This is a genomic window from Candidatus Microbacterium phytovorans, from assembly GCA_029202445.1.
Lineage (GTDB): Bacteria > Actinomycetota > Actinomycetes > Actinomycetales > Microbacteriaceae > Microbacterium > Microbacterium phytovorans.
In genome coordinates this window covers 742,076-972,761 of record CP119321.1, presented here as the reverse complement: position 1 = coordinate 972,761, position 230,686 = coordinate 742,076, and the positions used below count along the sequence as shown (strand labels likewise).

General features: G+C 68.8%; 205 protein-coding genes, 10 tRNA genes and 1 other RNA gene (2 of these 216 cut by a window edge). 156 read left to right on the top strand and 60 right to left on the bottom strand.

Translation table 11 applies throughout. The annotated features are described in order from the left end of the window. On the bottom strand, positions 1 to 850 hold the 5' portion of the coding sequence (locus tag P0Y48_04620) for an acyl-CoA thioesterase II (GenBank protein ID WEK14493.1). 17 nt of this gene lie to the left of the window's left edge; the window shows 850 of its 867 coding nt (coding positions 1-850); the start codon lies at positions 848 to 850; its stop codon lies beyond the left edge, outside the window. Positions 851 to 900: 50 nt separating this feature from the next. Here P0Y48_04620 and P0Y48_04615 point away from each other — a divergent pair, with 50 nt between their 5' ends. Beyond that, on the top strand, positions 901 to 1,575 hold the full coding sequence (locus P0Y48_04615; GenBank protein WEK14492.1) for a hypothetical protein: 675 nt from the start codon (positions 901 to 903) through the stop codon (positions 1,573 to 1,575). Positions 1,576 to 1,580: 5 nt separating this feature from the next. Here P0Y48_04615 and P0Y48_04610 read toward each other — a convergent pair whose 3' ends face one another. The 10 genes from P0Y48_04610 to P0Y48_04565 form a co-directional block, all read right to left on the bottom strand. Continuing rightward, a complete protein-coding gene (locus tag P0Y48_04610) occupies positions 1,581 to 3,254 on the bottom strand; it encodes an FAD-binding dehydrogenase (protein ID WEK14491.1) in 1,674 nt (557 codons plus the stop codon). Continuing rightward, positions 3,251 to 3,721, bottom strand: a complete 471-nt coding sequence (locus tag P0Y48_04605) for a globin (protein WEK14490.1) — start codon at positions 3,719 to 3,721, stop codon at positions 3,251 to 3,253. The genes P0Y48_04610 and P0Y48_04605 overlap by 4 nt, the downstream gene beginning before the upstream one ends. Continuing rightward, a complete protein-coding gene (locus P0Y48_04600) occupies positions 3,718 to 4,800 on the bottom strand; it encodes a mechanosensitive ion channel (GenBank protein WEK14489.1) in 1,083 nt (360 codons plus the stop codon). The genes P0Y48_04605 and P0Y48_04600 overlap by 4 nt, the downstream gene beginning before the upstream one ends. Positions 4,801 to 4,842: 42 nt before the next feature. Continuing rightward, the gene (locus P0Y48_04595; protein ID WEK14488.1) at positions 4,843 to 5,514 is read right to left on the bottom strand and encodes a response regulator transcription factor; all 672 of its coding nucleotides are present in this window, start codon (positions 5,512 to 5,514) and stop codon (positions 4,843 to 4,845) included. A gap of 2 nt (positions 5,515 to 5,516) precedes the next feature. Continuing rightward, complete coding sequence (locus P0Y48_04590; protein WEK14487.1) at positions 5,517 to 6,788, bottom strand: histidine kinase; 1,272 nt, start codon at positions 6,786 to 6,788, stop codon at positions 5,517 to 5,519. Positions 6,789 to 6,798: 10 nt separating this feature from the next. Beyond that, positions 6,799 to 7,602, bottom strand: coding sequence for an ABC transporter permease (locus P0Y48_04585; protein WEK14486.1), 804 nt, complete (start codon positions 7,600 to 7,602; stop codon positions 6,799 to 6,801). Next, positions 7,599 to 8,528 (bottom strand): ATP-binding cassette domain-containing protein, encoded by a 930-nt coding sequence (locus P0Y48_04580; protein WEK14485.1) that lies wholly within the window; start codon positions 8,526 to 8,528, stop codon positions 7,599 to 7,601. Before P0Y48_04580 ends, P0Y48_04585 begins: the two co-directional genes overlap by 4 nt. A gap of 106 nt (positions 8,529 to 8,634) precedes the next feature. Next, positions 8,635 to 11,178 (bottom strand): aminopeptidase N, encoded by a 2,544-nt coding sequence (pepN, locus tag P0Y48_04575; protein WEK14484.1) that lies wholly within the window; start codon positions 11,176 to 11,178, stop codon positions 8,635 to 8,637. Between the two features lie 72 nt (positions 11,179 to 11,250). Continuing rightward, positions 11,251 to 12,903: a SulP family inorganic anion transporter gene (locus P0Y48_04570; GenBank protein WEK14483.1), complete on the bottom strand. Its 1,653-nt coding sequence runs from the start codon at positions 12,901 to 12,903 to the stop codon at positions 11,251 to 11,253. A gap of 26 nt (positions 12,904 to 12,929) precedes the next feature. Beyond that, the gene (locus P0Y48_04565) at positions 12,930 to 13,301 is read right to left on the bottom strand and encodes a metalloregulator ArsR/SmtB family transcription factor (protein ID WEK14482.1); all 372 of its coding nucleotides are present in this window, start codon (positions 13,299 to 13,301) and stop codon (positions 12,930 to 12,932) included. A gap of 56 nt (positions 13,302 to 13,357) precedes the next feature. On the opposite strand from P0Y48_04565, the gene P0Y48_04560 reads away from it, so the two are divergent. Genes P0Y48_04560 through P0Y48_04545 form a run of 4 tightly spaced genes read left to right on the top strand, consistent with a single transcriptional unit; the run spans position 13,358 to position 17,033 of the window. Then, entirely contained in the window at positions 13,358 to 13,843 is a 486-nt protein-coding gene (locus tag P0Y48_04560) for a ribose-5-phosphate isomerase (GenBank protein WEK14481.1), read from the top strand. Further along, positions 13,843 to 14,838, top strand: a complete 996-nt coding sequence (locus P0Y48_04555; protein ID WEK14480.1) for an Fpg/Nei family DNA glycosylase — start codon at positions 13,843 to 13,845, stop codon at positions 14,836 to 14,838. The genes P0Y48_04560 and P0Y48_04555 overlap by 1 nt, the downstream gene beginning before the upstream one ends. An 18-nt stretch (positions 14,839 to 14,856) precedes the next feature. After that, complete coding sequence (locus P0Y48_04550) at positions 14,857 to 15,531, top strand: FMN-binding negative transcriptional regulator (protein ID WEK14479.1); 675 nt, start codon at positions 14,857 to 14,859, stop codon at positions 15,529 to 15,531. Then, complete coding sequence (locus tag P0Y48_04545) at positions 15,528 to 17,033, top strand: amidohydrolase family protein (protein WEK14478.1); 1,506 nt, start codon at positions 15,528 to 15,530, stop codon at positions 17,031 to 17,033. The genes P0Y48_04550 and P0Y48_04545 overlap by 4 nt, the downstream gene beginning before the upstream one ends. 56 nt (positions 17,034 to 17,089) lie before the next feature. On the opposite strand, the gene P0Y48_04540 is transcribed toward P0Y48_04545, so the two are convergent. Next, complete coding sequence (locus P0Y48_04540) at positions 17,090 to 17,572, bottom strand: DNA starvation/stationary phase protection protein (protein ID WEK14477.1); 483 nt, start codon at positions 17,570 to 17,572, stop codon at positions 17,090 to 17,092. A gap of 130 nt (positions 17,573 to 17,702) precedes the next feature. Here P0Y48_04540 and P0Y48_04535 point away from each other — a divergent pair, with 130 nt between their 5' ends. The 6 genes from P0Y48_04535 (at position 17,703) to P0Y48_04510 (ending at position 21,018) form a co-directional block, all read left to right on the top strand. Continuing rightward, entirely contained in the window at positions 17,703 to 18,248 is a 546-nt protein-coding gene (locus P0Y48_04535) for a gamma carbonic anhydrase family protein (protein WEK14476.1), read from the top strand. A 437-nt stretch (positions 18,249 to 18,685) separates the two neighbouring features. Further along, positions 18,686 to 18,958, top strand: coding sequence for a tyrosine-type recombinase/integrase (locus tag P0Y48_04530; protein ID WEK14475.1), 273 nt, complete (start codon positions 18,686 to 18,688; stop codon positions 18,956 to 18,958). A gap of 112 nt (positions 18,959 to 19,070) precedes the next feature. Then, a complete protein-coding gene (locus P0Y48_04525; GenBank protein WEK14474.1) occupies positions 19,071 to 19,280 on the top strand; it encodes a tyrosine-type recombinase/integrase in 210 nt (69 codons plus the stop codon). 20 nt (positions 19,281 to 19,300) lie between these two features. Then, positions 19,301 to 19,489: a tyrosine-type recombinase/integrase gene (locus P0Y48_04520; protein WEK14473.1), complete on the top strand. Its 189-nt coding sequence runs from the start codon at positions 19,301 to 19,303 to the stop codon at positions 19,487 to 19,489. Between the two features lie 138 nt (positions 19,490 to 19,627). After that, complete coding sequence (locus P0Y48_04515; GenBank protein WEK14472.1) at positions 19,628 to 20,146, top strand: sigma-70 family RNA polymerase sigma factor; 519 nt, start codon at positions 19,628 to 19,630, stop codon at positions 20,144 to 20,146. Beyond that, a complete protein-coding gene (locus P0Y48_04510; GenBank protein WEK14471.1) occupies positions 20,143 to 21,018 on the top strand; it encodes a hypothetical protein in 876 nt (291 codons plus the stop codon). The genes P0Y48_04515 and P0Y48_04510 overlap by 4 nt, the downstream gene beginning before the upstream one ends. A 97-nt stretch (positions 21,019 to 21,115) precedes the next feature. Here the strand turns inward: P0Y48_04510 and P0Y48_04505 are convergent. Continuing rightward, positions 21,116 to 21,189: transfer RNA gene (locus P0Y48_04505), tRNA-Gly, on the bottom strand. A 93-nt stretch (positions 21,190 to 21,282) separates the two neighbouring features. On the opposite strand from P0Y48_04505, the gene P0Y48_04500 reads away from it, so the two are divergent. From P0Y48_04500 to P0Y48_04475, 6 genes are all read left to right on the top strand, one after another. After that, positions 21,283 to 21,359 (top strand) — tRNA-Pro (locus P0Y48_04500). A gap of 75 nt (positions 21,360 to 21,434) precedes the next feature. After that, positions 21,435 to 22,922 (top strand): trigger factor, encoded by a 1,488-nt coding sequence (gene tig / locus P0Y48_04495; protein WEK14470.1) that lies wholly within the window; start codon positions 21,435 to 21,437, stop codon positions 22,920 to 22,922. Positions 22,923 to 23,080: 158 nt separating this feature from the next. Beyond that, positions 23,081 to 23,665 (top strand): ATP-dependent Clp protease proteolytic subunit, encoded by a 585-nt coding sequence (locus tag P0Y48_04490; GenBank protein WEK14469.1) that lies wholly within the window; start codon positions 23,081 to 23,083, stop codon positions 23,663 to 23,665. Positions 23,666 to 23,683: 18 nt separating this feature from the next. After that, positions 23,684 to 24,361 carry an ATP-dependent Clp protease proteolytic subunit gene (locus P0Y48_04485; protein ID WEK14468.1) on the top strand — a complete coding sequence of 226 codons (678 nt, stop codon included), beginning with the start codon at positions 23,684 to 23,686 and terminating at the stop codon, positions 24,359 to 24,361. Between the two features lie 157 nt (positions 24,362 to 24,518). Further along, complete coding sequence (clpX, locus tag P0Y48_04480) at positions 24,519 to 25,787, top strand: ATP-dependent Clp protease ATP-binding subunit ClpX (protein ID WEK14467.1); 1,269 nt, start codon at positions 24,519 to 24,521, stop codon at positions 25,785 to 25,787. A gap of 54 nt (positions 25,788 to 25,841) precedes the next feature. Continuing rightward, on the top strand, positions 25,842 to 26,411 hold the full coding sequence (locus P0Y48_04475) for a dihydrofolate reductase family protein (protein WEK14466.1): 570 nt from the start codon (positions 25,842 to 25,844) through the stop codon (positions 26,409 to 26,411). On the opposite strand, the gene P0Y48_04470 is transcribed toward P0Y48_04475, so the two are convergent. Continuing rightward, positions 26,400 to 28,454, bottom strand: a complete 2,055-nt coding sequence (locus P0Y48_04470) for a M3 family metallopeptidase (GenBank protein ID WEK14465.1) — start codon at positions 28,452 to 28,454, stop codon at positions 26,400 to 26,402. The genes P0Y48_04475 and P0Y48_04470 overlap by 12 nt on opposite strands. 91 nt (positions 28,455 to 28,545) lie before the next feature. Between P0Y48_04470 and P0Y48_04465 the strand changes: the two genes are divergently transcribed. From P0Y48_04465 to P0Y48_04455, 3 genes are read left to right on the top strand one after another with little or no spacing between them, the layout of a single operon-like run. Further along, positions 28,546 to 29,163, top strand: a complete 618-nt coding sequence (locus P0Y48_04465) for a helix-turn-helix domain-containing protein (GenBank protein ID WEK14464.1) — start codon at positions 28,546 to 28,548, stop codon at positions 29,161 to 29,163. Positions 29,164 to 29,165: 2 nt separating this feature from the next. Then, positions 29,166 to 29,384 (top strand): hypothetical protein, encoded by a 219-nt coding sequence (locus P0Y48_04460; GenBank protein WEK14463.1) that lies wholly within the window; start codon positions 29,166 to 29,168, stop codon positions 29,382 to 29,384. Further along, positions 29,381 to 30,700 carry an MFS transporter gene (locus tag P0Y48_04455; GenBank protein WEK14462.1) on the top strand — a complete coding sequence of 440 codons (1,320 nt, stop codon included), beginning with the start codon at positions 29,381 to 29,383 and terminating at the stop codon, positions 30,698 to 30,700. The genes P0Y48_04460 and P0Y48_04455 overlap by 4 nt, the downstream gene beginning before the upstream one ends. A gap of 47 nt (positions 30,701 to 30,747) precedes the next feature. Here P0Y48_04455 and P0Y48_04450 read toward each other — a convergent pair whose 3' ends face one another. The 3 genes from P0Y48_04450 to P0Y48_04440 all read right to left on the bottom strand — a co-directional run bounded on the left by P0Y48_04450 (position 30,748) and on the right by P0Y48_04440 (position 34,320). Continuing rightward, entirely contained in the window at positions 30,748 to 30,996 is a 249-nt protein-coding gene (locus P0Y48_04450; protein WEK14461.1) for a hypothetical protein, read from the bottom strand. Continuing rightward, positions 30,996 to 33,569 carry a valine--tRNA ligase gene (gene valS, locus P0Y48_04445; GenBank protein WEK14460.1) on the bottom strand — a complete coding sequence of 858 codons (2,574 nt, stop codon included), beginning with the start codon at positions 33,567 to 33,569 and terminating at the stop codon, positions 30,996 to 30,998. The genes P0Y48_04450 and valS overlap by 1 nt, the downstream gene beginning before the upstream one ends. A 94-nt stretch (positions 33,570 to 33,663) precedes the next feature. Beyond that, a complete protein-coding gene (locus P0Y48_04440; GenBank protein WEK14459.1) occupies positions 33,664 to 34,320 on the bottom strand; it encodes a hypothetical protein in 657 nt (218 codons plus the stop codon). Between the two features lie 249 nt (positions 34,321 to 34,569). On the opposite strand from P0Y48_04440, the gene ileS reads away from it, so the two are divergent. From ileS to ndk, 4 genes are read left to right on the top strand one after another with little or no spacing between them, the layout of a single operon-like run. Continuing rightward, positions 34,570 to 37,968, top strand: a complete 3,399-nt coding sequence (gene ileS, locus P0Y48_04435) for an isoleucine--tRNA ligase (protein WEK14458.1) — start codon at positions 34,570 to 34,572, stop codon at positions 37,966 to 37,968. After that, positions 37,965 to 39,317, top strand: a complete 1,353-nt coding sequence (locus P0Y48_04430) for a bifunctional folylpolyglutamate synthase/dihydrofolate synthase (GenBank protein WEK14457.1) — start codon at positions 37,965 to 37,967, stop codon at positions 39,315 to 39,317. Before ileS ends, P0Y48_04430 begins: the two co-directional genes overlap by 4 nt. Continuing rightward, positions 39,314 to 39,700, top strand: coding sequence for a DUF4233 domain-containing protein (locus tag P0Y48_04425; protein WEK14456.1), 387 nt, complete (start codon positions 39,314 to 39,316; stop codon positions 39,698 to 39,700). The genes P0Y48_04430 and P0Y48_04425 overlap by 4 nt, the downstream gene beginning before the upstream one ends. A gap of 1 nt (position 39,701) precedes the next feature. After that, positions 39,702 to 40,115: a nucleoside-diphosphate kinase gene (gene ndk, locus P0Y48_04420; protein ID WEK14455.1), complete on the top strand. Its 414-nt coding sequence runs from the start codon at positions 39,702 to 39,704 to the stop codon at positions 40,113 to 40,115. Positions 40,116 to 40,154: 39 nt separating this feature from the next. On the opposite strand, the gene P0Y48_04415 is transcribed toward ndk, so the two are convergent. Beyond that, on the bottom strand, positions 40,155 to 40,754 hold the full coding sequence (locus P0Y48_04415) for a vitamin K epoxide reductase family protein (protein WEK14454.1): 600 nt from the start codon (positions 40,752 to 40,754) through the stop codon (positions 40,155 to 40,157). Between the two features lie 292 nt (positions 40,755 to 41,046). On the opposite strand from P0Y48_04415, the gene P0Y48_04410 reads away from it, so the two are divergent. Beyond that, entirely contained in the window at positions 41,047 to 43,389 is a 2,343-nt protein-coding gene (locus tag P0Y48_04410; GenBank protein ID WEK14453.1) for an Rne/Rng family ribonuclease, read from the top strand. 11 nt (positions 43,390 to 43,400) lie between these two features. Here P0Y48_04410 and P0Y48_04405 read toward each other — a convergent pair whose 3' ends face one another. Beyond that, a complete protein-coding gene (locus P0Y48_04405) occupies positions 43,401 to 43,676 on the bottom strand; it encodes a DUF4031 domain-containing protein (protein ID WEK14452.1) in 276 nt (91 codons plus the stop codon). Positions 43,677 to 43,886: 210 nt separating this feature from the next. Between P0Y48_04405 and rplU the strand changes: the two genes are divergently transcribed. The 12 genes from rplU to P0Y48_04345 all read left to right on the top strand — a co-directional run bounded on the left by rplU (position 43,887) and on the right by P0Y48_04345 (position 52,779). Then, positions 43,887 to 44,195 carry a 50S ribosomal protein L21 gene (gene rplU, locus P0Y48_04400; GenBank protein ID WEK14451.1) on the top strand — a complete coding sequence of 103 codons (309 nt, stop codon included), beginning with the start codon at positions 43,887 to 43,889 and terminating at the stop codon, positions 44,193 to 44,195. Positions 44,196 to 44,213: 18 nt separating this feature from the next. Beyond that, positions 44,214 to 44,471, top strand: a complete 258-nt coding sequence (gene rpmA, locus P0Y48_04395) for a 50S ribosomal protein L27 (protein WEK14450.1) — start codon at positions 44,214 to 44,216, stop codon at positions 44,469 to 44,471. A 103-nt stretch (positions 44,472 to 44,574) separates the two neighbouring features. Next, complete coding sequence (gene obgE, locus P0Y48_04390) at positions 44,575 to 46,080, top strand: GTPase ObgE (GenBank protein WEK14449.1); 1,506 nt, start codon at positions 44,575 to 44,577, stop codon at positions 46,078 to 46,080. After that, the gene (gene proB / locus P0Y48_04385; protein WEK14448.1) at positions 46,077 to 46,901 is read left to right on the top strand and encodes a glutamate 5-kinase; all 825 of its coding nucleotides are present in this window, start codon (positions 46,077 to 46,079) and stop codon (positions 46,899 to 46,901) included. The genes obgE and proB overlap by 4 nt, the downstream gene beginning before the upstream one ends. 28 nt (positions 46,902 to 46,929) lie before the next feature. Beyond that, the gene (locus P0Y48_04380) at positions 46,930 to 48,189 is read left to right on the top strand and encodes a glutamate-5-semialdehyde dehydrogenase (GenBank protein ID WEK14447.1); all 1,260 of its coding nucleotides are present in this window, start codon (positions 46,930 to 46,932) and stop codon (positions 48,187 to 48,189) included. 43 nt (positions 48,190 to 48,232) lie between these two features. Continuing rightward, entirely contained in the window at positions 48,233 to 48,460 is a 228-nt protein-coding gene (locus P0Y48_04375) for a hypothetical protein (GenBank protein ID WEK14446.1), read from the top strand. 9 nt (positions 48,461 to 48,469) lie between these two features. After that, positions 48,470 to 49,066 carry a nicotinate-nucleotide adenylyltransferase gene (gene nadD, locus P0Y48_04370; protein ID WEK14445.1) on the top strand — a complete coding sequence of 199 codons (597 nt, stop codon included), beginning with the start codon at positions 48,470 to 48,472 and terminating at the stop codon, positions 49,064 to 49,066. Beyond that, complete coding sequence (locus tag P0Y48_04365) at positions 49,063 to 50,163, top strand: hypothetical protein (protein WEK14444.1); 1,101 nt, start codon at positions 49,063 to 49,065, stop codon at positions 50,161 to 50,163. Before nadD ends, P0Y48_04365 begins: the two co-directional genes overlap by 4 nt. Next, a complete protein-coding gene (gene rsfS, locus P0Y48_04360; GenBank protein ID WEK14443.1) occupies positions 50,160 to 50,537 on the top strand; it encodes a ribosome silencing factor in 378 nt (125 codons plus the stop codon). Before P0Y48_04365 ends, rsfS begins: the two co-directional genes overlap by 4 nt. Positions 50,538 to 50,600: 63 nt before the next feature. Further along, positions 50,601 to 50,676, top strand: a tRNA-Ala gene (locus tag P0Y48_04355). Between the two features lie 220 nt (positions 50,677 to 50,896). Next, positions 50,897 to 51,934: a DNA adenine methylase gene (locus P0Y48_04350; protein ID WEK14442.1), complete on the top strand. Its 1,038-nt coding sequence runs from the start codon at positions 50,897 to 50,899 to the stop codon at positions 51,932 to 51,934. Continuing rightward, positions 51,934 to 52,779: a hypothetical protein gene (locus tag P0Y48_04345; GenBank protein WEK14441.1), complete on the top strand. Its 846-nt coding sequence runs from the start codon at positions 51,934 to 51,936 to the stop codon at positions 52,777 to 52,779. Before P0Y48_04350 ends, P0Y48_04345 begins: the two co-directional genes overlap by 1 nt. Before the next feature lie 24 nt (positions 52,780 to 52,803). Here the strand turns inward: P0Y48_04345 and P0Y48_04340 are convergent, their stop codons facing one another. From P0Y48_04340 to P0Y48_04330, 3 genes are read right to left on the bottom strand one after another with little or no spacing between them, the layout of a single operon-like run. Continuing rightward, positions 52,804 to 53,517: an SOS response-associated peptidase gene (locus tag P0Y48_04340; protein ID WEK14440.1), complete on the bottom strand. Its 714-nt coding sequence runs from the start codon at positions 53,515 to 53,517 to the stop codon at positions 52,804 to 52,806. 49 nt (positions 53,518 to 53,566) lie between these two features. Next, positions 53,567 to 54,601, bottom strand: coding sequence for a DUF2183 domain-containing protein (locus P0Y48_04335; GenBank protein WEK14439.1), 1,035 nt, complete (start codon positions 54,599 to 54,601; stop codon positions 53,567 to 53,569). Positions 54,602 to 54,605: 4 nt separating this feature from the next. Next, the gene (locus P0Y48_04330; protein ID WEK14438.1) at positions 54,606 to 55,289 is read right to left on the bottom strand and encodes a DedA family protein; all 684 of its coding nucleotides are present in this window, start codon (positions 55,287 to 55,289) and stop codon (positions 54,606 to 54,608) included. A 40-nt stretch (positions 55,290 to 55,329) separates the two neighbouring features. Here P0Y48_04330 and pabB point away from each other — a divergent pair, with 40 nt between their 5' ends. From pabB to P0Y48_04305, 5 genes are all read left to right on the top strand, one after another. Continuing rightward, positions 55,330 to 56,649 (top strand): aminodeoxychorismate synthase component I, encoded by a 1,320-nt coding sequence (gene pabB / locus P0Y48_04325; GenBank protein WEK14437.1) that lies wholly within the window; start codon positions 55,330 to 55,332, stop codon positions 56,647 to 56,649. A gap of 67 nt (positions 56,650 to 56,716) precedes the next feature. Further along, positions 56,717 to 59,302: a leucine--tRNA ligase gene (gene leuS / locus P0Y48_04320; protein WEK14436.1), complete on the top strand. Its 2,586-nt coding sequence runs from the start codon at positions 56,717 to 56,719 to the stop codon at positions 59,300 to 59,302. An 88-nt stretch (positions 59,303 to 59,390) separates the two neighbouring features. Further along, entirely contained in the window at positions 59,391 to 60,023 is a 633-nt protein-coding gene (locus P0Y48_04315; GenBank protein ID WEK14435.1) for a ComEA family DNA-binding protein, read from the top strand. Next, a complete protein-coding gene (locus P0Y48_04310) occupies positions 60,020 to 62,341 on the top strand; it encodes a ComEC/Rec2 family competence protein (GenBank protein WEK14434.1) in 2,322 nt (773 codons plus the stop codon). The genes P0Y48_04315 and P0Y48_04310 overlap by 4 nt, the downstream gene beginning before the upstream one ends. Positions 62,342 to 62,350: 9 nt before the next feature. Continuing rightward, a complete protein-coding gene (locus P0Y48_04305) occupies positions 62,351 to 63,379 on the top strand; it encodes a DNA polymerase III subunit delta (GenBank protein ID WEK14433.1) in 1,029 nt (342 codons plus the stop codon). Between the two features lie 105 nt (positions 63,380 to 63,484). Here P0Y48_04305 and rpsT read toward each other — a convergent pair whose 3' ends face one another. Then, on the bottom strand, positions 63,485 to 63,745 hold the full coding sequence (gene rpsT, locus P0Y48_04300) for a 30S ribosomal protein S20 (protein WEK14432.1): 261 nt from the start codon (positions 63,743 to 63,745) through the stop codon (positions 63,485 to 63,487). A 187-nt stretch (positions 63,746 to 63,932) separates the two neighbouring features. Between rpsT and P0Y48_04295 the strand changes: the two genes are divergently transcribed. Together P0Y48_04295 and P0Y48_04290 are read left to right on the top strand one after the other, a co-directional pair. Then, on the top strand, positions 63,933 to 65,366 hold the full coding sequence (locus P0Y48_04295) for a GH1 family beta-glucosidase (protein WEK14431.1): 1,434 nt from the start codon (positions 63,933 to 63,935) through the stop codon (positions 65,364 to 65,366). Beyond that, complete coding sequence (locus tag P0Y48_04290) at positions 65,363 to 66,613, top strand: MFS transporter (GenBank protein WEK14430.1); 1,251 nt, start codon at positions 65,363 to 65,365, stop codon at positions 66,611 to 66,613. The genes P0Y48_04295 and P0Y48_04290 overlap by 4 nt, the downstream gene beginning before the upstream one ends. Here P0Y48_04290 and P0Y48_04285 read toward each other — a convergent pair. After that, a complete protein-coding gene (locus P0Y48_04285; protein WEK14429.1) occupies positions 66,602 to 67,339 on the bottom strand; it encodes an alpha/beta hydrolase in 738 nt (245 codons plus the stop codon). The two genes, P0Y48_04290 and P0Y48_04285, sit on opposite strands and share 12 nt — an antisense overlap. Before the next feature lie 94 nt (positions 67,340 to 67,433). Further along, entirely contained in the window at positions 67,434 to 72,173 is a 4,740-nt protein-coding gene (locus tag P0Y48_04280; GenBank protein WEK14428.1) for an ExeM/NucH family extracellular endonuclease, read from the bottom strand. Positions 72,174 to 72,406: 233 nt separating this feature from the next. Between P0Y48_04280 and lepA the strand changes: the two genes are divergently transcribed. From lepA to era, 11 genes are all read left to right on the top strand, one after another. Beyond that, complete coding sequence (lepA, locus tag P0Y48_04275) at positions 72,407 to 74,257, top strand: translation elongation factor 4 (protein WEK14427.1); 1,851 nt, start codon at positions 72,407 to 72,409, stop codon at positions 74,255 to 74,257. A gap of 29 nt (positions 74,258 to 74,286) precedes the next feature. Beyond that, complete coding sequence (locus tag P0Y48_04270) at positions 74,287 to 74,937, top strand: DUF1990 family protein (GenBank protein WEK14426.1); 651 nt, start codon at positions 74,287 to 74,289, stop codon at positions 74,935 to 74,937. Beyond that, on the top strand, positions 74,937 to 76,154 hold the full coding sequence (gene hemW / locus P0Y48_04265; protein WEK14425.1) for a radical SAM family heme chaperone HemW: 1,218 nt from the start codon (positions 74,937 to 74,939) through the stop codon (positions 76,152 to 76,154). Before P0Y48_04270 ends, hemW begins: the two co-directional genes overlap by 1 nt. 112 nt (positions 76,155 to 76,266) lie before the next feature. After that, positions 76,267 to 77,304, top strand: a complete 1,038-nt coding sequence (gene hrcA, locus P0Y48_04260) for a heat-inducible transcriptional repressor HrcA (GenBank protein ID WEK14424.1) — start codon at positions 76,267 to 76,269, stop codon at positions 77,302 to 77,304. Positions 77,305 to 77,348: 44 nt separating this feature from the next. Next, positions 77,349 to 78,464: a molecular chaperone DnaJ gene (dnaJ, locus tag P0Y48_04255; protein ID WEK14423.1), complete on the top strand. Its 1,116-nt coding sequence runs from the start codon at positions 77,349 to 77,351 to the stop codon at positions 78,462 to 78,464. A 6-nt stretch (positions 78,465 to 78,470) separates the two neighbouring features. After that, positions 78,471 to 79,199, top strand: coding sequence for a 16S rRNA (uracil(1498)-N(3))-methyltransferase (locus tag P0Y48_04250; GenBank protein WEK14422.1), 729 nt, complete (start codon positions 78,471 to 78,473; stop codon positions 79,197 to 79,199). Positions 79,200 to 79,239: 40 nt separating this feature from the next. Continuing rightward, the gene (locus P0Y48_04245; GenBank protein WEK14421.1) at positions 79,240 to 79,587 is read left to right on the top strand and encodes an HIT domain-containing protein; all 348 of its coding nucleotides are present in this window, start codon (positions 79,240 to 79,242) and stop codon (positions 79,585 to 79,587) included. 46 nt (positions 79,588 to 79,633) lie between these two features. Next, positions 79,634 to 80,683: a PhoH family protein gene (locus tag P0Y48_04240; GenBank protein ID WEK15006.1), complete on the top strand. Its 1,050-nt coding sequence runs from the start codon at positions 79,634 to 79,636 to the stop codon at positions 80,681 to 80,683. Next, positions 80,680 to 81,147, top strand: coding sequence for an rRNA maturation RNase YbeY (gene ybeY, locus P0Y48_04235; protein ID WEK14420.1), 468 nt, complete (start codon positions 80,680 to 80,682; stop codon positions 81,145 to 81,147). The genes P0Y48_04240 and ybeY overlap by 4 nt, the downstream gene beginning before the upstream one ends. Continuing rightward, positions 81,144 to 82,478, top strand: coding sequence for a hemolysin family protein (locus P0Y48_04230; protein ID WEK14419.1), 1,335 nt, complete (start codon positions 81,144 to 81,146; stop codon positions 82,476 to 82,478). Before ybeY ends, P0Y48_04230 begins: the two co-directional genes overlap by 4 nt. Further along, on the top strand, positions 82,475 to 83,404 hold the full coding sequence (gene era / locus P0Y48_04225) for a GTPase Era (protein ID WEK14418.1): 930 nt from the start codon (positions 82,475 to 82,477) through the stop codon (positions 83,402 to 83,404). Before P0Y48_04230 ends, era begins: the two co-directional genes overlap by 4 nt. 6 nt (positions 83,405 to 83,410) lie before the next feature. Here the strand turns inward: era and P0Y48_04220 are convergent, their stop codons facing one another. Continuing rightward, the gene (locus tag P0Y48_04220; protein WEK14417.1) at positions 83,411 to 84,040 is read right to left on the bottom strand and encodes a hypothetical protein; all 630 of its coding nucleotides are present in this window, start codon (positions 84,038 to 84,040) and stop codon (positions 83,411 to 83,413) included. Positions 84,041 to 84,250: 210 nt separating this feature from the next. Here P0Y48_04220 and leuA point away from each other — a divergent pair, with 210 nt between their 5' ends. After that, positions 84,251 to 86,011 (top strand): 2-isopropylmalate synthase, encoded by a 1,761-nt coding sequence (gene leuA, locus P0Y48_04215; GenBank protein ID WEK14416.1) that lies wholly within the window; start codon positions 84,251 to 84,253, stop codon positions 86,009 to 86,011. A gap of 44 nt (positions 86,012 to 86,055) precedes the next feature. Here the strand turns inward: leuA and P0Y48_04210 are convergent, their stop codons facing one another. Beyond that, the gene (locus P0Y48_04210; protein WEK14415.1) at positions 86,056 to 86,742 is read right to left on the bottom strand and encodes a TRIC cation channel family protein; all 687 of its coding nucleotides are present in this window, start codon (positions 86,740 to 86,742) and stop codon (positions 86,056 to 86,058) included. Positions 86,743 to 86,812: 70 nt separating this feature from the next. Between P0Y48_04210 and recO the strand changes: the two genes are divergently transcribed. From recO to P0Y48_04170, 8 genes are all read left to right on the top strand, one after another. Then, positions 86,813 to 87,541 carry a DNA repair protein RecO gene (gene recO / locus P0Y48_04205; protein ID WEK14414.1) on the top strand — a complete coding sequence of 243 codons (729 nt, stop codon included), beginning with the start codon at positions 86,813 to 86,815 and terminating at the stop codon, positions 87,539 to 87,541. Next, the gene (locus P0Y48_04200; GenBank protein WEK14413.1) at positions 87,538 to 88,359 is read left to right on the top strand and encodes an isoprenyl transferase; all 822 of its coding nucleotides are present in this window, start codon (positions 87,538 to 87,540) and stop codon (positions 88,357 to 88,359) included. The genes recO and P0Y48_04200 overlap by 4 nt, the downstream gene beginning before the upstream one ends. Before the next feature lie 29 nt (positions 88,360 to 88,388). Beyond that, entirely contained in the window at positions 88,389 to 89,057 is a 669-nt protein-coding gene (locus P0Y48_04195; protein ID WEK14412.1) for a DsbA family oxidoreductase, read from the top strand. 136 nt (positions 89,058 to 89,193) lie between these two features. Continuing rightward, positions 89,194 to 90,360: a tRNA dihydrouridine synthase DusB gene (gene dusB, locus P0Y48_04190; protein WEK14411.1), complete on the top strand. Its 1,167-nt coding sequence runs from the start codon at positions 89,194 to 89,196 to the stop codon at positions 90,358 to 90,360. Beyond that, positions 90,350 to 91,741 (top strand): deoxyguanosinetriphosphate triphosphohydrolase, encoded by a 1,392-nt coding sequence (locus P0Y48_04185; protein ID WEK14410.1) that lies wholly within the window; start codon positions 90,350 to 90,352, stop codon positions 91,739 to 91,741. The genes dusB and P0Y48_04185 overlap by 11 nt, the downstream gene beginning before the upstream one ends. Then, positions 91,741 to 93,591, top strand: coding sequence for a DNA primase (gene dnaG / locus P0Y48_04180; GenBank protein ID WEK14409.1), 1,851 nt, complete (start codon positions 91,741 to 91,743; stop codon positions 93,589 to 93,591). The genes P0Y48_04185 and dnaG overlap by 1 nt, the downstream gene beginning before the upstream one ends. 39 nt (positions 93,592 to 93,630) lie before the next feature. Further along, on the top strand, positions 93,631 to 94,410 hold the full coding sequence (locus P0Y48_04175) for an ATP-binding cassette domain-containing protein (GenBank protein ID WEK14408.1): 780 nt from the start codon (positions 93,631 to 93,633) through the stop codon (positions 94,408 to 94,410). Positions 94,411 to 94,488: 78 nt separating this feature from the next. Next, positions 94,489 to 94,561, top strand: a tRNA-Asn gene (locus P0Y48_04170). 115 nt (positions 94,562 to 94,676) lie between these two features. Here P0Y48_04170 and def read toward each other — a convergent pair. Next, positions 94,677 to 95,243 carry a peptide deformylase gene (gene def / locus P0Y48_04165; protein ID WEK14407.1) on the bottom strand — a complete coding sequence of 189 codons (567 nt, stop codon included), beginning with the start codon at positions 95,241 to 95,243 and terminating at the stop codon, positions 94,677 to 94,679. Between the two features lie 48 nt (positions 95,244 to 95,291). On the opposite strand from def, the gene P0Y48_04160 reads away from it, so the two are divergent. The 3 genes from P0Y48_04160 to P0Y48_04150 all read left to right on the top strand — a co-directional run bounded on the left by P0Y48_04160 (position 95,292) and on the right by P0Y48_04150 (position 97,159). Further along, positions 95,292 to 96,386: a DMT family transporter gene (locus tag P0Y48_04160; GenBank protein ID WEK14406.1), complete on the top strand. Its 1,095-nt coding sequence runs from the start codon at positions 95,292 to 95,294 to the stop codon at positions 96,384 to 96,386. 28 nt (positions 96,387 to 96,414) lie between these two features. After that, a tRNA-Ile gene (locus P0Y48_04155) sits at positions 96,415 to 96,488 on the top strand. A gap of 167 nt (positions 96,489 to 96,655) precedes the next feature. Beyond that, complete coding sequence (locus P0Y48_04150; protein WEK14405.1) at positions 96,656 to 97,159, top strand: DUF3145 domain-containing protein; 504 nt, start codon at positions 96,656 to 96,658, stop codon at positions 97,157 to 97,159. Positions 97,160 to 97,338: 179 nt separating this feature from the next. Here P0Y48_04150 and P0Y48_04145 read toward each other — a convergent pair whose 3' ends face one another. The 6 genes from P0Y48_04145 to aceE form a co-directional block, all read right to left on the bottom strand. Then, positions 97,339 to 98,577, bottom strand: coding sequence for a beta-ketoacyl-[acyl-carrier-protein] synthase family protein (locus tag P0Y48_04145; protein WEK14404.1), 1,239 nt, complete (start codon positions 98,575 to 98,577; stop codon positions 97,339 to 97,341). Positions 98,578 to 98,650: 73 nt separating this feature from the next. Further along, on the bottom strand, positions 98,651 to 98,899 hold the full coding sequence (locus tag P0Y48_04140; protein ID WEK14403.1) for an acyl carrier protein: 249 nt from the start codon (positions 98,897 to 98,899) through the stop codon (positions 98,651 to 98,653). A gap of 74 nt (positions 98,900 to 98,973) precedes the next feature. Further along, positions 98,974 to 99,975 (bottom strand): ketoacyl-ACP synthase III, encoded by a 1,002-nt coding sequence (locus P0Y48_04135; GenBank protein WEK14402.1) that lies wholly within the window; start codon positions 99,973 to 99,975, stop codon positions 98,974 to 98,976. Further along, positions 99,972 to 100,892 (bottom strand): ACP S-malonyltransferase, encoded by a 921-nt coding sequence (locus P0Y48_04130; GenBank protein WEK14401.1) that lies wholly within the window; start codon positions 100,890 to 100,892, stop codon positions 99,972 to 99,974. The genes P0Y48_04135 and P0Y48_04130 overlap by 4 nt, the downstream gene beginning before the upstream one ends. A gap of 91 nt (positions 100,893 to 100,983) precedes the next feature. Beyond that, positions 100,984 to 102,195, bottom strand: a complete 1,212-nt coding sequence (locus tag P0Y48_04125; protein WEK14400.1) for a helix-turn-helix domain-containing protein — start codon at positions 102,193 to 102,195, stop codon at positions 100,984 to 100,986. Between the two features lie 8 nt (positions 102,196 to 102,203). Next, complete coding sequence (gene aceE, locus P0Y48_04120) at positions 102,204 to 104,933, bottom strand: pyruvate dehydrogenase (acetyl-transferring), homodimeric type (protein ID WEK14399.1); 2,730 nt, start codon at positions 104,931 to 104,933, stop codon at positions 102,204 to 102,206. Positions 104,934 to 105,071: 138 nt separating this feature from the next. Here aceE and P0Y48_04115 point away from each other — a divergent pair. Beyond that, a tRNA-Val gene (locus P0Y48_04115) sits at positions 105,072 to 105,144 on the top strand. 19 nt (positions 105,145 to 105,163) lie between these two features. Here P0Y48_04115 and P0Y48_04110 read toward each other — a convergent pair. Then, entirely contained in the window at positions 105,164 to 106,666 is a 1,503-nt protein-coding gene (locus P0Y48_04110) for an amino acid permease (GenBank protein WEK14398.1), read from the bottom strand. A 127-nt stretch (positions 106,667 to 106,793) separates the two neighbouring features. Between P0Y48_04110 and P0Y48_04105 the strand changes: the two genes are divergently transcribed. Together P0Y48_04105 and P0Y48_04100 are read left to right on the top strand one after the other, a co-directional pair. After that, the gene (locus tag P0Y48_04105) at positions 106,794 to 107,525 is read left to right on the top strand and encodes a C4-type zinc ribbon domain-containing protein (GenBank protein ID WEK14397.1); all 732 of its coding nucleotides are present in this window, start codon (positions 106,794 to 106,796) and stop codon (positions 107,523 to 107,525) included. Between the two features lie 19 nt (positions 107,526 to 107,544). Continuing rightward, complete coding sequence (locus P0Y48_04100) at positions 107,545 to 109,257, top strand: bifunctional 3'-5' exonuclease/DNA polymerase (protein ID WEK14396.1); 1,713 nt, start codon at positions 107,545 to 107,547, stop codon at positions 109,255 to 109,257. Positions 109,258 to 109,266: 9 nt separating this feature from the next. Here P0Y48_04100 and P0Y48_04095 read toward each other — a convergent pair whose 3' ends face one another. Together P0Y48_04095 and P0Y48_04090 are read right to left on the bottom strand one after the other, a co-directional pair. Further along, a complete protein-coding gene (locus P0Y48_04095; GenBank protein ID WEK14395.1) occupies positions 109,267 to 111,054 on the bottom strand; it encodes a DUF4012 domain-containing protein in 1,788 nt (595 codons plus the stop codon). Positions 111,055 to 111,057: 3 nt separating this feature from the next. Further along, the gene (locus tag P0Y48_04090) at positions 111,058 to 111,723 is read right to left on the bottom strand and encodes an LPXTG cell wall anchor domain-containing protein (GenBank protein ID WEK14394.1); all 666 of its coding nucleotides are present in this window, start codon (positions 111,721 to 111,723) and stop codon (positions 111,058 to 111,060) included. 101 nt (positions 111,724 to 111,824) lie between these two features. Between P0Y48_04090 and rnpB the strand changes: the two genes are divergently transcribed. Beyond that, positions 111,825 to 112,184, top strand: an RNA gene (rnpB, locus tag P0Y48_04085) — RNase P RNA component class A. Between the two features lie 40 nt (positions 112,185 to 112,224). On the opposite strand, the gene P0Y48_04080 is transcribed toward rnpB, so the two are convergent. Beyond that, on the bottom strand, positions 112,225 to 112,986 hold the full coding sequence (locus P0Y48_04080) for an ROK family protein (GenBank protein WEK14393.1): 762 nt from the start codon (positions 112,984 to 112,986) through the stop codon (positions 112,225 to 112,227). Between the two features lie 81 nt (positions 112,987 to 113,067). On the opposite strand from P0Y48_04080, the gene P0Y48_04075 reads away from it, so the two are divergent. The 3 genes from P0Y48_04075 to P0Y48_04065 are packed head-to-tail and all read left to right on the top strand — an operon-like array spanning position 113,068 to position 117,684. Beyond that, the gene (locus tag P0Y48_04075) at positions 113,068 to 113,310 is read left to right on the top strand and encodes an SPOR domain-containing protein (protein WEK14392.1); all 243 of its coding nucleotides are present in this window, start codon (positions 113,068 to 113,070) and stop codon (positions 113,308 to 113,310) included. A 31-nt stretch (positions 113,311 to 113,341) separates the two neighbouring features. Continuing rightward, the gene (gene glnA, locus P0Y48_04070; GenBank protein ID WEK14391.1) at positions 113,342 to 114,679 is read left to right on the top strand and encodes a type I glutamate--ammonia ligase; all 1,338 of its coding nucleotides are present in this window, start codon (positions 113,342 to 113,344) and stop codon (positions 114,677 to 114,679) included. A 5-nt stretch (positions 114,680 to 114,684) separates the two neighbouring features. Next, positions 114,685 to 117,684: a bifunctional [glutamine synthetase] adenylyltransferase/[glutamine synthetase]-adenylyl-L-tyrosine phosphorylase gene (locus P0Y48_04065; GenBank protein WEK14390.1), complete on the top strand. Its 3,000-nt coding sequence runs from the start codon at positions 114,685 to 114,687 to the stop codon at positions 117,682 to 117,684. Between the two features lie 69 nt (positions 117,685 to 117,753). Here the strand turns inward: P0Y48_04065 and glnA (P0Y48_04060) are convergent, their stop codons facing one another. Next, positions 117,754 to 119,178 (bottom strand): type I glutamate--ammonia ligase, encoded by a 1,425-nt coding sequence (gene glnA / locus P0Y48_04060; GenBank protein ID WEK14389.1) that lies wholly within the window; start codon positions 119,176 to 119,178, stop codon positions 117,754 to 117,756. Positions 119,179 to 119,346: 168 nt separating this feature from the next. On the opposite strand from glnA (P0Y48_04060), the gene P0Y48_04055 reads away from it, so the two are divergent. Further along, the gene (locus P0Y48_04055; GenBank protein ID WEK15005.1) at positions 119,347 to 119,700 is read left to right on the top strand and encodes an RDD family protein; all 354 of its coding nucleotides are present in this window, start codon (positions 119,347 to 119,349) and stop codon (positions 119,698 to 119,700) included. 4 nt (positions 119,701 to 119,704) lie between these two features. On the opposite strand, the gene P0Y48_04050 is transcribed toward P0Y48_04055, so the two are convergent. Next, entirely contained in the window at positions 119,705 to 120,415 is a 711-nt protein-coding gene (locus P0Y48_04050) for a DUF4191 domain-containing protein (protein WEK14388.1), read from the bottom strand. A gap of 116 nt (positions 120,416 to 120,531) precedes the next feature. Here P0Y48_04050 and P0Y48_04045 point away from each other — a divergent pair, with 116 nt between their 5' ends. Beyond that, a complete protein-coding gene (locus tag P0Y48_04045; protein WEK14387.1) occupies positions 120,532 to 121,830 on the top strand; it encodes a hypothetical protein in 1,299 nt (432 codons plus the stop codon). 26 nt (positions 121,831 to 121,856) lie between these two features. Here P0Y48_04045 and sucB read toward each other — a convergent pair whose 3' ends face one another. From sucB to P0Y48_04030, 3 genes are all read right to left on the bottom strand, one after another. Beyond that, positions 121,857 to 123,602 carry a 2-oxoglutarate dehydrogenase, E2 component, dihydrolipoamide succinyltransferase gene (sucB, locus tag P0Y48_04040; GenBank protein ID WEK14386.1) on the bottom strand — a complete coding sequence of 582 codons (1,746 nt, stop codon included), beginning with the start codon at positions 123,600 to 123,602 and terminating at the stop codon, positions 121,857 to 121,859. A gap of 63 nt (positions 123,603 to 123,665) precedes the next feature. Continuing rightward, positions 123,666 to 125,036 carry a dihydrolipoyl dehydrogenase gene (lpdA, locus tag P0Y48_04035; GenBank protein WEK14385.1) on the bottom strand — a complete coding sequence of 457 codons (1,371 nt, stop codon included), beginning with the start codon at positions 125,034 to 125,036 and terminating at the stop codon, positions 123,666 to 123,668. Next, on the bottom strand, positions 125,033 to 126,499 hold the full coding sequence (locus tag P0Y48_04030; GenBank protein ID WEK14384.1) for a leucyl aminopeptidase: 1,467 nt from the start codon (positions 126,497 to 126,499) through the stop codon (positions 125,033 to 125,035). Before P0Y48_04030 ends, lpdA begins: the two co-directional genes overlap by 4 nt. Positions 126,500 to 126,613: 114 nt before the next feature. Between P0Y48_04030 and P0Y48_04025 the strand changes: the two genes are divergently transcribed. The 5 genes from P0Y48_04025 to P0Y48_04005 all read left to right on the top strand — a co-directional run bounded on the left by P0Y48_04025 (position 126,614) and on the right by P0Y48_04005 (position 131,880). Continuing rightward, positions 126,614 to 127,540, top strand: a complete 927-nt coding sequence (locus tag P0Y48_04025; protein ID WEK14383.1) for a PAC2 family protein — start codon at positions 126,614 to 126,616, stop codon at positions 127,538 to 127,540. Positions 127,541 to 127,780: 240 nt separating this feature from the next. Then, on the top strand, positions 127,781 to 129,106 hold the full coding sequence (locus tag P0Y48_04020; GenBank protein ID WEK14382.1) for an RNA polymerase sigma factor: 1,326 nt from the start codon (positions 127,781 to 127,783) through the stop codon (positions 129,104 to 129,106). Next, positions 129,103 to 129,810, top strand: coding sequence for a coenzyme F420-0:L-glutamate ligase (locus P0Y48_04015; protein WEK14381.1), 708 nt, complete (start codon positions 129,103 to 129,105; stop codon positions 129,808 to 129,810). The genes P0Y48_04020 and P0Y48_04015 overlap by 4 nt, the downstream gene beginning before the upstream one ends. Position 129,811: 1 nt before the next feature. Next, complete coding sequence (locus P0Y48_04010; GenBank protein ID WEK14380.1) at positions 129,812 to 130,834, top strand: sugar-transfer associated ATP-grasp domain-containing protein; 1,023 nt, start codon at positions 129,812 to 129,814, stop codon at positions 130,832 to 130,834. A 26-nt stretch (positions 130,835 to 130,860) separates the two neighbouring features. After that, positions 130,861 to 131,880 (top strand): sugar-transfer associated ATP-grasp domain-containing protein, encoded by a 1,020-nt coding sequence (locus P0Y48_04005; GenBank protein WEK14379.1) that lies wholly within the window; start codon positions 130,861 to 130,863, stop codon positions 131,878 to 131,880. 55 nt (positions 131,881 to 131,935) lie between these two features. On the opposite strand, the gene P0Y48_04000 is transcribed toward P0Y48_04005, so the two are convergent. Then, complete coding sequence (locus P0Y48_04000; GenBank protein ID WEK14378.1) at positions 131,936 to 132,148, bottom strand: hypothetical protein; 213 nt, start codon at positions 132,146 to 132,148, stop codon at positions 131,936 to 131,938. 190 nt (positions 132,149 to 132,338) lie between these two features. Here P0Y48_04000 and P0Y48_03995 point away from each other — a divergent pair, with 190 nt between their 5' ends. Further along, entirely contained in the window at positions 132,339 to 134,432 is a 2,094-nt protein-coding gene (locus tag P0Y48_03995) for a DNA topoisomerase IV subunit B (protein ID WEK15004.1), read from the top strand. 33 nt (positions 134,433 to 134,465) lie between these two features. Here P0Y48_03995 and P0Y48_03990 read toward each other — a convergent pair whose 3' ends face one another. Next, the gene (locus tag P0Y48_03990; protein WEK14377.1) at positions 134,466 to 136,910 is read right to left on the bottom strand and encodes a DNA topoisomerase IV subunit A; all 2,445 of its coding nucleotides are present in this window, start codon (positions 136,908 to 136,910) and stop codon (positions 134,466 to 134,468) included. A 78-nt stretch (positions 136,911 to 136,988) separates the two neighbouring features. On the opposite strand from P0Y48_03990, the gene P0Y48_03985 reads away from it, so the two are divergent. After that, positions 136,989 to 138,122 (top strand): alkaline phosphatase family protein, encoded by a 1,134-nt coding sequence (locus tag P0Y48_03985; GenBank protein WEK14376.1) that lies wholly within the window; start codon positions 136,989 to 136,991, stop codon positions 138,120 to 138,122. 1 nt (position 138,123) lies between these two features. Here the strand turns inward: P0Y48_03985 and sepH are convergent, their stop codons facing one another. After that, the gene (gene sepH, locus P0Y48_03980; GenBank protein WEK14375.1) at positions 138,124 to 139,152 is read right to left on the bottom strand and encodes a septation protein SepH; all 1,029 of its coding nucleotides are present in this window, start codon (positions 139,150 to 139,152) and stop codon (positions 138,124 to 138,126) included. 219 nt (positions 139,153 to 139,371) lie between these two features. Here sepH and P0Y48_03975 point away from each other — a divergent pair, with 219 nt between their 5' ends. Further along, on the top strand, positions 139,372 to 139,665 hold the full coding sequence (locus P0Y48_03975) for a DUF4193 domain-containing protein (GenBank protein ID WEK14374.1): 294 nt from the start codon (positions 139,372 to 139,374) through the stop codon (positions 139,663 to 139,665). Between the two features lie 58 nt (positions 139,666 to 139,723). Here the strand turns inward: P0Y48_03975 and P0Y48_03970 are convergent, their stop codons facing one another. Further along, positions 139,724 to 140,209, bottom strand: a complete 486-nt coding sequence (locus tag P0Y48_03970; protein ID WEK14373.1) for a DUF3093 domain-containing protein — start codon at positions 140,207 to 140,209, stop codon at positions 139,724 to 139,726. Between the two features lie 3 nt (positions 140,210 to 140,212). Here P0Y48_03970 and dut point away from each other — a divergent pair, with 3 nt between their 5' ends. The 6 genes from dut to pepN (P0Y48_03940) all read left to right on the top strand — a co-directional run bounded on the left by dut (position 140,213) and on the right by pepN (P0Y48_03940) (position 149,613). After that, a complete protein-coding gene (gene dut / locus P0Y48_03965; GenBank protein WEK14372.1) occupies positions 140,213 to 140,662 on the top strand; it encodes a dUTP diphosphatase in 450 nt (149 codons plus the stop codon). Beyond that, complete coding sequence (locus P0Y48_03960) at positions 140,659 to 141,243, top strand: DUF3710 domain-containing protein (GenBank protein ID WEK14371.1); 585 nt, start codon at positions 140,659 to 140,661, stop codon at positions 141,241 to 141,243. The genes dut and P0Y48_03960 overlap by 4 nt, the downstream gene beginning before the upstream one ends. Beyond that, on the top strand, positions 141,240 to 142,007 hold the full coding sequence (locus tag P0Y48_03955) for a DUF3159 domain-containing protein (GenBank protein ID WEK14370.1): 768 nt from the start codon (positions 141,240 to 141,242) through the stop codon (positions 142,005 to 142,007). Before P0Y48_03960 ends, P0Y48_03955 begins: the two co-directional genes overlap by 4 nt. A gap of 155 nt (positions 142,008 to 142,162) precedes the next feature. Continuing rightward, the gene (locus P0Y48_03950) at positions 142,163 to 145,027 is read left to right on the top strand and encodes an aconitate hydratase (GenBank protein WEK14369.1); all 2,865 of its coding nucleotides are present in this window, start codon (positions 142,163 to 142,165) and stop codon (positions 145,025 to 145,027) included. 81 nt (positions 145,028 to 145,108) lie between these two features. Beyond that, positions 145,109 to 147,061 (top strand): 1-deoxy-D-xylulose-5-phosphate synthase, encoded by a 1,953-nt coding sequence (gene dxs, locus P0Y48_03945; protein WEK14368.1) that lies wholly within the window; start codon positions 145,109 to 145,111, stop codon positions 147,059 to 147,061. A 23-nt stretch (positions 147,062 to 147,084) separates the two neighbouring features. Beyond that, positions 147,085 to 149,613, top strand: coding sequence for an aminopeptidase N (pepN, locus tag P0Y48_03940; protein WEK14367.1), 2,529 nt, complete (start codon positions 147,085 to 147,087; stop codon positions 149,611 to 149,613). 13 nt (positions 149,614 to 149,626) lie between these two features. On the opposite strand, the gene P0Y48_03935 is transcribed toward pepN (P0Y48_03940), so the two are convergent. The 4 genes from P0Y48_03935 to P0Y48_03920 all read right to left on the bottom strand — a co-directional run bounded on the left by P0Y48_03935 (position 149,627) and on the right by P0Y48_03920 (position 154,828). Beyond that, a complete protein-coding gene (locus P0Y48_03935; GenBank protein WEK14366.1) occupies positions 149,627 to 151,771 on the bottom strand; it encodes a 3-hydroxyacyl-CoA dehydrogenase NAD-binding domain-containing protein in 2,145 nt (714 codons plus the stop codon). 4 nt (positions 151,772 to 151,775) lie between these two features. Continuing rightward, the gene (locus P0Y48_03930) at positions 151,776 to 152,978 is read right to left on the bottom strand and encodes a thiolase family protein (protein ID WEK14365.1); all 1,203 of its coding nucleotides are present in this window, start codon (positions 152,976 to 152,978) and stop codon (positions 151,776 to 151,778) included. 73 nt (positions 152,979 to 153,051) lie between these two features. Further along, the gene (locus P0Y48_03925; protein WEK14364.1) at positions 153,052 to 154,248 is read right to left on the bottom strand and encodes an HRDC domain-containing protein; all 1,197 of its coding nucleotides are present in this window, start codon (positions 154,246 to 154,248) and stop codon (positions 153,052 to 153,054) included. After that, a complete protein-coding gene (locus tag P0Y48_03920) occupies positions 154,241 to 154,828 on the bottom strand; it encodes a DUF3000 domain-containing protein (protein WEK14363.1) in 588 nt (195 codons plus the stop codon). The genes P0Y48_03925 and P0Y48_03920 overlap by 8 nt, the downstream gene beginning before the upstream one ends. A 25-nt stretch (positions 154,829 to 154,853) precedes the next feature. On the opposite strand from P0Y48_03920, the gene P0Y48_03915 reads away from it, so the two are divergent. The 5 genes from P0Y48_03915 to P0Y48_03895 all read left to right on the top strand — a co-directional run bounded on the left by P0Y48_03915 (position 154,854) and on the right by P0Y48_03895 (position 159,669). Beyond that, the gene (locus P0Y48_03915) at positions 154,854 to 156,053 is read left to right on the top strand and encodes an alpha/beta fold hydrolase (protein WEK14362.1); all 1,200 of its coding nucleotides are present in this window, start codon (positions 154,854 to 154,856) and stop codon (positions 156,051 to 156,053) included. Positions 156,054 to 156,096: 43 nt separating this feature from the next. Further along, complete coding sequence (gene zapE, locus P0Y48_03910) at positions 156,097 to 157,122, top strand: cell division protein ZapE (protein ID WEK14361.1); 1,026 nt, start codon at positions 156,097 to 156,099, stop codon at positions 157,120 to 157,122. 165 nt (positions 157,123 to 157,287) lie between these two features. After that, positions 157,288 to 158,556: an ammonium transporter gene (locus tag P0Y48_03905; GenBank protein ID WEK14360.1), complete on the top strand. Its 1,269-nt coding sequence runs from the start codon at positions 157,288 to 157,290 to the stop codon at positions 158,554 to 158,556. A 73-nt stretch (positions 158,557 to 158,629) separates the two neighbouring features. After that, positions 158,630 to 159,166, top strand: a complete 537-nt coding sequence (locus P0Y48_03900) for a type II toxin-antitoxin system PemK/MazF family toxin (GenBank protein WEK14359.1) — start codon at positions 158,630 to 158,632, stop codon at positions 159,164 to 159,166. After that, positions 159,166 to 159,669, top strand: a complete 504-nt coding sequence (locus P0Y48_03895; GenBank protein ID WEK14358.1) for a type II toxin-antitoxin system PemK/MazF family toxin — start codon at positions 159,166 to 159,168, stop codon at positions 159,667 to 159,669. The genes P0Y48_03900 and P0Y48_03895 overlap by 1 nt, the downstream gene beginning before the upstream one ends. A 53-nt stretch (positions 159,670 to 159,722) precedes the next feature. Here the strand turns inward: P0Y48_03895 and P0Y48_03890 are convergent. Beyond that, positions 159,723 to 159,795: transfer RNA gene (locus P0Y48_03890), tRNA-Val, on the bottom strand. Between the two features lie 148 nt (positions 159,796 to 159,943). On the opposite strand from P0Y48_03890, the gene P0Y48_03885 reads away from it, so the two are divergent. The 5 genes from P0Y48_03885 (at position 159,944) to P0Y48_03865 (ending at position 161,491) form a co-directional block, all read left to right on the top strand. Next, positions 159,944 to 160,016: transfer RNA gene (locus P0Y48_03885), tRNA-Gly, on the top strand. Between the two features lie 55 nt (positions 160,017 to 160,071). Then, positions 160,072 to 160,142 (top strand) — tRNA-Cys (locus P0Y48_03880). Positions 160,143 to 160,168: 26 nt separating this feature from the next. Further along, a tRNA-Val gene (locus P0Y48_03875) sits at positions 160,169 to 160,243 on the top strand. Between the two features lie 73 nt (positions 160,244 to 160,316). Continuing rightward, positions 160,317 to 160,823, top strand: a complete 507-nt coding sequence (locus tag P0Y48_03870) for an amino acid-binding ACT protein (GenBank protein WEK14357.1) — start codon at positions 160,317 to 160,319, stop codon at positions 160,821 to 160,823. After that, a complete protein-coding gene (locus P0Y48_03865; GenBank protein WEK14356.1) occupies positions 160,820 to 161,491 on the top strand; it encodes a DNA alkylation repair protein in 672 nt (223 codons plus the stop codon). Before P0Y48_03870 ends, P0Y48_03865 begins: the two co-directional genes overlap by 4 nt. Before the next feature lie 13 nt (positions 161,492 to 161,504). Here P0Y48_03865 and P0Y48_03860 read toward each other — a convergent pair whose 3' ends face one another. Beyond that, positions 161,505 to 162,668 (bottom strand): ArsB/NhaD family transporter, encoded by a 1,164-nt coding sequence (locus P0Y48_03860; protein ID WEK15003.1) that lies wholly within the window; start codon positions 162,666 to 162,668, stop codon positions 161,505 to 161,507. 219 nt (positions 162,669 to 162,887) lie between these two features. Between P0Y48_03860 and thrS the strand changes: the two genes are divergently transcribed. After that, entirely contained in the window at positions 162,888 to 164,897 is a 2,010-nt protein-coding gene (gene thrS, locus P0Y48_03855) for a threonine--tRNA ligase (GenBank protein WEK14355.1), read from the top strand. Next, positions 164,894 to 165,433 (top strand): HIT domain-containing protein, encoded by a 540-nt coding sequence (locus P0Y48_03850; GenBank protein WEK14354.1) that lies wholly within the window; start codon positions 164,894 to 164,896, stop codon positions 165,431 to 165,433. Before thrS ends, P0Y48_03850 begins: the two co-directional genes overlap by 4 nt. Before the next feature lie 15 nt (positions 165,434 to 165,448). Here the strand turns inward: P0Y48_03850 and pdxY are convergent, their stop codons facing one another. Next, the gene (pdxY, locus tag P0Y48_03845) at positions 165,449 to 166,300 is read right to left on the bottom strand and encodes a pyridoxal kinase PdxY (GenBank protein ID WEK14353.1); all 852 of its coding nucleotides are present in this window, start codon (positions 166,298 to 166,300) and stop codon (positions 165,449 to 165,451) included. A gap of 7 nt (positions 166,301 to 166,307) precedes the next feature. Continuing rightward, on the bottom strand, positions 166,308 to 167,648 hold the full coding sequence (locus P0Y48_03840; protein ID WEK14352.1) for an aminotransferase class I/II-fold pyridoxal phosphate-dependent enzyme: 1,341 nt from the start codon (positions 167,646 to 167,648) through the stop codon (positions 166,308 to 166,310). 129 nt (positions 167,649 to 167,777) lie between these two features. Here P0Y48_03840 and pdxS point away from each other — a divergent pair, with 129 nt between their 5' ends. Together pdxS and pdxT are read left to right on the top strand one after the other, a co-directional pair. Next, entirely contained in the window at positions 167,778 to 168,617 is an 840-nt protein-coding gene (gene pdxS, locus P0Y48_03835) for a pyridoxal 5'-phosphate synthase lyase subunit PdxS (GenBank protein ID WEK15002.1), read from the top strand. Continuing rightward, positions 168,607 to 169,200, top strand: a complete 594-nt coding sequence (gene pdxT / locus P0Y48_03830; protein WEK14351.1) for a pyridoxal 5'-phosphate synthase glutaminase subunit PdxT — start codon at positions 168,607 to 168,609, stop codon at positions 169,198 to 169,200. The genes pdxS and pdxT overlap by 11 nt, the downstream gene beginning before the upstream one ends. A gap of 35 nt (positions 169,201 to 169,235) precedes the next feature. On the opposite strand, the gene P0Y48_03825 is transcribed toward pdxT, so the two are convergent. Then, positions 169,236 to 170,615, bottom strand: a complete 1,380-nt coding sequence (locus tag P0Y48_03825) for an aminotransferase class V-fold PLP-dependent enzyme (GenBank protein ID WEK14350.1) — start codon at positions 170,613 to 170,615, stop codon at positions 169,236 to 169,238. A 98-nt stretch (positions 170,616 to 170,713) separates the two neighbouring features. On the opposite strand from P0Y48_03825, the gene P0Y48_03820 reads away from it, so the two are divergent. The 8 genes from P0Y48_03820 (at position 170,714) to P0Y48_03785 (ending at position 179,403) form a co-directional block, all read left to right on the top strand. Further along, entirely contained in the window at positions 170,714 to 171,472 is a 759-nt protein-coding gene (locus tag P0Y48_03820) for a YebC/PmpR family DNA-binding transcriptional regulator (GenBank protein WEK14349.1), read from the top strand. A 67-nt stretch (positions 171,473 to 171,539) separates the two neighbouring features. Then, complete coding sequence (gene ruvC, locus P0Y48_03815; GenBank protein WEK14348.1) at positions 171,540 to 172,106, top strand: crossover junction endodeoxyribonuclease RuvC; 567 nt, start codon at positions 171,540 to 171,542, stop codon at positions 172,104 to 172,106. 57 nt (positions 172,107 to 172,163) lie between these two features. Next, positions 172,164 to 172,781 carry a Holliday junction branch migration protein RuvA gene (gene ruvA / locus P0Y48_03810; protein ID WEK14347.1) on the top strand — a complete coding sequence of 206 codons (618 nt, stop codon included), beginning with the start codon at positions 172,164 to 172,166 and terminating at the stop codon, positions 172,779 to 172,781. Next, positions 172,774 to 173,808 (top strand): Holliday junction branch migration DNA helicase RuvB, encoded by a 1,035-nt coding sequence (gene ruvB / locus P0Y48_03805; protein ID WEK14346.1) that lies wholly within the window; start codon positions 172,774 to 172,776, stop codon positions 173,806 to 173,808. Before ruvA ends, ruvB begins: the two co-directional genes overlap by 8 nt. Positions 173,809 to 173,883: 75 nt before the next feature. Beyond that, on the top strand, positions 173,884 to 174,327 hold the full coding sequence (locus tag P0Y48_03800) for a preprotein translocase subunit YajC (GenBank protein ID WEK14345.1): 444 nt from the start codon (positions 173,884 to 173,886) through the stop codon (positions 174,325 to 174,327). A gap of 33 nt (positions 174,328 to 174,360) precedes the next feature. Beyond that, on the top strand, positions 174,361 to 176,094 hold the full coding sequence (gene secD / locus P0Y48_03795) for a protein translocase subunit SecD (protein ID WEK14344.1): 1,734 nt from the start codon (positions 174,361 to 174,363) through the stop codon (positions 176,092 to 176,094). Next, entirely contained in the window at positions 176,094 to 177,083 is a 990-nt protein-coding gene (gene secF / locus P0Y48_03790) for a protein translocase subunit SecF (protein WEK14343.1), read from the top strand. Before secD ends, secF begins: the two co-directional genes overlap by 1 nt. Before the next feature lie 55 nt (positions 177,084 to 177,138). Continuing rightward, entirely contained in the window at positions 177,139 to 179,403 is a 2,265-nt protein-coding gene (locus tag P0Y48_03785; GenBank protein ID WEK14342.1) for a bifunctional (p)ppGpp synthetase/guanosine-3',5'-bis(diphosphate) 3'-pyrophosphohydrolase, read from the top strand. Here P0Y48_03785 and P0Y48_03780 read toward each other — a convergent pair. The 3 genes from P0Y48_03780 to P0Y48_03770 all read right to left on the bottom strand — a co-directional run bounded on the left by P0Y48_03780 (position 179,390) and on the right by P0Y48_03770 (position 182,040). Next, positions 179,390 to 179,941: an SAM-dependent methyltransferase gene (locus P0Y48_03780; GenBank protein ID WEK14341.1), complete on the bottom strand. Its 552-nt coding sequence runs from the start codon at positions 179,939 to 179,941 to the stop codon at positions 179,390 to 179,392. The two genes, P0Y48_03785 and P0Y48_03780, sit on opposite strands and share 14 nt — an antisense overlap. Positions 179,942 to 180,030: 89 nt before the next feature. After that, positions 180,031 to 181,299, bottom strand: coding sequence for a DUF349 domain-containing protein (locus P0Y48_03775; protein ID WEK15001.1), 1,269 nt, complete (start codon positions 181,297 to 181,299; stop codon positions 180,031 to 180,033). 411 nt (positions 181,300 to 181,710) lie between these two features. Beyond that, the gene (locus tag P0Y48_03770; protein ID WEK14340.1) at positions 181,711 to 182,040 is read right to left on the bottom strand and encodes a dioxygenase; all 330 of its coding nucleotides are present in this window, start codon (positions 182,038 to 182,040) and stop codon (positions 181,711 to 181,713) included. 105 nt (positions 182,041 to 182,145) lie between these two features. Here P0Y48_03770 and P0Y48_03765 point away from each other — a divergent pair, with 105 nt between their 5' ends. From P0Y48_03765 to aroB, 12 genes are all read left to right on the top strand, one after another. Beyond that, positions 182,146 to 183,501 carry a replication-associated recombination protein A gene (locus P0Y48_03765; protein WEK14339.1) on the top strand — a complete coding sequence of 452 codons (1,356 nt, stop codon included), beginning with the start codon at positions 182,146 to 182,148 and terminating at the stop codon, positions 183,499 to 183,501. After that, on the top strand, positions 183,498 to 184,118 hold the full coding sequence (locus P0Y48_03760) for an NUDIX hydrolase (GenBank protein ID WEK14338.1): 621 nt from the start codon (positions 183,498 to 183,500) through the stop codon (positions 184,116 to 184,118). The genes P0Y48_03765 and P0Y48_03760 overlap by 4 nt, the downstream gene beginning before the upstream one ends. Next, on the top strand, positions 184,115 to 184,912 hold the full coding sequence (locus P0Y48_03755) for a tetratricopeptide repeat protein (GenBank protein WEK14337.1): 798 nt from the start codon (positions 184,115 to 184,117) through the stop codon (positions 184,910 to 184,912). Before P0Y48_03760 ends, P0Y48_03755 begins: the two co-directional genes overlap by 4 nt. A gap of 207 nt (positions 184,913 to 185,119) precedes the next feature. Further along, on the top strand, positions 185,120 to 185,749 hold the full coding sequence (gene rpsD / locus P0Y48_03750; GenBank protein WEK14336.1) for a 30S ribosomal protein S4: 630 nt from the start codon (positions 185,120 to 185,122) through the stop codon (positions 185,747 to 185,749). Positions 185,750 to 185,838: 89 nt separating this feature from the next. Then, a complete protein-coding gene (locus P0Y48_03745; protein WEK14335.1) occupies positions 185,839 to 186,135 on the top strand; it encodes an ATPase in 297 nt (98 codons plus the stop codon). Positions 186,136 to 186,202: 67 nt separating this feature from the next. Then, on the top strand, positions 186,203 to 188,869 hold the full coding sequence (gene alaS / locus P0Y48_03740) for an alanine--tRNA ligase (GenBank protein ID WEK14334.1): 2,667 nt from the start codon (positions 186,203 to 186,205) through the stop codon (positions 188,867 to 188,869). After that, on the top strand, positions 188,866 to 189,336 hold the full coding sequence (gene ruvX / locus P0Y48_03735) for a Holliday junction resolvase RuvX (GenBank protein WEK14333.1): 471 nt from the start codon (positions 188,866 to 188,868) through the stop codon (positions 189,334 to 189,336). Before alaS ends, ruvX begins: the two co-directional genes overlap by 4 nt. Beyond that, a complete protein-coding gene (gene mltG, locus P0Y48_03730) occupies positions 189,336 to 190,802 on the top strand; it encodes an endolytic transglycosylase MltG (GenBank protein WEK14332.1) in 1,467 nt (488 codons plus the stop codon). Before ruvX ends, mltG begins: the two co-directional genes overlap by 1 nt. A gap of 3 nt (positions 190,803 to 190,805) precedes the next feature. After that, complete coding sequence (locus tag P0Y48_03725; GenBank protein ID WEK14331.1) at positions 190,806 to 191,645, top strand: shikimate dehydrogenase; 840 nt, start codon at positions 190,806 to 190,808, stop codon at positions 191,643 to 191,645. 4 nt (positions 191,646 to 191,649) lie between these two features. Then, a complete protein-coding gene (gene aroC / locus P0Y48_03720) occupies positions 191,650 to 192,861 on the top strand; it encodes a chorismate synthase (GenBank protein WEK14330.1) in 1,212 nt (403 codons plus the stop codon). After that, positions 192,858 to 193,406 carry a shikimate kinase gene (locus P0Y48_03715; protein WEK14329.1) on the top strand — a complete coding sequence of 183 codons (549 nt, stop codon included), beginning with the start codon at positions 192,858 to 192,860 and terminating at the stop codon, positions 193,404 to 193,406. Before aroC ends, P0Y48_03715 begins: the two co-directional genes overlap by 4 nt. Beyond that, positions 193,403 to 194,479 (top strand): 3-dehydroquinate synthase, encoded by a 1,077-nt coding sequence (gene aroB / locus P0Y48_03710; protein ID WEK14328.1) that lies wholly within the window; start codon positions 193,403 to 193,405, stop codon positions 194,477 to 194,479. Before P0Y48_03715 ends, aroB begins: the two co-directional genes overlap by 4 nt. A 7-nt stretch (positions 194,480 to 194,486) precedes the next feature. Here aroB and P0Y48_03705 read toward each other — a convergent pair whose 3' ends face one another. Further along, on the bottom strand, positions 194,487 to 194,870 hold the full coding sequence (locus P0Y48_03705) for a glyoxalase (GenBank protein WEK14327.1): 384 nt from the start codon (positions 194,868 to 194,870) through the stop codon (positions 194,487 to 194,489). 68 nt (positions 194,871 to 194,938) lie between these two features. Between P0Y48_03705 and P0Y48_03700 the strand changes: the two genes are divergently transcribed. The 32 genes from P0Y48_03700 to P0Y48_03545 form a co-directional block, all read left to right on the top strand. Next, positions 194,939 to 195,400: a 3-dehydroquinate dehydratase gene (locus tag P0Y48_03700; GenBank protein WEK14326.1), complete on the top strand. Its 462-nt coding sequence runs from the start codon at positions 194,939 to 194,941 to the stop codon at positions 195,398 to 195,400. 92 nt (positions 195,401 to 195,492) lie between these two features. Next, a complete protein-coding gene (gene efp / locus P0Y48_03695) occupies positions 195,493 to 196,053 on the top strand; it encodes an elongation factor P (protein ID WEK14325.1) in 561 nt (186 codons plus the stop codon). Positions 196,054 to 196,070: 17 nt separating this feature from the next. Beyond that, the gene (nusB, locus tag P0Y48_03690; GenBank protein WEK14324.1) at positions 196,071 to 196,481 is read left to right on the top strand and encodes a transcription antitermination factor NusB; all 411 of its coding nucleotides are present in this window, start codon (positions 196,071 to 196,073) and stop codon (positions 196,479 to 196,481) included. A gap of 37 nt (positions 196,482 to 196,518) precedes the next feature. Next, positions 196,519 to 199,455, top strand: a complete 2,937-nt coding sequence (locus P0Y48_03685) for a DEAD/DEAH box helicase (GenBank protein WEK14323.1) — start codon at positions 196,519 to 196,521, stop codon at positions 199,453 to 199,455. Between the two features lie 79 nt (positions 199,456 to 199,534). Further along, positions 199,535 to 201,112, top strand: coding sequence for a Rieske 2Fe-2S domain-containing protein (locus tag P0Y48_03680; GenBank protein ID WEK14322.1), 1,578 nt, complete (start codon positions 199,535 to 199,537; stop codon positions 201,110 to 201,112). 23 nt (positions 201,113 to 201,135) lie between these two features. Further along, the gene (locus P0Y48_03675; protein ID WEK14321.1) at positions 201,136 to 201,564 is read left to right on the top strand and encodes a hypothetical protein; all 429 of its coding nucleotides are present in this window, start codon (positions 201,136 to 201,138) and stop codon (positions 201,562 to 201,564) included. 61 nt (positions 201,565 to 201,625) lie between these two features. Next, complete coding sequence (gene pyrR / locus P0Y48_03670) at positions 201,626 to 202,156, top strand: bifunctional pyr operon transcriptional regulator/uracil phosphoribosyltransferase PyrR (protein ID WEK14320.1); 531 nt, start codon at positions 201,626 to 201,628, stop codon at positions 202,154 to 202,156. Then, a complete protein-coding gene (locus P0Y48_03665) occupies positions 202,153 to 203,124 on the top strand; it encodes an aspartate carbamoyltransferase catalytic subunit (protein ID WEK14319.1) in 972 nt (323 codons plus the stop codon). Before pyrR ends, P0Y48_03665 begins: the two co-directional genes overlap by 4 nt. Next, entirely contained in the window at positions 203,121 to 204,446 is a 1,326-nt protein-coding gene (locus P0Y48_03660; GenBank protein WEK14318.1) for a dihydroorotase, read from the top strand. Before P0Y48_03665 ends, P0Y48_03660 begins: the two co-directional genes overlap by 4 nt. After that, positions 204,443 to 204,964, top strand: coding sequence for a hypothetical protein (locus P0Y48_03655; protein ID WEK14317.1), 522 nt, complete (start codon positions 204,443 to 204,445; stop codon positions 204,962 to 204,964). The genes P0Y48_03660 and P0Y48_03655 overlap by 4 nt, the downstream gene beginning before the upstream one ends. After that, on the top strand, positions 204,961 to 206,127 hold the full coding sequence (gene carA / locus P0Y48_03650; GenBank protein ID WEK14316.1) for a glutamine-hydrolyzing carbamoyl-phosphate synthase small subunit: 1,167 nt from the start codon (positions 204,961 to 204,963) through the stop codon (positions 206,125 to 206,127). The genes P0Y48_03655 and carA overlap by 4 nt, the downstream gene beginning before the upstream one ends. Continuing rightward, positions 206,127 to 209,414, top strand: a complete 3,288-nt coding sequence (carB, locus tag P0Y48_03645; protein ID WEK14315.1) for a carbamoyl-phosphate synthase large subunit — start codon at positions 206,127 to 206,129, stop codon at positions 209,412 to 209,414. Before carA ends, carB begins: the two co-directional genes overlap by 1 nt. Then, entirely contained in the window at positions 209,411 to 210,274 is an 864-nt protein-coding gene (pyrF, locus tag P0Y48_03640) for an orotidine-5'-phosphate decarboxylase (GenBank protein WEK14314.1), read from the top strand. Before carB ends, pyrF begins: the two co-directional genes overlap by 4 nt. After that, positions 210,267 to 211,163, top strand: a complete 897-nt coding sequence (gene gmk, locus P0Y48_03635) for a guanylate kinase (protein ID WEK14313.1) — start codon at positions 210,267 to 210,269, stop codon at positions 211,161 to 211,163. Before pyrF ends, gmk begins: the two co-directional genes overlap by 8 nt. A 104-nt stretch (positions 211,164 to 211,267) precedes the next feature. Next, positions 211,268 to 211,522 carry a DNA-directed RNA polymerase subunit omega gene (rpoZ, locus tag P0Y48_03630; GenBank protein WEK14312.1) on the top strand — a complete coding sequence of 85 codons (255 nt, stop codon included), beginning with the start codon at positions 211,268 to 211,270 and terminating at the stop codon, positions 211,520 to 211,522. A 104-nt stretch (positions 211,523 to 211,626) separates the two neighbouring features. Next, positions 211,627 to 212,820, top strand: a complete 1,194-nt coding sequence (metK, locus tag P0Y48_03625) for a methionine adenosyltransferase (GenBank protein WEK14311.1) — start codon at positions 211,627 to 211,629, stop codon at positions 212,818 to 212,820. 8 nt (positions 212,821 to 212,828) lie between these two features. Next, positions 212,829 to 214,805, top strand: a complete 1,977-nt coding sequence (locus P0Y48_03620) for a primosomal protein N' (protein ID WEK14310.1) — start codon at positions 212,829 to 212,831, stop codon at positions 214,803 to 214,805. A 41-nt stretch (positions 214,806 to 214,846) separates the two neighbouring features. Beyond that, positions 214,847 to 215,791: a methionyl-tRNA formyltransferase gene (gene fmt / locus P0Y48_03615; protein ID WEK14309.1), complete on the top strand. Its 945-nt coding sequence runs from the start codon at positions 214,847 to 214,849 to the stop codon at positions 215,789 to 215,791. Continuing rightward, positions 215,788 to 217,143, top strand: a complete 1,356-nt coding sequence (locus P0Y48_03610) for a transcription antitermination factor NusB (GenBank protein WEK14308.1) — start codon at positions 215,788 to 215,790, stop codon at positions 217,141 to 217,143. Before fmt ends, P0Y48_03610 begins: the two co-directional genes overlap by 4 nt. A gap of 109 nt (positions 217,144 to 217,252) precedes the next feature. Continuing rightward, positions 217,253 to 217,867, top strand: a complete 615-nt coding sequence (rpe, locus tag P0Y48_03605) for a ribulose-phosphate 3-epimerase (GenBank protein ID WEK15000.1) — start codon at positions 217,253 to 217,255, stop codon at positions 217,865 to 217,867. 89 nt (positions 217,868 to 217,956) lie between these two features. Further along, positions 217,957 to 218,220, top strand: a complete 264-nt coding sequence (locus tag P0Y48_03600; protein ID WEK14307.1) for a phosphoribosyl-ATP diphosphatase — start codon at positions 217,957 to 217,959, stop codon at positions 218,218 to 218,220. 46 nt (positions 218,221 to 218,266) lie between these two features. Further along, complete coding sequence (hisG, locus tag P0Y48_03595) at positions 218,267 to 219,109, top strand: ATP phosphoribosyltransferase (protein WEK14306.1); 843 nt, start codon at positions 218,267 to 218,269, stop codon at positions 219,107 to 219,109. A gap of 18 nt (positions 219,110 to 219,127) precedes the next feature. Beyond that, positions 219,128 to 219,892, top strand: coding sequence for an imidazole glycerol phosphate synthase subunit HisF (gene hisF / locus P0Y48_03590; GenBank protein WEK14305.1), 765 nt, complete (start codon positions 219,128 to 219,130; stop codon positions 219,890 to 219,892). Then, a complete protein-coding gene (gene hisI / locus P0Y48_03585; GenBank protein ID WEK14304.1) occupies positions 219,889 to 220,266 on the top strand; it encodes a phosphoribosyl-AMP cyclohydrolase in 378 nt (125 codons plus the stop codon). The genes hisF and hisI overlap by 4 nt, the downstream gene beginning before the upstream one ends. Continuing rightward, complete coding sequence (locus P0Y48_03580) at positions 220,263 to 220,850, top strand: Trp biosynthesis-associated membrane protein (GenBank protein ID WEK14303.1); 588 nt, start codon at positions 220,263 to 220,265, stop codon at positions 220,848 to 220,850. Before hisI ends, P0Y48_03580 begins: the two co-directional genes overlap by 4 nt. 79 nt (positions 220,851 to 220,929) lie before the next feature. Next, complete coding sequence (locus P0Y48_03575) at positions 220,930 to 221,160, top strand: hypothetical protein (protein ID WEK14302.1); 231 nt, start codon at positions 220,930 to 220,932, stop codon at positions 221,158 to 221,160. Between the two features lies 1 nt (position 221,161). After that, positions 221,162 to 221,938: an indole-3-glycerol phosphate synthase TrpC gene (gene trpC / locus P0Y48_03570; GenBank protein WEK14301.1), complete on the top strand. Its 777-nt coding sequence runs from the start codon at positions 221,162 to 221,164 to the stop codon at positions 221,936 to 221,938. Continuing rightward, a complete protein-coding gene (trpB, locus tag P0Y48_03565) occupies positions 221,935 to 223,194 on the top strand; it encodes a tryptophan synthase subunit beta (protein WEK14300.1) in 1,260 nt (419 codons plus the stop codon). Before trpC ends, trpB begins: the two co-directional genes overlap by 4 nt. Next, positions 223,191 to 223,973 carry a tryptophan synthase subunit alpha gene (gene trpA / locus P0Y48_03560; protein WEK14299.1) on the top strand — a complete coding sequence of 261 codons (783 nt, stop codon included), beginning with the start codon at positions 223,191 to 223,193 and terminating at the stop codon, positions 223,971 to 223,973. Before trpB ends, trpA begins: the two co-directional genes overlap by 4 nt. 23 nt (positions 223,974 to 223,996) lie before the next feature. Further along, on the top strand, positions 223,997 to 224,965 hold the full coding sequence (gene lgt, locus P0Y48_03555) for a prolipoprotein diacylglyceryl transferase (protein WEK14298.1): 969 nt from the start codon (positions 223,997 to 223,999) through the stop codon (positions 224,963 to 224,965). 139 nt (positions 224,966 to 225,104) lie between these two features. Beyond that, on the top strand, positions 225,105 to 229,667 hold the full coding sequence (gene gltB / locus P0Y48_03550) for a glutamate synthase large subunit (protein WEK14999.1): 4,563 nt from the start codon (positions 225,105 to 225,107) through the stop codon (positions 229,665 to 229,667). Then, on the top strand, positions 229,660 to 230,686 hold the 5' portion of the coding sequence (locus P0Y48_03545) for a glutamate synthase subunit beta (GenBank protein ID WEK14297.1). Its footprint extends 443 nt past the window's final position; the window shows 1,027 of its 1,470 coding nt (coding positions 1-1,027); it begins with the start codon at positions 229,660 to 229,662; the stop codon falls past the right edge of the window. Before gltB ends, P0Y48_03545 begins: the two co-directional genes overlap by 8 nt.

Genomic DNA, 230,686 nt, shown 5'->3' with positions numbered 1-230,686 from the left:
TGATCTCCTGCGCGACCGAGGCGACGAGCTCACCGTCCCTGGTGAAGAGCCGCCCCGTGGACAGTCCCCGCCCGCCGCGCGCACTCGGGGACTCCTGCACGTACAGGAGCCAGTCGTCGGCTCGCGCGGGTCGGTGCCACCACATCGCATGGTCGAGGCTGGCGACCTTGAGTCCTTGGCGCGCCCACGTCACCCCGTGAGCGCGCAGCACCGGCTCCTGAATCGTCAGGTCGCTCAGGTAGGCGAGTACCGCGCGGTGCAGCGCAGGGTCGTCGGGAAGAGTCCTTCGTGCCCGCATCCATACGGCCTGTCGCGGCTCGGCGTCCGGTAGATCGGCGCCATACAGGTCGCCGCTGACGTGCAACACCTCGATGGGACTCTCATCGAGCAGCCGCCGGCTCATCGGATGAAGGGCAGACGTCTCACGTGCCTGTGCGACCTCCCCGGGCGAGGGGATGCCGTCCGGCATCCGATCCTGATGCTCGAGCCCAGGATCCTCCCGCTCGAAAGAGGCGATCATCGAGAAGATCGGCACGCCCTCCTGGAACGCCTGCGTTCGGCGCGTGGAGAAGGAGCGCCCGTCGTGGATGCGGTCGACGGAGAAGGTGAGGCCCTGCGTGGCGTCGCCCGGACGTAGGAAGTAGCCGTGCATCGAGTGCGGGACACGATCGTCGGCGGTCGTCCGGTCGGCCGCGACGATTGCTTGCGCGAGCACCTGGCCGCCGAAGATCCGGCCGCTCGGCATCGGATGCGAGGCCCCCGTGAAGATGTCCTCCGTCGTGCGAGCCGCGCTCGACGCGAGATCGAGCACCGCCAGCATCGCGTCGACAGGATCGAACTCGCTCGACATCTCATCTCCGATCCGGCGCCCCGACGGCACCCGTTGGTAGTTTAGGGCGGGTGTCGTCCCGTCTCCTGTTCGCCGATCCCTTCGCGGCATCCGACGCGCTCACGTTTGCGCAGCGCGCGGCGCGGCTCGGCGACGGGCTCGTGCGGCTCCGTGCCGAGAGTGGCATCGTCGGCGTGTCGTCGGCGCCGCTGGCGCCCGAATCGTTGCTGGACGAGACGCCCACGATCCTCGGCATGAGGTTCCTATCGGTCGACCCGGAACTCGTGTGCGATCTCGTCGTGGAGGCGGCGAGCCTGACGGCCGACGACGCATCCACGACGTCTCTGGTGCTCCCCGACACTTCTCGCTCCGCTCCGTGGGCGGGAATCTCGCCACCCCGTGGCGGTTGGGAGATCTCCGGCGAGATCACCGCCGCAACGCTCGCCGCCCGGGCGCAGCACGGCATCGCGGAGGTGGCGGAGTCAATGCCGTCGGAGCCCGGCGCCGACGTGGTGCGTGCGGTGCGGGCTCGCGTGTGGGGACGCAACGACGACGACCTCACAGGCCTTCCCCTGGGTGTCGCCTTCGCGGCCTTCTCGCTGGGGTTCATCGCGGGGGAAGAGACCGCGACGATCCGCCGCAGCGGCCCCTGGACGCGCCTCAGCCTGTCCCGCGGTCACGTGCTGACCCGCAGCACCGTCCGAACCGGACTCACCGCGGTCCGCGCGACCGGCGCTGCGGGCTGACGACCTCAGCCCGCAGCCGCCGCGCGTCCTGCGATCCGTCCCGAGAACAGACATCCGCCAAGGAAGGTCCCCTCGAGCGCGCGATAGCCGTGAACGCCGCCCCCGCCGAACCCGGCCGCCTCGCCTGCTGCATAGAGGCCGGGCACCGGGGATCCCTCGGCGTCGAGCGCGCGCGCAGACAGGTCGGTCATCATTCCACCGAGCGACTTGCGCGTGACCACGTGCAGTTTCACGGCGATGAGCGGGCCGGCCGACGGGTCGAGCAGCCGGTGCGGCGACGCGGTGCGAATGAGGCGATCCCCGCGAAACGCTCTCGCCGATCGCAGCATCGCGATCTGCGCATCCTTGGTGAAGTCGTTCGCCATCTCCCGGTCGCGCGCGACCACCTCTTCGCGCACTCGGTCACCGTCGAGAACGTCGCCTCCGGGCAGAGCTCGCATCCCGTCCACCAGTTCATCGAGCGTGCGCTTCACGACGAAGTCCGCACCGTGGTCGAGGAAGGCCTGCACGGGCCCCGATGCGCCCTTGCCGAGGCGTGACTTCAGCAGCAGCCGGACGTCCTTGTCGGTCAAGTCCGGGTTCTGCTCGCTGCCCGAGAGGGTGAACTCCTTCTCGACGATGGACTGCGAAAGCACGAACCACGAGTGGTCGTGACCGGTAGCCCGCAGGTGGGCGAGGGTGCCGAGGGTGTCGAAGCCGGGGAAGAGCGGCACGGGAAGCCGACGGCCGGTGGCGTCGAGCCACAGCGACGACGGGCCAGGGAGGATCCGGATGCCGTGAGAGGGCCAGATCGAGTTCCAGTTCTGGATGCCTTCGACGTAGTGCCACATTCGGTCTCCGTTGATGAGCCGCGCTCCGGCCGCTTTCGCCACGGGCTGCATCGATCCGTCGACGTAGGCGGGCACGCCAGCAAGCATCGTCGTCGGCGGCGTACCGAGACGTTCGGGCCACTGGGCACGAACGAGTTCGTGGTTCCCGCCGATCCCACCCGACGCGACGATCGTGGCGGATGCATCGATCTCGAACGAGCCGACGACGTCACGAGCAGAGCGCACGCCGCGCGGTGCCCCGGAAGGCGCGAGCACGTCGCCGCTCGCTCCGACGACGGTGCCGTCTGCAGTCGTCAGCGCGGTCACCCGGTGGCGCGGCAGAACGACGAGCCGTCCGGCCGCTTCCGCCTCCTCGACGGCCGCCTGGAAGGGAGCGACGACACCCGGGCCCGTGCCCCAGGTGACATGGAACCTCGGCACCGAATTGCCGGGCCCCGTGGCGGTGTAACCGCCGCGCTCCGCCCAACCGACGACAGGGAAGAACCCCACGCCCCGCTGGCGCAGCCAGGATCGTTTCTCGCCGTGTGCGAACTCGAGGTAGGCCTCCGCCCAGCGACGCGGCCACGCGTCCTCGTCCCGGTCGAATCCCGCAGTGCCGAACCAGTCCTGGCGTGCGAGCTCGAGAGAGTCGCTGATGCCCATGCGCCGCTGCTCTGGCGAGTCGACGAAGAAGAGGCCCCCGAACGACCAGAACGCCTGACCACCGAGGTTGGTCCTCGGCTCCTGGTCGACGATGACGACCCGCCGACCGGCGCCGACGGCCTCGGCGGCCGCGACGAGACCGGCAAGGCCCCAACCGATGACGAGAACATCCGTCGAGTGGCGTGTTGTCGCGGCGGCAGCGGTCATGACGACTCCTTCGTCGTATCCGGATGGAGGGGGAGGGCGCCTGCGGGTCGGTCCCCCTGGGCGGGCCCGATCCCGGTCGGCTCGAAGGTGTTCACCATGGCGAACGCGGCCCGCTGGAGGTAGTCCCAGAGGGTCGCCTCGTGGAGAGGCGGAAGCTTCAGCTCGTCGACGGCGCTCCGCATGTGGGCCAGCCAGCGGTCCCTCGCGTCGGGGTTCACATGGAAGGGCATGTGGCGCATCCGAAGCCGAGGGTGACCCCGACGCTCGCTGTAGGTGGTCGGTCCGCCCCAGTACTGCTCCAGGAACAGCGTCAGCCGCTCCGCCGCCGGGCGCAAGTCCTCTTCCGGATACATGGGGGCCAGCACCTCGTCGCCGGCGACACCACGGTAGAAGGCGTCGACGAGGCGCACGAACGTGTCGTGCCCACCCACTTCCTCATAGAAGCTGAGGCGTGCGTCGTCACTCATGCGGACGGATCCTTCGTTTCGTCCGTCGGCGGTACGGCATCCGTCGTGCCCTTCCGCTTGGGCCGCCACACCGGCTTGGCATCGGGCGCGGCCACCGGCGTGGGCTTGGTCTTGGGCGGGTTCGCGCCACGCACGCGCTGCGCGCCCTCCAAGCCGGACAGCGTGATGGAGTTCAGCTGCGGAAGCGTGATCCCCATGTCGTCCATCGCGCGCTTGAGCCGCATGCGCAGCTCACGCGCCACATCGTCCTTCGCGTTGGCGCGGGTCTTCATCACGAGACGGATGACCAGAGCATCGCCCGACACGGACTCCAGCCCCCAGACCTCCGGCTGCTCGATGACGCGCGTACGCCACTTCGGGTCTTTGGCGAGCCCCTTCGCGGAGTCGAGCATCGCCTTCTCGACGTCTTCGATCACGGCATTCGCCGGCACGGCGAGATCGATGATCACGCGCGACCACCCCTGGGACATGTTCCCGATCCGCGTGATCTCGCCGTTCCTCACGTACCAGAGGGTGCCGTTCACGTCGCGGACATGGGTGATCCTCACGCTCACGTACTCGACGATCCCGGTCGCCAGGCCGAGGTCCACGACATCGCCGATTCCGATCTGATCCTCCGCGACGATGAAGATTCCGTTGAGGACGTCCTTCACGATGTTCTGCGCTCCGAAGCCGAGGCCGGCGCCGATAGCGGCGGACAGGAGGGCGAACGAACCGAGAATGTTCTCGTTGATCACCTGGACGGACAGGAACAGCGCGATGATCACGAGTGTCACGTTGACGATGTTCTGCAGGATCGTCCCGAGAGTGCGCGTGCGCTGGACCAGGCGCACCTGTGCGAGCGGGGATGCCTCGATGGCCCGCGTGTCATCGACGTTCGCCTTCGACTTCGCGCCGGCGACGATCCGCTTCACGACACGCCTGATAACGAGGCGGAGGACCCACGCCAGCAGGAGGGCCCCGACGATGATCGCGGCGATGCCCGCTGCCCGCAGGCCGATGTCGGCGGCTATGCGGCCGAGGTCTGCCCAGATCCCGGAAGCGGTCGCCGTGCTCGGGTCGGTGGAATCGAGTCTCATCGCCACGATCCTAGCCAGCGCCCGCTTCGAGGACGATGCGGATCAGCCGTTCTCGCCCGGTCGCGCGGCCGGTGCCCACTGATGGGCGAGGATCACGGCATGAATGCGGTCGCGGGCGTCGAGCTTGGCGAGCACCCGACCGACGTGGGTCTTGACGGTCGACTCGCCGAGGAACAGCTCACGCGCGATCTCCGCGTTGGTGAGCCCACGGGCGATGCCGTCGAAGACATCTCGTTCGCGTTCGGTGAGGACGACAGCGGGATCGGGACCCGTCGGGGGAGCAACGGCTGGGCCGAGGCGCTCGATGACTCTTCTCGTCACCCGCGGCGCCAAGACCGCGTCACCACGATGAACGGCGCGCACCGCGCCCACCAGCTCGGCCCGTTGCGCATCCTTCAGGAGGAAACCGCTCGCGCCGGCGTCGAGCGCGCCGAACGCGTACTCGTCGAGGTCGAAGGTCGTGAGCACCAGGACGTGGGTCTGGGGCAGTTCCGCGAGGATGCGTTCGGTGGCACGGATGCCGTCGAGCCGCGGCATCCGGACGTCCATCAGCACCACGTCGGGGCGGAGGCGGCGAGCTTCGGCGACGGCGCTCTCGCCATCGCCCGCTTCGCCCACGACGACGAGGTCCGGCTCGCTCTCCAGGACGAGCCGGAAGCCGACGCGAATCAACTCCTGGTCGTCGACGAGAAGGATGCGGACGGGATCGCTCATGGTCAGGGATGTCCTTTCGCTGGCTTCGAGTCAGTCGGTTCCTCGGCAAGGGGAAGGGAGGCGCGAAGGCGCCATACTGCGCCCTCGGGGCCGACGGTGAGCTGACCACCGGCGAGCTCGACGCGCTCGCGCAGTCCGCGAAGCCCGAATCCGCCGGGACGCGCCGCGCCGGTCACCCCGTCGTTGCGCACCTCCACGTCGACCGACTCCACGCCGACGGCGACAGTCACCGCGATCGTCGAGGCTGCCGGCGCGTGCCGCATCGCGTTGGTCACGCCCTCCTGCACCACGCGGCCGACGGCGAGGCGTATCGTGCGCGGCAGCTCGTCCAGGGGCCTGCCCAGCGTCGTGATCCTCGACGTCACCGGGAATCCCGCGGCACGGGCCGCTTCGATCGCGGCGCTCGCGGCATCCTCATCTGGGGGCAGGAGCGGCGCCTCTGGGTCTGACTCGTCCCGGAGCACTCCCAGCATCCCCCGCATCTCCTGGAGAGCGGCACGGGCGGTCTGGGAGGCCTGGAGGGTCGCCTGGCGTGCGCGTTCGGGGTCTGCGGTCGCGCCTGCTCCCTCGGTCAACGCGACGATCACCGTCAAGGAGTGCGAGACGATGTCATGCATCTCGCGGGCGATCCGCGCACGCTCCGCAGCGGCGGCGATCTGACCCTGCTGATCGCGTTCGCGAAGGAGCTGTCGGGAGCGGTCGATGATCGCTTCCACATACCGTTTGCGATTGCCGACGTTGACACCGACGAGTGTCCCGATCAACGCCAACGCGGCCTCGCCGATCACCGTGCTGACCGCAATCGGAAACTCGATCGTCGACGTCAGCACGAGCATCCCCGCCACCGCCGACAGCGACCCGATGCCCAATCCGAGACCCAGCCATGCCGCGCGCGACGATCGGTAGACGGCTAGCGAATAGCTGGTCACCAGCGGGAGCACAGAACCCACGGGCACCGGAGCGAAAAGGAAGGCGATCGCCAGCACGTAGGAGGCGACGAAAACGGAGAGCGTCCACGTCCTCCGACGAAGGAGCAGTGCCGAGCAGACGACGGTCAGCACGAGCAGGGGGACGGCGGTCGGGTGGAGCGGCCCGGTGCCGTCGGGACCGCGGAAGGTCGTCGGCGGTGTGAGCGTCAGGAGGAGGCACAACAGGGCGATGACGACGTCGGCGAGGACAGGGTGCCGTGACCAGAAGCGGCGGACGACCCCGGGCAGACGCGGCAGCCGCAGGTCGTCCTCCGGGGGAGGCGCACTGCGGCTGCGCGTCGACACGGCTCCGACTCTACGCGTCACGCGTGCGCAGGACCGCCCACGCACCGAGGAGCGCTACCGCGGCCCAGCCCAGGAGGGCGAGGAGGGCGGGCAGCGTGTCCTCCGCACCCACCGACGTGAGGGTTTGAGACGCGTTCGTCGGCAGGTACTGCCCGAGGTCTGTGACCCACGCCCATCCCTCCCCGAACATCGAGAAGAGGCTGACGACGATCGGGGCGACGAAGAGCACCCCCACGGTGGCGGCGATCGCTCCCGCCCCGCTGCGGATGATGAAACCGAACCCGACGCCGAGGAGAGCGAAGACCATCATCGAGAGAACCGCGTATCCCACCGGGATCAGGGAAGACTCCGCATCGGTCCACTCGATCGGCGTCGCCAGCAGCGGTGCCGTCGCCACGGAGGCGATCGCGAAGATGAGGGCGGACGAGACGGCCATGAAGGCCGCCATGACCAGCGCCTTGGCTGCGAGCACGATGCCTCGGCGGGGGACGGCCGTGAGGGTCGAACGGATCATCCCCGTCGAGTACTCCCCGGTGACCGCGATCGCGCCCAGGATGCCCGCCACGAGCATCGTGAACTGCAGCGGCGCGACGACGGCCATGACGGGTGGGAACCCGGGGCCGAAGTCGGCCGACGCGGCCGCCATGAGCAGAGAGATGCCGACCGACAGCACGGCGGCCACCGCAATCGACCACCAGGTCGAACGGAGGGAAACGAGTTTGATGGCCTCGCTCGACACGACGCGGAGGAAGCTCAAGCGGGCAGCGGGCGCCTCCACGGCGGTTCGATGTTCGACGGGTGCGGTGAGAGTCATGACAGCTCCTGAGGAGAAGTGGTGCGGTACTCGACGGCGTCGCCCGTCAGGGCGAGGTAGGCGTCCTCGAGAGAACCGCTGGTGGGAGTGAGCTCGTGAAGGGGGATGCCGGCCGCGGCGGCGGCATCGCCGATGGACGGCGCGGAGACACCCTCGATCTGGAGGACGCCCTCTCCGCTGCTGGTGACGGTGACGCCGGTGCCGGCCTGTCGAGACAGCACGTCCGCGAGTTCGCTCGCCCGCGGAGTGCGCACGAGCACGGTCGTCGCCGTCCACGCCGACACGAGTTCGGCCAGAGGCGCGTCGGCGAGCACCCGGCCACGGCCCAGCACGATGACGTGGTCGGCCGTCAGCGACATCTCGCTCATCAGGTGGCTCGACAGCAGCACCGTGCGGCCCTGAGACGCCTGGTACCGCACGAACTGCCGCACCCAGCGCACTCCCTCCGGGTCGAGTCCGTTCACCGGCTCGTCGAGGATCAGCGTGTGCGGATCACCCAGTAGCGCGGCGGCGATGCCGAGGCGCTGCCCCATACCGAGGGAGAACTTGCCTGCTCGCCGGCCCGCGACCGAGGCGATGCCGGTCAGTTCGATCACTTCATCGACGCGAGAGCGCGGAAGTCCGTGGGTGGCGGCGATCGCGCGCAGGTGCGCGCGCGCACTCCTACCGGTGTGAACGGCCTTGGCGTCGAGCAGCACACCGACCTCGGTCAGCGGAGCGCGCGACTCCCGGTACGGACGTCCGTTGACCGTGACCGCACCGGCCGTCGGCCGGTCCAATCCGACGATCATCCGCATGGTGGTCGACTTCCCGGCGCCGTTCGGGCCGAGGAAGCCGGTGACTTTGCCCGGCTGGACGGTGAAGGAGACATCGGACACGGCCGTGTTGTCTCCGAACCTCTTCGTGAGGCGCTCTGCAACGATCATGCTTCGACGCTACGGAACCCGGCCCACCCCGCACATCCGCCGTGGGTACCGCAACGCGCAGAGGGCATCCCCCCGAAGGAGGATGCCCTCTGCGTCGACGGTGGACCTACTGGCTGTCGCGCTCCTGCACCGACAGCGCCCGCTCCACGCCCGCCAGGTTCTCGTGAACGAGGCGACGCAGCGCCGGCGGAGCGTCGCGGTGCTCGTCGAGCCAGCGCCGGGTGGCGTCGCGCAGCTCGCGATTGGCGAGCGGCGCAGGATAGAGCCCCGTGATGAGGTAGTTGGCGATCTGGTAGGTGCGGCTCTCCCAGATCGGCAGCAGCATCGAGAAATAGTCGTCGACGAACGCGGACAGAGCCTCGACGCCCGCAGGGTGGACGAAGCCGAGCGCAGCGGAGCGGACGACGGTGTTCGGCAGATCCGGCGAGTCGACAAGCGAAGCCCATGCCTCCCGCTTCGCGTCGACGGTCGGCAGCGCAGCCCGCGCCTGAGCGGCGAACTCGCCACCCTTCGCAGTGTTGTCCGCCTCGAGCGCGCGATCGATCTCGGCCGCATCCACGGCGCCTCCTGCGGCGAGACCCACCAGGAGAGCCCACGACAGGTCGGCGTCGATCTCGAGACCCGGCAGCACCGTCTCACCGTCGCGGAGGGAGCGCACCTGCGCCGTCTGGGCAGACGTCGCCGCGGCCGACGCGAACGCCGTGACGAACTGCAGCTGACTGTCGCTTCCGGCTTCCGCATCCTGGGCCAGCTGCCACAGGGCGTCGGCGACCTTCACGCGGGTCTGCGTCCTCCGGTCCGGCGAGACGTAGGCGTTGGCTGCCAGCTGGAGCTGGGCGAGTGTCGTGCGTACGGTGGTCGACTCGGTCTCCGCGCCGATGTTGCGCAGCACGAGGTCGACATAATCGGATGCCGAGGCCTCGGCATCCCTCGTCTGATCCCAGGCGGCACCCCACACGAGGGAGCGCGCGAGGGGGTCGCTGATCTTGCCGAGGTGCGCGATCGCCGTGCTCAGCGAGGTGTCGTCGAGACGGATCTTCGCGTAGGCGAGGTCCTCGTCGTTGAGCAGCACGAGGTCGGGGCGACGCAGACCCACGAGGTCGGAGACCTCGGTGAGGTCGCCGTCGACGTCGACCTCGATGTGGTGGGTACGCACGAGGGCGTCGCCGTCGAGCGAGTAGAAGCCGACCCCCAGGCGGTGCGGGCGGATGGTGGAATAGTCCGCCGGCGCCGTCTGCACGACCGCGAAGCGGGTGATCGTGCCGCTCCCATCGGTCTTGATCTCGGGCGAGAGGGTGTTCACGCCCGCCGTCTCCAGCCACTTCTTCGACCACGTCGTCAGCTCGCGACCGCTCGTCGCCTCGAGCTCCCGCAGGAGGTCGGACAGCTCGGTGTTGCCCCAGGCGTGCTTCTGGAAGTACGCCGCGACGCCCGCGAAGAACTCCTCGATGCCGACCCACGCCGCGAGCTGCTTGAGCACCGAGCCGCCCTTGGCGTAGGTGATGCCGTCGAAGTTCACCTGCACGTCTTCGAGGTCGTTGATCTCCGCGACGACGGGGTGCGTGGAGGGGAGCTGGTCCTGACGGTAGGCCCACGACTTCTCCATCGCGTTGAACGTGGTCCATGCCTCGGTCCACTCCGTCGCCTCGGCCGTGGCGATCGTGGAGGCCCACTCGGCGAACGACTCGTTCAGCCAGAGGTCGTTCCACCACTTCATCGTGACGAGGTCGCCGAACCACATGTGCGCGAGCTCGTGGAGGATCGTCACGACGCGACGCTCCTTGACCGCGTCGGTCACCTTGCTCCGGAACACGTAGGTCTCGGTGAAGGTCACCGCGCCGGCGTTCTCCATCGCGCCGGCGTTGAACTCCGGCACGAAGAGCTGGTCGTACTTCGCGAACGGGTAGGGGAACTGGAACTTCTCCTCGAAGTACGCGAATCCCTGACGCGTCTTGTCGAAGATGTAGTCGGCATCGAGGTGATGCCAGAGGCTCTTGCGGCCGTACACGCCGAGCGGGATGACTCGGCCGGAGGCGCTCGTCAGCTCGGAGAAGGTCGCCTCGTAGGGACCCGCGACCAGAGCCGTGATGTAGGACGAGATGCGCGGCGTCGGCTCGAAGGTCCACGTCGCCGCGCCGTCACCGGCATCCACCGGCTCCGGCGTGGGGGAGTTGGAGACGACTTTCCATGCGGCAGGTGCCGTGACCGTGAACTGGAAGGTCGCCTTGAGGTCGGGCTGCTCGAAGACGGCGAACACGCGACGCGAGTCGGGCACCTCGAACTGCGAGTAGAGATAGACCTCGCCGTCGACAGGGTCGACGAACCGGTGAAGGCCTTCGCCCGTGTTCGTGTACAGGCAGTCCGCATCGACGATCAGCTCGTTGTCGGCTTCGAGACCGTCGAGCACGATGCGGGCGTCCGCGAAGGCGGACGCGTCGATCGAGCGGCCGTTGAGGGTGATCTCGTGCACCGAGCGGGCGATGAGGTCGATGAACGTCGAGGCTCCCGGGGTGGCCGAGAAGCGGACGACGGTGCGCGAGCGGAACACCTCCGGTCCGGTCGCCAGGTCGAGGGCCACCTCGTACGAGGCGGTGTCGACGAGGGCGCGGCGCTCCTGCGCCTCGCTGCGGGTGAGATTCTCTCCAGGCACGTACGTGTCTCCCAAGGGTCAGGGTGGATGCCGCGGGCAGGCGCTGCTGGCGCCGGCGGCAACCCGACCAGCCTACGCGGAGGCTGCCTCTCGACGCACATGGCTGCGGGCGTGCTCGATCGCGTCGGGCAGCGTGACGAACAGGTGACGATGGTCACGCAACGAGGCGAGGACACCCACCGTGCGGAACAGGTCTTCATGCCGAGGCTGCACCCCCTTGATCAGCACGGTCACCCCGCGACGCTCCAGGAGCTGGACGATGTCGCCGAGGATGCGGGCGCCCGTGGCGTCGACGACCTCGAGCTGGCTCATCCGGAGGATCACGACAGACACGTCCCGCACCGCCGCCATCTCTTCCCGCACGCGGTCGGCCGCGGCGAACAGCAGCGGACCGTCGAACCGCATCACCGCGATCCGCTCATCACCGGGCAGCGCGTCCCCGTCGAGCTCCTCCCGATGGACTCCGGAGGCGCGCGACATGCTTCGGATCGCAACCACGCCCGCCAGGACGACGCCGATGACCACCGCCACGATGAGGTCGAAGGCGACCGTGATGGTCGCCGTGACGACGAAGGCGATCGCGTCCGAGCGTGTGGAGGACATGATGGCGCGGACGGTGCCGACGTGCACCATGCGGACGGCGGTCACCATCAGCACTCCGGCCAGCGCCGCGAGGGGGATACGGCCCACTGGACCCGAGGCGAGCAGCACGATCATCAACAGCACCACCGAGTGGAATGCGGCGGCGACGCGGGTGCGCCCTCCCGACCGCACGTTCAGCGCCGTCCGCGCGATGGCGCCGGTTGCCGGCATCCCGCCGAAGATCGCCGAGCCGACCGATGCGAGTCCCTGTCCGAGGAGCTCACGGTCGGGGTCGTACGCGCCGGTGTCGGCCATCGAGGCGGCGACGCGGGCCGAGAGCAACGACTCGATCGCGGCCAGCGCGGCGACGGTCACCGCCGGGAGGAGCAGTGCCGGGACGAGCGAGGGATCGACGACCGGGAGGGCAGGCGCGGGAAGGGAACCGGGGAGGCTCCCGATCACCGCGAGCGGTGTCGTCACCACCGACGCCGCGGCGGTGACGGCGACGATGGCGATCAGAGACCCCGGCACGGCGGGATGGATGCGGGGTGCGATCCACATCAGGGACGCGACGATGAGCGCGACGCCGGCGGCCCAAGGCAGATAGTGGATGTCGACGGCGGCGAGCGCCTGAACCGCGGCGACGATCGCGTTCGCGCTGTGCGCATCCGCCGGCAGGGGAGTCGCGGAGACGAGGCTCGGCACCTGCTGGAAGAAGATGATGACGGCGATACCGAGAGTGAAGCCCTCGATCACGGGCCAGGGGATGACGGCGACCACGCGTCCGAGTCGGAGCAGGCCCGCGGCGGCCACGATCGCGCCGGCGAGGAGTGTGACGACGAGCACCGCACCCGAGCCGTTCGTCGCGACGATCGGGAGGAGCACCACGGCCATCGCGCCCGTGGGGCCGGAGACCTGAACGGGGGAGCCGCCGAACACGGCAGCGATGATCCCGGCGATGATCGCCGTGACCAGTCCCGCCTCGGCGCTCAGTCCCGCACTCGCCCCGAATCCGAGCGCCAGGGGCAACGCGACGATGCCGACGGTCAGGCCGGACAGGAGATCACGGCGCCACGTGGTCCGGATGCCGGCGTAGTCGTGGCGCGACGGCAGGAGGGTTCGGGCATGCGCGATCGCACGCATCCCGCGACGCACGGATGCTCTGCCGCTCACGCGGAGGACCGATCGCCGATGACCGGGAGCGTGCGGGCGTCGGCCAGGAGCGCCCGTTCGTCGGAGAGGACGCCGATCAGCAGCTCGCGTGCCGTGGCCAGCAGTCGAGCCACCGCCGGATCGGCCAGGCGGTAGTAAACATGGCGGGCGCGGCGCTCACTGAGCACCAGGCGGTGCCGGCGGAGGACGGCGAGGTGCTGAGAGAGATGGGACGGCTCCAGTCCCGTCTCTTCCTGGAGGAACGCGACGGTGACCTCGGGTTGCGCGGCCAGCAGTTCGAGCACACGGATGCGGAAGGGATGCGCGAGCCCCTTGAAGAGGTTGGCTTTCACCTCGTACAGCGGGCGCTGGCGTGAGGATAGTGACATGATGGAACCATCATATGACGGTGAGCGGGGCGAGCTTCGCTCCTAGGATGGAAGCCATGCGCATCCACATCGCCACCGATCACGCGGGGCTCGAGTTCTCGACGCAGCTGCAGCACCATCTCGCAGCTCAGGGCCACGACGTCGTCGATCACGGCCCTGTGGAGTACGACCCGCTCGACGACTACCCGGCGTTCTGCATTCGCGCCGCCGAGGCCGTCGTGCGCGATCAGGCAGCGGGAGTGGAGACGCTCGGGGTCGTCTTCGGCGGCTCGGGCAACGGCGAGCAGATCGCAGCGAACAAAGTGCGCGGGGTGCGTGCCGCGCTGGTCTGGAACCTCGCGACCGCGGAGCTGGCGCGGGAGCACAACGACGCGAACGTCATCGCGATCGGTGCTCGGCAGCACACCTTCGACGAGGCCGTGTCCTTCATCGACCGCTTCATCGCCACGCCGTTCTCGGGCGAAGAGCGGCATGCACGACGCATCGCCCAGCTCGCGGCCTACGAGACGGACGGCACGCTCGCACCGGACCCCCGCGCCTGATGCCCGAGGGTCACTCCGTCCATCGCATCGCTCGACAGTTCGACCGCAACTTCGTGGGAAAGCTCGTGGCGGCATCCAGTCCGCAGGGGCGCTTCGCCGAGGGCGCTGCCGTGATCGACGGACGGACGGCATCCCGCGTCCGGGCGGTGGGCAAGCAGATGTTCCTGGAGTTCGACGACGACCTGTGGTTGCGTGTGCACCTGGGCATGTACGGGGCGTGGGACTTCGCGGGGGAGATCCTCGTCGACCCGACGATCGCCTCGGCGAACGGGCGCATGGGACAGACGAATCAGCGCGGTACCGAGCTGGAGCCCGTGCTCGATGCGGCGGGCGAGAATTCGCTCAGCTCCATCGGCGCGCCGCGGCGCGCACGCGTGCACGTGCGGATGAGCGAGCAGACCACCGGGTTGGGCGACGAGGACGCCCCGTGGCCCCCGCCCGTCGTCGGGCAGGTGCGCTTGCGTCTGCTCACCGACGTGACGAGCGCCGACCTCCGTGGACCGACGGCGTGCGAGCTGCAGACGCCCGACGAGGTGCAGGCGACGATCGCAAAGCTCGGTCCCGACCCGCTCGTGGACGACGTCGACGGGGGCGAGCAGCGCTTCGTGGAGGTCGTTCGACGCAAGCCCACGCCGATCGGTCTGCTCCTCATGGACCAGTCGGTGGTCAGCGGCATCGGCAACGTCTACCGTGCCGAGCTGCTGTTCCGAGCACGTCTGAACCCGCACACGCCTGGACGGGATGTCGCGGAGCGCACAGTGCGGTCGCTGTGGCGGGATTGGGTGCGTCTCCTTTCGATCGGGGTCGAGACCGGCCAGATGATGACGATGGACGATCTCGACCCCGAGGCGTATCGCCGCGCGATGGCGCACCGCGACGACCGGCACTGGGTGTACCACCGCGCGGGCCTGCCGTGCCGGGTGTGCGGAACGGCGATCGTGCTCGAGGAAATGAGCGCCCGCAAGCTGTACTGGTGCCCCTCGTGCCAGCGCTGAACAACACGTGAGGATGCCATGAGACAGAACCCCAGTTTTGCGATGACCGACGTCAGCGAGCTTCGCCGCATCATCGCGGAGCACCCCTGGGTCACGATCGTGAGCGACACGCCCGACGGTCTCGTCGCCTCGCACTATGCGGTGCTGCTGGACGAGGGGGCCGACGACCTCACGATCGTCGGCCATGTCGGCAAGCCGGACGACCTCATCCACGGACTCGGAGAGCGCGAGCTCCTCGTGGTCTTCCAGGGGCCGCACGGGTACATCTCGCCGGGGTGGTACCCGCCCGGTCCGAACGTGCCGACCTGGAACTTCGTGTCCGTCCACCTCGCCGGGGTGCCCGAGATCCTCAGCACGGAGGAGAACCTCGCTGTGCTCGAACGGCTGGTGGCGCGCTTCGAGTCGGCGATGCCCGGCCCGCGCCTGATGTGGGAGCCTCCCAACGACGAGGACTTCGTTCGTCGACTGGAGCGCGGCACCGTCGGGTTCCGCCTGCGCCCCACTCGCGTCACCGCCAAACGCAAGCTGAGCCAGAATCGACCCGACGAGGTCGTGGACACGATCATCGCGCAACTCGAAGACGGCGCCGGCCCCTACGCGGACCCTCGACTGCCGGGCGAGATGCGCCGAGCGCACGACGCGCTGCGACAGGCGCGGTCCACACAGGCGGAGAAGGGTGACGCGACGCGATGACGCACGATCGACTCTCCGGAGGCGAACACGCCGACGTCGTCACCGACGTGCACCTCACGGGCGCGGATCGACTGGACCCCTTCGGTGCGGACCCCGTCGACGTGCATCTTCGCGACGGACGGATCGTCGACATCGCGCCCGCCGGCGCGCTGCCCCGCACGGGGGCCGTGCTCGACGGGCAGGGCGGATGGCTCATCCCCGGACTGTGGGATCATCACGCCCACACCGTCCAGTGGGCGCTGGTCGCTCAGCGACAGCCGCTCGGTGAAGCGGAGTCGGCGGCGCACGCGGCACGCCTGATGGCATCCGCCGACGTCCTCGGCGACGGACGACGCGTCGGAACCGGGTTCCGTGACGCCCTGTGGCCGGATGCCATGACGCTCGCCGTGCTCGACACCGCAACGGGCGAGGTGCCCACCTACCTCATCAACGCGGACGTGCACAGCGTCTGGCTAAACTCGGCTGCCCTTCGCCGCGAGGGATTCGAGGCCGCTGACGGCGTGCTGCGCGAAGAGCCCGCCTTCGAGATCTCGCGACGCCTGAACGCGGCCGACCCCGCCATCGGCGACGCGCTCGTCGCCCGCGCCCTGAGAGAGGCGGCCTCGCGGGGCATCGTCGGGGTCGTCGACCTCGACATGGCGTGGAACGCCGAAGCGTGGGCGCGTCGCCTCGACGCAGGGTTCGACACGACTCGCGTCTCGTTCGGCGTCTATCCCGCGTTGCTCGACCGCGCGATCTCCGAGGGCCTGGAGACGGGCGACGCGCTCGACCCTGCCGGACTCGTGCGCATGGGGCCGTTCAAGGTGATCACCGACGGGTCGCTCGGCACCCGCACGGCGGCATGCTCCCACCCCTATCCCGGCGATCCCCACAATCACGGTGTGCTCACGGTGCCGCCCGACGAACTCCACGAGCTCATGACGCGCGCGACCGGCGGTGGCCTCGCGTGCGCGGTGCACGCCATCGGCGACCTCGCCAACACCTACGCCCTCGACGCCTTCGCGGCGACCGGCGCACGCGGCACGATCGAACACGCCCAGCTCGTCGCGCACGCCGACGTCACGCGCTTCGCCCGTCTCGGGGTCGGCGCGAGTGTGCAGCCCGAGCATGCGATCGACGATCGCGACATGACTGACACGATTTGGGCCGACCAGACGGCCATGCCGTACCCGCTGCGCGCCCTCGCCGACGCAGGCGCCAACCTGCTGTTCGGCTCCGACGCGCCGGTGTCTCCGCTGGACCCCTGGGCGGCGATGGCCGCCGCCGTGCACCGCACGCGCGACGGACGGCCGGCGTGGCGACCGGACCAGGGCGTCGACCCTGCGACAGCGCTCGCGGCATCCACCGCGGGGGGATCGAGCACCGGCAGCGCCCTCCACCCCGGGTCGCTCGCAGATCTGGCGGTGGTGGACCGAGATCCGCTCACCGCCGACGAGACGGCGATGCGGGCCACCCGCGTAGCGGCGACGCTCCTCGCGGGGCGTCTCACACACCGCGCCTGACAGCACGACGGCCCCGGGCGCTCAGTGAGCGCGTCGCGGCCGACGTGTCTCGAGGTTTACTCGGCGATGTGCGCGAACAGGAACCAGCGGTCCTTGTCCAGGCCCGCCTTGATCGCGATGGCGACGTCCTGGCTCGTGAGGTCGGTCTCGTCGAGGCCGTCGATCGCTGCCTGAACGTCGGCGAGCACGGCATCCATGTCGGCGATGACGGCGCGGATCTCGTCCTGCCACTGTGCGAAGCCGGCCGGCACGGCGGTCGTCGTCTTCTCGGCGACGGTCGATACCCGCGCGTCGATCGGCAGGCCGAGCGCCACGATCCGCTCGGCCGCGAGGTCGGCGGAGGCCTGCGCGTTCGCGACGAGGGTGTCGAGGAGCTCGTGGATGGCGATGAAGTTGCTGCCGCGCACGTTCCAGTGCGCCTGCTTGCCGTTCACGGCGAGGGCCTGCAGGCCGAGCACGACGGGGCTCAGCAGCTGAGCGGTGCTCGTAGCGGCCTCGGTGCCGGCGATCGTTGCGGGGATGGTCTGCGTCTTGGTCATGATTCTCTTCGCCTCCGTAAGTGCAGGGTTCAGCCCTGTGCTGAGTGAAACGCTACTCACCGTGAGGCATTCCGCAAGGAAGAGAAGGCTCCGCTTACCGCGCCTCTCGGGGGTGTGTAGGGTCGCTGGCATGATCGCCGCCGACGCCACCGTCCTCACTGTTGCCGGGAAGTCACCGTCGCTTTCAGGCAGCTCATTCGTCGCGTCGGGGGCGCGCATCGTCGGGGATGTCACGCTCGGCGAGGGCGCGAGCGTCTGGTACAACGCGGTCCTGCGTGGCGACAGCGCCTCGATCACGGTGGGGGAGGGCAGCAACCTGCAGGACAACGTGTCGGTGCATGTGGATGCCGACCACCCCGTCGTCATCGGACGCGACGTGTCGGTCGGGCACAACGCGGTCGTGCACGGGTGCGTCATCGGTGACGGATCGCTGATCGGCATGGGAAGCGTCGTGCTGTCGGGAGCGCGCATCGGCAGCGGATGCCTCGTCGCGGGCGGAGCAGTGGTGCTCGAAGGCGCCGTGATCCCCGACGGTTCCCTCGTGGCGGGAGTGCCGGCGGCCGTGAGACGTCAGCTCACCGCGGAGGAACGCGACGGCATCCTGCGCAACGCGCTGATCTACCGGGACCACTCCCGCACTCACGCCGAAGCGGCGGGCGCCGAGGGCGAGAGGTGAGGTGGAGGGGACTCACTTGGCCACAGTGTCGCGCTCTATCGGCCACGACCGGCTCTATGCTGACTGCGTGACCGCTGGCGACGAGGAGGAAGCCGAGGACGTCCCCCGGGGCTTCATCTGGACCGGAGTCATTGTCGGTTTTGCTCTCTACGCTCTCGGCCTGGTCTTGGAGTCCGCCCTGCCCGACTCGTTGGGTTGGATCTCGGACTGGCCTCGTTCCTTGGGCATCGGTGTCTCCGCCCTTAGCGCGGGCTACGGAATCAATGCCTGGCGCGCGAGGCGAAAGCGCGCCCGTCGCAGTGGGCAAGCTTGACCACTGCGCGGACACCTCCTTCGATGTCGCCAGCCTCATACATTGCTGCGGTTTCGTCCTGTGGGACCCAGACCACCGCTGTGCCTGGCCTAGAGTGCGCCGCCGGGATTTAAAGTTCGCGCCGGTGTTCCTCACGCCCGCGCAGGTCACTGCAGTCTGCGCCCAGTTGAGAGACGAGAATCCGTTGCCGACGCTGATCCGGTTCGCCGCCTACACAGGGCTGCGCGCCGCAGAGATCGCGGGGCTCCGCGTGGGGGACGTCGACTTCGATGCCGTCCACATCGAGGTTCGGCAGACGATGAAGCGCATCGGGAACGTGTGGACCGTCGGCACGCCGAAGTCGAAGCGGTCTACTCGCACGGTGCCGCTGCTGGATCGGCAGCTCATCGGAGGCTGAAGGCGGTGCTGCTGACAAACCCGACACTGGCGACCCAGACGCGCTGTTCTGGCCAGGAAGAGCGAACAGTTCACGACGGCTGGACTGGTCGCGACAGGTCGACGTCGGGGGAGTGCTCCGCTACTACCTGCGCCCTGCGCTCACGCGAGCGAAGCTGCCACGGATGCGGTTCCACGGTCTTCGACACACCTACACCAGCCTCATGTTCGCGGCAGGGTTCAAGCCGTACGAGGTCAGCCGGTACATGGGGCACGCGGGCATCGCGACGTCAGACGGCATCTACGCCCATCTCTACCCGGCTGCTACCTGCGCCCTGCACTGACGCGAGCGAAGCTCCCTCGGATGCGGTTCCACGACCTCCGGCACACCTATGCCAGTCTGATGTTCGCGGCCGGGTTCAAGCCCTACGAGGTCAGCCGCTACATGGGGCACGCAAGCATCGCCACCACCGACGGCATCTACGCCCACCTTTACCCGAGTGACTACAACGAGCAGATCGCCCGCTTCGAGGCGTTCGTCGCGAAGGGGTGAGCCGCGCTGCGGTCGCACGCTTCGCGTGTGAAAGGGAGCCGATGCCCGAACCCAACACGGAGGTGTTTCCGGATGTCGGTAACGTTTCGCGTCTCGGTGACAACTATCAAAGGTGAAGGGATGTGACGGAGGGCTTGGATGGGTGAAGCTGAAGCGGAGACCGAGTTCGCGGCGCGGTTCCGACGGCACTACAACGAGGTGCTGCGGTTTCTTGAGCGCCGCGTTGCTGACCGCGAGGACGCGAGTGAGTTGGCGGGGGATGTGTTTCGAGTCGCGTGGCAGCGGTTCTCTCCTGGCAGTCGCGCCGAGCGCGCGTGGTTGTACGCGATCGCCCGAAACGTGCTCGGCGACCACTACCGCCGGACGGCCCGGCAAGCCACCGCAGACCAAGCACTGAACTCCGCCGCGCTTATCGAGGCGCAGACTGTCTCGTCGCGCGGACCGGCAGATCATCCGATCTTGACGGCGCTCGCCACGCTTCCCGCGACCGACCAGGAAGCGATCCGGCTTCGGTACTGGGAGCATCTCAGCACCGCCGAAGTGGCCGAAGTGCTTGGCATCACTCCCGTCGCCGCTCGCGTGCGCTTGCATCGAGCCCGAAAGCAGCTTCGCGCCGCGCTGCACACCACACTTGAACCGAAAGGAATGCGCTCATGACCAAGCTTGCGACCATGTTGCAGAACGCAGACACAGCGAACACACCGAAGGATGCCCCACTCGACGAGGCCGCCGAGGCACAGCTCCAGGCGATCCTGACTGCGGAGCGGCTAACCGTCAGGTCGACAACGAGTGCGTCTCGCGAACGGAAGCGATTTGGCCCTGTTCTGGCATGGATCGCCGTGCCCGCGCTCGCGGTTGGTGTCATCGCCGCGGTCAGCTTCGGACAAGAGCCCGCTCGGCAGGCCGACCCGACCACAGCCCCCGGCCATCACACGGAGTCTCCGGGACAGGGCGACAGGGGCGCCCACACTGACGAACCCACGACGGAGGCTCCCACGAGCGATACGCCTCCGGATGTCACATTCGAGGCGAGCTGGGCCTTCGACGTCGCAGACGTCAACGAGATCCGTGCGCACGCCGACGCCATAGTTGACGCGGATGTCGTATCGATCAGCCGCCGTGCCGTGTTCGTGTTCCCCGGAAACCCCATGCCCTACACGGAGGTACAGCTGCGCGTCCACGACATCCTGAAAGGATCAGCCTTCGGCACGAGGACGCTTGTCACGGTGCTCTACCCCGGCGGCACGGTCACCCTCCAGCAAGTCCTCGACGCCTACCCCAGAGAGAGCACTGAGAAGCGCGGCCTAACCAAGCTCTCCGAAGAAGAACTCGACCGGCAGACCGAGACGTACGGGTACGACGACACCACGCTCGTGTCCGGAGAACGATACGTCCTCGCCCTCGGAGTGAACGAAGACACCTACACGGTCGGACCGGCGGGCTTCGGCGTGTTCCACGTCGACGGTGATGTACTAACCAACGCGATCACGGGGTCACGGTACACCTACGCCGACTTCCAGGAGGAGTGATCGCTATCCCCGCCTCACAGGAACAGCGCCGGGACTTCGGCGGGATTTCCGTTTCCGGCCGACCCGGCGGATAGCTCGCGATCCCATGCAGGGCTTGTGGAGGGGATGACGGGAATCGAACCCGCACCATCAGTTTGGAAGACTGAGGCTCTACCATTGAGCTACATCCCCGAGGCCGTGTGACGGCGCCTCGAAAGAGTGTACAGGGCGATGTCGGCTAGACTTGCCACCGGTCGTTTTCGGCGCACGTGCATGTGCGCGACCCGGGGCGTAGCTCAGCTTGGTAGAGCGCCCGCTTTGGGAGCGGGAGGCCGCAGGTTCAAATCCTGTCGCCCCGACCACGACCCGAACAGACCCAGAACCAGACCACACACGGATGCGCACGCGCGCGTCCGGACTTGAGGAGAACAACAGGCATGGTCACGAGCACCGTCGAGAAGCTCAGCCCGACGCGGGTGAAGCTGCACATCACGGTCACCCCGGATGAGCTGAAGCCCAGCATCGCGCACGCTTACGAGCACATCGCTCAGGACGTCCAGATTCCCGGCTTCCGCAAGGGCAAGGTCCCCGCGCCGATCATCGACCAGCGAGTCGGTCGCGGTGCGGTCATCGAGCACGCCGTCAGCGAAGGCCTCGACGGCTTCTATCGCGAGGCCGTCGCCGCCAACGAGGTGCGCACGGTGGGCCGCCCGTCGGCCGAGGTCATCGACTGGCCGAGCGACAAGGACTTCTCGGGCGACCTCAAGGTCGAGGTCGAGGTCGACGTCCGCCCCGAGTTCGACCTTCCCGCCCTCGACGGCATCACGCTCGAGGTCGACGCCGTCGAGACCGATGACGCCGCCGTGGAGGCCGAGCTCGACCGCCTGCGCGGGCGTTTCGGCACCCTCGTGACCGTCGACCGTCCCGCCGCCACCGGCGACTTCGTCGAGCTCGACCTCGTCGCCACCATCGACGGCAACCAGATCGATCGCGCCGAGGGCGTGTCGTACGAGGTCGGCTCGGGCGAACTCCTCGAGGGCATCGACGAGGCCGTCGAGTCGCTCACCGCCGGTGAGGAGACGACGTTCCGCTCGAAGCTCGTGGGCGGCGACCACGCCGGCCAGGAGGCCGAGGTCGCCGTGACGGTGAAGTCGGTCAAGGAGCGCGAGCTCGCCGAGGCCGACGACGATTTCGCAAAGATCGCCAGCGAGTTCGACACGATCGCCGAGCTGCGCGAGAGCATCGCCGGCCGCCTCTCCGAGCAGTCCGTCTACGTACAGGGCGCCGCTGCGCGCGACAAGCTCGTCGACGCGCTGATCGAGAAGGTCGACATCCCCGTCCCGGCTCAGCTCGTCGAGGACGAGGTGCACCAGCACCTCGAGGGCGAAGGCCGACTCGAGGACGACGTGCACCGCGCCGAGGTCACCGAGGCCAGCCAGAAGCAGTTCCGCACGCAGATGATCCTCGACAAGCTGGCCGAGTCCAGCGACGTCCAGGTCTCGCAGGAGGAACTGACCCAGTACCTCATCCAGTCCGCTGCGCAGTACGGCATGGCTCCGCAGGAGTTCGTGGACGCACTGCAGCAGAACGGTCAGCTGCCGCTCATGGTCGGCGAGGTCGCTCGCAACAAGGCCCTCGCGATCGCGCTCGGCAAGGTCAAGGTCGTCGACACCAACGGCAAGGCGGTCGACCTGACCGGCTTCGTCGCGACCGACGACGCCGACGCCGAGGGCGACGCGCCCGCAGCGGACGGCGAGGCCGAGAAGCCGGCCAAGAAGCCCGCCGCCAAGAAGGCACCTGCGAAGAAGCCCGCCGCCAAGAAGGCGGCCGAGAAGTCGTCGGACGACGCGGATGCCGCAGCGGAGAAGCCCGCGAAGAAGGCGCCCGCGAAGAAGGCTGCGGCCGAGAAGGCCGACGCCGAGTAGAACGTCGCACACGAGGGGGTCGGATGCCGTGGCATCCGGCCCCTTCGTCGTCGTTGCGGCCAGAGGCACGCACTATGCCGACGGCGAACACGGGCGGGTCGGTGCGTGGGCCTGGGTAGATTCATTGACGAACGGACCACCCGGAATCAGGAGCATTCATGGCTGAACCACTTGTCGCGACGAGCGTCTTCGACAGGCTGTTGAGAGACCGCATCATCTGGCTCGGGTCGGAGGTGCGCGATGAGAACGCCAACGAGATCTGCGCCAAGATCCTCCTCCTCGCGGCCGAAGACAGCGAGAAGGACATCTACCTCTACATCAACTCGCCGGGCGGATCGATCACCGCGGGCATGGCGATCTACGACACCATGCAGTTCGTCCCGAACGACATCGTGACGGTCGGCATCGGCATGGCGGCCTCGATGGGTCAGCTGCTGCTCACGGCCGGCACGAAGGGCAAGCGCTACATCACCCCCAACGCGCGCGTGCTGCTCCACCAGCCTCACGGCGGCTTCGGCGGCACCTCCAGCGACATCCAGACGCAGGCGCAGCTCATCCTCGACATGAAGCGTCGCCTCGCCGAGATCACCGCAGCGCAGACGGGCAAGTCGGTCGAGCAGGTCAACGCCGACGGCGATCGCGACCGCTGGTTCACCGCCGAGGAAGCCCTGGAGTACGGCTTCGTCGACCACATCCGCGAATCCGCAGCCGATGTCATCGGCGGCGGCGGCACCGAGAACTGACCCGGAGGACACCCGAGAATGAACGCACCCACCTTCGGCATGCCCGCTCACTCGACCTCCGGCGTGCAGCTGCCCGGCAGCCGCTACATCCTGCCGCAGTTCGAGGAGCGCACCGCCTACGGCTACAAGCGCCAGGATCCCTACAACAAGCTGTTCGAGGACCGCGTGATCTTCCTGGGCGTCCAGGTCGATGACGCCTCCGCGGACGACGTCATGGCTCAGCTGCTCGTGCTGGAGTCGCAGGATCCCGACCGCGACATCATCATGTACATCAACTCGCCCGGTGGCTCGTTCACCGCGATGACCGCCATCTACGACACGATGCAGTACGTCTCGCCCGAGATCCAGACCGTCGTGCTGGGTCAGGCGGCTTCTGCGGCATCCGTGCTGCTGGCCGCCGGCGCCCCCGGCAAGCGACTCGCGCTGCCCAACGCTCGCATCCTCATGCACCAGCCCGCCGTCGGCGAGGCCGGGCACGGCCAGGCGTCGGACATCGAGATCCAGGCGGCGGAGATCCTGCGCATGCGCACCTGGCTCGAGGAGACGATGGCACGCCACACGAAGAAGACCCAGGCCGAGGTCAACAAGGACATCGATCGCGACAAGATCCTGTCGGCGGCCGAGGCCCTTGAGTACGGCATCGTCGATCAGGTGCTGACGTCGCGCAAGCGCACGCCCGCCGCGATCACGGCCTGATCACCACACGTCTGAACCGATGAGAGCCCCGGCCCGGTGCCGGGGCTCTCGTCGCGCAAGACGGACCGACACAGTGCGAGCGAAATCCGCCGGGTTGTCGGTCGCAGCGGTTAGGCTCGAAGCGCGGTTTCTGTGAGATCCCTGGAGGAGGAGCGCCATGGCACGCATCGGTGAGAGCGCCGACCTGTTCAAGTGCTCCTTCTGCGGCAAGAGCCAGAAGCAGGTGCAACAGCTGATCGCCGGCCCCGGCGTCTACATCTGCGACGAGTGCGTCGAACTCTGCAACGAGATCATCGAAGAGCGCATGGCCGAGTCCGGCGACGGTGCGGTCGCAGACTTCGATCTCCCCAAGCCACGCGAGATCTTCTCCTTCCTCGAGGAGTACGTCGTCGGTCAAGACCCCGCCAAGCGCGCTCTCGCGGTGGCCGTGTACAACCACTACAAGCGCGTGCGCGCTCACTCGACGCTCCAGCCGGCCGAGCAACGTGCCGACGAGGTCGAGATCGCCAAGAGCAACATCCTCCTCCTGGGACCGACCGGCTGCGGAAAGACCTATCTCGCGCAGACGCTCGCGAAGCGGCTCAACGTGCCGTTCGCCGTAGCCGACGCGACGGCGCTCACGGAGGCCGGCTACGTCGGCGAAGACGTCGAGAACATCTTGCTGAAGCTGCTGCAGGCGGCCGACTTCGACGTCAAGCGCGCCGAGACCGGCATCATCTACATCGACGAGGTCGACAAGATCGCGCGCAAGGCCGAGAACCCGTCGATCACTCGCGACGTATCGGGCGAGGGCGTGCAGCAGGCGCTCCTCAAGATCCTCGAGGGCACCGTGGCATCCGTGCCCCCGCAGGGCGGCCGCAAGCACCCGCACCAGGAGTTCATCCAGATCGACACGACGAATGTGCTGTTCATCGTGGCGGGGGCGTTCGCCGGACTCGAGGACATCATCTCCTCCCGAGTGGGCAAGCACGGCGTCGGCTTCGGCGCTCCGCTGCACGAGAAGGGGAAGGACCTCGACCTCTTCAGCGAAGTGCTGCCCGAGGACCTCCACAAGTTCGGCCTGATCCCCGAGTTCATCGGCCGCCTCCCCGTCGTGACGAACGTCTCGCCGCTGGACCAGACCGCGCTCATCGAGATCCTCACCGGACCGAAGAACGCGTTCGTCAAGCAGTATCAGCGGATGTTCCAGCTCGACGGCGTCGAGCTGGAGTTCGAGGACGAGGCGCTCCGAGCGATCGCCGACCTCGCGGTCGCCCGCAAGACAGGAGCGCGCGGACTTCGTGCCATCCTCGAAGACGTCCTCGGCCCGATCATGTTCGAGATTCCCTCGGCGGAAGACGTCGACAAGGTAATCGTGACACGCGCTGCGGTCACCGAGGGTGCCGCACCCACGTTCGTGCTGCGGCAGAAGCGCAAGAGCGCCTGAGCCTGACCCACCGCCCGGGAGGGCGTGTCGGAGCCTCGCCCTATCGTCGTGGGCATGACGACGCGCATCCTCTTCGACACGGCGACATCACTGAACGGCTGGATAGCCGACGAGAACAACTCCCTCTCCTGGTTGTTCGCGGTCGAGGGCGGCACCACGCCCGACGACGAGGTGCTCCCGACGAACGCGGGTGTGCTCGTGGAAGGCTCGACGACGTACGAGTGGGTGCTGGCCGAGGCGGATGCCCTGGCGCACCCGGAGAAGTGGCATGAGTTCCACGGCGACCGCCCCACCTTCGTCTTCACGACGCGTGAGCTGCCCGTCCCCGACGGCGCGGATGTCCGATTCGTTTCCGGCCCCGTCGCCGAGGCTCTCCCCGTGTTGCGCGCCGCGGCGGGAGACACCGACATCTGGGTAGTGGGCGGGGGTGACCTGGCCGGCCAGTTCCTCGACATCGGGGCACTCGATGAGATCGCCGTGTCCGTGGCGCCTGTGCTCCTCACCGGGGGAGCTCCGCTGCTGCCACGCCGATGCGAGTCCGACCGCCTTCGCCTGGTCTCAGCGAAAGCGGTCGGACAGTTCGCACGGTTGGTCTACGAGGTCGACAACGCCTCAGCCGGATAGTCCCCGTCGCTTCAGCAGGGGCTCGATCGCGGCATCGCGACCACGGAAGTCGCGGTAGGCCTCCAGTGGATCCTTCGATCCGCCCACGCCGAGCAGTCGCTCGCGGAAGCGATCTCCGTTCTCGCGTGTCAGACCGCCGTTCTCGCGGAACCACTCCACGGTGTCGGCGTCGAGGACCTCGCTCCAGATATACGAGTAGTAGCCGGCGCTGTATCCACCCGAGAAGACGTGCGCGAAATAAGTCGATGAGTACCGCGTCGGCACGACGGGATTGTCGAGCCCGAGCTCGGCGAGAGCGCGCGCCTCGAAGTCCGCGACGTCCTCGATCGACGCGGCATCCTCAACGCTCAGCGAGTGCCACGCTTGGTCGATCCACGCTGCCGCGAGGTACTCGCTCGTCGAGAACCCTTGATTGAAGGTCTCGGATGCCAGCAGCTTCTCGACGACGTCGGCAGGCAGCGGCTCGTCGGTGTCGATGTGGCGGGCGTACGAGGTGAGGATCTCCGGCCAGTAGATCCACATCTCGTTGACCTGGCTCGGGAACTCCACGAAGTCTCGGTGGACGTTGGTGCCGGCGAAGTGCGGGTAGGTGACGGTCGCGAAGAGCCCGTGCAGCGCATGACCGAACTCGTGGAACAGGGTCGTGACCTCGTCGAGTGTCAGAAGCGTGGGCTGTCCGGGCGCGGGCTTGGGGACGTTGAGGTTGTTGACCACGACCGGGTGCGTCCCGCGCAACCTCGACTGGGAGACGATCGAGTTCATCCACGCCCCGCCGCGCTTGGTGTCTCGCGTGTAGAGGTCCAGCACGAAGAGACCCAGCTCACTGCCGTCCTCGTTGCGCACCTCGAAGACGCGGGCATCGGGGTGGTACGCCGGAAGGTCGGCGCGCTCGGTGAACGTGATGCCGTACAGCGACGTCGCGGCACGGAACACCCCGTCGACGAGCACCCGCTCTGCGTCGAACCAGGGGCGCAATGCGGTGCGATCGAGGTCGTACTCGGCCTGACGGACGCGCTCGGTGTAGAACGCCCAGTCGTGCGCGGCCACGGGGAACGGCGACGGTCCGGCATCCACGATCGCCTGGAGGGCGGCCTGCTCGCGGCGCGCGTTCGCCGCGGCCGGCGTGGCGAGACGGCGGAGCAGGTCGTGCACCGCTTCGGGGGAGCCCGCGGTCTCGTCGCTGGTGATGTACGCCGCATGACTGGCGTGCCCCAGGAGCGCAGCTCGCTCGGCGCGGAGCGCGACGATCTCCCGCAGCACCTCCGAATTGTCGTTCTCGTTGCCTCGCGAGGCACGAGCCCGCGAGGCGTCCAGCAGGCGCAGACGGCTCTCCCGCTCGGTGAGGCTCGCGAGATACGGGTGTCCGGTGAACAGTGTCAAGGTGACGACGAACCGTCCGGGCAGCCCGCGGTCGGCCGCGTTCTGAGCGGCGGCGGAGAGCTCGCCCGCGGTGAGCCCGGCGAGCTCCTCCTCGCTGTCGAAGACGACGGCGAGGTCGTTGCTGTCGGCGAGGAGGTTCTTCTCGAACGTCGTGCTGAGAATCGACAGGCGTTGGTTGAGCGCCATTAGTCGAGCCTTCTGCTCGTCATCCAGCGCGGCACCCGCGTGCGTCATCTCCCGGTAGTGACGCTCGATCAGGTAGTGCTCCTCGTCGGTGAGGTCGAGTTCGCTCCGCTGTTCATAGAGCGTCTTGATGCGCCAGTACAGCTGGCCGTCCAGCTGGATGGCATCCTGGTGCGCCGACATCAGGGGCGCCAACTCCTCGTCGATCTCCTGGATCGCGGGAGTCGCGTCGGCAGAGGACACCGTATAGAACGTCCGTGCAACGCGACCGAGCAGCTCCCCGGAGCTCTCGAGGGCGAGAAGGGTGTTCTCGAACGTCGGCATCGAGCGCACGTGCGTGATCCGTGCGATCTCGTCGACGTGCTCGGCGAAGGCCTGGCGGAAGGCGGGCAGATAGTGCTCGGGACGGACGTCGCGGTAGTCGGGGAGGCCGTAAGGGAGGAGGGCCGGGGTCAGCAACGGGTTCTGCTCGCGAGTCATCGGTCCAGCGTACGACTCTCAGGGCGCCTTACAAAGATCTGCTTGCAAAGTAGTACTTGCAAACCTGTCTCTGCAAAGTTATCTTTGCATTATGACCGAGCACGAACAGCCGACCCACCCGGCAGACGCGTCGCCCCACCACGACGTTCGGATGCTCGATGCGAGCGCACTCAAGGCGCTCGCACACCCGCTGCGTGTTCGGATCTACGACATCCTGTCGCAGTACGGACCGCAGACGGCGAGCTCCCTCGCAGAGATGACGGGGGAGTCGTCGGGTGCCACGAGCTACCACCTGCGCGCGCTCGCCAAGCACGACCTCATTCGCGAGGTGGACGAACGAGGAACGGCGCGCGAGCGCTGGTGGGAGCGCCCCCGTGGCGGCATCTCGTTCACCAATCCCGAGGCGATGAAGACGCCGTCCGGAAAGGCGGCGACGGAAGCGGTCATGACCGAGTTCCTCACCCGCCGCCACCAGCAACTCATGCGCTACCTCGCCGAAGCGATCCTCGACCCCGATGGTCACTCGGATGAGGCTGCGATCTCCACCGCCACCGCCCGGATGACGATCGAGCAGACCACCGAGCTCATCTCCGGCATCCAAGAGCTGATCGATGCCGCGGTCGACAAGTACCGCGATCAGACCGGCGAGGGCGTGCGCCCCATCAGTATTCGCACCGATATCTTCCCGCTTCCCGAAGAAGGACACTGACCATGACCGCGATCTCCGCGCCCCTGTGTCTCCCGGCATCCGGCCGGCTTGCGCCCACACCCCTCGAACGCAGCATCCTGCGTCTTTCTCGCGCGCTCGAGGTCGCAACCCTGCAGCGCATTCAGCGTCGCGCGCTCACGTCGACTCCGCCGGCGACGAACGCGGTGGAGGAGCGGCAGACCGCGCTCGCGCTCGGCTCTCTCGGAATCCTGCCGCGGTGACCACGGTCGACGCGCGCACGCGCCTGGGCCGTGACTTCGGCAAGCTGTGGACCGCCGCTGCGTTCAGCAACCTGGCGGACGGCCTCGGCCGCACGGCGGTTCCCCTGGCCGCCACAACGCTCACCCGTGACCCGCTGCTGATCTCTGTCATCGGCGCACTCGCGTTCGTCCCGTGGCTCGTCTTCGGATTGCCCGCGGGCATGATCGTGGATCGCTACGACCGGCGGTACATCATGGCCACCGCCAATGCGCTGCGCGGCGCGGTCGCCGTCTGGTTGGCCCTCCTCGCCGTCACCGGCTCCCTCTCGCTCTGGGCCCTGTTCGTGGGAACACTCGTGTTCGGCCTCGGCGAGACACTGTTCGACAACGCGACCAACGCCGTGATCCCCGGTGTGGTGCGCCGTGACCAGCTCGACCGCGCCAACGGATGGATGCAGGCAGCGCAGATCACGATCGACAGCTTCATCGCGACGCCGATCGCCGGCGTGCTCTTCGCCCTGTCCGTCGGCGTGCCGTTGTGGGCGGGCAGCGCCGCTTATCTCATCCCCATCGTGCTCGCCGTCCTCCTCCCGGTATCGGCAGCGCGTCCGCTGCGACGACCCGCTCACGACGCGGCCATCGAACCCGCGCCGCAGGCGGGGGGCGCCGGCGACATCGCTGCCGGCGTGGTCGGCGAACCCGTCACCGACACCGTCCCTGCGCCGCGGGTGCGCACGCGGGAGGCGCTCGCGTACCTCTGGCGGCACCGCTACCTGCGGACGATGGTGGTCTTCACCTCGATCATCGGCTCGTCCCTGTCGTTCGCCCAGGCCGTGATCATCCTCTTCTTCCTCGACACGATGGGGGTGTCGGTGGCTGCGATCGGGTTCGTCACCGCCGGCATCGGTATCGGTGCCCTCGCGGGATCGCTCTTGGCGCCTCGTCTGGTCGCTCGCTTCGGGCGTGGACGCGTCATGTTCGGCGCGATCTTCACCGGCGGGGCCACCCTCGTGCTGACGGGGCTGGCACCCGACGCGTGGACGGCGGTCGGTGCGTTCGCGCTCTCCGCGGGCGCGGTGTCCGTCTGGAACGTGCCGTGGGGGAGTCTGCGCCAGCAGATCGTGCCCGGTGAGATCTTCGGTCGCGTCCTCGGCGTCATCCGCACGCTCACCTGGGGGCTGTTTCCCGTGGCCACCCTCCTCGGCGGGTGGGTCGGGCGCACGGATCTCCGCCTGCCCTTCTGGATCGGCGGCAGCGTGATCGTCGTCGTCGCGGTGATCGCCCTGCCCCTGCTCATCGGTGGGACTCGACGGGCAGGCGCGGAGACGCCCGCCTGACCGCCGCGCTCCGCCAGGAGGACGTGATCAGCGGCCGACCAACCCGATCAGCCGAACTCGTCCTCGGAGTCGTGGCGCACCGTCACACTGCCGTCGGCCCGAAGTTCGACCAGGATGCCGGTGTCCAGCTCCGCAAGGGGACGCCCTTCGAGGAACGTCAACGTCCAGCGTGGCCGCGGCTGGCCGAGCAGGTCACCCGGCAGGGCCCGGTCGACCTCGCCGATCTGGGCGTGCAGCACGGCAGGCACGGCCGGCGGGATCGAGTCGCCGCTGGTCCAGCGGGTCCCGAGCTGCATCACGACTCCTGCGGGGCGAGCACGATGTCGGCAACCGCCAGCTCGTCGGCCACCGCATAGGTCACCGCGCCGATCCGTCCGACCGCCTTCAGGTCGCCCTCCGCTGCCGCGACGGCGTCGAGCGCCGCCTGGGGCCCCGAGATCGTGAGGGTCTCGACGGCGGTCTTCTGCGACGCCTTCGCCTCGGTCTTGGCCCGCCGGACCGCGATGAGGGTCTCGCCGACGCGGCGGAGCACCATCGGGTCACCCTCGATGCCCAGCGGTTCGGGCCACGCGGCGGTGTGCACGGACCCCTCCTCGAACCACGACCATGCCTCTTCCGCGGCGAACGCGAGCACGGGCGCCAGGAGCCGCAGCAGCGCCGACAACGCGGTGCGCAGCGCCAGCGCGGCGGATGCCTGGCCGCTGTCGGCCTGGTTGTACGCGCGCTCCTTGACGAGTTCTAGATAGTCATCGCAGAACGTCCAGAAGAACGCCTCGGTGATCTCGAGCGCGCGGGCGTGATCGTACGCTTCGAACGCCGTCGTCGCGTCGCGGATCACCTGGTCGAGGGTCGCCAGCATCGACGCGTCGAGGTCGTGCGTGATCGTCGCGCCCGTCGGAACGGCGAAGGACAGCACGAACTTGGCGGCGTTGAGCACCTTGATCGCCAGCCGTCGCCCGATCTTCACCTGGGTCGGATTCTGGGGATCGAACGCCGCGTCTGCGCCGAGCCGGCTCGACGCAGACCAGTACCTCACGGCATCCGTGCCGTGGCCAGCCAGGATGTCGGCGGGGGTGACGACGTTGCCCTTGGACTTGGACATCTTCTTGCGGTCGGGGTCGACGATGAAGCCGGAGATCGAGGCGTCACTCCACGGGGCGCGGCCGTCTTCGAGCGCACTGCGGAGCATCGTGGAGAAGAGCCAGGTGCGGATGATGTCCTGACCCTGGGGCCGCACGTCGAATGGCGCGACGAGGTTCCAGAGCTCGGGGTCGCGCTCCCAGCCGCCGGCGAGCTGGGGCGTCAGCGACGACGTCGCCCACGTGTCGAAGATGTCGCGCTCTCCCTCGAAACCGCCCGGAACGCCTCGCTGAGACTCGTCATAGCCGGCGGGGGCGTCGATGGTCGGGTCGACCGGGAGCTGCCCGAGATCGGGTGTGATGACGCGGTCGTAGTCGCGCTCACCGTTCTCGTCGAGGCCGTACCACACGGGGATCGGCACGCCGAAGAAGCGCTGCCGGGAGACGAGCCAGTCGCCCGTCAGCCCGTTGGTCCAATTCTCGAACCGCACGCGCATGAAGTCCGGATGCCACGACATCTCCTGCCCGAGCGCGATCAGCCGTTCACGCAGCTGCTCGTCGCGCGCACCATTGCGGATGTACCACTGGCGCGTCGACACGATCTCGAGGGGGCGGTCGCCCTTCTCGTAGAACTTGACCGGGTGGGTGAAGGGCTTCGGCTCGCCGATGAGGTCACCGGACTCTTGGAGCAGCTCGACGACGCGCTTCTTCGCACTGAAGACGGTCTTGCCCGCCAGCTCGGCGTAGGCCGCTCGCGCCTCGTCGGTCACGATCACGTCGGGAGCCTCGGCGAGCACACGGCCGTCCTTGCCGAGGATCGTGCGGTTGGGAAGGTCCAGTTCCCGCCACCAGATGATGTCGGTGACGTCGCCGAAGGTGCAGATCATCGCGATACCCGATCCCTTGTCCTTCTGGGCGAGCGGATGGGCGAGGACGGGGACTTCGACGTCGAACAGCGGCGTGCGCACCGTCGATCCGAAGAACGGCTGGTACCGCTCGTCGTCGGGGTGTGCGACGAGGGCGACGCACGCGGGGAGCAGTTCCGGACGCGTCGTCTCGATGTGGATGTCACCGGATCCGTCGGTCTTGTGGAACGCGACACGGTGGTAGGCGGCGGGCTGCTCGCGATCCTCGAGCTCTGCCTGAGCGATCGCCGAGCGGAAATCGATGTCCCACAGGGTGGGCGCCAGCGACTGGTAGGCCTCGCCGCGTTCGACGTTGCGGAGGAACGCGAGCTGGCTTGTGCGAATCGTGTCGTCCGAGATCGTGCGGTAGGTCTGCGTCCAGTCGACGCTCAGTCCGAGCTGACGGAACAGCGCCTCGAAGTGCTTCTCGTCCTCCTCGGTGAGGCTTTCGCACAGCTCGATGAAGTTGCGTCGGCTGATCGGGACCTGATCCGCCGCGCGGCTCGACTTGTTGTCGCCGCCCTGGAACGGGGGAGTGAAGTCGGGGTCGTAGGGGAGCGAGGGGTCGCATCGCACGCCGTAGTAGTTCTGCACACGCCGCTCGGTCGGCAGACCGTTGTCGTCCCACCCCATCGGGTAGAACACCGTCTTGCCCCGCATGCGCTCGAAGCGCACCTTGATATCGGTGTGGGTGTAGCTGAAGACATGGCCGATGTGAAGGCTGCCGGATGCCGTCGGCGGCGGCGTGTCGACGGAATAGACACCGTCGCGGCCCACGCGTGACGCGGCGGCACGGTCGAACAGGTACGTTCCCTGGGCCGACCACGCGGCATCCCACTTCTGCTCGAGGCCTTCCAATGCGGGCTTGTCTGGAATGTGCGCCACGGGAGTCTCCTCGATCGGTATGGGCGGCACTGTGTGAGCGTGCCTGAATGTGGGTGCGGCACGAGTCTACCGGCGACACCCGACCACCTCGCGATCAGTCGCGGATCTTCACTCCGAGCGCATCGGCGAAGGCCGCGCCATGCGTCTCGCACTGGCGCGCGGTCAACGTCGCGCCGCGCAGCGCGGAGGGATCGGTGAAGGAGAGCACCTCCAGTCCGCGCAGGTCGAGGTCGACCGCCCGCAGGCCGCGGGTGTCCATCTCGTCCGCGCGGCAGTCCTCGAAGGCGACGCGATCAGCGCGTGCCTCCGGCAGGTCGATCGTGCCGAAACGGCATCCCACGAAGCGCACGTGCGCCAGGTGGGCCGAGGGCAGCCCCAGATAGTCGATGCGGATGCCGCGGAAGGTCACGCCGTCCAGTTCGGCGCGCTGGAGATCGACCGTGCCCAGCCGCCCGCCGTCGATCTCGACGTTGCGCCAGCGCGCATCGCGACCGACGACGACGGTCACCCGTGCATCGGCGATCCGGCTGTCGACGAGCCGCGCCCCGGTCAGATCGAGCCGGTCGAGCGTCGGCGCCTCCCACAGCGTCTCGACCAGCGCTGCGTGCGATGCGTCGGCTTCACCGCTCAGCCCTTCTATGCGCGAGGCGTGCAGCTCGCCCCGTCGGACGAGCTGTGTCACCTGTTCGAGCATCGGCGGCAGATCGGGCGTGCTGTCGCGGGGCGGAGCTGGGTCGTCGCGGCGGGCCATCCGGCGACTCTACCCCCGCGTATGATGGGGGGATCAGCACCGATCCGGCCATCACCGGGGAGCTCTCGGAAGAACGTCGTCACCACGCGCAGGCGGGGGGACGGCCAGTAGAACCGGGCGGGTCAGGCCCGTCACAGCCGCAGTGAGAGAGGCCGCCGTCGCACCGACGGGGGCAACGCGGGGTGGTACCGCGGCTCCTCCGTCCGGGGAGTCGTCCTCGCAGGACGCATCGCAACCTGCTGGAGTGACATGAGCTACCCCCTCGGATCCGACGGATCCCCCGCGACCGAACCCATCGTGCCGAGCCCCCGGTTCCCGCAGATCGAGGACGACGTGCTGCGGTTCTGGGAGCGCGACGACACGTTCCGCGCCTCGATCGCGCAGCGCGAGGGCTCACCCGAGTGGGTCTTCTACGACGGGCCGCCGTTCGCCAACGGTCTCCCGCACTACGGTCACTTGCTCACCGGATACGCGAAGGACCTCTTCCCGCGGTTCCAGACCATGCGCGGACACAAGGTCGACCGTGTGTTCGGCTGGGACACGCACGGACTCCCCGCGGAGCTCGAGGCGATGAAGCAGCTCGGCATCACCGAGAAGAGCGAAATCGAGGAGATGGGCATCGCGGCGTTCAACGCCAAGGCGAAGTCCTCGGTGCTCGAGTACACGCGCGAGTGGGAGGACTACGTCACGCGGCAGGCGCGCTGGGTCGACTTCGAGCGCGGCTACAAGACCCTCGACACGGGGTTCATGGAGTCCGTGCTCTGGGCGTTCAAGGAGCTGTGGGACAAGGGGCTCGCCTACGAGGGCCACCGCGTACTGCCCTACTGCTGGCGCGACGAAACCCCGCTCTCGAACCACGAACTGCGCATGGACGACGACGTCTACAAGATGCGTCAGGACCCGTCCGTGACGGTCACGTTCCCCCTCGTCGGCGCGAAGGCGGAGACGCTCGGCCTCACGGGCGTCCGCGCGCTCGCGTGGACCACCACGCCCTGGACGCTGCCGACGAACCTCGCGCTGGCGGTGGGGCCCGAGATCACGTACGTCGTGGTCCCCGGGGGTTCCGCGGGAGCGGCCGACATCCGCCCCGGTGACGAGTCGGTCGAAGCGACCGCCCACCGCTACCTCCTCGCGGCGGAGCTGCTTCCCGGGTATGCGAAGGACCTCGGCTACGCCTCGGCGGAGGAGGCACAGGCGGCCGTCGAGCAGACCGTCGTCGGCGCCGACCTCGCCGACGTCCAGTACGACCGGCTCTTCGACTACTACGCCGATGCCGACACCTGGGGCACGGAGCGCGCCTGGCGCATCCTCGTCGACGACTACGTGACGACCAGCGACGGCACCGGCATCGTCCACCAGGCTCCCGCCTACGGCGAGGACGACCAGCGGATCACGGAGGCCGCCGGCATCCCGCTCATCATGAGCCTCGACGACGGGGGCCGGTTCCTCCCGCAGGTGGCCGACGTGGCCGGCGAACTGTGGATGGATGCCAACCGGCCGCTCATCCGTCTGCTGCGCGCCGAGGGCCGCCTCCTGCGCGAGGCGTCGTACGAGCACTCGTACCCCCATTGCTGGCGCTGCCGGAACCCCCTCATCTACAAGGCCGTCTCGAGCTGGTTCGTGCGCGTCACCGCGATCAAGGAACGGCTGCTGGAACTCAACGAGCAGATCACGTGGGCGCCGGAGAACGTCAAGCACGGACAGTTCGGGAAGTGGCTCGAGGGGGCGCGCGACTGGTCCATCAGCCGCAACCGCTTCTGGGGCTCCCCGATCCCCGTGTGGAAGAGCGACGACCCGGAGTACCCCCGCGTCGACGTGTACGGCTCGCTGGCCGACCTCGAGCGCGACTTCGGCCGTCTGCCGGTGAACGAGGCGGGCGACGTGGACCTGCATCGTCCCTACATCGACGACCTCACGCGCCCGAACCCCGACGATCCGACGGGCCGCAGCACGATGCGCCGCATCGAGGACGTGTTCGACGTGTGGTTCGACTCGGGCTCGATGCCGTACGCGCAGGTGCACTACCCGTTCGAGAACCGCGAGTGGTTCGATTCGCACGCACCCGCGGATTTCATCGTCGAGTACATCGGTCAGACGCGCGGATGGTTCTACGTCATGCACGTGCTGTCCGGTGCGCTGTTCGACCGTCCCGCGTTCTCAGGCGTCGCCTGCCACGGCATCGTGCTCGGCAGCGACGGACAGAAGATGTCCAAGTCGCTGCGGAACTACCCCGACGTCAGCGAGGTGTTCGACCGCGACGGCTCCGACGCGATGCGCTGGTTCCTCATGAGCTCGTCGGTGCTGCGCGGGGGCAACCTGGTCGTGACGGAGGAGGGCATCCGCGCGGGCGTTCGTGAGTTCCTGCTGCCGGTGTGGAACGCGTGGTACTTCTTCGCCACGTACGCCAATGCCGCGCACGGGGGAGCGACTGCGTCCGGCGGTTACTCGGCACGCTGGCGCACCGACTCGACCCACGTACTGGACCGTCACATCCTCGCTCTGACGGGAGACCTCGTGCGTGAGGTCGCCACCGACCTCGACGCGCTCGACTCCACGATGGCGGCTGCCAAGCTCCGCGACTTCGCGGAAGTGCTCACGAACTGGTACATCCGACGGTCGCGCGATCGCTTCTGGGTGGGGGTCGACCTCGAGGAGCCGACGAGCACAGAGGCGTTCGACACGCTGTACACCGTGCTGGAGACGCTCACGCGGGTGGCCGCTCCGCTCATCCCGCTCGTGTCCGAGCGCATCTGGCAGGGCCTCACCGGCGGCCGCAGCGTTCACCTGCAGGACTGGCCGGATGCCACGGCGTTCGCACCGGCATCCGACATCCGCGACGCGATGGATGCCGTGCGCGAGGTGTCCTCCGTGGCCAACGCTCTGCGCAAGCGCGAGGGCAAGCGCGTGCGGCTGCCGCTGGCCTCACTCACCGTCGCCGTGGCCGGGGCGGCCGATCTCGCCCAGTTCGAGGAGATCGTTCGCGACGAGCTCAACGTCAAGGCGGTCGAGCTGGTCGAGCTGACGGAGGGTCTCGCGGAGCGTTACGGGATCAGTCAGCGGCTCGCGGTGAACGCCCGGGCCGCGGGTCCCCGCCTCGGAAAGCAGGTCCAGCACGTCATCGCCGGGGCGCGCGCGGGAGTCTGGACGCAGGAGGGCGATGTCGTGATCGTCGACGGCATCGCACTCGAGCCGGGGGAGTACGACCTCACACTGGAGGCCGGCGGCGTCGCCGAGGGCACGGCGATCGCGCTGCTCGCCGGCGGCGGCTTCGTCCTGCTGGACACTGTCACGACCCCCGAACTGGAAGCTGAGGGGCTCGCGCGCGACGTGATCCGCGCCGTCCAGGACACACGCAAAGCTGCGGGCTTCGACGTGAGCGACCGGATTCGCCTGCAACTGCTGTTCGATTCCGCGGAGGACGCCAGAGCGGTGGCGGCGGCGTTCGACGTCGCCGGCGTCGCGGCCGAGACTCTCGCCGTCGACTATGCGGTGGTCGACCCCGACGGCCGTGCGCTGGTCGGCGAGGGATCGGTCCTCGCGTCGGCGAGCACCATCGACGCGGAACACGTCGCGACCGTCGCCGCGGGGACGTACGCCAACACCGGGGCCGTGACGGTCGCCGTCACCCGGATCGGAGAGAACGCATGAGCGATCGCAACCGCGCAGACGCCGTCTACACGGCGCTGCTGAGCCGCCAGGGCGAGCAGTGGGTGCAGCCGCGCGTGGAGCGCACCCGGCGCGTTCTCGAACTGCTCGACGACCCGCAGCGCACCTACCGCGTCGTCCACGTGACCGGCACCAACGGGAAGACGTCGACGAGCCGGATCGTCGAGAGTATCGTCCGCGCCCACGGCCTGCGCACCGGCCTGTTCACGAGTCCGCATCTCGAGCGGTTCACGGAACGGATCATGATCGACGGGGAACCGATCGCGGACGCGGACGTGGCCGAGGCCTGGGACGAGATCGCCCCGATCGTCGACCTCGTCGACGCCGAACTCACCGCGGCCGGCGACGCGCCGCTGACCTTCTTCGAACTGCTCACGGTGCTCGCGTTCGTCGCGTTCGCCGACGCGCCCGTCGACGTGGCGGTCGTAGAAGTGGGGATGGGCGGAGCCTGGGATTCGACCAACACCGCCGACGGTGACGTCGCGGTCTTCGCGCCGATCGACATCGACCACGCAGATCGGCTCGGCGAGACGATCGCCGAGATCGCCGCGGTGAAAGCGGGGATCATCAAGAACGGTGCGGCCGCCGTCTCCGCACGACAGGTACCCGCGGCCGTGACGCCGCTTCAGGCGGCAGCGCGTGCCGCCGCCGCGACCCTCGCCTTCGAGGGCACCGAGTTCGCGCTGGAGGACCAGCGACTGGCGGTCGGCGGTCAGCAACTCACGGTCCGAGGACTCGCCGGCCGGTACGAGGATCTGTACCTGCCGCTCTACGGTGCCCACCAGGGCGCGAACGCGGCCCTCGCCATCGCGGCGGTCGAGTCGCTCATCGGAGGCGGAACCCAGCCGCTCGCCCTCGACGTGCTGACGGACGGGCTCGCCCAGGTGACGTCGCCCGGTCGCCTCCAGCTCATCGGGGTCGCGCCGACCGTCCTGGTAGATGCTGCTCACAACCCTCACGGCGCGCGTTCCCTCGTCGCTGCGCTGCGTGACTCGTTCGACTTCGACGAGTGGGGCCTCGTGCTCGGCGTCTTCGCGGACAAGGATGCCGCCGGCATCGCGCGCGAACTCGCCCCCGCCGCCGCCCATGTCTTCGCGACCGCACCCGACTCGGACCGCGCGGCTGACCCCGAGCGGATCGCCGATCTCGTGGAGGAGGCGGAGGTCCCGGTGACCGTCCATCCGGCTCTCGCAGACGCTGCGGAGGCGGCGCGGGAATGGGCGTCCGCCTCCGACCGTCGAGCGGTGGTGATCGCGGGAAGCGTCGTGCTCGCCGGAGAGGCGCTGCAGCTCGCGGCCGAGGAGGACTGGAAGGACGGGTGGCAGCGGTGACCCGCCCGCGCCGCGCGCGGGGAGCCCGGGAATCGCTTGCGTCGGTCGTGCTCGGATTCGAGTCGATCGTCGTGTTCCTGGGGGGACTCGTCGTGTACGGCCTGGGCGCCCTGCCCGATTCGGTCCCCGACGCGTGGGGTATCGCCGCCGGGAGCATCCTCGCGGTCGTCATGATCCTGACGGTGGGGGTGCTCCGGCATTCCTGGGGGATCGGCCTCGGCTGGGCCTTGCAACTGGTCGTGGCGGTCGGAGCGATCCTGGTGCCGGCGCTCGGCATCGTCGCCCTGGTTTTCGGTGGGATGTACGCGTATGCGACGATCAAGGGCGGCGAACTCGACCGACGCAACGCGGCTCGAGCCGCTGACGCCACGAACGGAGATTGACATGCCCACTGAAGAGACCCTCGTCCTCATCAAGCCCGACGGTGTGGCCCGCGGCCTCACGGGAGCGATCCTCGCGCGCATCGAGCAGAAGGGGTACGCGCTGGTCGACATTCGCCTCGTCGAGCCCGACCGCGACACGCTCGAGCAGCACTATGCGGAGCACGCGGGCAAGCCCTTCTACGAGCCGCTGGTGGAGTTCATGCTCTCCGGCCCATCCGTCGCCATCCGCCTCGCCGGCAACCGCGTCATCGAGGGTTTCCGCTCACTCGCGGGCACGACGGACCCCACGACCGCCGCGCCCGGCACGATCCGCGGCGACTTCGGCCGCGATTGGGGTGCGAAGGTGCAGCAGAACCTGGTTCACGGCAGCGACAGCGTCGAGTCGGCCACGCGCGAACTCGCCATCTGGTTCTGATCGGGCGCCGGCCCGGGCTGCGGCCTTCCGCGCCCTGGACTAGAGGGTGCCGATCCAGTCGAGGCGCAGCTGCGCGATGAGCGCGATCGCCGCGTAGCTCACGACCGCAAGGAGCGGAAGCCATCCCATAGCCGCGCCGGCCACCTCGCGAAGGCGCGTCGGAATCGGCACGATGCCCGATCGCAGCAGGTGCAGAGTCACCGCATAAAAGGTCGGGATCGTCACGACCCACGTGACCATGCACCACGGGCAAAGCGTGCCCAAAACGAAGATGCTCTGCGTGATGAGCCACACGACGAAGCAGAAGGCGAACGCGACACCGGCCCAGAAGCACCACCAGAACCATCGCGCCATGCGCGCTCCGGCGAGGATCGCCGCGCCCACCACGATCGGCGCGACCCACCCCGTCAGCCCCAGGAGAGGGTTGGGGAATCCGAAGACCGAGCCCTGCGCGGAGGTGAGGTTGGCCCCGCACTGGACGACGACGCTGAAGTCGCAGGATGCCGAGGAACCCGGGTTCTGCAGCAGATGGATCTTCTCCACCGTCAGCGCGAATGCCGCGATCCAGCCGATGACGCCGGCGACGATCAGCCAGATCGCGAGACCGGTGGGACGGGTGTGGGTGAGACGGCTCGGCATCCGGCGATTATCCCACCCGCGCCTTTGCAGGGGACCCACCACACCCCCGCCGACACACGCCGTCCGCGGGCGGGATCGCGGATTCGTCGGAGATGGTGCGATAATGGCTCTCGATGCACCCGCGGCCGCGCCGCGACGGCATCACAGAGACTTCGGGCGATGAACGCCCTTCGCAGCGCGAGCCTTGCGCCCGCTGCAGACCGAGTGAGTTCGCGGCCCGGCCTTCACGGAGCGGCGCCGCCAGATTTTCGCCGGACGGCGCGCGGAGCCGTCGGCTAGGAGTAAGCCAGTGATGGCCGATGAGCACAACGACACCCACACTCCCGAATCGACGGATGCCGTCGACGCGCTGACGCCCGATACCCCGGCAGTCAGCGAGTCCGCCATCCCGGCCGAGGCCGACCACGCCGCGGAGGCGGTCGAAGCCGCGGACGAGTCTGAGGGCACCCCGGCGGCCGAGGCGGAGGCGGCCGAGGCCGACGTTCCCGCCGCCTCGGAGACCGAGGCGCCCGCCGAGCCCGAGGTTCCCGCGGCAGACGCCGACGTCCCCGCCGACGCGGAACCCGCGACCGAGGCCGCTCAGCCGGACGCGCCGGCAACCTCGGAGACGGTCACGGCTGTCTCGCTAGGCCTGCTGCCTGAGGTTTTCGTGTCGGAAGTGTCCACCGCCCTCCACTTCTACGCGCCCGAGATCACGCCGCTCCCGGCTCTTCCGGGTTCCGACCGCGATGACCGCGACGGCGAGGCGGAGGGTTCGTCGAGCTCGCGTCGCCGCAATCGGCGTCGGGGGGGTTCCGGTGGGGGAGCGGAGACCGAAGAGAGCGCTCCTGCCGCCCCGCGCCGTCGGGCGGTCGAACTCATCACCGAACCGCAGCGCATCAAGGGATCCACCCGCCTCGAAGCGAAGAAGCAGCGCCGCCGCGACGGCCGCGAGGCTGGACGCCGTCGCGCTGTCGTCACCGAAGCCGAGTTCCTCGCACGCCGCGAGGCCGTCGATCGCGTGATGATCGTGCGTTCCAAGAACGGTCGCATCCAGATCGCCGTGCTCGAGGACAACGTGCTCGTCGAGCACTATGTCGCGCGCAACCAGGACGCGTCGCTCATCGGCAACGTCTACCTCGGTCGCGTGCAGAACGTGCTTCCCAGCATGGAGGCGGCCTTCGTCGACATCGGCCGTGGCCGCAACGCCGTGCTCTACTCCGGCGAGGTGGACTGGGACGCCGTCGAGACCGGCAACCAGCCCCGTCGTATCGAACTCGCACTGAAGTCCGGCGACAAGGTGCTCGTCCAGGTGACGAAGGACCCCGTCGGCCACAAGGGCGCGCGCCTCACGAGCCAGATCTCGCTGCCGGGCCGCTACCTGGTCTACGTCCCGGGCGGTGCGATGAACGGCATCTCCCGCAAGCTTCCCGACACCGAGCGCTCTCGCCTGAAGAAGATCCTCAAGGAGGTGCTCCCGGAATCCAGCGGCGTCATCGTGCGCACGGCTGCCGAGGGCGCCACGGAGGAGCAGCTCACGCGCGACGTCCAGCGCCTCACGGCGCAATGGGAGCACATCAGCACGCAGTCCGGGAGCGGATCCGCGCCCTCGCTGCTGCACTCGGAGCCCGATCTCCTCGTGAAGATCGTCCGCGACGTCTTCAACGAGGACTTCTCGAGGATGCTCATCCAGGGTGAAGACGCGCATCACACCATCTCGGCCTACCTCACCGGTGTCGCGCCCGACCTGCTCGAGCGCATCGAGAAGTACGAGGACGAGCAGGACCCGTTCGACGCGTTCCGCGTGACCGAGCAGATCGAGAAGGCGCTCGACCGCAAGGTGTGGCTGCCGTCGGGCGGCTCGCTCGTCATCGACCGGACCGAGGCCATGACGGTCGTCGACGTCAACACCGGAAAGTTCGTCGGTTCCGGCGGAAACCTCGAGGAGACCGTCACCAAGAACAACCTCGAGGCCGCGGAAGAGATCGTCCGTCAGCTGCGTCTGCGCGACATCGGCGGCATCATCGTCGTCGACTTCATCGACATGGTTCTCGAGTCCAATCGTGATCTCGTGCTGCGCCGACTCGTCGAGTGCCTCAGCCGCGACCGCACGAAGCACCAGGTCGCAGAGGTCACCTCTCTCGGTCTCGTGCAGATGACGCGCAAGAAGCTGGGCCTCGGGCTCCTCGAGACCTTCAGCGAAGCGTGCGAGGTCTGCGCCGGCCGCGGGGTCATCGTGCACCACGACCCCGTCGTCAAGCACCGCGCCCCGCAGCAGCAGAACGGCTCCTCGCGCCGTGGCCGCGGATCGTCGTCCAACGGGGGAGCCGGAGCGGCTCCTCAGGGCGGCGGCACTCACGTCATCACCGAGAGCGCCAAGTCGGCTCTCGCGCAGATCGCGGCCTCCACGATCCACCCGGTCGATGTCCTGCCGGCGGTCGAGATCGAGACGGCTGAGGCGCCGGCCTCCGCGGATCGACCCAAGAAGCCGCGCAAGAAGCGTGCGGAGTCGCCGAAGACCGAGAAAGACATGCTCCTGGACTCGGTCCTCAACGCTCTGCCGGAGCCGAAGGCACCCGGCCAGGGTCGCGCGCGCCGACGGGTGACGACGGCGGCCCTCACCGGCACGCCGGTGTCCGCGACCCCCGAGGACTGACAGCGGGCGGGTCAGTCCCGCCCGCGGCGCTCCTTCGCCGTCACTCGAAGGCCGGAGGCGATCAGCCGCCTGACCAGCTCATGGCCGCTGACCGCCTCGGCCCCACCCGCCACGAGCCGAGGAATGGCGTCCTCGGGAACGTCGTAGTGGTCCAGATCGAAGGCGCGAGCAGGGATGCCGTGGGCCGCGGCGAACCGGTGGAGCTCATCCAGATCGGAGTCGCTCACGAGGTGGGCCCACAAGCGACCGTGGGCCGGCCAGCGGGGATCGTCGACGAGAACAGTCATCGTCTGGCATCCTACGGCGACACGCCTCAGCCCGCTTTTGCCCATCTTCGCCCCATCCGGTAAAGTAGAACTTCGGTGCGCCCGCGTCGCAGGCCTATGGCGATGCTTCGGAGAGACTCAACAGCCCCCTGTCGAGACCCCGCACCAAGACTTCCCAGTCTCACAAAGACAATCGGAGCCGTGCGCTCCAACAGAAGAAACAGGTGTGAAGTGGTTTACGCAGTTGTGCGCGCCGGTGGCCGTCAGGAAAAGGTCGAGGTCGGCACGATCGTCGTTCTCGACCGCCAGCAGGCCAAGGTCGGCGACAAGCTCGAGCTGCCCGCGGTGCTGCTCGTCGACGGCGATGCCGTCACGACCGACGCCGACAAGCTCGCGAAGGTCACCGTGACCGCCGAAGTCCTCGGCGAAGAGCGCGGCCCGAAGATCATCATCCAGAAGTTCAAGAACAAGACCGGCTACAAGAAGCGCCAGGGACACCGTCAGGACCTCACGCGCGTCAAGATCACCGGCATCAAGTAAGCCAGGGAGACGCTTCAGATGGCACACAAAAAGGGCGCAAGCTCCACCCGTAACGGTCGTGACTCCAACGCTCAGCGACTGGGCGTGAAGCGCTTCGGCGGCCAGACCGTCAGCGCCGGCGAGATCCTCGTCCGTCAGCGTGGCACCCACTTCCACCCCGGCGCGCTCGTCGGCCGTGGTGGCGACGACACGCTGTTCGCTCTGGCTGCCGGCTCGGTCGAGTTCGGCAAGAAGGGCGGCCGCAAGGTCGTCAACATCGTCCCGGTCGCGGAGTAATCCCGACCGACGCGGGCGTCGACGGCTCCGGCCGTCACACAATCCCATGGCGAGGGGCGGGCTTCGGCTCGCCCCTCGCTTGTTTTATCTGAGGAGTTCCGACATGGTCACGTTCGTCGACCGGGTGACGCTGCATCTGCGCGCCGGCAAAGGCGGTAACGGCTGCGTGTCGGTCCGCCGCGAGAAGTTCAAGCCCCTCGCCGGGCCCGACGGGGGCAACGGCGGGCACGGGGGTGATGTCGTGCTGGTCGCCGACCCGCAGGTGACCACGCTCCTGTCGTATCACCACTCGCCGCACCGCTCCGCCGGCAACGGCGGCTTCGGGATGGGCGATCACCGCTCCGGCGCCGCCGGCGAGCACGTCGAGCTCACTGTTCCGGTCGGCACGGTCGTCAAGGACGTCGACGGGGAGGTGCTGGCCGATCTGGTCGTTCCGGGCACGCGCTTCGTCGTCGCTCAGGGCGGTCAGGGCGGTCTCGGCAACGCCGCGCTCGCCTCACCCAAGCGCAAAGCGCCGGGATTCGCCCTGCTGGGCACCCCCGGTTGGGAAGGCGACGTCCAGCTCGAGCTCAAGACGGTCGCGGACGTCGCCCTCGTCGGGTTCCCGTCCGCGGGCAAGTCGAGCCTCATCGCGGCGATCTCCGCCGCCCGTCCCAAGATCGCCGACTACCCGTTCACGACGCTTCACCCCAACCTGGGAGTCGTGCAGGCCGGTGAAGCGCGCTTCACCGTCGCCGATGTTCCCGGGCTCATCGAGGGTGCGAGCGAGGGGAAGGGGCTCGGTCTGGAGTTCCTCCGGCACGTCGAGCGCTGCACCGCGCTCGTGCACGTACTCGATTGCGCCACGCTGGAGCCGGGACGCGATCCCCTCAGCGATCTCGACGTCATCCTCGAGGAACTCGGCAACTACCCCGTCCCGGAGGGCCAGCTGCCGCTTCTCGAGCGTCCCCAGTTGATCGCTCTCAACAAGGTCGACGTTCCCGAGGCCCGCGATCTCGCCGACCTCGTCCGTCCCGACCTCGAAGCCCGCGGCTACCGTGTCTTCGAGATCTCCACCGTGAGCCACGACGGCTTGCGAGCCCTCACCTTCGCCCTCGGCGATATCGTGACGACGCATCGCGCGGCCCAGGCGGCCGTCGTCGTCCCCGAGCGCGTCGTCATCCGTCCGCACGGAGCGGAGAAGGAGTTCATCGTCCGCGTCGAAGGCGGGACGTACGGCAACATCTACCGCATCCTCGGCACCAAGCCCGTCCGGTGGGTGCAGCAGACCGACTTCCAGAACGAGGAGGCCGTGGGCTTCCTCGCCGACCGGCTGGAGAAGCTCGGCGTCGAGGACGAGCTCTATCGCGCCGGCGCCGTGGCGGGCTCGACCGTCGTCATCGGCGAGGGCGACGGCATCGTGTTCGACTGGCATCCGTCGCTGTCGTCTCCGGCGGAGCTCATGACGGCGCCGCGCGGTACCGACCCGCGACTCGATCTCAACCCCCGCCGTACGACCTCTCAGCGGCGCGAGCGCTACCACGAGCGGATGGACGCCAAGGCCGAGGCACGTGCCGAGCTCGAAGCCGAACGGCTGGGAGGTCGCTCGTACGACGAGGATGCCGAGTGACCCTGCGAGAGCGCGCCGACCTGCTCGGCGCGCGACGCGTCGTCGTGAAGGTCGGATCGTCGTCCATCAGCGGGGAGAACGCGCACAAGATCGAGCCGATCGTCGAGGCCCTCGCTGCCGCGCACGCGCGTGGCACAGAAGTCGTGCTGGTCTCGTCGGGAGCAATCGCGACCGGGATGCCGTACCTCGCGCTCGATGAGCGCCCGAGCGACCTGGCAACGCAGCAAGCCGCCGCCGCCGTCGGTCAGAACGTTCTGATCTACCGATACCAGGACGCGCTCCGTCCGTTCTCCATCGTCGCGGGCCAGGTGCTCCTCACCGCGGGCGACCTGGAGAATCCCACCCACCGTTCCAACGCGCGACGCGCCATGGAACGTCTGCTGAGCCTTCGGATCCTCCCGATCGTCAACGAGAACGACACGGTGGCGACCCACGAGATCCGCTTCGGCGACAACGATCGGCTGGCGGCTCTGGTGGCTCAGCTGGTCGGCGCCGACGCACTCGTCCTGCTGAGCGACATCGCTTCCCTCTACACGCGTCCGCCCAGCGAGCCCGGAGCGCGTCCCATCGAGCGGGTCGAACCCGACGACGACCTCTCCACCTACGAGTTCGGCTCCGTCGTCGTCAACAGCGTGGGCACCGGTGGCGCCGCTACGAAGGCCTCCGCCGCACGCCTGGCATCCGCTGCCGGAATCGGAGTGCTCGTGACGAGCGCCGACCTGGTCGCCGAGGCCCTCACGGGCGCGGCGGTGGGTACGTGGTTCCTGCCCCACGCCGACGCTGCGCCGACGGTCGGGACGACTCCCGTCCGCACCGTCTGACGGCCCACCGCCTCGGTAGACTGTGCCGATGACGACGATCGCCACGACCGCCGAGGAACGCCTGCTGCGAGCAAAAGACGCCGCTCGCCAGATCGGTCTCCTCGACGACGCCCGCAAGGCGGCGGTGCTGTCATCGATCGCCACGTCGATCTCAGCCCACCGCGACGCCATCCTCGCCGCGAACGCGGAGGATGTCCGGCGCGGCAAGGAGAACGGCCTCTCGGCGGGCCTGATCGATCGCCTCACCCTCGATGACGGGCGGATCGCCTCGCTGGCCGACGCAGTCCGAGCCGTCGCCCACCTGCCCGACCCCGTGGGCCGCATCCTCGATGAGCGCACGCTGGCGAACGGCGTCACGCTCCAGAAGGTCTCGGTCCCGTTCGGCGTCGTGGGCTCCATCTACGAAGCTCGCCCCAACGTCACCGTCGACATCGCCGCGCTGGCGCTGCGTTCGGGCAATGCGGTGGTACTCCGCGGCGGCACCGCCGCACAGGCATCCAACGCCGCTCTCGTCACTGCCATGCGCGACGCGCTTGCCGACGAGGGGGTGGATCCGGAGGCAATCCAGACCGTCGACGATTTCGGGCGCGACGGGGCGCGCGCCCTGATGAATGCGCGCGGTGTGGTGGATGTGCTCGTCCCGCGGGGGAGTGCGGAGCTCATCGAGACCGTCGTCACGCAGTCGACCGTTCCCGTCATCGAAACGGGTGCCGGTGTCGTGCACATCGTGCTCGACTCGAGCGCACCGCTGGAGTGGGCACGCGACATCGTCGTGAACGCGAAGGTCCAGCGCCCGAGCGTCTGCAATGCCGTGGAGACACTGCTGGTCGTCGCCGACGCCGCCGAACGGCTCCTGCCGGACGTCACATCCGCTCTACGCTCGCACGGCGTCACCATCCACGGTGACGAGCGTGCGCGCGCGATCGTGCCGGACGCCGTTCCGACGACCGATGCGGATTGGGCGACCGAGCACATGAGTCTCGATATCTCCGTCCGTGTGGTCGACGACCTGGACGAGGCTCTCGCGCACATCCGCCGATACTCGACGCAACACACCGAGTCGATCGTCACGGCCGACGAGGAGCACGCCGAGCGGTTCCTCGCGGAAGTCGACTCCGCCGTCGTCATGGCCAACGCCTCGACGCGGTTCACCGACGGAGGCGAGTTCGGGTTCGGGGCAGAGGTCGGCATCTCGACACAGAAACTCCACGCGCGCGGGCCGATGGGGCTTCCCGAACTGACGAGCACGAAGTGGCTCGCTCGCGGCGCCGGGCAGATCCGCGCATGACCGCCTAAACTGTACCTGCGCACCCGCAACCGAACGGAGCCCCATGATCCTCTCGACGATCGCCTCTCTCGCCGCCCAAGAGGCCGAACACCACGGCAACGTCCAGGCCGAGACGTTCGTGTTCGGGGTGATCGCGTTCGTGGTGTTCCTGGCGCTCGGTCTCGTGACGGTCTCCTACCGCAACGTGGCAAACCGCCACGCGCACAAGGCGGAGGCCTACGCGAAGACCCACGGCAGCGACCTTGCCCAGGCGGGACACGGCCACCACTAGGCCGCCGTGATGGCAACGGCACGCGCTCCGCGTATCGGGGTGATGGGTGGGACGTTCGATCCCATCCATCATGGGCACCTGGTAGCGGCCAGCGAGGTGGCCGAGTCGTTCGATCTCGACGAGGTCCTCTTCGTTCCCACGGGACGGCCGTGGCAGAAGGAAGACGTCACCGAGAGCGAACACCGCTACCTCATGACGGTCATCGCGACAGCCTCCAACCCTCGGTTCACGGTGAGTCGCGTCGACATCGATCGAGCGGGGCCGACCTACACGATCGACACCCTCCGCGACCTGAAGAAGCAGCGGCCAGATGCCGACCTGTTCTTCATCACGGGTGCCGACGCGATCGCACAGATCCTCGGATGGCGCGACCACGACGAGCTGTGGGATCTGGCTCATTTCGTCGCCGTATCCCGTCCGGGACACGAGCTCCGGACCGATGGGCTCCCCAGCGAGGATGTGAGTCAGCTGGAGATTCCCGCCCTGTCGATCTCCTCCACCGACTGCCGCCAGCGCGTACGTCGAGGCCACCCGGTGTGGTACCTCGTCCCGGACGGCGTGGTCCAATACATTGCGAAGCATCACCTCTACCGGAGTCAGGCATGAGCACACCCGAAGAGCCGCCTCAGCTCACACGCAGACAGCTGCGCGAGCTGCGCAACACCGCAGCCACCCCGATCGTCACCGACGTTCCGTCGTCTGACGCGCCGCCCCCCGTGCCGCTCCCGCGCGAGGCCGAGCCCGTGGACCTCCCCGCCCCGCCCGTCGCGATCCCCGAAGCAACCACCGAGGAGTCCAGGGAAAACCAGCCTTCGACGATCACGGCGGCGTCTCCGTCGCGGACGCTGACCCGACGTGAAGTACGTCAGCGCGAGCGCTTGCGCACGGCATCCGTGCCGGTGATCACGTCCGAGATCCTGGCGGCGACCGAAGCCGAGAGGCGCGCGCTCGAGGAAGAGGCCGCGTCCGCCGGCACCGGCGACGCTCCGTCGTCCGAAGAAGCACCCGAGGATGCGCCCGCTTCCGAGGAGCTCGTGAGCACCGCGGACGCCTCTGACGACGTTGTGGACGCGGTTGTCGTCGAGCCCGTCGACGAACCGCTCACCACGTCGGAGGACGCGGCTGCCGCGGCCGCCGAGGGCGTGACAGAGCCCTCGGAGCCGTCGAGCGACGCCACCGGTGCAGACGAGTCGGACCGCCGGGTGATCGCCGAGGAGCTGGGATCTGACATCCTCCGCGGCCATGCCGCCGACGTCGAGGTTCCCGCGTCCTTCGATCAGCTCCTCACGCGCGGAAGCGCGAGCACCGGAGCCCTCTCGATGCCGAACGCCCTGATCCTCTCGCAGACGCCCGAAGGCGCCGGATTCACCTCGCCGGTTGCCGCAACGGGAGAGGTGCTCATCACGGGCACCTTCGCCCTGCCCGATCATTACGGGTCGACCGGCTCGATGCCCGGCCAATCCGACGGCAAGGATGTCGACGCGGTCCTCATCGACGGTGAGCTCCCGCCGGCATCGTCACCCACACCGATCGCCGCGAGCGCAGCCATCAGCACGATCAAGAGCGCGGAGGACATCATCCGGCCGCCCGCACCCGAGAAGGGAAGCCGTCTCACCTGGGCGCTGATCGTGGTCGTGGGCGTCCTGGCGGTCGCCGTCGGCGGAGTCCTTTTCGTTGCCATCACCTCAGGAGTCTTCTCATGACGCTCGCCGACAGCTCGGTCGAACTGGTCCAGATCGCCGCGGCCGCCGCAGATGCGAAGGGCGGCGAGGACTTCGTCGCATTCGACGTCTCCGAGCCCCTTCCACTTGTGGACGCCTTTCTCCTCGTGACCGGTTCCAGCGAGCGCAACGTGGCCGCCATCGCCGACGCGATCGAAGACCGTCTGCTGGAAGCAGGTGTCAAGCGCCTCCGCCGCGAAGGGCGCGCCGAGGCGCGCTGGGTGCTCCTCGACTTCGGTGACCTCGTGGTTCATGTGTTTCACGAGGAGGAGCGCGCCTTCTACGGGCTGGAGCGGCTGTGGAAAGACTGTCCGATCGTGCCCGTCCAGCTGCCCACCACCGCCGCGTCGGAGTGACCCGCGTTCGTTGCACGCCCTCCGATGTAGTAAGCTGATCGAGTTGCCGCGAGCGGCGACGATGGGCCTGTGGCGCAGCTGGTAGCGCACCTGCATGGCATGCAGGGGGTCAGGGGTTCGAGTCCCCTCAGGTCCACCATGATCCCCGGTTCGCCGGGGATTTTGTGTTGGCGGCGGAGTCCAGCGGCGTCTCGTGCTGACCTCGTCTCAACGATGTCGCGCCTCCGCCGCGCGGCGCATACATCGATGTCGGCGCCTGCTGGCACACTGACACAGTGTCCCCGCAGCCCTCGTCCTCCGCTGACGAGGAGACCGTCTCCACACGGCCCGTTCGCTCCTCGGCGCCCGCTCGTCGCACGATGACCACGTCCGACGTGCTACAGCGCGCGCAGCGCTATCCCCGCATGCGCTACATGGGCTCGAAGTACCTGCTCATCCCTCATCTCGAGCGCGCGTTCGCCGAGGTCGGAGGCACGACGGCCGTCGACGCGTTCTCCGGCTCGGGCGTCGTGAGCTATCTGCTGAAGGCACAGGGCTTCTCCGTCACGGCGAACGACTTCATGAGCTTCGCCACGACCGTCGCGCGCGCGACGACCGAGAACTCGCACTCCCGACTCGATCTCGACACCGTGGAGCGGATCTGCGGTCCCGCCGCCGACGACCGTGACTTCATACAGCGCACCTTCCGAGGGATCTTTTTCGATGAGGACGACCTTGCGTTCCTCGACTCCGCCTGGTCCCACATCGACACGCTCGAGGGCCACCTGCGCGATCTCGCCCTTTCGGCGCTCATCCTGTCTGCTGCACGCAAGCAACCCCGCGGCGTCTTCAGCTACGCCGGCACCCGCTACGTCGACGGCAGGCGAGATCTGCAGCTCACGATGGCCGAGCACTTCCGAGAGCGGGTGGCGGAGTACAACGCGACGGTGTTCGACCGCGGCACCGCTCATCGCGTGGTCACCGGCGATGTCTTCTCGCTCGACGTCGACGCACCCGACGTCGTCTACCTCGATCCGCCGTACGCGCCGCCCACCGACGACACCGACTACATGAAGCGGTACCACTTCCTCGAGGGCCTCAGCGTGTACTGGCGGGGGGTGGAGATCATGCCCCACACCAAGACGCAGAAGATCGCCAAGCGCTACACACCTTTCGCCTACAAGCGCTCGATCGAAGATGCGCTGTCTCGCACGTTCGGCCAGTTCGCCAACGCGGGCGCCATCGTCATGAGCTACGGGTCAAACGCTCTCCCCGGACCGGAGCGCATCGTGGAGCTGCTGAAGCGGGTGAAGCCGCGTGTCGACGTCCAGGAGATCGATCATCGCTACAGCTTCGGCACTCACGCCGCGGCCACGCGTCGCTCCGCATCGGAGTTTCTCTTCATCGGGCGGGACTGATGGCAACCGCGCTCCCGTTTTCGGCCTATCTGGAGTCACTCGCACAGCTGACACCCCACGCCGACCCGACCGCCGTCACCTCCGAAACCCAGACGATCGCCGAGGCCTTCGCGTCACTGTCTGCCCTACCCGACGATGCGCTCGACGTGGCCACGCTTGCCCAGTGGGTGCAGCAGCACCCGGCGTGGGTCCCGGTCCTCGGCCTCGCGGTCGGGCTCAGCCAGGAGCGATTGAAGAACGTTCTCAGAGATCGTTTCGGCTCCAGCGGCTGGACCACACTCGCCCGCACGCGCAGCACCTCGATGGTCGACTGGTTTCAGACCGAGTTCGACCTTCTCGGTGTGCTTACGGCACAGCGCCACCGCACCTACGACTTCGGCGACATCCTCATCGCGCGGGCGGGCACTCGCGCCACCGCTGCACGCGCGGGTGTGTCCGGGCGACGAGTCGAGGACGAGATCGAAGCCGTCGCCCACGACCTTGCGCTGCCCTACCGCACCCGCACGCGATTCACGGGGCGAAACGGCCTGACCGCTCCCTGTGATCTTGTCGTGCCCGACGACGGCGACGCGCAGATCGTCGTCGCAGCGAAAGGCTTCGACAGCACGGGGTCGAAACTCACCGACGCGGTGCGAGAGATCCAGGAGATGGCCGCGATACGCAAGCCGAATCAGTTCGTGCTCGCCGTCATCGACGGGATCGGGTGGAAGTCGCGTGTCGCCGACCTCCGGCGCATCCACGGGCTGTGGGAGTCCGGCGAGATCGACGGCATGTACACGCTGGCGACGCTGAGCACCTTCCGCGACGACCTCTCGCACGCGGCGCGGCTACGCGGCTACCTCTGACCGCCCTGTGGACTCTCGGGTCGTTCACGCCTCGAGAGGCTCGATCAACGACGGGTCGTTGTTGCGCACATTGCCCACGGCGCTTCCGACCGCGTGGTGCGCCATCGTGTCCGCCAGGAGCGGGGCCGCATCGATCGCCGCATCGAGCACGTCTCCGACGTTCTCGGTGGTCGGGTCGAGCCATGCGTCGGCGTGATCGGCGTCGAGGAACAACGGCATCCTGTCGTGAATCGAACCGAGATCTCCGACGGCATCCCTCGTCAAGATCGTGAAGCTCAACATCCACCGCGCCGGATCGTCGTCGGCCTTCGAGGGGTCTCTCCACCACTCGTACAGCCCCGCGAACAGCAGCGGTGACCCGTCGCCGGGGTGGATGTAGTGAGGGGTCTTCACGCCCTGGTCGGTGTGCCACTCGTAGTACCCGGATGCCGGTACGACCGCGCGGCGTTTGATGAGGGCCTGCCGGAACATCGGCTTGTCCTCGACCTCTTCCGCTCGGGCGTTGAACGCGCGGGGCCCGATCGACGGATCCTTCGCCCACGCGGGTACGAGCCCCCACCGTGCCGCCTCGAGGCGGCGTGTGGGGGGTTCGGACTTCGCGGAGTCGAGGACGATGGCGGCACGGTCGGTCGGCGCGACGTTGAAGGACGGCTGCGGAAGATCGTCTCCGACCACGTCGACGCGGAGCACCCCCACGAGTTCCGAACCGACCTGGGCAACGACGAACCGACCGCACATGGGCTCAGCCTAAGCCCGGCCTCCGACGTCGGTCGGCTGCGCCGGCGTGTCAGGACTCGGCGACGACCCCCACTGCAGCGAGACGCTCCAGCAGCTCCGCGCCGTCAGGTCCCGTGACCCAGGGGACGCCGGCCGCTGAGTGGTCGTTGACGGCGGTGCGTCCCCCCGCGAGCACCGCCTCGGCGGTCGACAGCTGCCGGATCGCGACAGCTTCGACGTGTCCCGGGAACTCGCTCGTGAAGGCCGTGTACAACTCGTCGTCGTGCTGACCGTCATCGCCGATCAGCATCCAGCGCACGTCGGGGAACTCGCGGGCGAGGCGTCGCAGGTTCTCGCTCTTGTGGTCCTTTCCGCTACGGAACCAGCGGTCGTGGGTCGGACCCCAGTCCGTCAGGAGCAGCGCTCCCGACGGGAAGAGGTGGCGTCGCATGAACCTGACGAGCGTCGGGGCGACGTTCCACGCTCCGGTGGACAGGTAGATGATGGGCGATCCGGCATGATCGCGGACGAGCCTCTCCAGGAGCACCGCCATGCCGGGCACGGGCTGCCTCGCGTGCTCGTCGAGCACGAACGAGTTCCACGCGGCCACGAACGGGCGGGGGAGCGCGGTCACCATGACCGTGTCGTCGACGTCGCAGACGATGCCGAAGCGCACGTCCGATCCCACGACGAACACCTTCGTCTCCACGGGCTCGCTGCCCTCGACCGACATCGTCATCGTCTGCCACCCCGACGCGAGCGACGCCGGGAGCACCGTGTCGATCACGCCGCCCCGATCGGCGACGACCTCGTGGCGTACCCCGTCGACCGTCACGATCACCTGCGCATAGCCGATGGGAACCGACGCGAAGCTGCGCCAGCCGCGCACACTTGCATACTCACCGCCGCGACGGGGCTTGAGAGGCGGGACGATGAGCACTCGGCCGAGCACGCGGACCCAGTGCGACCCGCCGTAGCCCGGATAGGCGGCGACGGTGGGAACCTGTCCGCGCGCACGCGCACGACGCTCACGCCACGAGTGGAATCGGTACTCGAGTCGCGCGAGCCACAGAACCTTCGGCCGGGGGGACGGATCGGCAGACATCGATTCAGTCTTTCACGTCGCCGTCGACGTCGTCGGACGCCATCTCGTCTTCGAGGCGCAGATGCCGAGACTCGCGCGCGACGATGACGCGCTTGGCGACGTAGATGAGGAGGAGGAACACGACGATCACGGCGACGAACAGGTACCCGGCATAGTGCAACTGATCGGCCAGTTCCCGGTACGTCCCCGCGGCCGCGGCAGCCACCGAGACGTACACGATGGCCCACAGGGCGCACGCCGGGGCCGTCCAGGCCAGAAAGCGCCGGTAGGCGAACCCGCTCATTCCCACAGTGAGCGGCACGAGTGAGTGCAGCACGGGAAGGAAGCGGGAGATGAAGATCGCCGGCCCGCCGCGGCGACGGAGATAGAGCTCCGCGCGCGTCCAGTTCTCTTCCCCGAGTCGCATGCCGAGACGCGAGAAGCGGATGCGCGGCCCGAGCCATCGCCCGAGCCAGAATCCGATGCTCTCACCCACCAGCGCACCGACGATCACCACGGCGATGAGCGCACCCGCCTCCCACGGCGATGCGACGGCCGTCCCCGCGACGATCACGATGGAATCACCGGGCACGACCAGACCGATCAGGACGCTCGTCTCGAGCATGATCGCGACGCCGGCCAAGATCGTCCTCACGACGGGGTCGACGCTCTGCACGGCGTCGAGCAACCATGTGAGGAACTCGTTCACCGTCCCAGCCTACGTCCCCGCCGCCGTCTAGCCTGGGAACGTGATCGACGTCCTCTCGTCCCGCGAGCTGCCCGCCTGGACAGAGCCCGAACGCCTCTTCCTGGCGGGTCCGGCGCGCGACGAGAACTGCTTCTGGCTGGATGCCGGCACCGACGCAGTGGACGGGTGGAGCTGGGTCGGGACCGGGACGCCGACGGGCGGGCCGCCTCCCGACCTCGACGTGACCCGTACGCTCGCCCCGCCGGACGAAGGCGGGCCGTTTCGCGGTGGATGGGTCGGGTGGCTCGGCTATGACGCTGCTGCTGCATCCGTGGGCGCGCCGGCGAGCGTGGAGGACGGCGTCGCGCACACCGCCGGGCTTCTCGTCACGCGCTTCGTGGCCTTCGAGCACGCAACGCGACGCGTGTGGGCCTGGGCTCCGCACGGAGACCTGGACGAGTTCGTCGCGGAGGTCGCCCGCTGGCAGGATCACGACATCGCGGCTCCGGTCGAGGTCGGTACCGGTCGGTCGCCCGATGTCGCACACCACGCGCGCGCACGGCACGATCCCGCGGAGTATGTCGCGCTCATCGAGCGCTGCCGCGACGCCATCCACGACGGAGACGCCTACCAGCTGTGCCTGACGACGAGGTTCGACGTCTCGGCATCCGTCGATCCCGTCGCCGCCTTCCTTCGCCTCCGCACGGCCACGCCCTCACACCACGGCGGGCTCGTACGCGTCGGCCCCTATGCCCTGGTCAGCGCCAGCCCTGAGCGCTTCCTGGAGATCGGCGGCGGCATCGTGCGAACACGGCCCATCAAGGGGACCCGACCGCGCGGCACCGACCCCGCCAGCGATCACGCTCTCGCTGCAGATCTGGCAGGCAGCGTCAAGGAGCGCGCGGAGAACGTGATGATCGTGGATCTCATGCGCAATGACCTGCAGCGCGTGTGCGACCCGGGCACCGTGGCGGTCGAACGTCTGCTGGAGGTCGAGACCTATGCCGCGGTCCATCAGCTGGTGAGCACGGTGGCGGGGCGCCTGCGCAGCGGATCGACCCTCTCGGACGTCCTGACGGCCGTCTTTCCCGCCGGGAGCATGACCGGCGCACCGAAGCTCGCGGCCATGCGCATCCTGCACTCCTTGGAGAATGCTCCCCGCGGCGTGTTCGCCGGATGCTTCGGTTGGGTCGGCGCCGACGGTCGGGCCGACCTCGCCATGGTCATCCGATCGATCGTCATCCATCCGCACGGTGCTTACGTCGGAGCGGGAGGGGGGATCACCTGGCGCTCGGTTCCCGCAGACGAGGTCGCCGAGGTGGCGATCAAGGCACGAGGCCCTCTGGCGGCGGCGGGAGCACTCCTGCCAGCCGACTGGTGACCTGGTCGGTCCGCTAATCTGGAAGGACGCCTGCGCGCGTTCCCGAACTCTCCACGATTGGTGCTCCGTGTCCTCGACGTCTTCCGCTACCCCCGCCGCCCATACGGAGGGCAGCGGGTTCGACCCGTACGAGATCCAGACGAAGTGGCAGCGCCGGTGGACCGAGGCCGATCCCTTCCGCGCAGGTGGCGAGGACGACACCCGTCCGCGCAAGTATGTGCTCGGCATGTTCCCGTACCCGTCGGGCGACATGCACATGGGCCACGCGGAGAACTACGCGTATGTCGACTCGGTGGCCCGATTCTGGCGCCATCGCGGCTACAACGTGCTCAATCCCATCGGCTGGGACTCTTTCGGCCTCCCCGCGGAGAACGCCGCCATCCAGCGCGGCGCGGACCCGCGTGAGTGGACGTACTCCAACATCGCGCAGCAGCGAGCGAGTCTCCAGCGGTTCGGGACGTCGTACGACTGGAGCCGCGTACTGCACACGAGCGACCCGGACTACTACCACTGGAATCAGTGGCTCTTCCAGAAGCTGTACGAGCGTGGTCTCGCGTACCGCAAGGAGAGTCCTGTCAACTGGTGCCCCCACGATCAGACCGTGCTCGCGAACGAGCAGGTCGTCGACGGGCGCTGTGAGCGGTGCGGCCACGAGGTCATCAAGAAGAAGCTCACGCAGTGGTACTTCAAGATCACCGAGTACGCCGATCGCCTCCTGGACGATCTGAACCAGCTCGAGGGCTTCTGGCCGTCGAAGGTCATCCGGATGCAGCGCAACTGGATCGGACGTTCGGTGGGCGCCGACATCGACTTCGAGATCGAGGGCCGGGCGGAGAAGGTCACGGTCTTCTCGACGCGACCCGACACGCTGCACGGCGCGACCTTCTTCGTCGTGGCCCCGGAGAGCGACCTGGCCGCCGAACTGGCCGCGGGTTCGTCCGCGGAGGTGCGCATGCGCTTCCAGGACTACCTGGAGCAGGTCGGCAAGGCCAGCGAGATCGAGCGTCAGTCGACGGACCGGCCGAAGACCGGCGTCTTCCTCGACCGCTTCGCCATCAATCCGATCAACGGAGAGCGGCTACCGATCTGGGCGGCCGACTACGTCCTCGCCGACTACGGCCATGGCGCGGTGATGGCGGTGCCGGCGCACGATCAGCGCGATCTCGACTTCGCCCGCGCATTCGACCTGCCGGTGAAGGTCGTCGTCGACACGACTGCTCCCGTCACGGGCGCGATCTCGGTGATCGAGGTCGACGACGATGGTGTGCCTATCGATCCCGCGGGGGAGTCGCTGGATTCGCTCGACCCCGCGGTGACCGGCACGGCGCTGACGGGTGAGGGACGCCTCATCAACTCGGGATCTCTGAACGGGCTGAGCAAGCGGAATGCCATCGCTCGCGTCATCGAGCAGCTCGAAGCCTCGGGCTCGGGACGCGCCTCGAAGTCGTACCGGCTGCGTGACTGGCTGATCTCCCGGCAGCGGTTCTGGGGAACGCCCATCCCGATGATCCACACCGAGGACGGACGGATCGTTCCGGTTCCGGAACAAGAGCTGCCGCTCACGCTTCCCGACGCCCACGGCCTGGACCTCGCGCCGAAGGGCACCTCACCGCTGGGCGGTGCCACCGAGTGGATCGAGACCATCGACCCCGAGACCGGCGCACCGGCCCGCCGCGACGCCGACACGATGGACACGTTCGTCGACAGCTCCTGGTACTTCCTGCGCTTCCTTGCACCGGGCGACGCGACACAGGCGTTCTCCTCGCGCGAGGCGGACAAGTGGGCCCCGGTCGACTCCTACATCGGTGGCGTCGAGCACGCGATCCTCCATCTGCTCTACGCACGCTTCGTCACGAAGGTGCTCTTCGACATGGGCCTGATCGGGTTCACCGAGCCCTTCACGACCCTCATCAACCAGGGCATGGTCCTCCTGGACGGCTCCAAGATGTCCAAGAGCAAGGGCAATCTCGTCGAGTTCGCTTCGAGCATGGTCGACCCGGGCGCGGATGCCGTACGCGTCGCGATCGCCTTCGCGGGTCCCGTCGAGGACGACATCAATTGGGAGGACGTCTCCACCACGGGAGCGCAGAAGTTCCTCGCGCGCGCCTGGCGCGTGGCGAAGGACGTCACGAGCGACCGCGACGTCGTCTGGGCCGAGGGGGACGCCGCACTGCGACGCGTGACGCATCGCCTTCTCGCCGATGCCCCGGGACTGGTCGAGCAGACCAAGTTCAACGTCGTGGTCGCGCGCCTCATGGAGCTCGTCAACGCCACGCGAAAGACGATCGACACGGGCGCTGGCCCGGCCGATCCCGCTGTGCGCGAGGCCGCCGAGGCGACCGCCATGATCCTCGACCTCTTCGCTCCGCACACCGCGGAGGAGATGTGGGAGATCCTCGGGTATGAGCCGTTCGTGGGTCTCGTGACCTGGCGCCAGGCCGACCCGACCCTTCTCGTCGAGGAATCCGTCACCGCGGTGGTGCAGATCGATGGCAAGGTCCGCGGCACGCTCACCGTTCCGGCGCGCATCTCCGCCGACGAACTCGAGCAGCGCGCGCGAGACGACGAGAAGGTGCGCCGCTCGCTCGGTGACCGCACGATCATCCGTGCGGTGGTGCGCGCGCCGAAGGTGGTCAGCTTCACCACTGCGTAGCCTCCTCCCCGGCCGTCAATCGGCGTGAGTCCTCCACGGGAGGGCGCGAACTTCGCCCACCGACGGCGGGGTCTTGCACGCTGGACCGGTGACTGCAGACCCCTCTCCACGTTCGCGTCTCCGCTGGGGCGCTGCCATCGTGCTGGTCGTCGTGGCACTCGCGATCACCGTCATCACGGGAATCGTTCGCACGATGGCGAGCCCCGTCGAGTCGGTCGCGAGTGTCGCCGTGACTCCCGCGGCGGGAGGGAGCCCCACCGCGGCCGCCGAACTGTACGTGCACGTTCACGGTCAGGTCGCGCGACCAGGCATCTACCGCCTCGCCACAGATGCACGCGTGATCGATGTGATCGCCGCCGCGGGCGGGCTCACCCGCAAGGCCGAACCCTCGGGGATCAATCTCGCGCGCGCCCTCACCGACGGCGAACAGGTACGGGTGCCCGCGCGGGGAGAGGACCCGTCAACGCTGTCAGAGGGGAGCACCGGTGTTCCACCGGGATCGAGTGCGGACGCCGGGGCGGCGCCCGGTGATCTCGTCGATCTCAATACGGCCGACGGCCCCACCTTGGAGACGCTGCCGCGCATCGGACCCGCGCTCGCGCAGCGCATCATCGAATGGCGCGAGCAGAACGGCGGCTTCTCGAGTGTCGACGACTTGCTCGCGGTCCCCGGCATCGGCGACAAGATGCTCGACGCACTCCGCGACCTGGTCACGACATGAGCCGTCGTGCACGCGACCTGCGGCTGCTGCCGGTCGTGTTCACGGTATGGAGCGCGACGGCGATCGCCACCGTGTTCCCTGACGTCTCCGGGCGTCTTTCCGTGGGGCTCGTCGCGCTTTCGCTCGGGGGATCGGTCATGCTCGCGCTTCGGCGCCTGCCCGCCGCGGCAGTACCCGTGTGCGCGCTCGTGGTCGCCGGGACCGTCCTCGCCGGCGCCGCGGCCGCCCAGGTGGCCTACGCCGAACCTAGCCGCGCGGCCGTGAGCGCGCTCCCGGTCGATGGCGGGCGCGCCCTGTCGTGGGAGCTGCGCGTCGTCGGCAAAGTCGAGCGGTCGGCGCACGGTTGGCGATTCGACGCCGTGAGTTCGCAGGTCACAGTGGGTGAAGCTGTTCTGCGCACCTCGGCGCCCCTGCTCGTGCGGGCCGTCGAGATTCCCTCTGGGGTCGACGTCGGCGCCGCCGTCTCCGTTCGGGGCACCGCTCTTCGCGCCGACGCGGGCGCACGTGCGGTGCTCATCGTCCACGCCTCTGAGATCGCTCTGCTGTCTCCACCCGAGGGTGCCTTTGCCGCCGCAGCCTCTCTTCGGCGCGGTCTGCATGACGTCGTGTCGGGATTGCCCCAGCCCGCGGCGGGACTGATCGCGGGCTTGGCCGTCGGTGACACGAGCGGGGTGACCCCGGAACTCGATGAGGCGATGAAGAGAGCTTCGCTGTCGCATCTGACGGCCGTCTCCGGAGCCAACTGTGCACTCGTCGTGGGTCTCAGCGTCGCCGTGGGTGCCGCTTTGGGGCTGCGTCGACGGACTCGGCTCGCCCTCGGCGCGAGCGTGCTCGTGGCATTCGTCGTGCTCGTCACCCCTGAACCGAGCGTCGTCCGCGCGGCGGCAATGGCGCTCATCGCCATGATCGCGATCGTCCAAGGTCGCGCAGGTGCGGGGGTCGCGGTCTTGGGAATGGCGGTCATCGTGCTTCTCATCCTCGACCCGTGGCTCGCACTGTCCGCCGGGTTCGTGCTCTCGACCGTCGCCACGGCTGCGTTGCTGCTGCTCGCAGGTCCGCTCGCCGACGGACTGTCACGCTGGATGCCGCCGCCCCTCGCACTCGTCATCGCGGTGCCACTGTCGGCTCAGCTGGCATGCGGACCGGTCCTCGTGCTCCTCGAGCCGACCGTGCCCGTCTATGGTGTACTCGCCAATCTCATCGCCGCACCGGCTGCCCCGGCAGCCACCGTCGTGGGACTGCTCGCATGTGTCTCGACCCCCATCCCCGTCCTCGCTCACGGCTTCGCCGCTCTCGCATGGTTGCCTGCAGCCTGGATCGCCGAGACCGCCGCGCTCGTCGCTCGCCTGCCGTGGGCGACGGCACCGTGGTTCGGCGGTCTCAGCGGAGCGGTCGCGCTGACCGTCGTGGGCGCGACGATCGTGGGCGCCGTGCATCCCGCCGCTCGCAATCGGCCCCGACTGCGCGCAGGCGCTGTGCTCGCTATCGCCGCCATCGCCGGTGCAGGGATCGCCTGGGGGCCGGCGCTGACGTGGCTCGAACGCGAGCGGCTTCCGAACGATTGGACCATCGTCGCGTGCGACGTCGGGCAGGGCGACGCCGTTCTCATCAGGTCGTCGCAGAGAGTCGCCCTGGTCGACACCGGACCCGACCCCGAGCCGCTGCGGCAGTGTCTCGAGCTCTTCGGCATCCAACGTATCGATCTGCTTGTACTGACGCACTTCGATCTCGACCACCGCGGGGGAGTGCCCGCCGTGGTTGGAAGTGTCGGCCACGTGATCCATGGTCCGGTTCCGGATACGGCGGCAGCGCACTCTCTGGGCACGCTCGAACGCGGCGGTGCACGCCTCACGGAGGTGAGCGAGGGAGTGGCAGGCACGGTGGGCGCGGCCCGCTGGCGTGTGCTGTGGCCACCGGCCACCGCAGCCACGTCCAACGCTCTCACCGGCAACGATGCGAGCGTGATCCTCGAGATCGACGGCGGTGGAGTGCCGCGCACTCTCTTGCTGGGCGACCTGTCCGCGTCGCCGCAGATACCGCTCGCGACGCGAGTGTCCGGTGCCTATGAGGTCGTCAAAGTCGCCCATCACGGCAGCGCCGACCAGTACCCGCGGCTCTACGAGGTGGTCAGGGCCCGTCTGGCTCTGCTCACGGTCGGTGACAACACCTACGGTCATCCCCGGAAGGAGACGCTCGACATCCTCGCCGACACGGGCGCACGCATCGCCCGCACCGACCACTCCGGCGCGATCGCGGTGTGGATGGAAGCCGGAGGCCTCCGCTTCTGGCGTCAGCGCAGCGTCGGCGGCGCTGAGTAGGCTGGACGCATGGCAGCTCGCAGACCGGCATCCCGCACCGCGTCGGCCATCCCGCAACTGTCCTGGCGCTCGCCACAGCCCGCGCCGATCGTGCTCGTCTCCGGACCCGAGGAGGTGTGCGCGGAACGGGCGATCGCGGGCGTACGGGACTACCTGCGCGCAGAGGACGAGAGCCTCGAGGTCACCGACCTCCGCGCCGACGACTACGCGTCCGGCACTCTTCTCGCCGTCACTTCTCCCTCACTGTTCGGCGAGCCCCGACTCGTGCGGGTGTCGGGGGTCGAGAAGTGCTCCGACGTCTTCCTCTCCGAAGCGCTCGCCTACCTCGACGCCCCCCAGGACGGCGCGACGGTGATCCTTCGCCACACCGGCGCCAGCGTACGGGGGAAGAAGCTCCTCGATGCGATCCGTGCCGGTTCCGGCGGCGGGGTGGAGGTTCCCTGTGCCGCCGTCAAGCGCGACTCCGACCGATTCGATTTCGCTGCGGGCGAGTTCCAGGCGGCGCAGAAGCGCATCGCTCCACCGGCGCTTCGTGCGCTCGTGAGCGCGTTCGCCGACGACCTCACCGAGCTCGCCGCAGCCTGTCAGCAGCTGATCTCCGACGTTCCCGGCGATATTTCGGTGGAAACGGTGGAGCGCTACTACGGGGGGCGCGTCGAGACATCCGCCTTCACGGTCGCCGACACCGCGATCGCCGGGCGCTACGGCGACGCGCTGGTCGCTCTGCGGCACGCGCTGGCCAGTGGCGCCGACCCCGTGCCCCTCGTTGCCGCGATCGCGTCGAAGCTGCGGACGATGGCGCGGGTCGCCGGTTCGCGAGAACCGGCCGCTGCCCTCGCCGCTCGTCTCGGCATGAAGGACTGGCAGGTCGATCGTGCCCGTCGTGATCTCAGCGGGTGGAACGAGGGCTCTTTGAGTATCGCCATTCAGGCGGCGGCACGAGCCGACGCCGAGGTGAAGGGCGCGTCCCGCGACCCGGTGTTCGCGGTGGAGAGACTTGTCACGGTCATCGCCACCCGCGCTCCGTTCGGCGGCTGAACCGTCCGAACTCGTCCTCCGGAGCGGGGGAGTGGGCGGTCGGGGAAACTGACGAAGGCCCGTCCCTTGAGGGAACGGGCCTTCGTCAGTTCAGACGGCTCAGAGTCAGAGAGCCGCGACCTGCTTCGCGATGGCCGACTTGCGGTTCGCGGCCTGGTTCTCGTGGATGACGCCCTTGCTCACGGCCTTGTCGAGCTTCTTCGTCGCGGTTGCGAGAGCCTTCTCGGCAGCAGCCTTGTCGCCCGCGGCGATCGCTTCGCGGGTGCGACGCACCTCGGTCTTCAGCTGGCTCTTGACGGCCTTGTTGCGCTCACGCGCCTTCTCGTTGGTCTTGTTGCGCTTGATCTGCGACTTGATGTTCGCCACGTTCGAGGGCTCTTTCGTTCGGAGTGTTCGTTGGATGTGCCGAGTGACAAGAGAGGGCTGTCGCACGGCGGTCGTGTGAGGGAGAAGCCCACACGCAAGCCAAAAGCCGAGTCTACCAGGTTTCGTCGTGCGGCCCGCGCCGACACCGAGCGGCATTTCGTGCTGTGCAGGAGTCTCCGGGTGCGGCATGATCGGGTCAACCGGACCCGACCGGCTCGACGATGCGCTCGACGAAGGAGATGCCGTGGCATCCGATCCTCTCACGCTCGACCCCTCGCCCTCCCCGCGACGGCTCACCCTGCTGCGGCCGCCGTTCCGCTGGTCTGCGGCCACGGCCGCCTTCCAGATCGAGGGCGCACGCAGCGCGGACGGACGCGGACGCAGCATCTGGGACGACTTCGTCGACACGCCCGGCGCGGTGAAAGACGGGTCGACAGCCGAGCCCGGGCCTGACAGCTGGCGTCGGTCAGCCGAAGACGTCGCGCTCCTGGACAGGCTGGGCGTCGATCGATATCGCTTCTCGGTGTCGTGGACCCGCGTGCAGCCGGGTGGTCGTGGAAACGCGAACAGAGCAGCGTTGGACACCTACTCGCGGCTGGTCGACGAGCTGCTCGGGGAGGGGATCACACCGTTCCCGACCCTGTATCACTGGGACCTTCCCAGCGAGTTGGAGGCGGAGGGAGGGTGGCTGCAGCGAGAAACCGCCTTCCGCTTCGCAGACTTCGCCGCCCTCGTGATCGACGCGCTCGGCGACCGCGTGCGGCACTGGTACACCATCAACGAACCGGTCTCGACCACCCTCCAGGGCTATGCGATCGGCGAACTCGCGCCCGCCCGGCAGCTGCTCTTCGACGCTCTGCCGACCGTGCACCACCAGCTCCTGGCGCACGGCCTGGCCCAGCAGATCGTGCGTGACGCGGATGCCGGTGAGGTCGGGATCGTAAACAACCACACGCACGTGTCCGCCGCCACGGACTCTGCCGACGATCGGGACGCTGCCGCCGCGTACGACGCCCTCCACAACCATCTCTTCGCCGATCCCCTCTTCTTCGGGGAGTACCCCGATCTCGGCGCCCTGGGCATCCCGGGACAACCGGTGCACGACGGAGACCTGGCGCTCATCGCCGCGCCCAGCGACTTCTACGGCGTCAACTTCTACAACCCCACAGTGGTGGGCGCGGCATCGCCCGAAGCCCCTATTCCTTTCTCCCTCCAGCCCGTCCCGGGCGCCGACGTCACCGGCTTCGGCTGGCCGATCGTCCCCGCAGCGCTGACCGAGGTGTTGCTCGGTCTCCGCTCCCGGTACGGTGCCGCGTTGCCGCCCGTGATCGTCGGCGAGAACGGCGCATCCTTCCCCGAGCCTTCTCGCTCCGCCGGGCGCATCGAAGACACCGAACGCATCGCGTATCTCGCCGCGCATATCGAGGCGATCGCCGACGCCAACGAGAGGGGAGCGGACGTGCGGGAGTACACCGTGTGGTCGCTGCTGGACAACTTCGAATGGGCGGAGGGGTTCTCCCAGCGGTTCGGGCTCGTGCACGTGGACCACGAGACCTCGCAGCGCACGCCCAAGGCCTCCTATGAGTGGTACCGCGCCCTGATCGAAGAGGCCCGCGCATGACGCCGCCGCGCGTGGGCCGGCAGTGGTTCGCGCTGTTCACCCTCGCCTGGCTCGCGCTGTGGACCGTGCAGCTCACGCCACTGCAGCTGCTGATCCCGCTGCAGTTGAACACGCCCGACGACGCCGTCGGCTGGATCGCGGGAGTGGTGTCGTCGGGACTGGTCCTCGCGGTGGGGGGCATCGCCGCCGTCGTCGCCGGACCTGTCGCCGGTGGACTGTCCGACCGTACGCGAGGCGCACGAGGGCGACGTCGACCGTGGGCCCTGGCGGGAATCGCCCTCGCCACGGTCTCCCTCGTCTGCCTGGCCGGAGCAAACGGTCCGTGGCTGGTAGGCGCCGCGTGGATCGGAGTGTCGGTGGGCACGGCCGTCGCGGCCTCCGCCTTCACGGCGCTCATCGCCGACCAGCTCACCACGCAGCGCGGCGCGGCGTCGGCAGCCATCGCCTCCTCGCAGGCCGTCGGGATCGTGCTGGGTGTCGGGGCGATCGTTCTCCTCGGGCTCGGCACGTTCGGGGGATACCTCGTGCTCGCGGGCTTCCTCGCGGTCGCGGGTCTGAGCGCAGCCCTCATCCTCCCCGATCCGCCGTCCCCGTCGGCCTCCGAAGCCGCACGTGCGCCCCGCGGACTCGCTCAACGGACGGCGGCGCTCCGCAACCACGACTTCGCCTGGTTGCTCACGGGCCGCCTCGTCGTGAACATCGGCAACGCACTGGGTACCGGCCTGCTGCTGTTCTTCCTCTTGTATGGAGTGGGGCAGTCGCCGGAGGCGGCCGAGGAGCAGCTTCTCCTGCTCATCGTCGTCTACACGGTCTTCGTCGTGGCCGCGTCGGTGCTGTCCGGTCGGCTATCGGACAGGTCCGGCCGGAGGATCGGCTGGGTGGTGGGAGCCGCGATGGTGCAGGCCGCGGCATCCCTCCTCCTGGCCGTCGCTCCGTCGTTGGAGGTCGCCTTCGTCTCCGCTGCGCTCCTCGGCGTCGGATACGGCGCCTACATGTCGGTCGGCCTGGCCCTCGCGACCGACCTCTTGCCGTTCCCGGACGATCACGCCCGCGACCTCGGCTTCGTCAACGTCGCGGCGAGCCTCGGGCAACTTCTCGGGCCGCTCATCGGTGCGGGACTCGTCGCCCTCGTCGGAGGGTTCTGGCTGCTCTTCGCGGTCGGCGCCGTTCTGTCCGCGCTCGGGGGGCTCGCGACCCTCCGCATCCGTGGGAATGCCCGAACCGGGGGAAGAGCCTCAGCCGACTGAGTCGGCCGCGGCGACGTCGATGGTCGCCACGGCCAGGTCGAGGAGGGCGTTGAAGACCCGAGGTCGCATCGCGGTGACCAGATGGCTCGTTCGCGGGACCACGATCAGTTCCGCGTTCGGGACGAGCCTGAGGAAGAGGCGCTCGTTCGCGCGCAGCTGGTCGTACTGTCCGTTGATGAACCAGGTCGGCACATCGATTCGGCCGAGCGCGGCGAGGAGATCCAGCACCGAGAGAGTCCGGAGCGCGACGTCCTGCGCGTCATACGCGTAGCCGCCGGCGCCGAAGTCCTGGCGAGTCTCGGCGGGAAGCGTGCGATCGAGCACCCAGTCCGCGATGCCCTGACCACGGCGAGGAAGTCGGTCGAATCCTCGTGCCAACGCTCGGTAGGTGGCGAGGCCGACGCCGCGCGGGAGGGCCGTGCACGACGCTGCGATGAAGGCGTCGATGGGCGGCTTGTCCTCGCGACCCGCGTAGGCGAGGGAGAGGAGTCCACCCATGGAATGTCCGACGAGCAGCACCGGACCGCGCTCAGCGGCACCGCGGACCGCGTGATCGATGGTCGCGAACGCCTCGTCGAGGGTGAACTCCTCGGACATCCGTGTGCCGTGACCGGGCAGGTCGACAGCGGTGGCGGGGATGCCGCGTTCGTTCAGATGAGCGACTTGCGAGCGCCACATGGTGGCGGAGGTGCGAATGCCGTGCACCATCACCACGTGCGTCACCATCTGTCCAGCCTACGAGTCGTCACACGTCGAACGGGCCCGCGACGCCGTGTCGCGAGCCCGCTCGATTCGGAATGCCTCCGGCGGGAGGACGGGGTCAGAACACCACCCTCACACGCACCGCCTTGCTCGTGGAGCCGCTGGAGACGGTCGGATCGGCCGGCACGAAGACGGCCGTGTACTGGTGAGTGCCACGGCTCAGCTTGCCGAGCGTGTAGGCGGCGAAGCCCCGTCGGACAGGAACCGTCGCGACCACCTCAGTGCCCTCACGGAACTCCACCACACCCTCCGGCGAGCCTTCCTCCTGGTCGACGTACGCGACGAGCGTCGTCGGCAGGAGCCGGTTGATGTGCACGGGGAGAAGCGCGGCCAGACGTGTCGTCGTCGCCTGCGGCTCGACGGCCGCTTCGACCTCGAGGGCGACTCGCACCACCGTGCCCGAGTCCGGCGCGGTGAGGGTGATCACCGTGGGTCCGGCGGGGAGGTCGGCCGGAAGAGCGACCGACACGGATGCCGCACCCGCGGTGACCGGGACCTCACCGAGCTCGGTGTCACCGATGGTCACCGCGAGCGACGTGTTCTCCGGTGCGCCACGACTGGTCATGTTGATGCCGCTGACCTGGAAGGTGACGGTGTCACCGGCGGTCGCGGTCTCCGGGGATCCGGCGACCTGCACGGCGTGCTTGGCGAAGTCGGGTGCCAGGGGCGAGCCGTCGGCGATGTAGTCCATCCACGCCTCGTAGTCGAGGAGGCCGGTGTCCACGTAGTCCGACCCCTCGGTGAATGCGCGGAAGTTGTCGCCTCCCGTCGCCAGGAACGAGAAGGTGCCGACGCGGTACTCTGCGGCGGGATCGAGCGGCTGACCGTCGACCGTGACCGAGGTGACGCGCGACCCTTCCGGAAGCGTCGCGTCGTACGTGTACGACACGTTGTCCGACAGCCCCAGCTGGAGATACGGGCGCTGAGGGACATTGCCCTGCGCGTCGCGTTGCCACTGCTGCTCCAGCAGCGTCGTGAACTGCTCACCGGTCAGGGTGACGAGGGCGAGAGTGTTGTTGAACGGCAGCACGGCATTGGCTTGCGAGAACGAGACCGTGCCGTCGGCCAGCCCCGGGATCGCCGTGGCGCCGAACTCGGCCTGCGTGTCCCACAGGTCGGCGCGCAGGCCACCCGGGTTCGTGACACCGATCTGCGCGCCCTGGGGGAGCGTGGAGAGCGAGTCGCGCAGCATGTTGGCAACCGTGTTGCCGAGCGCCGACTCCGAGGCCCGGTCATCGCGGGAACCGCCCGTCCAGACGCCGCCCACGAACGATCCACCGGCGTAGGCGGTCGTGATGTCGCCCGACACCTCTCCGATCGCCGTGTTGCCCACCTCGGCGGCCGCCGCACGAGCGGCCTGGACGATGCGATCCACCTCCGCGACGCGCGGATAGGCGGCGATGAGGTCGGCGGCGGGCGTCGTCGTGCGGGGCACGATCCGCTCGGTGTGGGCGGTCACGTCGCCGCCGTCGATCGAGAGCACGATCTCTCCGATGTTGCCTCCGTAAGAGCCGGTCTGCACGACCGGACGGGTGCGATCGGTGCCGGGGATGGGCGCCGACCACGCGTACTCCTTGTGGGTGTGGCCGGTGAAGAGCGCGTCGACCTCGGGGGAGGTGTCGTTCACCAGGGCGGCGAAGGGACCGCCCGCGGCGAGCTCTTGCTCGAACGTGGCACCGTCCGGGGTTCCCGCGCCGGCGCCCTCGTGGTAGAGCGCGATGATCACGTCGGCCTCACCGTTGGCGTCGTCTCCGTCGCTCAGCTGCGCAGCGACGCGGTTGACGGCGGCGACGGGGTCGCCGAACTCCAGATCGGTGATCCCGGCCGGCGACACGAGCGACGGCGTCTCTTCCGTCACCGCGCCGATGATGCCGACCGTCACACCGTCCGCCTCCCGCAGGGCGTACTCGGGGAGCGCGGGGGTCTGCGTTCCGGCGAGGTAGACGTTGGCGCCCAGCTGCGGGTAGTCCGACGCGTCGGTGACACGCCCCTCCAGATCGGCGAAACCGCGGTCGAACTCGTGGTTGCCGACGGCCGTCGCCTCCAGACCGAGCGCGTTGAGCACGTCGATCGTGGGCTTGTCCTGCGCGACGGAGGAGGCGAACAGCGATGCGCCGATGTTGTCTCCGGCCGACAGGAACAGCGTCGGTCCGTCTGCGGCATCCCTCAGCTGTTCCACGGTGCCGGCGAACGCCACCGTATTGGCGTCGATGCGTCCGTGGAAGTCGTTGATGCCGAGCAGGGTCAGCTCGACGGGAGCGGCCTCGGCCGACAGCCCCACGAGCACCGGGTCGTGGTCGCTCGAGCGGTACACGTCGTTCGCGAAGAACTCGGTGCCGTGCGAGCGGAATCGGCTGTACTCGAGGGCGACGGACTCGCCGGAGTTGATGTTCCAGATGTCGGCACCCGTGGCACGCGCCAGGGCGGCGTCGTTGAGGAGGACGTGGTCGAGCGAGCCCGACAGTCCGGAGAAGCTGTACGAGGACGAGTCGACCTCGAAGTGCTGCTCCACGTCGGTGTAACCCGCTGCGTACAGCACCTGCAGAGGATCTTCCTGCCCGTACGAGTTGAAGTCACCCGCGAGGGCAACGGCCGCCACGTCGCCCTGGATCTCTTCGATCCAGTCGCGCAGCGCCGTCGCCTGGCGTACGCGCGACTCGTTCGACGAGCCCTGGCCGTCTCCGGCGTCCACGTCGCCCGGCCACGGACCGGCCGAACCCTTCGACTTGAAGTGATTGACGACGAAGAGAAGCTCGTCGCCACCGCCGGCGGGAGCGAACACCTGTCCGAGCGGCTCGCGCGCGTTTCCGAAGGCCTCGCCGTCGGCGCTCTGGTCGCCCAGCGCCCGCGCGGACCCGACCGTGCTCACGGCATCCGGCTGGTAGATGATCGCGTTGGTGATGACGTCCTGCTCGGATGCCGGAGGCAGCTCGTCCGAGGACGGGACGAACGCCCAGCGGTCCTCGCCTGCCGCGGCGTTCAGCGCTGCGACGAGCGTCGCCGTCGCCTCGTCGGTCTCTTCACCGAGGGCTGCCGAGTTCTCGATCTCCATGAGACCGACGACATCGGCGTCGAGCGCGTTGATGGCGGCGACGAGCTTGGCCTGCTGGCGCGCGAGGTCGTCGGCATCCCATGCTCCGCGCTGGTCGCAGCCCTCGCGGACGGTGACGCCGTCGCCGAAGCGATCGGTGTACGCGACGCACGAGGCCGACTCCGTACCGAGGGTCGTGAAGTAGTTCAGAACGTTGAACGACGCGACGGAGATGTCGCCGCCGACCTCGTCCGGAGCGGACGTGCGCGGGTTGTCGAACACGACGCCGTCGGTACCCATCCCGTCCGCGGCGAGCGGAGCCGACGGGTTCAGCTTCCACGTGTTGTTGCGGTAGTCGACGATCACCGGGTCGGTGAACGTCACCGATGCGCCGACGACAATCGGCTCGGCCAGCGAGACATAGGCCGGGGTGAGGCCGCTGTTGGCCGCGGAGAGGAAGTTGGTGCTCGCTCCGTCATCGAGCGCGACGGCGCGTGCGGCGTTGTCGGCGGCCACGTCGGCTGCCTCGGCGCTGCCCGGCGGCGCCACATCGGTGGGCTGGCGCAGCGGCGCGTCGCCTGCGGCCAGTCCCACTTCGCCGTACTGGTTGGTGGCGTAGGTGTTGCTGACCGTGAACGAGCCCTGCGGCGCGACGAGCATCGACTCGAGGGTCTCCCGCTGCGCGTTCGTCGTGGGCCAGGCCACCGTCGCAGGCACGGGAGCTTCGGCATCGGCGATGACCTTCGCAGCACCGGCGCGGACCGTGATCTCGGTGAGACCGTTCCACTCGGAGACGACCCCGGTGACCTCGACCGTGTCGCCGAGGGCGACCTCGCCGACGGCGCCGGGCGCATAGACGAAGACGGCGTCCGACGCGCTGTGGGTGTCGAGGTCGATGTCACCGCCGGTGCCGGCGGTCTGGATCACATAGCCGTCGAACCCGCCGGTCGGGTAGTGGGCCGTCACGACTCCGGTCGTCGTCACGGTGGCGCCGGCCAGCGGCGAGGCGTCACCCGTGCCCTGGATATCCGCGATCGCGACCATCTCCGGGTCTTCCGTCGGCGTCGGCGTCGGCGTGGGCGTCGGTGTCGGGGTGGGGGTCGGGCCGCCGTCGTCCGCGCCCGCAGGCGTCGGCACGCCGGCCGTGAAGTCGGCCGCGTTGTCGGCCGTATTGGCGTCGTCGCCGTTGCGCGAGATGCTCGTGCCGTTCGTGGTCGCCGGCGCAGCGGCGGTGCCCGCGAAGTGCGTCGCTCCGCCCCAGCCGACGAAGTCGACAACCTGTGCGAGGTCGACCAGTCCCGTCGAGCCGGAGAGGGCCGCGGTTCCTTCCACGAGGGCGACCTTGCCCTGCGTGCCTCTGAGGGCGATGGCGCCGTCGACATCCGCCTCGAACCCGGGCAGCGTGCGGTCGGACCCGTACGCCTGACCGATCAGCAGCCGGTCGCCCGCGGGCACGGAGACGCCGTCCAGCGCCGTCACCTGCCACGTGGCGCCGGTGGCCGAGGCGTACTGTATGCTCCAGCCGTCGAGGTCGATCTCGGCATCCGTGACGTTGGCCAACTCCACGAAGTCGCGGTTGTACGCGCCGCCGTTGTTGCCGCCGCCGCCGTACACCTCCGAAATCACGATGGGCGCTTCCGCCGACACGGCGGCGCCTGCCGCGGTCGGCAGCGCGACGAGGCCGGCGACCGCGAGGGCTGCGGCCGTGGAACCGGCCAGCCAGCGCGTGCGCGGACGCAGGGGCGAACGGAACTCTGCTGTGTGCATGTCGTCGTCTCCGAGGCGGTCCGCGCGCGGCAGGGAGGATCGCGCAGGCTTCGGCCGCCAGATTGAGCATCCTGTGGGCACGCGGACTTCGACAAGTGTCAAATCGGTTAACTCTTTCTCATGGGCTGATGCGCTGGCGTGTTCGGCGGTTCGTCGGGTATTGTCCGCGCGGGCTGAGGTCTGCCCGTCGATCGGACGGCAGCACCACGCGCCCCCGGTAGACTTCACGGGACATGTCACCGCGCGCCTTCACGCCTCTCGAGCCTGCCTCCACGCCGCCCGAGTTCATCCGCAACTTCTGCATCATCGCCCACATCGACCACGGCAAGTCCACGTTGGCCGACCGCATGCTGCAGATCACCGGCGTGGTGTCGGATCGCGACATGCGCGCGCAGTACCTCGACCGGATGGACATCGAGCGCGAGCGCGGCATCACGATCAAGTCGCAGGCCGTGCGGATGCCGTGGGCCACCGCCGACGGCACGTTCGCCCTCAACATGATCGACACCCCGGGACACGTCGACTTCACGTACGAGGTCTCGCGTTCGCTCGCCGCGTGCGAGGGGGCGATCCTCCTCGTCGACGCCGCCCAGGGGATCGAGGCTCAGACGCTCGCGAACCTGTACCTCGCGCTGGAGAACGACCTTCACATCATCCCCGTGCTCAACAAGATCGACCTCCCCGCCGCCGACCCGGAGAAGTACGCCGCGGAACTCGCGAACCTCATCGGCGGTCGCCCGGAGGACGTCCTCCGAGTGAGCGGGAAGACCGGTCTCGGCGTCGAAGAACTGCTCGATCGCATCGTCGAGGGAATTCCGGCGCCCACCGGAGACGCGTCGGCGCCGGCGCGCGCGATGATCTTCGACTCGGTCTACGACTCGTACCGCGGCGTCGTGACCTACGTCCGGATGATCGACGGAAAGCTCGAACCGCGCGAGCGCATCCAGATGATGTCGACGAAGGCCACCCACGATCTGCTGGAGATCGGCGTGTCCAGCCCGGAGCCGGTTCCCACCAAGGGGCTCGGCGTGGGTGAGGTGGGCTACCTCATCACCGGTGTGAAGGATGTGCGTCAGTCCAAGGTCGGCGACACGATCACCCATCACCGCAAGCCCGCCACCACGGCACTCCCGGGCTACACCGACCCGAAGCCCATGGTGTTCAGCGGCATCTATCCGATCGACGGCAGCGACTACGCCGATCTGCGTGAAGCCCTCGACAAGCTCAAGCTCTCCGACGCGTCCCTCCAGTACGAACCGGAGACCTCCGTGGCCCTCGGGTTCGGTTTCCGCTGCGGCTTCCTCGGACTCCTCCACCTCGAGATCATCACCGAGCGACTGTCCCGCGAGTTCGGGTTGGACCTCATCACGACAGCACCGTCTGTCACCTACGAGGTGATGACCGACACCGGCGAGACGGTGACGGTCACGAACCCGAGCGAGTACCCCGACGGACGGGTCGCCGAAGTCTCCGAACCGGTCGTCAAGGTCGGCATCCTGCTGCCGAAGGACTACGTGGGAACCGTCATGGAGCTGTGCCAGACGCGCCGTGGAACGCTTCTGGGCATGGACTACCTCAGCGAGGACCGCGTCGAACTGCGCTACAACATGCCGCTCGGCGAGATCGTGTTCGACTTCTTCGATCAACTCAAGTCCAAGACGCAGGGCTACGCGAGCCTGGACTACGAACCGGCCGGTTCGCAGACGGCCGACCTTGTGAAGGTCGACATCCTGTTGCAGGGCGAGAAGGTCGACGCGTTCAGTTCGATCGTCCACCGCGACAAGGCCTACGCCTACGGCACCCTGATGACGGAGCGGCTGCGCAAGCTGATTCCACGCCAGCAGTTCGAGGTGCCGATCCAGGCCGCGATCGGCGCGCGGATCATCGCCCGCGAGAACATCCGGGCTATCCGCAAGGACGTGCTCGCCAAGTGCTACGGCGGCGACATCACCCGTAAGCGCAAGCTCCTCGAGAAGCAGAAAGAGGGCAAGAAGCGCATGAAGATGGTGGGCCGCGTCGAGGTCCCCCAGGAGGCGTTCATCGCGGCGCTCTCGGGCGACGTCGAGGGCAAGGACAAGAAGTAGCCCCCGAGAGGCGAAGGTAGGCTGTTCGCATGCGCCGTGGAAGCTTCCAAGACGGGACGGTGGACTACGCCGCCGTCGGGGCCACGCAGGCCGCCGACCTCATGGGGTATCCGCCCGAGCGGAGTCTCCCCGCGGAGGCGTCGTGGCGTATCGGAAGCGGCGAGGCACGTTTCGAGACCTCGGCCGACACGCTCCTGTCCTGGGCGGCGCTACGGGGAGCGGGACTCACTGTCTCGGATATCCGACCGGCATCCGGACCGATGTACTCGGGCGTGAGCTTCGACGCCGAGGGCACACCGCTCGCACCCAGCAGGCTCGAGGCCGACCAGCGCTTCGACGCCGACGGCACCCCGTATGTGGGCGCCGGGACGACCGTCCGTGTCCACGGGCGCGTGAAGGGGCATCGCGCCGACGCCCAGCTGCGCGTGATCTACGTGATCGAAGAGCCACGACGCGTCGGCTTCGGACTCGGCACCGTCAGCGGCTCGGTCGTGAGCGGCGAGGAGTCCTTCGTGTTGGAGTGGACGGATGCCGATGAGGTGTGGTTCACCGTGCGCGCCTTCGACCGCCCGGTGAAGACGTTGTACCGCTTACTGCCGGCCCTGGTGAAGCGTCGCCGACGCGAGTTGTTCCAGGGCTACCTGCGAGCGTTGTCGCCGCTGTACACGACACCCGCCTGATGGGCGCGGCACTGCCTCTGGGCGACTCTGCCCCTGCCGACGGGTCGCTCCCGCCGGATGTGACCGTCTCTCCGGAGACGCCCTTCGGCGTCTACCTGCACGTGCCTTTCTGTCGGGTGCGCTGCGGCTACTGCGATTTCAACACCTATACGGCGACCGAACTGCGCGGTGCCCGGCAGGACGAGTACGCCGACGAGGTGCTGCGGGAGATCGCCCTCTCGGCGGACGTCCTCCGCGCACGAGGCCCCCTTCGCCCTGCGGCGACCGTGTTCTTCGGCGGCGGCACCCCCACGCTCCTCCCGGGCGACGACCTCGCTCGGATGCTCGACGGCATCCGTACCACGTTCGCCCTCACGGCGGATGCCGAGGTCACCGTCGAGGCCAATCCCGACACGGTCACTCCGCTGCTGGCGCGGCGTCTGAAGGATGCCGGCGTGACGCGCCTGTCGATCGGTATGCAGTCCGCCGTTCCGCACGTCCTGGCCGCGCTCGACCGCACTCACGATCCTGCGGGCGTCGACGCGGCCGTCGACGCCGCTCGACGGGCCGGCCTGGCGGTCAGCCTCGACCTCATCTACGGGGCACCGGGGGAGAGCCTCGACGACTGGCGGCGCTCGCTCGAGAGCGCCGTGGCGCTCGACCCCGATCACATCTCCGCGTACGCCCTCATCATCGAGGACGGCACGAAGCTCGAACGTCAGATCCGCAGGGGTGAGGTCGTCGCGCCCGACGACGACCTGCAGGCGGACATGTACGAGTTGGCCGACGAGCTGCTCGGCGGCGCGGGCTACTCCTGGTACGAAGTCTCCAACTGGGCGAAGGCGCCCGGGCAACGGTCCCGGCACAACCTCGCCTACTGGCAGGGGCACGACTGGTGGGGGTACGGTCCGGGCGCCCACAGCCACATAGACGGTCTGCGGTGGTGGAACGTCAAGCATCCAGCCGCTTATGCGCAGCGTGTGTCGTCCGGCACCTCGCCGGCGGCCGGTCGCGAGCGCCCCGATGCGGCCGCTCGGAGGCTCGAGAGCGTGTTGCTGCGATCGCGCATCTCCGACGGGCTCGCCGTCTCCGATCTCACTGGCGGAGGCCGGCGCGCCGTGGCATCCCTCATTGCCGACGGTCTCATCGACGGCGCAGCCGCAGTGCGCGGGCGCGTCGTCCTCACGCTGAGAGGGCGGCTTCTCGCCGACGCCGTGGTTCGGGCGCTGACGGCCTGAGCCGCAGATCGGACCCGCTCTCGGGTTCGTCGCGCGCCTGGCGTGCTCCCGAGATAGAATTGGCACTCAGCACTCACGAGTGCCAGTGCGGACGATCGGACGGAGGACAGGCATGGTCTCGGAACGCGGACTCCAGGTCTTGCGGGCCATCGTGCAGGACTACGTCGACACGCACGAGCCCGTGGGCAGCAAGTCGATCGTCGATCGCCATCAGTTCGGCGTCTCCGCCGCGACCATCCGCAACGACATGGCGCTCCTCGAGGACGAGGACCTGATCGTCGCCCCGCACACATCCTCGGGGCGGGTGCCCACCGACAAGGGTTATCGCGTGTTCGTCGACCACCTGGCGGAGCTGCGTCCCCTCACGGCGGCCCAGCGGACGGCGATCGCGTCGTTCCTCGACGGTCCGGGTGACCTCGACGACCTCCTCGTGCGCACCGTCCGCTCCCTGACCCAGTTGACGGGACAGGTCGCGATCGTCCAGTACCCGTCGTTCGCGCGCGCGAACGTCTCGCACGTCGAGTTCGTCCACCTCGGGGCTCGCCGCGTGGTCGTCATCGTGGTCACCGACACCGGCCGCGTATCGCAGCGTCTGGCCTTCCTTCGGGAGGAGCTCGACGAAACCGAGGTCGCCCGCGTCAAGCGCGGGGTCGGCGATCTCGTCACGGGCAAGAGCGTCCGCGACGGCGCCCAGGCACTCTCCGAGTTCCTCGCCACCGCGGCCACCGACGAACGCATCGATCAGGCGCTGCGCACCGTCGCGCACATCGTGGCCGAGGAGCTCGAGGAATTCCGGCAGGACAAGCTCGTCATGGCGGGAAGCGCGACCCTCGCCCGTCGCGAGGCGGACTTCCGCGGCAGCATCTACCCCCTGCTCGAGGCGATCGAGGAGCAGGTGACTCTTCTGCGACTCATGGGCGAGATGGTGGCCGACGAGCAGGGGCTCGCGGCGAGCATCGGCCGGGAGAACGAGCCGTTCGGCCTTCCGGAGGCGTCGGTCATCGCGGGCGACTACGACGCCACGGGCACACGCGCGCGGGTGGGTCTGCTCGGCCCCACCCGCATGGACTATCCCACGAATCTCGCGGCGGTCCGCGCCGTCGCGCACTATCTGAGCCGGCTGCTCGACGAAGACGAGAAGTCTCGCTGACGCGACCGGAATGACTGCGCCCGGCAGCGGGCGGAAAGGCGAATGTGGCTGACCACTACGAGGTTCTCGGAGTGTCGCGAGAGGCGACCCCCGACGAGATCAAGAAGGCGTACCGTCGCCTGGCGCGCGAACTCCACCCCGACGTCAACCCGGGAGAGGACGCGTCGGAGCGGTTCAAGCTCGTGACCCACGCCTATGACGTGTTGAGCGATCCCGAGCAGCGTCAGCGCTATGACATGGGTGGCGACAGCAGCCCGTTCGGGGGTGCCGGCGGAGGCTTCGGCGGGTTCGGCGACGTCTTCGAGGCCTTCTTCGGAGGCGCGGCCGGAGGGCGATCCGGACGACCCCGGTCACGCCGCGAGCGCGGCCAGGACGCTCTCGTGCGCGTCACGCTCGACCTCGGCGATGTGGTCTTCGGCGCGCACCGCGACGTGGAGGTCGACACGGCGGTGCTCTGCGACACGTGCGAAGGCTCCTGCTGCCAGCCGGGCACCCAGCCGGTGACGTGCGACATCTGCCACGGTGCCGGACACGTGCAGCGCACCGTGCGCAGCCTCCTCGGCAACGTCGTGACCTCGCAGCCGTGCACGACCTGCCAGGGCTACGGCACGACCATCCCCTACCCGTGCGGCACGTGCGCCGGTCAGGGCCGGGTGCGCGCACGTCGGACCGTGTCGGTCGACATTCCCGCCGGCGTCGAGACGGGCCTGCGCCTGCAGCTTCCGGGGTCCGGTGAGGTCGGCCCCGCCGGCGGCCCGAACGGCGACCTCTACCTGGAGGTCACCGTGACGCCGCACGAGGTGTTCAGCCGCGACGGCGACGACCTCCTCGCCACCCTCGAGGTGTCGATGCCCGACGCCGTGCTCGGCACGGAGACGACGATCGAGTCGCTCGACGGCCCGGTCGACCTCGAGATCCGCCCCGGCATCCAGGCCGGCGACGTCCTCACCATCAAGGGGCGCGGCATCACGCCGCTGCGCGGAGGACAGCGCGGCGACCTCCGCGTCGGCGTGCACGTGGTCACCCCGACGCGACTGGATGCCAAGCAGCGGGCGCTCATCGAGGACTTCGCCAAGAAGACGAAGGCCCCCGCCCCCCACCTGGCCGAGTTCCACCAGGGGTTGTTCGCGAAGCTCCGCGACCGGTTCCGGAACGGCTGATCCGACGTGGCGCTGCACTTCCTCCTCGACGACGCCGAACTGCCCGGCGAAGTCGGCGACATCGCGGCCCTCACGGGCGCGGAGGCCCATCACGCGGCGGTCGTCCGCCGGGTGAGGGTCGGGGAAGCGGTCACGCTCGGCGACGGGCGCGGCGCATGGCTCACCGGTGTGGTCGAATCCGTCGCCCCGAAGGACGTGCGGGTGCGCATCGAGTCGCGCCGCGGCATCCCTCGCCCCGCGAAGGAACTCGTACTCGTGCAAGCGCTCGCGAAGGGCGACCGCGACGAGCTCGCCGTGCAGGCGGCGACGGAACTGGGCGTCGACGAGATCGTGCCGTGGCAGTCGGCGCGGAGCGTTTCCCGGTGGGATGCCGCGAAGAGCGCCAAGGGCGTCGCGCGGTGGAGCGCCATCGTGCGGGAGGCGGCGAAGCAGGCCCACCGGGCATGGGTGCCCGACGTGCACGAACCCGTGGCGACGTCACGAATCGCGGATCTCGCCGACCTCGTGCTGGTGCTGGAGCCGACGGCATCGACGGCGCTCACCGCCATCGACGTCGCGGACGCCGCGCGTATCGCCCTCGTCGTCGGCCCCGAGGGCGGGATCACCCCGGAAGAGATCGCCGCCCTCGCTGCCGCAGGTGCGCGCGCGGTGCGACTCGGCGACACCGTGCTGCGCACCTCGACGGCCGGCCCCGCGGCGATCGCCGTCGCCAGCGCGCTCCTCGGGCGCTGGTGAGCCCCCGCCCGCGTCTCAGCACCCTCGATAGACTCGGATCATGAGCGAACCCTCGATCTTCACGCGCATCCTGCAGGGCGAGATCCCGTCCGAGATCGTCGCGGAGACCGAGAACGCCTTCGCGATCCGCGACATCGCCCCGCAAGCACCCGTGCATCTCCTCGTCATTCCGAAGACGCAGGAGTACCGCAACGTCGTGGAACTCGCGGCAGGCGACCCCGCGCTCTTGACCGAACTGGTGGGCCTCGCGAACAGCCTCGCCGCCGAGCATGCCGACGGCGACTTCCGGCTCGTCTTCAACACCGGCCCCGCTGCGGGGCAGACCGTCTTCCACGTGCACGCGCACGTCCTCGCCGGCGGTCTCGAGGAAGGAGGCCTCGGTGGCTGACACCCCCGAACCCACCGTCGCGCACCTCCACGCCGACGGCGTCGCCATGGTCCAGCTGCTCGGGCCCCAGGACCGGCTGCTGCGTGTCGTCGAACGCGAACACCCCGACGTGGAAGTGCACGTTCGCGGCAACGAGATCCGCCTGACGGGGGATGCCGCGTCCGTCGCGGGCGCCCAGGCGCTCATCGAGGAGCTTATGGCGATGGCCCGCGCCGGCCAGGGCCTCGACCCGGCCGACGTGACGGCATCCAGCCGCATCATCCGCGCCGACACGGGGATGCGACCGTCCGAGGTGCTCGGGGAGGCGATCCTCACGTCGCGTGGCCGGGTCATCCGACCGAAGACCCTCGGTCAGAAGGCGTACGTCGACGCGATCGAGGAGAACACGATCGTGTTCGGGATCGGTCCCGCCGGCACGGGGAAGACCTACTTGGCCATGGCGAAGGCGGTGCAGGCCCTGCAGCGCAAGGAGGTCAGCCGCATCATCCTCAGCAGGCCGGCGATCGAGGCGGGCGAACGCCTCGGCTTCCTGCCCGGCAGCCTCACCGACAAGATCGACCCTTACCTGCGCCCGCTCTACGACGCGCTCAACGAGATGCTCGACCCCGAGCTCGTGCCGAAGCTCATGGCCTCGGGAACGATCGAGGTCGCCCCTCTGGCGTACATGCGCGGCCGCACGCTGAACGACTCGTTCGTCGTGCTCGACGAAGCGCAGAACACGACGCCGGAGCAGATGAAGATGTTCCTCACGCGCCTCGGGTTCGGCACCAGGATGGTCGTGACGGGCGACATCACGCAGGTCGATCTGCCGCAGGGAGCGTCGGGACTCCGGCTCGTGACCCGCGTCCTGAAGGACATCGACGACATCCACTTCTCCTACCTCACCAGCGACGACGTCGTGCGCCACACCCTCGTGGGCCGCATCGTCGACGCCTACACCGAGTACGACGAACAGCGCATGGCCATGCGCCGTGAGCGGGACGAGGCGACCGAGTTCGCCAACCGCGCCGAGCGGCGACGCGCGCAGGACCCGCGGCGCGGGCAGACCCGCGCGCCCGGACCTCACGACCATCTCCCCAAGCGAGGACGATCATGACCATCGAGATCACCAACGAGTCCGGCGTCCCGATCGACGAGACCGTGCTCCTGCGCCTCACGGAGCAGAATCTCGCCGAACTGCACGTGAGTGCGGATGCGGACGTCGCGATCCTCCTCGTCGACGAGGGCGCCATGGAATCCCTCCACGTGCAGTGGATGGACGAGCCGGGGCCCACCGACGTGCTGAGCTTCCCGATGGACGAACTGCGACCGGGGACCGAGGACCAGCCGGCGCCGGCCGGCCTCCTGGGTGACATCGTGCTCTGCCCGCAGGTCGCCGAGACGCAGGCGCAGGCGGCCGGGCACGCGACGATCGACGAACTGATCCTCCTGACGACGCACGGCCTCCTCCACCTCCTCGGCTTCGATCACGCCGAGCCCGACGAGGAGCGAGAGATGTTCGGGCTGCAGCGCGAGCTCATCGCCGCTTTCCAGGCGACCGAGCGCCGACGACGCGCATGACCGAAGCCCTCCTCCTGATCGCCGCCGTCGCGCTCGTCGCGCTCGGCGGTCTCATGGCCGCGCTGGACGCCGCGCTCGGTGTGACGTCGCGTGCGGATGTGGCCGAGCTCTCCCAGACCGGACGCAACCGGACCTCGCTCGGAAGGATCGCGGCTGATCCGGAGGCACACGGCAACGCCGTCGTCTTCATCCGCATCCTCGCCGAGACGACGGCCGCCGTGCTCGTCATGGGTGCGTTCACGCTGCTGTTCGACAGCATCTGGTGGGCCATGCTCGCGGCGGCGCTCCTCATGACGGCGGTGTCGTTCGTCCTCGTCGGGGCGAGCCCCCGCAGCTACGGACGCCAGCACGCGAAAGGACTGCTCCGCGGCGGCGCCCCGATCATCCGCGGCGCACGCATCGTGCTCGGCCCCCTCGCCCATCTCCTCGTCATCCTCGGCAACCGGGTGACGCCCGGCGTCTCCCGCGGCACCTCTTTCGCGTCCGAGGAGCAGCTGCTCAGCATGGTCGACGAGGCGGCCTCACAGGATCTGATCGAGGAAGACGATCGCGAACTGATCCACTCCGTGTTCGACTTCACCGACACCTTCGTCCGAGCGGTCATGGTGCCGCGGACGGACATGGTGACGATGAGCGGCACCGTCACGACCGAAGACGCGATGCGCCTCTTCCTCGACAAGGGCGTCTCACGCATCCCCATCGCCGACGACGACGCGGACGACATCACCGGTGTCGTGTACCTGAAAGACCTCGTGCAGTTCGCCTACCGCGACGAGCGCTCCTGGCGCGACGCTCCCGTCAGTAGGATCGCGCGGCCCGCGGTGTTCGTCCCCGAATCGATGAAGGCCGAGACTCTGCTCCAGCAGATGAAGCGGGATGCCGTGCACGTCTGTCTCGTCGTCGACGAGTACGGCGGGGTCGCCGGCCTCGTGACCCTGGAAGACCTCATCGAAGAGCTCGTCGGCGAGATCGCCGATGAGTACGATCCCCGGTCCAGCGAGGTCGTGGACCTCGGTGACGGACGCTATCGCGTGAGCGCCCGGCTCGGCCTCGACGAAGTCGGGGAGCTCTTCGGTCTCGAACTGGAAGACGACGACGTCGACTCCGTCGGCGGCCTGCTCGGCAAGCTCCTGGGGCGCGTCCCGCTCCCCGGCGCGACCGCCGAGCACGGCGGACTCGTCTTCACCGGTGGAACATCGCGCGGCCGCGGCCGGGGTCTGGCCACCGTCTTCGTCGAACGCAGCGCCGCGCTCGACGCCGTCGACGGCGCATTCGTCGGCACCATCCCGCCGCTGAGCGGCCCCATCCCGACCATCAAGGGGGAGTCGTGAGCAGCGAATCGCAGCAGAGCGCACCGTCACCGGCCGATGCCGGACGATCCGGTTTCGTGACGTTCGTCGGCCGTCCGAACGTGGGCAAATCGACGCTGACGAATGCCCTCGTCGGCGAGAAGGTCGCCATCACGTCCGACAAGCCGCAGACGACGCGGCGAGCGATCCGTGGCATCGTCAATCGTCCGGCCGGTCAGCTCGTCATCGTGGACACTCCCGGCATCCACAAGCCTCGCACCCTCCTCGGACAGCGCCTGAACGATCTCGTCGAACAAGTTCTCGGCGACGTCGACGTGATCGGCTTCCTCGTGCCGGCGAACGAGAAGGTCGGCCCGGGCGACCGGCGCATCGCTGCCTCGCTCGACGGATACGGGCGTGCCAAAAAGGTGGCGATCGTCACGAAGACCGACATCGCCGCGCGCGACGAGATCACCGAGCGTCTTCTGGAGGTCGACGCGCTCCGGGAGGACTGGGCGGCGGTGATCCCGCTCTCCTCGGTGACGGCCGATCAGCTCGATGTGCTCGCCGATGAGCTTCTCGGACTCATGCCGGTCGGCCCCGCTCTCTACCCGGAGGGCGTCGTCACCGATGAATCGCTCGAGGATCGCATCGCCGAGATCATCCGCGAATCGGCCCTGTCGGGTGTTCGTGACGAGCTCCCGCACTCGATCGCCGTGACGATCGAGGAAATCGCCTTGCGCGACGGGGGCGGCATGACCGATGTCTACGCGAACGTCGTGGTCGAGCGCGACAGTCAGAAGGCGATCATCATCGGTCACCGTGGATCGCGGCTACGCGACGTCGGCTCACGCGCGCGGGAGCAGATCGAGCCGCTCGTGGGAACCCGGGTCTTCCTGAAGCTGCACGTGCGTGTCGCGAAGGAATGGCAGCGCGATCCCAAGCACCTCGGCCGGCTCGGCTTCTGACGCGGCTCAGCCGATCTCGCGGAGCGCCGACCGGATGATCACCGTGTCGGCTCCGTACTCGCCGTTCGCCGCGTCCTGCCAGGTGCCGTCATCCCACAGGACGTCCACGAAGAGCCAGCCGTCCTGGGGGTACGACGCGAAGTAGGCGTCGCCCAGACGAGCAGGGAGCTCGTCCTGAATGCGCAGGAGGTCGGCTTCCGCGCCCGCTCCGGGCTCGCCTCCGGTGGGATCGTCCAGCGGCATCGGGTCGTACAGCGCGAGCATGATCGGCGGCTGCGTAACCGTGAGCGTCTTCCCGTCGTACGTGCCTTGCACGGCGAAGCTGCCCCACCGCACCCCTCCGGTCTCCTCGACCCCCTCCACGCCGTCCCAGGTCCAGTCGACGAGGGGGATGCCGCTGCACTGCGGTGGGGCGGACTCGGCGACGGGGCCGAGGCACAGTTCCGCGCCGTCTCCCACCTCGAGCACCGTTCCCTGACCCATCACCGGCCCGTCGGGGAGGCCGGGGGAGACCTCACCCAGACGCGGGGCCTCGTCCGGCGAAGACGCGGCCGGTGACGGGGAGGCGCATCCCGTCAGGGCGAGGCCTGCGGCCAGGAGCAGGACGGCGGGAGCAGCGACGATGCGGCGATTCATACCCCTGGAGTGTCGCCACACGCGCGACCGTCTCATCCGCGTCTGCCATCGCGAGACGCGGAGCGAGGCGACCGGGTGTATCGTGTCACCATGCGCTTCGGTGGGCTCCTTCTTCTTAGCCGCCGCGACGAGACCTCGTAGCAGGGCCTCCCTCGTCGCGGAGATCGTCGTCGGCCCGTTTCCATCCCGCGAAGAGAAGCGATCTCCATCATGAAGAACCATCAGAAGCCGTCCGGCATGCCGACCGCGAAGTATCGTCCGTTCCACGAGCAGATCCGCGTGGATCTGCCCGACCGCACCTGGCCCTCGCGTCGAATCGAGAAGGCGCCGAGGTGGTGCGCCGTCGATCTGCGAGACGGCAATCAGGCCCTCATCGATCCGATGAGCCCCGAGCGCAAGCGGATCATGTTCGATCTGCTCGTGCAGATGGGCTACAAGGAGATCGAGGTCGGGTTCCCGAGTGCGAGCCAGACCGACTTCGACTTCGTGCGCCAGCTCATCGAGGACGATCTGATCCCCGATGACGTGACCATCCAGGTCCTCACGCAGGCCCGCGCCCACCTGATCGAGCGCACCTACGAGGCCATCGCGGGCGCCAAGCAGGCGATCGTCCACCTCTACAACTCGACGAGCATCCTCCAGCGGGAGGTCGTGTTCCGCACCGACCGGCAGGGCGTCATCGACATCGCGCTCGAAGGCGCGCGGCTGTGCCGGGAGTTCGAGGCTCGCATCCCCGAGACGGCGGTCTACTACGAGTACTCGCCGGAGTCGTACACGGGCACCGAGTTGGAGTTCGCCGTCGACATCTGCAATCAGGTGCTGGAGGTCTTCGAACCGACACCGGATCGCAAGGTGATCATCAATCTTCCGGCGACGGTCGAGATGGCGACCCCGAACGTCTACGCCGACTCGATCGAGTGGATGAGTCGTCACCTGAACCACCGCGAGAACGTCATCCTCTCCCTCCACCCCCACAACGATCGAGGTACGGCGATCGCCGCGGCGGAGCTCGGCTACCTCGCCGGCGCCGATCGCATCGAGGGGTGCCTGTTCGGCAACGGTGAGCGCACCGGGAATGTCGACCTCGTCGCCCTGGGCATCAACATGCTGACGCAGGGAATCGATCCCGAGATCGACTTCAGCGACATCGACCACGTCAAGCGCACCGCCGAGTACTGCAACCAGCTCCCGGTGCACGAGCGCAGCCCGTGGGCGGGCGACCTCGTCTTCACCGCGTTCAGCGGCTCCCACCAGGACGCCATCAAGAAGGGCTTCGAGGCCATGGCCGCGCGCGCCGCGGCATCCGGAGTGTCCGTCGACGAGATCGACTGGGCCGTGCCGTACCTCCCGATCGACCCGAAGGACCTCGGCCGTTCGTACGAGGCGGTCATCCGGGTGAACTCGCAGTCCGGCAAGGGCGGCGTCGCCTATCTGTTGAAGACCGACCACTCCCTGGACCTCCCGCGGAAGCTGCAGATCGAGTTCTCCGGCGTCGTGCAGGCCAAGACGGATGCCGAGGGCGGCGAAGTTTCGAGCGACCAGATCTGGGCGATCTTCACCGACGAGTACCTTCCGGCGGTCGTGAGCGACGAGAAGTGGGGACGCTTCGAGCTGCTGTCCACTCGCACGCAGAGCGACATGTCCGGCGAGGTCAGTCTCGACGTGTCGCTGCGTGACGGCGACGAGCAGATCAGCACGACCGGCGTGGGCAACGGACCGGTGTCCGCCTTCCTCGAGGTCGTGCGCGCGCAGGGCTTCGACATCACGCTGTACGACTACGTCGAGCACACGCTCAGTGCGGGCGGCGACGCGCAGGCCGCAGCCTACGTCGAGCTCCAGGTCGACGGCGAGCGTCTCTGGGGTGTCGGCATCGACGGCGACATCTCCACTGCCAGCCTCAAGGCGATCGTGTCGGGCGTGAACCGCGCCATCCGCACCCGCGAGCGCTCCGGGGAGCTTGCCGCCGTCTGACCCGACGTCGCGGGAGCGCCGGGTCGACGACTCGGCGCGCCCGCTCAGGGCTTGATGATCGGGATCGCGCTGGTCTCCAGCGCCACCTTCCGGCGGTGCAGCGCGCGCTGCTCCGGGAGGGAGATGTCGAAGATCACCGCCAGCACACGGATCACCGTGGTCACCGCCACCGAGACGATGGCCGCCGCCAACAGCGGCGCGCCGAGCGCGTGCGTGGCCGCCAGGACGGCACAACCGACACCGGCGGCCACCGCGTACAGCGACCCGACGTGCATGATCGCGACCGGCAACCCCATGATGACGTCGCGCAGGATGCCGCCTCCCGCGGCCGCGCACACTCCCACGAAGACCGCGGGAACGGGCGGAAGCCCGAGCGCGAGCGCCTTCGTCGTGCCGAACGCTCCGAACAACCCGATGACGACGGCATCCAGGGCCACGATCACGCCGTTCAGTCGTTGGAAGAGATTGGCCAGGAGCATGCCGGCGAGCGAGGCTGCGGTCGCGGTGATGAGGTACCAGTTGCTCTGAAGGGTGGCGAGCTCCACGTTCAGGAGCAGGTCGCGGATGATGCCGCCGCCCATGCCCATCACGATGCCGATGATCGCGACGCCCAGGAGATCGAGTCGGCGCTGGCCCACGAATCCGGAGGCGAAGAGGGCTCCCTGCACGCCGCCGAGTCCGACGGCGAGGAGATCGGCCCACAGCGGGATCACGAACAGCGGCTCTGTCACGCCTCCATTGTCCCCGGTGGCGGAGATAATCGAGAAGTGACGGAACCACGACGGCGACAGGGGGAGCGACGTGCCCACCTATCGCGATGAGGTCGTGGTGCTGCGCACCCACAAACTGGGCGAGGCCGATCGCATCGTGACGCTGCTGAGCCGCCGTCACGGGAAGGTACGTGCTGTCGCAAAGGGCGTGCGCCGCACCTCCTCGCGGTTCGGCGCACGGTTGGAGCCCTTCATGGTGGCCGACGTGCAGCTCTACCAGGGGCGCACGCTCGACATCGTGCAGCAGGCCTCATCGATCGGCGCGTACGGAGCACCGATCGCGGCGCATTACGACCGGTACACCGCTGCGCACGCCATGGTCGAAACGGCCGACCGACTGAACGAAGCCGAAGCGACGGCGCAGCAGTACCTGTTGCTCGTGGGCGGCCTGCGCGCGCTCGCGCGCGGCGAGCACGCGGCACGCTCGGTGCTCGACTCCTATCTCCTCCGAGCGATGGCTCTCTCCGGCTGGGCGCCCTCGCTCAGTGAGTGTGCCCGTTGCGGCACGGTCGGGCCGCAGGACTGGTTCGTCGCCCAACTCGGCGGCACGGTCTGCGGATCCTGCGCGCCCGCCGGCTCCGCGCGCCTGCGTCCCGAGACGGGGGATCTGCTGCGAGCCCTCATGTCGGGGGAGTGGGACGAGGTCGATGACGCCTCGGATGCCGCCACCGCCGCGGCATCCGGTCTCGTCGCCGCATACGCCCAGTGGCATCTCGAGCGCGGCATCCGATCGCTCTCCCATCTGGAGGCACCCCGGTGAGCCCGAAGCCGTACACTCACCGCGACGCGGTGCCCTATCGCCCCCTCGACTGGACGGGGCTTCAACCGCCCGCATTCCCGCGCGGCGGCGTTCCGAATCACGTCGCGATCGTCATGGACGGCAACGGCCGCTGGGCCAATCGACGCGGTCTCACCCGCATCGAAGGCCACCGGGCCGGCGAAGAGGTGCTGCTCGACGTCGTAGCCGGCGCCGTGCAGGCGGGCGTGAAGCATCTCAGCGTGTACGCGTTCTCCACCGAGAACTGGAGTCGTTCGCCCGACGAGGTGCGGTTCCTGATGGGCTACAACCGCGATGTCCTGCATCGACGGCGAGACCAGCTCAACGAATGGGGCGTACGTGTGCGGTGGGCCGGCCGGAAGCCGCGCCTGTGGGGTTCGGTCATCAAGGAACTGCAGTTCGCCGAACAGCTCACGCAAGCCAACGACACGCTCACCCTGACGATGTGCGTCAACTACGGCGGCCGCGTCGAACTCGTCGATGCGATGCGCGCCATCGCCGACGACGTCGCAGCCGGACGCCTCCGACCGGGAGCCATCACCGAGAAGACGATTCGCCGCCGCCTGTATGTGCCCGACATGCCCGACGTCGACCTGTTCATCCGGTCCTCCGGCGAACAGCGCACGTCGAACTTCCTCCTCTGGGAGTCCGCCTACGCCGAGATGGTCTTCCTCGACAGGTTGTGGCCGGACTTCTCGCGGACCGACTTGTGGGATGCCATCGGGCTCTACCTTTCCCGCGACCGCAGGTTCGGCGGGGCCGTCGACGCTCCAACCGGCGACGAGTCGGCTTCGGAATAGATCCCGCGTCGCTGCGCGTTGTGTCGGATGTGACGGACGCAATCAAGATCGACGTGTGGAGCGACATCGCCTGCCCGTGGTGCTACATCGGCAAGCGCAATCTGGAGACGGGACTCGCTGCAGCCAGCGCCGACCCGGACGCACCGGATGTCGAGGTCGTGTACCACTCGTTCGAGCTTTCCCCTGACACGCCCGTCGACTTCGACGGCGACATCGCCGACTTCCTGTCCGAGCACAAGGGCATCTCGCGCGAGCAGGCAGCGCAGATGCACGAGCACGTGACAGGGATCGCCGCGAACTCCGGTCTGACCTACCGCTTCGACCTGCTCCAGCACACCAACACCGTGAAGGCCCACGAGCTGCTCCACTTCGCCAAGGCAGAGGGCCGGCAGCACGAGGTGGCCGAGCGCTTGATGTCCGCCTACTTCACGGAGGGCCGCCACGTCGGCCGCATCGACGATCTCGTGACGTTGGCGGCGGAGGCCGGCCTCGACGCGGACGCCGCACGCGAGGCGCTCGAGTCGGACCGATATCTGCCCGACGTGCGCGCCGATCAGGCGCAGGCGCAGGCCTACGGCATCCAGGGTGTTCCGTTCTTCGTGATCGACGGGAAGTACGGCGTTTCGGGTGCTCAGCCGGCGGAGGCCTTCACGCAGATCCTTCGTCAGGTCTGGTCGGAGCGGACACCGACCGCGTAGAGCGTGTGCGCACGCCGTCCTGCGGGGTGCACCCGACGTCGTCCCGGCCCCCACCGTCGGGGCCGGACCACACGTTCTCCACGGGGTCCGCACGCCTGCCGCCGACGACACGCGTGCGTCTGGGAGAATGGACAGGATGTCTTCGACTCTCGCCCCCGCACCGGCCCTGCGCATCGGCCCCATCGCGCTGGACGCGCCGGTCGTTCTCGCGCCGATGGCGGGCATCACCAACACCGCCTTCCGACGGCTCTGCCGTGAATACGGTGCCGGCCTGTACGTCAGCGAGATGATCACGACGCGCGCGCTCGTCGAGCGCAACGCGACGACCATGCGGCTCATCACGCACCACGAGTCGGAGACCCCCCGCTCTATCCAGCTCTACGGCGTCGACCCGGCGACCACCGAGGCGGCGGTTCGACTCCTCGTGGAGGAGGACCGCGCCGACCACATCGACCTCAACTTCGGCTGCCCCGTCCCCAAGGTCACCCGCAAGGGCGGGGGAGCAGCCCTCCCGTGGAAGCTCGGGCTCTTCCGCGACATCGTCACGCGCGCTGCGCGAGCCGCCGGAGACGTCGCCCTCACGGTGAAGATGCGCAAGGGCATCGACGGCGACCACCTCACTTTCCTCGACGCCGGGCGGATCGCCGAAGACGCCGGCGTCGCCGCCGTCGCCCTCCACGCACGCACTGCCGCAGAGTTCTACTCGGGCGCCGCCGACTGGGAAGCGATCGCGCAGCTCAAGCAGGCGGTGACCAGCATCCCGGTGCTCGGCAACGGTGACATCTGGTCGGCGGCGGACGCCACGCGGATGATGGCCGAGACCGACTGCGACGGCGTCGTGGTCGGGCGCGGATGCCTCGGGCGGCCCTGGCTCTTCGGCGACCTGGCCCGGGAGCTCGGCGGCCCCACCGCAGCGGCCGGCGCCCCGGTCGATGCGACGCTGGGCTTCGTGGCGCGCGCATTCCGCCGCCACGCAGAGCTCCTCGTCGAATTCTTCGAGGACGAGGGACGCGGATGCCGCGACATCCGCAAGCACGTCGCCTGGTACTTCAAGGGCTATCCCGTGGGCGGAGAGACGCGTGCGATGCTCGCCACCGCATCGAGCCTGACCGAGATCGACGACATCCTCGCGACGCTGGACCTGCAGGCGCCGTACCCGGGCGCCGCCGCGGAGGGGCAGCGCGGGCGGGCGGGTACCCCGAAGCGGCCGACCCTGCCGGATCGGTGGCTGGAGTCACGAGACCTCGATGCGGCGGAGACGTCCGCCATCGCCGACGCGGAGCTCGACCACAGTGGCGGCTGACGCGTCGCCGAGCGCGGGGGTCGGAACGAGCGTCTCGGTCGCGGCCGGCCGACCGTCGGGATACACCGATCACGACGCCGAGCGATTCCACACCGAGAAGCACCGCTCGCAGCGCGACAGCTTCGCTCGCGACCGCGCGCGCGTGCTCCACTCCGCCGCGCTGCGGCGCCTGGCATCCAAGACCCAGGTGCTGAGCCCTGCGAGTCCCGCCGACTTCGCCCGCAATCGACTGACGCACTCGCTCGAGGTCGCTCAAGTCGGGCGAGAGCTCGCGATCGCCCTGGAGCTCTCCCCGGACGTGGTCGACACGGCCTGTCTCAGCCACGACATCGGGCATCCGCCGTTCGGACACAACGGGGAGCGTGCGCTCAACGAGTGGGCCTCCGACATCGGCGGCTTCGAGGGGAACGCCCAGACGCTGCGGATCCTCAGCCGCCTCGAGCCGAAGGTGACCGACGAGAGCGGAGCGAGCTTCGGGTTGAACCTCACGCGCGCAAGCCTCGACGCGGCGTGCAAGTATCCGTGGACATCCGAGCACGGGGTTCCCGACCCCGGAGGCCGCCAGAAGTTCGGCGTGTACCCGGAGGACGAAGACGTGTTCCAGTGGATGCGGCAGGGAGCGCCCGGGCGTGCCCGATGCATCGAGGCCGAGGTGATGGACCTGTCCGACGACATCGCCTACTCGGTGCACGATCTCGAAGACGCGATCCTCAACGGCTACCTCGATCCGCGTCGACTCGCCGACGCGCGGGAGCGGGAGGCTCTCCTGACGGCGATCCAGTCGTGGGTCGGTTACGGGTACTCGCGCGACGAGCTGGCCGACGCGCTCTACCGTCTCACGCAGCTCCCGGAGTGGCTGAACGGCTTCGACGGCTCGCGTTCTGCCCTCGCCGGGCTCAAGAACCTCACCTCCGACCTGATCGGGCGCTTCGCCCGCGCAGCGACCGCCGCCACGAGGGAGCACTTCGACAAACCGATCCTCACCCGCTACCAGGGCCGTGTGATCGTGCCTCGCGTCATCGAGGTCGAGATGGCGGTGCTGAAGGGCGTGCTCGGAGCTTTCGTGGTGTCGATCGACGGGCGGAAGGGCCTCTACAAGGAGCAACGTCGCGTGCTGAAGCGGCTGGCGACGGCGCTGTGGGAGCATCCCGATCACCTCGACCGGGTGCATGCGGAAGAGTTCCTCCTCGCCGATTCCGACGCCGCCCGGCGCCGCATCGTGGTCGATCAGGTCGCGACACTGACCGACAGGTTCGCGATCGAGTGGCACGCCCGGCTGATCGGCCCCGTCGACCTCCGCGAGCTCGGCCTGGTGTCCTCCGACGGGCGGGCCACCGTCGCGCACGGCTTCGCCCTCCCCGAACCCCTCGAGGGGCTCTGATGGCGCGCATCCGACAGGCCGACGTCGACGAGGTAAAGGCGCGTACCAACATCGCCGACATCGTCGGGGAGCGAGTCGCACTCAAGTCGGCCGGCGTGGGCTCTCTGAAGGGGCTGTGTCCCTTCCATGACGAGAAGAGCCCGAGCTTCAACGTGCGACCGCAGGTCGGTTACTACCACTGCTTCGGCTGTGGCGAGTCCGGCGACGTGTACTCGTTCCTGCGCGCGCTCGACCACCTCACCTTCACCGAGGCGGTCGAGAAGCTCGCCGCCCGCATCGGCTTCACGCTGCATTACGAGGACGGTGGCGCCGCCCCGGAGACGAGCGGACGCACGCGGCTCTACGCCGCCAACACTGCCGCCGCCGAGTGGTTCCGGGCGCAGCTCGCCACCCCCGAGGCCGAAGCCGCGCGCCGCTTTCTGGGGGAGCGCGGTTTCGACGCGGGAGCAGCAGCGCACTTCGGCATCGGCTATGCCCCGAAGGGCTGGAACGCGCTGCGCGACGCGCTGCGGGCGCAGAAGTTCTCCGATGAGGAACTTTCCGCGGCCGGACTCGTCTCCCAGGGCCAACGCGGCGTCTACGACCGCTTCCGCGGGCGCGTCATCTGGCCGATCCGCGACATCACCGGACAGACCATCGGATTCGGCGCCCGGCGCCTGTACGACGATGACCAGGGTCCCAAGTACCTGAACACGCCCGAAACGGCGATCTACAAGAAGTCGCAGGTGCTCTACGGGCTCGACCTCGCGAAGAAGTCGATCAGTCGCGACCACAGAGTCGTCGTCGTCGAGGGGTACACCGATGTCATGGCGTGCCACCTCGCGGGCATCACGACCGCGATCGCGACCTGTGGAACGGCCTTCGGGTCCGACCACATGGGCGTTGTCGGGCGCGTCGTCGGGAGCGATGCCGCGGGTGAGATCGTCTTCACGTTCGACCCCGATGCGGCAGGGCAGAAGGCGGCGGTACGCGCATTCGCGGAGGCTCGAGGCTCTTCGCTGCGCAGCTACGTCGCCGTCGGTCCCGAAGGACTCGACCCGTGCGACCTGCGTCTCGAGCGCGGCGATGCCGCCGTCCGCGGCATGGTCGAGCTGAAGTCGCCCCTGTTCGAGTTCGTCATTGATCGCCGCATCGCCGAACACGACCTGGGCTCGGTGGAGGGGCGCTTTGCGGCGCTGCGCTCGACCGCTCCCATCGTCGCGGACATCAAAGACGGCGGCATCCGCACACGCTACGAGCACCTCCTGTCGAAGCGTCTCGGCGAGGAGCTCTCCGAGGTCCGCCGCGCTGTGGCTCGCGCGGCGGCGCGGGAGCGTGACGCCCAGACCTCGTCACCGTCTGAGCATGCCGGCGTAGCTGCGCCCGCACCGAGCACGGCGAGGGTGACGATCGCGTCGCTGCCGCGCACCGCAGACGTCGCCATCGAGCGCGACGCGCTCATGGGCATCCTTCAGTACGGGCATGTTCTCGCGCCGGATGAAGTGGATGCCGCCCTGGTGCTGCCGATGCAGCACACCGCGCTCGACGCGGTGCGACAGACCATCGCCGCGCAGCCCGATCGCACGCGCATCGGCTGGGCGTCGACGGCGGCCGAGTCGGTTCGAGAGCCCTTCCGGTCGCTCGCCGTCGAACTGCTCACCGCGCCCTTCCCCGCCCTGACCGAGGCGGAGGCCGCGGCATCCGCGTTGGCGCTGTGCCGACGCTTGCGCGTGCGCGCGATCGATCAGCAGAAGCGGGAACTGCTCGGCGCCATCCAGCGGGTCGCTCCCGATTCGGAAGAGGGCCGGGCCGTGCGGGTGTCGATGCGGGAGCTCGACGCGCGTCGCAGGGAGCTCGCCGAGCTCGGCTGAACGAACCGCCGGTACCGCGGCGGCGCACCGTGAGGCAGGATGAGACGCATGTCCCCCCGCGCCGACGCCGCTGTCGCCCTCGATGTCAGCGACCTGTCCATCGCCCGCGGAAGTGATGTCGGCCGCGTCGTGGACGGTGTTTCCTTCACTGTCGACCGAGGCGGCGCTCTGGCCGTCATGGGCCCCACCGGGTCGGGAAAGTCGAGCCTCGCTGCCGTCTTGGCCGGTGTCGAAGACCCCTCGGTGAGCGTGGATGGGGGAGAGGCACGCGTTCACGGCCTCTCCGTGCGTAAACGTGGGCGTACGCTGCGGATGCGCCGCTATCTCACGGGATATCTTCCCCAGGGTGCCGGCGCGGCCTTACCGGCTCGCCTCACGGTGTCCGAACTCATCGCCGCGCCGATCACGTCGCGCGATCGGCGCGTGAACCAACGCGCCCTCGCCGTCCGCGTCGCCGCTCTGCTGGACGAGCTCGAGCTTCCGCTGGGCGCCGCAGCGAAGTACCCGTATGAACTGAGCGCGGGCATGCGTCAGCGCGTGGCGTTCGCCCAGGCCCTCGTGCTCGACCCGAAGGTGTTCGTCGGTGACGAGCCGTACGCGAACCTCGACCTCGAGGTACGTCGAGCGGCACGCGACGCGCTGCAGCGTCGGCGTGCGGAGCGCGGGATGGCGCTCCTGGTGGTCACGAACGATCCGGTCGCGGTGGAGGAACTGGATGCCGACGTGCTCGTGCTGCGCGGCGGGCACACCGTCGCGTACGGTCACGGGGCGGACGGACTGCTCTGGACGCCGGACGGCGGATCGCGAATCGTGACGTGATTCGACCGCCGATCGTGTGCACGACCACCCTCTCGGCTTTGCTACGATAGTCAGGTTGCCCGCCGCGAGGGGGGCTGATCCTCGGTAGCTCAATTGGCAGAGCAATCGGCTGTTAACCGATAGGTTCTTGGTTCGAGTCCAAGCCGGGGAGCGCAACGGCTCCGGGCTCCACCCCGGAGCCGTTCTTCTTTGCCACCATGCCGGAGCGCGGGCGACGACGCCCCCTGATCGCTCAGGCGTTAAGGTCGCTCAGGCGTCGAGGTCGCTCAGGCGTCGAGGTCGTCGATGCCGGGTGTCCACGCCTGACCGGGCCGGCCCCAGCCGCGCTTCCGGGCGATCTTCTGTACCGTCTTCCAGTCGGAGTCGTCCAGGCGGTCGATGTAGAGGATGCCGTCGAGGTGATCGAACTCGTGCTGCATGATCCGCGCGCGCCAGCCGTCCACCTCGAGCTGCACAGGCGCGCCGTCGAGGTCGGTCCCCGTCACCCGTACCCACTCGGACCGCCGCAGCGCGAAACGCTCACCGGGGAAGGACAGGCATCCCTCCGACTCCTCGTCGGGGTCGGGTGCGCCGGGTTCGAGGGGGCGCATCCAGAGATCGGGATTGATGATCACCCCGCGCCAGGGACGACCCTCGTCGTCCTCGTACGTGTACGTGTAGATGCGGAGCCCCACGCCGACCTGTGGCGCGGCCAGACCGACACCGGGGGCGGCATCCATCGTCTCGAACATGTCGGCCACGAGCTGGCGGATCTCCTCCGTCACCTCCTCCACAGCGGCGGCGGGAGCGTGCAGAACGGGGTCGCCCATGATGCGGATCGGAAGAACAGCCACGTCCTGAGCCTATCGATCGACCCGTGCCGTTAGGGTCGAGGGGTGATCATGGCGGAACTGGCGATCGACGAGCTGGCCGACGAACTCGTCGGAGTGTTCCGCGACCCCGCCATCCTCATCGGCATCCCTCTTGCGCTCCTCGGCGCCGTGTTCATGTCGTTCGGTGCGCAGTACCAGCATCGCGGCGTGCAGAAGGTCGAGCGGATGACGCAGACCTCGGGGGGAGCGGGGCTCACGGGCGGGCAGCTCCTCAACCTCCTCCGCCGGCCTTCGTGGGTGGTCGGCACGGTCATGCTGGGCCTGGCGATCGTATGTCAGCTGTCGGCTCTCTCGTTCGCGCCGCTCATCTTGGTGCAGCCGGTCGGGGCGATCTCCCTCGTCATTACGACTCTGCTCAACGCACGCATCTCCGGGCACCGGCCCACACGCCGCTCGGTGGCCGCCATCGCCATGTGCGTGGGCGGAGTCTTCATCTTCGTCACGATCGCTGCGCTGTATGCGACCGAGACGGCCGTCTCCGATCAGCAGCTGATCACCATCCTCCTCATCCTCGCGGGGGTGATGATCGTGCTCGCGGGACTGTGGATCTGGCTGCGCGACCGGATGCGCGCACTGTTCTACATCGTCGCGGCCGGCATCGTGTACGGCTTCGTGGCGACCCTGGCGAAGGTCGTCATCAACCGCATCCAGAACGGCGACTTCGAGTGGCTCACCGTCGTGTGCGTCGTCGCTCTGCTAGCCGGCACGGGCATCGGCGCCTACTTCGTCCAGACCGCGTACGCCTCGGGCCCTCCCGACCTCGTGATCGCCGGACTCACGGTGATCGACCCGATGGTCGCGATCGTCATCGGTCTGACGGTGCTGGCCGAGGCCGCCAACGCGCCGCTGGGCGCCTACATCGGCTTCGCCGTCGCGGGAGCCCTCGCCGTCGCCGGAGTCTTCCAGCTCGCGCGCTACCACCCCGAGGTCGTCAGCAACAGCCAGGAGCTGCCCATCCCTCGGGGGAGCACCGGCAGCGATGACCCGGATGCCGTCGACCCGCAAGCACCCAAGACCCGGTCGGTGCGCCTGACCGAAACGGTCTCCAAGGTGTGGCCCGACCCTCCCGTCGACGACGACAGGGATCTCGGGAAGCGCCGGTAGGCTCGACGTAGCCGATCGAGATCGGTGGGGGGCGGTGGCCAAGCTGGTCAAGGCAGCGGGCTCATAACCCGACGATCGTGGGTTCAAGTCCCACCCGCCCTACTGCAGTGGACGAAGTCGACCGTCGCGTCGATCACACCGGTGAATCACACGGTTGTCATTCGAGCCCGACGTCCGCAATAATGGGCATACAACCGCATACTCGCCGCACATCGGCTCACACCGTTCAGGTCGTAGGGGAAGACGTACCTGACGAAACGGAGAGAACGATGGCGACACCTCAAGCGCGTGGAGTGATCTTCATTCACTCCGCGCCACGCGCGTTGTGCCCCCACCTCGAGTGGGCGGTAGGGCGTGCCCTCGGGCATGCCGTCAACTTCGACTGGGCCGACCAGCCGGTGCTCAACGGCAGCCGCCGGGCCGAGTTCTACTGGGAGGGCTCAGCGGGCACCGGAGCGGCGCTCGCGACGGCCATCCGCGGTTGGGAGCACCTGCGCTTCGAGGTGACCGAAGATCCCACCCCTCGCAGCGACGGCGGGCGCTGGCTCCACACTCCCGGCCTCGGCATCCACTTCGCCCAGACCGACACGGCCGGAAACGTCGTCATCGGCGAGGATCGCATCCGCTACGCGATGGAGATCGCCGCCGGCGATGTCTTCGAACTCCAGCGTGAGCTCGACATCGCGCTCGGCGCAGCCTGGGACGAGGAGCTCGAGCCGTTCCGGCACGCGAGTGACGACGCACCCGTCGTCTGGCTGCACAAAGTCGGTTGAGACGATCACGCACCGCGCGACACTCCCCGAACGACACACAATTGCACAGACCTGGCGGCGCAGGCGCGTCCGTACCGGCCTCGGACGGCTTCCCGGGGAACGGGAACACGTGCCGGCCGCCATACCGAAGAAAGGACGCCCTCCGCTTGGCTTCGCGGAGGGCGTCCTTTCGTGTCGTATCAGACAGATGCGATGGCAACCACGGCGTTGTGTCCGCCGAACCCGAACGAGTTGCTGATCGCCAACTGATCGCCCGCGCCCAGCGGCGTGGGCGCACCGGACAGCCGGAAGGGAACAGCGGGGTCCTGTTCGGTCAGGTTGATCGTCGGCGGGGCCACGCGATCGCGGAGCGCCAAGACGGTGAAGATCGCCTCGAGGGCACCGGTGCCGCCCAGCAGGTGGCCTGTCGACGCCTTGGTGGCGGAGACGGGGATCTCGTCGATCCGATCGCCGAACACGCTCTTGAGGGCGACGTACTCGTTCGGATCGCCGACCGGAGTGGAGGTGGCGTGCGCGTTGATGTGCGTCACCTCGTCGACGGAACGTCCCGCCGACTCGAGGGCCATGTGCACGGCGCGCGACGCGCCGGCACCCTCGGGGTCGTTCGCGGTGATGTGGTACGAGTCCGCCGTGACGCCACCGCCCGCGATCTCCGCATAGATCTTGGCGCCCCGCGCCTTGGCGTGCTCTTCCGTCTCCAGAATGAGGACGCCGGCGCCCTCTCCCATCACGAAGCCGTCGCGGTCGATGCTGGCCGGGCGCGAAGCCGTCTCGGGGGAGTCGTTGCGCCGCGAGAGCGCCTGCATCGATGCGAACGAGGAGATCGTGATGGGGTGGATGACCGACTCGGTCCCTCCGGCGATGACGACGTCAGCCAGACCCGCACGCAAGTGCTCGACGGCGTTCACGAGCGACTCGGTGCTCGACGCGCACGCGCTCGCGACCGTTCGCGCGTAGGCCCGCGCCCCGAAGTGGAGGGACAGGTTCCCCGCTGCGGCATTGGGCATCAGCATGGGCACCGTCATGGGCAGAACCCGGCGTGGGCCCTTCTCCCGGAGCGTGTCCCAGGCGTCGAGCAGCGTCCAGAGTCCACCGATACCCGTGGCGAAGTCGACGCCGAGTCGCTCGGGCGCGACCTCGGGCGCACCGGCATCCGCCCACGCCTCCATCGCGGCGACGAGCGCGAACTGTGAGGACGGGTCGAGGCGCTTGGCGATCGGACGTTCCAGCACGGTGTCGGGACGCACCTTCGCCTGCGCGGCGAAGGTCACCGGCAGCTGGTACTTCTCGACCCAGTCGTACTCCAGAGTGCGGGTGCCGGACGCACCTGCGAGCAGGGCTTCCCAGCTCTCGGGGGCGGTGGCGCCGATAGGGCTGGATGCTCCGATGCCGGTGACGACGATGCGCGGATTACTCATGTGTTCCTCGTGATGCTGCGGTGGGGGTTCAGTGCGGCTGAGCGGCTCTGGCCCCCACCGCGTGCGGTGCAGGTCAGGCCTGGTTCGACGTGATGAACGTCACGGCGTCGCCGACGGTCTTGAGGTTCTTGACCTCTTCGTCGGGGATGGTCACGCCGAACTTCTCCTCGGCGTTGACGACGATCGTCATCATCGAGATGGAGTCGATGTCGAGGTCGTCGGTGAACGACTTCTCGAGCGCGACCTCGTCGGCCGAGATGCCGGTCTCGTCGGTGATGAGCTCGGCAAGCCCGGCGAGGACCTCGTCGTTGCTGAATGCCATGTGTTTCTCCTTGTTTTCCGTTGGGATCGGGCCCGGCGGGGCCGGTAGTCAGTCTAGGTGCGGGGCGTGCGCGGTCACGGAAGCACGACGACCTGCGCGCCGAAGACCAGACCGGCACCGAAACCGATCTGCAGAGCGAGGCCGCCGGACAGTTCCGGGTGCTCCTCGAGCAGACGGTGGGTGGCGAGCGGGATGGATGCCGCGGACGTGTTGCCCGTCGTCTCGATGTCGCGGCCGATCGCCACGGTCTCGGGCAGGCCGAGCTGCTTGGCGAACTCGTCGATGATGCGCATGTTCGCCTGGTGCGGGACGAAGGCAGCGAGATCGGCGGCCGTGATGCCCGCCTCCTCCAGCGCACGCTTCGCGACCTTGACCATCTCCCAGACGGCCCAGCGGAACACGGTGGGCCCTTCCTGGCGAAGGGTCGGCCACGGTGCGAGGCCCGCCCGGAACTCGTTGAGGGTGTGGTTCATGCCGACGGCGTCGGACTTCGAGCCGTCGGAGCCCCAGATCGTCGGGCCGATTCCGGGGAAGTCGCTCGGGCCGACGATGGCCGCACCTGCCCCGTCGCCGAGGAGGAACGAGATCGAACGATCGGTGGGATCGACGATGTCGCTGAGCTTCTCGGCGCCGACGACGGCGACATAAGTCGCCGCTCCTGCGCGGATCAGGGCGTCGGCCTGGGTGACGCCGTAGGCGAAGCCCGCGCAGGCGGCGTTGACGTCGTACGCGGCGGCGGGGTTCGCCCCGACGCGGTCGGCGACGATGGCCGACACCGACGGCGTCTGCTTGGGGTTCGAGATCGTGGAGACGATCACGGCATCCACCTGCTGCGGATCGATCCCCGCGCGACGGATGGCTTCGGCCACCGCGTCGCTGGCCAGGTCGATCGCGGTGGTCTCCGCGACGGCGCGCGCACGTGTGACGATGCCCGTGCGCTGACGGATCCACTCGTCGCTGGAGTCGATCGGTCCGACGAGATCGTCGTTCGGCACCAGGTTCTCGCCGCGCGCTGCTCCGTAGGAGTAGATGCGCGTGTGCGCGGGACCGGTGGGCTGTCTGAGCGTGGCGGTCACGCGTGGTCTCCTGTCAGCAGGGCGGCCGCAGCCGCAAGGTCGTCGGGCGTCTTCACCGCGACGGTGGGCGTCCCTCGCAGCGCGCGCTTGGCGAGCCCGGTGAGCGTTCCGGCGGGGGAGAGCTCGATGATGCCCGTGACGCCGCGCTCGGCGAACGACGCCATGCATAGATCCCAGCGCACCGGGGAGGCCACCTGGTCCACGAGATATCCCACGGCAGTACTGCCCGACGTGACCGTCGATCCGTCACGGTTCGTCCACAGCGTGAGCGTCGGGTCGGCGACCTCGACCTCACCGGCGGCATCGCGCAGCGTGTCGACGGCGGATGCCATAAAGCGGGTGTGGAAGGCGCCGGCCACCTGGAGCGGGATGACGCGCGTCGACGCCGGCGGTTCGGCCGCGAGAGTCTGCAGCGCCCCGAGGGCTCCGGCGGCGACGATCTGCCCGCCGCCGTTGTAGTTGGCCGGCGTGAGGTCGAGTTCCGCGAGGCGTGCCACGACGGCATCCTGATCTCCGCCGAGGACGGCGCTCATCCCGGTCTGCTCCGCCGCGGCCGCTTCTGCCATGGCGCGGCCACGGATGCCGACCAGGCGCATGCCGTCGTCGTCGGAGATGACACCGGAGGCGACGAGGGCCGCGATCTCGCCGACGGAGTGTCCGGCCACGCCGGCGGGCGCGATCCCGGTGACCGCGTCGAGCGCGTGCCACGAGAGCAGACTCGCGGCGACGATCAACGGCTGGGCGACCTGCGTGTCACGGATGCGATCGGCGTCCCACTCGGTGCCCGCGGCGACGAGGTCGATCTCCGCCAGCTCCGAGTAGCGTTCCAGACGCCCTCTCGCTCCCTCGAGTTCGAGCCAGGGTGTGAGGAAGCCGGGCGTCTGGGAGCCCTGGCCGGGGAAAACGGCAATGATCACCTGACTATCCTCCCAAGAAGCGGGCGCCGGTGACTGGCGATGCAGTCACAAGAAACCCGAGATGCTTTGTGCGTGCCGTACAGCGATCCTGTCACGGTCGTCGGGGGACTGCAGCCCGACGGCGCGTGACATCCGTGCCGATGGAACCGATGATCAGCGCCGTCTGGAGGATCAGCGCCTCCCGAGGGCCCGTGGCATCCCACCCGATGACATCCGAGACGCGCTTGAGCCGGTAGCGCACGGTATTGGGGTGCACGAACAGTTCGCGCGCCGTCGCCTCCAGCGATCGTCCGTTGTCGAGGTAGCTCCACAGCGTCGTCACCAGGTCGGCCGAGTGGGCCTGCAGGGGACGGAAGATGCGCTCCACCAGCGTCGCCTTCGCGAGCGGATCGCCCGCGAGGGCGCGCTCGGGAAGCAGATCGTCGGCCTCGACCGGACGGGGCGCGTGACGCCACGCCTTCGCGACCGCGAACCCCGCCAATGCGGCGCGCGCGCTCTGTCCGGCATCGACGAGTGCGGGCACAGACGGGCCGAGGACGAGGTGACCGGCGCCGAACCCGGGTTCCAGGCGCTTCGCGATCTCGAGGAACGGCAAGCGATCGTCCGGCTCGTCTTCGCCGGGAGCGTCGGCCCGGCCGATGACGAGCACGAGACGCGATCCCTGGACGCCGATCAGCACGTCCACCCCGAGCTTGCGCGCCAGACGACGAAGGTGGTCGACATCGAACTGCGGGGGAGCCGTGCCCACGAGCACGGAGACCTCGCCGTGCCCATGCCACCCGAGGGCCGCGATCCGGCTCGGGAGCTCTTCGTCGGCCTCACCCGTGAGGATCGAGTCGACGACGAGCGCTTCGAGCCGAGCGTCCCAGAGCCCTCGCGCCTCAGCTGCGCGTGCGTACACGTCTGCTGCGGCGAAGGCGACCTCTCGGGAGTACAGCAGCATGCTCTCGCGCAGATCGTCTCCGCGCCCGGCGACACGCTCCTCGGTCACCTCCACCGTCACCCGGATGAGCTGCAGCGTCTGGGTGAGACTCACACTGCGCAGCAACTCTCTCGGGGCGGCGGCGAAGATGTCCGCGGCGATCCAGGGCTGTGCGCCCGGGTCGTCGTACCACTGGATGAACGCAGAGATACCGGCCTGGGCGACCAGGCCCACCGCCGACCGTCGAGCCGGCGGCATCTCGGCGTACCACGGCAGGGAGTCCTCGAGCCGCTTGATCGTCGCCGTCGCGAGATCGCCGGAGATGCGTCGCAACCAGGCGAGCGTCTCCGCCTTCTCCTGCGCCGTGGGTCGGATCGGCATCCTTTGGATCAGCTCTCGCCGCCGGCGTTGCCGCTCGTTCCCGCCGTCACGTCGTGGAGCCGGTACTTCTCGATGGCCTGCGCGGAGAGAGAGCGGTCGACCTTGCCCTCCTGAGCGAGCGCCTGCAGCGTGCGCACGACGAGCGACGGGCCGTCGATCTTGAAGAACCGACGGGCCGCAGCGCGCGTGTCGGAGAACCCGAAGCCGTCGGCACCGAGCGTCGCGAACGTACGCGGCACCCACGGACGGATCTGATCCTGCACGGCATGCATGTAGTCGCTCACCGCGATGACGGGTCCGTCGGTGTCGCGCAGCTTCTCGGTGAGATACGCCGTGCGCGGCTCATCGAGAGGATGGAGGAAGTTGTGCTCGTCGGCGGCGAGGCCGTCGCGACGCAGCTCCGTCCAGCTCGTGACGGACCAGACATCGGCCACGACACCCCAGTCGTCCTTCAACAGCTGCTGGGCCTCGATCGCCCACGGCACGCCGACGCCGGATGCGAGCAGCTGCACGCGGTGGCCGTCGCCCTCACCGGTCGAGATGCGGTGGATGCCGCGCACGATGCCCTCGACGTCGACGCCCTCCGGCTCGGCGGGCTGCACGAGCGGCTCGTTGTAGAGCGTGATGTAGTACATGACGTTGGGGTCGGGGTGGTTCCCGCCGTACATGCGGTCGATGCCGGCCCGCACGATGTGCGCGATCTCGTACCCGTAGGCCGGGTCGTACGAGACCGTCGCCGGGTTCGTGGATGCCAGCAGGTGCGAGTGGCCGTCCGCGTGCTGGAGACCTTCACCGGTCAGGGTCGTCCGGCCCGCTGTGGCCCCCATGATGAAGCCGCGCGCCATCTGGTCGCCGGCAGCCCACTGCGCGTCGCCGGTGCGCTGGAAGCCGAACATCGAGTAGAAGATGTAGACCGGGATGAGCGGCTCACCGTGCGTCGAGTACGAAGTGCCGACGTTGGTGAAGGCGGCGAGAGCGCCGGCCTCGTTGATGCCGACGTGCAGGATCTGGCCCTGCGGGCTTTCCTTGTAGGCCAGGAGGAGCTCACGGTCGACCGAGGTGTAGTTCTGCCCGTTGGGGTTGTAGATCTTCGCCGTCGGGAAGAACGCGTCGAGACCGAAGGTGCGCGCCTCGTCGGGGATGATCGGCACGATGCGGTGACCGAAGTCCTTGACCCGGAGCAGGTCCTTCAGCAGTCGCACGAACGCCATCGTGGTCGCGACCTCTTGCGTGCCCGAGCCCTTCTTCGGCAACGCGTACGCCGCGTCGTCGGGGAGTGCGATGGGCACGTGGTGGGTGCGACGCTCGGGCAGGAAGCCGCCCAGGGCGCGACGCTTCTCCACCATGTACTGGATGGTCTCGTCCTCCATGCCCGGGTGGAAGTACGGGGGCGCGTAGGGGTTCTCCTCGAGTTGCGCGTCCGTGATCGGGATGCGCATGGAGTCACGGAAGTGCTTGAGGTCGTCCAGAGTCATCTTCTTCATCTGGTGGGTCGCATTCCGACCCTCGAAGTGGTGACCGAGACCGTAGCCCTTGATCGTCTTGGCGAGGATGACGGTCGGCTGACCCTTGTGCTCGGTCGCCGTCTTGTAGGCCGCGTAGACCTTCTGGTAGTCCAGACCGCCGCGGCGCAGCTTGCCCCAGATATCGTCGTCCGACCAGTCCTTGACCATGTCGAGGGTGCGCTCATCGCGTGCGAAGAAGTGGTCGCGGATGAACTTGCCGTCTTCGGCGCGGTAGGTCTGGAAGTCGCCGTCGGGGGTGCTGTTCATCAGGCCGACGAGCGCGCCGTCACGGTCCTGCTGGAGCAGCTCGTCCCAGCCACGTCCCCAGACGACCTTGATGACATTCCAGCCGGCGCCGCGGAAGAAGCTCTCCAACTCCTGGATGATCTTTCCGTTGCCGCGCACCGGGCCGTCGAGTCGCTGCAAGTTGCAGTTGACGACGAAGGTCAGGTTGTCGAGGCCCTCGTTCGCGGCCACCTGCAGCTGGCCGCGGCTCTCCACCTCGTCCATCTCCCCGTCACCGAGGAAGGCCCAGACCCGCGAGTTGGACAGGTCCTTGATGCCGCGGTTGGTGAGGTACTTGTTGGTCATCGCCTGGTAGATGGCGTTGATCGGGCCGAGACCCATCGAGACCGTCGGGAACTGCCAGTAGTCCGGCATCAGTCGCGGGTGCGGGTAGGACGGGATGCCGACCGGCGCCTTCGACTTCTCCTGACGGAATCCGTCGAGCTGCTCGGACGAGAGGCGGCCCTCGAGGAAGGAGCGCGCGTAGATGCCGGGGGAGGCGTGGCCCTGGACGAACACCTGATCGCCGCCGGAGGGATCGTCGAGTCCCCGGAAGAAGTGGTTGAAGCCCACTTCGTAGAGCGAGGCGGAAGACGCGTAGGTCGAGATGTGGCCTCCGACGCCGATGCCCGGTCGCTGCGCCCGATGCACGGTCAACGCGGCGTTCCAGCGAATCCATCGGCGGTAGCGACGCTCGAGCTCTTCGTCGCCGGGGAACTCGGGCTCGTTCTCGGGCGCGATCGTGTTGATGTAATCCGTCGTGGGCACCTGGGGAACGTTCAGCTGCAGCTCGTGGGAGGCGTGCAGGAGACTCAGCATGATCTCACGACCACGTCCGGCACCCTTGGCCTCGACGAGCTGGTGCAGCGATTCCTGCCACTCGTGGGTCTCTTCGGGATCGCTGTCCTGCGGGCCCTGCGAGTACGGATCCTGATCGTTGACAGTCACGGGCGACCTTTCTTCATCTGGCAGATCGTGCCAGGACGGGGCTACGGATGCGGTCGGCTTTTGTTCAGCACTGACAACACACCGCCCATCAGCCTAGTCACTTCCCGAGGGCGCGGAGCCTCGTAGACTGAACCCGAAGGGCCTTTAGCTCAGCTGGTAGAGCGCCACGTTTACACCGTGGATGTCGTCGGTTCGAACCCGGCAGGGCCCACCGTCTGTGTCTACCCGGTTCAGTCTTCGCGCCCGACGATCTTCGGCTCGGCCGGGTTGAGGTAGAGCCCCTCGTCCTTGCCCAGGCGCGAGTGCCGCCGCGAGTAGGCGAAGTAGACGACGAATCCGATCGCGAGCCACACGAGGAACCGCAGCCAGGTCTCGACCGTCAAGTTCAGCATCAGGTAGGTGCACACTGCGGCCGAGATGGCGGGGAGCACAGGGCTCCAGGGCACCCGGAATCCGCGCGGCAGATCGGGCCGGGTCCGACGCAGCACGATGACGCCGATCGAGACGAGCACGAACGCCGACAGCGTGCCGATGTTGACCATCTCCTCGAGGACGCCGACCGGTGTGACGCCGGCGACGACGGCGACGACCACGGTCACGATGATCGAGATGACCCAGGGTGTGCGGCGGGTCGGGTGGACCTTCGCGAGTCGCACCGGCAGCAGCCCGTCACGCGACATGGCGAAGATGATCCGGGTCGCGCCGATGAGGAGGGTCAGTACGACCGTCGTGAGGCCCGCCACCGCGCCTGCAGAGATCACGGTCGCCATCCAGGCCTGTCCGTGGTGGACGAAGGCGTTAGCCAGGGCAGCAGCCGGATCGAGATCCTGGTAGGGCACCATGCCCGTCACGACGAGAGCGACGACGCAGTACAGAGCCGTGCAGATGATCAGTGAAGCGATGATCCCGATGGGAAGATCCCGCTGCGGGCGCTTCGTCTCCTCGGCTGTCGTGGCGACCACGTCGAAGCCGATGTAGGCGAAGAACACGAGCGCGGCGCCGGCGAAGATCCCTCCCAGCCCGAACGCCGTGGGTTCGATGCCCGACAGGAACTGCAGCAGCGGCTGGGTGAGCCCTGTGACCGCCTCCCGCGGCGCAGGGTCAGGGACGAAGGGCGAGTAGTTCGCGGGGTTGACGAAGAGGATGCCGGCGACGATCACGAACAGCACGATGAAGAGCTTGACGGCGACGAGGACCAGATTGACCCGCATCGACTCGCGGATGCCGTAGGTCATGAGTGCGCCCAGCACGAGCACGAGCACGATGGCCATCACATCCACGATGCCGCCGTAGCCGATCTCGGCGGGTATCGGCATCCCGAGTTGGTCCAGCAGGACTCCGAGGTACGCGCTCCATCCCTGCGCGACGACCCCCGCCCCCAGGAACATCTCGAGGATGAGGTCCCAACCGATGATCCACGCCAGGAGCTCACCGAGCGACGCGTAGGAGAAGGTGTAGGCCGAACCGGACACGGGAACTGTCGACGCGAACTCCGCGTAGCACATCGCCGCGAGTCCGCACGCGATAGCGGCCACGACGAAACTGATGACGATCGCCGGCCCCGCCACCTCGTGGGCGACACGTCCCGTGAGGGTGAAGATGCCGGCGCCGATCACGACGCCGACGCCGAAGACCGTGAGGTCGAAGGCGGACAGAGACTTCTTGAGCCGGAACTCCGGCTCCTCGGTGTCGGCGATGGACCGCTCTACCGACTTCGTGCGCATCACGCTCATCGGAATGCTCCTCCGTTCGTCAGGGACCACATGCTAGTGGGCACGTCGCTCCCCGCGCGGGTCCACCACCGTGCCGGGTCGAGGTGCGTCCGCTGCGGTGTCTGCGCGGCGCGGTAGGTTGGGAGGCGTGAAAGCGCGCCCCGAAGACCAGCTCCGCCTCGTCGACCTTGCCGCCCTCGATGCGACCGTGCGAGCTGCCGATCACGCCCGGCGCAACCCGGAGCAGGCCGCTCGAGTGCAGGAGCTCCTCGCGCAGCGCCAGACCCAGTCGACCGAGCTCACGCGGCTCCTCGGTGTCCGCGACGACATCGCGGCCGAACTCTCTCGCGTCGAGTCCGACGTGGCCGTGGTCGATGCCCGCGCCGCCCGAGACGCGGAACGTCTGACAGCGGTCACCAACCCGAAGGACGCCCAGGGCCTCGAGCATGAGATCGCATCGCTCGCGAAGCGCAAGAGCGACCTCGAGGACGCCGAACTGGAACTGATGGAGCGGCTCGACCTCGCGGCGAGCGACGTCGCGGCCCAGGAGACGCTCATCGCCACGACGAACGACGAAGGCGCGCGCCTGAGTGCGGCAGCAAAGGCCGACGTCGCCGCCGCGACGGCACGAGGGGAAGCCGCCGGCCGCGACCGGTCGGCGCTGGCATCCTCGTTGCCGGAGGATCTCCTCGCCCTGTACGAGAAGCTCGCCGTGCGAGGCACGGGCGCCGCACTCCTGCGCCAACGCACGTGCGAAGGATGCCGCATGGTGCTCGCCGGCACCGATCTCCACACCCTTCGCCAGGCAGCCGACGACGACGTGGTGACGTGCCCCGAGTGCGGATGCATCCTCGTGCGCACCGACGAGTCCGGCCTGTGAGCATGACGCCGCGCATGCCATGACGACGGGCGGACCGGCGTGGACCCTCGTCGCCGGCCAGGAGGCCTCCGACCTCACCCTCATCGAGGTGACCGCGACCGGCGAGGAGATCTCGCGCCGGAAGGTGCCGCGTCGCGAGCTCCCCGGGGTCATCGCCTCCCACTCGACGGCTCACCGTTGGATATGGTCGGACACCGCGCGCTGGTATCCGTCGCTGCTGGCGGAAGGCGTGTCCGTATCGCGCTGTCATGACCTGCGCCTGAGCCACGCCATCCTGCACGGGAGTGCTCTCGTCACGGATGCCGCCGACCTCCGTGCGGCCGTGTCGTGGTCACATGCGCCCGCCGCCGACGAGACCGCGAGTGACACCCTGTTCGGGCTGGAGGAGAAGGGGGGCACCCCTGAGCACCCCGACGAGGTCCTCCTCGAATTCCGCCGCCAGCAGCGCGCCGTCGCGTCGTCCACGCATCCCGACCGACTCCGGCTCCTCCTTGCCGCCGAGTCGGCTGGCGCATTGATCGCCGCGGAACTCCACGCCGCCGGCGTTCCATGGGACGCTGCGACCCACGAGCGCATCCTCACCGAGATGCTCGGGTCACGACCGGCCGGAGGAGGCCTCCCGACCCGCGTGCAGGCGTGCGCCGACGAGGTGCGTGCCGCGCTGGGCGACCCGCACGCGAGCCTCGACTCCCAGCCGAAGCTGCTCCGCGCGCTCCACCGCGCGGGGGTGGCCGCGCGTTCCACGAGCAAGTGGGAGCTCGCGGAGTTCGACCACCCCGTGATCGAACCGCTGCTGGCGTACAAGCGGATGACACGCCTTCTCAGCGCCAATGGCTGGGCGTGGCTGGCGGAGTGGGCACCGGACGGGAGATTCCGTCCCGTATACGTTCCCGGCGGCGTCGTCACGGGCCGTTGGGCATCATCGGGCGGCGGAGCGCTGCAGCTTCCGCGCCAACTGCGAGCCGCCGTCCGCGCCGATCCCGGTTGGACGCTGGTCGTCGCCGACGTGGCGCAACTCGAGCCTCGCGTGTTGGCGGCCATGTCGCGCGACACCGCACTCGCCGACGCGGCGCGCGGCGTCGATCTGTACGAAGGGATCGTCGCCGGAGGCGTCGTGTCCACCCGGCAGGAGGCGAAGATCGCCGTGCTGGGCGCGATGTACGGTGCGACTACGGGCGACAGCGGCCGCCTCGTCCCCGCGCTGCGCCGCGCCTACCCGAGAGCGATGGCGTTGGTCGACGACGCCGCACGCCAGGGGGAGGACGGCGGGATCGTCACGACCTGGCTGGGACGCTCGAGCCCTCCTCCGTCCGAGGGATGGCGCGCGCTGCAGGCGCGGGCGACGGATGCCGAAGCGCAGGCGGGCGATGACGCGGCTGCGCGACGGTCAGGACGTGACCGCGGTCGCTTCACCCGCAACTTCGTCGTGCAGGGGACGGCCGCCGAGTGGGCCCTGGCGTGGCTGGCGGACCTGCGCACACGGCTGGTCGACCTGCCGCTGGTGGACACCGCTTCAGCGGCCACGGCATCCGGCCCGCTGTTCTCCCGGCGCGCTCATCTGGCGTTCTTCCTCCACGACGAGATCATCGTGCACGCACCGGCCGACCAGGCCGGTCTCGTCGCCGCGGCGGTACGCGCGAGCGCTGAACGGGCTACCGAGCTGCTCTTCGGGGGCTTCCCGATCGACTTTCCGCTCGACCTGCGGATTTCCGCCGACGCCGCCAAGGACTGACGCGGCGCGTCACCCGCACGTGAGCTCGCGCACGGGCAGTTCGTCAGGCGGGAACAGCAAGGGCGTGTGCAGGAGCCGAGGCGAGACCTCGCCCAACTCGGGGGCGACGAAGCGCACCTCGATGAGCGCGGACTCTCCCGGAGCGAGCTCGACTTCGGTCGCGCTCGTCGGGAAGCCGCCGTCCTCCACGTCGACCGACACGACCTGCTCTGCATCGACGGTCGTCCCGCCGGCGAACCATCCCGCCGGCGCCGCGACGGCGATCGCCGTCGCGATGTGACCCGCGGTCACTCCCCAGCGTCCGCTGCCGGTCATGCTGAAGGGCCACTTCTCGCCGGCGTCGGCGGGGGCATCATTCGTGAGTCGAACCTGCACGGCGACCTCGGTGCGTTCGTCGGCGCGGCACGATCCGGACACCGCGCCGAGTTCGACGCGCAGACTGCTGTCCATCTTGGCGCCGGTCGCATCGTTGAGATACACCATGAAGGCATCGCCACCCGCGCGGCGGTGTCGCTCGAGTGCTCCGGCGAAGGGGGAGCGGGCGATGACATCCGCCTCACGTTCATCGTCGCTCCACACGGAGATGCGGCCCTGATCGATGGGCGCGCGCAGCGCCGTGATCCATGCCGCGGGCGGGGCCGAACTCGACAGCACGCTGCGGAAGAAGCGATCCGTGAGGTCCTGGAAGAAGACCGTCTGCTCCTTCGGCTCGCGATGCAGGTACGGCGCGATGAGGACACGGGAGATGAAGCCGTCGCGCTGGAGCACCTTCCCGTCCTCGAGCGTGATCGGACCGGTGATGGCCAGAAGGGAGCGCAGCACGAGCGGATCGATCGACACGACGACGTCCGGTCGGTGGCCGGTCAGCCCTTCCCACCACGTGGATGCCAGTCGGGCAGACAGGTCGAAATCGGGTGTCGTCGTGGTGTTCTGCACGTATCGCCCGACGATGTCGCCGTAGAGGGCGGTCGTGGACGCCGGAACCGGCAGGATCTCCGTCTTGGTCCGACGGAACTCGCTGGAGTCAGCCTGCCTCGTGAGTTCGATCTTCCCCCCGTCGGCGACGAGTTCGGCGAACGACCCCGTGATCCCACCCCCGGAGCGCAGCTCGGCATTGTTCTGCAGCATCACGAGGATGCGGCGCGGTTCGTCGGCTCCCAGCATGCCCGGGAGGACGTCGCTGAGGTCGGCGAGACCGCTCACGGCGGCCCCGACAGAGCTCAGCATTCCGCTGACGTCGTCGACGCCGCTCGCCACCTCACCGATGAGACCATCCCGCGGGATGCCGTCCACCACCGACTGCACGTCTCGCAGCGTGGTCCGAGCCTCGTCGAGCGGTGCAGCGGCCGACGACACCAGCGCCACGTCGATCGCGCCATCGGAGAGAAGTTCCCCGTCGGTGAGCTGTTCGGTGAGCGCCAGGACCGGATCGGCCACGTCGAGGGCGATGCGGTGCAGCTGCGTCGTGACGACGCGCGCGGCGTGAAGGTTCTCTCCCAGACCGGGCACCATCTCCGCCGCGCGCCAGAAGGGATCGGAGGCAGCCGCCTGAGCGGAGTCCGCCCGACGGTCGAACTCGGAGACCACATCGCCCAGCGTGTCGACGTCGCCGTCCTCGAGAGCCTTCTCCGCGCGCTGCTGCAGCTGGGCGACCCCCGCGAGCTCGTCGCGAACGACGAGCACGCGCGACGTCACCCACACGCCGACGCCGACGAGGATGACGAGGAGACCGGCAACGGTCCACCCGACGATCCTGCGTCGGCGACGACGAGTCGGATCAGGCGATGCCTGACCCATGGATCAGTTGGTGCGACGACGCCGGCCGGCAACCAGCAGTCCCGCGCCGACGAGGAGCACCGCTCCGCCGCCGACCACGAAGGGCAGCGCGTCGAAGTCGGAGCCCGTCACCGCGAGCACCTCGCTGTCGACACCGGCGGGCTCACCCGTGATGTCGGGGCGGGCGCTGCAGTACGGGCTGCTCGGCGGGTAGCTGAGCGCCACCGCGATCTCCGGGTTGACGACGACCTTCGCCGAGATGTCCCCACGGGTCCACGCGAAGTTGTCGTTCGTCTCGACCCACGAGCCGTCGACGAATGCCCAGCCCGGCCATCCGGTCGGCGTGCCGTCAGCGGCGATCGAGGCTCCGGGCCACAGGATGCGGCCGTCGAGGTGACCGTCGGCATCCAGCGCGCCGAGCTGGATCGTCGTCGACTGCGAACCGTTCGAGAGCACGAGGCTCGCGGTGTGGCTCGTCGACTTGTTGTTGGTATCGGTGAGAACCACCGAGTACTCGATCCACGGCACATCGTTGTCGCAGACGCCCGCGACCTCCGAGCCGGCAAGCGTCAAGCTGCCGTCGACGCCCGGCGTGTAGCCGTCGTCCTCGGTTGCGGCGTGCGCTGCGGTCGGCAGCGACAACAGCAGAATCCCCGCGAAAAGCGCGCGTGCGAACACTGATTTCTTCATGACAAGCCCCCCAGCCTGCTCATCGGGCCCTCCCCAATCGGGCCCATACATCGCGATGCTACACCACGTTCGGGCTCCGCGCGGTAAACTCGCCGAGCGAATGGGTCGGCTGGACGGTCGCGTGGCGGGAGACCGCACCGAGGAACGTCCGGGCTCCACAGGGCAGGGCGGTGGGTAACACCCACCCGGAGTGATCCGCGAGACAGTGCCACAGAGAGCAGACCGCCCGCCGTCATGGCGGGTAAGGGTGAAAGGGTGGTGTAAGAGACCACCGGGGTCGTGGTGACACGACTCGCACGGCAAACCTCGCCCGGAGCAAGGCCAGACAGGGGATGACGACGCGGCTCGCCGAGTCCCCGGGTAGGCCGCTGGAGCGGCGCGGCAACGCGTCGCCGAGAGAGATGACCGTCCACGGGGCTCAAGCCCCCGGACAGAACCCGGCGTACAGGCCGACCCATTCGCCCCATCTGCCACCCGAGACGCTCGGGCTGCCGACGAGCGTCAGGCGACCGCGAGCGCAGCGGCTCCGATGATTCCGGCGTTGTTGCGGTGCACGGCGGGCACGATCGGCGTGCTCAGGTCGAGCAGCGGCAAGAACTGGTCGGCATGCTTGGATACGCCACCGCCGACGATGAACAAGTCGGGGCTCAGCAAGAACTCCAGGTGACGGTAGTACCACTGCAGGCGCTCCGCCCACTTCTCCCAGCTCAGTTCGTCGCGCTCCATGGCGGAGTACGCCGTCCAGGCCTCGGCATCCTTCTTGTGCCCGGCGCGCTGCAGGTGACCGAGCTCCGAGTTCGGGATGAGCACGCCGTCGTGGATCATGGCGGTGCCGATGCCGGTTCCCAGCGTCGTCAGAATCGAGAGTCCGGCCTGTTCCCGCGCCGCGCCGTAACGCAGCTCCGCGACGCCGGCCACGTCCGCATCATTGGCGAAGTGGATCTCGCGGCCGAGTCCTTCCTCGAAGAAGTGCTCGGCTTCGAACCCGATCCACGCATCCGAGACGTTCGCGGCCGACAGGGTGCGCCCCCGCTTCACGATCGCCGGAAACGCGACCCCCAGCGGGACGTTCTCATCTCGCACCTCGAGACGATCGAGCACGACCCGGACGGCGTCGAGCACGTCGTCCGGCTCCGCTCCGGCGGGCGTGGCCACCTTGATCCGATCGGTGAGCAAGGTGCCGGCCGCGAGGTCGACGATCGCTCCCTTGATCCCCGTGCCGCCGATGTCCACCCCGACAGCGCGGGTCGTTTTGGTCGCCATGCCGCCAGCCTACCCAGCCGACGCGGGCCCTCGTAGGATCGAAGGCACCGCCGGAGATTACCGGCACAGAGGGGAGCCGTCATGACCGGAGACGACCAGAAGTTCTGGTACAACCTGCGCACCGGCGAAGTGGAGCGCGGATTCGAGTCGCCCTCCGTCGACCGTGCGGGGCCGTTCGAGACCGCCGAAGAGGCCGCTCGCGCCCCCCAGGTGATGGCAGAGCGCTCACGCGCCTGGGCGGACGAGGAGGCGCGCGAGGACGACTGGAGCACTCCCCGATCCGGCTCCGTGTCGACGGACGGCGAGGGCGATCAGGGCCGATAGTCTGGCTTCAACCGTCATCGGAGAGGACGCGATGGACAAGCAGCGGGACTTCGTACTGCGCACGATCGAGGAGCGCGGAGTCAAGTTCGTGCGCCTCTGGTTCACGGATGTGATCGGAACCCTCAAGTCGGTCGCGATCGCGCCCGCCGAGGTGGAGGGCGCCTTCACCGAGGGACTCGGTTTCGACGGGTCGGCCATCGAGGGCCTTACCCGCTCGTACGAGTCCGACCTGCTCGCGCATCCGGATCCGACGACGTTCCAGACCCTGCCGTGGCGCGGTGAGATCGATCCCACCGCACGCATGTTCTGCGACATCACCACACCCGACGGGCAGCCGGCGGTCGCCGACCCTCGGCACGTCCTCAAGCGCACCTTGGCGAAGGCCGCCGATGCCGGCTTCACCTTCTACACGCATCCCGAGATCGAGTTCTATCTGCTGAAGTCGTCGACCTACGGGCCCGAAGGTCCGGAGCCCGTCGACTCCGCCGGCTACTTCGACAACGTGCCCGGTGGCACGGCACACGACTTCCGCCGACGCTCGGTGCGCATGCTCGAAGACCTCGGGATCTCGGTGGAGTACAGCCACCACGAGGGCGGCCCCGGGCAGAACGAGATCGATCTCCGCTACGCCGACGCACTGGCCACCGCGGACAACATCATGACCTTCCGCACCGTCGTGAAGGAGGTCGCGATCGAACAGGGCGTCTACGCCACGTTCATGCCGAAGCCGTTGAGCGGTCATCCCGGCAGCGGCATGCACACGCACATGTCCCTGTTCGAGGGCGACGTCAACGCGTTCTACGAGGAGGGCGCGCAGTACCAGCTCTCCCTCACAGGGCGCCGCTTCATCGCCGGACTCCTGCGGCACGCGAACGAGATCGCCGCCGTCACGAACCAGTTCGTCAACTCCTACAAGCGGCTCTGGGGCGGAGACGAAGCGCCCAGCTTCATCTGCTGGGGTCACAACAACCGCTCCGCGCTCGTGCGCGTGCCCATGTACAAGCCGAAGAAGGGGCAGTCGACGCGGGTCGAGTACCGGGCCCTCGACTCCGCCGCCAACCCTTACCTGGCGTATGCCCTCATGCTCGCCGCCGGTCTGAAGGGGATCGAAGAGGAGTACGAGCTGCCGCCCGAGGCCGAGGACAACGTCTGGTCGTTGACGGATGCCGAGCGCCGCGCGCTGGGCTACGAAGCGCTCCCTGCGAGCCTCGATCACGCGCTCGAGTACATGGAGGAGTCGGAACTGGTGGCCGAGACGCTCGGCGAGCAGGTCTTCAACTACGTGCTGCTCAACAAGCGCCGCGAGTGGCAGGAGTACCGCGCGCAGGTCACGCCCTTCGAGTTGAAGAGCAACCTGGAGATGCTCTAGTCCCCATGTCCGCGAGCCCGCGTTCCGGCGCCCTCACCGGCCTCGCTCGCGCGGGCTTCGGCGACCTCGCCGAGACGGACCGGGTCCTCGACGAACTCTCCGCGCTGGTCGGCATCGATCGCGACGCGCTCACCGCCCACGCCGATCGGGCAGCCGACCCCGACGCGGCGTTGGGTGCACTGGCACGAGTGGCACGCCGCGACCCCGCCGCCGTCACCAGCGCGCTGCGAGCCGTTCCCGGCATCCTCTGGTCGCTCCTGGGGGCCTCAGCGGGATTCGCGGATTTCTACCTGCGCCACCCTGAGGAGCTCGCCCACATCGCCGACCCCGCGGCAGGGCTGCCGACGGCTGCCGAACTCCGAGATGAGCTCGCGGAGGCCGTGGGCACGGATGCCGAGGGGTTCGCGGCACGCGGCGACGAATCCGCTTGGGTCGCGCTCCGGGTGCGCTACCGGCGTCTGCTGGCGCGCATCGCGGCCTACGACCTCGCCGCTTCCGACGCCACGACGGTGCTGGCCCCCGTTGCAGCTGCCCTCGCCGACGCGGCGGGAGCAGCGTTGGAGGCGTCACTAAGCGTCGCGCGGACGCGAGTCGTCGCGGGTGGCGCCGGCGCCGGACTGTTCCCGCGGGAGCAGGTCGCGGCGACCCGCCTCGCGATCATCGGCATGGGCAAGACGGGCGCGCGCGAGTTGAACTACGTCAGCGACGTCGACGTCATCTTCGTGGGCGGCGGAACCGCCGAGGGTGTGAGCGCCTACGGGGAGAGCCGCCTCATCGACATCGCGACGCGGCTGGCCGTGCAGACGATGCGTGGTATCTCTGGCGTCGAGATCGAGCCGCCCCTGTGGGAAGTTGACGCCAACCTCCGGCCCGAGGGCAAGCAAGGCGCGCTCGTCCGCTCGCTGGATTCGCATCTCTCGTACTACGACCGCTGGGCGAAGAGCTGGGAGTTCCAGGCGCTCCTCAAGGCGCGCCCTCTTGCCGGCGACGCAGCGCTCGGCGCGGAGTACGTCGCGGCGGTCCAGCCCAAGGTGTGGACGTCCGCCGCGCGCGAGAACTTCGTCGACAGTGTCCAGCGGATGCGGGAGCGGGTCACGGAGCACATCCCCGCCGCCGACGTGCCGTATCAGCTGAAACTCGGTCCGGGCGGCATCCGCGACATCGAGTTCACCGTCCAGCTCCTGCAGCTCGTCCACGGTCTCCAGGACGATCGCATCCGCCAATCCGGCACGCTGCCCGCCCTCGACGCGCTCGTGTCGGAGGGGTACATCGGGCGGGACGACGCGGCGAGCTTCTCGCAGCACTATCGCACCCTCCGCGTCCTCGAGCACCGCGTGCAGCTGGCCGGTCTTCGCCGCACCCACCTGATGCCTTCAAGCCCCGAGGGCCTGCGCGTGCTGGCACGCGCCTCCGGCCTGGCCGAGTCGGGGCCCGCCGTCTGGGCGCTGTGGGAGTCCGTCAAGCGCCAGGTCCGTGAGATTCATGTACGGCTGTTCTACCGCCCCCTCCTGTCCGCCGTCGCTGCCATCCCCGCCGATGAGCAGACCCTGTCGCCGCAGCAGGCGCACGATCGGCTAGCGGCCATCGGCTTCCGGGATCCGGCGGGTGCGCTGCGACACATCGGCGCGCTCACGAGCGGCCTCAGCCGTAAGGCGACGATTCAGCGTCACCTGATCCCGGTCATGCTCCGATGGTTCGCCGACGGCGTCGACCCCGACTACGGACTCCTCGCCTTCAGACGGATCAGCGAACGACTGGGGGACACCCCGTGGTTCCTTCGCATGCTGCGCGACTCGTCGGGTGCCGCCGAGCGGCTGACGCGAGCGCTGTCCGGTTCCCGCTACATCGGCGAACTCATGGAGTGGATTCCGGAATCGGTCGCGTGGCTCGACTCCGAGGAACCGCTGCGCCCGCGCCGAGGCATCGCCCTTCAGGAGGAGGCGCGTGCGATCCAGACGCGTCACCGATCGATCGACGATGCGATGAGCGCGGTACGAGCGCTCCGCCGACGTGAGCTCCTGCGGCTCGCGCTGGCGGCAGTCGTCGGCACGGTGACGATCGAGGATCTCGCACAGGGACTCACGACCGTGAGTGAAGTGACCATTCAAGCGACGCTGCGGGCCGTGCGCCGCGAAGTCGTGCCCCCCGAGGACGACGCCCTCGACTTCGCCGTCATCGCCATGGGTCGGTTCGGCGGCGCGGAACTCGGCTTCGGCTCGGACGCAGACGTCATGTACGTCTACGACGCGAACGGGATCGATCCGCAGCGCGCCCACCACCTGGCGGTCCGCCTCGCGACGGGTCTCCGCACGTACTCGGAGGATCATCGCCTTCCCTTCGAGCTCGACGCGGACCTCCGCCCCGAAGGCCGAAACGGTCCGCTCGCCCGCTCGTACGATGCATACGCCGAGTACTACCGCCGGTGGTCGCTCTCATGGGAGGCGCAGGCGCTGCTCCGGGCACGCGGCGTCGCCGGGAGCACCAAGCTCATCACGCGCTTCATGGCGCTGGCCGATGACGTCCGCTACCCGGCATCCGTCGAACTGCAGGCGGTGCGGGAGATCAAGCGCATCAAGGCGAGGGTCGAGAGCGAACGCCTGCCACAGGGAGCGGACCGCACCCGTCACCTCAAGCTGGGACCTGGCGGGCTCAGCGACGTCGAATGGCTCGTGCAGGTCCTGCAGCTCTCGCACGCGCACCGCGTGCCAGGCCTGCGGACGACGTCCACGATCGCCGCGCTCGAGGCGGCACGGGAAGCAGGGCTGGTGCCGGACGCCGCGGCCGAACGACTCAGCGAGAGTTGGCGGCTGGCGAGCCGACTGCGTTCGGCGAATACTCTCCTGTCAGGTCAGACGAGCGACGTCCTCCCGACGGATCGCGGGAAACTCGACGGCATCGGACGCGTCCTGGAGTATCCGGCCCGCTCGGCCACACTCGTCGAGGAGGATTGGCTGCGCACCGCGCGTCGATCACGCCGTGTCTTCGAGAAGCTCTTCTACGGCTGAGAGCATCTCGGTGCACAACGCCGAAGCGCCCCGGACAGCTCCTGTCCGGGGCGCTTCGAGCAGAATGCGTCAGACGCCGAAGTACAGCTCGTACTCGAAGGGGTGCGGACGCGCCGCGAGCGGCTTGATCTCGTTCTCGATCTTGTACTCGATCCAGGTCTCGATCAGCTCGGGCGTGAACACCCCGCCGGCGAGAAGGAACTCGTGGTCGGCACGGAGAGCCTCCAGCGAGTCCAGCAGCGAGTTGGGCACCTGCGGGATGTTCTTGGCCTCCTCGGGCGGGAGCTCGTAGAGGTCCTTGTCGACCGGCTCGTGCGGCTCGATGCGGTTCTTGATGCCGTCCAGACCCGCCATCATCTGCGCGGCGAAGGCCAGGTAGGGGTTACCGGAAGCGTCGGGCGCGCGGAACTCGATGCGCTTGGCCTTCGGGTTGGAGCCCGTGATCGGGATGCGGATGGCCGCGGAGCGGTTTCCGGCCGAGTACACGAGGTTGACGGGGGCTTCGTATCCCTTGACCAGGCGCTTGTACGAGTTGAGCGTCGGGTTGGTGAACGCGAGCACTGCGGGAGCGTGTGCAAGCAGGCCACCGATGTACCAGCGCGCCGTGTCGGACAGCCCGCCGTAGCCCTTCTCGTCGTAGAAGAGGGGTTCGCCGTTCAGCCACAGCGACTGGTGGGTGTGCATTCCCGAGCCGTTGTCGCCGAAGAGCGGCTTCGGCATGAAGGTTGCGACTTTGCCCCACTGCTCGGCGGTGTTCTTGACGATGTACTTGAACTTGAGGATGTCGTCCGCGGAGTGGACCATCGTGTCGAAACGATAGTTGATCTCCTGCTGGCCACCGGTGCCCACCTCGTGGTGCGCGCGCTCCAGCACGAGACCCGACTCGATGAGCTTCAGCGAGATGTCGTCGCGCAGGTCGGCGGTCTTGTCGACGGGGGAGACGGGGAAGTAGCCGCCCTTGTACGGGGTCTTGTTGGCGAGGTTTCCACCCTCCTCCTCGCGGCCGGTGTTCCAGGCACCCTCCTCGGAGTCGACGCTGTAGAAGCTGGCGTTCTGCGTCACCGAGTAGCGCACGTCGTCGAAGATGTAGAACTCGGCCTCCGGCGCGAAGAACGCGGTGTCGGCGATCCCCGTCGAGGCAAGGTACTTCTCGGCCTTCTTGGCGACCTGACGCGGGTCCTTGGCGTAGATTTCGCCGTTGCGCGGGTTGTAGATGTCGAAGACCATGATGAGCGTCTTCGCCTCGCGGAACGGGTCGAGGTAAGCGGTGGAGACATCCGGGATGAGCTGCATGTCGGACTCGTGGATGTTCGCGAAGCCACGGATCGAGGAGCCGTCGAACAGCTGACCGACGGTGAAGAACTCCTCGTCGACGGTCGATGCAGGGATGTTGAAGTGCTGCTGCACACCCGGGAGATCCGTGAAACGGATGTCGAGGAACTTGACGTCCTCGTCCTTGATGTACTTGAGCACCTCGGATGAATCTTTGAACATGGAGTCTCCAAGATCGGGTGGGAACCGCCACTACCGGCAGGTTGTCTCGAAGCTATCGAAACGGGGTTGCCCGGCAGTATCTCGCATGTTTCGGGCATGTTACAGAGCCATGGTTACGCTGGAGCGGTGACGGATCGCGACAGCACGTACCCCGGCGAGCGACTCGGGATGCCGGAGGCGGGAAGCGGAAGCATCGCTCGCCCCGGTCGTCGGATCGCCGCACTCGCCATCGACTGGGCTTGCGCGGTCATCGTGTCGATCGCGTTCTTCTCGTACGACTCGTTCGCGACGCTGATCGTCTTCGCCGTCGTCCAGCTGGTGTTCCTACCCACGCTGGGAGGGAGCCCGGGCCACCGCCTCGCAGGTCTGCGGATCCAGTTGCTCGGTGGCGGGTGGGTGGGACTGTGGCGCCCCATCATCCGCACGCTGCTACTCCTCATGGTCATCCCCGCGGTGATCTGGGATCCGGATCAGCGTGGACTGCACGACAAGGCGGCCGGGACGGTACTCGTACGCGCCTGACGCCTCAGCGAGGGCGCGGCGCCCGCGCCTTCGTCGGGTCGATCCCCTTAGGGATCGGCAGGGAGGTGACCGACTGCGAGACGGAGTCGACGCGCTTGACGACGGCCGCCATCGTGCCGCGGTCCACCTTCTTCGGGAGCGCCTTGATCGTCGCCGCCAGCTTCGAGATGGGGATATCGCCTTCACCGTGACCGACGTGGAAGACGTGGACAGGCACGCCCGACGCCACGCGCTGCACCTTGACGCGCTCGTCGTTGACGAGCCTCGTGAGACGCCCGGCAGCACCCTCGCCGACGATCACGACACCGCCGCGGCCGATGACGCGGTAAACGGCATCCTGCGTTCGGGGGTTGACGCCGACGGGAGTGTCGGACGCGACCCATCGCCGCCCGAGCGACGTCGACAGCACGTGACCCGCAGCGCCCGGCATGCCGTCGATCTTCTTGTACATCGCTTTAGTCGACAGACGGGTGAGCGTCATCATCGCAGCCAGGATCCCGAACATCACGCCCGTCACGGCCCACAGGATGATGCTCCAGACAGCGACCGGGGGCACGAAGAACCCGACGAGGACGCCGACTCCCGCACCCGCCACCACGATGGCCAACAGCACCCAGGGAGCCCACGAGTAGACGTCACGGGTGAAGCTGACGAGCGAGCGGATCTGGCGGAAGAAGCCGGGCCGCTTTTCGGGGGCGGAACTGCGCGATGACATGGCCCTAAGCCTACCTTCGCCTACACGCCTTCTTCACAGTCCTCGCTGCTCTGTCGCTGTCCACGGCATTCCGGCTGCGAGCAAGACGCCTGTGCGCCGAGACTCACACTCGGAGCATGACGACGAGCCATCTCGCCACGCCCCTCCGCCATCTCTCCGCAGATGACGCTCCGATACCCGGTGACCTCCTTCCTTCGACCGGCGGGCGAGAGCCGCTGGTGCGGACCCCCTTCGACGCCTGGCTGGAGAATCCAGCGTGGCGCGCGGACCCCGACGGTCATCTGCTCGCGCCTCGGGATGTAGAGAGCGGTCCCGACCGCCCGGGCGTTCTGGTCCTCCACTGCCCGTTGCGGCTACGCGGCTGGATTGACGGGCGCGCCGCGGTGACGGATGCCGAAGCCGTCACCCTGTGCGTGAGCATTCTGAGGGGAGCGCTCGAAGCCGACAGACTCGGGATCGTCGCGGGCACCTGGTGGATGACCTCCACCGGCCGTCCTGTGCTTGCAGCAGGGGGCGTGACGCCGTGGCGTACCGAGACCGATGCGATCCTCGGTGAACTCTGTCTCGGAGACGCGGAGCGTGCGACGGCCGTCAGCGCCGCGCGACGTGCGGTCGCCGACGCGAGGCTTCTGATCCGCGATCACGACGCCGTCGAGGACACCCTGTTCTCGCTCGCCGAGCCGAGCCCACTGACGACGGAGTCGGCTCGCCGCGCCCGATCCGTCACCGACAGCGCGCGCGGCGAGATCGAGCGGGTTGTCAGCCGCCGGGAGCCGGCCGTGCTCTCCGTCGTGCGGGGCCACATCGATGGCGACTGGGCGGATCGCGTGCGCGCGGCCTGGGACGGGGTGAGTGCATCGTTCCGCTCTCGCTCGAAGAGAACTGAGCGCGGGCCCGCCGCGGGTACGCGACGACGACGCGTCGTGTTGACCGCCCTCACCGTGTGCATGCTCGTCCTCGTGGGCGGGCTCCTCCTGCCGCAAGACGAGGGCGACCGTGTCGCAGCCGAGCGCCGCAGCATGGCCGGAGGTGTGGATCGCCGGACCGCTTCTTCAGCGGTGAGCGCGAGCCCGACCTCCACTCCGACGCCGTCGGGGGAGTCAGGATCCCCGGACGAAGGCACCGGTCGGGGTGATGCGCCCGAGGCGGTGGTCGCGCTCGTGGAACGTCTGAGCGCCTGTGCCCCTGACGGATGTTCGTCGGAGGTCGTCGAGAACACGCAGGATGTGTTTCCCGCCGGCGCCGCTACGACCGTCGTGAAAAAACGGGAGGTAGCGCTCATCGACGACTACGGCGGTGTCGCCGCCTACCGTGTCACCGCTGACGAGGATCGTGGCGCGCAGATCGTCGTCGTCGTGGCCTCCGACGAAGAATGGCTGGTCCGCGACGTCTACGACGTCACCGACCAGCCATGAACCCTTCGATGAGCCGGAAGGACCGATCAGATGCCGAGCTGCGACTCGAACTCGGCCGCTTCCAGCCGCGCCTTCACCGCGCCGAGGAATCGGGCCGCGTCGGCGCCGTCGATCGTCCGGTGGTCGTAGGACAGCGCCAGGTACACGTACGAACGGACCGAGATCGCTTCCTTCCCGTCGACCGTGACGACGCCGGGACGCTTGACGACCACGCCCGTGCCGAGGATGGCCGACTGAGGCAGGAACACGACAGGCGTGTCGAACAGCGCACCGCGGGAACCGGTGTTGGTGAGCGTGAACGTTCCGCCGGCGAGCTCGTCGGGCTTCAGCTTGTTGTCTCGCGTGCGAGCGGCGAGGTCCGCGATCTCGTGAGCGATCTGAGCCAGGTTCTTCGAACCGGCGTCGCGCAGCACGGGCGTCAGCAGTCCGCGCTCGGTGTCGACGGCGATCGACAGATTCTCCGTCGGCGGGTACACGATGTCGGTCCCGTCGACCGTGGAGTTGATGATCGGGAAAGCCTGAAGGCCCTCGGCCGCGGCCAGCGCGAAGAAGGGAAGGAACGACAGCTTGTCGCCCGTCTTCTCCTGGAAGGTGCCCTTCACCTTGTCGCGGAAGTTGGACAGCTTGGTGACGTCCACCTCGATGACCGTTGTCAGCTGCGCCGTCTGCTGCATCGAGGCGACCGCACGCTCGGCGAGAACCTTGCGCAGGCGCGACATCGGCTGCGTGGTGCCGCGCAGGGGCGAGACCTCGACGACCGGCGCCGCCGCCGGTGCACTTGCCGCGGATGCCGTCGGGGCGGCCGAGGCCGCCTCTGCCGCCTTGAGGACGTCCTCCTTGCGGATACGACCGCCGACACCGGTTCCGGTGACGGAGGCCAGATCGACACCCTGCTGCTGGGCGAGTCGGCGGACGAGCGGGGTCACGTAGGTCGGTCCGTCGTCGTCGACCTGCGATCCGCTGGAGGCAGGCACCGGGGACGGAGCTGCCGATGCGGGAGCCGCGGGGGCCGGAGCTGCCGGAGCAGCGGCGGTCGGAGCTGCGGGAGCGGGCGCTGCGGGCGCCGGAGCGGGCGCTGCGGGCGCCGGAGCGGGCGCAGCGGCAGCCGCGGGCTCGGCCGCGACCGGAGCAGAATCGGTCGGTGCTGCCGGGGCAGGAGCGCCCGAGCCGATGCGAGCGAGCACCGCGCCCACGGCGACCGTCTCGTCTTCCGCGACGACGATCTCCTGGAGCGTTCCCGCGAACGGGGCGGGGATCTCGGTGTCGACCTTGTCGGTCGAGATCTCCAGCAGAGGCTCATCGGCGGCGACCTCCTCGCCGACCTGCTTCAGCCAGCGGGTGACCGTTCCCTCCGTCACGCTCTCGCCGAGCTCGGGGAGCACGACGTCCTTCGCGTCGCCGGCAGGTGCCGCGGCGGGAGCCTCAGCAGTGGGCGCCTCAGCAGCGGGAGCCTCAGCAGTGGGCGCCTCAGCAGCGGGAGCCTCAGCGGCAGGAGCCTCAGCGGCAGGAGCCTCAGCGTCACTTCCGGCTCCGGAACCGTCGCCGATCTTCGCGAGCACCGCGCCGACCTCGACCGTCTCGTCCTCCTGAACCAGGATCTCCTCGATGACACCGCTCACGGGCGACGGGATCTCGGTGTCGACCTTGTCGGTCGAGATCTCCAGCAGGCCCTCATCGGCCTGAACGGTGTCACCTACCTGCTTGAGCCAGCGGGTCACCGTACCCTCGGTGACGCTCTCTCCGAGCGCGGGGAGGACCACGGATGTGCTCATGGGTGTGTCTCCTTCAGACGTATCGATGTCATCTTTAGCTTACTGACCCGCGGGACTGCGTCGTCAGAGTGCGTGCAGGGGCTTGCCTGCGAGCGCGAGGAACGCCTCGCCGAGGGCTTCGCTCTGCGTGGGGTGGGCGTGGATCAACGGCGCAAGGTCCTCCGGATGGGCTTCCCATCCGACCGCGAGCTGCCCCTCCGTGATGAGCTCGCCCACGCGGTCGCCCACGAGATGCACGCCGACGACGGGTCCGTCGGCCAGACGCACGACCTTGACGAGACCGGCGGTCCCGATGATCTCGCTCTTGCCGTTGCCTGCCAGGTTGTACTCGTACGCCACGACACGGTCACCGTGCTCGGCGCGCGCCTGCGCCTCCGTGACCCCCACCGAAGCGACCTCAGGGCTCGAATAGGTGACGCGCGGGATCGTGGTCTCGGGAACCGCCACGGGGGCAAGACCCGCGATCTCCTCAGCGACGAAGATTCCCTGCTGGAACCCCCGATGGGCGAGCTGGAGGCCAGGCACGATGTCCCCGACGGCCCAGACATGGGGAACGTTCGTGCGCAGCCGCTCATCGACCGGCACGAACCCTCGGTCGAGGGTGACACCGGCATCCTCGAATCCGAGACCAGCGGTCGCAGGGCCACGACCGATAGCGACGAGGAGGTAGTCGGCGACGAGTTCCTCCCCGCCCTCCAAGCGCACCGTGACGCTGTCGTCCGACTGCTCGGCCGACGCGAATCGCTGACCCAACTTCGCCACGATGCCGCGCTTGCGGAATGCTCGCTCGAGCCCCTTGCTCAGCGCGACGTCCTCATTGGGCACGAGATGGTCGAGCGCCTCGACGATGGTGACCTCGACGCCGAAGGAGCGCCAGACGCTGGCGAACTCCACCCCGATGACGCCGCCGCCGAGGATCACGACCCGGCTCGGGACCTCCTGCAGGGCGAGGGCCTCCTCGCTCGTGAGGATGCGTCCCCCCGCTTCGAGGCCGGGGATCAACTTGGTGAACGACCCGGTGGCCAGCACCACGTCGGTACCGCGATAGACGTCCTCGCCCACCGCGACGCCGCGGTCGGCGAGCAAGCGACCCTCGCCGGCGACGACGGTGATCCCGCGGGCCTTCACAAGTCCCTCGAGACCCTTGAACTTCTTCGCGACGATACCTTCGCGGTACGCCGTGACCCCGGGCATGTCGATCCCGTCGAACGTGGCCGTCACGCCGACCGACGCCGCGTCGCGGACGTGCTCGGCGACCTCCGCCGAGTGGAGGAGCGCTTTGGTCGGGATGCAGCCGCGATGCAGGCACGTACCCCCGAGCTTGTCCTTCTCGATGAGCACGACGGACTTGCCGAGCTCCGCGGCCCGGAGCGCGGCGGCGTACCCTCCGCTCCCGCCTCCGAGGATGACGATGTCGGCTGCGTGCTCGGTCATGATGCGTCTCCTGTGACGAACTCGATGAGTGAACGGACGGTCGCCGCCGTCGGGCCCTTGTCCGTGGACCCGAACGCGGCCTTTGTGGTTCCGGAACCCGCGATGTCGAGGTGGACCCAGGGGATGCGTGGCGCGTCGGCTTCTTCGGAGACCCGCCCGACGAATCGCCGGAGGAAGAGCCCCGCGAAGAGCGATCCGCCGGCCGGGTCGCCGATCTTCGCATTCTGGAGATCGGCGATAGGGGAGTCCAGCTCCTCCTCCATGTGTTCGGGCAGCGGGAGCGGCCACGCCGGTTCACCGGCGCGTTCCGCGGCGGCGAGGTATTCGCCGACGGCGACGTCATCGCCCATGACGCCCGTGTGCCGGTTCCCCAGCGCGACCGAGATCGCGCCGGTGAGAGTCGCTACATCGATGAGGACGTCGGGCTGCTCGCGGCTGGCGGCGACGAGACCGTCCGCGAGCACGAGCCGACCTTCGGCATCCGTGTTGAGAACCTCCACCGTGGTGCCGTCGGCGATGCGGACCACGTCACCGGGACGCGTCGCGCGCCCCGACGGCATGTTGTCCGCGATGCAGAGCCAGCCCGTGACGCGCACCGGCGCCTCGAGCCGGGCAGCGGCGGTGACGACGGCGAGCACGGTCGCGGCACCGCACATGTCGTACTTCATACCCACCATCCCCGCGGGAGGCTTCAACGACAGACCGCCGGTGTCGAAGGTGATCCCCTTGCCGACCAGCGCGATGTGACGTGTCGCACCCTCGGGCGCGTACTCCAATCGCACGAGGCGCGGCGGTCGATCCGAGCCCTGCCCGACCCCGAGGATGCCGCCGAAGCCCTCCTCGGCGAGCCGACGCTCATCGAACACGTCGACCGACACGGGTAGCCCCGCCGCTGCCTCGACGGCGCGGTCGGCGAGATCCTGCGGGCCGAGCCACTCCGCGGGGATATGGACGAGGTCCTTCACGAGCGCCGTTGCCCGACCGACAGCGGCGACGACGCGCTGGTCGGACTCCGCGGGCACCTCCGGCGCGGCGATCACGACGCGTGAGGCGCGGGGCTTGCCTGCATCGCGTTTGTACCCTTGGAACCGGTAGCCCCCGAGCACGACACCTTCGGCGACGGCGCGGACGAGCGCGGGAACAGTGGGCGCGGAGACGGCGAGGTCGTCGAATCCCGTCGTCGTGCGGACGGCCGCGCCGACCGCGTCGCGCACCGCCACCGCGTCAGGGTTCGTGCCGATGCCGACGACGAAGAGCGGCAGAGAGGTCACGCCCGGCGCGTACGCGCGGATGACGCTTCCCGCCGCGCCGGAGAAGCCGACCCCCTCCAGCACTTCCGCAAGGCCCGGAAGCGCCGCCAGCGCATCGCTGGCGGCTCCGATCGGGGGGAGGGCCAGCACGAGGGCATCCGCCTCGATGTCGGCCAGGGCGGACGTGGTGAACGACAGCTCCGGGAACGGCATGGGCTCCATCCTAGTTTTGGTTTGGCGGCGTCGCGCCGAACCGGCCGGTCGCGTGTTCGCTGTCAGCGCGACCGATGCGGAGCCGGCCCGCGCGACGGCTCGTACAGTGGAGTCATGCCCTTGTCCGGTCCTCTGTATGAGCGTGTCGCGACCGCCCCGCCCATCCCCAGCGGTCTGCCGCTGGTGATCGTGCTGACGGGGTTCACGGATGCCGGGAGCGCGGCGTCGCGGATGGTCGACTTCTTCCGCGATGATCTCGACCCCACCCCCGTCCTCTCGTTCTCCTCGGACGTCCTGCTGGACTACCGCGCTCGACGCCCGCTGATCACCTTCGAGGCGGACCACTTGACGGGATACCGACCGCCGCGTCTGGAACTGGCGCTCGCGCACGACTCCCTCGGTCAGCCGTTCGTGCTCCTGTCCGGTTACGAACCGGACTTCGCCTGGGAGGCCTTCACCGAGACCGTCGTCGGACTCGCCGAAGGCCTGCAGACGTCGACGGTCACCTGGGTGCACGCCATCCCGATGCCGGTTCCCCACACACGCCCGATCGGCACGACCGTCAGCGGCACACGAGCCGATCTCACCAAGGCCCACTCCGTGTGGCAGCCGCACACGCAGGTGCCTGCCACAGTGGGTCATCTCCTGGAGTACCGGTTCGCGCAGGCTGGCGCCGACGTTGCGGGGTTCGTGCTACTGATCCCGCACTACCTCGGCGACACCGACTATCCCGCGGCCGCGATTGCCGGGCTCGACAGCGTCTCCGTCGCGACCGGGCTGGTGTTCGACCTGGACGATCTTCGCGAAGAGAACCGGGAGTACCTCGAAAAGGTGACCGAGCAGGTATCGGGAAGCGACGAGCTCACCGCGATGCTGCACAATCTCGAAGAGCGCTACGACTCGTACATGGCCGGTGCCACACGCGCCCAGCCGATCATCCATACGGGCGATCTGCCGAGCGCGGATGAGCTGGCGGCTGAACTCGAGCGCTACCTCGCCACACGTCCACCGGGTGACGAGGACAAGCGAGGCCGTCTCTGACCCTCTGCAGTCCACCGATGAGGAGTGCCCCGAAGACTGCGCCCCGTCGGCAGACGCGTCGAGACCCATTCGTCCTGCGTCCCGGGACGACGCGGCCTCTTCCGCGCGAGAACTGTGAGAGAATGGATGATCTGACCCGTTGTCACCCTCTGTCGTCTGCCTGCGCAGACCGCTGAGGACTTGACAAGGGTCTTACTAGTGTCCGAAAACCCGACGGCATCCGTCGGTGAAAGGCGAGACGTGACGTCAGGCACGAAGAGCACCCGCACCCGCAAGGCTGAGGACACCGACGAGGCGACCACGGCTGAGCAGACGGCCCCCGCGAAGAAGCCTGCGGCCAAGACGCCGGCGAAGGCGAAGGCGACGCCCGCCAAGAGCCGTGCAGGAAAAGCGAAGGCCGCGGCCGACGACGAGGACGCCGATCTCGAGGACGAGGTCGACATCGAAGAGGCCGATCTTTCGGATGACGCCGACGAGTCCGAGGACAGCGACGACACCGAGAAGAAGGCGAAGAAGAGCGACTCGGACGACGAGGACGACGAGGAAGATGCAGCCAAGCCGGCATTTTCCGAGCCGCTCCCGACAGGCGCCATCGTCATCACGTCGAGCGACGAGGACGATGTCCCGGTCTACTCCACACAGATCACCGGCGCCACTGCCGACCCGGTCAAGGACTATCTGAAGCAGATCGGTAAAGTTCCGCTTCTGAACGCGGCCGAAGAGGTCGAGTTGGCCATGCGCATCGAGGCCGGCCTGTTCGCCGAAGAGAAGCTGTCGCACATGACGGCGAGTGAGAAGTCGGCGCAGCTCGGACTCGACCTGCAGTGGGTCGCTCGCGACGGTCAGCGCGCCAAGAGCCACCTGCTCGGCGCGAACCTCCGTCTGGTCGTCTCCCTCGCGAAGCGGTACACCGGCCGCGGCATGCAGTTCCTGGATTTGATCCAGGAGGGCAACCTCGGACTCATCCGCGCGGTCGAGAAGTTCGACTACACCAAGGGCTTCAAGTTCTCCACGTATGCCACCTGGTGGATCCGCCAGGCGATCACCCGCGCGATGGCCGACCAGGCGCGCACCATCCGCATCCCGGTGCACATGGTCGAAGTCATCAACAAGCTCGCGCGTGTGCAGCGTCAAATGCTGCAGGACTTGGGTCGCGAACCCACGCCGGAAGAGCTCAGCCGTGAGCTCGACATGACCCCTGAGAAGGTCATCGAAGTGCAGAAGTACGGGCGTGAGCCCATCTCTCTGCACACGCCGCTGGGTGAAGACGGTGACAGCGAGTTCGGCGATCTGATCGAAGACACCGAAGCCGTCGTGCCGGCAGACGCGGTGGGCTTCACGATGCTGCAGCGACAGCTCGAAGCACTGCTCGACTCGTTGTCCGAGCGCGAGGCGGGAGTCATCCGTATGCGCTTCGGCCTCGGCGACGGCCAGCCGAAGACGCTCGATCAGATCGGCGACACGTTCGGTGTCACCCGCGAGCGCATCCGGCAGATCGAGTCGAAGACGATGGCCAAGCTCCGACACCCGTCGCGGTCGCAGTCGCTGCGGGACTACCTCGAATGAGCGCACAGGCGAACGACGGGAAGTCGCTCGAGATCGCGATCGACGGAGCGTCGTACGCGCGTATTCCGTTGCGCACCCGCGTCGTGATGCCCGGTGACGACCTCGACGAGTTCATCACCGAGTACGCCTCCGGCCATCTGACCGACGGAGACATCCTCTTCGTCACCGAGAAGATCGTGGCGATCACTCAGGGGCGTTCGTACCTGGTCGAGGACATCTCTCCCCGTCCGCTGGCCCGCTTCCTGTCGCGCTACGTCGTCAAGACGTCCTACGGAATCGGTCTCGGCATGCCGGAAACGATGGAGATGGCCCTGCGAGAATGCGGTACGCCGCGCATCCTGTTCGCCGCGGCGGTGAGTGCCGTGGGAAAGCTCGTCGGTCGTCGCGGGGACTTCTACCGCATCGCCGGCGACAAGGCACGCTCTATCGACGGACCGACTCGGCACACCATCCCGCCATACAACAAGGCGGTCGTGCTGGGCCCACTCGAACCGGAAAAGGTCGCGGCGCGCCTCAAAGCTCTTCTGGGTGGTACGAACGAGGTCGCCGTCGTCGACATCAACGACATCGGCGGCAACATCCTCGGATCGACGCTGGATCGCGCGGGCGAGCGGGATCTCGTACGCATCCTCGGCGACAACCCGCTGGGCCAGGGCCACCAGTCGACCCCGCTGGGCATCATCCGCCGCACCGCCGGGATCTGACGTGCGAGCGCTCAACCGGCTGTACCGTCGCGCGCGCTTCTTCGTCAAGCGCGTCGTGTCTTTCGATCGCGAGCGGGTGCTGCAGTTCGCGCGTCAATCGGCGACGCTCTCGAAGGCACCGCTGTGGTGGGTCGTGATCGACATGGCGTGGTGCGCCGTGCGTTACGAGACGACGTTCGAGAACTACTCGGAGTGGGATTTCCGTCTCCTTCGCGCGCGCGAACGCAAGACCTACATGACCGACCCCAAGTCGTTCCACCTGTCCCGCAAGCTCAACGACAACGCACAGCGCTCGATTTTCGACGACAAGCTGCGGTTCGCTGAGCACTTCGGCGACGAGCTGGGCCGCGCGTGGCTCGACGTCTCCGTGACCGGCGTGGAGGAGCTCGGCGAGTTCGTTCGGCGGTTCGATCGCATCATCACCAAGAATCCCGGCGGCGTCGGCGGCAATGGCATCGCGCTCCGGGATACCGTCGACATCGATGACGTTCACGCGCTCCGCGATGAGTTGCTCGCCTCCGGCCAGACGCTCGCCGAGGAGGTTCTCGTGCAGCATCCCGAGATGGCGCGCCTGTATCCCGGGAGCGTCAACTCGTTGCGCGTCGTCACCTATCTCGACCCGGACGACGAAGTCCATGTGCTGGCCGCCGTCCTCAAGGTCGGCAACGGCGGCGTCATCGACAACTTCAGCAACGGTGGGATGTACACCATGCTCGACGACGGCGGCCGCGCGCTCCACGCCGCCAGCGACGAGGAAGGACACCCGTTCGAGGTGCACCCGATCACGGGCGTCGCGATCACGGGTTACCAGGTGCCGCTGTACGACGAGGTGCTCGCCCTCGTGGACACGCTCGCGCGCCGCGTACCCGCGCTGCCCTACATCGGGTGGGACATCGCGATCACGCCCGATCGCCCGGTGGTCATCGAGGGCAACCACAACACCGGTGTGTTCCAATCGAAGCCGTCGGTCTCCGGCATCCGTCGCGGTCTTCTGCCGCGCTACCGCGCCGCCATGCGCTTCTGACAGCAGCCGAGGGAAGGAAACCACCGATGGGGAAAGCCACCGTGCGTCTTCGCTACTTGGCGCGCCGTGCCCGCAAGCTCCGCCCGGGCAACCTCATCGAGTTCGCCCGCCAAGCGCAGAAGGTGTCTCGCGCGCCCCTGCCGGTGCTGATCGCCGACATGCTGTGGTGCTCCCTCAAGTACGACATGGGCTTCCGCGACTACGCCGTGTGGGACATCCGTCTCCTCACCGCGAAGGAGCGAGCGACGTGGATGACGCATCCGAAGTCGTTCCGCATCACCCGCATGCACAACACACCGGAGGGCCGCGCAAAGCTCGAGGACAAGCGTCGGTTCGCCCGCGAATACGCCGACCTGCTCGGGCGCGAGACGATCGACCTGCGCGACGTGGACGACGCCGAGCTCGGCTCTTTCCTCTCGCGTCACCCGAAGGTGCTCGCGAAGCCGTTCGAGGGTCAGGGCGGTGGCGGCATCACGTTGTACGAGAACGTGACGGATGCCGCGGCGTTCCGCGCCGAGATCACGGCGGCCGGACAGTCGATCGTCGACGAGTTCATCGTCCAACACCCGCAGATGAGCGCGCTATACCCGGACAGCGTCAACACCGTGCGGATGATCACGTTCCTCGACACGCGTGGGGGAGAGCCCGGGCGTGTTCACCTGCTGGCGGCGGTGCTGCGCATCGGCAACGGCGACGTGATCGACAACTTCGCGTCCGGCGGCATGTTCACGATGCTCGATGAGCAGGGTGTCGCCTTGTACCCGGGAGTGGACAAGAAGAGCAACGTCTACGCGGAACACCCGGTGACCGGAACTCCCATCGTCGGCTTCGCCGTCCCGATGTACGACGAGATCGTCGCTCTGACCGAGAAACTCGCCCGCCGCACCCCCGAGGCTCCCTATGTGGGGTGGGACCTGGCGATCACACCCGATGGTCCCGTCGTGATCGAGGGCAACCACAACTCCAGCGTCTTCCAGCCGAAGCCGTCGGCGTCGGGGGTACGCACCGGACTCCTGCCGGTCTACCAGGCTGCCGTCGGCTTCTGACGCACGCGCCACGCACGACGCCCGGGCACCGCAAGGCGCGGGGACACGACCTCCGTCAGGGGAGGAGTCGCGCAGTCTCGTCGTGCCACGACGTGGCGACGGCGCGCAGCTTCTCTTCGTACTTGCGACCGTGGTGCGCGCAGAAGAGAAGTTCGCTGCCGTTGACCTCTGCCGCGATGTAGGCCTGCGCCCCGCACGAGTCACAACGATCCGCCGCCGTGAGGCGGTGCTCGAGGACGGCGGGCTCTGCTGTGGTCGAGATGCTCATTCTGGGTGCCTCCTCGGTGCTTCTACTCCAGTGCGGGCTCACTAAATACAACCACGCGATACCGAGGACGATGCCCGCGGGAGGTCACATTTCGCTGTACGCGTACGGCGTGTTGCCTGACCTGGTGTGCGTGCGCGGCCCCCACGTGTGTCGAGAGCCGCAGGCGGCGGAGCCGCAGATACGCTGGGAGATTGTGACAGCCGAGTATTCCGCCCATCATCTCCAGGTGCTCGAGGGGCTCGAGGCGGTGCGCAAGCGGCCGGGCATGTACATCGGCTCGACGGACTCTCGCGGCCTCATGCACTGCGTGTGGGAGATCATCGACAACTCTGTCGACGAAGCCCTCGCCGGTCACGGCACGCGCATCGACATCGTGCTGCACGCCGACGGCAGCGTGGAAGTCCGCGACCGGGCCCGCGGCATCCCGGTCGACGTGGAACCGCGCACCGGGCTGACGGGCGTCGAAGTCGTGTTCACCAAGCTCCACGCGGGCGGCAAGTTCGGCGGCGGGTCGTATGCGGCCTCCGGCGGCCTCCACGGCGTCGGCGCGTCGGTGGTGAACGCGCTGTCCGAACGGCTCGACGTCGAGGTGGATCGCGGCGGCAAGACCTACGCGATGTCGTTCCACCGCGGTGAACCCGGCATCTTCTCCGGTCCCGGCCTCGACGCCACCTTCACGCCGTTCGACGCGTCATCCGAACTGCGGGTCATCGGCAAGGCCGCGAAGGGGGTCACCGGCACACGCATCCGCTATTGGGCGGACCGTCAGATCTTCACCAAGGATGCCGCGTTCGGTCTCACCGAGCTCGAGCAGCGCGCCCGACAGACGGCGTTCCTGGTACCCGGACTGGAGATCGTCATCGTCGATCACCGGCCCGTCGACGACCCCGACGTGACGCTGCCCCGCGAGACGAGCTTCCGCTACGACGGCGGGATCTCGGAGTTTGCCGAGTTCCTCGCCCCCGACGCCCCCGTCACCGACACCTGGCGGCTCACCGGCGAGGGAACGTTCACCGAAACGGTGCCCGTGCTGCAGCCTTCGGGGGCGATGGTTCCGACAGAGGTGCTGCGCACGTGCGAGGTCGATATCGCCCTGCGCTGGGGCACCGGTTACGACACGGTGACCCGCTCGTTCGTCAACATCATCTCGACGCCCAAGGGCGGCACGCACCAGGCCGGCTTCGAGCAAGGACTCATGAAGCTCGTGCGCGATCAGGTGCAGCAGAACGCGCGCCGTCTGAAAGTGGGCGCGAACGAGAAGATCGAGAAGGACGACATCCTCGCCGGACTCACAGCGGTCCTCACGGTCAGCTTCCCGGAGCCGCAGTTCGAGGGTCAGACCAAAGAGGTGCTCGGCACCCCCGCGATCCGCGCGATCGTGGCGAGTGTCGTCGCGAAGCAGCTGGGCGCCCGCTTCTCGTCGACGAAACGCGAAGACAAGACCCAGACGGCGCTCCTGCTCGAGAAGGTCGTCTCGGAGATGAAGGCGCGCGTCTCGGCACGCACGCACAAGGAGACGCAGCGGCGCAAGAACGCGCTCGAGTCCTCGTCACTGCCCGCCAAACTGGCGGACTGCCGGACCAACGACGTCGCCGAGTCGGAGCTGTTCATCGTCGAGGGCGATTCCGCGCTCGGCACCGCGAAGCACGCGCGCAACAGCGAATATCAGGCGCTCCTCCCGATCCGCGGGAAGATCCTCAACGTCCAGAAGGCGTCGATCAGCGACATGCTGTCCAATGCGGAGTGCGCCGCGATCATCCAGACGATCGGCGCCGGTTCCGGTCGCTCGTTCGACATCGAGTCGGCTCGCTACGGCAAGATCATCCTCATGAGCGACGCCGACGTCGACGGGGCGCACATCCGCACCCTGCTGCTGACGCTGTTCTTCCGCTACATGCGCCCCCTCATCGAGGAAGGACGCGTGTATGCGGCGGTGCCCCCGCTGCATCGCGTGATCGTCGTCAACCCGGGCTCCAAGCCCAACGAAACGATCTACACCTACTCGGAGCAGGAACTGCACACTCTGCTCACGAAACTGCAGAAGTCGGGACGTCGCTGGCAGGAGCCCGTGCAGCGCTACAAGGGTCTCGGCGAGATGGATGCCGATCAGCTCGCGACCACGACGATGGACCGCAACGGGCGCACCCTCCGCCGCGTGCGAGTGGAGCACGCCGAGGCCGCCACCGGCATCTTCGAACTGCTGATGGGGTCGGAGGTCGCCCCTCGCCGCGACTTCATCGTGTCCTCGGCGGACCGTCTCGATCGCGAGGCCATCGACGCCTGACCGCGGCGTGCCCTGACGGCACCGATGAGGGTCTCAGCTGACAGGGGCGCCGATGGTGCCGACAACGGCGTCCATCGGCTGTCCCGACGCGTCGCGCTTCGCGCCGGGCGCCGGCAACTGGCGCACGGAACCGTCAGCTCCCACGGCGCGCGGTTCCTCACCCACCCAGGCGAGCGTGAGCGTGTCCTCGCCCTTCAGGAAGCGCTGTGCGCGGACGCCGCCCGTGCCGCGCCCCTTCGACGGGAACTCGGAGAACGGTGAGACCTTCCCCGAACCGGCGTCGGTCCCGGGAAGCGATTGGGTCGACCCGGCGATCGTCGCGACTACCGTCTCTGCGGTGGGCGTCACAGCTGAGAAGGCGATGACACGCTCGCCGGGCGTGACGCGGATGCCGGCCATACCTCCGGCCCCGCGACCCTGTGGCCGGACCGTGTCGGCACCGAACCGCAACAGCTGGGCGTCGGAGGTCACGAAGACGAGTTCGGCCGCATCGGATGCCGGAGCGGCACCGACCACGCTGTCGCCGGGCTTCAAGGCGATGATGTCGATGTCAGGCTTCTGCGCGATCTCGGCTGCCGATACGCGCTTGACGACGCCCTGCGCCGTGCCGATGGCGAGCGGCGGCGCGTCCACCAGCGCGACGACCGCGACGACGTGCTCGCCCGCGGGCAATCCGACGTACTGGTCAGCCCGTGTTCCGGCGGCCAGTTGCACCGCATTCGCCGGCACGGACGGCAGGTCGACGGGGGAGAAGCGGACGAGGCGCCCCCGGCTCGTGACCGCCCCCAGGTCACCGCGCGTCGTCGTGTCGGCGGCGGAGCGGATCGCGTCGTGCTTCGCACGCCGCGTGGGAGGCACGATGGCGGCGTCGGCAGTCTCCGCTCGCACCATGCGTCCGGTGGCGGACAGGTACACGCGGCACGGCGTGTCCGCGATCTGGAGGTCGACCGCCGCCGACGCGCGCGACCGCGACGCGACCGGGCCGCCGTTGAGCAGCAGCGTGCGGCGCGGAGTGCCGTAGGCTTCGGCAGCCGCGTCCAGCTCCCGGGCCACCTGTGCGCGCAGGAGCAGCTCGCTGGCGAGCAGCTCCTCCAGCTGTGCGATCTCCGACTTCAGCTCGTCGCGTTCGGTCTCCAGTTCGACGCGGGAGAACTTCGTGAGCCGCCGCAGTCGCAGCTCGAGGATGTACTCGGCCTGCGGCTGCGACAGGTCGAATACGTCCATGAGGCGGGTGCGCGCCTGTTCCCCGTCATCGGAGGTGCGGATGACCTGGATGACCTCGTCGATGTCGAGGATCGCGATGAGGAGGCCCTCGACCAGGTGCAACCGGTCCTGGCGGCGCGCCAGACGGTAGCGGCTGCGTCGCGTGACGACCTGGATGCGGTGGTCGAGGTAGACCCGCAGGAGCTCCTTCAAGCCGAGTGTCTGCGGCTGACCTTCGACGAGTGCGACGTTGTTGATGCCGAAGGAGTCCTCGAGGGGCGTGAGCCGGTAGAGCTGCTCGAGCACGGCGTTCGGATCGAACCCCGTCTTGATCCCGATGACGAGACGGAGGCCGTGATTGCGATCGGTGAGGTCGGTGACGTCGGCGATGCCCGTGAGCTTCTTCGCCGTCACGGCATCCTTGATCTTCTCGATCACACGCTCGGGACCGACCATGTACGGCAGCTCGGTCACGACGAGGCCCGTTCGCCGCGGCCCCAACGACTCGACGGAGACCTTCGCCCGCGTGCGGAACGTGCCGCGTCCGGTCGCGTAGGCGTCCTTCAAGCCGTCGAGACCGACGATGACCCCGCCGCCCGGCAGGTCAGGCCCGGGCACGAACTCCATGAGCTCGTCCAACGTCGCGTCGGGATTCTCGAGGAGATGACCGGCGGCGGCCACGACCTCGATGAGGTTGTGCGGCGCCATGTTGGTGGCCATGCCGACCGCGATGCCGGTGGTGCCGTTGACCAACAGGTTCGGAAAGGCCGCAGGGAGGACATCGGGCTGCAGGAACTGCCCGTCGTAGTTGGGCACGAAGTCGACGACGTCCTCGTCGAGGTTTTCCGTCAGCGCCAGCGCGGAAGGCGCCAGTCGGGCTTCGGTGTAACGCGCCGCCGCGGGGCCGTCGTCAAGCGATCCGAAGTTGCCGTGCCCATCGACGAGCGGAACACGGAGCGCGAAGTCCTGCGCCAAGCGAACCAGCGCGTCGTAGATGGCGGAGTCGCCATGGGGGTGGAGCTTGCCCATGACCTCGCCGACGACGCGAGCGCTCTTGACGTGGCCTCGATCCGGGCGAAGGCCCATGTCGGCCATCTGGAACAGGATTCGGCGCTGTACCGGCTTGAGTCCGTCGCGCGCGTCAGGCAGCGCGCGGGAGTAGATGACCGAGTAGGCGTACTCGAGGAAGGACCCCTGCATCTCCGCCGAGACGTCGACGTCTTCGATGCGTTCGCCGCCGGCGGCGGACGCGGGGTCAGTGCGCGAAGCAGCCATGGGGAAGTGAGGTCCTCCGGAGACGGGAACGAACGAGCGGAAACGGGGTGCCGCCGGGTGTGTGCGAGACTGACCCCGATGTCTCTCAGCCTACCCGCGGACCCGCCCTCGGCCCGGAGCCTCACCGATGTCGTGCCGCAGACGATCGCCGCGCTCCAGGGGCGTTCGGACTGGTTCGGATCGGCGCGCGGGGCGGTCGTGGTGCTCCTGGACGGCCTCGGCCGAGCGAACCTCACTGCGCGGTCGGGGCATGCGCGTTTCCTCGTTTCGCGGATGACCAAGCGCGACGCGCTCCGCACGACATTCCCCTCGACGACGGCGACCGCCGTCACGGGACTCCTCACCGGTCGCGACGCCGGAGAACACGGCATCGTCGGCTACCGCGCGCGGGTGCCGGGCACCCTCAATGCCCCGAATCAGCTCAAGGGCTGGGAGACGGACGGGCTCGATCCGCTCGTCTGGCAGCGCGCGGCACCCCTCCTCGAGACCGAGTCGCGAGCCGGTCGCCCGTGCGTCGTCATCACCAAATCCATGTACGCGGACACGGGCTTCACCCACGCCACTCAGCGCGGTGCGGAGTTCGTGGCGGCGGAGAGCCTGGAGGAGCGCCTCGCCCGCGCAGCCGACGTCACCACGGCACGAGACGGCGCGCTCGTGTACGTCTACGCTCCCGAACTCGACACGATCGGGCACGCGCACGGGTGGGAGAGCGAACGGTGGATTCGGGGCCTCGAGCACGTCGACGCGGCGATAGCGGAATTCGACCGGTCCCTGCCGCGCGGCGTCGGCGCCGTCGTCACCGCCGATCACGGGATGGTCGACGTTTCGGCGCACCGGCACGTGCTCCTCTCGGAGGGAGATCCTCTCCTCACCGACCTCGAGCTCGTCGCGGGAGAGCCGCGGCTCCTTCAGCTCTATACGGCATCCGGCGCGTCCGAGGCGGTGCTCCAGCGATGGCGGGATGCCGAGGGCCACCGCTCCTGGGTCATGAGCCGCGACGAGGCGATCGCTGCGGGACTGTACGGAGCCCGCGTGGACCCCGAGGTGGTGCCGCGCATCGGCGACGTGCTCGTCGCGGCGCGTTCCAGCGTCGCGTACTACGACGACCGCCTTGCGGACAAGAGGCCGCAGCGGATGATCGGACAGCACGGTTCGTTGACGGATGCCGAGAGGATCGTCCCGCTCATCCGACTCGGCGCGTTCGCCGGCTGAATCAGCCGTCTTCGGTGCGCGCGCCGAAGACGATCTCGTCCCAGGAGGGCATGGACGTGCGTCCCTTGCGTCGCGACGTGTCGGCCGACGGCTCGTCGATCGGAGCCTCAGGACGCGACTCCTCGGCCGGCGCTTCGTCGTAGCCGGGCTCGAGCGCGTCGAACAGTGCGACGGGACTCGACGTGGCGCGAGGGCTCTCGGAATCGGAAGCCTCCCCGGGCATGGCTTCACGCTGTCCGCGGCGGCGGCGCAGCGCTTCCAGCAGATCGGCGGTGTCGGTCGAGGTGATCGCCTGCTCCGGTGCGCGCTTGATGGCTGCCTGCTGCACGGCGGGGGATGCGGGCTCCCGAACCTCGGGAGCTTCCAGATCGGCATCGGGGAGACGACGGGGACCGAAGGCGCCGCTGTCGAAGCGCGTGGCATCCTTCACGCTCGACACGTCCAGCGCGCGTAAGCGGGGGATGAGCCCTTCGGGAAGCGAGCCCTGGCGGGACAACTGCGTGGCGTCGGCGTTCTGGGGCGCGAGCGTTGCGCGACGCGGGTCGAAGGACCACCGCGCGTCGTGATCGACATCGCCCGCGGTGAACTCGAGCTTCACGATCCAACCGCTCTGCTCGCGCCAGCTCGTCCACCGCTCGCCGACGGCGCCCGCTTCTGCGAGCTTCGCGCGTACCGCGGTGCCGAACGTCGGCTGAGCATCGGGGTCGAGTTCCCCGCCGAGAAGAACAGGCACAGCCAGGGCCTGACCGACGATGTGCTCACGCTCGGCGAGCACCGGGCCCTCGAATCGAGCGACGTCCTCGACGCGCACGCCCAGCAGCGTGGCGACCTCCTGCGCGGACAGTCCGGCGCGGATGTGCGACTGGATGTCGCGCGGGCTCGGCCTCGCGGCGCGGGGCTCGGCGTCTCGCGTCGTGCGACGCAACTGCGTGCGCAGCGTCTCGTCGACGGGCAGAGCGAACCGATCGCCGGACTCCGTGGCGAGCACGAGTACGCCGTCTTCGATCCCGATGACCTTGAGCTGCTCCATGCGAAACACCCCTCCCGTTCCTGCGTGTGCGCCCATCGTGTCACGCAGCCTTCTGGATGACGGGAATATCCCGCGCGCGCCGCGAGTTTGACGCGACGAACCGGCGGGATCGTCGGCGGCACACGACGGCATTTGCGAAATGCAGTGCGGTCGTGCAAACTATGGCCGCCCGACTCGGGCCCGCGAATACGAAACACTGGAAGTAGAGACGTTCGAGCAATGGCTACGGATTACGACGCCCCCCGCAAGACCGACGACGACAGCGAGTCGATCGAGGCCCTGAAGGAGCGCGTCCCCGACAAGCTGTCGGGATCGGTCGACTCCGAGGATGCGGACAACCCCTCGGGGTTCGAGCTGCCGGGGGCGGACCTGTCCGACCTCGAACTCGACGTCGTCGTGCTGCCCCCGCAGGAGGACGAGTTCACCTGCATCGAGTGCTTCCTCGTCAAGCACCGCACTCAGATCGATCACGAGTCGGCGGCCGGCGCCGTGTGCATGGAGTGCGCCGCCTGATCAGCGCCGCCTGATGGCCGCCACCTGACCAGCTCCGGACCGTCCGAGCGCCCGCTCCTCAGGACGAGCGGGCGCGTCGCAGGGCCGCAGCGACCCGATCGGGTGTGCGCGTCGAGAAGACCCACTCCGTCACCGGATCGTGGGGATCGGTGACCGGCACGCGAACGAGTCCGTCGATTCCGGGGCGCAGAAGGTGCCACGCCGTCCTCGAGAGCCCCGGGCCCCGCAGAAGACGCGCCTCCTCACCGGATGCCGTTTCCGGCTCACCCAGCAGCTCGACGGGCACGTGGGCACGGCCGACCATCAGTTCACCGTCGTCGACAGCGATGACCGGCGACGCAGCGACCAGCCCGACCACCAGTGCGAGCGCCACCCCGACTCCCGCGGCAAGGGCGACCGTCGGGTCGAGCGGGACGAAGACGAGTGCCACCATCGGTGCGCTCACGGCGGCTGCAGCCAGCACCCACAGCGAGGGGCTCAGTCGTTCGCGGTAGGGGACCGCGTGCGGTCTCAGGTCGCTCGTCATGTTGTGCATTACCCTCATGGAGTGATCCAAAGCGTGGACATTCCCATCATCGCATCGCACGTGCCCGTCTACGCCCATCCCGGCGACGCGGGAGCCGACCTCGTCTCGACGGAGGCGGTGCGTCTGGAGCCCGGACAGCGTGCTCTCGTCGGCACCGGCGTACGTATCGCCCTTCCCGAGGGCTACGTCGCCTTCGTGGTCCCGCGCAGCGGGCTCGCCGCGAAGCACGGCATCACCATCGTGAACGCGCCGGGAACGGTCGACGCGGGCTATCGCGGCGAGATCAAGGTCTCCCTCCTCAACACCGATGCCACGGAGGCGTACGACATCGCGGCGGGCGATCGGATCGCACAGATCGTGATCATGCCCGTTCCTCAGGCCCGATTCATCACCGTGGACGAACTGCCCGACAGCACGCGCGGCGAGGGCGGCTTCGGTTCCACCGGCTATCAGACAGGAAAGCACGCATGACCGACGGAGACATCCGCAAGGCGTCACCGACCGATCGCTCGGCGACGGGACCCTTCGACGAGTCCGAGGCGAACCCGGTTCGTCCGTACATCGACCTCGGCGGAATCAAGATCCTCCCGCGCGAAGGACTCAACCTCCGCCTCGAAGTGGAGGAGCAGACCAAGCGCATCGTCGCGGTCGGACTCGACTACGCGGACTCCACGTTGCAGGTTCAACCCTTCGCCGCCCCACGTTCGACCGGCCTGTGGGACGAGACGCGCGAGCAGATCCGCCAGCAGATCCGCCAGCAGGGCGGACGGGTGGAAGAGCGCGAGGGGCCCCTCGGACACGAGCTTCTCGCCGAGGTCCCGGTGTCGGGCGCCGATGGGACGAGCGGAAAGCGGATCGCCCGCTTCGTGGGCGTAGACGGTCCGCGGTGGTTCCTCCGGGGCGTCATCGGCGGTGCCGCGGCCGCTGACGTCGAGGCCGCGGCCCGGGTGGAGGACCTCTTCCGGTCCATCGTCGTCGTCCGTGGAGGTACGCCCATGCCGCCGCGCGACCTCATTCCGCTGAAGATGCCCGCAGCCCCCGGTTCGGCGTGAGCGACCTCTCTCGGCCCGACGCTCCGGAGGGCGCCGACGAGCACGCCGCTCGACCGGATCTCACCCCGCCGGAGGCGTCGGCATCCGACATCCTGGGCCAGGCGTTGGGCAGTGCGGCACGCCGCGCGGGTCTCGATCCCGCGAAGGACGCGTCGACGGGGCACGTCGTGTGGCACGCGATGGGCGGCTGGCGCGGCGTCCTCGAGGCGGTGCTCCCGGGCCTGGCTTTCGTGGTGCTGTTCACGACGACTCGCGATCTCGTGCTTTCCCTCGTGGTGTCGGTGGCCTTGGCGGCCGCCTTCACGGTGATCCGGCTGATCCAGAGGTCGACCCTGAGCGCAGCCCTCGGCGGCCTGATCGCGACGGCTGCCGCCGCGGGACTGGCCCTGTGGACGGGTCGCGGCGAGGACAACTTCGTTCCGGGCCTCATCACGAATGCGGTCTACGGCACGGCCTTCCTCGTGTCGGCGCTCGTCGGCTGGTCGCTCATCGGATTGGCGGCCGGGTTCCTCATGAACGAGGGGACGGCGTGGCGTGCCGACGCGCGCAAGCGCCGGACGTTCTTCTGGCTCGCCCTCGCATGGTCGGCGCTGTTCTTCGCCCGACTGGGAGTGCAACTCCCGCTGTACTTCGCGGGGGATGTCACCACCCTCGGAACCCTCAAGCTCGTAATGGGGCTGCCACTGTTCGCTCCGCTCGTCGCCGTCACCTGGCTGGCCGTCCGCGCGGTGTACCCGCGAGCCGAAGCGTCCGACGCGGCGTGATAGATTTATCTTGATATCGAGATAAATCTTCGCGACGGGCGGTTAGGGGAACCTCACTAGCCTGGGCCTCCGGGCCGCGCGAAGATGGAAGCGACGTGGTGCGCGCCCGTCCCCGCCGACGAAGGCGCCCGCGGCCCAGGATAAGGAGACCAGACGTGTCCACAGTTGACAGCTTCGGAGCCAAGAGCACCCTGACAGTCGGCGGCACCGACTACGAGATCTTCCGCATCGACACCGTCGCCGGATACGAGAAGCTCCCGTTCAGCCTCAAGGTCCTGCTGGAGAATCTCCTGCGCACCGAGGACGGCGCGAACGTCACCAAGGCGCAGATCGAAGCCCTCGGCGGCTGGGATGCCGACGCCGAACCCGACACGGAGATCCAGTTCACTCCGGCACGCGTCGTCATGCAGGACTTCACCGGAGTTCCCTGCATCGTCGACCTCGCCACGATGCGCGAGGCGGTCACCGCACTCGGCGGCGACCCCAACAAGATCAACCCCCTCTCGCCGGCAGAGATGGTCATCGACCACTCGGTCATCGCCGACCTCTTCGGTCGCGAAGACGCCCTCGAGCGCAACGTCGAGATCGAGTACGAGCGCAACGGCGAGCGGTACCAGTTCCTCCGGTGGGGACAGACCGCGTTCGACGACTTCAAGGTCGTGCCGCCCGGGACGGGCATCGTCCACCAGGTCAACATCGAGCACCTCGCGAAGGTCATCTACGACCGCACCGTCGAGGGCACCCTGCGCGCATACCCCGACACGTGCGTGGGCACCGACTCGCACACGACGATGGTCAACGGTCTCGGCGTGCTCGGCTGGGGCGTCGGCGGTATCGAGGCGGAGGCCGCCATGCTCGGCCAGCCCGTCTCCATGCTCATCCCGCGCGTCGTCGGCTTCAAGCTGACGGGGGAGATCCCCGCGGGCGTGACGGCGACCGACGTGGTGCTGACGATCACCGACCTGCTGCGCAAGCACGGCGTCGTCGGAAAGTTCGTCGAGTTCTACGGCGAGGGCGTCGCACAGGTGCCGCTCGCCAACCGCGCCACCATCGGCAACATGAGCCCCGAGTTCGGTTCCACCGCCGCGATGTTCCCGATCGACGACGTGACTCTCGACTACCTGCGTCTGACGGGCCGTGACGACCAGGCCGTCGCCCTCGTGGAGGCCTACGCCAAGGAGCAGTCGCTCTGGCACGACCCGACGCGTGAGCTCGTCTTCAGCGAGTACATGGAGCTCGACCTCTCGACCGTCGTTCCGTCGATCGCCGGCCCGAAGCGCCCCCAGGACCGCATCCTCCTGTCCGAGGCGAAGACGCAGTTCCAGAAGGACATCCTCAACTACGCGGATGCCACGGAAGAGGACTCGGTCGAGCTCGAGGGCACGTTCCCGGCGTCCGACCCCGGCGTCATCCCCGGCCAGGACCACGAGCACGTGTCCGCCGGCGGCGTCTCCCACCAGCACGAAGACGCGCACGCCGAGGCGCTGCTGGCCAGTGGTGCGGCGCACGCGGCATCCAAGCCTGTACGCGTCACCACTCCCGATGGCGAGGCCTACCTGCTCGACAACGGTGCGGTGACGCTGGCGGCCATCACGTCGTGCACCAACACCTCCAACCCGTCGGTCATGATCGCCGCGGGTCTCCTCGCGAAGAAGGCCGTCGACAAGGGACTGAAGCGCAAGCCGTGGGTCAAGACCACGCTCGGCCCCGGCTCCAAGGTCGTCACGGACTACTACGAGAAGTCCGGTCTCGACAAGGCGCTCGAGGGTCTCGACTTCTACACCGTCGGGTACGGCTGCACGATCTGCATCGGCAACTCCGGACCCCTGATCGAGGAAGTCTCGGCGGCCATCAACGAGAACGACCTCGCCGTGACGGCCGTTCTCTCGGGCAACCGCAACTTCGAGGGGCGCATCAGCCCCGACGTGAAGATGAACTACCTGGCATCGCCGCCGCTCGTGGTGGCGTACGCCCTCGCCGGGTCGATGAACTTCGACTTCGAGACCGACCCGCTCGGCAAGGACGCGCAGGGGGAGGACGTGTTCCTCAAGGACATCTGGCCGTCGCCGGAAGAGGTCCAGGACGTCATCGACCACTCGATCTCCCGCGAGCAGTTCATCACGCAGTATGCGACGGTGTTCGAGGGCGATGAGCGGTGGAAGAACCTGCCCACCCCGACCGGGCCGGTCTTCGAGTGGGACGAGAACTCGACCTATGTGCGGAAGGCGCCCTACTTCGACGGGATGCAGCACGAACCACAGCCGGTCACCGACATCTCCGGTGCCCGCGTCATGGCGACGCTCGGCGACTCGGTGACGACGGACCACATCAGCCCTGCCGGCAACATCAAGGCGGGAACCCCCGCCGCGCAGTACCTCACCGAGCACGGCGTCGCCCAGAAGGACTTCAACTCCTACGGCTCACGCCGCGGGAACCACGAGGTCATGATCCGCGGCACGTTCGCGAACATCCGCCTGAAGAACGAGATGGTCGCCGCCGTCAACGACGGGCAGGTGGTCGAGGGCGGCTTCACGCGCGACTTCACCCTCGAGGGCGGACCGCAGGCGTACATTTACGACGCGAGCACGAACTACCAGGCACAGGGCACTCCGCTCGTCGTCTTCGGCGGCAAGGAGTACGGCTCCGGCTCGTCGCGCGACTGGGCGGCCAAGGGGACCAGCCTGCTGGGCGTCAAGGCCGTCATCACGGAGAGCTTCGAGCGCATCCACCGTTCCAACCTCATCGGCATGGGCGTCGTTCCGCTCCAGTTCCCCGAGGGCGAGAGCTGGAAGTCGCTCGGACTCGACGGCACCGAGATCGTCTCGATCGAAGGACTCGAGCAGCTCAACGAGGGCGTCACGCCCAAGACGGTCACCGTCACGGCGGCACCCAGCGAGTTCTCGCCCGCCGGCAAGGAGACCGTGGTCTTCGAGGCCAAGGTGCGCATCGACACCCCCGGAGAAGCGGACTACTACCGCAACGGCGGCATCCTGCAGTACGTTCTGCGCTCGCTGGTCTGAGCATCCGGAGAAGGCCCCGGTCCTGCCGCGTCGCGCGGCGGATCCGGGGCTTTCTCGTATCGGCACGCATACAATCGAGAGATGAGTCTGCTCGCGTCGATCATCGGTCCTCGGGACCTCGATGCGCTCAGCGCCGACGACCTTCGAGCGCTGGCGCAAGAGATTCGCGAGTTCCTCGTCGCCAACGTGTCCCGCACGGGCGGCCACCTCGGACCGAACCTGGGCGTGGTCGAGCTGACCCTCGCCATCCACCGGGTCTTCGACTCGCCGAACGATCCGATCGTGTTCGACACGGGTCACCAGTCCTACGTGCACAAGCTCCTCACCGGCCGTCAGGACTTCGACGGTTTGCGCGCGCGCGGCGGCCTCGCCGGGTACCCGCAGCGATCCGAGAGCCCGCATGACGTCGTGGAGTCCTCGCACGCATCGAGCTCGCTCAGCTGGGCGGACGGCATCTCCCGCGCACTGACGCGGACGGGGCGCGACGACCGCCACGTCGTGGCCGTCGTCGGCGACGGCTCGCTCACGGGAGGGATGACGTGGGAGGCCCTCAACAACATCTCCGACGACAACGACCGCAACCTCGTCATCGTCGTCAATGACAACGGCCGCTCCTATGCGCCCACGATCGGCGGGATGGCGCGCTATCTGAACCGCGTGCGCACGACCGACGGCTACGAGCATCTGCGACGTCGGTCCGACACGCTGTTCCGCAAGCTCGGGCCCGCCGGACGGGCGCTCTACCGCGGAGTGCGAGGCGGGACGCACGGATTTCTCTCTCGGTTCACCAACAACGCCGCGCTCTACTCGAACCTCGATATCAAATACCTCGGCCCCATCGACGGTCACGACGTGGACGCGCTCTTGGAGACGCTGCAGCTCGCCAAGGAGTACCGCGCGCCTGTCATCGTCCACGCGATCACCGAAAAGGGTCGCGGGTATGAACCCGCCCGAAATGACGAGGCCGACCAGTTCCACGCCGTGGGCAAGATCGACCCGGTCACGGGTGAACCTCTCGGCGGGTCGAACGCGCTCGCCTGGACCGACGTCTTCGCGGAGTCGCTGGTCGCCGCGGGGGAGAGGCGAGACGACGTCATCGCGATCACCGCGGCCATGCTGCGTCCGACGGGGCTGCAGCCGTTCGCGCAGCGCTTCCCCGACCGCACCTACGACGTCGGCATCGCCGAGCAGCACGCCGTGGCATCCGCTGCCGGCCTGGCCTACGGGGGTCTTCACCCCGTTGTCGCCATCTACGCGACGTTCATGAACCGCGCGTTCGATCAGGTCATGATGGACGTCGCCCTGCATCGCGCGGGCGTTACCTTCGTGCTGGACCGGTCCGGCGTGACGGGGCCGGACGGGCCGAGCCACCACGGCATCTGGGATCTCGCCATGCTCCAGCTCGTTCCCGGCATCCGCATCGCTGCCCCCCGCGACGCTGCTCGACTGCGCGAAGAGTTCGACGAGGCTCTCGAAGTCAGCGACGCGCCGACCGTCATCCGGTTCCCGAAGGGCTCCGTCGCCGACGACCTGCCCGCCGTCGAACGGCGCGCCGACGGTGTGGACGTCCTGTACCGCGCCGGCGGCGAAGACGTGCTCATCATCGGCATCGGCTCGATGGCGCAGTTGTCGGTCGAGGTCGCCGAGCGCTTGCGCGCGCAGGGTATCGGGGCGACCGTGATCGACCCGCGGTGGGTGGTTCCCGTCGCGGCGTCCGTCGTGGAGCTCGCCGCACGCCACCGGCTCGTCATCACGATCGAAGACGGCATCCGTGTCGGCGGGATCGGCACCCGGGTGCGCCAGGTGCTCCGCGAGTCGGGCGTCGATACGGCCGTCGACGAGCTCGGACTTCCCGACGCGTTCATCGACCACGCGTCGCGCGAGCAGATCCTCGCCGATGCGGGCTTGACCGCGGCGAAGATCGCGCAGGACGTCGTCGCTCAGGTGCTCGGCACCCGTATTCCCGTCGCCCGTCCGACGAACGACACGGGCACCCTGTGGCTCGCCGACGATTCCGGTTCGCGAGCGCGTTGACGGCGGCGTGACAGCATGGAGCTGTGTCTTCGTCCTCTGCCGTCACCCCTCCACCGACCGCGAATCTGACTCGCGAGGAGACGTCCGCACGTTCGTCCGCCCTACGGCTGGACACGATCGACGTCGACCTCGATCTCCGGCACGCCGCCGACCTGGCGATCGAGACGTTCGAGACGTCCGCGACCTTCGTCTTCTCCGCGTCGACCAGCGAGACGTGGATCGACTTCGTGGGCGCGGAGGTGAGCGGGCTCGTCGTTAACGGCGAGACGCGGCCCGTCGAATGGGACGGGGCGCGGCTCCGCGTCGACGGTTTGGCCGCGCACAACGTGGTGACCGTCCGCGCACGCGGCGTGTTCAGCCGCTCGGGCGAAGGATTGCACCGATTCACCGATCCGGTCGACGACGAGGTCTACCTGTACACGCAGTATGAGCCGGCGGACGCGCGGCGCGTCTACCCCGTGTTCGAGCAGCCCGACCTGAAGGCGCGCTGGCGCTTCCGGGTGAGCGCACCCGCGGGATGGGTGGTGCTGTCCAACGGCGCAGCCACGCACCGCGCCGATGTCGACGGGGGCGTACGGCACTCGTTCGCGGAGACTCTGCCTCTCTCCAGCTACATCACGGTTGTCGCCGCCGGTCCGTACCACCGCGTGGAAGGTGTCTGGACGGCGGCCGACCGCCGCATCGACCTGTCGGTCCTCTGCCGCGCCTCGATGGCACCCCATCTGGATGCCGAGGAGATCCTCGACGTCACGCGGCGAGGTCTCACCTTCTTCGAGGAGGCATTCGCCTTCGCCTACCCATGGGGGAAGTACGACCAGATCTTCGTCCCCGAGTACAACCTGGGCGCTATGGAGAATCCGGGTCTCGTGACCTTCACCGAGGCCTACCTCTTCCGAGGCGCGGCCACTGCCGCCCAGCACGAAGCTCGCGCCAACACGATCCTGCACGAGATGGCGCACATGTGGTTCGGCGACCTCGCGACGATGCGCTGGTGGGACGACCTGTGGTTGAAAGAGTCATTCGCCGATTTCATGGGTTCGCACGTCTCGGTCGCGGCCGGAGTCCATCCCGAGGCGTGGGTGAGCTTCGCGAGCAGGCGAAAGGCCTGGGCCTACGAGCAGGATCAGCTTCCGACGACGCATCCGATCGTCGCCGACATCACCGACCTCGAGGCGGCCAAGCTCAACTTCGACGGCATCACGTACGCGAAGGGAGCGTCCGTCCTCAAGCAGCTCGTCGGCTTCGTCGGCGAGGACGCGTTCTTCCGCGGCGCTCAACGGTACTTCGCCGACCACGCGTATGGGAGCACCACTCTCACCGATCTCTTGCGAGCGCTCGAAGCGGCGTCCGGCCGCGACCTCACTGCGTGGAGTGCCCACTGGCTGCAGACGACGGGGATGCCGGAGATCCGGCTGACTCGCACGGAGAACGGTCTCGTGGTGCACCAGACTCCGGCGCGCCCGCATCGCATCCTCATCGGCGCGTACGACTGGGAAGGCGAGCGTCTCGTCCGACGTGCGGGCGTTTCGGTGGACCTGTCCGCCGAACAGACGACGATCGCGGCGCCCGTGCTGCCCGACGCCGCACTCCTGGTGCCGAACGACGACGACGTGACGTACGCGAAAGTGCGCCTCGACGAGCGTTCGACCGTCGCCGTCGCCCAGGGCCTCAGCACCGTCGCTGATCCGCTCGCGCGATCGGTCATCTGGGCCGCGCTGTGGAACGCCGTACGCGACGGCCTGCTGCCGGTCGCCGAATACGTCGAGATCGTCACCACTCACGCGTCCGAAGAGACGTCGGTGTCGCTGCTGTCCGACGTCATCTCGCGCACGTCGTACGCCCTGGAGCACTACGCCGCCCGCGCCGACCGTGCGCGCCTCTCCGCTGCGTGGTTGGCGACCACCTGGGAGGCGCTGCACCGAGCCGACGCGGGAAGCGACGCCCAGCTCGCCTGGGCGCGCGGGCTCGCATCGGGGGCTCGCAACGACGACAGTCGGGCCGCCGGCATCCGCGATCTTCTCCGCGGCGCAGCCACGCCGCCCGACGGCCTCGCGCTGGACCCCGACCTGCGCTGGGCGTTGCTGATCGCCCTCGCGGCCACCGGGCACGCTGACGCCCGCGACGCCGACACGGAGCTCGCGGCCGATCCGTCCGCCGCCGGCCGGCGCGCCCACCGCACTGTGCTCGGCGCACGACCAGACCGCGCGGTACGCCGCGCCGGATGGGACGCGGCCTGGAGCGACACCGCACTCAGCAACGACGAGCTGGATGCGACGATCTCCGGGGTCCGCGCAGGAGACCATCGTGGGTTCGTGTCAGACCTCGACGACGAGTATTTCGATCGCATCCGGACGGTGTGGTCGACGCGCAGTATCGAGATCGCGCGCCGACTCGTGCGTGGACTGTTCCCGGCTGCCGACAGCCTCACGCGAGTCGATCAGTGGCTCGTCGACAACGAGGACGCGCCCGCGGCCCTACGGCGACTGATCATCGAGCAGCGAGACACCCTGGCACGCGACCTGCGGGTTCGCGCTCTCCAGCCCGCGGGTTGAGAGCGCGTCCGCGTCAGACCCCCACACCCCGGATCGGCGGCTCGTGGAAGGTGGCTCCGAACGTGCGCTCGGACGCGCCCTCACGGTCGAGGTACGGTGAGGCTCCGCCGTCGATGAACGGCCAGCCCGCACCGAGGATGAGACACAGGTCGATGTCCTCGACCTCGGGCACGACGCCCTCATCGAGCATGATCCGAATCTCGTGCGCCAGCCCGTCCTGCACCCGGCGCAGGATCGCCTCCGCCGAAGCCGGGTGGGAGCCCACGTGCCCCTTGAGGACCTTCTCCGCCGCCTTGGTTAATCCGGTGACTCTGCCGCCCCTGTCCTTCTCGACGACCTCGGTGAGCTCGGCGAGGGCGTGGAAGTTCTCGTTCGCGTAGAAGCGATCAGGGAACGCGCGCACCATCGTGTCCTGCACGTGCGCAGCCACCTTCCACCCCACGAGGTCGATCAGCTGGAACGGCCCCATCGGCAAGCCGAGCGGCCCGAAGGCCTTCTCCACGTCGGCGACGGGAGTGCCGTCGTAGACGGCACGGGCGGCTTCTCCCATCACCTTGGCCAACAGCCGGTTCACGACGAAACCCGGGGCATCGGCGGTGAGCACGGCGTTCTTGCCGAGACCACGGGCGACGACGAAGGCCGTGGAGAGCGCCTCCTCTGAGGTGTGCGGCGTCTTCACGATCTCGATGAGCGGCATGACGGCGACGGGATTGAAGAAGTGGAATCCGACCAGGCGCTCGGGGTGCGCGAGCTTCGCGCCGATCTCCTCGACCGACAGCGACGATGTGTTCGTCGCGAGGACCGCATCCTCCGAGACGACCGCCTCGATCTCTGCGAACACCGCCTGCTTGACGCCCACCTCTTCGAAGACCGCTTCGATCACGAAGTCGCAGTCCGCGTAGAGGCTCTTGTCGGTCGTGCCGGTGACGAGGGAGCGGAGCTTGTTCGCCGCGTCGCCGTCGAGACGTCCCTTGGCTTCCAGCTTGCCGATCTCGTCGTGGATGTAGGCGACACCCTTGTCGACGCGTGCCTGATCCAGGTCGGTGATGAGCACCGGTACCTGGAGCTTGCGCACGAAAAGCAGGGCGAACTGGCTGGCCATCAGACCCGCGCCGATGATGCCGACTTTCGTGACCTTCTTGGCGAGAGCCTTGTCGGGCGCGCCCACGGGTCGCTTGGCGCGCTTCTGCACGAGATCGAAGGCGTACATGGACGCGGCGAACTGATCGCCCGTGACCAGATCGGCCAGCGCCTCGTCCTCCCGGGCGAAACCCTCTGCCTTGGTGCCGCTCTTCGCCTTGTCCAGCAGATCGAGCGCGACATACGGAGAACGCGGAACCGTGCCGATCTTCGATTCCAGCATGCCGCGGGCCACCTTGATCGCGATGGGCCACTTCGTCAGGCGCTCGATCTTGCCCGGCTCGTTCTTCCGCTCGACCTTCCGGCTGCCGGTCAGCACCTCGTCGGCCCAGCGCAGCGAGTCTTCCAGGTAGGTCGCGGCCGGGAACTGCGCATCGACGATGCCGTAGTCGAGGGCCTGCTGCGGCTTGAGCATCCGGTTCTGCTTGAGCGGATTGCTGATGACGACCTCGAGGGCGTTCTCGATGCCGATCAGGTTGGGCAGCAGGTACGCACCACCCCACCCGGGGATGATGCCGAGGAAGACCTCGGGGAGCGCGATCGCGGCCGCCGACGCGTCGACGGTGCGATAGGTGGAGTTCAGCGCGATCTCCAGCCCGCCGCCAAGGGCTAGTCCGTTGATGAAGGCGAAGGACGGCACGCCGAGGTCGCCCAGCTTACCGAGCACGTGATGACCGAGCTGTGCGATCAGACGAGCGTCGTCGCGGGAGCGTACGAGGCTGATGTCGGAGAGGTCGGCACCGGCGGCGAGGATGTACTGCTTGCCTGTGATGCCGACCGCGTGGATCTCGCCGGCCGCAGCCCGAGCGGCCAGACCGTCCAGACGCGATCCCAGCTCCGTCAACGTCTGCGGACCGAGCGTGTTGGGCCGCGTGTGATCGCGCCCGTTGTCCAGTGTGATGAGGGCGAGCACCTTCCCAGAGGCGAGGCGCACGTCACGTACGGGGGAGTGCGTGACGACCTCGTCGGCGGACAGGCCCATCAGCGGCGAGAAGTCGATGTCTGCGTAGTTCGTCATCGTTTCAGCGCTTCTTTCCGTCGAAGTGGGGGTTCTCCCAGATGACCGAGCCGCCCTGGCCGAGTCCGACACACATCGCCGTCAGCCCGTACCGGACATCCGGACGCTCGGCGAACTGTGCAGCGAGCTGGATCATCAGGCGGACCCCGGATGCCGCGAGCGGATGGCCGAGTGCAATCGCGCCTCCCCACGCGTTCACGCGGGGGTCGTCGTCGGCGATACCGAAGTGATCGAGCAAGGAGATGACCTGGATCGCGAAGGCCTCGTTGAGCTCGAAGAGGCCGATGTCGTCGATCGTCAAGCCTGCCTTCGCCAGAGCCTTCTCCGTCGACGGGATCGGGCCGATGCCCATGATCTCGGGCTGCACCCCCGCGAAGGCGAACGACACCATCCGCATCTTCGGGCGGAGGCCGAGCTCCTTCACGGCGTGCCCTCCCGCCAGAAGCGACATGGTCGCGCCGTCGGTGAGCGGCGAAGAGGTGCCCGCGGTGACACGACCGTGCGGGCGGAACGGCGTCTTCAGCGCGGCGAGATCGGCCATCGTGGTCTGCGGCCGACGCCCCTCGTCCTCCGTGGCAAGCCCCCAAGCCCCGTCGGCATCCTTCACGGCCACGGAGACGAGGTCGGGCTGGATCTTCCCGGCGTCGTAGGCCGCCTGCACCTTGTGCTGGCTCAGCATGCCGAAGCGGTCGGAGCGCTCCTTCGTGAGGTGCGGGAACCGGTCGAAGATGCGCTCCGCCGTCACTCCCATGTTCAGGGCGCCCGGGTCGACCATCCGCTCGGCGACGAACCGGGGATTGGGATCGGCGTTGCCGCCGATCGGGTGGTGGCCCATGTGCTCGACACCGCCCGCGAGGGCGAGGTCGTACATGCCGACGCCGATAGACGCACCCATCGTCGTGACGCTGGTCATGGCGCCGGCGCACATGCGCTCCACAGCCAGTCCGGGGACGGTCTGGGGGAGGCCTGCGAGAATCGCCACCGACCGTCCGAGAGTGAGTCCCTGATCGCCGGTCTGACTCGTCGCCGCGATCGCGACATCATCGATGCGATCGGCGGGAACCGAAGGATTGCGCTCCATCAGGCCGATCGTGGCCTTGACCGCGAGGTCGTCGGCACGGGTGTTCCAGTACATGCCCTTCTCGCCCGCACGACCGAACGGGGTGCGCATACCGTCGACGAAATAGACGTCCGAGAGCTCGGCCACACTGCCTCCAAAAGATTGAGATCCAGTCCAGCCTAAAGTGACACCGGGTGCCGCGAAATCGGTTGGGCCGAACCTACGAACCTGATTCGGACGCCTCGGCGGCATCCTGCACGGATTCCACAAAGGCATCCGCGATGACCTGTGCTGTTCGCTCAATCTGCCAAGGTCGCGCACCGTGCCCCGCAAGCGCCGCCGCGACGCCGTCCACATCCAGCGGGGAGGGAGGCGTCCAGGCGAGCCGCCGCAACGTGTCCGGGGTCAAGAGGTTCTCGGTCGGCATCCGGAGATCCGCCGCGAGCTGCTCGACGCGGGGACGGGCGGCCTTGAGCCGGGCGTCCGCGGCGGGATTGCGGTCGACCCACGCGCGGGGAGGGGGAAGCCCGTCGCCCGCCATGCGCTCCGACGGCAGGCTCTGGTCGGCGCGGCCCGCCTCGATCGCCGCCCACCAGCGGTCCAGCTGCGTACGGCTTGCGCGGCCGGTGAACTCCTTGAGGCGGGCGAGATCCTGCTTGGTCGCCGGGTCTGCGATGACGGCGGCGACGAGCGAGCGATCGGGGACGAGGCGACCCGGCGACACGTCCTCGTCCTGAGCGAACTGCTCACGGGCGGTCCACAGTGCGCGTGCGACGGCGAGCGCACGGCGACCGCGGACCGTGTGCAGCCCACTCAGTCGACGCCACGGCTCTTCGCGAGGAGGCTTGGCCGGGCGAGTCAAGACCGCGTCGAACTCCTCGGCCGCGATTCGCGTCTTGTCCTGCTCCTCGAGCTCGGCGACCAGCACGTCACGAACATCCACGAGATGAAGGACATCGAGCGCGGCGTACTCCAGCCACGACTGGGGGAGCGGTCGGGTCGACCAGTCGGCGGCCGAATGCGCCTTCGCGAGCGTGATGCCGAGAGTGTCCTCGACGACCGCGCCGAGCCCGACCTTCTCGTGACCCAGCAGACGCGCGGCGAGCTCGGTATCGAACATCGAGGCCGGTTCCAGTCCGTCCTCCCGTAGCGACGGGAGATCCTGGCTCGCCGCGTGCAGCACCCACTCGACATCCCCGATGGCCTCCTGCAGCGCGGCCATGTCGCCGATCTCGGGCGGGTCGAACAGGAACACCCCGGCATCCCGCCGGAAAACCTGGATCAGATAGGCGCGCTGCGAGTACCGGAAACCGGAGGCGCGCTCGACGTCGACGGCAGCCGGCCCCGTTCCCGCGGCGAGCGCGGCACAGGCGTCGAGGAAGCCGTCGCGATCGGCGATGACGACGTACTCAGTCACGCGAGCTCCTCTGTGCACCGAATACCGCGATGCCTTCGGACCCCGGGGGAAGCCCGGCCAGCATGCACACCAACTCGGCCCAGGCGTCGACGTGGGCAGCGAGATCACCGGACGGCGTCCACGAGGCGCGCAGTTCTATCTGCGCACCGTCGCCCTCGACACCCAGGCTCCCGAACCCCTTGGAGAGGGTCTTCGTAGCCGTCCCGGATGCCGAGTGGAACTCCGCGCGGCGAGACTGCAGGGCATCGACGAGCCATGACCACGCGACATCGGCCAGCAGAGGGTCGGTGCCGATCTCCGGCTCCAGCGGCGCCTGCGCGAAGCACACGATCCGCCACGCCCCGCCCCACTGCTCGGGTTCGGTCGCATCGTGCAACAGGACGAACCGGCCCGTGCCGTACTCGGAGTCGCCACCGTCCGCGGACGGGCGCACGTCGCCGGCGAAGGCGACGGCATCCGGAGCGAGCGAGGCCGGCGCAGGGATCTCGCGAACGATGAAGTCGTCGCGGAACGTCAATGCGCGCAAGGCATCGGCCACTCCGGTGAACCCGGACGCGGAAGAAGGACGGGAGTCATCCACATCCACAGACTAAAGTGAGGCCACGATGAAGGCATCCAGGCGCGCCGTCGGCGCAACCCCGACCGACGCTCTGCGGGCGGTCCTCTTCCTCCTCACGGGAGCACTGGCGGTCATGACGGCGCTGCTGGCGTTCGTCGCCGCGCGGATGGCCCGTCGCGTCGTCACTCCCGCCGGACGCCGCACCGACACCCGCATCCTCGATGTCGACGTGGCCGCGCAGACGATCACCCTCAGTCGCAACCCCGACACCGCCCTGCCCGGAAGATACGGCTTGTTCACGGCGGGGACCGAGGGATACCTCAAGCTCGGCTCGGTGCTCTCGGGCGACGAGAGTTCTGTGACGCGGAAGCTGCTCACTCACATCGGCTCGGACTCCCACCTGGCTGCCGATGCCGCGTTCAGCGGCTGGTACTTCGATCGTCCGGAGCAGTTGCACCTTCCTTACGAGTCAGAGCTCGTGGGCTCTGCCGTGGGACCGTGCCCCGCGTGGATCTTCCCGGCGGCGGAACCGACAGACACCTGGGTCATCCAGGTGCACGGTCGGGGCACCAATCGAGCCGAGTGCCTTCGTGCGGTCCCTCTCTTCCACGGTCTCGGGATCACGTCGCTGCTCGTCTCGTACCGCAACGACGGCTCGGCCCCGCGAAGTCGCGCCGGTACGTACGGGCTCGGCGCGACGGAATGGCGTGACGTGGATGCCGCGATCGGACTCGCCCGTCGGCGAGGTGCGCGACGCATCCTCATCATGGGCTGGTCGATGGGCGGCGCGATCGCCCTGCAGGTGGCCCTCAGCTCCGCGCACCGCGACTTGATCGTCGGGGTGATCCTCGAGTCTCCCGTCGTGGACTGGCGACGCGTGCTGAGCTATCAGGCACGCCTCATGGGACTTCCCACCGCCGTCGCCGGGCTGGCGATCGGGGCGCTCAGCACGGAATGGGCGACACCTCTCGTCGGCACAGAGGCTCGGATTCCGTTCGAGCGACTGGACGTCGTCGCGCGGGCGGGGGAGTTGCGGCATCCCATCCTCATCCTCCACAGCGACGACGACGGCTTCGTCCCCTCTGATGCATCGCACGATCTCGTGGTGGCCCGACCCGACCTGGTCGAACTCCAGGTGTTCGATACGGCACGCCACACGAAGCTGTGGAACTACGACCAGGACCGGTGGAGCGCCACGATCACCGACTGGCTCGAACGGCACGACTTCACGCCGCAGCACGCGTGAGCACGCGGCATCCGTCGGCTGTGTCGGCATCTAGGGTTGAGGGGTGAACAGCGTCCCGGCCGGCATCGTGCACCTCACCGAACGCACTCCGCAGGTGTCGGGCGCCGAGATGGTGGCCGCCCTCGTTCCGCCGCCCCAGTTCGATGACGCGACGTTCGAGACGTACCGCGTCGACCCGCAGTACCCGTCGCAGCAGGAGGCCAAGGACCTGCTGGTGAGCTTCAGCGGTGGCCAGCGCGCCGCGGCGCGCGCCGGCGGGCTGTTCCGTCGCCGTGAGAAGTCGCCGGAGCTGAAGCCCGGGGTCTACCTCGACGGCGGGTTCGGCGTGGGGAAGACCCACCTCCTCGCCGCCGTCTACCACGCCATGCCCGCGCGCCGGAAGTACTTCGGTTCCTTCATCGAGTACACGGCGCTCGTGGGCGCGCTCGGTTACCAGCAGACCGTCGCGCTGTTCCGCGGCGCGGACCTGCTGTGCATCGATGAGTTCGAGCTCGACGACCCGGGCGACACCATGGTGATGACGCGTCTGCTCGGGGAGCTCGTCCCGACGGGAACCCGGTTGGCGGCGACCTCGAACACGCCGCCGAACGCGCTCGGTGAGGGGCGCTTCGCCGCGCAGGACTTCCTGCGCGAGATCCACGCGATGTCCGCGAGCTTCCAGACCCTGCGCATCGACGGCACCGACTACCGCCAGCGCGCCATCGACGGACACGGCAAGACCCTCACGGATGCCGAATACTCCGACGCCCTCGCGGCAGCCGACGGCACGGCATCCGACGACGCGTTCGCCGACCTCATCCGCCACCTGGCGACCGTGCACCCGTCCCGCTATCTACGTCTCATCGACGGCGTCTCGGCGATCGGGCTGCGCGAAGTGACCCAACTGGACGATCAGTCGGCCGCCCTCCGCTTCGTCGCGTTCGTCGATCGCGCGTACGACGCCCAGATCCCCGTCCGAGCGACGGGCCGTCCCCTTGACGAGGTCTTCTCGGAGGAGATGCTCGCGGGGGGATACCGCAAGAAGTACCTCCGTGCCATCTCACGACTGGTCGCACTCACCCACGCCTGAGCGAACTGCCAGCGCGCGGTCGGGCCGCGGAAACGTGGAATTTACGTAACGGGCATCCGTGTAATCAAGGCGAAACACGGGCCGTACCCCCGAGGAAACCCCGTGTCGGAACACTGGGGGCACCCGACGCTACACCTGCGTCCCTGCAGAGAGGTTTCTTCCGAGATGGATCAAGGCAACACCGCATTCATTCTCATCGCCGCAGCGCTGGTCCTGTTGATGACGCCCGGTCTGGCGTTCTTCTACGGCGGCCTCGTCAAGGCGAAGAGCGTCATCAGCATGATGATGATGAGCTTCGGGGCTATGGGCCTCATCGGCGTCCTCTGGGTGCTCTACGGATACGCGATCGCGTTCCCGGGCGCCGAGGGAACGATCTTCCCCTGGGCCATCGACACGTCCGCACTGGGCCTGTCGAGCCTGCTCGAGACTCCTGAGGGCGCGGCGTACCCGCCCCTGGCCTTCGTCGCGTTCCAGGCGACGTTCGCGATCATCACGGTTGCGCTGGTCTCCGGTGCGATCGCGGACCGCGCCAAGTTCGGCGCCTGGATGGTCTTCGCGGGCCTCTGGGCCACGGTCGTCTACTTCCCGGTGGCCAGCTGGGTGTTCAACTTCGGCCTCGCCGAGGACGGCAGCTTCGCGTACGGCGGTTGGATCACGCACGGTCTGCAGACCGCGTTCGGCGTCGGCGCGATCGACTTCGCCGGTGGTACCGCGGTGCACATCAACGCCGGTGCGGCAGCTCTCGCCCTCGCGCTGGTGCTCGGCAAGCGCGTCGGGTTCCAGAAGGGCGTGCACGTTCCCCACAACCCGCCGTTCGTCCTCCTGGGCGCCGGTCTGCTGTGGTTCGGATGGTTCGGCTTCAACGCCGGCTCGGAGCTCGCCGCTGACGGCACCGCCGCGCTGGCGTTCGTCAACACCATCGCCGCTCCCGCCGCCGCGCTGCTCGCCTGGCTCCTGGTGGAGAAGATCAAGGACGGCAAGCCGACCTCGGTCGGAGCCGCTTCCGGTGCCGTCGCAGGTCTCGTCGCGATCACTCCCGCCTGCGCTGCGCTGCAGCCCATCTGGGCGATTCTCCTGGGCCTGATCGCCGGCGCCGTGTGCGCCCTTGCCATCGAGCTCAAGTTCAAGTGGGGCTTCGACGACTCGCTCGACGTCGTGGGAATCCACCTCGTCGGCGGCCTCATCGGCACGCTCTACCTCGGCTTCTTCGCCAACGGCACGGGCCTGCTCGTCGGTGGCGACGCCACGCAGCTGCTGGTTCAGGCCATCGCGGCCTTCGCCGTCCTCATCTACTCGTTCGTCATCGCCTACGTCATCGGCTTCGCGATCGAGAAGACCATGGGCTTCCGTGTGAAGAACGAGGACGAGATCGCCGGCATCGACACCGTGGTGCACGGCGAAGAGGGATACGTCCTCGCCGACACCAAGGCCTGATCGCTCCGCACACAGCACCCGGAAGGGCGCTGGGCTTCGGCCCGGCGCCCTTTCGCGTTGCTAGCCTGACGACATGGGTGGATCTCGCAGCGGATCGGTCATCCGCGACCTGTTCCGCACCGTCACCGACGTCCTGCGGGGCGGCCGGACCTCGGAGCACGCGCCGTCTCAGGAAGCTGAAGCGTCGGCAGGGTCGGCCTCGCGGACCATCGAGATCGACCCGCGCGACGCCCACGATCTTCGCCTCACCTACGCACCCGACCCCGACGGCGATCCCGATGCGGGCGAGATCGTCTGGACATGGGTGCCCTACGCCGAGAACGACGGCCGCGGAAAGGACCGACCGGTGCTCATCATCGGCAGACAGGATGCCGCGCACGTGTACGCCGTGAAGCTGACGAGCAAGTCCCACGATGGTGACCGCGACTTCCTGCCACTCGGAACGGGGGAGTGGGACCCCGCCGGACGCGCATCGTGGGTCGATGTCGACCAGCTCTACAGCGTGCCGGTCGACGGCATCAGACGCGAGGCGTCAGCGCTCGACATCGATCGGTTCACGACGGTGGCCCGCGCGCTGCAGGTGCGCTACGGCTGGGACGCCGGTTCCTGATGTTCGCCTGGCTGCGGCGACTGCTCGGCGGACGCCGTGCTCGGGCCGCGAAACCCACGGCGGCACGGCGCGAGGCAGGTTTCGACCGCGTCACTCTCACGTGGGAGGTGCCCCAGCCGCAGAGCAGGTCCGTGCACATCGTCTACGCCCCTCGGCGTGACAGGCTTCCGGATGCCGGTGAGGTGGTGTGGGCGTGGGTGCCCTTCCAGGAGAACCCGGCGGACGGCAAGGATCGCCCGCTCCTCGTCATCGCGCGTCACGACGTGCAGCGGGTGTATGCGCTCAAGCTGACATCGCGTCCGCCCCAGGGGCGGCGCGACCACGTGTCGATCGGGGTGGGCGCGTGGGACAGGCAGGGGCGCGAGTCGTGGGTCGACCTCGACCAGCTCTACAGCGTGCACCACGGCGGCGTGCGGCGGGTGGGCGCGGCACTGGACCGACGCACGTTCGCGGCCGTCGGTCGTGCCCTTTCCGCCCGCCACGGGTGGCGATTCGAGGGGTAATCGGACATCGTCCCGGAGACGACGAAACCCCCGCCGTGGCGGGGGTTGTTCGGTGGGCGATACCAGACTCGAACTGATGACCTCTTCCGTGTGAAGGAAGCGCGCTACCAACTGCGCCAATCGCCCGTAGCTCCTGAGGAGCCGACACCCGATGCTACCCGATGCGGGCACGCACGCCGAATCGACGGAGAGACACGCGCGGGGCGCGCTCGGTTTTGCACTTCGTCGCGGGTGGGCTAAAGTCGATCAAGCGCCCGGGGCAACCAGGGAGCACGCGGATGTAGCGCAGTTGGTAGCGCATCACCTTGCCAAGGTGAGGGTCGCGAGTTCGAGTCTCGTCATCCGCTCGAGTGCGGGGATTCCCTTTCGGGGGAATCACGACACGTGGGTCGAACCACAAACGGTGGCGTGGCCGAGCGGCTAGGCACCGGCCTGCAAAGCCGTTTACACGGGTTCGAATCCCGTCGCCACCTCGCTCACAACTGAACAGCCTTTATAGGCGCGATTGGCGCAGCGGTAGCGCGCTTCCCTGACACGGAAGAGGTCACTGGTTCGATCCCAGTATCGCGCACCACCTCAAACCCCCGGCCCGCCCGGGGGTTTCGTGTTTCCGGGCGTGGGCGCCCCCGCCGGGCTAGGCTCGGCGCATGACCCATCTCGTGCTCTCTGTGGTCGGCGACGATCGCACCGGTCTGGTCAGCGCGCTCGCAGACGCCGTGGCAGCGCACGGCGGCAACTGGGAACGCAGCGAACTCGCCGAGCTCGCGGGCGCGTTCGCCGGCATCGTGCTCGTCTCCGTTCCCGATGCCCGTGCGGCCGAGCTCACCGAGGCGTTGCGCGGTCTCGACGGACTCCTGCGGGTCACGACGCACACGGGCACCCCCGCGACGTCGCCCTCTGGCCGGTCTTTGACATTCACTGTGCTGGGCAACGATCGCCCAGGGATCGTGCGCGACGTCACGACCGCCATCAGCGCCCACGCGTTGAGCATCGACGGTTTCACGAGTCGCACTCTCGAGGCGCCCATGGCCGGCGGCACCCTGTTCGAGGCGACCGTCACGGTCCGCATGTCCGAGCACGCCGACGAGGCGCCTGTCATCACGGCCCTGGAGCGGCTCGCCGACGAGATCCAGGTCGACCTGAGCGTCGGATGACGACGACCGCGCTCCTCGAGCGGATACGCGCCGAACTGCGCGCGACAGCGGACCCCTCGCGCGCTCCCGGCCAGCAGGCGTACATGAAGTCGGATATGCCCTACCTGGGGGTTCGGGTTCCCGACGCGCGACGCATCACGCGCGCCGCCGCCCGAGGAGTGGAGAACCCCGACCACCTCCGTGCCGCGGCTCGGGAGATGTGGGATGCCGCGACCCACCGCGAAGAGCGCTACGCCGCTGAGGCACTGCTGACGATGCCTCCCGTCCGCGGCGACCTGGCATCCGTTCCGCTCATCGAGCACATGGTGCGCTCGGGCCGCTGGTGGGACTTCACCGACGAGCTCACCGGGCGTATCGCCGAGATGCACGACCGGCACCCCACCGAAACGGCAGCCCTCGTCCGAGCCTGGAGCATCGACGACGATCTCTGGGTGCGTCGCCTCGCGATCCTGTCGCAGCTCGGCCGGCGCGAAAGGCTCGATCGCGACCTCCTCGCGGACGTCATCGCGCCCAGCATCCCGAGCGACGAGTTCTTCCTCCGCAAGGCCATCGGCTGGGCGCTGCGGGACTACGCGCGATTCGCGCCGGACTGGGTCGCGCAGTTCGCGGCAGAGCACCCTCTCAGCGCTCTCAGCCGGCGGGAGGCGCTCAAGCACATCTCCCGCTGACGAGGCACACCGTTCAGGCGCGAAGCGCGAGGGGGACGACCGCAGCCGCGACCGTCAGCGGCGCGGCGAGGAGTCCCCACAGCACGTAGCGCCGCCACGGCACCTCGACGCCGACCGCGTGCAGCCGCTGATGCCAGAGGAGCGTGGCGAGCGAGGCCCACGGCGTGATGAGCGGCCCCGCATTGACACCGACGAGGAGGGCCGCAAGGCGCTCAGGCGTGTCGGCGGCCGACTCGAGCGCAAGGTACGCGGGCAGGTTGTTGCCGACGTTGGCGGCCACGAGCCCGACGCCCGACAACCACCAGAGATCGCCGGCTCCGGAACCGTGGCCGGCGACCGCCTCGATGAACTGCCGGGAACCCGCGGCCTCCAGCGCGCCGACGACGAGGAACAGTCCCGAGGCGAACACGACGAGCTGCCAGGGGAGGAGTGAGAACGTGAGTGCTCTCGGCGACCGCCAGAGGAAGAAAGCGCCGAGCACGACGGCCGCCGCCGATGCGGGGATCCACGGTTCGAGTCCGCTCACCAGCAGAGGCATCATCACGCAGACGACAACGGCGGCGAAACGCAGTTGCAGCCGATCCGCGATCACCGGGGGCGCAGCGACCGTGAACCGTCCCGCGAGTTCACGGCGGTGCAGGACGAGAAGCAGACCCACCGTGACGATGACCGCAACGACCGCCGACGGGCCCAGCAAGAGCAGGAACGTGCCGGCGTGGGCGTCGTCGAGCTGATGCATCGCCAGCAGGTTCGTGAGGTTCGAGACGGGGAGGAACAGCGAGGCGGTGTTCGCGAGCCACACCGTGGCGAAGGCGAACGGCATCGGGCTGAGGCCGTTCGCCCGAGCGACGGCCACGACGACCGGCGTCAGCAGGACGGCGGTCGTATCGAGCGAGAGGAAGGCGGTCGCCAGCACAGCGAGCGCCACGACGGCGAGCCACAACCGCACCGTGCGGCCTCCCGCGAGCCGGGCAACGCGCGAGGCCACCACGTCGAACACTCCCGCCGCGGCAGCCAGTTCGGCCACGACCGTGACGGCCACGACGAAGAGCAGCACCGGCCACACCCGCTCACCGATGCCGAGCGCCTCCGCGGGACTGAGCACCCCCACCGCGACGGCGACACCGCCCGCGAGGAGCAGGGCGACACCGACGAGAGCGAGCTTCACGGCATCCATCATGGCCCGCGCCTACGCGCACGGGCGCACCGCCACGGCACGGGTGCGCGGCGGCGATAGACTCGGTGCATGGAACACCGCCGGAGCCTCGCCGCGGCCGTCGTCGCGCGCACCGGCACGCGAACGCTTCACGCCTGAGCGGGCGGGACGCTGACGCGTCCGAAGCTGAGCAGATCATTCCACCCAGCTGGACAACAGCGATTCTCTGGAGAAGCTCCTTTGACTGACGTCACCACCCCGTCGGACGTGTCCTATCCCGCCGACGGCTTCGCCCTCTTCCCCGACCGCTCCGTCATCGCGCTGCGCGTCAACGGCGAGCTGAAGGACCTCGCGACCGTCGTCGCGGCCACGGATGCCGTCGAGCCCGTGGCCATCGACAGCCCCGACGGGCTCGCCATCCTGCGCCACTCGACCGCACATGTCCTCGCCCAGGCCGTGCAGCGCATCCGTCCCCAGGCGAACCTCGGCATCGGCCCGCCCGTCGTCGACGGTTTCTACTACGACTTCGGAGTCGACGAGCCGTTCACCCCCGAGGATCTCAAGGCCATCAAGAAGGAGATGGAGCGGATCGTCCGCGAGGGGCAGCGCTTCGTGCGCCGTGTCGTCACGGACGACGAGGCTCGCGCGGAGCTCGCCGACGAGCCGTTCAAGCTCGAGCTGATCGGCCTGAAGGGCGGCACGAAGGAAGCCGCGGAAGGCGCGTCGGTCGAGGTCGGCGCCGGCGAGCTCACGATCTACGACAACGTCACCCGCGACGGCGAGACTGCGTGGAAGGACCTGTGCCGCGGACCCCACGTTCCGTCGACCCGCATCGTCGGCAACGGCTGGGACCTCACGCGCATCGCGGGCGCCTATTGGCGCGGCAGCGAGAAGAACCCTCAGCTGCAGCGAATCTACGGGACGGCGTGGGCCACCAAGGACGAGCTGCGCGCCTACCAGCAGCGTCTCGAGGAAGCCGCCAAGCGCGACCATCGAAAGCTCGGCAAGGAGCTCGATCTCTTTTCGTTCCCCGACGAGATCGGCTCCGGCCTCAGCGTCTGGCACCCGCGCGGCGGCATCGTGCGCGGCGAGATGGAACAGCACGCACGTCGGCGACACATCGAGGGCGGCTACACCTACGTCTACACGCCCCACATCTCGAAGGAGGATCTGTTCCTGACCTCCAACCACCTCGTGACCTACAAGGACGGCATGTTCCCGCCGATCCGGATGGACGAGGAGATCGACGCCGAAGGCAACGTCACCAAGGCCGGGCAGGACTACTACCTGAAGCCGATGAACTGCCCGATGCACATCCTCATCTACAAGGAGCGTGCGCGCAGCTACCGCGACCTGCCGCTGCGTCTGGCCGAGAACGGCACGGTGTACCGCAACGAGCTGTCGGGGGCTTTGCACGGACTCACCCGGGTGCGCGGCTTCACTCAGGACGACTCTCACCTGTTCGTCACGCCCGAGCAGCTCGAGGCGGAGGCGACCCGCGTGCTCGAGTTCGTCATCTCGATGCTGCGCGACTTCGGCCTCGACGACTTCGAGCTCGAACTCTCGATGCGAGACGACGAGAAGGCGAAGTGGATCGGTAGCGACGAGTTCTGGGAATACTCGACCAATGCACTCCGCAACGTCGCCGTGGCGAGTGGTCTGAAGCTCACCGAAGTCCCCGGAGAGGCGGCCTTCTACGGTCCGAAGATCGACCTCAAGACGAAGGATGCCATCGGCCGCACCTGGCAGCTCTCCACGGTGCAGGTCGACCCGAACCTGCCGGAGCGATTCGGCCTGGAGTACACCGGCTCCGACGGCGAGAAGCACCGCCCGATCATGATCCATCGGGCACTGTTCGGCTCGATCGAGCGCTTCTTCGCGATTCTGCTGGAGCACTACGCCGGAGCCTTCCCGGTGTGGCTCGCGCCCGTGCAGGTCGTCGGCATCCCCGTCGCGGAGGACTTCGCGCCCTACCTGGACGGCATCATCGACCGCCTCCGGTCGGCCGGCGTGCGCGCCGAGGTGGACCACTCCGACGACCGCATGCAGAAGAAGATCCGCACGCACACAACGCAGAAGGTTCCCGTCCAGCTCATCGCCGGCGCGCAGGACAGCGCGGCGGGAACGGTCTCGTTCCGGTTCCGCGACGGCTCGCAGACCAACGGCATCCCCGTCGACGAGGCGATCGATCGCATCGTCCGCGCGATCGCGGAGCACACACTCGTCAACACGGCGGAGGATCTCGCGTGACGGACGGCCTGGAAGACGCCGCGCGACTCGGCGGAGTTCCGGACGAGTTCCAGCGGCTGTGGACGCCGCACCGTATGGCGTACATCCAGGCCGGCCCGGAGGCCATGCAAGAGGAGTGCCCCTTCTGCGCGGCGCCCGCGCGATCCGACGCGGGCGGCCTGATCGTCGCTCGCGGTGAGACCGCCTACGTGCTGCTGAACCTCTTCCCCTACAACTCGGGGCACGTCCTGGTGTGCCCGTACCGGCACATCGCGACGTACGACGAGGCGACGCCGGAGGAAGTGGCCGAGATCGGAGCGCTCACGCAGACCGCCATGCGCGTGCTGAGGGAGGTCTCACGCTGCGATGGATTCAACATCGGCATGAACCAGGGCCGCGTCGCGGGTGCGGGTGTCGCCGAACACCTTCATCAGCACGTCGTCCCGCGGTGGGCCACCGACGCCAACTTCTTCCCGATCATCGCGAAGACCAAGGCGCTGCCGCAGCTTCTCGGCGAGGTCCGCGAGGCGGTCGCGTCGGCGTGGCCGCACGCGTGAGTCGACCCCGTGGTCTCAGCGCACCTGCGAGACGGCGAACTGCAGCCGAGGGTGCGCGTAGTACTCCTGGGCTTCGATGAGCTGAAGCTCGCGTTCGCCTGACTCATGGGTCGTGGTGAGCAGGTCGAAGACGCTCGACACCGTCTTCGCCAAGGCGCCTGCGGCGTCGCCCGTCGCGCGGTAGTGCGCCGTGAAGAGGGCAGCGGTCACGTCGCCGGAGCCGTTCGCCTTCATCGGGATGCGAGGGGTCTGGACGATCCAGGCACCGTCGTCGGTCACGGCGAGCATCTCGATCGTGTCGGCCGGACGGTCGGGACGTTCGACACTCGTGACGAGGACGGTGGACGGACCCATGGCGCGCGCAGCGTCCGCGGAGGCGAGCGTGGAGGCGAGGTCGCCCGGCTCGGTGTCGGTGAGGAAGCCCAGTTCGAACTGGTTCGGAGTGATGATGTCGGCCGCGGGGACGACACGCTCGCGCAGCAGTACGGGGATGGCGGGGGCCACGAAGCAGCCGCTCTTGGCGTTTCCCATCACGGGATCGCACGCGTAGACCGCCGACGGGTTGGCCGACTTCACGCGCGCGACGGCATCGAGGATCACGTCGGCGATGCCTTCGCCGCCCTGGTACCCGGACAGCACGACGTCGATGTCCGCAAAGGCGCCGCGCTCCTCGATCCCCGTGATCACGTCTCGCACGTCGTCGGGGCTGATGAGGGGCCCACGCCATGCGCCGTACCCCGTGTGGTTGGAGAAGTTCACCGTGTACACCGGCAGGACCTCGACGCCGATGCGCTGGAGAGGGAAGACGGCGGCGGAGTTCCCTACGTGACCGTAGGCGACGGCGGACTGAATCGACAGGATCTTCACGGGAAGATCATCCCACCCTTCGGGATTCGGTCGCCGACGCGACGGCGGCGACGAGGTCGGCGGCCATTCGGTCGGCGTCGGCATCGGAGAGGTCGTGGACGGTGAGACGCAGGCGCCGGGTCGCGGCGGCGTCGGCGAGGACGAACTCGTCTCCCGTGCGCGCGAGCCAGCCTCGACGCATGAGTTGCTCCGCCGCGGCGCGTGCGGGGACGGGGAGTTCGACCCACAGGTTGAGGCCATCGGCAGTCTTCGCCGGCAATCCGTGAGCATTCAGACGCTCGGCGAAGGCGCTGTTACGACGCGCGTAATGCGCGGACGCCGCACGGATGCCGTCGCGCACCGTCTCGTCGGTGAGGAGAGCGAGCACCAGACGCTGCAGGAGGTGACTCACCCACGTGGTGCCCGGGCTCAACCGCATCGCCAGCCGCTCCGCGGTGTCGGGGTCGGAGGCGGTGATGGCGAGGCACATGTCGGGCCCCAGGAACTTCGACACCGACCGCACGAGCGCCCACCGGCGGTGGTCCGGTCCGATGAGGGAGACGTACGGCGACGTGGAGAGGAGCGAGAAGTGGTCGTCCTCGATGACCAGGACGTAGGGATGGTCTGCGAGCACGCCGCGTAGCGCGGCGGCGCGACGGGCGGTGAGGCTCGCACCGGTGGGGTTCTGCGCCCGCGGCGTGCAGACGACCGCACGCGCTCCGGCATCCAACGCGGCGCGCAGACCCGCGACGGTCATCCCCTCGTCGTCGACCGGCACCGGTACGGGTCGGTACCCGCCGAGGCGCACCGTGTTCATGCTCGACAGGAAGCACGGATCCTCCAGGGCGACGGCATCGTCGCGCGTGAGCGTCTGCGCGAGCAGACGCTCGATCGCGTCGGAGGCTCCGCTGGTGATCGTGAGACGAAGGGAGAGAGCGGGATCGATCGACTCGCGCATCCAGGCATCCGCCCACTGCTCCAGCTCGCGGTCGATGACCGGCTCGCCGTAGAGCACGGGCCGCCCGGCGACCTGCGCCAGCGCTCGCGACAGGTCGGGGATCAGGTCGGGGTCGGGGTTGCCCGTGCCGATGTCGCGGAGCACCGAGTCGGCGGCGAATCCCTCCTGTGCGACGCGGGCCGGGTCGGCGATGGCGGTACCGCCGCGGCCGCGCGTGACGACCACGCCCGCCTGGGTGAGCTGTCGATACGCCGCGACGACGGTGTTGCGATTCACTCCGAGCCGATCGGCGAGACTGCGCACCGGGGGGAGGGGGTCGCCCGGTCGGAGGACACCGCGCTCCTGGAGCGTGCGAACGCTGTCAGCGATGTCCGCGGCCGAACCGCCGGTGATCTCTTCTGTCCGCGTCACCCTCCCGATCCTAGGTGGCGCACGACTCTGTCTGGACATGCTAGTTTTTGGCCTAGGTCAAACCCGAATGGAAAGGGACACATCGTGTCGGTCACCGGATCCTCCCGCGTCAAGCGCGGCCTCGCCGAGATGCTCAAGGGCGGCGTCATCATGGATGTCGTCACTCCCGACCAGGCGAAGATCGCCGAAGACGCGGGCGCCGTCGCCGTCATGGCGCTCGAACGGGTTCCCGCCGACATCCGCGCCGAGGGCGGCGTGTCGCGGATGAGCGACCCCGACATGATCGACGGCATCATCGAAGCGGTCTCCATCCCGGTTATGGCCAAAGCGCGTATCGGGCACTTCGTCGAAGCGCAGGTGCTGCAGGAGCTCGGTGTCGACTACATCGACGAGTCCGAGGTGCTCTCTCCCGCCGACTACGTCAACCACATCGACAAGTGGGGTTTCACGGTGCCCTTCGTGTGCGGTGCGACGAACCTCGGCGAAGCGCTGCGGCGCATCAACGAGGGTGCCGCCATGATCCGCTCCAAGGGCGAGGCCGGCACGGGCGACGTCTCGGAGGCGACGAAGCACATCCGCAAGATCCGTGGCGAGATCAACGCGCTCCGCTCGATGAGCAAGGACGAGCTGTTCGTCGCGGCGAAGGAACTGCAGGCGCCCTACGATCTCGTCGCCGAGGTCGCGGAGACCGGCACCCTTCCGGTCGTGCTGTTCGTCGCCGGCGGTGTCGCGACCCCCGCCGACGCAGCGATGATGATGCAGATGGGCGCAGACGGCGTGTTCGTCGGCTCGGGCATCTTCAAGAGCGGCAACCCGGCCCAGCGAGCCGCCGCGATCGTGAAGGCGACCACGTTCTTCGACGACGCGAAGGTCATCGCCGACGTATCGCGCGGCCTCGGCGAAGCGATGGTCGGGATCAACGTGTCCGACCTTCCCGCACCGCACCGCCTCGCCGAGCGTGGCTGGTAGCCCGCGCGTCGGCGTTCTCGCCCTCCAGGGCGACGTGCGCGAGCACCTGCGCGTGCTCACGTCGCTCGGAGCGGACGCCGTACCCGTGCGTCGGCCCGAGGAACTGGCATCGGTATCGGGACTCGTGATCCCCGGCGGTGAGTCCAGCGTCATCGACAAGCTCGCGCGCGCCTTCGGCATGCAGGGGCCCGTGCGCACGGCGATCGCCGAAGGGATGCCGATGTACGGAACCTGCGCAGGGCTGATCCTGCTGGCTGACCGGCTTACCGACGCCATCGCCGGTCAGGAGACGTTCGGCGGGCTCGACGTCACCGTGCAGCGCAACGCCTTCGGCACTCAGGCTGACTCGTTCGAGGTCGACCTGGACGTGCCGGCCGTCTCTGTCGCACCCGTTCATGCGGCGTTCATTCGCGCCCCCCTGGTCATCGACGTGGGGGAGGGAGTGGACGTGCTCGCCCGGCTGGCAGACGGACGCGTCGTCGCAGTGCGGCAGGGCAACCTGTTCGGCACCGCGTTCCACCCGGAGGTGACGGGGGAGACCGGGTTCCACGCGCTGTTCCTCGACGCCGTGCGCGCAGCCTGACCCTCCCGCGGATCAGCCGGGCCGCACGTCGCGGATCATTCGGCCGGACGGTCGACCAGCCGTCGGATGGTCGCGACGGTCCGATCGATGTCGTCGTCGGTCGTCGCCCACGACGACATCGAGCAGCGCAGCGTGGCCCGCCCCCGCCACTGGGCACCCGTGAGCACCGCCGTGCCGTCCGCCAGAATCGCCGATCCCAGTGCTCGCGTCGCGTCGTCGTCGGCGAGATGGAACATGACCTGCGTGTAATCGACCGGTGCCGCCAGCTCGACCCCCTCGATTTCGGCGACTCCCGCGGCGAAGCGCTCCGCATTCCCGTGGAGCCGATCCACGAGGTCGGCCACGCCGCGGCGGCCGAGGCTCCGCAGTGCCGCCCACGCGGGAATCCCGCGGCCCCGGCGAGAGAGCTCCGGACCGACGTCCCACGGGTCGAGACTCGCGTACACGAGGTAGTCGCCACCGGTGCGGAACATGGCGATCGCGTCGGCCGGATCGCGGATGATCGCCATGCCGCAGTCGTACGGAACGTTGAGGGTCTTGTGGGCGTCGGTGGTCCACGAGTCGGCGTCACCCGCGCCCGCCGTCAGATGGGCGAGGCGCGGCGAAGCCGACGCCCACAGCCCGAACGCGCCATCGACGTGCACCCACGCGTCGCGTGCCCGAGCCAGCGGAATCAGCTCCTCGAACGGGTCGAAAGCTCCCGTGTGCACCTCACCCGCCTGCAGGCAGACGATCGTGGCGGCGCCCGGGTCCGCTTCATCGAGCGCTGCGGCCAGCGCGTCCGGTCGCATGCGCCCGGCGTCGTCGGACGACACGACGATCAACTCGTCGGCTCCGATCCCGCAGAACCGGGCGGCGCGATCAATCGAGCCGTGGCGATCGGCGCCGACGATCAGTCGCACCGGCGGAGCACCCCGCAGACCGGATGCCGTCACGTCCCACCCGATACGGCGCAGCACAGCATGCTGCGCCGTGGCGAGACAGACGAAGTTGGAGACCTGCGCCCCCGTCACGAACCCGACGGCTGCGCCCGTGGGCAGCCCGAACAAGTCGCACATCCACTCGCCGGCGACGCGTTCGAGCGCCACGGCAGCCGTCGTCATGGTGCTCGAGCCGGCGTTCTGGTCCCACGCCGACACCAGCCAGTCCGCCGCGAGTGCCGCCGGGAGGGTGCCCCCGATGACGAAGCCGAAGAAGCGTCCGCCGGGGATCGCGACCAGACCCGGGTCGGCACCGGTGGCCAACTCCGCGATCACCTGTGCCGGGTCGAGGCCGACCTCGCCGAGCGGTCCGCCGAACACGTCGTGCATCTCTTCCAGCGTTGCGCGCGGCCAGACGGGCCGATCGTCCAACGACTCCAGGAAATCGATCGCGGCACGATGTGCCACCGCCAAGGCGCGTTCACGGTCGTCCATGCCAGGAAGTGTCCTCCCGTGCACGGTCTGATACAACGGGCCGCTGCGACGGGCCGCGGCGGCGCGGGGCACCACGGCATCCCCATAGACTGGACGCCATGTCCGGCCACTCCAAGTGGGCGACGACCAAGCACAAGAAGGCCGTCATCGACGCGCGTCGTGCCAAGTCGTTCGCCAAACTCATCAAGAACATCGAAGTCGCCGCCAAGCTCGGCGGTGCCGACCTCGCAGGCAACCCCACGCTGTACGACGCCGTACAGAAGGCGAAGAAGACCTCGGTCCCGAACGACAACATCGACCGCGCCATCAAACGCGGTGCGGGAATCGGCGGCGAGTCGGTCGAGTACACGACGATCATCTACGAGGCGTACGGGCCGAACGGCGTCGCGCTCATGATCGAATGTCTCACGGACAACAAGAACCGCGCCGCCGCCGAGGTGCGTACGGCCCTGTCGCGCAACGGCGGCACCCTCGCAGACCCCGGCTCCGTCGCCTACAACTTCCACCGCAAGGGCGTGCTGGTCGTCTCCGGTGAAGGCGTGAGCGAGGACAATGTCATGCTCGCGGCTCTGGAGGCCGGCGCGGAGGAGATCGAGCCGCACGCGCAGGGGTTCGAGGTCATCACCGACCCGTCGGACCTGGTGTCGGTGCGCAGTGCCATCCAGGAGGCGGGGCTGGATTACGAATCTGCCGACGTGGAGTTCGTGCCCTCGCTGAAAGTCGAGATCGACGCGGACACGGCGCGCAAGATCTTCCGCCTCATCGACGCGCTCGAAGACAGCGACGACGTGCAGAACGTCTTCAGCAACTTCGATCTGCCCGCAGACGTTCAGGCGGAGCTCGAGAACGACGAGTGAACTCACCGGGCATCGTCTCACCGCGTGCCTGACGACTGAGCGCAGACAGGCCGCGTAGCGTGAGGGGATGGCATCCGTCCTGCGCGTCCTCGGCATCGACCCCGGACTCACGAGGTGCGGCGTCGGCGTCGTCGACGTGAGAGCGGACCGCTCCGCCTCGCTCGTGCACGTGGGCGTCGTGCGCAGCGAACCCGACGCGCCCATTCACGAGCGCCTCGCCGTCATCGCCGCAGGGCTCCGTGCCGTCGTCGACGATCACGCTCCGCACGTCATCGCGGTCGAGCGTGTCTTCGCGCAGCAGAACCGCCAGACCGTCATGGGCACCGCTCAGGCCAGCGGCATCGCGCTGCTGATCGCGGGGGAGCGAGGGCTCCCGGCGGCGACGCACACCCCATCCGAGGTGAAGGCGGCGATCACCGGCTACGGCTCTGCCGACAAGCGCCAGGTACAGACCATGGTCGCGCGCGTGCTCCGTCTCGATGCTCTCCCGCAGCCCGCCGACGCCGCCGACGCGCTCGCCATCGCCCTGTGCCACGCGTGGCGGCGCGGCACGCCCGGTGCGGACCGCGGGTCCGACGCACTGACCCCCGCTCAGCGAGCGTGGGCGGATGCCGAGCGCCTCGCGCGCCGCTGAGCACCGCCGCCGCGTGTCGCTCGAACAAATGTCCGAACCGCATCGTAGGCTCGCCGCATGATCTCATCGCTGCGTGGCCGCGTGCTGCACCTCGACGCCGAGAGCGTCGTGATCGACGTGGGCGGAGTGGGTTTCGCCGTCGCCGTCACCCCGCAACTGGCCCGCGAGTTCCACGTGGGCGATGAGATCGTCATCCACACGACGCTGATCGTCCGCGAAGACGCGCTCTCGCTCTACGGATTCCGGGAGCGCGAAGAGCTCGTGGTCTTCGGCCAGCTCCTCTCCGTCTCGGGCGTGGGTCCCAAGTCGGCACTCGGAGTGCTCTCCTCCCTCACGGTGGCGCAGATCGCGACGGCAGTCGCCGCCGAAGACGACGCGCCCTTCCGCCGCGTATCGGGCATCGGGCCGAAGACGGCGAAGCTCATCGTGGTCCAACTGGCGGGGAAGCTGCACGCCGTTGCCGCAACCGCCACGGGGATCGCCGGCACGTCCGCACCTGCGCTCAGCAACCAGGTGGTGGCCGCGCTCGTCGCCCTGGGGTGGAACGAGCGCGTGTCCACGGACGCGGTCTCGACCGTCCTCGCAGAGTCGGACGAGACGGCATCTGTGCCGGCGCTGCTCAAGCTCGCCCTCGCGCACCTCGGTCCCGCACGTGCGGAGCACCCACGTGGCTGAACAGCGCGACCCGGCCTTCGTCGAAGACGAGAGTGAACTAGCGGTCGAAGGCGCGCTGCGCCCGACGTCGCTGGCCGAGTTCGTCGGCCAGCAGAAGGTTCGCGGGCAACTCCAGCTCCTCCTCGACGCCGCCCGCATTCAGCAGCGGCCGCCAGACCACATACTTCTGTCCGGCCCTCCCGGTCTCGGCAAGACGACGCTGGCCATGATCGTCGCCCATGAGAGCGAACGACCCCTGCGCATGTCGAGCGGACCGGCGATTCAGCACGCGGGAGACCTGGCGGCGCTGCTCTCGAGCCTCGTCCCCGGAGAGGTTCTCTTCATCGACGAAGTCCACCGCATGGCTCGGTCCGCCGAGGAGATGCTGTATCTCGCGATGGAGGACTTCCGGATCGACATCATGGTCGGGAAGGGCGCCGGGGCCACCAGCATCCCCCTCGATCTCGCACCGTTCACGCTCGTGGGGGCGACGACGCGTTCGGGCCTCCTTCCCAACCCTCTGCGCGACCGCTTCGGATTCACCGCACACCTGGAGTACTACGAGCCCGCGGAACTCGAGCTCGTGATCGCCCGTTCCGCGGGAATGCTCGGAGTCGACGTCCCCGCGGCGGCTCGCGCCGAAATCGCGCGGCGTTCGCGCGGAACGCCTCGCATCGCCAACCGCCTGCTCCGACGCGTGCGCGATTACGTCATCGTCCACGGCGGGCCGGGGCGCAACGCCGCGACGGAGGCCGACGTCGCCGCGGCCCTGGAGCTCTACGACGTCGACGCCATCGGTCTCGATCGTCTCGACCGTGCTGTGCTCGACGCCGTGATCCGGCGCTTCCGCGGCGGACCGGTGGGGCTCAACACCCTCGCGGTGACGGTGGGCGAGGAGTCCGAGACCATCGAATCGGTCGTGGAGCCCTATCTCGTGCGCATCGGGTTCCTCGGGCGCACACCCCGCGGGCGCGTCGCCACTCCCGAGGCCTACGCGCACCTGCGCGTTCCTCGTGCCGACGAGGCGCTGAGATTCGATGACCTATAATCACTGAAGGCTCTCGCCAGATCCCTTGTTGGCCGCTTCGCGCGGCATGCCCGTCGTGAAAGGCGCCCTTACTCCATGATCTTCGCAACGTCGCAGGACGCGCCCCAGATGGACCCGGTCTCCTCGTTCTTCGCCCAGTACGGAATGCTCCTCCTCCTGCTGGCTCTCATCGTGTTCATGTTCTGGAGCTCGCGTCGCCGCTCCGCGCGGATGAAGGCAGAGCAGGAGAGCAAGCAGCGGGCCATGGTCCCGGGAGTCAAGGTGCTTCTGCAGGGCGGCCTCTACGGCACGCTCGTGTCGTTCGACGCCGACGACCTCTCACGCCCCGCCATCATCGCGCTCGCGCCGGGTGTCGAGATCGAGGTGCACAGCCAGGCGATCATTCGCGTCGTCGAGGACGACGAGCCCGTCACCGAAGACGAGTACGTCGAGGCCGAGACGGATGCCGTCGAGGCCGACCCGGTTGCGGCTACGGACTCGGACGTCACCCCCGACGCCGACGACAAGCCCCGGGCCTGACACCGCTTCCGTCGTTCTCAAGAAGGACTCTCCGTGGCCGCTCCCACCCCTGTTCGCCATGCCTGGCGCGCCCTGACCGGACTGCTGGTGCTCACGGCGCTCCTGTTCGGGATCAACGCTCTCGGTGTCTACGTCTTCACGGACTCCGAGGGCAACCCCGGCAGCTCCTGGGCCCCCGAGCTCGCGCTCGACCTGCAGGGCGGCACCCAGATCATCCTTCAGGCCACCACTCCCGACGGCAATCCGCCGTCGACGGAGCAGATGGACCAGGCTGCGTCGATCATCCGTCAGCGCGTCGACGCGTCGGGGGTCGGCGAAGCCGACATCACGACGCAGGCCGGAAACCAGATCGTCGTGCAGGTGCCCGGTCAGGCCGACGAGGAGACGCGCAACCGGATCGAGGCATCCGCACAGCTCCAGCTGCGAGCGGTGCTCTACACGGGCACACCGGCGACGTCCTACGTCGGCGACGATGGGAACGAGACGCCGTACCCGAGCCCCGACCCGACCCTCAACGCGACCCCCACGGCCGAGCCCAGCAACGGCAGCGACCCGAGCTGGATCACCGACGCTCTCTACGCCGAATTCCTCGCGTACGACTGCACCAACCCCGACAACTCGCCGGCAACCGAACCGGCAGATCAGCCGCTCATCACGTGTCAGGACGACGGCTCTGCGAAGTACATCCTCGGACCCGTGGAACTGGATGGTTCGTCGATCTCGGACGCATCGAACGGCCTGAACACGCAGAACAACCAGTGGGCCGTCAACATCGTCTTCGACGGGGAGGGCACGGAGACCTTCGGCAAGATCAGCCAGCGGCTCTACGGCGCCACTGCTCCGCTGAACCAGTTCGCCTTCGTCCTCGACGGGTCGGTGCTCTCCGCACCGTCGATGAACGCCGTCATCCTCGACGGCAAGCCGCAGATCACCGGCAACTTCACGCAGGAGACATCGAAGGTCCTCGCCGACCAGCTGAAGTACGGGGCTCTCCCACTCAGCTTCGAGGTGCAGAGCTCCAACTCGATCTCGGCGACGCTCGGCTCGCAGCAGCTGCAGATCGGTCTCATCGCCGGGCTCATCGGACTCCTCCTGGTCGCGATCTACTCGCTCGTGGTCTATCGAGCGCTCGGCTTCGTCATTATCGCTTCACTCGTCGTCATGGGTGTTCTCACCTACATCACGCTGTGCATCCTGGCCTGGCGCATGGGCTTCCGTCTGTCGCTGGCGGGCGTCGCGGGACTGATCGTGACGATCGGCTTCACGGCCGACTCGTTCATCGTGTACTTCGAACGCATCAGAGACGAGCTCCGCGACGGGAAGTCGATCACGAGCGCCGTCGAAGACGGTTGGGGTCGCGCGAAGCGCACGATCTACATCTCCAAGTCGATCAACATCCTCGCCGCCGTCGTGCTGTACATCCTGGCCGACGCCACCGTGAAGGGCTTCGCGTTCACGCTCGGGCTCACGACGCTGATCGACATCGGCATCTTCATCCTCTTCACGCATCCGGTGCTGCAGCTGCTCGCGCGCACCCGGTTCTTCGGGGGAGGACACCCGCTCTCCGGTCTCGACCCCGAGGCGCTCGGCGCCGTCTATCGCGGCCGTGCGCAGTTCCGGGCTCCCGTCGACGCGGGCGGACGCAGTGCCGCCCAGCGCCGGGCGTCCAAGTCGCGCGGTGAGGCCGAACGCCGACAGACCATCGCGGAACGAAAGCTCGCCCAGCAGAGCAGCGATAGCCGCTCGACGACGGAGGGAGACGACTGATGCGCTCCATGAACGAGCTCGGTAACGACCTCTACACCGGCAAGACGTCCTTCCCGTTCGTCGGGCGGCGCCGCCTCTGGTTCATCATCGCCGCGGTGCTCGTGATCGGCGCGGCGCTCGTGCCCGTGTTCCGACCCGTGCAGTTCTCCATCGAGTTCACCGGCGGCTCGCAGTTCACCGTCAACGACGTGGCCTCTCCCGACCAGACGCTCGCGACGGAAGCCGTGCAGTCGGTCGTCCCCGGTGCCGCGACGAAGGTCACGACGATCGGCGACGACGCGGTGCGCGTTCAGACCGACCAGATGACCGACCCCGACACGCGTGCGGTCACCGCCGCTCTCGCGGAGATCTACGGCGTGGATCTGGACAGCGTGAGCTCGTCGTTCATCGGACCCAGCTGGGGCCAGGACGTCACCCGGCAGTCCCTGTGGGGTCTGGCGATCTTCCTCGCGCTGACCTTCATGATCCTCGCGATTTACTTCCGCACGTGGAAGATGTCCGTCGCAGCCATCATCGGCCTCGTCGACGTGCTCGTCATCACCGTCGGTGTGTACGCGGTCTTCGGATTCGAGATCTCGCCCGCGGCCGTCATCGGCTTCCTGACGATCCTGTCGTATTCGCTCTACGACACGACCGTCGTCTTCGACAAGATCCGTGAGAACACCCACGAGGACGGTGAGAAGTCCGGACGCACATTCGGAGAGTCCGTCAACCTCGCGGTGAATCAGACGCTGATCAGGTCGATCAACACGACGGTGGTCGCGGCGCTCCCGACCGGTGCGATCCTCTTCATCGGCGCCCTGTGGCTCGGTGCTCAGACCCTCACCGACATCTCGCTGTCGATTTTCGTCGGAACGATCGTGGCGGCCTACTCGACGCTGTTCGTGGCCGCCCCGCTCTTCTCGCTCATGCGGGAGAACGAGGCGGACATCCAGGCTCGCGATGCGCGCATCCTCGCCGCACGCGAGAAGGCTCTGGCGACGGCCTGAACGGGAGAGCAGCGGGCGTAGGATTGACGGGTTCTGACACGGCGGAGGTGACCTGATGACCGAAACCGTGCCGTCCGCGGCCCAGAACCCGCCGCCGAGTTCGCTGCGTCGCCTCGTTCCTCGTCTGTTCTCCCGAGCTCCGTCGCGCAACGGAGTCGAGCAGCTCATCCGGACGGTGCGCACGCATCATCCCAAGGGTGATGTCGCCATCATCGAGCGTGCCTACCACGTCGCGGCTCGAGCGCACGCCGCGCAGAAGCGTCAGAGCGGCGAGCCTTACATCACGCATCCGCTCGCCGTCGCGCAGATCCTCGCGGATCTGGGATTGGGACCGAGGGCGATCGCGGCCGCCCTCTTGCACGACACCGTCGAGGACACCGAGTACGGGCTCGATCAGTTGCGCACCGAGTTCGGTGACGAAGTCGCGATGCTCGTCGACGGTGTCACCAAGCTGGACAAGGTCAAGTACGGCGACGCCGCCCAATCCGAGACCGTCCGCAAGATGATCGTCGCGATGTCGAAAGACATCCGCGTGCTCCTGATCAAACTCGCCGACCGTCTCCACAACGCCCGCACCTGGGGCTTCGTGCCGCCCGAGAAGGCAGCGAAGAAGGCGACCGAGACGCTCGAGATCTATGCGCCGCTCGCGCATCGTCTCGGCATCCAAGCGATCAAGAGCGAGCTGGAAGACCTCTCGTTCGCCGTGCTCCACCCGAAGCTGTACGTCGAGATCGACAGCCTGGTGAAGCAGCGCACACCGCAGCGGGAGCAGTACGTCCAGAACGTGATCGACGCGGTGGAAGCAGATCTGCGCGATCTCCGCATCCGCGGGCGGATCATGGGGCGCCCCAAGCAGCTGTACTCGGTGTACCAGAAGATGGTCGTGCGCGGCCGCGAGTTCGACGACATCTACGATCTCATCGGCATCCGCGTGCTCGTCAACACGGTCCGCGACTGCTACGCGGTCCTGGGGGCGATCCACGCGCGCTGGACGCCACTGCCCGGCCGTTTCAAGGACTACATCGCCACCCCGAAGTTCAACCTCTACCAGTCTCTCCACACGACGGTCATCGGCCCCGGCGGACGCACGGTCGAGATTCAGATCCGCACCAACGAGATGCACCAGCAGGCCGAGTACGGCGTGGCCGCCCACTGGAAGTACAAGGAGCGGATGAGCGGGGGCAAGACCGACGAGAAGTCGGTCGACACCGACATGGCGTGGCTCGCCCACATCTCGGACTGGCAGGCCGAGACCGCCGACCCCGGTGAGTTCCTCGACTCGCTGAGGTTCGAGATCGGTGCGAAAGAGGTCTACGTCTTCACGCCCAAGGGTCGCGTCATCGGCCTTCCCGCGGGAGGCACTCCCGTCGACTTCGCGTACGCCGTGCACACCGAAGTCGGACACCGCACGATGGGGGCCAAGGTCAACGGCCGCCTCGTGCCGCTGGAGTCCGAGCTGCACTCCGGCGACGTCGTCGAGGTCTTCACGTCGAAGAATCCCGACGCCGGCCCGAGTCAGGATTGGCTGGGCTTCGTCAAGTCCACGCGCGCCCGCAGCAAGATCCGCGGCTGGTTCACCAAGGAACGCCGTGAAGAGGCCGTCGATCAGGGCAAGGATGCCATCGCCCGCGCGATGCGTCGACAGAACCTGCCGCTGCAACGGCTGATGAGTCAGGACTCCTTCACCGAGGTGGCCCATCAGCTGCGCTACGAGGACGTCACGGCCCTATACGCGGCCGTGGGCGAAGGTCACGTATCCACGCAGTCCGTGATCGAGAAGGTCACATCGCTCGTCAGCGCACAGGAGGACACCAGCACAGGACCCATCGACCTCCCGGTGGTCGGACGATCCAAGGCGCCCCGCGGCGGTGACTCCGGCGTGCTCGTGCGCGGCGCGCCGGACATCCTCGTCAAGCTCGCCAAGTGCTGTACGCCGGTCCCCGGCGACGAGATCGTCGGCTTCGTCACCCGCGGGAGCGGGGTGTCGGTTCACCGGAGCGACTGCACGAACGTGAAGTCGTTGAAGGACGATCCCGACCGCATGATCGATGTCTCATGGGCGCCGACGACGAAGAGCGTCTTCCTCGTCCACATCCAGGTCGAAGCCCTCGACCGGTCGGGTCTTCTCAGCGACATCACCCGGGTGCTCAGCGAGCATCACGTCAACATCCTTTCGGCATCCGTGCAGACCAACAACGACCGGCTGGCGCTCAGCCGGTACGTCTTCGAGATGGGCGACATCGTCCACCTCGACCGCGTGCTGAACGCCGTGCGGCGAATCGACGCCGTCTACGACGTGTACCGCGTCACGTCTTCCTGACGGCCGCGCGCAGGTACTCCTGCGCAGCTCGCTTGTGGTGCACGGGGCCCGCCTGCTCGAGCCACAGGAGTCCCTCGGCGGCAAGGCCTGGTCGCCACTCGAGCATCGAACGCACGGTGCGGTCGGAGTCGCCCTGGTCGAGAACCCGGTCGCGCAGCAGGTCGACGAAGGTGCGCACGACGGTGGACACGGCAACGCCGCCGACCCATTGCACGTCCCCCACGGGGATCCTGACGTCGCGATAGCGCAGGCGCCCGTCGAGCACGGTCTGCGAGCGGGTGGCGACACACCGCTGCACGCAGTGAACCGCGGGCGGCTCCGGAAACGCCCCGTGCACCCAGCCCGCCGACTCATGCGTGAGCGCCCACCGCGCTCCGACGACGCGCCCGAGCGAACCGGCCCGGAGCTCCGCCGTCTCGACCGCATCGGCCGGCATGAAGGCCTCGCCGACCTCGACGAGGTCACCGTCAAGACGAGCAGCACCCAGCTCGGCGGAGGAAAGCGGGCCGTCGGGGAAGTAGAGGAAAGGCCATGGCATCCCCGCACTCTGCCCGAGTCGGGCGCGTCGTGCGACGGCAGATGGTCATCTGTGGACAGTCCGCCGCGACCACGGCAGGGGAGGAGTGCTCAGCCCCCGAGAGCGGAGAGCCACGCCTTTCGCGCAGCCAGCGCTTCCTCGGCCTTCGCGATCTTCGCCTTGTCCTTCGTCTTCTTGGCGGCTTCGACCTCGTCTTCGAGCTTCGCGATGGCGTCGTGGAGCTGCTGCGTCATGTCGTTCTGACGCGCCTTCGTCTCGGGGTTGTTGCTCTTCCAGTCGGCGTCTTCCCGCGCCTTGAGACCCTGCTCGATCTTGCGCAGGTCGTCGTCGAGTCCGCGCTCGGCCTCCCGGGGGAAAACGCGGCCGATGTCGTCCCAGCGACGCTGGATGCCGGTGAGGAGTGCACGTGCCTTCGCGGTGTCCTTCTCCTTCGGCACGGCGGCGGCTTCGGCCAGGAGCGCCCGCTTCGCCTCGATCTTCTCCTTGGAAGCCTCAGCGTCGGCGTGCTCGCGCTCGGCGCGCGCTCCATACAGGGCGTCGCCCGCAGCCTTGAACCGCGCCCACAGCGCATCGTCGGCCTTCTTGCCGGCGCGTCCCGCCGACTTCCACTGGTCGAGGAGCCCCCGGTAGGCGGTGATGCCGTCCTCTCCGCGGGATGCCAGCGCCTCCGCGCGCTCGACGAGGGCAGCCTTCGCGTCGCGGGCCGACTTGTGCGTCTCGTCGAGGCTCGCGTAGAACTCGCGGCGGTGACGATCGAACACCGCGCGAGCGTCGCGGAATCGCTTCCACAGCTGCTGTCCGACGTTCTTCGGGAGCCGGGGACCGGTGGCCTGGTGAGCCTGCCACTTCTCGAACAGTTCGGTGACTTCCGCGGACGTCTGCTTCCACTGAATCGAACGAGGGTCGCGCGCGGCGATCCCCTCGATCTGCTCGACGAGCGCCGTGCGCTCCGCGATGGCGGCGTCGACGGCCTCCCGCTGGGCCGCGGCCTCCTCGGCCGATGCTTCGCTGAGCGCCGAGTCGAGCACCGAGAGCCGCGCCTCGAGCGACGCGAGGTCGCCGACAGCAGCCGCCCCTGTGACGCGCTCGCGAACGGTCTTGAGGGTGCTGCGCAGGTCGGATGCCGACGCGCCGCCACGACGGTGACGCGCTTCGATCAAGGCGACCTCGCTCGCGAGATCGGTGAACTTCCGCTCGAAGTACGCGAGCGCCTCGGCGGGGGTGCCGTCGGGATACTGACCGACGACGCGCCACTCATCTCCCTCGCGGACGGAAACCGTGCCGTCGTCTTCGACACGACCCCAGTCACCGCTGGGTGCGCTGTCGGCGAGGGCGGGAGCGAGCGGCGCCGAAGCCACCGCCGTCGGCACGGGTCGCGGCGCGCGCGGCAGCGGAACACCCGGCCGGGGACGGGGGATGGGCGCCGGAGAGGCAGCGGGCTGCGAGTCCTCCTCCGTGGCCGGCTCGTGCGTCGCCGATTGGTCGGCGGCCGGTTCCTCAGCCGACACCTCTGCGGCCGGCTGCTCAGCCGGCTTCTCGGCGGCCGGCTCGTCGGCGACCCCCACCTCGGGAGTCGGCTGCTCCGCGGCCGACTCATCGGCTGCGGGTGCCTGCGCCGACGGGTCCACAGGGGACTCCTCGGCCGTGGGCTCGGTCGTTGTGGGTTCTTCGGGAACGGAAGTCACGGGTAGCACCTCGTCGCGGCGGGGCCTGTCGACGAAGACAGGCCGCCTAGGGGTTCGGTCGGCTGCAAGCCTATACGGCGGCGGTCAGGGCGTGGGAGAGGGCGACGTCGACGACGCGGGCGTCGGATCCGCTGTCGATGACGGTGTCGGCGCGCCCGTGGTCGGGCTCGGACTCGGGGTCGAGCTCGGCGCCGGGGCGGGCTGCCCGGGACCGACGGTGTAGTAGGCCACCTGGCCTCCGACGACGGCGAGGATCAGCGCGCCGCCGGCCACGCCCGCGATCAGGTTGTCGCGGCGGCGGCGGCGCTGCAGGCCGTCCTGGAACTCCTGGCGGGCCTGGTAGAGCCGCGCTCGATCGCGCGCGGCACGCGCGCTCTTCTTGTCTGCGCCGGACCTGCTCGCACCGGTAGCCACGGGACCTCCTCGATTCCCGGACGCCCGGGCCTCCCCGAGCCTACGGGCACGCGCGCGGGTGCGACAAACGCGGCCGGCGTCGGCGGGCGCGGCTAGCCTGGACGGGTGACCACCCCCGCCGCGCTCTTCTCCGGGCAGACACCTCTCGCCGTGCGCATGCGGCCGGTGTCTCTCGACGAAGTCGCGGGCCAGGGGCACCTCCTGCGGCCGGGTTCACCGCTGGTCGCCCTCGCCGACGGCGGATCGCCGACACGGTCAGCCGTGTCGGTCATCCTCTGGGGTCCGCCGGGCACCGGCAAGACGACGCTCGCGCAGGCGATCGCGCGCACCTCTGGCCGCCGTTTCGTGGAGCTGTCCGCCGTCACCGCCGGAGTCCGCGATGTGCGCGAGGTCATGCAGGAGGCGATGAACCAGCGTGATCTGTACGGCGTGTCCACGATCCTGTTCCTCGACGAGATCCACCGTTTCACGAAGGCGCAGCAGGACGCGCTGCTCCCTGGCGTCGAGAACGGCTGGGTCATCCTCATCGCCGCGACGACCGAGAATCCGTCCTTCTCGGTCATCTCACCGCTGCTGTCACGGTCGCTCCTGCTCACGCTGCAGCCGCTGACCGACGACGATCTCGGACGCCTCATCGACCGTGCCGTCTCCGACGCGCGGGGTCTTGCCGGTGCGGTGGAGCTCACTCCGGAAGCCCGGGCCGCGCTCGTCCAACTCGCTTCCGGAGACGCACGCCGAGCTCTCACTTCGCTGGAGGCCGCGGCATCCATGGTCTCCGGCGACGCGGGCGCCGAAGGTGACCTGGACGGCGACGCAGGCGAGGCGGTGCCGGTCATCAGCGCCGAGCAGGTCGCGCAGGCGGTCGATCGCGCGCTCCTGCGATATGACAAGCAGGGCGACGAGCACTACGACGTCATCAGCGCGTTCATCAAGTCCATCCGTGGCTCCGACGTCGACGCCGCGATGCACTACCTTGCGCGCATGATCGAGGCCGGGGAGGACCCTCGCTTCATCGCACGCCGCCTCGTCATCTCCGCCTCGGAAGACATCGGCCTGGCCGACCCGCAGGCGCTCGTGATCGCGGTGGCCGCGGCGGACGCGGTCGCGTTCATCGGTATGCCCGAGGGGCGCATCCCCCTCGCCGAGGCGACGGCGTACCTGGCCACGACCGCGAAGTCGAACGCGGCCTACGTGGCGATCGACGCCGCCATCGCGGACGTGCGGCGGGGAGGCTTCGGTCGCGTACCGCCGCACCTGCGCGACGCCCATTACCCGGGTGCGAAACGGCTCGGCCATGGAAAGGGTTATGTCTATCCGCACGACCTCGAGGTCGGCGTCGCGACACAGCAATACCTCCCTGACGAACTGGTGGGTCGTCGGTACTACGAGCCGACAGGACGCGGCTTGGAGCGCGACATCGCCGCACGGGTGGAGAAGATCCGAAAGATCCTGGGCGAATGAGTGCCGGCCAGGAGTCCGAGGGTGGCCGCGATCCCGGCTCGGCCTGGACCAAGATCAGCTCCGAGTCGATGTACACGGGGTACATCGCCGTCCGACGCGACCAGTATCGGCTGCCCGACGGGTCGGAGAGCGGCTGGGACGTGCTGCTCATCGGCGACACCGTGTCCGTCGTCGCCTTCACGGATGACGATCGCGTCGTCCTGTTCGATCAGTACCGTGTCGGCCCGGAGTCAGTGCTCGGCGAGCTTCCCGGCGGACTCATCGATCCGGGCGAGGACGTGGTCACCGCCGGCGCGCGCGAACTCCGGGAGGAGACGGGCTACGAGGCCGGCGTCGTCCACCACGCGGGCGCGGAATGGGCGGCCGCGAACTCTCGACGCCGCAAGAACATCCTCATCGCCGGAGGATGCCGACGCGTCAGCGATCCGTCGTGGGGCGCGGAGGAGACCGGTCGGGTGCGCACGATCGCAGCGACAGACCTCCTGGACCACCTGCTTTCGGGAGAGCTCAGCGATGCCGGTGCCGCCCTGCGGGGCCTTCACGCCTTCGCCCGAGCCGCCGTGGACTCCGCTCTGCAGCCGCTGCAGGAGCGGGTGAAGGAGTTGCTGACCCCATGACTGACCCCACCTCCGCCCGCGATCTCTTCGACAGCGCCTCCCAGCGCGATGCCGCCGGCGACGAGCGGGGCGCCATCCCGCTCTATCGCGCGGCCCTCGATCGCGGACTGGAGGAACCCGAGCGCACGCGGGCGATCATCCAACTCGCGAGCTCGCTGCGCGTGGTGGGGGATCCCTCAGGTGCGATCGCGCTCCTGCAGGATCTGCGCGGCGAGGACCCCCTGTCGCGCGCCGCGCAGGCGTTCCTCTCGTTGGCGCTCTTCGACGACGGGAAGCCGGCGGCGGCGCTTCGCACGGCGGTCGGCGCGCTCCTGCCGACGCTGTCCGATTACCGCGCCTCTCTGTCCGCGTACGCGGAGCAGCTCGGTGCGCCGCACCGCGTACGTGCCATCGTCGTGGGGCTCGTCGTGGTCGACGGGTGGCTGCTGGCGGAGGAGTATGCCGCGAACGGTCGTCACGACGGATTCCTGCGCGCGCCGGGAGGAGGGATCGAGTTCGGAGAATCGGTGCACACGGCGCTCCGCCGCGAGTTCGCGGAGGAGCTCGACGCAGATGTGCGCGAAGCGCGCCTGCTCGGGGTGACGGAGAACGTCTTCGACGCGCACGGCGCCCGCGGGCACGAAATCGTCCACGTCTTCAGCGTCGACTCGGAGCGTCTGGCCGCAATGCCTCGTGACGCCCACGAGCCGGTCCGCGACAGCGATACGACCGTGGGATGGTACCGGCTGGAGGCGGTTCGCTCGGGGAAGCACGTCTTCTATCCGCCCGGCGCGCTCGATCTGCTGCCCGCGTGAGGCTCACGGCGCGCCCCGCGCGACGACGCGGACGAAGCTCCGGGGCGCTCTGATAGACTTGACCGGCTCGAAACCGAGTTTTCGGGCATCTCCCTCTTCTGACCAAGACCTCCTGGCGTGCCCCGGCGTGCAGTCCAGGATGGGCGAAGAGCGGGGGATACGTCCGTGAGTCGTGAAATGCACGGCCACGTCAGGAAGGAACACTTCGTGGCTACGAAGTCCCAGGACCGCCGCAAGGTCCGCCTGTCGCGCGCGCTCGGCGTCGCGCTGACCCCGAAGGCCGCCCGCTACCTCGAGAAGCGTCCCTACGCTCCCGGTGAGCACGGTCGCACCAAGCGCAAGGCTGACAGCGACTACGCCGTCCGTCTCCGCGAGAAGCAGCGTCTGCGCGAGCAGTACGGCATCCGCGAGAAGCAGATGCGCAACACGTTCAACGAGGCTCGTCGCCAGGACGGCCTGACCGGTGAGAACCTCGTCGAGCTGCTCGAGATGCGCCTCGACGCGCTCGTCGTGCGCTCGGGCTTCGCCCGCACCACGGCGCAGGCCCGTCAGCTCGTCGTGCACCGCCACATCCTCGTCGACGGCCAGCTCGTCGACCGCCCGTCGTTCCGCGTGAAGCCGGGACAGCTCATCCACGTCAAGGCCAAGAGCGAGGGCCTCGAGCCCTTCCAGGTCGCGGCCGCCGGCGGTCACGCCGAGGTCCTGCCGCCCGTTCCGGCCTACCTCGAGGTCGAGCTCGACAAGCTGCAGGCGCGTCTCGTGCGTCGCCCGAAGCGCGCAGAGGTGCCCGTGACCGGTGACGTCCAGCTCGTCGTCGAGTACTACGCCGCTCGCTGAGCGAAGCGTCGCACCAGCACACGAACGCCGAGGGGCGTCGGGGTCACCACCCCGACGCCCCTCGGCCGTTTGCGCCTAACATGGAACCCATGAAGAACGCGCTGTGGTTCGTGCTGGGCATCGCCGGCGGCTTCGTCGCGGCCCACCTGGTCAACAAGGACCCGCGCGGTCACGAGGTTCTGGCCGAGGTCGACGCCCGCATCTCGGAGTTCACCGATCGCATCGGCGACGCGTACCGCGCACAGGAGGCCAAGATCGAAGGGCTCGTCGCCGACGCCAAGACCGCGGCATCCAGCGCCATCGACTCCGCACGGGATGCCGTCTCCGACGCGGCCCACGCGGTCGCCGACGCCGCCGAAGACGGCGCCGCCCGCGTCTCCGACTGACCGAACGACCGATCGACGAGCCCGGTTTCACACCGGGTGCGCGCCCCTGCATTGCCGAGGACACCCCATGAAGACCGCTGAGATCGCCCAGCGCTACCTCGATTACTTCGAGAAGAACGGCCACACGATCGTTCCGTCCGCTTCGCTCGTGACAGACGATCCCGCGCTGCTGTTCACGATCGCCGGCATGGTCCCGTTCATCCCGTATCTGAGCGGCGATGTGCCGGCACCGTATCCGCGCGCCGCCGACAACCAGAAGTGCATCCGCACCAACGACATCGAAGAGGTCGGCAAGACGCCGCGCCACGGCACGTTCTTCCAGATGCTCGGCAACTGGTCGTTCGGCGACTACTTCAAGGAAGGCGCGATCCGCTACGCCTGGGAGCTCCTGACGACGCCCGAGGCAGACGGCGGCCTCGGCTTCGACGCGAAAGACCTCTGGGTGACGGTCTACGAGGAAGACGACGAGGCACACACCCTCTGGCTCCGACTCACCGACCTTCCCGAGGAGCGCATCCAGCGCCTGGGCAAGGACACCAACTACTGGACCACGGGACTTCCCGGACCCGCCGGGCCCTGCTCGGAGATCTTCTTCGACCGCGGTCCGGCCTACGGCATCGACGGCGGACCGGCCACCGACGACGACCGCTACGTGGAGATCTGGAACCTCGTCTTCATGCAGTACGAGATCGCCGATGTCCGCTCCAAGTACGACTTCACGATCGTCGGTGAGCTCCCCGCGAAGAACGTCGACACCGGGATGGGTCTCGAGCGCATCGCCTTCCTCAAGCAGGGCGTCGACAACATGTACGAGACCGACCAGGTCCGCCCTGTGCTCGACCGGGCCGTCGCACTCTCCGGCAAGACCTACGGCGCGAATCACGACGACGACGTGCGATTCCGCGTGATCGCCGACCACGTGCGATCGTCCCTCATGCTGCTGTCCGACGGTGTCACTCCCTCCAACGAGGGGCGCGGCTACATCCTCCGACGCCTCATGCGTCGCGCCATTCGCGCGATGCGGCTGCTCGGCGTCGACGGACCGACGTTCGCCGAGCTCTTCGCCGCGTCCCGCGACGCGATGAAGGAGGCCTACCCGGTCGTCGAGGCGGACTACGAGCGTCTGTCCCAGTACGCCCTCGCGGAGGAGGCGACCTTCCTGCGCACCCTCGCAGCGGGCTCCGAACTGCTCGACGAATCCGTCGCGCGAACGCGTCGCGACGGCGGTGCGCAGCTCAGCGGCAGCGAGGCGTTCCTCCTGCACGACACCTACGGCTTCCCGATCGACCTCACGATGGAGATCGTCGAGGAAGCGGGTCTCACGGTCGATCGCGACGCGTTCGACACCCTCATGCAGGAACAGCGCACCCGGGCGAAGGCAGACGCGCGCTCCCGCAAGCGCGCTCTCGCGGATACGAGCGTGTACCGCGACCTGCGGGCGCAGGGGGAGACGGTGTTCACCGGATACTCCGACCTGGAGACCGAATCGACGGTGCTGGGCCTCCTCGTCGACGGTGTTCCCGCGTCGCGCGCCTCGCAGGGGCAGATCGCCGAAGTCATCCTCGCTGAGACGGCGTTGTACGCCGAGTCGGGTGGTCAGGTCGCCGACAAGGGCGTCATCGTGGGCCCCGGGTTCGAACTCGAGGTGCTCGACGTCCAGAAGCCGGTTCCCGGCCTCGTCAGTCACACGGTCGAGGTGACGTCGGGCGAAGTCGGCGTCGGCCAGCCCGCGACGTCGGTCGTCGACGCCGTGAACCGCCGCGCCGCCCAGCAGGCCCACTCTGCGACACACCTCGTGCACGCTGCCCTCCGGGACACCCTGGGGAAGACCGCGACGCAGGCAGGCTCCCTCAACCGCGCCGGGTACATGCGCTTCGACTTCACGTGGGGCCAAGCACTGTCGGACGCGACGAAGAGCGAGATCGAGGAGATCGCCAACAACGCGGTGCGCGACAACCTCGAAGTGACGACGCGCGTGCTGGCGTTGGATGAGGCGAAGTCGCTCGGGGCGATGGCCCTGTTCGGCGAGAAGTACGGCGACACCGTGCGGATGGTCGACATCGGAGGGCCGTGGTCGCGTGAGCTCTGTGCCGGCACGCACGTCGGACGCAGCGCCGAAGTCGGCCTCATCAGCCTCGTCGGCGAGTCGTCGGTCGGCGCCTCCAACAGACGCGTGGAGGCGCTCGTGGGCCTCGACGCGTTCCGCGAGCTGGCCGCAGAGCGTGCGCTCGTCTCCCAGCTCACCGCGCATCTGAAGGCACCGCGCGACCAGCTGCCCGCGCGGATCGCAGAGCTACAAGCCAACCTCAAGGCCGCCGAGAAGAAGATCGCGCAGTTCGAGGCGAAGGCGCTGGGGGAGCGGATCCCGGCACTGATCGAATCGGCTCAGCGCTCCGGTGCCCAGCGCGTCGTCGCACAGTCGCTCGGCACCGTGGCATCCGCGGACGACGTGCGCACCCTTGCACTGCAGGTGCGCGATCGCCTCGGTTCGGATGCCGCGGTGGTCGCGCTCGGGGCGACGGTCGGCGACCGGCCGATCGTCATCGTGGCTACCAACGACGCCGCACGGCAGGCCGGCGCGAAGGCCGGCGCCCTCGCGAAGGGTGCGGCGAGCATCCTGGGCGGTGGCGGCGGCGGCCGCGACGACGTCGCACAGGGCGGCGGGACGGATGCCACGGCACTTCCGGCCGCGCTCGGCGACATCGTCGCCCGACTGGAGAACGCGGGCGCGTGACGGGGTTCCGACGCGGCGTCCGGCTCGGCATCGATGTCGGGAAGGCGCGCGTCGGTGTGGCACGGTGCGATCGTGACGGTCTGCTCGCCGTTCCGGTCGAGACCGTCCCACGCGACGACGGCACCACACGCCGGATCGTCGAACTCGCCAGCGAGTACGACGCGTTCGAGCTCCTGGTGGGTCTTCCCATCAGCTTGAGCGGGGGCGAGACGGCCTCGACGGCCGACGCGAGGCTCGTCGCTGGGCAGCTCGCCGCGGCATCCGGACTCCCCGTCCGCCTGGTCGACGAGCGCTTGAGCACGGTGTCCGCGCATGCGGCGCTGCGCGATTCCGGAAGATCCCAGCGTTCGTCTCGTAAGCTTGTCGACCAAGTAGCGGCGGTCGTCCTCCTCCAGCAGGCGATCGACGTCGAGAAGAGCACCGGCATCCCGGCCGGCGCTCTCCATGATCCCCCGGAGCCCGTCTGATGCCCGACACCCCGTCGTCCGACGATCAGTTCGCCGACCTGTTCGGCAGGCTGCCGTCGCCCCCGAACCGTGCCGCCTCGGCCACGTCCTCGGATTCGAGCGCGTCGACGCCCGCGCCGACGAGTCGTCGCGCGGCGAGGGAGGCGGCGACGGCATCCGGCGAGACGCGGGTCACTCCGGCCGTCGAGACGAGTCCCGTCAGTGCCCCCCGGACTGCCGCGACGCACGAGCCCGCGCCCGTCCACGCCCCGGCCGCCGCGGCCGCGTCGGACACCCTTCCTCCCGGCCCTCGACGGACTCCGGGCTCGATCGACGCGTTGTTCGGCGCGGAGGCCGTCCACGAAGCCGACGACCCGAAGAAGCGACACGACCGTGACCGGCGCAAGAGCCGGATCGCCGGCTGGGTGATCGTCGGCGTCGTGCTGGCGATCATCGGCGGTCTCGCGGTCGGCGGCACCTATGTGTGGACGACGTACGAAGACAAGATCCGCGCGTTCCTCGGCTGGGAAGAACCCAAGGACTTCGAGGCCGGCATGGCCAACGGCGAGGTCGTCGTGACGATCGTCGAAGGGGACACCGGCTCGTCGATCTCGACGACGTTGTACGACGCGGGCGTCACGAAGACCTCCGGCGCCTTCTACGACTACCTCATCTCCACCGCATCCGCCGCGACCTTCCACCCAGGCGCGTACCGGCTGCAGTACGAGATGACCTCCGAAGCGGCGCTGGCCGCGCTGGAGGATCCGGCCAACAAGCTCGAGAACACGGCTCAGCTGCGCGAAGGTCTCACCGTGGAGCAGTCGCTCCCGATCCTCGCCGACGGGACAGGCATCGCCCTCAAGGACTTCCAATCGGCCGTAGCCGACCCCTCGGAGTACGGCGTGGCGGCCGACAGCCTCGAAGGCTGGCTCTTCCCCGCGACCTACACCTTTGATCCCGGCGCCACGGCGACAGACGTCGTGCAGACGCTGGTCGACCGCACCATCACCTCGTTGGACGCCGCCGGTGTGCCGAAGGATCGCCGGGAGGAGATCCTCACGATCGCGTCCATCATCGAGCGCGAAGCGCGCTACGAGGACGACTTCTACAAGGTGTCTCGCGTCATCCAGAACCGCCTCGACCCGTCCAACGACGAGACGTTCGGCAAGCTCCAGATGGATTCGACGGCGCAGTACGGCTACGGCGAGATGCACGACGGCACGGTGAGCTCCACCGCCGAAGCCCTCGAGGACGACAATCCCTGGAACACCTACGTTCACGAAGGGCTGCCGATCGGTCCGATCGCCAATCCCGGCGACACCGCGATCAAGGCCGCCATGGAGCCCGCCGACGGTCCATGGCTCTACTTCGTGACGGTCAATCTCGAGACGGGCGAGACGGTGTTCACCGAGACGTACAGCGAACACCTCAAAGCCGTCGATCAGTGGCGTCAGTGGTGCGCGGACAATCCTGACGGCGGCTGCTGAGGCATGACGGGTCAGCCGACCGCCCTGGAGGTCTGGGGCGATCCCATCGAGCACAGCCTGTCTCCACGGCTCCACGCGGCCGCGTATGCGCAGCTGGGCTACGACTGGACCTACGGTCGTCGGCGCGTCGACGAGACGACCTTCGCCCGTGAACTGGCGGGGTTGGGGACCGAGTTCCGCGGCCTGTCCTGCACGATGCCGCTCAAGACGGCCGCCTACGCCGCCGCAGAGGAGCACGACCACCGCGCGGTCCTCACGGGCGCGGCGAACACGCTGCTGCTGACCGATGGCCGCCGTCGCGCGTTCAACACCGACGTCGGCGGCATCGTCCGCGCTCTCGCCGACGTCGGGGTCACGCACGTCTCCTCTCCGCGGATCGTCGGGGCCGGGTCCACGGCGACATCGGCTCTCGTCGCGCTGTCAGAACTCGGCGCCGACCGCGTCACCGTCGTGGCGCGTCGCCTCGCCGCCGCACAACCGCTTATCGACCTGGGGACACGCCTCGGCATCGCGGTGAGTGCCGCTCCGCTCGACCAGGACGGCACCGACGCGCACGACCTCACCCTGTCGACCCTGCCGGGGGCCGCCGCCGTCGCCTCCGAGACGGCGCGGCGGCTCGCCGACGCCGGGGGAGTTCTGTTCGACGTGGTCTACGGGCACTGGCCGACCGCCCTCGCGACGGCCTGGGAGCACGCGGGACAGGTCGCCGTCAACGGCGAAGGGATGCTGCTGCACCAGGCCGTGCTGCAGATCCGGCTCTTCGCCACCGGAGACGTGTCCGCCGCGTTGCCGGACGAGCAAGCCGTCGTGGCCGTCATGCGCGGCGCGCTCGTGGGAGGATAGTCGAATGCTCCGCGTGCTCACGGCCGGCGAATCGCACGGCCCCGAACTCGTCGCCCTCATGGAGGGACTCCCGGCCGGCGTCCCCGTCTCCCGCGCCGCCATCCAGGCCGATCTCGCGCGCCGCAAGCTGGGCTACGGCCGCGGCTCTCGGATGAAGTTCGAGGAGGACGAGCTCACGATCTCGGCCGGTGTCCGCCACGGCTACAGCCTGGGCAGCCCGATCGCCTTGCGCGTCGGCAACACCGAGTGGCCCAAGTGGATCGAGGTCATGAACCCCGAGCCCGTCGAGCTGACCGAGAAGTCGCGGGGCCGATCCGCCGCACTCACGCGCCCGCGCCCCGGTCACGCCGACCTGGTGGGCATGCAGAAGTACGGCTTCGACGAGGCCCGGCCGATCCTGGAGCGTGCGAGCGCACGCGAGACCGCCGCACGAGTCGCACTCGGTGCGGTGGCGCGCGGGTTCCTCGCCGAGCTCGGCATCCGCCTGGTCAGCCACACCCTCTCCATCGGCCCTGTGCGCGTGCCCGACGACGCGGCGCTGCCGATGCCCGACGACGTGGACGCACTGGATGCCGATCCGCTCCGCTGCTTCGACGCCGCCACCAGCGCCGCGATGGTGGCCGAGGTGGATGCCGCCCGCAAGGACGGTGACACCCTCGGTGGCATCGTCGAGGTGCTCGCCTACGGCCTCCCGCCGGGGCTCGGCTCGCACGTGCAGTGGGATCGGCGCCTCGACGCAAAACTCGCGCAGGCGCTCATGAGCATCCAGGCGATCAAGGGCGTCGAGGTCGGTGACGGCTTCGAGACGACGCGGCGCCGTGGGTCGGCGGCTCACGACGAGCTCTTCGCCACCGACGAGGGCATCACGCGCTCGAGCGACAAGGCCGGCGGCACCGAAGGCGGCATGTCGACGGGAACGGTGCTGCGTGTGCGTGCAGGCATGAAGCCGATCGCGACCGTGCCGCGCGCACTTCGGACGATCGATGTGGCCACCGGCGACACCGCGACCGCGCACCACCAGCGCTCGGACGTATGCGCGGTGCCCGCGGCGGGCGTGGTCGCCGAGGCGATGGTCGCCCTCACCCTCGCCGATGTCGTGCTGGAGAAGTTCGGCGGCGACAGCGTGGCGGAGACGAAGCGCAATCTCGACGCTTACCTCGCCGCCATCCCCGCGTCGCTGGCCACAACGGCCGACAGCGACGACTCCCTGGGATGAGTGCACGCGCGGTCGTTCTCATCGGCCCGATGGGAGCCGGAAAGACGAGCATCGGCAAGCGCGTCGCACGCGCTCTCGGCGAGACGTTCTACGACAGCGATGCGGCCGTCGTGCGCGAGCACGGCCCGATCGACGCGATCTTCCGCGATCACGGCGAGGACCGCTTCCGGCAGTGGGAGCGTGTTGCGGTGCGCGACGGACTCGACAGAGGCGGCATCGTGGCCCTCGGTGGCGGAGCAGTACTCCACCCCGACACACAGGCCGACCTCGCGGCGCACCAGGTGATCCTGCTGACCGTGGGCCCCCAGACGATCGAGTCCCGCATCCGCGGCACGAAGCGCCCCCTGTTGCAGGGCGAGGATGCCGTCGCCCGCTGGTCTGCGCTCTATGCCACACGCCGACCGCTGTACGAGCGGCTCGCCGACGTCACGTTCGACACGTCCTCCGGTCCGCTGCAGGAGGTCGTCGACGCCCTCGTGCAGTGGGTACGCACCACACCGACGGCGTCCGCGGACGCCCCCACCGAATCAGGAGATCCGTCGTGAGCGAGAGCACCGTCATCACCGTCGCGGGGGACCAGCCGTACGACATCACGGTGGGCCGCGGCATCCTCTCTCGGCTCTCCAATGCGTTGCCGCCCTCGGCGCGGAAGGTCCTCATCGTGCACCCGCCGACGCTGGCCGACCAGGCGGCGCGGCTGCGCGAGTCGCTCGGCGGCGAGCGGCAGGTGCTGTTGGCGGAGATCCCCGATGCGGAGCAGGGCAAGCGCGTCGAGGTCGCCGCGTTCTGCTGGCAGGTCATGGGGCAGGCGGACTTCACGCGCACCGACGCGGTGATCGGATTCGGCGGCGGAGCCGTCACCGACCTCGCCGGGTTCGTGGCGGCGACCTGGCTGCGCGGGGTCGCGGTGGTGCAGGTGCCGACGACGGTGCTCGGCATGGTCGACGCCGCCGTGGGCGGCAAGACCGGCATCAACACCGCAGAGGGCAAGAACCTCGTCGGTGCATTCTGGCCTCCCCGCGCCGTGCTGTGCGACCTCGACCTGCTCGACACGCTGTCCGACAACGAGCGCGTGGCAGGCTTCGCCGAGGTCGTCAAAGCCGGGTTCATCTGGTACCCGGAGATCCTCGACCTCATCGAGGCCGATCCGAAAGCCGCCGTCGACCCGCGCAGCGAGGCCTTCCGGCGTTGCATCGAGCTCGCCATCGACATGAAGGCCCACGTCGTGGGGGAAGATCTGCGCGAGGCGGGACTGCGCGAGGTGCTCAATTACGGCCACACCCTCGGGCACGCGATCGAGCACGCCGAGCGTTACCGCTGGCGCCATGGTGCGGCCATCTCGGTCGGCATGCTGTTCGCCGCGGAGCTGTCACGGCTCGCCGGACGCCTCTCCGACGACGCGGCGCAGCGGCACCGCGACATCCTCGAGCTCCTGGGTCTCCCGACGAGCTACCGCGCCGGCGCCTGGAATCAGCTGCTCGCGACGATGCAGCGCGACAAGAAGACGCGCGGCGCCATGCTGCGCTTTATCGTGCTCGACGACATCGGCAAGCCGACCGTCCTCCAAGCTCCCGACGAGTCGCTGCTCTTCGCGGCCTACCAGGAGATCGGCGACTGACGAGGCGTCACTCGGCGACGACCTCCACCTTGAAGCCGTCGGCGTTCTCGATCCACCCCGCGTAGTGGTCGGGACCGCCAGCGTGCGGGTAGCGGTCCCGATAGAGCGCGCTCCAGCCGTGCGCCGCCGATTCCTCGAGGATCGCGTCCACGTCCGCCGGAGACCCTCCGCGGAACGCGAGGTGATTGAGGCCCGACCGTCGGCGATCGTGCGCGCCGGCCAGCGCGGGAGCGGTGGTGAAGGTGAGGTAGACGCCTTCGGCTTCCCAGGACACTCCGTCGTTCCACTGCGCGGTGCGCGCGAATCCCAGCCGCTGAAGCAGCCAGCCCCAGTCGGCATCCACCGCCCCGGGGTCGGCGATCCAGATCTCGACGTGGTGCAGTCCCGGCATGTATGCCATCCTGCCACCGCGCGCGCACCCCGCCGCCGCCGTCGGATCACTGCCGGTAGGGTGCTGACGTGCCCTCCACGCCTCGACGCCTCCTCCTCGTCAACGGACCGAACCTGAACCTCCTGGGTGTGCGCGAACCCGACATCTACGGTCGAGAGACGCTCGCCGACGTCGAGACGCTCGTGACGCGCACGGCGGGGGAGTCCGGCTTCGACGTTCGCGCCGTCCAGAGCAACCACGAGGGCGTGCTCCTGGACGCGATCCACGCTGCGCGCGAGGACTGCGCCGGGATCGTCATCAACCCGGGCGGCCTCACGCACACCTCGGTGGTGCTGCGCGACGCGCTCTCGGGGGTGTCGCTGCCGGTCGCCGAGGTGCACATCTCCGACGTCTCGTCGCGCGAAGAGTTCCGTCGTCATTCGTTCGTCCGCGACGTGGCCGTCGTCCACGTGAGCGGGGAAGGGGTGGCCGGCTACGCGCGTGCGGTGCGGCTGCTCATCGACGTCATCACCGGGCGCGCCGACGGCTGAGCGGACGATCCCGTAGAATCGACTGTCGGCCCGCGCCGGATCCTCCGGGCGCCGCGGCCCCGAACTCCCTCACGAAACGGAACTCCACACTCATGGCATCCACGGCAGACATCAAGAACGGCGTCGTCCTCAGCATCGACGGCCAGCTCTGGAACGTCATCGAGTTCCAGCACGTCAAGCCGGGCAAGGGCGGCGCGTTCGTCCGCACGAAGCTGAAGAACGTGGTCTCCGGCAAGGTCGTCGACCGCACCTACAACGCGGGCGCGAAGATCGACATCGAGAACGTCGACCGCCGCGACTTCACCTACCTCTACAACGACGGCGAGGGGTTCGTGTTCATGGACGTCGCCGACTACGACCAGCTCACGGTGGGTGCTGCGACCGTCGGTGACGCGGCGAACTTCCTGCTGGAGAACCAGCAGGTCCAGATCGCCCTCAACAACGGCAACCCGCTGTACGTCGAGCTCCCCGCCTCCGTGGTGCTGGAGATCACCTACACCGAGCCCGGCCTGCAGGGCGACCGTTCGTCGGCCGGCACCAAGTCCGCCACGGTCGAGACGGGCTACGAGATCCAGGTTCCGCTGTTCGTGGAGACCGGCACGAAGGTCAAGGTCGACACCCGCACGGGCGCCTACCTCGGTCGCATCAACTGACCCCGGCCGCCTGACAGATGAGCGCCCGCAGTAAGGCGCGCAAGCGCGCCCTCGACATCCTGTACCAGAGCGACGTCCGCGGCGACGACCTGGCGACGACCCTCGCGGCGGAAGCCAAGCGTGCCGCGAGTGAGCCCGCTCGCGAAGCGTCGTGGTTGTATGCCCGCGAGATCGTCGACGGCGTCGTGGACAACCGCGACGAGATCGACGAGCAGATCATCACTCACGCACGGGACTGGAAGATCGAACGGATGCCGGCCGTCGACCGCGCGGTGCTCCGCATCGGCGTGTGGGAGATCCTGTTCAACAGCGAGATCCCGACGGCCGTCGCGATCGACGAGGCCGTCGAACTGGCCAAGGAGTTCTCCACCGACGACTCGGGTTCGTTCGTCCACGGCGTCCTCGCCCGCATCGCCCGCGCGAGCTGACGTCCGGACGTCGGCGCCCCCTGCGAGGATCGCCCGCATGAGCTCGTCGTCCCGTCCGCCCGCCTGGCGCGCGATGGTGTCCGACGATGCGTACGAGGGAGGCGTCGCCCTCGGCCTCCAGCTCCGTCAGCGCGAAGGCGATGAGGCTCACTGGGGCCCGCGTCGAGTGCGAACGGCCTCGGCGCGCAGCGTCGCGACGACGGACGGTCAACTGCGAATCGCCGCACGGCCCCTCGTGCGCAGCGCGACGTCAGATGAGTGGATTCAGGGCGACGCATCGTGGGAGGCGCTGCGCCGTGGGCCTTCGGCGCACGCGTTCCGGCTCGACGCGCGCCGGTGGCGCTGGTTCACGACCCTGTACGGCCTGGCACACGACGTCCGCGTGTTCGGCGGCTTCGGCGACTCGGAGTGGTTGACGCTCGACGGGGTCGACAGTGATCTGCTCTGGCCGCACCTCGACGCGGCGGCGGGTCTCGGCATCCCGCTGGTCTCGAGCGTGCGCACACAGCAGTTCACGATCGGCGCCTCCGCCGAGGTCACGGTGCGGGCGGAGCGCGCCGGCGACGGCCTTCTCCTGCACGCCGACGTGCGTGTCGACGGTGCCGCTCCCGCAGCCCACGCCCGCCCGATCGGGCACGTCGGGGTCTACACCGTCGAGGGAGAGGGCGAGTCGCTCCACGTGCGCCTGGCGCCGGTCGCCCTCGGCGGGGCGACGCAGGCCCTGCTGGCGGCAGGCGGAGCGATGCCGGTGCCTCCCGACGACCGCATCGACTTCCTCCGCGACGCCTACCCTCGGCTGGCGCGGGAGAGCACCGTCGTCACGGGTCGCGGGGTGACGCTCCCGGCACCGGAACCCACCGCACTGGTGCTCACCGTGCAGCAGCAGCCGCGCGACGTCGTCGATTACGCCTTTCGGTGGCACCCTCCGGCGGCGCCTCGCGCGGACTGGGACGAGGCGACCGAGGTGCCCGGCCTCACGGTGCCGGAGAGCCGCGAACGGCGGCGGACGGTGGAGGCCGCCTGGCAGGGGGCGACCGACGTCCCCTTCGCCGGCGCGGGGCAGCTCGTCGGCGCCGTCGCCGCCGAGTTCGTCGCGCGCGTCCTCCCCGCGCTCGAAGAGGTGGACGGTCTCCGCGTCGAGGTGTCGGGACTGCAGCGCGCCTATCGCGAGCTGTCCGGTGACCCGCGCATCACCGTGCGCACGGTCGAGACGACGGATGCCGACTGGTTCGACCTGGGTGTCCACGTTCACGTCGACGGCCGGCGCATCCCCTTCGCGGCGCTGTTCACCGCACTCGCGCAGCGACGCAAGAAGATGCTGCTGTCCGACGGTGCCTACTTCTCGCTCGCCCATCCGGCGCTGGACCGGCTGCGCGATCTGATCGACGAGTCGCGAGACCTCGTCGAGTGGGAGGCCGGCCCGCGGGTGAGCCGCTATCACGTCGAGGTGTGGGAGGAGTTCGAAGACCTCGCCGATCAGTCGGAGCCGGCCGTCACCTGGCGCGAGACGGTGCGGCAAGCCGCGTCGTCGTCCTCGATCGAGCGTGCGCCCGATGCCCCCGACGCGCTGGCGACGCCGCTGCGCCCCTATCAGCTCGACGGCTTCCGCTGGCTGGTCGCCCTGTGGGAAGCGGGACTCGGCGGCATCCTGGCCGATGACATGGGCCTCGGGAAGACGCTGCAGGTGCTCGCGCTTCTCGTGCACCTGAACGCGAAGACGGATGCCGCGCCCGCGCTCGTGGTGGCACCCACCTCCGTCGTGCACGCGTGGCGCGAACAGGCGGCCCGGCACGCCCCCGGGCTGCGGGTGCACACGGTCGACGGCACCGGCATCCGTCTCCGCGACATCGAGGCCGACGTCGTCGTGACGTCGTACGCGTTGCTGCGCCTGGACGAGCGCGCCTACACCGACGTGGACTGGTCGGTCGTGATCCTCGACGAGGCGGGGGCTGTCAAGAATCCGCGCACCCGGGTGCATCGCGCTGCGCGCGAGCTGCGGGCGCGCGCTCGATTCGCGCTCACGGGCACACCGCTGGAGAACAGCCTCACGGACCTGTGGGCGATCCTCGCTCTCACCTCTCCCGGGCTCTTTCCCTCGGCGCGGCAGTTTCGCACCGAGTACGTGACGCCGATCGAGCGCGGTCGTGTGGCCGAGAACGCCGAGGACGGTGCGGCGCGCGCCCGGCGCCTCGCGCGGTTGCGCCGACGTCTGCGCCCCTACCTCCTGCGTCGCACGAAAGACGTCGTCGCCGCCGACCTGCCGCCACGCCAGGAGCAGGATCTGCGGATCGAGCTGACGAGCGGGCATCGCGCCGTATACGAGCGCGTGCTTCAGCGCGAACGCCGCAAAGTGCTCGGCTTGCTCGACGATCTCGACAGCCATCGCTTCATCGTGTTCCGCTCGCTGACGCTCCTGCGCATGCTCGCACTGGCTCCCTCGCTCGTGGATGCCGGAGGCCCCGGTCTCGAGTCCAGCAAGCTCGACGCGCTGCGGGAACGCCTCCGGGAACTGGCCGCCGAGGGCCACCGCGCGCTCGTCTTCAGCCAGTTCACGTCGTACCTCGACATCGTCGAGGCCGATCTGCGCGTCCACGGCATCGGCTTCGTGCGTCTCGACGGATCCACGACGCGACGCGGCGACGTCGTCGAGGCGTTCCGCACGGGGGAGCAGCCGGTGTTCCTCATCAGCCTCAAGGCCGGCGGCGTCGGGCTCACGCTGACTGAGGCGGACTACGTCTTCCTGCTCGACCCGTGGTGGAACCCGGCGGCCGAGCGCCAGGCGATCGACCGCACGCATCGGATCGGACAGACGCGCCCCGTGACCGTCTACCGGATGATCGCCGCGGGCACGATCGAGGAGAAGGTCGTGGCGTTGCAGGAGCGCAAGTCGCGCCTGTTCGATGCCGTCCTCGACGCGGACGGCGCATTCTCCACCGCTCTGACGGCGGAGGACATCCGCGATCTCCTCGCCTGACGCGTGCAGACACGGCCGGCATCCCCGGGTGCGCAGATTCTCCTCGCGTAGACTCGACGGGCTCGACGGGAGGGAAATCATGCGGATCACAGGCCTGGGCCACGCGGGGATGTTCATCGAGACCGCGGGCGGAAGCATCCTGTGCGACCCCGTCATCGGACCGAGCTTCTTCGGCTCCTGGTTCCCATTCCCCGACAACCGCGCACTCGACTGGGAGCGGTTCGGCAAGGCCGACTTCCTCTACATCTCGCACCGGCACCGCGACCACTTCGACCCCGCGCTGCTGCGCCGGTACGTCCGCACCGACATCCGGGTGCTGCTGCCGGAGTATCCGACCGACGACCTGGAGCGCGACCTGCGCGCCCTCGGCTACGAGAACATCGTCTACACCCAGGCCGGGGTGCCGCTGGAGTTCGGGCCGCTGAAGCTGATGGTCACGCCGCTGCGCGCTCCGAGCGACGGGCCGATCGGCGACTCCTCGCTGAGCGTCGACGACGGCACGGCGAGCGTCCTCAATCAGAACGACTCGCATCCGCTCGACCTGGAGCGGCTGTTGTCGTTCAGCAAGCCGGACGCCTACTTCACGCAGGTCTCGGGCGCCATCTGGTGGCCCATGGTCTACGACCTGCCACAGGACTCCAAGCAGACTTTCGCTCAGCTCAAGCGCGACGCGCAGAACAAGCGCGCGATGTACTACATCGAGAAGGTCGACGCCGAGCACGTCTTCCCCATGGCCGGCCCGCCGATGTTCCTCCGGGAGGAGCTGTTCCGCTACAACGGCTGGGGGGAGGAGGACGACTCGATCTTCACCGATCAGCGCCAGTTCCTCGCCCACATGCGACAGCTGCGCCCCGAGCAGAAGGGCTACGAGTTCGTCCCGGGAACGCAGGTCGACCTCGTCGACGGGGCCGTCACGGTGACGCAGACCTTGTACACGGAGGCCGAGATCGATCGCGTATTCGACGACAAGTGGGCCTACCTCGCGGAGCAGCGCGACAGCCGCCAGGCCGAAGTGCGCGCTGAAGAGGCCACGCGAGCCGCCGTCCTGCCGCCCGACGAGATGCTGCAGGCCATCAAGGAGTGGTGGGAGCCGCTCCTTCGCCGCGCGCGGACGATCCGCACGGGTGTCGGAGGCAACGTCAGGTTCCGGATCGGCGAGCTGGACATGGTCGTGGACTTCCCCAAGGCCAAAGTGCGCGAGTACGCGGGGGAGGAGTGCATCTACTGGTACACGATCCCCGCCGACCTCGTCTCGACGAACATCGCCGACGGCGAGATCGACTGGTCGAACTCCATTTTCCTGTCGATGCAGTTCGAGGTGGGACGCAGCGGCAAGTTCAACGAGTTCCTCACGACCTTCCTCAAATGCCTCTCGCGCGACCGCATCGAGTACGTCGAGAACTGGTACGCCGAGCAGACCGACCAGACCGAGGATGCCGAGATCGGCGAATGGACGGTCCAGCGCCGGTGCCCGCATCTGCGCGCGGATCTGACGAAGACCGGCAAGGTGGAAGACGGCGTCCTGACATGCGCTCTGCACGACTGGAAGTGGGATCTGGCGACGGGCACCTGCCTCACCACGCCGGGTCATCCCATCCGGGCCAGCCGCTCGGTCGACGGCGGGCTCACCGAGTCGGCCACCCAACCCGCGGCCTGACGCGACAGGAACCGGGGGACATCGTGCGCGCCACCCGTCCGCGGCTCATCCAGCCGATCGATGTCGTGGACGTCTTCGTCTACGTGGTGGTGCTCGCTCTGACCGTCCAGTTCCTCCCCGAGGTCCTCTCGGAGAGTTTCGTCCTCACCCTGCTCACGGCCGTGCTGCTGAAGGTCATCCTCGAGGTGGTCCTCGTCGTGAAGAAGGCCGTCGTGGGGCGCATCCGGTCTGCGGACCGCGTTCTGCCGCGCATCGTGGCGATCGCGACGCTCGTTCTGGTTCTTCCCGGAAGCAAACTGCTCGTCCTGTGGGCCGTCGACACGGTCTTCGGCGATGCCGTGCGCCTCGGCGGCTTCTTCGCCGTGACGGGCCTCATCGTCGTGCTCATGCTCTCCCGCGCGGGAGTCCGCGCGGTACTCACCCCGACGGCGGAGGCCGCCACGGTCCGCTAGAGTGGTCCCGAACCACAGCAACCTTTAACACCGTCCTGTGAGGCGGAGAAGGGAGCGGCGGATGAGCACGCGAACCGTGCTGCACGGCGCCGACATCGCCCGGGCACTGACTCGGATCTCCCACGAGATCCTCGAGTCCAACAAGGGGCCCGAGGGCCTGGTACTCCTCGGCATCCCGACACGAGGCGTCACCCTCGCCGAACGCATCTCGGCTCTCATCGCGGAGCTCTCCGGACACGCCGTTCCGGTGGGTGCCCTCGACGTCACGATGTACCGCGACGATCTGCACCGCAATCCGACCAGGACGCCGCATCCCACGCAGATTCCGCCGGGCGGAGTCGACGGGCGCACGGTCGTCCTCGTGGACGACGTGCTCTTCTCCGGACGGTCGATCCGCGCCGCACTCGACGCCCTGAGCGACATCGGACGACCCGCGGCGGTGCGCCTGGCGATCCTCGTGGACCGAGGACATCGCGAGCTGCCGATACGTCCGGACTTCGTCGGCAAGAACCTGCCGAGCGGGCGGGACGAGCGCGTCAACGTCCGCGTCGCCGATGTCGACGGCGTCGAGGAGGTGACGATCGAGTCATGAGGCACCTGCTCGACACGAAGACCCTCACCCGCGACGACGCCCTCCGCATCCTCGATGTCGCCGAAGACATGCGCGACACGCAGTCACGCGAGATCCGCAAGCTCCCGACGCTGCGCGGCAAGACGGTCGTGAACCTCTTCTTCGAGGACTCCACGCGCACCCGCATCTCCTTCGAGGCGGCCGCCAAGCGGCTCTCCGCCGATGTCATCAACTTCTCCGCGAAGGGCTCGTCGGTCTCGAAGGGGGAGTCGCTGCAGGACACGGCCCAGACCCTGCAGGCGATGGGCGCGGATGCCGTCGTCATCCGCCACGGCGCATCCGGCGCGCCGCACACCCTGGCGACGAGTGGCTGGATCTCGGCGGGCGTCGTGAACGCGGGAGACGGCACGCACGAGCACCCGACGCAGGCCCTGCTGGACGCCTTCACGATCCGCAAGCGCACGTTCGGCGACGAGAGCCGCGGCCGTGACCTCGACGGCATCCACGTCACGATCGTCGGCGACGTGCTGCACTCGCGGGTCGCCCGCTCCAACGTGTGGCTCCTCACGAGCCTGGGCGCGCGCGTGACGCTGGTGGCGCCGCCCACCCTCGTTCCCCAGGACGTCTCGGCGTGGCCGGTCACGATCCGGTACGACCTCGACGAGGCCCTGTCCGATTCACCCGACGCCGTCATGATGCTCCGCATCCAACTCGAGCGGATGAACGCGGCCTATTTCCCCACTGAACGGGAGTATTCGCGTCGCTGGGGTCTCGATGCCCGGCGCCTCGCGTCGCTGCCGGAAGGTAGCATTGTCATGCACCCCGGACCCATGAACAGAGGTCTGGAGATCTCCGCCGACGCCGCCGATTCGCCGCGATCGACCGTGCTCGAGCAGGTCGCCAACGGCGTGTCGGTGCGCATGGCGGCGCTGTACCTGCTGCTGTCCGGCGAACGCACCGAACCCACCGCCGAGGAGGATGCCCGATGACCCGTCGAGACGCCGAGGGCCCCGTCCTCATCCGCGGTGCGCGTATCCAGGGCGGCGCGGCGACCGACATCCTGATCGGCGACGGACGCATCGCCGAGATCGGCGACGGCCTGCAGCCAGACGGCGCCACCGTCGTCGACGCCGATGGCCTGATCGCCCTGCCGGGGCTCGTCGATCTGCACACCCACCTCCGCGAGCCGGGGTACGAAGCGTCGGAGACGATCCTCACGGGCTCGCGCGCGGCAGCGGCGGGCGGGTACACGACGGTGTTCGCGATGCCGAACACCTCGCCCGTCGCCGATACTGCGGGAGTCGTCGAGCAGGAGCTGGCCCTCGGCGAAGCAGCGGGATACGTCCACGTGCAGCCGATCGGCGCCGTCACGGTCGGGCAGAGGGGCGAACGCCTCGCCGAGATCGGCGCCATGGCATCCTCTCGCGCAGCTGTGCGCGTCTTCAGTGACGACGGCTTCTGCGTCTTCGACCCGCTCATCATGCGGCGCGCCCTCGAGTACGTGAAGGCGTTCGACGGTGTCGTCGCCCAGCACGCGCAGGACCCGCGCCTCACCGAGGGCGCGCAGATGAACGAGGGCACCGTCTCCGCCGAGCTCGGGCTCGCGGGATGGCCTGCGGTCGCGGAGGAATCGATCATCGCGCGCGACGTGCTGCTCGCCGAGCACGTCGGCTCGCGGTTGCATGTCTGCCATCTGTCCACGGCCGGTTCCGTCGACATCATCCGATGGGCCAAGAAGCGCGGCGTGAACGTGACCGCCGAGGTCACGCCCCATCACCTGCTCCTCACGGAAGAGCTGGTGCGCGGCTACGACGCACGTTTCAAGGTGAACCCGCCTCTGCGCCGAGACGAGGACGTCCAGGCGGTGCGGGAAGGGCTGGCCGACGGCACCATCGACATCGTCGCAACCGACCACGCGCCGCATCCCGCCGAATCCAAGAGCTGCGAGTGGCAGGCCGCCGCCAACGGCATGGTCGGACTCGAGTCCGCGCTGCGCGTCGTGCACCTGGCGATGGTCGAGACGGGGATGCTCACCTGGGACGACGTGGCGCGCGTCATGTCGACCGCTCCGGCCCGCATCGGCCGCCTCGATCACGCCGGCACCGACCTCGCCGTCGGCGCGCCGGCTTCCCTCGTGCTCTACGACCCGGCCGCACGGCAGCCGTTCGGTCGCGACGACCTCCACGGTCGCAGCGCCAACTCGCCCTACCTCGGACGGGAGCTCCCCGGCTCCGTGCGCTGGACCTTCTTCCGCGGCACGGTCACCGTCGCCGACGGCGCCGTCGTGGATCTGGCGGAGGTGTCCGCATGACCCGCGAACTCGCGCTCGTGATCATCGCTGCCTTCGCGGTGCTGCTGGTCGCAGCCGGGGTGTGGGCGTGGCGACGACGCGCGCGTCGCGACAGCGGTATCGCGGCACCGACGGGGGAGATCCCCGCGGATGCCGACGTGATCGCCGTCTTCTCCGGCTTCTACGTCGCCACGACGGCGCACGAGCAGCCGCTGGAGCGTCTCGCCATCCGCGGACTCGGCTTCCGTTCGCGCGTCGATGTGACGGTCACCGATGCCGGTGTCGCGCTCGATCTCACCGGGCAGCCCCGCCTGTTCCTCACCCGGGAGGCGCTGGTGTCGGTCGGACGTGCGACGGTCGCAATCGACCGCGTCGTCGAACGCGACGGACTCGTCCGCGTCAGCTGGCGCACGAGCGACGACACCGTCGCCGACACATACCTCAGACCACAGGACGCCTCCGCCGGCGCCCTCACCGATGCCGTATCCGGCATCCTCTCCGCCCCGACCTCGACGACTCCGACGGGACCCGACGCATGACTCGCTCCACCTTCTCCCCGGCCCTCGACCCCGCTGTCCTCGTGCTCGAAGACGGCTCTCGCCACCCGGGGCGTGCCTACGGCGCGCGCGGCACCACGCTGGGCGAGGTCGTCTTCGCGACGGGAATGACCGGCTACCAGGAGACCCTCACGGACCCGTCGTACGCGGGTCAGATCGTGCTGCAGACCGCTCCGCACATCGGCAACACCGGGATGAACACCGAAGACGTCGAGTCGCGGCGCATCTGGGTCTCGGGCTACATCGTCCGCGACCCCTCGCGCGTCGTGTCGAACTGGCGCTCCGAAGAGTCGCTCGACGACGCCCTGGAGCGCGACGGGATCGTCGGCATCAGCGGCATCGACACGCGCGCCGTCACGCGCGTCCTCCGGTCGGCCGGCAGCATGCGCGGCGCTATCTTCTCGGGCGACGCCGCGGCGATCGATGCGGAGGAGCAGCTGCGGATCGTCCGCGAGGCGCCGCAGATGTCGGGACGCAACCTGTCGGCGGAGGTCTCGGTCTCCGCTCCTGAGGTGACGCCGGCGGCCGAAGGTGTGCCGCGTCTCGGAAACCTCGCCGTCCTCGACTTGGGCGTCAAGCAGGCCACGGTGCTCAACCTCGCCGCCCGCGGCTTCGAGGTGCACGTGCTCCCGCAGAGCGTCACGATCGACGACATCCGCGCGATCGACCCGGTCGCGGTGTTCTACTCCAACGGTCCCGGCGACCCCGCCGCCTCCGACGACCACGTGTCGCTCCTGCGAGCGGTGCTCGATGACCGCCTGCCGTTCTTCGGCATCTGCTTCGGCAACCAGCTCCTCGGGCGCGCGCTCGGGTTCGGCACCTACAAGCTGCCCTTCGGTCACCGGGGCATCAACCAGCCCGTGCTCGACAAGCAGACGGGTCGCGTGGAGATCACGGCCCACAACCACGGCTTCGCCGTCGACGCCCCCCTCGAGGGCACGGTCGACAGCCCGAACGGCTACGGCCGCGTGGAAGTGAGCCACGTGGGGCTCAACGACAACGTCGTCGAGGGTCTTCGCGCCCTCGACCTGCCGGCGTTCTCGGTGCAGTACCACCCCGAGGCCGCCGCCGGCCCCCACGACGCCAACTACCTCTTCGACCGCTTCGCGGAGCTGGTCGTGTCGAACCAGAAGGACAACAACTGATGCCCAAGCGCGACGACATCACCAGCGTCCTCGTCATCGGCTCCGGCCCGATCGTCATCGGTCAGGCCTGCGAGTTCGACTACTCCGGAACCCAGGCCTGCCGGGTGCTCCGGGAGGAGGGCGTGCGCGTCATCCTCGTCAACTCCAACCCGGCGACGATCATGACCGACCCGGACTTCGCCGACGCCACCTACATCGAGCCGATCACCCCGGAAGTGATCGAGACGATCATCGCCAAGGAGAAGCCGGATGCCATCCTGCCGACGCTCGGCGGACAGACGGCACTGAACGCCGCGATGGCGCTCCACGACCGCGGCATCCTCGAGAAGTACGACGTCGAGCTCATCGGCGCGAAGGTCGACGCGATCCGCAAGGGCGAAGACCGCCAGATCTTCAAGCAGCTCGTACTCGACGCGGGCGCCGACGTCGCGCGCAGCGTCATCGCCCACACGATGGACGACCTCCTCGCGGGCGCCGCGGAGCTCGGCTATCCGCTGGTGGTGCGCCCGTCCTTCACGATGGGCGGGCTCGGCTCCGGGTTCGCGTACGACGAGAACGATCTGCGCCGTATCGGCGGAGCGGGACTGCGCGACTCCCCGACGACGGAGGTGCTGCTGGAGGAGTCGATCCTCGGGTGGAAGGAGTACGAGCTCGAGCTCATGCGCGACACCTCCGACAACACGGTCGTCGTCTGCTCGATCGAGAACGTCGACCCCGTCGGGGTCCACACGGGCGACTCGATCACCGTGGCTCCGGCGCTGACCCTCACCGACCGCGAGTACCAGAAGCTGCGCGACATCGGCATCGACATCATCCGCGCCGTCGGCGTCGACACCGGCGGCTGCAACATCCAGTTCGCCGTCGACCCCGTCACGGGCCGCATCATCGTCATCGAGATGAACCCTCGCGTGTCGCGGTCCTCGGCGCTGGCCTCGAAGGCCACGGGGTTCCCGATCGCGAAGCTCGCCGCGAAACTCGCGATCGGCTATCGGCTCGACGAGGTCCCCAACGACATCACGCAGGCGACTCCGGCGAGTTTCGAGCCGACGCTGGACTACGTCGTCGTCAAGGTTCCGCGTTTCAACTTCGAGAAGTTCCCCAACGCCGACACCACCCTCACGACGACCATGAAGTCGGTCGGCGAGGCGATGGCCATCGGCCGCAATTACACGACGGCGCTGCAGAAGGCGCTGCGTTCGCTCGAGAAGCGTGGGTCGAGCTTCCACTGGGGCACCGAAGAGCGTTCCGTCGAGGAACTCCTGGAGATCGCTCAGCGCCCCACCGACGGACGGATCGTCGTGCTGCAGCAGGCGCTGCGGAAGGGCGCGACGGCCGAGCAGGCCTTCGAGTCGACGAAGATCGACCCCTGGTTCATCGATCAGATGGTGCTGATCAACGAGGTCGCCGAGTACATCCGCCAGGCCGCCGAGCTCGACGCGGACACCCTCCGTGTCGCCAAGGAGCACGGATTCAGCGACGCCCAGATCGCTCAGCTGCGCGGAATCACCGAGGTCGAGGTGCGCGGCATCCGCTGGGGTCTGGACGTGCGGCCCGTCTACAAGACGGTCGACACGTGTGCGGGCGAGTTCCCCGCCCTCACCCCGTACCACTACTCCTCGTACGACACCGAGACCGAGGTCACCCCGTCCGAGCGGCGCAAGGTCGTCATCATCGGCTCCGGTCCGAACCGCATCGGTCAGGGCGTCGAGTTCGACTACTCGTGCGTGCACGCGTCGTTCGCCCTGTCGGATGCCGGTTTCGAGACCATCATGGTCAACTGCAATCCCGAAACCGTCTCGACCGACTACGACACGAGCGACCGCCTGTACTTCGAGCCGCTCACCCTGGAAGACGTGCTCGAGGTGCTGCACGCCGAGTCGCAGTCGGGCACGATCCACGGCGTGGTCTGCCAGCTGGGCGGCCAGACGCCGCTGGGGCTCGCGAAGGGCATCGAGGATGCCGGATACACGATCCTCGGAACGAGCCCGGCCGCGATCGACATCGCGGAGGAGCGCGAGCTGTTCTCCCAGCTCCTCGACCGTGCCGGGCTCGTGGCGCCGCGGCACGACACGGCGATCGACGAGGCGGGAGCCGTCGCCATCGCCGAGGAGATCGGGTACCCCGTGCTCGTGCGTCCGAGCTTCGTGCTCGGCGGACGCGGCATGGAGATCGTCTACGACACCGAGAGCCTCCGCGACTACTTCGTCCGCACCGCGGGCGAAGTCGTCATCGAGGAAGGCAAGCCGCTCCTCGTCGACCGGTTCCTCGACGATGCGATCGAGCTCGACGTCGACGCGCTCTACGACGGACACGAGCTCTACATCGGCGGCGTCATGGAGCACCTCGAGGAAGCCGGCATCCACTCCGGCGACTCGTCGTGCACCCTTCCACCGGTGTCCCTCGGCCGCACCGAGATCGATCGGGTGCGCACCGCGACGCTCGCGATCGCGGAGGGCGTCGGGGTGCGAGGGCTCCTGAACGTGCAGTTCGCCGTCTCGGCCGGCGTGCTCTACGTCATCGAGGCCAACCCCCGCGCCTCGCGGACGGTTCCGTTCGTCTCCAAGGCGCTCGGCATCCCCCTGGCGAAGGCGGCCAGCCGCATCATGGCGGGGTCGACCATCGCCGAACTCAAGGCTGAGGGCCTGCTGCCGCAGGACGACGGTTCCCGTGTACCACTCGACGCCCCGGTGGCCGTCAAGGAGGCCGTGCTGCCGTTCAAGCGGTTCCGCACGGCCGACGGCCACACGGTCGACTCGGTGCTCGGGCCGGAGATGCGCTCCACGGGCGAGGTCATGGGAATCGACCGCGACTTCCCGACGGCCTTCGCAAAGAGCCAGGCGGCGGCCTACGGCGGTATGCCGACGGAGGGGACCGTGTTCCTCTCTGTCGCCGACGACGACAAGCGCGCCGTCATCCTGCCCGCCCACCGACTGCAGGAGCTCGGGTTCCGACTGATCGCCACGGAGGGCACCGCGGAGATCCTCGCGCGCAACGGCATCCGCGTTGACGTCGTGAACAAGTACTCGGCAACGCAGCAGACGGGGGAGCGCAACGTCGTCGACCTCATCAACGCGGGCGAGATCGACATCGTCGTGAACACCCCGTCGGGCGGGATCGCCCGGGCCGACGGCTACGAGATCCGGGCCGCCGCAGTGGCCGCCGACAAGGCGCTGTTCACGACGATGGCGGTCCTCGGCGCCGCTGTCAGCGCACTGCCGGTGCTGCGTGAGGGCTTTGCCGTGAAGAGTCTGCAGGAGTACGCGGCCGAACGAGAGGTCACGGCGTGACGACCTTCGGCGAACGGCTGCGCGCGGCGGTCGTGATGCACGGACCGCTGTGCGTCGGGATAGACCCGCACGCGTCGTTGCTGCAGGACTGGGGGCTCGAGGTCTCGGCGGCCGGAGCCCGCGAGCTGGGTCTGCGGGTCGTGTCGGCCGCAGCGGGCCGCGTCGGCGTCGTCAAGCCGCAGGTGTCGTTCTTCGAGCGTTTCGGCTCGGCCGGGTATGCGGCGCTGGAAGACGTGCTGCGCGCCGCGCGCGAGGCGGGTCTCCTCGTCATCGCGGATGCCAAGCGCGGCGACATCGGCACGACCATGGGCGCATACGCCGCCGCTTGGCTGGCATCCGGCTCGCCCCTCGAGGCCGACGCCGTGACGGTCAGCCCGTACCTCGGCGTCGGTGGCGACGGCCTCGTCGAAGGGCCGCTCGCCTCGACGTTCGCCCTCGCGGCGCAGGAGCGCAAGGGTGTGTTCGTCCTCGCCGCGACGAGCAACCCCGGGGCAGCCGCCCTTCAGGGCGCCCGTGTGGCGGGCCGAGGGACGGTCGCCTCGTATGTCGCCGAGGAAGTCGCTCGAGCCGACCTGGACCGAGGACCCGACGAGTGGGCGAGCCTCGGACTCGTCGTGGGCGCGACCGTCGACATCGCCGCCGCGGGGATCACCGAGACCATCGCCGCACGGCTGCCGATCCTCGCCCCCGGCTTCGGCGCGCAGGGCGCTCAGCCCGGCAACCTCGTGGGGATCTTCGGATCCCTCGCCCCGTTCGTGCTCGCCAGCGAGAGCCGCAGCGTGCTGTCGGCCGGGCCTGCCGACCTCGCGGCACGTATCGAGGAGCGCGTGGGCCTGTACCGTGAGAGTTCCCATGTCTGACTCCCGCCGCCCACCCGAAGTCGACCGCGTCGCCGCGTCACGGCGCGCCGTCGCCGCCCGACGTGAGCGCGCCGCTCTCAAGCGCGACGTCGCGACCCGTGTGATCTCACCGCAGGAGCTCCTGCGCCGAGCGCTCGCTGACCCGCAGTCACCGGCCGGCGCCATGCGCGTCACGGAGTTCCTCACGGCGCTGCCGGCGATCGGCGAAGGCAAACGCGATCGCATCCTCGCCGACCTGGAGATCTCTCCGGTGAAGCGTCTGGGCGGACTGGGGGCGCGACAGCGCCTCGCGCTCGCGGAGTTCCTCGACGGGCGCTGGCCCGAACCCCGCCCGCGCGACGGCCGCAGTCGTCTCGTGGTCCTCGCCGGCCCCACCGCCGTCGGCAAGGGCACCGTGGCGGCGCACATCAAGGACCACCACCCGGAGATCCTGCTGTCCGTCTCTGCCACGACCCGCGCTCCGCGGCCCGGCGAGATCGAGGGGGAGCACTACTTCTTCGTCGACGACGCCGAGTTCGACCGCCTCGTCGCGGACGGCGCCCTCCTGGAGCACGCGACCGTGCACAACCGTCACCGGTACGGCACGCCGAAGGCGCCGATCGAGGCGGCACTCGCCGAGGGGCGCACGGTGCTGCTGGAGATCGACCTGCAGGGCGCCCGTCAGGTGCGCGCCGCCGCACCGGATGCGAACCTCGTGTTCCTGCTCCCACCGAGTTGGGACGAGCTCGTCCAGCGGCTCGTGGGTCGCGGCACGGAAGACGCCGAGGAGCGCGCACGTCGGCTCAAGACGGCGCGTGTCGAGCTCGCCTCGCAGGGCGAGTTCGACCACCACGTCGTCAACGACGACATCGCCCGCGCCGCGGCGGAGGTCGCCGCCCTCGCACGCTGAACGGCATCCGGGCTGTAGAATGGTCGGATGCCACCGCGTCGTCCGACGGGACGACACGCGAGGCTCGCAGATTTCCCACCGCCATCCGATCCAGGAGGTCCCACATGGCTACTCGTGACCAGGGCATCATCGACCCGCCCATCGACGCGCTGCTCGAGAAGGTCGACTCGAAGTACCAGCTCGTGATCTACGCATCCAAGCGGGCGCGTCAGATCAACGACTATTACTCCGACCTGCACGAGGGGAACCTCTTCGACAACGTGGGGCCGCTCGTCGACTCGACCGTCGAGGACAAGCCCCTCACGATCGCTCTGCACGAGATCCACGAGGACAAGCTGCGCCTGCGCTCGCTCGACTGATCCGTGACGCCGTATGGCGTCTCCGTGCCCGCGTCGCCCGCTGTGTCGGGAGACGCGGGCATGATGGTTAACACCCCCGATTCTGTCCGTCGTCTGGAGCATCGATGACTCAGCTGCGCCTGTTCACCTCCGAATCCGTCACCGAGGGCCACCCCGACAAGATCTGCGACCAGATCTCCGACAGCGTGCTCGACGCCCTCCTGGCCGTGGACCCGAGCAGCCGGGTGGCCGTCGAGACGCTCGTGACGACGGGCCTCGTCCACGTGGCCGGCGAAGTGCGCACCGACGGCTACGTCGACATCCCCGGGATCGTGCGCAGCGTCGTCAACCGCATCGGATACACGTCCAGCGAGACCGGTTTCGACGGCGACTCGTGCGGAGTGACCGTCTCGATCGGGGAGCAGTCGGGCGACATCGCTGCTGGCGTCGACAACGCCATCGAGCACCGCGAAGAGGGCTCGGTCGACCCCGTCGACGCGCTCGGCGCCGGCGATCAGGGCATCATGTTCGGCTACGCCACCAACGAGACGCCCCAGCTCATGCCGATGGCGATCTGGACGGCCCACCGCATCGCGGAGCGCCTGACCGACGCCCGCCGCAGTGGCGCACTGCCGTTCCTGCGACCCGATGGCAAGACCCAGGTCACCCTCGGCTACGACGGGCACGTTCCGCGCACCGTGGAGACCGTCGTCGTGTCCACACAGCACAACCCCGATATCTCGCTCGCCGCGCTGCGGGCAGCGGTGCGCGCGGAGGTCATCGACCCCGTCATCACCCAGACCGGACTCGAGATCGGCGACGTCGAGTACGTCATCAACCCTGCCGGCCCCTTCGTCATCGGCGGCCCCAAGGGAGACGCGGGCCTCACCGGGCGCAAGATCATCATCGACACCTATGGCGGCGCGTCGCGGCACGGCGGCGGAGCCTTCAGCGGCAAGGACCCCTCCAAGGTCGACCGCTCCGCGGCGTACGCCATGCGCTGGGTGGCCAAGAACGCCGTCGCGGCGGGGCTCGCCGACCGGCTCGAAGTACAGGTCGCGTATGCGATCGGCCGGGCCGCTCCGGTCGGTCTCTACGTCGAGACGTTCGGCACCGGCCACGTCTCCGACGAGGTGATCAGCGACGCGATCCGCGACGCCTTCGACCTGCGCCCGCAGGCCATCATCGATCGCCTCGACCTGCTGCGCCCCATCTACGCGCAGACGGCCGCCTACGGTCACTTCGGGCGCGAACTGCCCGACTTCACCTGGGAGCGCACCGACCGCGTCGAGGAACTCCGCGCCGCTGCAGGCCTCTGACGCCCGCCGTGGTCACCGTCGCCCGCGTTCTGGTCGACTCGCCGCTGCCACAGCTCGATCGGCCGTTCGACTACGCCGTCCCGGCGGCTCTGCAGAGCGTCGTCGTGCCGGGTATCCGGGTGAAGGTGCCGCTGCGCACGGCGGGGCGCCTCGTCGAGGCGTACGTCCTGGAGGTGGTCACCACCGCGGCTCCAGAGCGCCCGCTGTCGGAGGTCGACAGCGTCGTCTCGCCCGTCGTCGTCCTGCCCGACGCGCTCTTCGCACTCGCACGACGGGTCGCTGACCGCGCAGCCGGCTCGGCGGTCGACATCCTGCGCCTCGTCATCCCCAAACGCATGGTGCGCGCCGAGAAGACGTGGCTCGCCGCCGACCCTCCGCCGGCTCCCGACGTGGCACCCGAGCATCTCGCGTGGGCATACGGCATCCTCGACGCCTATCCGGGACTGCGTGACGCGCTCTCCGCGGGGGAGCGGTTGGCGCTCGACGCACCGCCGAGTCCCTCGCCCGACCGTCCGTGGGGGCGATGGGCGGAGGTGCTCGCGGCGATGGCCGTGGAGCGGCTCGCCGCCGGGCGCAGCGCCGTTCTCGTCGTGCCCGACCATCGCGACGAGTCCCAGGTGCTGGCTGCACTGGCGGAGCGCGTGCCGGACGCTGCCGTCGTCCGCGACGATGCGCGACGGTCCGGTCCCGAGAGGTACGCGACCTACCTGCGGCTGCTGCACCCGGTGCCGTGCATCGTCGTCGGCAACCGTTCGACCGTGTACGCGCCCGCGCACGACGTCGGGCTCGTGGCGCTGTGGGACGACGGCGACCCCCTTCTCGCGGAGCCGTTGAGTCCGGGGGTCCATGCCCGTGACGCCGCCCTCGTGCGGCAGGAGGACGAAGCGTCGGCGCTCGTGTTCGCCGGTCACTCCCGCACGACGGATGTGGAACGACTCGTCCATCTCGGATGGGTGCGCGCGATCGGCACGGCACGACGCGAGAGTCCGCGTGTCGTCCTCTCGGGCACCCAAGAGGGCGCGGTCAGAGGGCAGCGGGTACCGTCGGCCGCGTTCGCGGCGGCACGCGAAGCCCTCACCCACGGTCCGGTGCTCGTTCAGGTCTCCCGACCCGGCTACGCGCCGGTGCTCGTGTGCGCGGACTGTCGGACGCCCGCCCGGTGCCCGCACTGCGCGGGGCCGCTTCACGCTCGCCGCGCCGGGAGCGCCCCCGACTGCGGGTGGTGCGGTCGCTCGCATCCGCACTGGTCGTGCGCGAACTGCTCGTCGGAGCGGCTGCGCATGGCGTCGTCGGGATCGGAGCGGACCGCCGACGAGCTGGGGCGCGCATTCCCGAACACTCGCGTCATCGTCTCCGACGGCGCTCATCCCGTGGTCGAGCTGGACAACCGGCCCGCCCTCGTGATCGCCACGCGCGGCGCCGAGCCGATCGTGGCGGGCGGCTACAGCGCCGTCCTCCTCCTCGACGGCGACAAGATGCTCCTCGCCGAGCAGTTGCGCATCGGCGAGGCGTGCTTGCGGTGGTGGTCCAACGCCGCCTCCCTCGCCGCACCCGGCGCCCCCGTGCACCTGGTCGGTGTGACGGGGCCGGTGTCCCGCGCCCTCGCCACCTGGACCCAACCGGCCTACGCACGCGCGGAGCTCGCCGACCGCACGCCCCTCCACATGCCCCCCGTCGTGCGGGTGGCGACGGTGGAGGGCACGACGGCGGCGGTCACGGCCGCCCTCGCGCGGGTGCGCGCCGAGGTGCCCGCGCTCGGCCCCGCTGCGGTGCTCGGCCCGGTTCCTGTGTCCGAAGGCGCCGTGCGGGCGCTCGTGCGCTTCGAGTACGCCCACGGCCGTGCGGTCGCGGAGGCGTTGCGCGCGGAGGTCGTCGCCGACGCTCTCCGCGGCCGACGCGCGGCTCGTGGCGCCGGCCGGCCGCCTCGCGGAGGCACGCCGACTACACTCAGGGTGCGACTGGACGTCCCCGAGCTCGATCTCTAGCCCGTCCCTCCCTTCTGCTTTCGACCCACCCAGGAACCCGCATGCGCATCGTCTTCGCCGGGACGCCCCAGCCGGCGGTGCCCTCTCTCCACGCCATGGCCGAATCGGCCCACGACCTCGTCGGGGTCGTGACCCGCACCGACGCCCCGCAGGGCCGCAAGCGCGTCCTCACGCCGTCCGCCGTCGCCGCGGCCGCGACCGCCTACGACGTGTCGGTGATCAAGGCCGACCGGCTGGATGCCGAGGCCACCGCGGCCGTCGACGCGCTGCGACCGGATCTCGGTGTGATCGTCGCCTACGGCGGGCTCGTCCGCGAACCGCTCCTGTCGCTTCCGACGCACGGGTGGATCAATCTCCACTTCTCCCTTCTGCCGCGCTGGAGAGGTGCGGCGCCTGTGCAGCACGCCCTGATCGCGGGCGACCGCACGACCGGTGCGGCGGTGTTCCAGCTCGTGCCGGCTCTCGACGCGGGTGACGTGTTCGGAGAGCTCCGCTACGAGGTGCCGACGGATGCCACGGCCGGCGACGTGCTCGAGGCCCTCGCCGACCGCGGCTCGCACCTCCTTCGCGATGTCGTCGATGCGATCGGCGCGGGCACTGCTCTGGCGACGCCGCAGTCGGGGGAGCCGACGCTGGCTCCCAAGCTGACGCTGGCCGACGGCAGGCTCGACTTCTCGGCGTCGGCGACCGCCGTCCTCGACCGCTATCGCGGCACGACGCCGGAGCCGGGAGCGCACACGCTCGTCGGCGGCGTCCGGCTCAAGGTCCTGGCGGCGCAGCGCGGTCCCGAAGACCGGTCGTTGCCCCCGGGGCGCATCGCCCTGCGTGATGGCCTGCCGACCGTCGGCACGGCCGACGGCACCGTGTCGCTCCTCTCGGTTCAGCCCGCAGGGAAGGCCGCCATGCGTGCCGCCGACTGGTGGCGCGGACTCCGCGTCGAGGAGCTTGCGACCGACGTCGCTGCAGACGGGGGGAGCGCGTCATGACCAGCCCGCGATGGGTGGCGTACGACACGTTGCGCGCCGTCCACGAATCCGACGCCTACGCCAACCTCCTCCTGCCGCGTGAGATCGCCCGCGCGGGACTGTCCGGGGCCGATGCTGCGCTGGCGACCGAGCTGGCGTACGGCACGCTCCGGCGCGAGGGCACGTACGACGCGATCATCGCCGACGCGGCGGGGCGCGACATGGAGCGGATCGATCCGCCGGTGCGCGACGCTCTGCGCCTCGGCGTGCATCAGTTGCTGTCGATGCGCACGCCCGCCCACGCCGCCGTCAATGAGACGGTGCGACAGGTGCGAGCGGCCGCCGGACCGTCTGCGGCGAAGTTCGCCAACGCCGTCCTGCGGCGCGTCTCGGAGCGCTCGGCCGAGGAGTGGCACACCCGACTCGACGATCTCGCCCGCTCAGACGACGAGCGGCTCGCCGCGCGCCACTCCCACCCGGTCTGGATCATCCGCGCGTTCCGCCGGGCCCTGGCCGCGGAAGGACGCGCCGACGAGCTCGTGGCGCTGCTGGATGCGGACAATGCCGCACCCGGTGTGACGATGACCGCGCTTCCGGGCCTCGCGGAGGTGCCGGGCGACCGCACGCGGACGGCGCTCTCCCCGATCGGATTCCATCTGGGCGGGGGAGACCCGGGGGCGCTCGTGGCGGCATCCCACGGTCGAATGCGCGTTCAGGACGAGGGCTCGCAGCTGGCGGCGCTCGCGCTGACGCGGGCCGCCGACGTCCGCGCCGGCGAGCGATGGCTCGATCTGTGCGCCGCCCCCGGCGGCAAGACGGCGGTGCTGGCGGCCGAGGCCGTCGCCCACGGCGCGACGCTGGAGGCCAACGAGATCTCACCGGCGCGCGCCGGACTCGTCCGCGACTCGGTGGCCGGGGTGCCGCTCGCCGTACCCGTGTCCGAGGAAGACGGTCGCACGCGTGCCGGGCACGGCCGGTACGACCGCATCCTCGTCGATGCACCCTGCACCGGGCTCGGCGCCCTGCGTCGTCGCCCCGAGGCGCGGTGGCGGAAGTCTCCCGCGGACGTTCCCGAGCTGGCGGCGCTGCAGGGGGAGCTGCTGCGCGCCGCGGTCGGAGCGCTCGCCCCGGGCGGGATCGTCGCCTACGTCACGTGCTCGCCGCACCTGGCCGAGACGGCGGCCGTCGTCGCCGAGGTCCGGCGCGACGTCGGCGACGACCTCGAGGAGCTCGACGCGCGCGCGGTCGTGGCATCCCTCGCCTCGAGCGATGTCGACCTGCCGACGCCCGCGGACGGTTCGGGGCGCGCGCAGCTGTGGCCGCATCGTCACGGCACGGACGCGATGTCCATCTCGTTGCTGCGCCGCCGGTGAGTCGACGATCGGGCGAGGCAGCCCCACCGGAGCGCTCGACTAGGGTGGTGCCGTGACCGGCGCCGACCTCCGCATCAACCCCAGCATCCTCGCCGCAGACTTCGTGAACATGCAGGCGGAACTCGCACGAATCGCCACCGCCGATTTCGTTCACGTCGACGTGATGGACAACCACTTCGTGCCGAACCTCACCTTCGGACCGCAGATGGTCGAACGCATTCAGGCCACGAGCCCGATTCCCCTCGACGTGCACCTCATGATCTCGGACGCCGACCGCTGGGCCCCGGGGTACGCAGAGATCGGAGCGGCCTCGGTGACGTTCCACCTCGAAGCCGCCGCAGACCCCGTCGCCCTCGCCCGGCGACTGCGCGCGATCGGTTCTCGCGCGGGTGTCGCCGTGAAGCCCGCGACGCCCGTCGAGGGCCTGTTCGACGTGCTCGACGAGTTCGACCAGATCCTCGTGATGACGGTGGAGCCGGGGTTCGGCGGGCAGTCGTTCCTGGCCGACCAGATGCCCAAGCTCGCCCTCCTCCGCGACGAGGCCCGTCGCCGCGGTGCGCAGGTATGGCTGCAGGTGGACGGCGGGATCGGCGAGGCAACGATCGGCCAGGCCGCGGAGGCCGGTGCGGACACCTTCGTCGCGGGGTCCGCCGTCTTCGGAGCAGCCGACCCCGAGCAGGCGATCGCTCGGCTTCGCGCCGAGGCGGGCGCGCACCGGCACTGACGGCGGCGGGGTCACGCCCCGCGAGGCCGCGGCCTCCCGCACCGGTCACACGCGCACCGGGCGCCCGCGGGGACCGGTAGCCTGGGAGGGTGAAGACCTTCGACGCGCTGTTCGCCGAGCTCACCGAGATCGCGGCGACGCGTCCCGAGGGTTCGGGCACGGTCGCGCAGCTGGATGCCGGCGTCCACGCCATCGGCAAGAAGATCGTCGAGGAGGCCGCCGAGGTCTGGATGGCGGCGGAGTACCAGTCCGACGCCGAGACGGCGGAGGAGATCTCCCAGCTCTTGTATCACCTGCAGGTGCTGATGCTCGCGAAGGGTCTCACGCCCGAGGACGTGTACCGACATCTCTGAGCGCCGCTCCCGACGCCGACCGCTCTGACACCGAAAGCTCTGCACCATGCTGCGAATCGCCGTGCCGAACAAGGGATCGCTGGCCGAGACCACGACCGACATGCTCGCGGAGGCCGGATACACCGGCCGCCGCGACCCGAAAGACCTCCACGTCATCGACCCGGTCAACGAGGTCGAGTTCTTCTACCTCCGCCCGAAGGACATCGCGACCTACGTCGGCTCCGGCGCCCTCGATGTCGGCATCACGGGCCGCGACCTGCTCCTGGACGCGCGGATGCCGGGCGCCCGCGAGATCGAGAAGCTCGGCTTCGGGGCCTCGACCTTCCGCTTCGCCGGTCCGCCCGGACGTTTCCACGAGCTGCGCGACCTCGAGGGCGTGCGGGTCGCGACCGCGTACCCGGGTCTCGTCGACGCGTACCTCGACGAGCACGGCGTCGCCGTCGACCTCGTCCCGCTCGACGGCGCCGTGGAGTCGGCGGTCGAGTTGGGGGTTGCCGATGCCGTCGCCGACGTCGTGTCGACCGGCACCACCCTCAAGCAGGCGGGGCTGGAGATCTTCGGCCCGATCCTCCTCGAATCCGAAGCCGTCCTGATCGGCGCACCGACGGAGGCGGACGGCACGGAGATCCTGTTGCGTCGGCTGCGCGGCGTCATGGTGGCCCGGCAGTACGTGCTCATCGACTACGACCTCCCCGCTGAGCTCGTCGATGCGGCCGTCGCGATCGCGCCCGGCATCGAGTCGCCCACGATCTCTCCGCTGCGCGACCCGGCGTGGGTCGCCGTGCGCGTCATGAGCCCGCGCAAGACGGTCAATCAAGTCATGGACGCGCTCTACGCGATCGGTGCCCGCGCCATCCTCGTGACGGCGATCCACAATGCGAGGCTCTGACATGCGGGGACAGCGATCATGACTCTCGCCTGCCGCGTCATCCCGTGTCTGGACGTCAAGGACGGCAAGGTCGTCAAGGGCGTCAACTTCGAGAACCTCCGCGAGATGGGCGACCCGGTCGAGCTCGCGCGGCGATACTTCGCGCAGGGCGCCGACGAACTCACTTTCCTCGATGTCACCGCCACTGTCGATGACCGCTCGACCACATACGACGTGGTCCGCCGCACGGCCGAGGAAGTGTTCATCCCCCTGACCGTCGGCGGGGGAGTGCGCTCGACCGACGACGTCGCCCGTCTGCTCGGAGTGGGCGCCGACAAGGTGGGTGTCAACTCCGCCGCCATCGCACGCCCTCAGTTGATCGACGAGATCGCCGATCGGTTCGGAGCACAGGTGCTCGTCCTCTCCCTCGACGTCAAGCGCGCACCCGGCACGGACTCCGGGTTCGTCGTGACCACGCACGGCGGACGCAGCCTGACGACGATCGACGCCCTCGACTGGGCCCGGGAAGCCATCGATCGCGGCGCCGGGGAGCTCCTCGTCAACTCCATCGACGCGGACGGCACGAAGGACGGGTTCGACCTCGAACTGGTCGGCCTCATGCGCGAACTGTCCTCGGTGCCCGTGATCGCCTCCGGTGGCGCCGGGGCTGCCGAGCATTTCGCCCCCGCCCTCGAGGCGGGCGCCGACGCGGTGCTCGCGGCATCCGTGTTCCACTCCGGTCAGCTCACGATCGGCGACGTGAAGGCGGCGCTGGTCGCCGAGGGGATCGAGGTGCGCGCATGAGCGAAGACAGCATCGATGCGACGCTCGAACCCGAACGCGCCATCGAACGCGTCACGTTCACCCCCGACGGGCTCGTGCCGGCGATCATTCAACAGCACGACTCCCGCGAGGTGTTGATGCTCGGGTGGATGGATGCCGAGGCTCTCCGTCGCACGCTCACGACCGGACGCGTGACGTTCTGGTCGCGCTCACGCCAGGAGTACTGGCGGAAGGGCGATACGTCCGGCCACATCCAACTCGTCAAGGGCGCACGGCTGGACTGCGACGGCGACACGCTCCTGATCTCGGTGGACCAGATCGGGGCCGCTTGTCACACCGGCGACCGCACCTGCTTCGACGCCGACGACCTGCATCCCGTCACGGAAACGGCATGACGCGCCGACTGCGCTCCTTGAGCGTGCTGACGATCCTCGTGGCGGCGGCGGTGGCACTCATCGCCTCCACGCAGACCTGGCTCGACGTCACCCTCCGCGGCGCCACGAATGCGCCACTCGCCGTCGCCGGCGCGGCCGCCGTGCCGTTGCTCGCGCCCCTGAGCCTGGCCGCGCTCGCCCTTGCCCTGGCGCTGTCCATCGTCGGGCGCGTCCTGCGGTACGTCTTCGGCGCGCTCGCGATCGCGATCGGGGCGTCGCTCGCCGTCGCTGCCGCGAGGATCCTCGTCGAACACCCCGTGGATGCCGTCGCCGGCGCTGTCACGGAGGCAACCGGCCTCGCCGGGGCCGAGACCGTGCGTGCGCTCGTCGCCGAGATCATCTCCACACCGTGGCCGCTCATCACGGTCGTCGCCTCGATCGCCCTCGCTGCCGGCGGAGTCGCGACCGTGGTCACCGCTCACCGCTGGCCGGGAGCGGGACGCCGCTACCGCACGGAGACGGCGGACGTCGGTGCCGGCTCGCGCCCGCACGACGCCATCGACTCCTGGGACGACCTCTCCCGCGGCGACGATCCCACCGCGTGAACGCCCTCTCCATGCCGGTCAGCGCGGGCGGGACCGCCCGCTAGACTGGCGGAAGCGAACCGCCACGCGAAGGAGAACCATGAGCAACCCCATCGACGACCCCGGCCACGGACACTCGCCGGCTGCCTGGACGGCCGTCGTGATCATGCTCGTGGCGATCTCCCTCGGCACGCTCTTCTTCTTCCTCGAGATGCCGATCCTCGTCTGGATCTCGGTGGGTCTTCTCGTGGTCGGCGCTCTGTCGGGCTGGGTGCTCGCTCGTGCCGGCTACGGCGTGAACGGCGCCAAGTACAGCCCGAAGCAGCACTGACGTGCTCGCCGACCTCACCGCCGGCGCGGTGGAGGATGCCGAGACGCGCGCCGTCGACCGGCCTCTGGCCGACGTCGAGCGAGCAGCGCTCGCGCAGGCACCCGCGCGAGACGCCCTGCAGGCGCTCGCTCCCGCCGACCGGGTGAAGATCATCGCCGAGGTGAAGCGCGCGAGCCCGTCCCGCGGGCACCTCGCGGAGATCCCCGACCCGGCTCACCAGGCCGCTCTCTACGAGCAGGGCGGGGCCTCGGCCATCTCGGTGCTCACGGAGGGGCGCCGCTTCCGTGGGAGCCTCGCCGATCTGGAGGCCGTACGGTCCCGCGTCACGCTCCCGGTGTTGCGCAAGGACTTCATCGCCACGCCCTACCAGGTGCTCGAGGCTCGCGCTTCCGGCGCCGACCTCGTCCTGCTGATCGTCGCGGCGTTGGAACAGCCACTGCTGGCCGAACTGCACGAGCTCGTCCTCGAGCTCGGAATGACGCCCCTGGTCGAGACGCATTCCCGCGATGAGGTGCTGCGCGCGGCCGACATCGGCGCACGCCTGGTCGGCGTCAACGCCCGCGACCTGTCGACCTTCGAACTCGACCGCGACCTCTTCGGGCGCCTCCACGACGATCTCCCGGCCGACGCGGTCAAGATCGCCGAGTCGGCGGTGCTCTCACCGGCCGATGTATCCCACTACCGCGCGGCGGGTGCCGACGTGGTGCTCATCGGCGAGGCGCTGGTCACCGGCGACCCCGTCGCCACCCTGCACGCTTTCCTGGAGGCCGGCGTATGAGTCTGCGCGATGTCCACGGGCCGTTCTTCGGCGACTTCGGGGGCCGGTTCATGCCCGAGTCGCTCATCGCGGCCATCGACGAGCTCACGGCCGAGTACGAGTCGGCAAAGGCCGACCCCGCATTCGATGCGGAGTTCCGCCGCCTTCTCCACTCGTACGCGGGTCGGCCGTCGCCGCTCACCGAGGTGCCGCGTTTCGCGGAGCACGCCGGCGGCGCGCGGATCTTCCTCAAGCGCGAAGACCTCAACCACACCGGCTCCCACAAGATCAACAACGTGCTCGGTCAGGCGCTTCTCACCCAGCGTCTGGGCAAGACACGCGTGATCGCCGAGACGGGCGCGGGGCAGCACGGTGTCGCCACCGCCACCGCTGCCGCCCTCTTCGGCTTCGAGTGCACCATCTACATGGGCGAGGTCGACACCCAGCGCCAGGCGCTCAACGTCGCTCGGATGCGACTCCTGGGCGCGGAGGTCGTGCCTGTCACGACAGGCTCGCGCACCCTGAAGGACGCGATCAACGACGCCTACCGCGACTGGGTCGCCTCCGTGGAGACCACCAACTACATCTTCGGCACGGCGGCCGGGCCGCACCCCTTCCCGGCGATGGTCCGCGACTTCCAGAAGGTCATCAGCGAGGAGGCGCGTCAGCAGCTCCTCGACGAGACGGGTGGCCTCCCGGACGCCGTCATCGCCTGCGTCGGCGGCGGCTCCAACGCGATCGGGATGTTCGACGCCTTCCTCGATGACGACGGCGTGAAGCTCTTCGGTGTGGAGGCGGCCGGTGACGGCGTCGACACGCCGCGCCACGCGGCATCCATCGGGCGCGGTCGTCCGGGAGTGCTGCACGGCGCGAAGACGTACGTGCTGCAGGACGAGGACGGCCAGACGATCGAGTCCCACTCCATCTCCGCCGGTCTCGACTACCCGGGCGTGGGTCCCGAGCACGCGTGGCTGGCCGACATCGGCCGCGCCGAGTACATCCCGGCCACCGACACGGAGGCCATGGATGCGCTGCGACTGCTGTCGCGCACCGAGGGCATCATCCCCGCGATCGAGTCGGCGCATGCCCTCGCCGGCGCGCTGCGCCTGGGACGCGAGCTCGGCCCCGACGCCGTCATCGCCGTGAACCTGTCCGGGCGCGGTGACAAGGACATGGACACGGCCGCGAAGTGGTTCGGTCTGTACGACGAGGGTGCCGACCCCGTCGAGGCCGGACCTCAGGCGCCCGAAGCCAAGGGCGAGGGGACCGAGCTGTGAGCCGCGTCGCCCAGGCACTGGAGGCCGCCCGCGCCGAAGGCCGTGGGGCGTTCGTCGGCTATCTCCCGTTGGGTTACCCCGATCTGCAGACCAGCATCGAGGCGGCGGTCGCCCTCGCCGAGAACGGCGCGGACGTGCTCGAACTCGGTCCGCCGTACTCCGACCCCGTCATGGACGGCACCGTCATCCAAGAGGCCACCCAGGTCGCGCTGGCCGGCGGTTTCCGCCTCCGCGACACGTTCACGGCGCTGCGGGAGATCACGTCGCGCGTCGATGTGCCGGTACTCGTCATGACCTACTGGAACCCGGTGCTCCAGTTCGGCGTCGACCGCTACGCCGACGAACTCCTCGCCGCCGGCGGAGCAGGCCTCATCACGCCCGACATCACCCCCGATGCGGCCGGCGAGTGGATCGCCGCCTCCGAGCGCACGGGCCTCGATCGCGTCTTCCTGGCCGCCCCCACCTCGACCGACGAGCGGCTCGGGCTCATCGTGCGGCACTCCACGGGATTCGTCTACACGGTCTCGACCATGGGAATCACGGGGGAGCGGGCAGAACTGGATGCCGCGGCCCGCGGTCTCGTCGCGCGCCTGCGCGAACACGGCGCCGAGCACGCGTGCGTCGGCATCGGGATCTCGACACCCGACCAGGTGCGCAGCGTGCTCGACTACGCCGACGGCGCCATCGTGGGCACCGCACTCGTGCGCGCGCTGCGCGACGGCGGCGTCGAGGGTCTCGCCGCCGAAGCGCGGCAGCTGGCCGCCGGCGCGGCGCGCTGAGCGGGCGAAGTAGACTGCCCATCGTGTTCTCACCCGCCTCGGTCTTCACCAGCATCCCCAGCCCCGACATCAGCTCGTTCCCGATCGGTCCTCTGACGATCCACTTCTACGCGCTGTGCATCCTCGCGGGGATCGTCGTAGCCACCCTGCTGACCAACTACCGGCTGACCAAGCGCGGTGCCGAGCCGTGGGTCGTCGTCGACATCGCCCTGCTGGCCGTGCCGATCGCGATCATCGCGGCGCGGATCTTCCACGTTGTCACCCACCCGGGCTTCTACTTCGGCGACGACAAGGACATCTGGGCCATCTTCCGCATCTGGGAGGGCGGCATCGCCATCTACGGCGCCCTCATCGGCGGCGCCGTCGGTGCCTGGCTGGGATGCCGGTGGACCGGCATCCGCTTCTGGAGCTTCGCCGACGCCCTCGCCCCCGGCCTGCTGCTCGCGCAGGCGCTCGGGCGATTCGGCAACTGGTTCAACCAGGAACTGTTCGGGCTCCCGACCGACCTGCCCTGGGGCCTGGAGATCGACTACCCGAACGCCGCCTGGCCGGCGGGTCTGCCGGAGGGGACGCTGTTCCACCCCACGTTCCTCTATGAAGTCGTGTGGAACACTCTCGGTGTGCTCGTGCTGCTGTGGGCCGGTCGCAAGTTCCGCCTGCAGTGGGGCCGCCTGTTCGCGCTCTACCTCGTCTGGTACTCGGCGGGCCGCATCGTGTGGGAGTCGATCCGCATCGATCCGAGCGAGGTCTACCTCGGTCTGCGCACGAACGTGTGGGCGGCGATCTTCGGTGTGCTCGTCGGTGTCGTCATCTTCGTCGTGCAGACACGGCGCCACCCGGGCTTCGAGCACTCGCCCTACGTGGCGGGGCGCGAGTGGACCGGCAACGGGGCTGTACAATCACAGGACACCGATGACTTCGTGGACGTGAGCGCACCCCCCACGTCCGAAGCTCTCGAGGGCGCAGCCACAAGCACCGACTCCCCGAAATAGCACCCGAGCGTTGACACGCCGAGCGCACCCGTAATCCCGCGCACCGTCTCTCGGAGCGCGAGTAACCACAGGGCCGACGTCGTCCCAGTTGAGCATCAAGTGAGGACGGTCAGGTATGCCATCGAGCCCCCGTCAGGTAATGGCCGCGAACCGCCCGAGCGGGTTCCCGGCGAAGCAGGGCATGTACAACCCCGCGTTCGAGAAGGACGCGTGCGGTCTGGCCATGGTCGCGACGCTGCGCGGCGAAGCCGGCCACGACATCGTTCAGCTCGCCCTCACGGCGCTGCGCAACCTCGAGCACCGCGGCGCGATCGGGTCCGACGCGGGAACGGGCGACGGCGCCGGCATCCTCACCCAGATGCCCGACGACTTCTTCCGGGCGGTCGTCGACTTCGACCTCCCGCCGGTCGGCGAGTACGCGGCCGGACTCGCGTTCCTCCCGCTGGAGGAGTCCGCCCGCCAGGCGCTGAAGGCCGACATCGACCGCCTCGCCGCCTCCGAAGGTCTCACCGTGCTCGGCTGGCGCAACGTGCCGACCGCCGACGACAACCTCGGCAAGCTGGCCTTCGAGGCGCGTCCGTCGTTCGAGCAGATCTTCCTCTCCCGTCCCGCCGTCGGCGATGCGCCGGCGCTGTCGGGCATCGCACTCGACCGGCGCACCTACCGCCTGCGCAAGCGCGCGCAGCACGAACTGGGCGCATACTTCGTCTCGCTCTCCAGCCGCACGATCGGCTACAAGGGCATGGTCACGACCCTCCAGCTCGAGCCGTTCTACCCCGACCTGCAGGACGAGCGCTTTACGAGCGAGCTGGCGGTCGTGCACTCGCGCTACTCGACCAACACGTTCCCCTCCTGGCCCCTCGCGCAGCCGCTGCGCATGCTCGCCCACAACGGCGAGATCAACACCGTGGGCGCCAACCGCAACTGGATGCGCGCACGCCAGTCGCAGCTCGAGTCCGAGTTGCTCGGCGACATCCGTCCGCTTCTGCCGATCTGCACCGATGGCGCGAGCGACTCGGCGTCGTTCGACGAGGTGCTGGAGCTCCTGACGCTCACCGGCCGCAGCCTGCCACACGCGATCATGATGATGGTGCCCGAGGCCTACGAGAAGCAGGCGGACATCGACCCGGACCTGCGCGCGTTCTACGAGTACCACTCGATGCAGATGGAGCCGTGGGACGGGCCGGCCGCGCTCATCTTCACCGACGGCACGCTCGTGGGCGCCACCCTCGACCGCAACGGCCTGCGTCCGGGACGCTGGACCGAGACGACCGACGGTCTCGTGGTCATCGGCAGCGAGACCGGGGTGCTGGACTTCGAGCCCGAGCGCATCCGTCGCCGCGGCCGCCTGCGCCCCGGCCGCATGTTCGTCGTCGACACCGCCCAGCGGCGAATCATCGAAGACCAGGAAGTCAAGGCGCAGCTTGCCGCACTCGAGCCGTGGCAGGAGTGGCTGGATGCCGGTCGGGTGCGCTTGAAGGATCTTCCCGAGCGGGAGCACATCGTGCACCCCATCGCCTCCATCACACGACGCCAGCGCACCTTCGGCTACACGGAGGAGGAGATCAAGATCCTCCTCACCCCCATGGGTCAGACCGGTGCCGAGCCGCTGGGTGCCATGGGCTCCGACGCGCCGATCGCGGTGTTGAGCAAGCGCCCGCGCCTGCTCTTCGACTACTTCACGCAGCAGTTCGCGCAGGTCACCAACCCGCCGCTGGACTCCATCCGCGAAGAGGTCGTCACGTCGCTCTCCCTGGGTCTCGGCCCCGAGCGCAACCTGCTCGAGTGGGGACCGGAGCACACGCGCACCGTGACGCTGGACTTCCCGGTCATCGACAACGATGAACTCGCGAAGCTCCAGAACATCGACAAGGCTCTGCCCGGTCGCCGTTCGGTGACGATCCGCGGCCTCTATCACGTCGAGCAGGGACCCGACGCGCTCGAGTCGCGGCTGGCGGCGATGTGCGACGAGGTCGACGCGGCGATCGCCGACGGCGCGGAGTTCATCATCCTGAGCGACCGCGACTCGAACAAGGACCTCGTCCCCATCCCGTCGCTCCTCGCGCTGTCCGCCGTCCACCACCATCTCATCCGACGCGAGAACCGCATGAAGGTCGGTCTCGTCGTCGAGGCCGGCGATGTCCGTGAGGTGCACCACGTCGCGACACTGATCGGCTACGGCGCGTCGGCGGTGAACCCGTACCTCGCGATGGAGACCGCGGAGTATCTCGTCCGCGCCGGGTACATCACCGGCGTCACCCCTGAGAAGGCGGTGAAGAACCTCATCTACGCGCTCGGCAAGGGCGTCCTGAAGATCATGTCGAAGATGGGCATCTCCACGGTGTCGTCGTACGCCGGAGCTCAGGTCTTCGAGGCGGTCGGTCTCTCGCAGGAGTTCGTCGACCGCTACTTCACCGGCACCGAAACCAAGCTCGCTGGCATCGGCATCGCCGAGATCGCCATCGAGAACCAGGCGCGTCACGACTTCGCCTACCCGGAGGACGGGGCGGCGCGTGCCCACGAGCGGCTCTGGACGGGCGGCGAGTACCAGTGGCGTCGTGACGGGGCTCCGCACCTCTTCAACCCCGACACGGTCTTCCGGCTTCAGCACTCGACGCGGACCCGGCGCTACGACGTGTTCCGGGAGTACACCAAGCTCGTCGACGACCAGGCCGCCGAACTGAAGACGCTGCGCGGCATGTTCCGGCTGAAGTCGGGTCAGCGGCCGCCGGTGCCGATCGACGAGGTCGAGCCGGTGTCGTCCATCGTGAAGCGGTTCTCTACGGGTGCCATGAGTTACGGCTCCATCTCCAAGGAGGCGCACGAGACGCTTGCGATCGCCATGAACCGGCTGGGCGCGAAGTCCAACACCGGCGAAGGCGGCGAGGACGTCGATCGTCTCCTCGACCCCGAGCGGCGCAGCGCGATCAAGCAGGTCGCGTCGGGTCGGTTCGGTGTGACGAGCATGTACCTCACTCACGCCGAGGACATCCAGATCAAGCTCGCGCAGGGCGCCAAGCCCGGCGAGGGTGGTCAGCTGCCGCCCGGCAAGGTGTATCCGTGGATCGCACGCACCCGCGGCGGCACGCCCGGCGTCGGGCTCATCTCGCCGCCGCCTCACCACGACATCTACTCCATCGAGGACCTCAAGCAGCTGATCTTCGACCTGAAGCGGGCCAACCCGGCTGCCCGCGTGCACGTCAAGCTCGTCAGCCAGTCCGGCATCGGCGCGGTCGCGGCGGGCACCGCCAAGGCCCTTGCCGACGTCATCCTCGTCTCCGGACACGACGGCGGCACCGGCGCGAGCCCTCTGAACTCGCTCAAGCACGCGGGTACGCCGTGGGAGCTCGGCCTCGCCGAGACACAGCAGACGCTCATGCTCAACGACATGCGCGACCGCGTGGTGGTGCAGGCAGACGGGCAGCTGAAGACGGGCCGCGACGTCATCATCGCGGCGCTGCTGGGCGCCGAGGAGTTCGGCTTCGCGACGACGGCGCTCGTGGTCGAAGGCTGCATCATGATGCGCGTCTGCCACCTCGACACGTGCCCCGTCGGCGTCGCGACGCAGAACCCGGTGCTGCGCAGCCGGTTCAGCGGCAAGCCCGAGTTCGTCGTCAACTTCATGGAGTTCATCGCGGAGGAGGTCCGCGAGTATCTCGCCGAGCTCGGCTTCCGCAGCCTCGACGAGGCGATCGGTCGAAACGACCTCCTCGACGTGAACGGCGCCGTGGATCACTGGAAGGCGAACGGTCTCGATCTGACGCCGATCCTCCACGGCCCCGCGTTCGCGCCCGAAGCGCCGCGCCGCGCGATGCGCACGCAGAACCACGAGCTCGAGGAGCACTTCGATGTGGGCCTGATCGAGCGCGCGCAGGATGTCATCGCCCACGGCGGTCACATCTCGATCGACCTGCCGATCCGCAACACCGAGCGCGCCGTCGGCACCATGCTGGGCAACCGCGTCACGCTCGCACACGGCGCGAACGGACTGCCGTCCGGCTCCATCGAGGTGAACCTCACGGGTTCTGCCGGTCAGTCGTTCGGTGCGTTCCTCCCCGCGGGCATCACCCTGCGACTCGAGGGCGACTCCAACGACTACGTCGGCAAGGGACTGTCGGGCGGTCAGGTCGTCGTGCGTCCGCCGAAGTCGGCGACCTTCGACGCTTCTCAGAACGTCATCGCCGGCAACGTCATCGGCTACGGCGCAACGCAGGGCACCATGTTCCTGCGCGGCGTCGTGGGGGAGCGCTTCCTCGTTCGCAACTCCGGCGCGACCGCCGTCGTCGAGGGCGTGGGCGACCATGCCTTGGAGTACATGACCGGAGGCCTGGCGGTCATCCTCGGCACCACGGGCCGGAACCTCGGCGCCGGTATGTCGGGCGGCTCCGCCTACGTCTACAAGCTCGATCGCAGCCTCGTCAACCGAGAGGCGATCGCGAACGGCGAGCTCGAGCTCCTCGATCTCGGTTCGGGGGATGCCGAGATTCTCCGCGATCTGCTCGAGCAGCATGTCGCCGAGACGGGATCGACGCTCGCGGCGCGCATGTTGGACGACTTCGACGCCGAGATCGCGAACTTCGTCCGTGTCCTGCCGCGCGATTACGCCGCGGTGCTGCAGACCCGCCAGGAGGCGGCCGCCGAGGGGCTGGACCCCGACGGCGACGTCGTCTGGAACCGCATCCTGGAGGTGACCGGTGGCTGACCCGAAGGGCTTCCTGAAGACCACCGAGCGCGAGCTCCCGCCGCGCCGGCCCGTTCCCGTCCGCATCATGGACTGGAAAGAGGTGTACGAGCCGGGCGACTCGGCCGTGCTCCGACGCCAGGCCGGACGCTGCATGGACTGCGGTGTGCCGTTCTGCCATCAGGGCTGTCCGCTGGGCAACCTCATCCCGGAGTGGAACGACCTGATGTGGCGCGGCGAGGGCCGCGCTGCGATCGAGCGGCTCCACGCGACGAACAACTTCCCGGAGTTCACCGGCAGGCTGTGCCCGGCACCCTGCGAGAGCTCGTGCGTGCTCGGGATCAACCAGCCCGCCGTCACGATCAAGCAGATCGAGGTCAGCACGATCGACGAGGCCTTCGCGAACGGCTGGGTCGAAGCCGAGCCGCCGGGCCGCCTCACCGGCAAGACCGTCGCGGTCGTCGGTTCCGGTCCCGCGGGGCTCGCCGCCGCGCAGCAGCTCACCCGCGCCGGCCACACGGTCGCCGTCTACGAACGAGACGACCGCATCGGCGGGCTGCTGCGTTACGGCATCCCCGACTTCAAGATGGAGAAGCGCCATCTCGAGTCGCGCCTGCGTCAGATGCAGGACGAGGGCACTCGCTTCCGGGCGGGTGTCGAGATCGGGCGGGACATCTCGTGGGACGACCTGCGGGCGCGCTACGACGCGGTCGTCGTCGCCACGGGCTCCACGCTCCCTCGCGACCTCTCCATCCCGGGGCGCGACCTCGACGGCGTCCACTTCGCCATGGAGTACCTCGTCGAGTCCAACAAGGCGGTCGCGGGCGACCAGGTTCCGCACCAGATCCACGCGGAAGGCAAGCACGTCATCGTGATCGGTGGCGGCGACACGGGAGCCGACTGCATCGGCACGGCGCACCGCCAGGGGGCGCTCAGCGTCACCAACCTCGCGATCGGCAAGCAGCCGCCCTCCCAGCGCCCGGACCACCAGCCGTGGCCGATGATGCCGACGGTGTTCGAGATGCAGTCCGCGCACGAAG

Coding starts and splice junctions, on each gene's coding strand:
- dnaG (WEK14409.1), top strand. CDS start 91,741: ATGGCGCGCATCCGACAGGCCGACGTCGACGAGGTAAAGGCGCGTACC.
- secF (WEK14343.1), top strand. CDS start 176,094: ATGCGCTCCATGAACGAGCTCGGTAACGACCTCTACACCGGCAAGACG.
- P0Y48_04295 (WEK14431.1), top strand. CDS start 63,933: ATGATCGGGTCAACCGGACCCGACCGGCTCGACGATGCGCTCGACGAA.
- P0Y48_04340 (WEK14440.1), bottom strand. CDS start 53,517: ATGTGCGGTCGGTTCGTCGTTGCCCAGGTCGGTTCGGAACTCGTGGGG.
- P0Y48_04220 (WEK14417.1), bottom strand. CDS start 84,040: ATGAATCGCCGCATCGTCGCTGCTCCCGCCGTCCTGCTCCTGGCCGCA.
- carA (WEK14316.1), top strand. CDS start 204,961: ATGACTCGCTCCACCTTCTCCCCGGCCCTCGACCCCGCTGTCCTCGTG.
- P0Y48_04055 (WEK15005.1), top strand. CDS start 119,347: ATGCCGGAGGCGGGAAGCGGAAGCATCGCTCGCCCCGGTCGTCGGATC.
- lepA (WEK14427.1), top strand. CDS start 72,407: ATGTCACCGCGCGCCTTCACGCCTCTCGAGCCTGCCTCCACGCCGCCC.
- nadD (WEK14445.1), top strand. CDS start 48,470: ATGGCAACGGCACGCGCTCCGCGTATCGGGGTGATGGGTGGGACGTTC.
- ruvC (WEK14348.1), top strand. CDS start 171,540: ATGGCATCCGTCCTGCGCGTCCTCGGCATCGACCCCGGACTCACGAGG.
- P0Y48_04075 (WEK14392.1), top strand. CDS start 113,068: ATGACCGGAGACGACCAGAAGTTCTGGTACAACCTGCGCACCGGCGAA.
- pdxS (WEK15002.1), top strand. CDS start 167,778: ATGCTCAAGGGCGGCGTCATCATGGATGTCGTCACTCCCGACCAGGCG.
- aroC (WEK14330.1), top strand. CDS start 191,650: ATGCTCCGCGTGCTCACGGCCGGCGAATCGCACGGCCCCGAACTCGTC.
- P0Y48_03575 (WEK14302.1), top strand. CDS start 220,930: ATGAGCAACCCCATCGACGACCCCGGCCACGGACACTCGCCGGCTGCC.
- P0Y48_04095 (WEK14395.1), bottom strand. CDS start 111,054: ATGGGTCAGGCATCGCCTGATCCGACTCGTCGTCGCCGACGCAGGATC.
- P0Y48_04345 (WEK14441.1), top strand. CDS start 51,934: ATGGCAACCGCGCTCCCGTTTTCGGCCTATCTGGAGTCACTCGCACAG.
- P0Y48_04555 (WEK14480.1), top strand. CDS start 13,843: ATGCCCGAGGGTCACTCCGTCCATCGCATCGCTCGACAGTTCGACCGC.
- P0Y48_04450 (WEK14461.1), bottom strand. CDS start 30,996: ATGCAGCTCGGGACCCGCTGGACCAGCGGCGACTCGATCCCGCCGGCC.
- P0Y48_04515 (WEK14472.1), top strand. CDS start 19,628: ATGGGTGAAGCTGAAGCGGAGACCGAGTTCGCGGCGCGGTTCCGACGG.
- P0Y48_04585 (WEK14486.1), bottom strand. CDS start 7,602: ATGACTCTCACCGCACCCGTCGAACATCGAACCGCCGTGGAGGCGCCC.
- P0Y48_04510 (WEK14471.1), top strand. CDS start 20,143: ATGACCAAGCTTGCGACCATGTTGCAGAACGCAGACACAGCGAACACA.
- P0Y48_04415 (WEK14454.1), bottom strand. CDS start 40,754: ATGCCGAGCCGTCTCACCCACACCCGTCCCACCGGTCTCGCGATCTGG.
- P0Y48_03985 (WEK14376.1), top strand. CDS start 136,989: ATGTCTCTCAGCCTACCCGCGGACCCGCCCTCGGCCCGGAGCCTCACC.
- P0Y48_04490 (WEK14469.1), top strand. CDS start 23,081: ATGGCTGAACCACTTGTCGCGACGAGCGTCTTCGACAGGCTGTTGAGA.
- P0Y48_04405 (WEK14452.1), bottom strand. CDS start 43,676: ATGACTGTTCTCGTCGACGATCCCCGCTGGCCGGCCCACGGTCGCTTG.
- P0Y48_04335 (WEK14439.1), bottom strand. CDS start 54,601: ATGTCTGCCGATCCGTCCCCCCGGCCGAAGGTTCTGTGGCTCGCGCGA.
- P0Y48_04030 (WEK14384.1), bottom strand. CDS start 126,499: ATGCCGTTCCCGGAGCTGTCGTTCACCACGTCCGCCCTGGCCGACATC.
- P0Y48_03705 (WEK14327.1), bottom strand. CDS start 194,870: ATGCCGGGACTGCACCACGTCGAGATCTGGATCGCCGACCCCGGGGCG.
- P0Y48_03725 (WEK14331.1), top strand. CDS start 190,806: ATGACGGGTCAGCCGACCGCCCTGGAGGTCTGGGGCGATCCCATCGAG.
- rpoZ (WEK14312.1), top strand. CDS start 211,268: ATGGCTACTCGTGACCAGGGCATCATCGACCCGCCCATCGACGCGCTG.
- P0Y48_04475 (WEK14466.1), top strand. CDS start 25,842: ATGACGACGCGCATCCTCTTCGACACGGCGACATCACTGAACGGCTGG.
- ybeY (WEK14420.1), top strand. CDS start 80,680: ATGACCATCGAGATCACCAACGAGTCCGGCGTCCCGATCGACGAGACC.
- P0Y48_04305 (WEK14433.1), top strand. CDS start 62,351: ATGGCAGCTCGCAGACCGGCATCCCGCACCGCGTCGGCCATCCCGCAA.
- P0Y48_04600 (WEK14489.1), bottom strand. CDS start 4,800: ATGAGACTCGATTCCACCGACCCGAGCACGGCGACCGCTTCCGGGATC.
- P0Y48_03755 (WEK14337.1), top strand. CDS start 184,115: ATGACTGACCCCACCTCCGCCCGCGATCTCTTCGACAGCGCCTCCCAG.
- lpdA (WEK14385.1), bottom strand. CDS start 125,036: ATGACCGAGCACGCAGCCGACATCGTCATCCTCGGAGGCGGGAGCGGA.
- tig (WEK14470.1), top strand. CDS start 21,435: ATGGTCACGAGCACCGTCGAGAAGCTCAGCCCGACGCGGGTGAAGCTG.
- P0Y48_03900 (WEK14359.1), top strand. CDS start 158,630: ATGGGTGGATCTCGCAGCGGATCGGTCATCCGCGACCTGTTCCGCACC.
- P0Y48_04050 (WEK14388.1), bottom strand. CDS start 120,415: ATGTCATCGCGCAGTTCCGCCCCCGAAAAGCGGCCCGGCTTCTTCCGC.
- P0Y48_04045 (WEK14387.1), top strand. CDS start 120,532: ATGACGACGAGCCATCTCGCCACGCCCCTCCGCCATCTCTCCGCAGAT.
- leuA (WEK14416.1), top strand. CDS start 84,251: ATGAAGAACCATCAGAAGCCGTCCGGCATGCCGACCGCGAAGTATCGT.
- P0Y48_04540 (WEK14477.1), bottom strand. CDS start 17,572: ATGACCAAGACGCAGACCATCCCCGCAACGATCGCCGGCACCGAGGCC.
- P0Y48_03825 (WEK14350.1), bottom strand. CDS start 170,615: ATGGACGACCGTGAACGCGCCTTGGCGGTGGCACATCGTGCCGCGATC.
- P0Y48_03800 (WEK14345.1), top strand. CDS start 173,884: ATGATCTTCGCAACGTCGCAGGACGCGCCCCAGATGGACCCGGTCTCC.
- P0Y48_04140 (WEK14403.1), bottom strand. CDS start 98,899: ATGGCATTCAGCAACGACGAGGTCCTCGCCGGGCTTGCCGAGCTCATC.
- P0Y48_04125 (WEK14400.1), bottom strand. CDS start 102,195: ATGCCGATCCGACCCACGGCGCAGGAGAAGGCGGAGACGCTCGCCTGG.
- P0Y48_04570 (WEK14483.1), bottom strand. CDS start 12,903: ATGCGTGCGATCGCGCATGCCCGAACCCTCCTGCCGTCGCGCCACGAC.
- obgE (WEK14449.1), top strand. CDS start 44,575: ATGGTCACGTTCGTCGACCGGGTGACGCTGCATCTGCGCGCCGGCAAA.
- ileS (WEK14458.1), top strand. CDS start 34,570: ATGAGCTACCCCCTCGGATCCGACGGATCCCCCGCGACCGAACCCATC.
- P0Y48_04470 (WEK14465.1), bottom strand. CDS start 28,454: ATGACTCGCGAGCAGAACCCGTTGCTGACCCCGGCCCTCCTCCCTTAC.
- P0Y48_04440 (WEK14459.1), bottom strand. CDS start 34,320: ATGGCCCGCCGCGACGACCCAGCTCCGCCCCGCGACAGCACGCCCGAT.
- P0Y48_04285 (WEK14429.1), bottom strand. CDS start 67,339: ATGGTGACGCACGTGGTGATGGTGCACGGCATTCGCACCTCCGCCACC.
- P0Y48_03895 (WEK14358.1), top strand. CDS start 159,166: ATGTTCGCCTGGCTGCGGCGACTGCTCGGCGGACGCCGTGCTCGGGCC.
- P0Y48_04240 (WEK15006.1), top strand. CDS start 79,634: ATGGTCCAGCTGCTCGGGCCCCAGGACCGGCTGCTGCGTGTCGTCGAA.
- P0Y48_03660 (WEK14318.1), top strand. CDS start 203,121: ATGACCCGTCGAGACGCCGAGGGCCCCGTCCTCATCCGCGGTGCGCGT.
- P0Y48_03960 (WEK14371.1), top strand. CDS start 140,659: ATGACCGACGGAGACATCCGCAAGGCGTCACCGACCGATCGCTCGGCG.
- P0Y48_03715 (WEK14329.1), top strand. CDS start 192,858: ATGAGTGCACGCGCGGTCGTTCTCATCGGCCCGATGGGAGCCGGAAAG.
- P0Y48_04595 (WEK14488.1), bottom strand. CDS start 5,514: ATGAGCGATCCCGTCCGCATCCTTCTCGTCGACGACCAGGAGTTGATT.
- P0Y48_04270 (WEK14426.1), top strand. CDS start 74,287: ATGCGCCGTGGAAGCTTCCAAGACGGGACGGTGGACTACGCCGCCGTC.
- P0Y48_04090 (WEK14394.1), bottom strand. CDS start 111,723: ATGAAGAAATCAGTGTTCGCACGCGCGCTTTTCGCGGGGATTCTGCTG.
- P0Y48_04545 (WEK14478.1), top strand. CDS start 15,528: ATGACGCACGATCGACTCTCCGGAGGCGAACACGCCGACGTCGTCACC.
- P0Y48_04580 (WEK14485.1), bottom strand. CDS start 8,528: ATGATCGTTGCAGAGCGCCTCACGAAGAGGTTCGGAGACAACACGGCC.
- nusB (WEK14324.1), top strand. CDS start 196,071: ATGAGCGCCCGCAGTAAGGCGCGCAAGCGCGCCCTCGACATCCTGTAC.
- P0Y48_04350 (WEK14442.1), top strand. CDS start 50,897: ATGACCACGTCCGACGTGCTACAGCGCGCGCAGCGCTATCCCCGCATG.
- P0Y48_04160 (WEK14406.1), top strand. CDS start 95,292: ATGGCGGAACTGGCGATCGACGAGCTGGCCGACGAACTCGTCGGAGTG.
- P0Y48_04460 (WEK14463.1), top strand. CDS start 29,166: ATGACCGCGATCTCCGCGCCCCTGTGTCTCCCGGCATCCGGCCGGCTT.
- P0Y48_04245 (WEK14421.1), top strand. CDS start 79,240: ATGAGCGAACCCTCGATCTTCACGCGCATCCTGCAGGGCGAGATCCCG.
- mltG (WEK14332.1), top strand. CDS start 189,336: ATGCCCGACACCCCGTCGTCCGACGATCAGTTCGCCGACCTGTTCGGC.
- P0Y48_04065 (WEK14390.1), top strand. CDS start 114,685: ATGTCCGCGAGCCCGCGTTCCGGCGCCCTCACCGGCCTCGCTCGCGCG.
- P0Y48_04560 (WEK14481.1), top strand. CDS start 13,358: ATGCGCATCCACATCGCCACCGATCACGCGGGGCTCGAGTTCTCGACG.
- P0Y48_04310 (WEK14434.1), top strand. CDS start 60,020: ATGAGCCGTCGTGCACGCGACCTGCGGCTGCTGCCGGTCGTGTTCACG.
- pyrR (WEK14320.1), top strand. CDS start 201,626: ATGAGCACGCGAACCGTGCTGCACGGCGCCGACATCGCCCGGGCACTG.
- P0Y48_04280 (WEK14428.1), bottom strand. CDS start 72,173: ATGCACACAGCAGAGTTCCGTTCGCCCCTGCGTCCGCGCACGCGCTGG.
- P0Y48_04100 (WEK14396.1), top strand. CDS start 107,545: ATGACGACGGGCGGACCGGCGTGGACCCTCGTCGCCGGCCAGGAGGCC.
- P0Y48_03610 (WEK14308.1), top strand. CDS start 215,788: ATGACCAGCCCGCGATGGGTGGCGTACGACACGTTGCGCGCCGTCCAC.
- P0Y48_03685 (WEK14323.1), top strand. CDS start 196,519: ATGAGCTCGTCGTCCCGTCCGCCCGCCTGGCGCGCGATGGTGTCCGAC.
- P0Y48_03820 (WEK14349.1), top strand. CDS start 170,714: ATGTCCGGCCACTCCAAGTGGGCGACGACCAAGCACAAGAAGGCCGTC.
- fmt (WEK14309.1), top strand. CDS start 214,847: ATGCGCATCGTCTTCGCCGGGACGCCCCAGCCGGCGGTGCCCTCTCTC.
- P0Y48_03990 (WEK14377.1), bottom strand. CDS start 136,910: ATGGCTGCTTCGCGCACTGACCCCGCGTCCGCCGCCGGCGGCGAACGC.
- P0Y48_03970 (WEK14373.1), bottom strand. CDS start 140,209: ATGAGGGTAATGCACAACATGACGAGCGACCTGAGACCGCACGCGGTC.
- P0Y48_04290 (WEK14430.1), top strand. CDS start 65,363: ATGACGCCGCCGCGCGTGGGCCGGCAGTGGTTCGCGCTGTTCACCCTC.
- rsfS (WEK14443.1), top strand. CDS start 50,160: ATGACGCTCGCCGACAGCTCGGTCGAACTGGTCCAGATCGCCGCGGCC.
- P0Y48_04535 (WEK14476.1), top strand. CDS start 17,703: ATGATCGCCGCCGACGCCACCGTCCTCACTGTTGCCGGGAAGTCACCG.
- P0Y48_03975 (WEK14374.1), top strand. CDS start 139,372: ATGGCTACGGATTACGACGCCCCCCGCAAGACCGACGACGACAGCGAG.
- P0Y48_04230 (WEK14419.1), top strand. CDS start 81,144: ATGACCGAAGCCCTCCTCCTGATCGCCGCCGTCGCGCTCGTCGCGCTC.
- P0Y48_04565 (WEK14482.1), bottom strand. CDS start 13,301: ATGTCACTATCCTCACGCCAGCGCCCGCTGTACGAGGTGAAAGCCAAC.
- P0Y48_03870 (WEK14357.1), top strand. CDS start 160,317: ATGACCCATCTCGTGCTCTCTGTGGTCGGCGACGATCGCACCGGTCTG.
- P0Y48_04025 (WEK14383.1), top strand. CDS start 126,614: ATGCCCTTGTCCGGTCCTCTGTATGAGCGTGTCGCGACCGCCCCGCCC.
- ndk (WEK14455.1), top strand. CDS start 39,702: ATGCCCACTGAAGAGACCCTCGTCCTCATCAAGCCCGACGGTGTGGCC.
- P0Y48_03935 (WEK14366.1), bottom strand. CDS start 151,771: ATGACGAACTACGCAGACATCGACTTCTCGCCGCTGATGGGCCTGTCC.
- P0Y48_03580 (WEK14303.1), top strand. CDS start 220,263: ATGACGCGCCGACTGCGCTCCTTGAGCGTGCTGACGATCCTCGTGGCG.
- hisI (WEK14304.1), top strand. CDS start 219,889: ATGAGCGAAGACAGCATCGATGCGACGCTCGAACCCGAACGCGCCATC.
- dusB (WEK14411.1), top strand. CDS start 89,194: ATGTCTTCGACTCTCGCCCCCGCACCGGCCCTGCGCATCGGCCCCATC.
- P0Y48_04610 (WEK14491.1), bottom strand. CDS start 3,254: ATGACCGCTGCCGCCGCGACAACACGCCACTCGACGGATGTTCTCGTC.
- P0Y48_03915 (WEK14362.1), top strand. CDS start 154,854: ATGAAGGCATCCAGGCGCGCCGTCGGCGCAACCCCGACCGACGCTCTG.
- P0Y48_04380 (WEK14447.1), top strand. CDS start 46,930: ATGACGACGATCGCCACGACCGCCGAGGAACGCCTGCTGCGAGCAAAA.
- P0Y48_04005 (WEK14379.1), top strand. CDS start 130,861: ATGGGGAAAGCCACCGTGCGTCTTCGCTACTTGGCGCGCCGTGCCCGC.
- ruvA (WEK14347.1), top strand. CDS start 172,164: ATGATCTCATCGCTGCGTGGCCGCGTGCTGCACCTCGACGCCGAGAGC.
- P0Y48_03665 (WEK14319.1), top strand. CDS start 202,153: ATGAGGCACCTGCTCGACACGAAGACCCTCACCCGCGACGACGCCCTC.
- P0Y48_03655 (WEK14317.1), top strand. CDS start 204,443: ATGACCCGCGAACTCGCGCTCGTGATCATCGCTGCCTTCGCGGTGCTG.
- P0Y48_04150 (WEK14405.1), top strand. CDS start 96,656: ATGGCGACACCTCAAGCGCGTGGAGTGATCTTCATTCACTCCGCGCCA.
- P0Y48_03865 (WEK14356.1), top strand. CDS start 160,820: ATGACGACGACCGCGCTCCTCGAGCGGATACGCGCCGAACTGCGCGCG.
- alaS (WEK14334.1), top strand. CDS start 186,203: ATGAAGACCGCTGAGATCGCCCAGCGCTACCTCGATTACTTCGAGAAG.
- hisG (WEK14306.1), top strand. CDS start 218,267: ATGCTGCGAATCGCCGTGCCGAACAAGGGATCGCTGGCCGAGACCACG.
- P0Y48_04365 (WEK14444.1), top strand. CDS start 49,063: ATGAGCACACCCGAAGAGCCGCCTCAGCTCACACGCAGACAGCTGCGC.
- P0Y48_04000 (WEK14378.1), bottom strand. CDS start 132,148: ATGAGCATCTCGACCACAGCAGAGCCCGCCGTCCTCGAGCACCGCCTC.
- hrcA (WEK14424.1), top strand. CDS start 76,267: ATGGTCTCGGAACGCGGACTCCAGGTCTTGCGGGCCATCGTGCAGGAC.
- P0Y48_04605 (WEK14490.1), bottom strand. CDS start 3,721: ATGAGTGACGACGCACGCCTCAGCTTCTATGAGGAAGTGGGTGGGCAC.
- hemW (WEK14425.1), top strand. CDS start 74,937: ATGGGCGCGGCACTGCCTCTGGGCGACTCTGCCCCTGCCGACGGGTCG.
- glnA (WEK14391.1), top strand. CDS start 113,342: ATGGACAAGCAGCGGGACTTCGTACTGCGCACGATCGAGGAGCGCGGA.
- metK (WEK14311.1), top strand. CDS start 211,627: ATGACTCAGCTGCGCCTGTTCACCTCCGAATCCGTCACCGAGGGCCAC.
- hisF (WEK14305.1), top strand. CDS start 219,128: ATGACTCTCGCCTGCCGCGTCATCCCGTGTCTGGACGTCAAGGACGGC.
- gmk (WEK14313.1), top strand. CDS start 210,267: ATGTCTGACTCCCGCCGCCCACCCGAAGTCGACCGCGTCGCCGCGTCA.
- P0Y48_03745 (WEK14335.1), top strand. CDS start 185,839: ATGAAGAACGCGCTGTGGTTCGTGCTGGGCATCGCCGGCGGCTTCGTC.
- P0Y48_04430 (WEK14457.1), top strand. CDS start 37,965: ATGAGCGATCGCAACCGCGCAGACGCCGTCTACACGGCGCTGCTGAGC.
- P0Y48_03860 (WEK15003.1), bottom strand. CDS start 162,668: ATGGATGCCGTGAAGCTCGCTCTCGTCGGTGTCGCCCTGCTCCTCGCG.
- P0Y48_03760 (WEK14338.1), top strand. CDS start 183,498: ATGAGTGCCGGCCAGGAGTCCGAGGGTGGCCGCGATCCCGGCTCGGCC.
- glnA (WEK14389.1), bottom strand. CDS start 119,178: ATGTTCAAAGATTCATCCGAGGTGCTCAAGTACATCAAGGACGAGGAC.
- P0Y48_04410 (WEK14453.1), top strand. CDS start 41,047: ATGGCCGATGAGCACAACGACACCCACACTCCCGAATCGACGGATGCC.
- rpe (WEK15000.1), top strand. CDS start 217,253: ATGCAGGCGGAACTCGCACGAATCGCCACCGCCGATTTCGTTCACGTC.
- carB (WEK14315.1), top strand. CDS start 206,127: ATGCCCAAGCGCGACGACATCACCAGCGTCCTCGTCATCGGCTCCGGC.
- P0Y48_04175 (WEK14408.1), top strand. CDS start 93,631: ATGAGACGCATGTCCCCCCGCGCCGACGCCGCTGTCGCCCTCGATGTC.
- P0Y48_04520 (WEK14473.1), top strand. CDS start 19,301: ATGCGGTTCCACGACCTCCGGCACACCTATGCCAGTCTGATGTTCGCG.
- P0Y48_04375 (WEK14446.1), top strand. CDS start 48,233: ATGATCCTCTCGACGATCGCCTCTCTCGCCGCCCAAGAGGCCGAACAC.
- P0Y48_04145 (WEK14404.1), bottom strand. CDS start 98,577: ATGAGTAATCCGCGCATCGTCGTCACCGGCATCGGAGCATCCAGCCCT.
- efp (WEK14325.1), top strand. CDS start 195,493: ATGGCATCCACGGCAGACATCAAGAACGGCGTCGTCCTCAGCATCGAC.
- P0Y48_04015 (WEK14381.1), top strand. CDS start 129,103: ATGAGCGCACAGGCGAACGACGGGAAGTCGCTCGAGATCGCGATCGAC.
- rpmA (WEK14450.1), top strand. CDS start 44,214: ATGGCACACAAAAAGGGCGCAAGCTCCACCCGTAACGGTCGTGACTCC.
- P0Y48_03780 (WEK14341.1), bottom strand. CDS start 179,941: ATGCCATGGCCTTTCCTCTACTTCCCCGACGGCCCGCTTTCCTCCGCC.
- P0Y48_03905 (WEK14360.1), top strand. CDS start 157,288: ATGGATCAAGGCAACACCGCATTCATTCTCATCGCCGCAGCGCTGGTC.
- P0Y48_04080 (WEK14393.1), bottom strand. CDS start 112,986: ATGGCGACCAAAACGACCCGCGCTGTCGGGGTGGACATCGGCGGCACG.
- sepH (WEK14375.1), bottom strand. CDS start 139,152: ATGGAGCAGCTCAAGGTCATCGGGATCGAAGACGGCGTACTCGTGCTC.
- sucB (WEK14386.1), bottom strand. CDS start 123,602: ATGAGCACATCCGTGGTCCTCCCCGCGCTCGGAGAGAGCGTCACCGAG.
- P0Y48_04550 (WEK14479.1), top strand. CDS start 14,857: ATGAGACAGAACCCCAGTTTTGCGATGACCGACGTCAGCGAGCTTCGC.
- P0Y48_04110 (WEK14398.1), bottom strand. CDS start 106,666: ATGAGCGTGATGCGCACGAAGTCGGTAGAGCGGTCCATCGCCGACACC.
- clpX (WEK14467.1), top strand. CDS start 24,519: ATGGCACGCATCGGTGAGAGCGCCGACCTGTTCAAGTGCTCCTTCTGC.
- P0Y48_03680 (WEK14322.1), top strand. CDS start 199,535: ATGCGGATCACAGGCCTGGGCCACGCGGGGATGTTCATCGAGACCGCG.
- gltB (WEK14999.1), top strand. CDS start 225,105: ATGGCCGCGAACCGCCCGAGCGGGTTCCCGGCGAAGCAGGGCATGTAC.
- P0Y48_04465 (WEK14464.1), top strand. CDS start 28,546: ATGACCGAGCACGAACAGCCGACCCACCCGGCAGACGCGTCGCCCCAC.
- trpB (WEK14300.1), top strand. CDS start 221,935: ATGAGTCTGCGCGATGTCCACGGGCCGTTCTTCGGCGACTTCGGGGGC.
- P0Y48_04485 (WEK14468.1), top strand. CDS start 23,684: ATGAACGCACCCACCTTCGGCATGCCCGCTCACTCGACCTCCGGCGTG.
- dxs (WEK14368.1), top strand. CDS start 145,109: ATGAGTCTGCTCGCGTCGATCATCGGTCCTCGGGACCTCGATGCGCTC.
- P0Y48_03785 (WEK14342.1), top strand. CDS start 177,139: ATGACCGAAACCGTGCCGTCCGCGGCCCAGAACCCGCCGCCGAGTTCG.